This window comes from Sulfitobacter guttiformis (assembly GCF_003610455.1).
GTDB classification, from domain to species: domain Bacteria; phylum Pseudomonadota; class Alphaproteobacteria; order Rhodobacterales; family Rhodobacteraceae; genus Sulfitobacter; species Sulfitobacter guttiformis.
Map to the genome: position 1 here is coordinate 57,672 of NZ_RAQK01000002.1, position 228,687 is coordinate 286,358.

The following is a 228,687-nucleotide window of genomic DNA, read 5'->3' on the forward strand; positions in this document are numbered from 1 at the left end:
CGATGTCACACTGATCACAACCTACATTCGGGAATTACAACGCGCCAACGGAATCAACTGATGGCCCATGAGGACGAGAAAATGAAAAATATTTTACTTGCTGGCTTGGTTGCCTTTTGGGCGACAGGCGCTGTGGCTCATTCCGCGATGGATGAGACGACACCGGCCCATGAGGCGGTTTTGCCTGAGGCCCCCTCCGAAGTTGTCATGAACTTCTTGCATGATATTCGCCTGACACGGGTGAGCATGACGCATGCGGACCAACCTGCGGTCGATCTGGATCTGAGCGCCTACAAGGGAATGGAGATAGATTTTACCGTCCCAATGCAGGCCATGGGAAGCGGAACTTATGTGATTGATTGGCGCGGTTTGGGGGCTGACGGCCATGCGATGACGGGCTCGTTCAACTTTGTTGTAGAGTAACCATGCCGGATATCTGGGGGCAGGCAGCGATCATCACAAAGGTCGCGCTGTATCTGGGCATCTTAACGGCAGTCGGCACGATCCTCGTGGCATTGGTGTTCAGGTCGGAGCATTACAAACCGCCTGCAATGATATTTGCGGTGCTGGGGCTCGCGGCGTCGGTTCTGGCTTTTTCCCTGGGTGGAGCCAATCTGACAGGTGACATAGGTGGAATGACCGACCCTGACATGCTCGGCCTGCTCTGGAGCACCTCCGTGGGCACTGCACTTTTGTGCCGGGTATTCGGACTTGGTCTGTTAATTGCGGGTTTGTTTCTGGGGCGCAGTGGTCTTTGGCTATCCGGGATCGGCGGGTTAGCTGCGCTTTGGTCATTCCCGCTGGTCAGTCACGTATCCACCCGCGATATGGCCCTGCTTGACGGTGCGCTGGTGGTCCATCTGGGCGCTGTTGCATTCTGGATAGGCATACTCATCCCACTCAGACGGTTGGCCCGCTCGCCCGCACACTGGCCTGATGCCGCTGACCTTGGGCATCGCTTCGGTCTTGTCGCCCGGGGTGTGATCCCCGCCCTGATTTTGGCAGGAGTATATCTGAGTTACATGCTCGTTGGCTCTGTTGCTGCGTTGTGGGGCACGGGATATGGGCAGGCATTGATCCTCAAGGTCGCTTTGGTTGCTGGTTTACTTGGATTGGGCGCTGCCAATAAGTTACGGTTCATTCCTGCGCTCAGGGCGGGTGATCCGCATGCCGCCAGCCATCTGTCACGGTCCATTTCCGTAGAATGTGGGGTGATCCTGTCGGTGATGACTGTCACCGCAATTCTGACATCGACACTCGCTTTACCAACATGAGGTTCTGATGATCAGAAGAGATTTTCTGGCTTCCGCCGGCGCGTTTGCATTCTTTTCGCGCACCGTCTTTGCCGCTGGGGATACTTGGCGCTTGCGGGCCTAAGCCGTGGCAGAACAGGTGTTGCGCGATGGTGAAGGCATAACGGCCATACTTGGGTTCAACGGGTCGATGCCGGGACCCGAATTGCGGGTGCTGCGCGGATAGCGCGTCGCGGTGGAGGCCGAGAACGGTTTGGATGAGGGCACTGCGGTTCACTGGCACGGTATCCGGCTTGAGAACATGATGGACGGTGTGCCGGTGCTCACGCAGGAATTAATTCAGCCCGGTGCGCGCATGACCTACAGTTTTGTGCCGCCGGATTCCGGCACCTTCTGGTATCATTCGCATTCCATCTCACATGAGCAGGTGGCACGCGGCATCATGGGGCCGTTGATCGTCGAGGATGACCTGCCGCCGGATGTCGACCACAATATTACTGTGCTTCTGTCGGATTGGCGGATGTAGGCAGATGGCAGCCTTGTTGAAGACTATAGCGATATGCACAGTGTTGCCCACGGTGGATATATGGGCAACTTCGCGCGCGGGTTTTCGTCCAGATCTACGGTCTGGCTCGGGGATCGCGTGAGGCTGCAGCTGATCAATGCGGCGACAAACCGTATCTTTCCTGTGCAGGTCAGCGGTGTGAACGGATTAATCGTGGCCTATGACGGCATGGCCATGACGGTGCCGCGCCCCCTGACGCGGATCACTCTGGCACCGGCGCAGCGTGCCGATCTGATTGTCGATGTAGACGCCGCGGTCGGGTTCGATATGGTCACCCGTGGCGAACTATATCGCTTGGCCGACCTTGCAGCGGAGGGCACAAATACCAAAAGAATGCCAAGTGAGGTCGCAGCGCTGTCACCGCCTGATTTGCCGATACCGGACACCCCAAGCCAGCATTTGACGCTGACGATGATGGGCGGTGCGATGGGTGGAAGGCACAACGGCGATAACATCTGGGCCTTCAACAATGTCTCCGACCTGCAAGAAGAACCGCTCTCGGCATTCCAGCGGGGCGAGACGGTCCGGATTACCATGGTGAACGATACGTCATTTCCGCATGGCACCCACTTGCACGGTCATCATTTCGACGAGGTAGGCGAGGACGATGCCTTGGGCGATTTGCGCGATACGACGCTTTTGGATGCAGGGATGAGCCGCGATACCATCTGCGTCTTTGATAACCCGGGGCGTTGGCTTTTGCACTGTCACATGCTCAGCCACGCAGTTGGCGGGATGCGCATATGGGTCATTGTCGCATGAAATGGCTCGTGTCAGTCCTGCGTGTTTCGGCGACCAGCGCTGTGTCGGATCACGACTGGAAAACCGGGATATATCGGCGGTGAGCGTTCTATATGCGCAGCACTGTGCGGCATATCACGGCGTAAGCCCCGAAGGTCACCCTGACTGGCAGTCGCCGGATGAAGACGGGGTGCTTCCCGCTCCGCCCCATGGTGCAAGCGGCCATGCGTGGCCTCACGACAATGCCCTCCTCTTTGACTAAACAAAAATGGGTTGTGCAGGCACGCTGGCGGTACTGGGCATAAAGGATTTCGACAGTGGCATGCCCGCCTATGAAGGTCTGATTGCGGTAGAGGACATCTGGAACATTCTGGCCTATATTCTATCGGCTTGGCCCGTGCGGGAGCGTGATATTTAGGCAAGCAGAAACCCGCCCCACAGACGGAGGAAGGCTTCGGGCATCATGCGCCGTGAGTGGTACCTCTCGACCCTGCACGAGATAGTCCAGCATGGACTGTGGCTATGACGGATGAGGCCACCCAATCGGTATTGCCCCTTAATCTTCCATTTGCTGGAAGCCCTATGTCATCGATGATACCAGATCAGAAATCTTGTTATGAGCAGCGAAAATTCAGTCACCTTTACCGTCCGCGAGATGAATTGTGGCTCTTGCGTAGGTCGTGTCGAGAAGACGCTTCTGGCTGTCCCGGGTGTGCAGAAGGCGACAGTCAACCTTGCCGCTGGGACTGCCACTGTGGTGGTCGCCGATTTAGATATGGGTTTGATCGCTACAGCACTTGATACCGCAGGGTATCAGGCGGAGCTGTAAACTTTCCTGTTTTGCGTTGAGAATATGTCCTGTGAGTCCTGTGTTGAGCGCGCCCTTGCAGGCGTTCCGCATGTGGTATCCGCATCTGTAAACCTGCCCCAGAAAGAAGCGACCGTTCAGGCAATTGGCATCTCGGCTGTGTCGATTGCGCAGGCGGCAACCGCTGCGGGGTATCCTGCGCGTGTAATCACGGATCAGGGCGGAGCCGGTGTTCCCACGTGCGCAAGGCGGCAGCAGCGGCACTTCTCAAAACCATGACGCTGGTTACGGCGCTTTTGACGATGCCTGTGTTCATTCTCGAAATGGGCAGTCACATGGTCCCCGCACTGCATCACTTGATCATGAATGCGCTGGGCATGGGGCTTAACTGGCGTATCCATTTTGTGCTGACCACTATCGTGCTGGCATGGCCCGAACATAATTTCTATTTCAAAGAATTTCCCGCATTGCTCAAAGGTGCGCCCGATGTGAATTCGCTGGTGGCTCTTGGATCCTCTGCGGCATAGGGATTTTCGAGTGTGGCATTGCTCGCGCCGCAGCTTTAGACAGCTGGCAAACGCGTTGTCTATTTCGAGGTAGCGTCGGTCATCGTCACCCTCATTTTGCTAGGACGGTTTTTTGAGGCGCGGGCGAAGGGGCAGGCGTGGTGGGCGACACGGTCAACGGAACCGGCGCGCTGGTTTTCCGCGCGACAGCCGTGGGCCGCGATACCGTGCTGGCGCAGATCATCCGCATGGTAGAAGAGGCGCAGGGGGCCAAGCTGCCCATTCAGGATCTCGTGAACTGCATCACGCTTTGGTTCGTGCCTGCGGTGATGGGCGTGGCGACAATGACGTTTCTGACATGGCTGCTGGTTGGCAGCAATCCCGCGCTCAGCTTTGCGCTGGTCGCGGCTGTTGTCGTACTGATCATAATGTGTCCTCGCGCGATGGGTTTTGCCGCGCCAATGTGATCATGGTGGGTACGGGGCGCGCGGCCGAACTGGGCGTGCTGTTCCGGCGCGCCGATGCGTTGCAGTCTTTGAGCAGCGTTCAAACGGTGGCTTTTGACAAGACCGGCACGCTGACAAAGGGCCGTCTGGAACTGACTGATCTAACAGTGACGGACGGATTCGAGGAAGCCGATGTTTTGCGGCTGGTAGCCTCAGTTGAGGCTACATCAGAGCATCCGATTGCGACGGCCGTTCTGCGGCGCGCTGAACAGTACGGGCTGTCCCTTGCACCCGTCGAGGCGTTCAACTCCGTCAAGGGCTACGGGGTCAGAGCCGTCATTGAGGGTCGCAAAGTCCTCGTTGGGGCCGACCGCTTCATGGCCCGCGAAGGCATCTCACTGGACGGTGTCAGAGACGCGATAAACGCTGCGCCCGCATTGACCCATGCGGATGTTGGCGTGGCGATCGACACCGGTACTAATTTTGCGATCGAGGCGGCAGATGTGGTGCTGATGTCCGGCGATCTCGAGGGCGTGGTGAACACGCTGCACATCATTAGGCGATCCATGCGCAATATTTGTCAAAACCTGTTCTGGGCGTTCGGGTATAATGCCCTTCTCATCCCCGTCGTTGCGGGTGTGTTTTGTTCACTGTTCGGGTCAATGTTGTCGCCTGCACTGGCGGACGGGGCGATGGCGATGTCGAGTGTATTTGTTCTCTCTTAGGGTCGGGCATCAGTTGCCGAGCACCGGAAATTCGTGCCAGCAGCAGCGGAATCGGAGACTACTTACGAACATCGGTGAAGTGTCCAAAAAGGCGGGATTGCCGCCCAAAACGATCCGCTAATAAGAGGAGATCGGCCTGATCAGGCCGCTGCGCGATCCCAATGGCTATCGGAGTTTCTGCGACAGTGACATGCAAAAGCTTGCGTTTCTGGGCCGCTCGCGCGTTTTGGGTTTCAACATTGGGGATTGCCGCAATCTGCTGGCGCTGTGGGATGATCGGGACCGTGCCAGTACCGATGTGCGCGCGATTGCCAAAGAGCATCTGCCCCGGATCGAGAGCAAGATTGCAGACTTCGCCGCCATTCGCGGCTGGCCCATCTGGTGCGGGAATGCACCGGTGACGGGCGGCCTGAGTGCCCGATCCTGAACAAACTCGAGAAATTCCTACTTAATTATGGAACCCTCCTGCGCTGGAACGGGGTTTTAACCACAGACACGCAATTTATCTGGAGGTTATTTTCATGTCCTATTGGCGCTTTTTCGCGATGATCATCACGTCGACAGTAGTGATGTTCGGCCTGATGTATCTAAACACCTACGCGCTGGATCACGTCTTTTTCAGTGAAACCCGCAGCTACATGGCACTTTATATGGGGGCTGTTATGGCGGGGATCATGCTGGCCTTCATGCTGGGCATGTATACCAACCGCAACGCCAATATCGCGATCTTCGCAGGCAGTGCGGTGGTATTCGCGCTTTCCCTATTTGGGGTGCGCAGTCAAACCACTGTCGATGACACCTCATGGATGCGCGCCATGATCCCGCATCATTCTATTGCGATCCTTACATCCGAGCGGGCAAATATCTCTGACCCGCGCGTGCGTGCGCTGGCCGATGACATCGTCGAGGCACAGCTACTGGAAATTGCAGAGATGAAGGCGCTGATCATCGATCTGGAAGGCGGGCCGACCGCAACACCCGAAATCGACGGCAAATGAAGGAGCTCGATATGGCCCAAGATCAAAACACGAAAACCGCAGAGCTTTACCGTATGGTCATGCCAGACCACACTTGCCCATACGGCCTAAAGTCAAAGGACTTGTTGGAGCGGCAGGGATATGAAGTCGAAGACCACCATCTGAGCACCCGCGAGCAAACCGAGGCGTTCATGGATAAGCATGGCGTTGAGACGACGCCGCAAACGTTCATCGACGGCGATAGGGTCGGGGGATACGACGATCTGCGCATCCACTTCGGCCTCGACAAGCCTAAGGGCGAGCAGTCCGATACCTCCTACCAACCGGTGATCGCGATCTTTGCGGTCGCGTTCCTGATGGCGCTCGGGCTGTCTTGGTATAGCTTTGCGAGCGTCTTCACGGTGCAGGCCTTCATCTGGTTCATCTCCATTTCGATGTGTATTCTGGCAGTGCAAAAGCTTCAGGACATCGAGGGCTTTTCCACGATGTTCCTGAACTACGACCTGCTCGCAAAACGCTGGGTGCCCTACGGCAAGGTCTATCCGTTCGGCGAGGCCTTTGCCGGGATCGCTATGACCGCAGGCGCGCTGCTGTGGATCGCTGCACCGGTGGCAATCACCATCGGCGGCATCGGGGCTGTATCGGTGATCAAGGCCGTCTACATCGACAAACGGGAACTGAAATGCGCCTGCGTAGGCGGTGATAGCAACGTGCCGCTGGGGTTCATTTCCTTGACAGAGAACCTGATGATGCTTGGCATGGGCTTCTGGATGCTGGTCAGAATGCTGTAGGTACAAATGGATAGCGTTGGCGTCGGCAAATGGGCGCCACCCTTCTATGAAAGTTGAAAACCTTCCAGCGCTGGACGGATTGACAGCTTCGAACAACTTGCCCACACGGGGGACATGACATTGAGAGGTTCCACAATTGCACTGCTGAAAACGTTCGCTTGTGCGGCGTTCGCTTTTGCATTGGTCCTTCTCCCACCAAGCGCTTCGCACGCGTCTTCGAACATGCACGACAGCCATCATACGGTATCTGACAGAGCCGATCACAGCGGTATGGATCATGGTGCGGCGGCTGTGACCCAACCAGAATGCGGCGCTTTAGCGAGTTCGGATGGCAAGGATCATGTAGGCGGTAAATGTTGCAGTGGTATTTGCAGCTCTGTTGTCCTTGGGGAGGCAGCCACTGTTTTTGCGAGGCAGTCCACAAGCGGCCGCTACCTGCCACTCAACCCACAAATGAACTCTGTCGAGCAGTCCGGCTTCTTGCGCCCTCCCCAATTCCTGATTTGATCCGGGGCTCCTAGCGGAGCTTTTCGTTTCGCGTGCCTGTGTACGCGGTTCTGAAGTCCATCATTCAGGCTTATCTTATGAGAATTCAAATAGTTATGGGGGCTTCGGTCCTCGCACTTGGCGCGTGTGCCCAAGATCTCGGGCCCGTGCCGTATACTCGGACGCCGTTGCCAGTTGTGACCGCCCAACAGGCAGTTACGAACACAGCAGTCGTATCACCCGTCAGATATCAGGACCCGCTTGCGGGGTATACCTATCGCGGCCCGACGGGCCCACGCGACTGGCGGACCGTCAATGAAGAACAATCGGAGGGTAACTGATGCGTATCTCGAAACTCCCGCTGATTGCGGGTTTCCCGCTGCTGCTTGGTGCTTGCGCTGTCGCAGTCCCGGGCGCCTATACAGAGCCAAAAGCAGGCTTTGCCAATGTGGCGAGCCAGATTACCCCTGCCATCGGAAAGCGAACCGTCTTTGCCGAGACCCAGGCTGAAAACGAAGCGCTCAAGAGCCAGGTGCATGGCATGGTGCATCGCAAGACGATTTCGGCGGATACTGCGGTGCAGGTGGCTTTACTGAACAACAAGGGCTTGCAGGCGTCTTATGCGAATGTCGGACTGTCCGCCGCTGATGCGTGGCAGCAATCCACACCGGTCAATCCGGTCGTTTCCATCGGCGTTTTGGGGATCGGTGCGCCAGAGCTGGGTGCGTACCGCGCCATAGAAGGGCTGATCCGCGCTAACATTCTGGATGCGACGACACGCAAGCAGCGCCGCGCGATTGCGGACGCGAGCTTTCGTCAGGCGCAATTGGCAGCCGTGAATGATACACTTTCGCTTGCAAATCAGACCCGTCAGGCTTGGATCGCAGCGGTGGCCGCATTTGAAGCTGTGGGCTACCTCAAGCGTGCAAAGGTCACATCAGACGCGGGGTCCGAACTGGCACGCAAGCTGGGGGAAACGGGTGCCCTGAACAAAGCCGGTCAGGCCCGCGAACAGGCGTTCAACGCAGAATTGGCGGGGCAATTGGCAAAGGCGCGGCTGAATGCAGAAAAATCCAAGGAAGATCTGACACGCCTCATGGGGCTTTGGGGCACGGATGTGGACTATTACGTCCCCGATGCGCTACCTGCTTTGCCGAAGTCCGTCGGCAGGATTGACAATATCGAGGCCAAAGCATTGCGCAACCGTGTAGATCTGCGCGTTGCAAAACTGGGGCTTGAGGCACAGGCAGCCGCCTTCGGTCTAACGGACCAGACCCGCATCGTTAGCGATCTTGAGATCGTCGCGGGGGCCGAGTTCGAGCGCGAAGCAGGCGAGGACGGGGACACCGAGAAAGTCCTCACTCCGCAAGTCGAACTGGAGTTCGCAATTCCGATTTACGACACGGGCAAAGCACGGATGCGCAAGGCAGAGCTGTCATATCTGCAAGCAGCAAACGTGCTGGCCGAAACGGCTGTGAATGTGCGCTCCGAGGCACGCGGTGCAGAGGCATCCTATCACGCGACCTATAAGATCGCGCGCCATTACAGGGATGTTCTCGTGCCCCTGCGCGAGACTGTCGAAGAAGAAGGGCTGCTGTCTTACAACGGCATGATCACCAACACATTCGAACTGCTGACAGATGTGCGCGAGAAGCTGAGCGCTTCTCTTGAGGCAGCAAATGCGAAAAGCGATTTCTACATGGCTCAGGCCGATCTGACAGCTGCCATTTATGGCGGTGGTGCTGGCGGCGGCGGTGCTGGTGGGACAGGCGCAACAGTTGCCGCTGGTGGCGGCGAACCTCACTGAAAAGGAAACTGATATGTTGAACAGACGTCAATTACTCGGAGCAGGTGCTGCTGGTGCAACGCTTGTTTCCTCGCAGGCCTGGGGCCAGACCTTGAACATGGGCCTGCCGGAGGCGGCCATGATGGACAGTGCCGCAACCGCGATCACGCCGCGCCCCTCATCGGGCGTGGACTATAATCCCGTAGTGACTCTGAATGGCTGGACCTTGCCGCACCGGATGAACAACGGGGTCAAGGAATTCCACCTTGTCGCCGAGCCGGTGGAGCGCGAGCTGGCCGATGGTATGATCGCCCATCTCTGGGGCTACAACGGCCAGTCAACTGGCCCCACGATCGAGGCCGTTGAAGGTGATCGCGTCCGCATCTATGTCACCAACAAGCTGCCGGAAAACACCTCCGTCCATTGGCATGGTCTGATCCTGCCCTCAGGCATGGACGGTGTGGTGGGCCTCAGCCATCCGGGGATCAAACCGGGCAAAACTTTTGTCTATGAGTTTGACCTGATCAAATCCGGCACGTTCATGTATCACCCTCATGCGGACGAGATGGTGCAGATGGCCATGGGGATGATGGGCATGTTTGTGGTCCACCCCAAGGACCCGACCTTCATGCCAGTCGATCGCGATTTCCTGATCATGCTTAATGCTTTCGACATTGATCCGGGCACTTATGTCCCGCGCATCATGACAATGTCTGACTTCAACCTGTGGACATGGAATAGCCGGATTTTCCCCGACATCGACCCGCTGGTCGTGAACCGCGGCGACAAGGTCCGCGTTCGTGTGGGCAACCTCACGATGACAAACCATCCGATCCACATGCACGGATATGATTTCAAAGTCACCTGCACCGACGGCGGTTGGGTGCCGGAATCCGCGCAATGGCCCGAGGTCAGCATCGACATCCCCGTGGGCGCGATGCGGGCCTATGAGTTCACCGCAGATCACTTGGGTGACTGGGCCATCCACTGCCATAAATCCCACCACACCATGAATGCGATGGGTCACGACGTGCCGACCTTTATCGGCGTCGATAAAAAACAGCTCACCCAGAAGATCCGGACCTTCCAGCCCGACTATATGCCCATGGGCACGGCCGGTATGGGCGACATGGGCAAGATGACCATGGAACTGCCTGATAACACGATCCCGATGATGAACGGCTGGGGACCGCACGGACCGATCGAGATGGGCGGTATGTTCTCTGTTGTGAAAGTCCGCGAAGGGATCGGCGCGGACGATTACGAGGATCCCGGCTGGCATGAAAACCCGCCCGGCGAGCAGGCTTATGAGTGGACCGGTGAGCTGCCCGAGTTCACCTCCAACACCAGCCCCAAGACCATTCTGACCCCTAAGCAGACGCAAAAGGGCTGAACCGGCCCTTTGTCCTAAACCTCAACAAAAATACAGGAAAAACAGATGAAAAACCTTCTTTTGACGACTGCGATCGCTCTTACCATTGCCATGCCTGCCTATGCTTCCGGCACTCATGACGGCGGCCATGGTGCGGCAAAGGCCGAAGCCCACGGTGCTGACGGCCACAGTGACAACCATGCAGACATGATGATGATCGGAATGCCCGGTGACGCTTCCAAGGTGGACCGGACAATCAATATAACTATGGTCGAGACCGACGATGGCAAGATGCTCCTTGAGGGTGACGAAATGACCTTCGAAAAGGGCGAAACCATTCGCTTTGTGATCGAGAACAAGGGTGAACAAGAGCATGAGTTCGTCCTTGATACGGTTGAGCGCAACGCTGACCACAAGATCGAGATGGCCAAGATGATGATGGAACATGACGATCCAAACCGCATCACTCTTGATGCCGGTGCTTCGGGCGAAGTGATCTGGACCTTCTCAAATGATGGCGCATTCGAGGCTGCGTGCCTCATGCCGGGGCACTACGAATCCGGTATGTATCGCGCGGTTGCTGTTGGCGAACACGCAATGAAGGCGGATATGAAAATGGCAGTAGCAGAAGTGCAGGTGGCGCAGGCTGATGTTGAATACACCAAAGGCAAGGTTACAAAAGTTGATGCAAAAGGCGGGAAGGTCACGATTGATCATGGCCCTCTCCTGAACCTTGATATGCCTGCTATGAAGATGGTGTTTCGCGCGGACGAGGCGATGATTTCCAAACTGTCCGAAGGGCAGGAGATCGAGTTTGTTGCCGAACCGGTCAAAGGCAAGCTGACTGTAACCCAGTTGAAATAGCGCGCTGGGGAGGCGGCCCATTCATCTTGTCGAACTTCTTTGGCGGCGGCGAGGATGACCTTGTGCAGGACGCCGAACTGGCAACTTGGCTGACCGAGGCAGACACGGCATGAGATCGCGACTTGCGTGCAGAAAACTACTCCATGGTTGTCAAGAAGATTGCCGAGGATGCCTATTGGATGCCGATGTACAACTTCAACATCAACTATGGCTTGTCCGACGACCTGAACTTCACCCCGCACCCGGATGAGTTCGCCCGTTGGTGGGCAACCAGCTGGAAATAAGCTGACCCTGCAAACGTAACGGGCCGGACGGTCCTATCCCTGCTGTCCGGCCCCAATATCGGAAAGACCAAAGCTCTCTTTCAGCTCTAAACGTCTGTTTGTTGCCCTCTTGGTCTGTTTGACTGTCTCTGCGCTGAGCTTTGGACTGACGTTCGTGTCGGGCGACCCTGCGATTGCCATCGCTTTGACTGGAAATCTGGGGCAGAGCATCTATTTTACCGTAGCGGTGACCGAGATCATCGGCAACCGTGCCGGCGTCACGCTGACGCTCGACTTCATCTCATTACTCGTCGCTTTGGTGATTGCCATATCTGGGCAGGCAACCCCGCGCTTCTGGTTGGGCCTGATGGCCATCGTCGTCTTTGGCGTCTGGTATGGCTGTGTCGCTATTTTGGGCGCGGACACATGGCAGGGTTACATCCTGCCCGTGATCGTGCCGAACTATTACGCCGTCCCCGAGCTTAAGCCCATTGTCTGACGTCAGCACCCGTGGGACGGATCTGAGGATTTGAATAGGGGAGGATTTCTGGTTCATCTTAACGATTAGGAGATCGAGATGACGAAGAAACCGCAGACATCGAAAGACGCCGCTGACAAGGGATCGCTGAAAGCTTGTATTACAGCTGGTCGAAAGAGTTTCTGGAGGCAGGCAAGCGCCGCCTGTCTTGAGACACTGTACCTCAGGCCACGTCGCCTGAGGTGAAGGATTTGCGTTCTGAGGCTTTGCCCCAGAAAGAATGCGTAGCCGACCTGACTCTAGAAAACCGTCTGCTCAAAAAAACATGACAGGGGCTGGGGGATACGAGGAATGAAATATTCTGCACCTGAGAAACTTGAGATCATCGGCATCGTTGAGGGATTGCCTTTGCGAGTCAAGCAGACCTTCGACATGCTGGGCATTCCACGCAGCACTTTTTACCGATGGTATGACCTCTATGTCGAAGGTGGGCTTGATGCGCTGGTTGAAAACTCGCCGCGCCCAAAGTCTATTTGGAACCGTATCCCAGACGTCTGACGTGATGATTTGATCAAGTTTGCGCTGGAACACGAGGCGCTGTCGACACGGGCGCTTGCCGTCAAATATACGGATGAGAAGCGCTGTTTTGTCTCTGCACCATCGGCTTATCGTATTCTAAAAGCGGCCGCCGAGTTCACGGACAAGACCACCGCTATCAACAAGATTTGGCAGACTGACTTCACTTACTTCAAGATCATTGGCTGGGGCTGGTATTATCTGAGCACGATCATGGACGACTACAGCCGCTACATCATCGTATGGAAGCTTTGCACCAACATGCGGGTTGAAGACGTAACAGACACAATCGAACCGGCGTGACGGCATCGGGGTGCGACCAAGCCACCGTGCGTCACAAGCCACGCCTGCTCAGCCCCTCTCGGGATCATGCTTTGCATGACCCTGCCGGGCAGTGGACAACGGCTCCTGCTACATCTCCGGCGTTTTGGCTGATTAGCTGGAAGGCCAGAAAATGAAGCATATCCGGCACCGTTCCACCCGCAGACCCAAGGCAAGATCGAACGGTGGCATCAGACCATGAAGAACAGGGTTCTTCTGGACAACTACTATCTACCCGGTGATCTCGAAGGCCAAATCGAGGCCTCGTAGATTACTACAGCAACCAGCGTTACCACGAGAGCCTGAACAACGTCACACCCGCAGACGTCTACTTCGGACACGACAAAGCCATTCCCCAGGGAAGGGGCAAAAGATCCAGAAACAGACAATCCAACAACGTCGCTTGAAACATCAAAAACAAGCAGCATAATTAATCACACATACGATCCAGAGCCTCTAATGCTCAAGCCGCTCTGATGTCCCATTTTATATGACGACGGACATTCCCCAATATATCATTTATAAGTCGGGGGGTTGAGCGGATCTTGCCCGCTTCTTTCAAGAATGCGCAGCTTTACCTTGGTCTTCAAAGACGTAGGCGCCGGATCTATGGATGCCATGAGACTTTTCATCGAACCAGTCATCCCAATTTTCAAGAATAGTGGGATCTGATCCATCCTGAGGTCGTGCTGAGGCATCATGCGCGGCGTTCACAGTAACAGTTAGACTTTCATCCGCATGAAAGACATTATCCGGCTGGACTTCGCTTGCTTCAGCGATGGAAACCGTTTCTTCGTTGGAGGCTTTATCTATAGGTCCTTCGGGAGTGTTTTCTTTTAGCTGGGGGGGCTATGGGCGGTTGGGGAGCTGGTGCCGTAGATAGTGATACTTCCGGGGTCGGGTAGGAAGCCTGGTTTTCCAGTAGTGCCGCCGACAGGTAAGGTTGGTTCTCTGTAAAAATTGCTTTGGCTCGGCGTACTTTTTCTTCGCTTAGCTCAATTATCAACCGGATCATTTTCCCTGTCAGGAGCGCAAAATCGTCTTCAGCTTCGTTGAGCGCAATGCCAAGTCGGTCAGCGGTATCGCGGATCGGGGTGAGCGTAGGGGTCATGTCACACAGGAAAATGGAATCGCGCAATGACGCGCGGGCAGCAGCCTCAATAGTCAAAGCGACTTCTGCCGCTTCGCGGGTCCTGGGTCCGGTTCTTGCGCGCAGCTGATCTGCGGCCTCAATATCGAGGCGCGCGTAGTTGATCAGGATCTGGGTCATCACTTCCGGCGGCATGTCTGTCTCTGCGTTGAAGCAGATATCGCTGATCGCGGTAATACGACGGGCGACATCTGCGGCTTCGCGAAAGAGGTATGTCTGCAGCGAGAAACAAAAAAATGTTGGTTTGAAGCGTTTGACTTCGCGCGTGGGAACGCGCCTGCGCCAGTAGTACGAAGTTGGTCTGAGTTCGAGATAGGTTTAGCTGACAGCCATCTTCGGGCCTCCTTGGGATGGAGGTGCCGCGCGACAGGGCCGGGGTTTGTGCAAGGCTTTGTGCAAAATCCCGGGCGCCTTCACCGAAGGGCCCGGATTTATTTTGCCAATTCAATACGATGTGAGAGAAGTGGCTCCGACGGTAGGGATCGAACCTACGACCAATTGATTAACAGTCAACTGCTCTACCGCTGAGCTACGTCGGAACGGTGTGGCTCTTCTTCCATGTATATCTTTTATGGACTTGTTCTCAAGGACTTGTATGGGCGACTGGGTGAAGGTGGCTTTTCGGGCTGGTATCGGGACTGTTACCCGGACTAGATAAAGGCGTTACCCGTGGCGTTACCCCGGAGGAATTGTGGCAAAGGTTTCGGAAAAATTCATAGAAAGGTTGCGGCCGACAGTGGCACGTCAGGAGATCCCCGTGGAGGGATCTGCGGGCTTGTATCTGATAGTTCAGCCGTCTGGTGCGATGGGTTGGGCGGTTCGGTATCGGTTCGATGGCCGCCCCCGGAAAATGGTGATCGGTAAATATCCCCGTGTTTCGATACCTGATGCGCGGGCACGGGCGGCCGAGGTCATGGCGGAAGTGGCGCGCGGGATGGATGTTGCGGCGGTCAGGCTCGAGGAAACCTCACCGTCCCCCGCCTTCGTGACGGTCCGGATGGTCTTCGGAGAATATGGAAAGCGGAAACTGGATCATATGAAATCCGGCGCCGTAACGCGTCGGGAGATGGATCGGCATGTGGTGGCCCCGTGGGGCGATCGGGACATCAAGACAATCACGCGGCGCGATGTGATCCACCTCATTGACGAAATAGCGGAGGGCGGAAAAATACCGACCGCCAACCGGACGAGGGCCTATCTGTCGGCCATGATGGGCTGGGCGGCGGATCGTGAATACATCGACGCCAACCCGGCGGCGCGCATGAAGGCATACGGGAAAGAGCATGCACGTGACCGCGTCATGACGGATGATGAGCTGCGGTCCTTCATGACGGCCTGCGGCAAGATCAAAGGGGTGTGGGGCGACCTCGGTATGGTTTTACTCCTGACCGGCCAACGATTGAATGAGATCGCACGAATGACGACGGACGAGGTGATGGGCCAAACCCTCCACCTGCCGACAGACAGGACGAAAAACGGGCGGGCCCATGATGTTCCACTATCTGCGCCCGTGATCTCCATTCTGGAAAAACGGAAAGACCTGATCCCGGAAAATGAGACGCCCGGATACTATTTTCGAAGTGCCGCGGGGACCCCGGTTTCTGGCTTCTCGACGGCACGGATGGCGATCGACGGCCTGATGGGTCGCGATATCCCGAGATGGACATTCCACGATTTGCGCCGGACCGTGGCCACGAGGATGGAGGGCATGGGGATCCCCATCAGCGTGACGGAGGCGGTCCTGAATCACGTTTCCGGATCTAAGTCCGGCATCGTCGGTATCTATCAGCGGCACAAATATGTGACCGAAAAACGGGATGCACTGGACAGATGGGCGGATGAACTCGAAAGGATACGGGATGCGTAGACGGTATAAAATGTTCGGCGTCAGGGTTCCGAAGATGGACGGCGTGGAGCTGGGCGAACGGTTGTGCGCCCGCCGCCTCGAGCGGATCCGGTCAGAGTTGGCGGACGGTCACCCCGTTGCCGAATGGCTGCACGCCGCGACCGCAAAATGGCTTTTTGGTCGCACCGGGGAGGGAGACACCATATCCGCGATGCTGGATCAGCCGACCGAGGAAGACTATCCGCACTACCCATCCCGCCTCTCGAGCGCGGAGAGAGACCGGATCAAGGCCTGGGCCAAGCGATGGTCTCGCAGGTCCGGCGCCGGGGTCTACCTGTCGGCAAAAATCCCCAAGGATGAGCGCGACGAGGTCGCAACGGCGGCATCCGGCATGTGCGCCGTGCATCATAGCGAGGGGCGGATCGATGAGATCTTTTCAGATGTGCATCACCGGTTCCCTTGGCTTTCGCATTTGACTGAAACGGCGTGGCGTCAGGCGGTGCGTCGTTCGAGGTCGGGCCTTCCGGCCGGTATCGGGGCTATGGTGGTCGTTGGGCCTCCCGGGACCGGCAAAAGCTCCTGGGCCCGGGCTGTCGGGGATGGTCTGGGCGTTCCCTCCGTATGCGTAGACGCGGGGGCGACGGGCGGCGTTCATGAGATCCAGGGCGTGGCCCGGGGTTGGGGGTCTGCGGACCGGGGCCGCATCGTCGCAACCGCCCTATCATCGCGCACCGCGAACCCCGTCGTGATCATCGACGAGCTGGACGTCGGAAGCCGGACTGTCGGGAGCACCCGGGGGAGCCTGCCGGGGCTGCATGCGGCAATGCTGGGCATGATAGAGCCCTCGACCGCGCGCGCCTGGGTGTGCCCATACTACCAGGTGCCCGTGGATCTCCGGAACGTGTCATGGATATGCACGAGCAACAGCCTGAACGGCATCGCCAGGCCTCTTCTTGACCGGATGACGATCGTCCGGATCGGGCACCTGTCACGCGATCAGATACTCGCCTTTGCGAGTCGTGAAGCGGATGACCGGTTCGGGCCTGACTTTGCATACGAGGTCGTGGACCGCATGAGGCGCGACATGAAGACCGGGGCGAATTGGTCGTTGCGCGATGTGGGGAAGATGATGGACGGCCTATCTGAAGCGATGAGCCGGCCCATACTTCACTGATTTGGAGGCTATCTGCAGGACCTTGGAAAGAGGACCCCCATTAATGAAGTCTTTCGCCCTATCGTATCTTGATAAGCAAGGTCCGCATTGAGGATCGAAGAAAGCTCGGATTTCGCCATCACGTTCAGGATATCATCCATATCCTCACAGTAACTTCCAAAAGGATTCATATCTTGACTGAGGACGGGGCCTTCATCGCAATTTATAAGGTAATCGTATACCTTTTTCGCATGTGAAACGGCAGCGGCAATCGCTTCCTTCGTGGTAAAGGTCCCCTTAATACCAGAATCCATCAATGGTCCGGCGGGCGAGTCGAACATGTATGAGATGATGCCATCCCGGACGCTCTGCCGCAGTAACTGAATGTCATGTGTCATTTTTCTTCTCCGTTTGGTTTGTTGTAAATCTTCAGGGCGTCGGAACAGACCGTCCAGCCGTTGATCGCCTCGGCGCGGCTTCGCGCAAGATCCCGGTATGTTGATGTATCGGTCAGGCGCGCACGATCATCAGGATCAGGGCATGTGATCGCCATGCGCGGCACTTCGACCACTTCAGGCGCGCTCGCGGGCGCGCACGCGGAAATAACGAGGGACGAGATAACGCACATCATAGCCTTGATACTGGTCCTCATGTCGTCCTCCTGTGTCAGTCGATCAGATCAAGCGGGATCCGGGTGTCGAGGCAGGCGCCCTGGGCGGACGCGATGCGCTCCAGCGTGGTGCGGTAGGCGGCGGCTGCGGCGTCCCGGGACCGGATCAGCTCCTCGGCGTCCTGGACGGCGCGCTCGGCGGCGGCCTTGTAGGTCTCGGCGGCTTTGGTCGCGGTGCGCAGGTCATCACGGACGTCGACGAGGTCAGACCGCAGATGCTGGATCGTGAAAAACGCGCCGACGGCGGCGGCCAGAAGGGCGGCCGAGATCATCGCCTTCGGCTTCAGAAAAAGGTCAAGCATTTTCATCACCAGCCTTCAGCTTCGCGCGATAATCGAGGAAGCCGACGCCCATGTAGCAGGACAAAATGAAGCCGATGAGGGCCAGACATCCACGCACGATCTCGTCGCTCCCGGTCCGCCAGACGACAAACGCGATGACGGCCCATGCCGCCAGGCAGTTGGCGACGGCCATCTTTTTGGAAAATCCGCGTGATGCCTTTTCACTCATGCTTTATGCCTCGTTCGTCAGGACGCTGCCCGTCGATGTGATAATCGGCAGCGTTGCGAGACCGACTGCGTCAGGCTGCGGGGCGCCTTCGGGCCAGTGATACTGTGCATCCCTCTGATAGGCGTCGTAGGGGTTGATCGAGACGCTGTTGCCCTGGTTGCCGCCCAAACCCATGATGCGCCCGCGCCTGTCGCGGCCCGCCACGATGGTCATGTGACCGCTCCCGGGACTGCCTGGGCGCGTCATCGACATGACCGCGCCAAGAGCCGGGCCATCCAGCCGTTTTCCGTATCCGTTCCACCGCCACCCAAGGGCGGCAGCACGGTTTTTTGAGACGATGGGCAGGCCGGATTGGTGGATCATCGCGTTGACGAAACCGGCGCACCACGGCGTCTCATCGTCCCGAAAATGAAGGCCCAAGGCCTCCCACCATGATACGATTTTCGCATTGTGACGGGGGCCGGGGATCTCGCGGAGGCCCAGGTAAGAGGTCGCCAGACGCAGCCATGTCGGCATCTCGATGTTCGCTCCAACAGCGCCCGTGAAAATGTTTGCGGGGACGGGTTTGATGCCCTCACGCAGGGCCGCCATGGTGACGGGGCCGACATAATCGCGGGCAAGCAGGCCTCGTGACCGCTTGAAAGCAATTGTCGCTTCTGCCGTCAGGGGACCGTGGATGCCGTCGATCCGGCCAGCATAAAATCCGTATTTTTTGAGGAGTGTCTGGCGTTCGGTGATGGTCATTTGATGGCCCTTTTGAATTCAGGGCATCTTATCAGGCTATTTTTTTTGCCACCGCGTAGGTAGTCCGAACTAAAATAGGAAATATCCGATTTTTGCACAAATGGCTTATTTACAGATGTTTATACACATAACCTAATGTGATTTCGCGTTGTTTTCGCCCCTATTTCCGGTTTGTTCGCCAGCCGTTTGAGAGGCTTTCTTTCGGGTCTGAAATGATCATCCAAAGCAGATTTTGGATGGTGTCAGATGCGCGATTTTGTAGATTTCCTCAGGGCTCCGGATTTCGTCCGTGATCCGTCGGTTGACGGCATTTACTACGATCTGGACGCCATAACCCACCGCGTTGATGAGGCCTGCACCCTTCGGGATGCTTTCCGCTACCGTCAGACAAGCAGGCTCACGATAGATCACCTGCAAGATATCTGCATCGGTATCGGCTTCACTTCCTCGATGGCCGGATACATGCGCCAGGGAGAACCTTGGCGTTACGCGGGGGCCAGACCCGGCAGCAACGAGGCCCGGTCAATGACATTCAAGATGGACCGACTCCGCTTCGCGATCATCGAAAAACTGCCCAGCATTTCAAGCCTAAATACCGCGCATGTATCCGATGAGACCAGACAAGCGTTTGCTCTCATGGCCCTCTCGCTCAACGCCATCGCAGACCACGAAACCCTCAACATGATGATCCGGATGGCGGGCCTATGGCCTGAAACACAGGATCCGCAGGGAGACGCCCAGCTCGAGTGCGAGGAAGCATTCGCTGACGATCGACCCGCCCAGCCAAACCGCGCCGCAGATGCCCCCGGGGAGCACCATGCACAAAAATGCGGTCTCAAGAAGACATCCCCGTTTCCTCTTGCACAATGAAAGCCAAAAAATGACAAAGATTATCCGAGATAGCAGTATCCTCGACGAACTTGAAGCGTTCGATGCTACGCTGCAGCACTACGATGACGAAAAGCCGGTTGTCCGGCCGGTTCCGACACTCGTGACGCCTTACGATATCATCGACCAGGAAGACGCAGACGAAGAAAGTGGCGCATTGAGCCCGTTTTCGCAGGATGCCCTCGCATGTGCCCTGGGTCGCTCCGGATGGGACACGAATGCCAAATATGTGGATGAATGGGGCCGCTGGTGCCAGTGGAACGGATCTCACTGGGAGGTCGACAAGAAGATGGTGTCATTCACCCTGATCCGGAAGTTCCTGCGCGCCGAGGTCGTCCGGCTGGTCACCGAGGCGCAGGTTTCCAGGGATATGGCCGTTGTATCCGGTCTGGGTGAGGATGAAATCAAGTCCCGCGAAAAGCTGGTCACTGCGGCAATTAGGAACGGCAAGGATACCCTTCAGAAAAACGGTATCGCTGCGGTGGAGTCGCTTTCGCGTTCGAACGTCGCCAGCGCGGCCCTGGTCGAGGATTTCGACGGTGATCTCATGCTGTTGGGGACGCCGGGCGGGACCGTCGACCTGAAGACCGGAATTTTGCGCCCCGGTGAACGCGAAGATATGATCACGAAGATGACCAGGGTGACCCCGGCAGGACCCGGTGCAAAACCGGAAAAATTCCTGAAATTCTTGCACACCATCCTTGATGGCGATGAGGAGGTAATTGGCTTCATCAAGCGGTATTTCGGATACGCCCTGACGGGGTCTGTCGAGGAGCACAAGGTCGCTTTTTTCTATGGCGAGGGCCGCAACGGCAAGGGGGTGCTCATGAACACCGTGTATGAGCTTCTCGGGGACTATGCGCGCAGGTCGCCTGTCGAGACCTTCCTGAAGAAGGTCAGCAGCCACCCCACGGACATCGCAGGCCTTGCGGGGGCGCGGTTCGTCGTCGGGAGCGAGGTCCCGGCAGGAACCACGTGGAACGAAGCCCAGATCAAGGACATGACCGGTGGGGACATCCTGACCGCGCGCCTCATGAGGCAGGACTATTTCGACTTCATGCCGCAGTTCACCCTGTTCTTGCATGGCAACGACCAGCCCGCCTTCCGGAGCGTGGGCACCTCGATCCGGGAACGGATGGTGCTCGTGCCGTTTTCCCGGACGTTCACGGAGGACGAAAGGAACACCAAGCTTCAGCGCGAGATGATCGACGAGGAGGGACCGGAAATCCTGCGCTGGATGATCGAGGGTGCGGTCGAATGGGCGAGGCGCGCGGAGGACGGGAAGAGCGGTCTGGGCGTGCCTGATATCCTGAAAAAGGCCTCGAAAGAATACTTCGATCGCGAGGATGAGATCGGCGAATTCATCAACGACGAGATGATCTTGGATGCCAGCGAGTTCATCTCTGGATCCGACATTTTCGCGAAATTCCAGTCATGGAATGACCAGCGGGGAGGAGAGCGCAGGTCCCAGCGTGAGATCATGAAGGAGCTGCGTAAACGCGGCCTCAAGGATGCCCGTAGCGGCACGGAGAGGGGCCTCAAGGGCCTTCGTGCCATTACCGGTCAGGATCGGGCTGATATGGTCGGATGATCAACTTTAGGTAGGGTGTATGCACCCTCAATTGAGACAAGGCCCCCGCGAAGCAGGGGCCTTTTTTATTGACTGGAGAAGACTTGGTGGGGCGGACTGGGGAAGGTTTTGTGACAGTTATGACAGTTTTTTCTATATCAGCCGTATACAGTATTTTTCTGTTTTTTCTCCTCCCGCGCGTATACGGTCTATATAGGATTTTTTGTCATTTCTGTCATTTTGTCACGATCCCTTCTTTTCTGCCCTTTTCCAAGTCCCTTCCACCGAGTCTTTCTTCCAAGTCCAGAAGCGATCATCAAAAATATGCTTTCGATATTTGCGCCGCCAGCGTTGCCGCCAATACCACAGGCACGGCATTCCCGACCTGCGTAAATTGCCTCGCAGTTGGGCCAACGAACCGGTAGTCATCCGGGAAGGTTTGCAATCTCGCGCACTCCCTGACGCTCAGGGTTCTGGGTATTTCCGGATGTAGGTGCGACCTACCACCACCGTTTGTGCCCCCCGCGATGACCGTCTTGGACGGTCGTGTTGGTGTAAGTCGATCAACCCGCCCCAGCTTGTCGCGCTTTCCATAATCCAGAACACGATACCGCTCCACAGAACCGACCCCGTGGCGGCGTGTCTCGTGGTTCAGGGCGTCGTCCCCCGGCAAGATATCGAGAACGGCACCACAGCCCACGTGATCGCGTTTAAGGGGCATTTCAAAGCATCCCTGCACCCGGGCGCCAACGACAAACATCCGCTGCCTGAATTGAGGCACCCCGTAATCGGCGGCGTTCCACACCTCTGGCTCTTCCACATTATATCCGGCATGGGTCAAAATCTTGATGGCCTCACCAAGCTGCTCGCCACCATCAAGATCACGGAGACCGGGGACGTTCTCAATCACGAATGAGGCCGGACGAAAATGGACAATCAACTTCACGAAGTCGAAAAGCAGGTTTCCATTTTTCTCATGCGAAAACCCGACCCGTTTGAAATTCTCACCGGAACGGGAAAACCTCTGGTTCGCAGCGATCGAAAAGGGCTGGCAGGGCGGGCCGCCCACGAAGACCCCCTCGAAGGGGGTGTCAATGATCGGCGTTAACTGCTCGATGATCTCGTCAGTTTTGGAAACATCGCCGTTGTAATGGGGCGGGCCAAACACCTTCCATTTTGGACGATTGACACGCAGGGTCTTACAGAAAATCTCGTTGAACTCGAAGGCGGCCTTGTGATCAAATCCGAGGGCCTCAAATCCAAGATCCATCCCTCCGCAGCCGGTGAAGAATGATACGATCGGCACCCCTTTGGCGGTCTTTTTGAAGCTGTTTAGTGCAGGCGGCTTTCCACCTGTCCAAGCAAGCGCACGGCTTTTTGCATACACCAGATCGTCAATCTTCCCGCCGACACCCTCCATGACGTTGCAGATATCAACCCCGGCATCCGCGCCCCTGATTAGGTCTGATTGTGCATCATACAGCTTTTCGGGACTAACAAATGTGGGGTTGTTCATAAGCATCAGGGTATCGCCTTAAATTCTACTTTGGCCTTATCGTAGACCATCTTTGCTTGGTCGGCATCCAGAAAGTCCTTCTGAGAAGAGGCCTTCAGCCATTGGTCATAATATCTGTGAACGCCGCGGTGACACGTTGGGCAGACCGCAACGAGATCATCAAGCATGGTTCCTGTCTTCGAGGTCCGTGCCCCTGAGCATAATGGTAACAAATGGTGAACATCAAGTATCCTCTCAACCCACGGATAAGAGGTGCTGGTGTCCGTGTCGCAAAAATCGCAGATGGCAGAGGGGTAGGCCTTGAAGAATTCCGACCGGATCTTTCCGTTCCGCTCGATCACCAGATGGGTCTTTCTGGTCTTTCTTCCTTCGGCGAAAGTCGTATCTCCGGAGAAGCCGGACTCCTCTATATCGCTCACTGCGGTGTCAGCGTAGTCGAGCTGCAGGCGGTCAATCTCCGCCTCGAAAAGGTCTGTTATTCTAAAGATTTCCGCATCACCGGATGCCAGAGGATCGCCGCCAACCGGTTCCAGCTGCTGAAATATTTCGAGGGCATCATCCTGTGACAGGGATACCGTGATGTTGCGGCTCTTCAGGGACAAATATGATATCTGGGCTATGACCTGAATGCTCTCGGCAGCCTGCCTATCGACAGTTGCGAGCGTGTGGCCCGCAGTGGCCAATGGCGCGAAGTCCATCTGACCCTCATCTCCGACGAAGCCCGAGGCCGCATAGGCGGCGATCACATCGTTAATGCCGGTCGTGAATATCCCGATGCTTGCTCTCGCCAACAGAAATTTCAGAGTGAACAGCAACGGTCTGCGTATTTCTGCGGTATGATCCCAGGCCTGAAGAGCGGGAGATGGGTCCGTTGTAACCTCGGCCAGAAAGTGAAAATACTCATCCGTGGTGATGCTGCCGTCCGCTGCCAGGAGCGTGGCCAGCTTCGTCGGTTGCGAACCGGGCCCATCCGATGCGGCGAGAAGCGCAAGCTTAAAAGTGCGGCCGTAATTCCGCCACGGCTTATAATTCGGGTTGTCCGGCAGGAACGGCAATCCGGTGTCGGCGACAAGAGCGGCGCGGTCCGTTAAACGGAGATCATTCTTCATCGAGAACCGGGCGATTTTCTTTAGATTGTCAAATTGGAAATAATCCAATCTTCCCTGATCCCAGTTCCACATATTGATGCCGCCCCAAAATTTACTACCGTATATGAGGCTTAGCGTGCATTACACCTGATCGATTCTCTACCTAAGAATGACTTTCTACCTTATTCGTGTGCCCCATGCGTCGAGGGTGATCAGACGGTTGCTGACGGTCCGCACGGACAGCGGGTATTTTACGCTGACGTCGATGATCGCCGGACCGGCGTTCGGAGCGATCTTTGTGACGTCACGCGCGATATTTCGGCCCGCGAGGCCGTCGGAGTCTGATCGTGGTCCGGATCCTCCACGCCCCAAGGCGACGTTGTGACCATATGCGCTCCCGCCAACGGTGTGATCATCCAGACCCAGCTCCGTTTCGCCATATACCGCGCTGGCGGGGCCAAAAATGGAACGCGATGCAATGAACCTTGTGAACGTCCCGATGACGCGACCCTGACCGTCGCGCACGGAGATCAGAAAATCCGTATAATCTGCGTCAGGATGCGGAATAATTATGAGACGACCGTGCGCAGAAAACGCGTCCATCGGGAGCCTCTTCGGGCTGCTGCACTGGGTGAGCTCACTATCCTCCCACTCCTCGTTATATATCCCGGGGGCTCTGACGGTCCCGGTGCCCAGCTCGGGGTCCGGATCCTGGAGCTCCACCACATCGTCGTCGGAGTCGTCCGGTGGGGTCCCGTCCCCGTAAAAGCACAAACATGCGGGCGACATGCTGCCGCTGGGATCGACGTGATTGAACGCCTGATTTGAGAACAGGTCCAGGGCATCTGATGTGACCGCATACTCGTCGGCGTATGGATATGCGATGATCACCTGTGCGCGGGCCGTCGTGATGCCGGTCACAGGCTGCGTCTCCAGAGTCATGTCTTCCGGCCGGATGACCATGGCTGGGTGCGACCTCATATACCACTCAAAGCCCCCTGAAGGGGCTCCAGGGACGTCATAGCCGACCTGCAGCGGTGCCAGCGCATTGAGCTCGACAGAGGGGGCCAGATAGCCGCCCTGGTGAACCCGCAGCGTCTCCCCGAGTGGTGCGGTGCGTTTTTTGAAATCTGATAGTCTGGCTGTCCGCGCCTCGACATGCCCGGCCTTTTTCAGAAGATCCGCGTCACGCTTTCGACGCGCCCGGTTCCGCTTCTTTCGTGCATCCCTCTCCTTGAGGGTCATCAGCCGTCCACCCGCCAGCTTTCGGGCCAGGAATGTCTCGTTTTCCATCACCTGATCCTCGTCATGAAGGCCTGCCATTTTTGGCCCTCAATCGTCAAAAACTGGATGTCGATGAGTGCGTGATCGTTGTCCTCAACCACATCTACCGGGGGCACGGTGACGGTAAGATTGCCCTCTTCGGGCAGGTGCCTGTATCTGATCCCTCCGATCACATGATCTTCGAGCTCAACGGACATAAAATGGATCTCCTCAGATGCCCATGGACCAGCCCAATCCAGAGCCATGACGTCCACCTTGGTATCCGACGCCTCGATGAGTGCCGTAAGGCCCGCTTGATCGCACCTCGCAAGGCCGCGCAGCGCATAGCTGTCATTTTCCCTGGTGTTCATAATGTTCTGTTTTGGCGGGTCGAGGTCAAAGTCCTCATCCTCAAAATCGACGTCCATCAGGCCTGTCGCATACTGACCCAGTTTTATGCCGACAGCTGGCAAGCTGAAGCCCGTGAATGATCCGTCGATTATGGCATGATAGCACGCCAGGACGTCCCACCTGGACGGACTTGCGGCAAGCGGCATGACGCGATTTGTGGAGACCGTCGCAGCGATTACGCCCGAAAGAATTCCAGCATCGACGGACGGGGTGACGTCTCCCTCGTCCAATTTTTTCGATTGAGCGTTGACGGGAAGTGACTCGAGACGCCCGAACAGCTGCCTGCGGTCCGGGGCCCGCGCCTTTTCTGCCTGCTGCTCCCGGGTCTCCATCAGTCGACCGGCCCTCTTTTCTTTGAGATATCTCCCAGGGTTGCTGTTATCCATGTATCGCTCACGGAGTGTCTTTTCAGTCGGGCTTCTGACAAATTTTACGGTCACAGCGTGATCCCTTCTGGCAAGTTTATAATGGTGTCCCCCATCCTGATGGTGACCGGCGGTATGTTCTCAACCGGGACGGGAGACAGGTCCCCAAGATCCATCGAGAAACCCGTTTTCGGCATCTCCGCGTCTGGAAATTCTATCTGGACGAACCGCTCGTCCGTCAGGCCCATCTTGAGCTCCTGCTCGACCTGTCCGTCGATGAGCTCCATCTGCTCTACCATATAGGATGCATCGCGACCGATGACGGCGCTGATGGCGGGCGGGTGGACGATATTGGACATACTGGTGATGTCCTCGTTGATCTGGACGGATGCGAGACCGTCAGGACCGCCTCCGGGCGCCGTAGAGAGACTTTCCGGGTCAGACACGGGGCAGGACAGAGAGAGCGTCACAAGAGACGCCTGATCGACCATAGAGACCTCTATACCGGTGACCTTGCCGACCGCGACGCCGGACGGAAGGCGGGCGTCGTAGATCCTCACCCGGTCTTTCAAAGTGAGGGTCATGGCCGCCGTATCGAAAGTCTGGGCGGTCAGGGTGACGCAGTGCGCGCGCTCAATGGCGATCCGTGCCGCGCGACGGACCATGGCCCGCAGGGACGCGCTGCACTCCGGATTGAATTCTCCAGACCTACTCCAGACGCTCGAATTGACCCCATATCTGGTGATCCAATGCGTGCGTGTGAGTGTGCCGCCACCGATCCCCGGATTTTCGCGGTAGGTCTTGTATGAGTAGGATGATGTGGTTTCGGCAAGTTTTTCAGCGTTCTGGATGGAGGTCTCCTCGGTCACCTGTGAGACCCCTCCGATCTGCTGGATGGCGGCCCTGACATCCACGCGCAGGGTCTCTTGTCGATCCTGAACCGCCTCGACGATCGCCTCAATGGTCATCTCCTCGATCTCGTTCAGCGGATACTCCACAAATTCGGGCTTCGTGATGATACACGTGAAGGGGTCGACCCGCTTTTTATCGGTGTAGACCCGCATTGGAGCGGTGGCCCGGAATTCGGCATTTGTGGATAGAAGCCGGTATCCGCCGTCGAGGGTGATCGTCGCAAGGGCGTCCTTCAGCGCAAGGGGGGTGTATGTCCCTCTCTCGGCCTCCGGAACGCTGATAGAGAAGGCATCCCCCAGATCGACCTTCGCCCACTCCTGATGGCGAAATTCCGTCGTCTCGGTCAGCTCGATTTCATCGATAGGAACTTCGGTCAGGTCGATATCGAGGCCCAGGACGGTTGACACGTCAGGGTCAGCACCCTCACCGTATAGTGTGACAGCGGGCGCGGCGCTGCCCGCTATGGGGTCAAGCGATGGGGTATGGGTTATCGGATCCACGTATACGTCAGACAGCAGGTATGGGGCGGTGCGCCGTGCATCAAGAGACGGCTCCACCCCCTCTGGGACCTCATCGTTTTTCGCCTTAAAGAGGTTGTCGATCCGCTGCGTGTTGTTTGCACCCCGACACACCAGCTCAAGTTCGACCTGCTGGCCTGCCAGCCTCAGTGGGACGCGCATCAGCTGCCCTCGGGCTATTGGCGTGAGGGTCCCGTTGATCTCGAGTGACAGGGTCCCGAACTGCGCCGACGGGATACCGGCCTCCGGCATGATTGCGGTGATGTTGATCGTCCCGGAGTCGCCTTTGATTTGCGAAAACGCGGCACCAAGAATGATCACGTCATCAGTCGCGCCGCCATCCATCCTGAAAATCACGCTGCCCACATCATGCGGCATATCAAACCTCCTCCAGTGATATGGTCCAGGAGGCGGTCGCCGCCGCCTCATCGGAGTCTGTTGTCCAGTCGGTCACAAGGCACGCAAGGACGGGCCGGTAGCGGACCAGGACGACTGGCGTGGAAAACGAAACGGTTCGCTGGACACGCAAAAAGCCTATCCGGTTACCGGCCCTGGCCGTCTGCAGGGGTAGCGGATTTGTCGGCTGTGAGGTCGCGGGGATTTCGACGCCATCATCTGTGATGCCGACCACCTCGATGCCCGCCCTCGGGATTTTTGCGGATACGGCGCCGCCCGGGACGGACAGGGAAAAATGCTCCGAAGGGATGACCTCGCAGTAGCTGCCCAGATCGATCCCGGAGAGGCCCGCCGCCCAGTGATCCTGAACACGGATGTCCACGGAGTATTTCCGGAAGGTGCTTCTGGCCACGTTGACCAGCTCGCCATTGACGGTGCGGCGCAGGTCAGCGGCCTGGCTGATAAGCCTGACGCTTTCGGTGACCTGCCAATCCGCCCACGCGGGGATCGTCAGGGTGCTGATTTTCAGCCTTGTGTATTTCTCATTAATCATCAGTTCCTGCCTCGGTTCGCGCGGGCAACCATCTGGGAGAAGGCGTCAGCGGGGGATACGTCAACCCGCAGCTCTTCGACGCCAAGCTGAAATATCGCCGCCACACTGCCGCCAGCAGCCTGCTGCGCGGGTGCCTGCTGGATTACGGGGGCGATGTAAGGGGCAGCCTGCGGGGCATTGAAGGCCAGATCCTGCTGGATGGTGGCGTTGCGTGATGCCTCCGCAAGCCCCTCGCGCAGGCTCTCCTCGATCCCGGTAAATCCGGTAATGTTTATCTCGGTATCGATGTTGGAGATCTCATTCTCAAGCTCAGACAGGACGCCTCCACGGGCCTCTTCGGCACCACGGCGCGCCGCCTCTACGGCGGCCTCACCACCCTGACGAATAACCTCTTCCGTGTCCGCAATTGCCTGATCAAAGTCGGCGCCACCTCCGAAAATTCCGAAAAGATCATTGATGAAGCCGCCCGCACCGGCGCCTTCCTGCAGCTGCTGGAGGGATGATTTCAGGTATCCCGCAGCGTAAGCCTGGCCATGCTTTTCGGCGGCCTCAACAGTCTTCTGCTCGATTTCTTTCATGCGATCGTCGAGTTCTTTTGTGCTTGTCACTGCTACATAGGTTCCCGCAACGGCGGCGGCGCCTGCCGCCCCTGCCGCAAGGGCCCCGGCACCAACGCCCGCAGCCGCTCCAGCTGCTCCAGCGGCGGCAGTTCTTGCCGCGCCGCCTACTAGACCGATCTTCGTGATTATCGTGCCCAGTCCCGCCAGGGTCAGAGTGAACAGGTCTTTCAGGACGACGCCTACGAACTTGAAGATATCGACAATTCCGGATCCGGTCCGGAAGTTAGGGAAAATGAAACCCAGAACGGCACCGGTGACCTTTCCGAGGATCTTGTCAGCACCGGCCAGTAGTCCAATAACGCCGGTAAGGATCGGCTTCAGCTTCGTCAGGGCGACGCCCATCACGACGAAACCCGCGATCAGACCGGCAGAGCTTAGGTCCACATCGAAAAGCGGCAGGACTGTCCCGGTTACGAAATCCGCAACCGAATAAAATGCATCTTTTACCGTGTTGATGATGGACAGGACCTCAGAGAGGTCTTGGACAAACGCGCTGATACCATCCGAAAGTGCCGTCAGCCACGGGGCGTCCGTCTCACCGGTCGCCAAGAGGTCCAGAACGGATGAAAACGCGCCCGCCAGGGTGTCTCCGAACAACGGGATAGTTTGGGTAGACACGAAATCGGATACGCGCGCGAAGGCGGCCGTGATGCCGTCTATAGCGGGGATCATGGAGGTCTCGATATAGGCCATCCCGCGCTCGAATATCGGCATCAGCCGCTCGATAGCGGGGAGCATGCGAGACTCAACGCTGTCTGAGATACGCTCGAAGGCGGCCAGACCATCCTGAACGTCGGATTTGAGGTCTGAAAACGTCTTTTTGGCCGTCGAAATTCCCTCGTCCATGGCGGTGATCCATGTGGAGTTCGTATCGCCGGTCGCGAGGTAGTCGAATACATCGATCAGGAAGCCCGCGAGGCCGCCAATCGCTGCCGTCAGCTTCGGAGTGATGACGTAGAGCAATTCACCGAAGCTTTCGCCAAGCTCTTCAGCGAGGCCCCGGTATGCCGTGATCCCATCTGTCCGAGCAAATGCGCTATCAATAGAATAATCGCTAAAACCACGGAAAAACGAAAGGCGAAGGCCCTCCCATGCGGCGGCCTCCCGCGTCAAGGCGTTCTTGTGATCGTATGCGGCCCGAACGTCATCTTCCCGGTATCCGACGAGATCCCGGTAAAGCTCGACGCTCTTTTCGAGATCATCAGACCCACCCTCAAGAACCTCAAAAAACAGGGTTCCGGCCTCTTGTCCGAAGAGCTTCTGACTGCCGCGCAGGCCGTCAATGGTTTTTGCGACACCCTCATATCCGGCGGCGATTTCCTTCACGATATCAACCGCGTTATTCATCTCCCTGGTGTCGGGATTGATTATTTCCTGCCAGGTTACGCCGATCTGGGCCAGCTGGCTCTCGGCCTCTTTGCTACCCTCGGAAGCCTCGAACGCGAGATCACGCAGCTTGACCATGACCGCAAGGGCCTGCTCTGCGGATCCTCCGGCACGCTCAAAAGCGAACGAGATACCGTTAAATCCGTCAAGATCATCCAGCGCGCCAACGCTTTTTGCCGCGATGCTCATATCCGAGATCACGTCTGTCGTGCCCTCGACCGTCTGTTTTGCCCTGGCCATCGCGGCCGCAAAGAGGCCCGCGCCAGCGATTGCGGCTCCCAGGGTGATTTTTCCGATCGTCGAGATCAGCTCCTGCACCCGGGAAAGGGCGTCATCGACGCGCTCCCCGAGGCCACCGAAGCCCTCGGCCGCACGCTCTGCAGATACCTGGATCTCACGGCCAGTGGAGGAGCTCTCGCCGCGCACCGATGCGAAGGCGGCCCGGATATCGTCCAGGCCGGTGGCCGAGAGGGTAATTTCGATATCCGGTTTTGCCATTTTAGATTTCCTTCTGGATCTTTTGCCAGACCTCTTCACCCGCGTGGGCCAGCTGGTATGCACCGGCCATGTCGAGTTTTCCCATCATCCTGTCCCGGGGCAGCTGAGCATGTATTGCCCATACCTGCCGGGGGGACATTTTGATCACCGCTTCGAGGCCGTGGCCCGCTTGCGCGACTTGGTAGACGACGCCACCGATCCACTCGTCGAGGGTGATTTTTTCACCGCTGCCGCTGCGGGATGCAGGATCTTGTCGCCGGTCACTGCCTTCACCTGTGGTGCTTTCGTGGGTGCCATTTCGGCCCTTGGCAAACGCGCGCCAAAACGGTCCAAAAAACCCTGCACACCTTTTGGCATGCTGACCTCGACTGCGGTAAGAATTACATCGAAGAGATCACCGGGGGCCAGGCTTCTTACAACAGCCTTTTCTTCGTCTGTGTCAGCATGAGTGGCCGAGAGGGCAAACTGAACCGCGACTTCGGGGAAGCGGACAGCGATACTACGCACATCGAGAGTCATGCCGCCGGCGAATGCATCGGCGACCTCCGGATGACGCCGCATCAGGTCGGTGATCTGATCAACCGAAAGGGGAAATACGGCGATCTTGCCGCGTTCGATCTCCACGATCGTGAAGGGCGCGGGCGCAAGGTCAAGAATGCTTGGTGCTTTTGTGGTCATTTTTATTTCTCCTGGGATGGGGTTTGGGTAGGCCCCGCGCATGGCGGGGCCTGCATTTCGATCAATTGTCGAGGATGCGATCAGTTTCGATACCGAAGGATCCATCATCGCGGGGGACGATAATCCCGTTCAGCTGCACGCCTTCCGGGTCCGATCCTGCCGCAATAAGGGACCGCGCGCTCTCTGCAGTCAGGATGACCTCATCGAGCTCAAGCATGCCCTGTGCGCCGTCGCTGTTCATCGGGATGAAGTCGATACCGCACCGCAATCCGCTGCCTTTACCGATAAAGGAAATGAAGCCGTTGGAGATCTGGACCGTGTCGTAGGTATATGTGAAGTCGGGGAACATCTCGGTCGTCTCAAACCAGCCGATACCACGATCAACCGTGTAGTCCTCGCCAGGGATAAGAGGCACACCATCCGAACTGAACGTGACGTTCTCGATCCCGCGATGTGGGAGTTTGTGCAGGCCAGGCTCAACATCTCCCAGAGATCCCGTGATCCCCACTTCGGCCATCTGATTTTTGACGCCTTCTTCACCGAGCATGGACGCAGTGCGAACGATTGGGATATGCTTCATAACCATCACGGAGAATGCAAATTCCTTGCCGGAAATACGGTCAAAGACCGTTGTGGGCACAGGGAATGCCTTCGATTTCCGTTTAGATTTTTCGAGAGTCGGCGTGACGGAACAGTTTTCACAGTCATCCAAAGAGATGCCAGGGCCATAAATATATGGCTTAACATCGTTCAGAATGGGGCGAAGGATGAGAGTTCCAAGACTTGCGGTGTATAGCGCATTCGAGGGGCGAGAGAATTTCCAAGACATTGTTATGCCTCCATTTCGTTGTGGATTTGGGTTGATTTCGACATGCTCATGAGTCCATCAGATCGTTGATTTCATGCTGATATGTCATGACGTTTGCGATCCGGATGACGTCGCCAATGTCGTGCTCCTGACGCTCGCCCTTAGGTTCCAGCGCGACGTGATTGTTGTTGATGCAGAGGCCGATTTTGCGGGCCAGGGCGTTTGACCTGTCGGACGCAATCTCCTCCTCTTCGGGAGTGACCGCATGCAGCAAGATGGACGCCACGATCTCGACGGTGATTAGCCTTTTCAGGGGCGCACCGGTCATTCCGGTGCTTTTCCCATTGACCCGTGAGGTGGTCTCATCCGGAACGTAAACGATGATCACCTCATCGAAACTCGGGTCAACCTCACCAAGAAGATTGACGTAGACATTCACGTCCGGAAAAGCTTCCGACAGGATGTCTTTGATCTGATCTTTAATCTTGGTGCGCGGGTGCATGTGACTGCCCTTGGATCTATTCAGGGCACTGTATCAGTTTGTAAAATTAGCCACCGCGTAGTGAGCCGGAAGACCGGAATTGGCAATCAACGAAGACCTTACGGTCATCTCTTGGATCCTGAATGGTCATCGTCTCGCCGTCGATATCGATGGTGGCCCCGAAAAGGTCTTTCCGGATGTCGGTGATGCCACCGGCGATCAGCTGTGACCGGACCAGGTCGATCTTGGATTTTCGCATCGCCTGACGCGCCCCCTGGGGGGTGACGGCGGCTTCGAATATGACAGGCGTATAGATGCCATCGACGAGGATCGTTCCGTGGTTTTTGGTGACGACCTCATATGTCACCCCGTCGCCAAACGTGCTCGCCATAATGCCACCCGCCATTTCGCAGATGCTGTCATACAGGTTCATCAGGTGCCCCCTTGCGCGATAGAACGGGCCTTGAGGGTCAGGCCGTTGATCGTTGCCGGTGTCAGGCTCGCCGATGGCAGCGTGAAACTGTGGATCTTTGGTGCGTATCCGGGTGTAATCGTATGCTGTGCCGTGCCACCGACCTGAAGGCCGAGAGACTCGAGGGCAAGCTCCGCAGACGCGGCGCCCTGGCCGTTTATGGCAGCCAAGCGGTAGACCATTTCCGCATCCACGATCTCCGCATCAACCGCCGTATTTGACAGGTCAAAATCGCGCCATGCGTTATCGATGATGGGAACGCCGGTTGAGTCCCGTGCCGGACCAACGCCCAGGTTCGAGATTGGCGTCAGGAGATACTCGATATCCAAGGGTCCGACAGGATCCGCCCCGCTGTCCTGCGGATCATAGCAGAAGACGTTGGACACCATCGGAAAATCGCTCGATCGAACGGCGAAAGTGTGGATGGCGGCCTCTCCGAAAGTCAGGGCCTGAAATCCGGACAGTATGCGATCCCGGGGGTAGTTGTGTGTGATCGACAGGGCCCCGTTGATGTAGACACGCGTATTGGCGATTCCCTCACTGTGATCCGTGATGATCTCGATATGATGTGTCTGACCAGGAGCGACAGGCGCACCAGACGCCAAAAGGACCGAGTTCACTGCGGATCCGGTGGGACCGGTCAGGATATCATAGTATAGGCGCGGTGTGAGGCCGTTGATGTTGAGATAGACCCCCTTCGGGGACTCTCCTGACGTGCCGCGGTTGCGGCTCGCATATCCGGCAGGGTTGAAACCGATGATCGTTCCTGCGCCATCGGCCGGGATCCTGACGTCAGCAGACAGGGCGACCCGGGATGTGGGCGTGAATGACCTGGTTGCAAGCGACTCCGCGTTTCCGTTTGAGCCCCGGAGCTCGGACAGTGCCGGGGTGCTGTGGATCAAAATTGGAGCGCGCCCGAAGGTCCAGTTTTGGGCCAGGTCTGCGGCGTCTGCGTATTGCTTCCAGCCCTCTGCGAAGATCTTTTTCATGATGCTGGCCTCCTTTTCGTGATTTGCACGGCTGCCATCGTCATGTTTGGCGTGCCGGTCCTGTTGGCCTTGCGGGTAACCTGCATAGTGGTCGCGTTAATGCGATATTGCGGGGCCGCACCGGCGTCGTAAATGGTGACGGGCCTGCCGCCGGATGCGGCCTTGGGTGCGGTGATGAGTGCGCCGACAGAGATCAGCATGTTACACCAGAGGCGTGATATGGACGGCGGCGGCAGAGGTCACCCCATACGCGCTCACGGTTGCGCCGGGGCCGACGATCCGGTGAAATGGGACCCCGGCCGCCAGATACATGGATCCTGCGGCCGGGCCAGCGTCGCCAATAAGGCTCACGTAGGCGTCTGCGGTCGCCGTGAACAGGTAGACGCCCTCGGGCAGATCTATGGGACCTGTAGCGGCCCCAGATGAGGCCTGCACGCGGATACCTGCGGCATCGTCATATGCGGCGATTGGGATTGAGCGACCATTACTGTCGCGGGCCGATTTTATGTAGGTCATTTGGATAGGCACTCGTGTTTGATTTGATGTTGCGCGACGGCAGGGAGAAACGGTCTACCGCCGCGCGTATCCCCGGAGGAGGCCGCCCCTCCGGGAAATTGGTTATGCGTTGATCTTGACGTGGACCTGAGCCTCGCCACTTTCAGCGGCTCCGCCGATGTAGGCGATACCTGCACGCATGTAGGGCACGGGTGCGTCCGGATCTCCGTCATCCGATGCGGAGGTCAGGAAAGCGCCCTCCCAGAAGATCTCGTCGCCGGTCTCGACATCTGCAACGGTCAGGACCGTGGTGCGGTAGACGCCCTCGGTTACCAGGACGAACTGCTGGCCTGCGGCTGCGGAGGTCTGGGCAAAGCCAATCAGACCGCCCTTTGCGTATGCCTCGCCCGACTCAACATCGCGGTCCGCAACGAGCGTGACGGTTGTCCCGTTTGTGCTGTGGTTTTTCATATTCTCGGTCTTTCATGTGGTGAAAATGGGGGGGAGTCCCCAGTGCCATGACGGCGCCGGGGAGTATTTTATCAGCCGTTGCCGGTCGACTTGACCATACCGCGGTGATCGATAGGCGCGGCGCCGATGTCGATCGATGCGATGTAGTCGATCGACTTGGTGTAATGGTTCGGGATGGTCTCAAGCGAGACTCCCTCTGCACCTTCCAGCGTTGCCAGTTCGAGCGTGTTGATCCGCGTAGGAGCGGCACTCATGAACCACTGGTTGCCCTCGATACGACTATCAGAAACAAGCGTCAGGCCTGCCTTGTTGAACGGGTTGACACCATCAACGGTGACGGGGCTGGTATCCGACAAGAGCTGTTCGGCCTCGGTCAGGATATCGCCGCCAACGATCAGAACTGCAGGGCGGACCGTAATCCGACGACCGTCCAGGGACGTCTGTGCCATCATCATCTTCCGAGCGTCAGAAAGACCCTGAATAGACAACGGGGTGTTGATCAGGTTTTTGTGCTTGTTGTGGAAAACCGTCAGGCCATCGGCCATAATGTATTCCTTGACCAACAGATCATAGATCATGTCAGACTCCGCTTCAGCAGCACTCACGCCGAAACCCGTAAGCATGTCGCCGAAAGCGTCGAGATCATCATTCACGATCATTTCGCGGGACAGGGACATACCGATGGTTTCGTTGAAGAGTGCGAGCTCCTCTTTGCTTGCGCCCATGGTGCCAAATTCGACCTCGGCACGCTCAGCGCGGCGACGGAAGCCAGGAGCATCCCCGAGGCGGTGACGTTCTTGCGGCTTGTAATCGCGCAAAGTGACACGCTTGACGAACGGGTCAAAAGAAGGAGGTTCGCTTTCATAACCGGTCAGCAGGGTCTTGTTTGCGGACGCGCTCAAGATGCCGACGAAGTCAGACGAAGTGTGACCGCCAAATGCGTTACGCTGCATTGCCGCACTGATTACGGCCTGTTTGCTCGTCAGGCCACGCGCGGCTGCACCAAGGCTGCGCTTTGCAAGGTCGTAGAGCGTCAGATCCATCAGGCCACGTGCCAGTTCGGAGGGCTTCCCCCCGGTCATTTTTGCGTGAAGGACGTCAACTGCGCGCGCGCCAAACTTTTCGCTTGCCTCAACACCGACACGACCACGCACGCCACTCAGGGGCTTGGTAGAACGATCAGCCATCCGGCGCATCGCTGCGCGACGGAACGTGGACACCTTCGTGCCGCGCTTAACATGAGCGGCAACGGCGGACGTCGGGACCTTGCACCGGGTTGCGATATCCAGCATTTTGGAAAAGCGATTACGCGCCGCCTCAGCGGCAGCCGCGCCGTCAGCAGGAACCTCGGCCTCTTCTTCCTCGTCCTCTTCGATTTCGTCGACAAGTTCGGCCAGTTCTGCCTCGATCACGGCGGCACCCTCGGTGACGATGGTCTCGACTTCAGCGTCGATTTCGCCGTCATCGATTTCAGTTTCGAGTGTCTCCTCCAGAGTTCCGATGATCTCCTCGATGGTCTCGCCACCGATCAGCTCCTCGTCGATTTCCTCTTCCATTTCCGTGATTGCGGTCTCGGAGGCGCGGCCTTTAGGCTTTGCACGCTTCGCCGGAACGGGGTTCGTCGGGTTCTTCTTCTTCAGTGCAGCTGGCATTGCCTGGCTCCTCGTTTTTTTTGTGGGGGTTGTGATTGCGTTCTTGATCTTGCGCCGGACGGTGCCCTTGGCGGGCGCCGGGAGGCTGCGGAATTGCGAGTCCGGATCGGCGGGGATGTTGACCAGGGAGATTTCCGTGGGCTCCCATTTCGTGATCTTGCGGACGTTTTCTTCGCCAGCGACCTCGGACACCTCATACTCGTATGGGATGTATCCGACCGACACCGTATTGATGACGCCCGCTTTGATGTCTCCGATGATCTCTTTGATCTCTGTCCTGGTCGACATTTTGCACAGGACAACGGCCTTATCGCCCTCAATCCAATGATCGATTACGCGACCTGCGGGCAGGCCGTCGTGGTTATGATCAATGAGAAGTGGAACCGCATTTTTTCCAAGGCGGTCCGTAACGATGGCATCCTCGCTGATCACAAGACCCTCAAGATACTCCTCGCCGGTCATCCAGTCGTAACGCTCGACGCGTGCGCCTATCGAATAGACGATCTCGACCGTGCCATCCTCTTCGTTATAAGAGGCTGAGCGGGTCTTCATATGGCTGGTCTTTCTGGTCATATTGCCGATATCCGTTTTGTTGTCAGGAACATATCAGGTTTGAAAATTTGCCACCGCGTAGTGACTACGGGCCTCCACCCCATGGCTCTGGGGCTTCCTCTTCGAGAAGCTTTTCCAGTTCCTCAAACGAAAAATCCCCGAACATTAGATTGACCTCGGCGTCGCGCGCACGCTTGCGCTCCTCCTTTATCTCGGCCAGTTGTTCCTCGGGATCCTTGCCCTCGGCGAGGCATGCCTGTGACCAACTTAGAAGTCCGGACTGCAGCTTCTTGATAACAACCGAGATCTCTTTCTCGGGCTCGAGAACCTCACGGGCGGGGGCTACAAGGGTGATCGTGGAAGTAACGGATTTGCCAGTGTTGATTTCGTAGATTTTCTTGAGACGCTCGACGGTCCGCATAATCCATGGGTAAATCGTGTGTGCCCTCGTGCAATCTACGCCCCGATTAAATTCGGAAGCGTCGGATTTGGTTGTCCCGAACTTCTGTCCGTTTGTGTCACCACTGATCTGCGAATAGGTGACACCATATGCGACCGCACAGGATTGCATGGAGATCCGCATGTAGTCCGTAAATCCGGCTACTGAATTGATCGAGAACGGCACCAGCTGCTTGCCAGGTGGCAGCTCCGGGAAAGTTCCGGGTGCGACCTCTTCAATCATCTGGAGGGACCAGCTACCATCATCGTTCTCAACCGCGTTAGAGCCGAAGGGCTGATCGTCGCCGCCGCCATCGCCGAGATTGAAATCATCATCGTCGGAGCCGATTGCTGACGTGATCACGCCCTGGAAGTTTGCTTCTCCCTTGGCCTTCTGAACGGCGGCAAACATGAGTTCAGAGCGGTCCTGATTGACCAAGAACGACGTCGCACCACGCGGCATGCCGCGCAGTTCTCCGCCATGCTGGATCTCCATCATATGTGCGACATCTTCGACGGGGACGAAGCGGGATTGGTTCACGCCCCATGGTGACGAGACTGCGTCGAGTGTCTCTTTGATGTGGTAGCCGACGATGCGTCCGGATTGGTCGACCTCGACCCCGGAGTGGACCTCGTTATTTTTGTATTTCGGTGTGGCCATATCCTCCAGCTGGGAGGCGTCGATCAGCTGCGTCGTCAGGTGCAGCTTGTCGTCTTTGTATTCCACCCGATAGATGATGAAACTATCCCCGGCCCGGAACATGCCACGCGATGCGACGGCTTGCGTGCCGTAGAAATTCAGGCGGCCCTCGTAATCGGACGATGTGGAGCTGAACCAGTTATTAAGGAATGCCTCAAATTCGGAGTCGCCTTTTACGGACACCCGGATGCCGGTCCCGATGTGATGAGATACCAAAACCTGAACGGCGCGCCGCGCGTGTGGATTGTTGTCGACCAGATCGCACGAAACGCGACGGATAAATGATAAGGCCGCAGGCACGGACTCAATCATGGGTCCGCTGATCGGCCACTCATCCGCTGATGCAAAGTTCTCCGGGCGGCGATATCCGCGCCCCATGGTCCGTGGATCACGTTGCTGCGGGTGCCTACGACGTGCGGCCTGATGAGGCTTGCGCTTGCGTGCCCTGGCGATGTTGAAGCCGAAAATCTTCATGCCTTAGATGACCTCCATCTCGTCAGCTGCGGCCAAGGCCCGCTGGTAATATGCGGCGACAAGGAGGGCCTCGGCCCTCCCGTCATCCATCTGTCTTTTGAGTTGTTCACCGGCCACGTCAGGGAAGATCTGGCGGGCCATCTCGAGGCTTGCGCGCTTCTTGTCCGCGTCTGTGACACCCGCACCGAGGATCAGGCCGAAAGGCACCTTCCAGACGCCGGGCGCCACAAGATGGAGCGAGGGGCGATTGGCGTAAAGCTGGCAGGCCGCAATAACGGCACCATACCCCTGTGCGAATTTCCACATACTTGAGCGTTTGTCCGTATGTCGCGGGCCGACCTTCTCGAGGATGATGACGTCAGGCTGCCACCGCTTCAGAAGGCCGTATATGGACAGGGGGCAGACCACCTTTACGTCACCGGAATATCCGGTCGGCATGTCCTCCAGACCGATGACCTCATCAGTCACCGGATCGATGCACGCAAGCGCACCGGAAAATCCCGGATCGATGCCAACGACCCTCACCTCACCGCCTCATACGCGTTTTGATACGGCGTGATGGGCGCGTCGTGGTCATGAATTTGTGAGGGGAAAGGCCGAGATATGCGCGAAGCTCCCGGATCATGGTCTTGAGCTGATCACGTGGCAGCAGGGACAGCGTATTGCCATCATGCGAAACGCTGCCAGCGGGACTAAAGTAGGCCACCTCGGCCTGCTTCAGCTTCGCCATCAGCTCGTCGGCCGAAAGGCCGTATGGTGTGATATCTGTGCTCATAGCGGCATGATATCAGATCATTATTTTTGCCACCGCGTAGCTACGGAGACGGGCTGTCGTCGCTCTCCACCGGTTTCACAACGTCATTCCAGTCCTCACGGAAGCCGTCAGGTGCATGATAGTAGGCGCGCACACCCTTGTAGTATTTACGGGCGGGACCTGTCAGCGTCTTGTCGCGGCCGACCTGCAGGCGCGTGAGGGCCTTGCCCGCGTAAACCATGCCTGCGGGGTCGTTGTCGGTCACGATAATCACCGTGTCGATGAGGTCCTGATCGATCATATCGCGGATCATATCGATACACATCACCTCGGTCCCGGAACGCAGGGCGAAAAGATGGCGTCCCTCATCGCAGGGGTGCAACCCATCATATGCCAGAACATCAAGGGGGGACTCGCCCACCACAGCCGTCTTGCCCATGATATGTGGCCCGGAGGACCTCCATACGCCGTTGTGGGTGCCCCTCTGGTATCTCTTGCCGCCCCCGTGCAGGACGATGGTTTCATGACCTCCGTGGACAATCTCACCGTCATCAAGTCGGACGAAATATGGAAAGCGGATGTTCCCGCTGCCGGAGCCTGAAAGGCGCATGGAGCGCCTGTGAATCTCGGATACCGAATGCAGCCCCCGACGTCTCATGAGATTTGGGGTGAAATCGGGATCACTCCATATCAGGGATCCGGCCTCGAAAACGGCCTTCGCCTCGGCGTATGTCATCTTCTTATTCTCTTCGTTGATCGTTTCAGACTGGAGGACCTGAGGGACTTGAGAAGACTCGGTGGAAGGGACTGGGGGAAGGGAAGAGGGGTTTTGTGTCAGGGGTTTGGTGGAGAAGTTTTCAGGGGCCTGATTGCCAAGAATGGAGCGAAGAAGGCGGCGTGCATCACCGAATTTTCCGGCTCCCACCTCGATCAACGCGAGATCCAGGATGGTTCCGAATTTCTTGTTTTCGTCCTTGTAGCGGTAGATGCCGCCGCGACCCTTGAATGTCTCGATGTTCTCTTTGCCCTTCTGGAATTCGTCCTTGTTCTTAGTTGGATGCCACCCGAGAGCCGGGAGGAATGTCGCAATGGGGGTTGTCTTGAAGAGGTCGAGTTCCGCGTCTGCGTTGATGACGTTCATTTTATTGATCCTTGCTACGTGTGCAGGATCAAAATGCCTCTTTCGATTGTCTCACGCAGATGACCCGGACGAACAAACCGGAAATTGTGCGCGGCCAATGTGATATTCGGCGCGTAAAGCATGTCCAACCATATAAAAATAAAGGGTATCCAGATTGTTCCGTATTTCCTATTTTACCTGCGTCCGTATGGCCTGCCGCGCTGGCCGCCTGAAGGTCTCCCGACGACATTCATCCGTTTGCGCTTTGGTGGCGCCGCCTGTGGCTGTGCGGCCTGTGTGGCGTAAACGTCGGTTTCGGCGGTCGCGATGGCGGCGGCGGGGGCCGTCATAATCAGGCGGTTCATCTTTTCCGGGCTGATGCGACGTGCGGCCTCCAGGGCGGCCTTGGCATAGATGAAGGCGTCGGCCGCATCCTTCCGGACATGCTTGGCCCTCACGAGCCACCTCATGACGTTCTTCCCCCCGGAACGGATCCTCTTCTTTTCGTAATTCGTCATCTGGTCGAACCATTCCTCACCCCGATCTGCGGGGACGTGGATGAAGCCCGGACCGGGCTTGGTCTTGGATTGGCATGATGCCAGCCAGTCACGCGCCGCCTGAACGCCGACCATGTAGACCCATGCGCCGTTGCGCTTTGCGGCCGTCCGCATGTTGCCAGATGATGGCCAGATGGGCGAAAGGGTGCCCTGATCTGATGCGCCTTTTATTGCGAAGACGTTAAGCCGCTTCCGGCGGCTGGCATATGACGTGACCGCATCGATCACCGCGCCGCCCTGTTCAGTGTCGCCACCCGTATCGATGCAGGTGGCCATGATGCGCAGGGTTCGACCATCTTCCGTCAGGTAGTCGGCCATGAGGATCTCGTCCAGCTTCGCCCATACGTCGCCCTCGGTAATGTCCCCGAAAATCATCTCATGGGAAAGGGACCAGATCTCATCACCCGCGCCGAACGCAAGGGTGGATACCTCGAGGCGTCCGAGACCCTTCTTGCCCTGAGGCTGCACATCCACCCCCACGAAGACCGCAAGCACCTGCGCCGGGATCATCGTCCAGGGCTGCTCGACCCGCAGGCGGAATTGTTCGGGGTCAACCTCGATCTGATCGCCATCATCTTCCGGATCCCAGATCCGAGCGAGCTTCGAATTCGTGAAATTCTGCATCTTGCCCGGGTTGTTCTTCGAGTCCTGAAAGGAGCGGATCAGATCGGCAACAGAACGGCGTGGATGATACAGTTCCCATGCCCAGAAACCGGCATGCCTGTTGCTTACCCTGCGTTCGCCACAGGTCTTGCACACGGCACGTCCGATCTTATCCCAGCGTTTCTCGACTTCCGGATCCTGAGCCTCATCGCAGCAGCTGAAGGGGCGCGTCTGGCGCCATTTGATCTTGCCCTTGGTCGTGAGGACCTTGACCCTCTGGGCCTCGGTCCACGCAACGCCACATATACCGCAGTTGTAGGCGGCATCCTCGGGGTCTCCGTCCTTTTCGACGTTTTCCCACCGGTAGTAATCCCAGTCTTTGCAGTGGGGACATTTCACATACGGCTTGCGGCGGTCGCTCTTCATGTATTCGGCCATGATCGGGCTATCCGCGTCCGTTGGGGTGCTCATCCGGATGGACAAGTCCTCACCTGTGAAGCCCTTCAGGCGTTCATCGATCAACGCAACCGCATCGCCATCCCGCGTCATCTCGAATTTGTCGACCTCATCCATGAATACGACGCCCGCCGAACGGCTCGCGGTGTTGGCCGGGCTGTTGGCCGTGAGGATCTCGACATATCCACCGGGGAATGTCTTCTTGGAGTGAACGAACTTGTCGTTCTTCCTCTCGATCGCAGCACGTCCACCCCAGAGGGCCGCCAGCTCGGGCGTCTCCTTGATCATGGGGTCAAGCTTGGAGTCAACAAAGGCGTCCACCGTCGTTTCGGTTGGCTCATAGACAAGGATGGGACGCGGGTTCAGGTGCATGAAATACCCTATCGCCGTTTCGCCCGTCGAGGTCTTGAAGATCTGCGCAGATGCCACGCCAGAGATCACCCTGACGCCCAGTTCGGTGATCGCATCCATAGGTCCACGTGCGACCTCATAGGTGGACGTCTCCCATTGCCCCGTGACGGCGGACGTCTCGGAGGGGACCTTGCGGAACATGTCGGCCCATTCGCTCCCCGTAACATCGGGAGGCGGATCCATTGCCCGGTTACGGCGATGCGCGATGGCCTCGCGCAGTTCGTCCTGGGTGGCGAGCAGTTCAATCATCGTCCACGTCGTCTTCCTCATCATCCTCAAGATCGACCTCTTCAAGAGGAAGCGGATCGTGAACTGATGTTGACGGATCACCACCGGCGCGCCTGATGACGCTCTCCGATGTGGACAAGTTGCCCATGGCTTTTCGGATCTCCTCCTGGATGACGTGACGCACGATGACCGGATCATCCTCGGCCGCCAACTTGACATTCACCCGGGACGGGATGGAGTTCAGGCGCGAACGTGTGCGCTCGTAATCCTCCTCGATAACGTCGGCGATCGCATCTACTGCGACCAGGGAGCCCAATTCTTTTCGTGCAGCCGCTTGCCGGAGGATCGCGCGGAAATGCCAGTCCGCCGCCTTCGCCGTGCCCTCATCATACGGCTGACCATCACCGATCAGACCAGTGACGGCCTCGTCCTCTTTCCACCGGATCACGTCGGCGATTTTTACGGTGTCCATACCCGCACCCTGTCCGCCGCCACCCGCGCGATACGGACATCCACGCGCCAGCCACTTGCGGATCGCCTGCGGAGTTATGCCGATAACGGCAGCAGCGTCCTTGATCGACATGGATCCGTCAGCGCGCAACCTGATTGGGGTGCCAAGTTGTGTGATATTTTCCGGATTTTTGTCCGTTTTTTCTGACATTTTTCTTCTTTCTAATCGCTGACAAACAACCCAGATTTTTTCAGCTTATACGTCGCGACAGGTCGAGCCCCTTCGGCCTTGTTGTATTTTTTTACCCCTAAAGAGGACCCGCTCATAAATATATGATTTATAACAATTTTCATTGTCACATTTTATTTCCAGGCTTGGCGATCTCTACCTCCGAGATGCGCTCAACAAGGCCCGGGATCGTCTCCCTCCAGTGCTTTTTGAGGCCCAAACTTGGGCGCCTGGCGGGGCTGTCCTGGAAGCGGACCATCGTCTTGTAACCGAAACCGCGACGCTCAAAGATCCCCTCGTAGTCCATCTTGGCGCCACGAGGTTTACCGACAAAATATCTTCCGGACCGCGTCAAGGCCTCGAGGGATGCACCGGTTGTCTGGAACTTCGGGAGCAGGCGGCCTTGTGCGTCCATTGCTTCAGGTGCGACCGGTTTGCTGATACGACGTGCGGGGGTGCCATATTCGCGCCCCACAAGCCCTCCAAGGCGATCTGGGGCGATATAGAGGCGTGCATCAGGTCCTTTGCCCAGCATGTCGACACGGGCAACGTCAGACGCCACAACACGAGGATCTGGCCGCCTTATGCGTGTCCTGATGTATGATGGGGTTTCGATCCTTGCGGCCTCTGCTGTGCCTGCAACGGTCGATGTGGCCACGCGCACGGTGATGACCTCAGCTTTACGGAGACGGGCCAGAAGTTCGCGGTCGGAGTATTTCATGGGCGGCCTCCAGGAAAAGAAAAACCCGGAGCCATGCGGCCCCGGGTCAAGTTGGGTGTCATCTTGCACGTAACAATCGGACAATAGCACATCCGGAATATCGCCACCGCGTAGTGAGGGAACCGGTCCAGTTTTGCCATTTGTGACAAAATGACAAAGATGACAGTTTTTTCTATATCAGCCGTATACGGTATTTTTCTGTTTTTTCTCCTCCCGCGCGTATACGGTCTATATAGGATTTTTTGTCATTTTTGTCATTTTGTCATAGATGCCGCTTTTTCGAGTTGTTTAATTACCTAAGTTTTATCTGTTCTTTCCAAGTCCCTTCCACCGAGTCTTATCCAGTCTTTTCAGGTCCTCGAGTCTACGCGGCGGTCATATTACAAAGTCGTTATGATGGCCCCCAGGACATCAACCAGGGACCTACCGGGACATGACACCACAAGCCACCACAGCCACCAGCAGGGGGCACCTGACGCCCCATGCGCACCGGGGGGCGTGATGACATGTGGACCCCTAACGAGATTGAATTGAGATTCTGGGGAGCGGTCGCCGTTGGCATCGCCATCAAGACAGTCCTTACCGAAGAGACGCAGACACGCAAGAAGGCCCTCGCAGGCATCATCTGTGGAGCGGCCGCTGCGTTTTACGGCACCGATCTGGTGATGTCGTATTTCAGCATCGCCACCGAAACCCGCGAGCTGGTAGTGATCGGCCTTGTGATCACCGGAGAGCACATCACAAGAGGCATCGTCGAGAAGACCCCCGAGATCGTTGCTGCCCTCATCGACGCACTGAAAGGGCGTTTCTAATCATGAAAATCACATGGACAATTGCGATCATCCTTGGCTGGATACTGCTCATCGGACCCGGATCTATCGATGGCCGATTTAATCCCGTCGTCACCCCCGCCGAAATAACCGACATCCAGCTTGACCCCCAGGACAGCCGTTGGGTTATCATATCCGGATCGTCCACGAAACTCCGCGCGACCTGCTACCCAAGGCGTCTCGACTGGTATAAGGGCGAACGCGGCGGTGAGGACGTATCAATCGAGTGGGATTGGAGGGCCCCCGCGTGGCGCGAAGACGGCCTCTTCGAGTTCAGCGAATGGCGGGTCCGGGCCGTCCCAGCAGAAATCATGCGCGACAAGACGTTTGCCGATATCATTCATCAATGCCGCCTATTTGGCATCGATTATCCATGGCTCACCCGAAGCCGCTTCTGGAACTAAATGTTGCACACGTTTAACATTATCCGGCTTAATGTCATGCGTGTATTACGCGCTTAACATCTCGGCGCCATCATCGCCTTTACCATCACCTTCGCCGCATCAGGCGTCAGCCGCACGGTGAAATATCCGATTTCCGAGGGCAGGAATTCCACCCCGGGAATATCGTGCTCCCAGATCTCCTTTTCTCTGACAGCCTTTTTAGGAAGAGGGATGTGCCCATCTTTCTTTGCCTGGTGATCAGCGGCCTGAACCATGTCGAAAAGCTGGTCGCTGAGCGCGATATAGTCAGTCATTAGAGTCATTCTCCGTCCTCCTCGTGGATCCCGCTGATCAGGTCCCGCATCTCTATGCGTTCCATCCGCGCCTCCCGCTGACCGCGCGTCGTCCGTAGGTCGGCCTGAGGCTTCATGTCATAGGCGACGGACGCCATATGCGCCGCGTGATCAGACGCACCGACGTCCTGTAACGCCACACCCGTCATCCGGTGGGTCGCGCGCAGGTATCCCAAGCGCATGGCATCAAGTGATTTACCTGACGCCGAAACGTGCGGGCCCAGGTCGGCCATCTCGGCCTCGAGGGAGGCCATTATGTCATGCAGTGTGCTGCGGGTCCCGTCCGGTCTCTCTGTGAGCGCGATCCGTGCCTCCGCAGACAGACTCGTAGGAGACAGCAGCGCGATCTCCGTGTCGCTCAGATGGCCAGCCTTCCGAAGTGTATACTCCTTTTTCTCGCGGACCAGACGATCAGCTATTGCCTGCATGCGCTTTACTATGACGTCACGGCCGGCCTCGCGTGCCTCATCCATGATGCGGGACCGCACCTCCTGCGTCGGCGGCTCACCCTCCGGCCAGATGACCGCATCAGGTGCCCACCGCTGCTGACTCTTGTCGTCCTTGCCGCGTATCATAACGATGTGCATGATGCAGATCGGTGACCGAAGCCGAGTTATGACCGCCTCGTCGATGATGTCTCCACCGGTCTGGCGCGTGTCCACATGGCCCACGGTGTATGTGCCTGCAGCCAAGAACAGGTTCGCCTGTTGTCGGCCCTTGATTTCCTCAAGCTTGGCTCGGACTTTTTCTGAAAACGGCAGAGTGATCGCGCCACGCAACGCGTTGTTGATGGTGCGCGGGGTGACGTCCAGGGCGGCCGCTGCCGCCTTGATATACCCGTGACCATCGCCTCCAGCGATCTCCACAATGGCGGCCTCCATCCCCTCTAGAGTCATAGGCTTTTTCTTTTCAAGGCTCAGCGTCATATTCTCGTCTCCGCATTTCCGATATTCCTCATGGGTTTATAGTAAATATTTCCGGTATGCAAGCAGAAAGCTGTCCTTATTTCCGGTATATAGTTTATGAATTCCGAAATAGTTTGATTAAATCGGAAATTAATTTTGACAAATAGGAAATTCAATCCTTATTTCAGTTCATCAAGACGCGGCAAGGTGCAGCGCAAATACGGAGAAACGGGAATGGCATACGAAATTAACACCATGGAGCTCGAGGCCGCCCTCGGAGGTCCAGACAGTGGGAAGGTGGTCAGCGAAATCGTCGATGCTCTTATTGAGGATGGTCAGGCCGGATCCTCTGAAGAGGCACTCGGCTTGGTAAGTGAGCACATCAATCTGGCATCAAAAGCCAAGATTACGATCTACACCGGAGACGGATGCCAGCAGTGCATCGCGACGATCAGATCATTTGATGAGGCCGGCATCATCTACCGGAAGGTCAACATCATACAGGATATGGCAGCTTGGTATCGTCTGCGCAACGCGGGCATGCGTGCGCTCCCGGTGGTCCAGTTTGATGATGAGATCCTGTGGTCCGGTTTTCGCCCCGACATGATCGAAAAGCTTATGCACAGCGAGTCACGTCGTTTGGTCGCTTATCAAGCCCCCGCGTCCATCCCTAAAACAAGTATCGCCCACAATTTCTAGAAGGTTTCCTGATGTTTTAAGTGTGCCCCTCCAGTGGTGGGTGGGGCACACCAATAGCAGCAGGGAAAACGGCCGGATACACCGGTAAGCCCCATCAACATCTGCAAAGCGGAGAAACAAGATGAGCGACAGGAACTACAAATCAATCAGCACAACCTTGAGTATCGAGGCGGACGACTTCCTCATGCGGGAGGTTTCACGGACCGATGACTTTCGGGCAAATGCAATTCGGAATGCGATCCGTTTTTGGTTGCGCAAGAATTGCCCTTATGCGCCGCGCGCAGAAATAAAAGGCCGTATGCCGGCGGCGACCCCTATAAGCCTTCAGTTGTTTGTCGCGGTTACCGAGGCGGCCCGGGTAAGGCGCACCATGAAGACCAATATCGTTCGGATGGCGATCCACACCTGGATGGACGCAACGCCGGACGAGCGCATGGCCCTGCGCAACGAATTTACGCCGATAAGGAACGGTAAAGCGTCCAGGCTCGGCGAGACATACGTCATGGGATGCGCATATCCGAAAGCGGATGCGGATTTTGTCATGGCCGAAGCGAAGCGTCTTAACGTCGGCAACTCGGATGTCCTGCGCGAGGCCGTCGGCTCCTGGATCAGGGCGACCGCCAATAACAAGGCCGCCTGACGACCTGCCTCTACAGTGCCCTCCGGCGTCAAATCGGAGGCCATCGATAGCAGCAGGGATAAGCACTGGATGATCCATTAGCCCCCAAAAACAACTGCAAAACGGAGAAAATAAATGAAAATCGAGATTGAAGTGAAAAACAACAAAGAATTCAGGCGCATTATGTCGCTGCTGCCTGAATACGAAATCTGTGTTGAAGAATGCAAAGAGCTTGATGTATACCCTGTCCGCCTTGTGCCATGGGCCTTTGAGATCAAGTCCAACACCGCGCAGATGACGGCCTACAATAGCCCTATCTCCAAAGAGCACCTCAAGACGCTTTTCAACCCCACAACCGAGGCGGAGATCCGTGCGCAAGGAACTATCCTTCACGTCCTCCACATTGAGGGGTTCCTGCGTGATGGCGCTGATCGGTTCCGCGATTTCCTTGATGCTCAACGTAAAGTCAAACACCTTGTTTCTGGTGTAGATCTCTCAGATCACCTCCATACCGATGTCGAAGTCACGAATTCCGAAGAGCGGGACGACATGATCGATGTCCTTTCAGACCTCTACCAGCACATGGATCTCGCCAACAGCACGATCGACGGCATTGAGGCACTTTGGGCTGCGGGACAGCGTGATGCTGCACGTCTTCTCTACGAACGCGATTGCGGAGCTTGATATGTTCAAGGCCGCCGCAATCGGAGCGCGCCGCGACGCCTGATCACATCCTCTCAAGACCTCGCGCCGAAATGGCGCGGGGCACATCAAATCGGAGAAAACAAAATGAAAAACTCAACCTCACTCACTGACGTCCGCACCGGGGCCGAGATCATCGACATGCTGGAAATCCTGCGCCCCTCGTGCCCGGAGGAGGCCGGTGAGCACCATGACATCTACGACCTGGCCGCCCGTTTTGACGGTGCCTTCTACGAGCCCGCACGCTCCCGCCCCGAGGAGGATATGACCTTCGATTTTGTGAAGCTGGAGGGCGTTTTGATCCCTGCGATCGACGCTTTTGAAAAGGCCATCTTGAAGGCGGATCAGCTGGTCATGGCGGTATATGCCGCATCGATGCGCGGTCGCCCTGCAGATGAGGTCATGGACCGCCTGCACGAGTCACAGGACGGCATGCAGACCGTCGTGGCCCTGTCCACCATCCTCAAGGACGGAGGCACCGAACCGGGCCGCTTGCGGGGCATATGCGCAAAAGCCGATCAGATCAGTCTGCCGATTGACCGGTATCTGTCGCGGACAATCAACAAAATCGGCCTGTCGTGCGTCGTCGCGGCCCGCGAGGCGGTCATTGCGGAATATCATCGCATCGCGCGTGATGGTCGCGTGATCGACAAAGAAAAAGCATTGGTGGACGGTGCCATGTATGCGCTGAAACTGGACGAGTTCACCGTGTGCCGCGATTTCATTGAGCGGATGAACGAAGACGAGGAACTGATCAGCGAGATGACCGGATACGTCGAGCAGGTCCGGCACGATGTGCTGGTCATGATCCGCACTTCCAAATTTCGGATCCTGCTGGAGAATGCCTTTTATGGCCTCACGCGGCCCGTCCCGAAGCCAGAGGGGTGGTCATCATGATCCATGATCACATGTTCGCACCGGACGACTGCCAGAAGATCTTCAGCTGTGCAGACACGAAGCGCCTGGTCTCTCGTGCGCATACTGATGGCTCAAAGGTTGTCAACCTCTATCTTATCCGGCGGGCAAAACTGACCCTCGAAGGACCCACTCTGACACCGGATGATTATTTCGAGATCGTCGACCAGCTTCCGGATTGTGAATTTACCCAGTTCTTGCGGTGCGAACCTCACAGATCTTTTGTGAGGTGTGGAAACGACATTCGTCAGCCGATGTGCCAAGAAGACGTCCCCGTCTTCGTCCGGAAGTCTCTGCGTGCTCTGGAAAGCTTGGCACTTGCTATGACGCTTGGCGGCGATCTCGCGTGGATCAACGGCAATGCATTCGATCACTATTTCAAAAGATAAGGCGAACACGGATAAGCAGTGAGTGCCGCAATCTTCATGGATATGAAAAACCTCTGCAGTCGGAGCGGGACCCCGTTTTCCTCTCGTGATCCGGCAAACCAACCAAAAGATCAACAAAGGATCATGAAAATGAACTTCACGACAGAAGACTTTAAAATCAGCAACAAGGCCATGACTTTCGACATGGCTGATTACTTTGTTGCGCGAGAGCAAAGAGAAGAATTCAAATCCGACAGGAGTATTGCCGAACGCAAGCGGGAAGAACAGATTGCTGGACGGAAAGAGCATATTGGTCGCGCAATTGAATGCTTCAAGATCGGCGACCTCGACGGGTGCAAAGAGATGTGCATCCTATCTGGCGGCGATCAGGATGAATTCACCGGGTTGATGATCGATATTGCCGCATCTTTAAGTGCCAGTGGATCCGATGGGGCCCAAAAAGGACTTTCCGATACGCTGATGACGATGATGAAGTGTTATATGAAAGCAATAAGCAGTGCCGATAGTAGATGGGAAGATTTTAACATCGTTGATGAGGCATTCGGTTTCTTGGCATGCTCCTATCTCGAAAAAAATGAGCCAATAGGATAAAGGGTCGTCAGTCGAAAAAATTGCGATAAACGAAATGCGGGATCATCATCGCGATCGCCAAAGCAAAGTATGGCAGATATGACATGTCGCCGGCGGTTGCGAGCCCGAGGATCAGGGCCAGAAAACCGGCGGCGCAGGCGATGATAAAAAATATGTCGCCGATAAATTTTAGAGCCCACTCACCAAACATTTCAAGTCTCACTTTTCCATATAATATTTCCAATAATACCAAGCCGCATGACTCTGCGTCAAGCTTTCACACACAAGGAGAAGCCCGGATCACAGGTCCGGGCTTTTTGCGTTCTTGTTACCCGTGGCGTTACCCGAACAAAGAAAAAAGGGCCCCGCAAAATACGGAACCCTTCTAACTTTTTGATAACTCTTGAATATCTGGCTCCGACGGTAGGGATCGAACCTACGACCAATTGATTAACAGTCGAAAATCCAGACTTACTAATTTATACTATGCCATACGATATGGCCTAAGTATCTAATTTATTTCAGGATTTTCAGGAAGCGGCCTACAGATTACAACTAAGCCATACCGATATTAACCGGAGGCTAGTGTCCTATATGCGCCCTAAAAGACTGAAACCGAAATTTGCTAAGCACTCTATGTCGCAAGCAACAAAGGAGCCAACTTTTACCGAAGCTGGTCTGAGATTGGCGGAACCACGCACGTCAGACTATACTGTAAATGACCCTAAGGTCGCGGGCCTATACTTGAAGATAACACCAAAGGGCCGCAAAGTATTTGTCTACCGATATCGCTCCACATTTGGCAGACAACGCAAGGTAAACATTGGTAAGTTTTCAGAGCTTAATGTCGCTGAGGTGAGGCGAAAAGCATTGGCGCTCGCTGCTGAAGTAAGCGCAGGGGGCGATCCGGCAAGTGATAGGCTTGATAAACGCCACGCCATCACAGTTGCAGCATTTGCAGAAAAATATCTTAAGGAGCAAGCTAAGCCCAGGTTGGCAGCATCGACCTATAAAGAGTATAGACGCGTTCTACAGACACGCGTCTTACCTCGTATTGGCAAACTTGCCATGGTTGAGGTGAAGCGGTCGGACATTGAGGGTGTACATTTCTCGATGTCAGATACACCGATAAGGGCAAATAGGATGCTTAGCGTTGTGAAAGCCATGATGTTTAAGGCAGAAGATTGGGACGTCATACCAAGGGGCAGCAACCCAGCTTCTCGCATTAAAATGAATAAAGAGCGCCCGAAACAGCACTATTTTACGGATGCTGAACAAACCCGCATATTCCGAGCAATCGACGTACTCAGGGCCGACATGTTGAAGAGTGGTCCTGCCTTTGATGCTATCACTTTGCTGTTCTTTACAGGATGTCGAACAAGTGAAGTGTTAAAGCTAAAATGGGAAGACATCGACTTGGATGCTGCGGTTGCAACACTTCATAACACGAAAACAGGTGAAGCTCGACTGCCGCTTGCGGGGCCTGCGCTTAAGTTGCTGCAATCGATTGTAAGCAAGAAACAAGATAGCTGGGTCTTTGAGGGAGCGACAGCGGGTGAACGGCTCAAATCTTTGGTACGCCCTTGGAGGAGAATTTGCGAACATGCCGATTTGCCAGAGGCTTGCCTTAAGGACATACGACACACAGTAGGAACGTATGTGGCAAAAGAAGGGGGTCTCTTTTCCGCGCAAGTCGTTCTCAGACACACTAGTCCCAAGACTACTATGCGATATGCGCATCCCTTCGAGGCTTCAGTGCGCGGAGACCTTGAAAATGCCATGAAACATATCGAAAATAACAAAACAAAAAAGACGACACGCAAACGCAAGCGCAAATGAACCTAACATAGGCGAGAGGCCTGATCTGATGGATGAAAAACCAAAAAAACCAGTAAGGAGACTAAGAAAGAAATTCAAAGTCGATACCGCAATGGCTAGTCGGTTGAAGATCAGCCGGTTGGAAAGAGAGAACGCTGAGTTGAGGGAACAGCTCAGCGGCGGTTGGATTTCTCCAACAAAGGAGTTTTGTGACACCAAATATGCGGCAAGAATGATAAACAAACGAGAGCAAACCCTCCGCAATCTTCGGTCAACTGGCAATGGACCAAAATCTTTTAACAAGAGTGGTTCAGTATATTATCTTGTTAGTGATCTTCGTGCCTTCATTGTGGAAGGCAAAACTGACTGGCGTACTGATGACAGCTAGTGCGACTTGGTGCCATTCTTTCGGAGAATAATGAAACCGACCCCCCGGTATCTCCCCAAGTCTGGATATGCTGAACAGTAAATGGGTGCGGACATAACAAACCAACATAACGGATTTGCATACCAAACATTAATTTGGTGGGTTTTCAAATGGCTTGGAACCAGTACTCAAAAATTGTATGGAACAGAAAAATGTCAGGCCGCAGACAATTTTTTTCCATAATTTTTTGGCAGTGTAAGACAACAAAATGATTGAGGAAAGTTTGATGGCATTTATCACGAATTCAGCAGAAAATAGCAAAAAGCCAATAGTATATGTTTTCACAGGAACAGCAGGACTACTATCGGCTGTGGGGTTTGTTTTTGGTATTGCAGCGATGGGTTTCGCGATCATCGGAGAATTGATGAACACAACCAGCGGCGTTACTGAAACAACATTATATCTGTTCGTCTCAGGGGCCGGGTTATTCACTAGCTCAACAATTTTGGGGCTTTTGTACGAAATATCAATTTCGCTCAAAAAGCTGCGGTGAAGTCATTGTAAGAATGTCGAGAAAAGTTCGCCGACATCATTGAATATGCAATGATATTACAGATTGATCATACATGAAACGGCGCATTTTATTGCACGTGCTTCAACAACCCATATGAACGCTGAACATAACAAACTATTTGCCAAACCACTGAAACGGCGGGAAAAACAGACTATACCCCTTGCCACCCCTAGAGCAACACTACAGCCCTACAATCGATTGTATCAGAAAACCCAGCAATCGCGGGAAAAACAGGCCAATATCCTACATATAAATGCTATGGTCTCCGGGCAACCCTATCAAAGTTGTTCGAAACCTATCAGTTCCATCATGGATAGTGTTTCTGTAGGTAAACTCTCTCTAAGTCTAAATTCTGCCTAATTTGCATTGTACCGTCGTTTCAACGCGGAGGTAGTAATAAATGTCGGACATCTTAAAGGGCATGACGCTTGGCGTCGCACTCATATTGGCTGGTTTTGCCATATATGGAAACTGGGATCATATAGGCTCTGATCCGAAATCAGTCACATACGCAAAACCATCTCAGGACATGTACGTATTATTTTTTGTAAATACTGGTATCAATGGTCAACCCGCACTCTCTATGCGATTGGGTGAGCCGAAAACCAGCAAAGAATGTTACGATAGCGCAGGGTTTTCAAATGAAAGATTGGCTAACTATGGAGAGACATACGTCTGTAGATATGCTTATACTGAGTGAGCGCAGATAACAGATGTCTTACAATCGATTGTAAGGAAAATTGCCTGCGCTTCTCTGCTAAAATTTCCATCCTACATCTTCCAAAAGAAGTGGCTGATTACCACCTGTACACTAGCGAACCAACGTACGTAGGAGCACAGAATGGATCAGCCAACAGCATTTATTTCATATATTCGGGTTTCAACTGAACGACAGGGCAAAAGCGGTCTAGGGCTTGAAGCGCAGAAAACTGTTGTTGATGCCTTTGTCACTCAAAGCGGCGGAAAACTTATAGAAGAGTATGTGGAAGTAGAGAGTGGTAAACGAAATTCACGTTCGCAACTGAAGGCTGCAATCGATGCCTGCAAACGGCAAAAAGCTACCCTCATAATTGCCAAGCTCGACCGTCTTGCAAGAAACGTACATTTCATCTCTGGACTGATCGAAACAGGTGTACCTTTTCGCGCTGCGGACATGCCGAACGCTGATAAATTCATGTTGCACGTTTATGCCGCTATGGCAGAGGAGGAGGGGCGGCGGATCAGTGAACGTACCAAACACGCTCTCCAAGCTGCAAAAAGGCGCGGTGTCAGATTAGGCGTATCCTGCAAACAGCTTGCCGCCAAAAAGGTGGATGAAGCAAACGATCACAGTAGAGCCATTGGCCCAATTATTGAGGCGCTAAAGGCGGAAGGCATGTCGGTTCGAAAAATTGTCGATAGGCTAAATTCTGACAATATCACAAGCTATTCAGGTGGGAAGTGGCATCCAACGACAGTTCAAAGGTCTTGGCAACGCTATGCAGAATTGAACCTTTCTACCACCGGGAAATTTACTAACCCCCCATGTTAAACCCAATAGTCAGAAGATCAGACTTTGTGCGGCAACTAACGCCAGACACAGTGATTGATGCAAACGATGCCTTCATTGATCGGATTGATTTAGATATTGGCGACTGGCTGCTATCTGGGGAACTGGCCGATATTTGCGGCGCTCTCTCTCACTTACGTTTGGCCGAGGTACCAACCGCTGATGGCGGTTCCGTTTCATTGTTCAACAGCCATATCATCGAGAGATTTTACGAAATTCGAGGGTTAAGGTTTTCTACCAACCCAAGAACCGATAGCCTCAATCAATCCAGCGCACTAATCTCTGGAACCGTAGAACGACCGAACTGGCGTTATCGACCGACTACCCGCCAACCGGGCGAGACAGAACGTATAACTTTCAAAACTCAGCTTAACCTCACAAGATTTTTGCAAGCCCAGCGCCTACATCATAGAAGTCGATTAGACCGGCCAAGGCTGGCATCTAATTATGTCATGGCGATTTCGCCGGAAACTAGTTGGTATGCTGATGAAGCGCCGCTGTTGCCTGCAACGAACGTTATTATCGGTCCCAATAAGAAGTATGCTTTTGCACTCAAGGACAGTCGGAGTGTCCAGATGCAGCGTTACCTAAATATTGCGCAGGACATGCTTAACAATGCCATGCAGGGAGCATTTGACGGGGAAGGGGCTTCAGCCCATCTAGCACCGTATTTCTCGCTAAGGGCAATTGAGTTTTATTGGGAATTCGACGCTGAGAGCCCGATTGATTTTGTCGCCTCCTTACGGGAAAGGGTTATGCAGCATGGACAGGTCGTTTCACAGGACTTCTACACTTTCTCCAATGCATCGCTAAGAACGACACACCAAAGCCCGTGCCTGACGATCCAGCTAACTACGAAGATAAAAGTGAAGATATACGCGAAAACTACGAGGCGGGTTAGGTTCGAGGTCACCATAAAAGATGACGCTATCAATGCTGTGGCAGGCCAGCGATCTCAAGATAGCGTTGACGGGATCGTTTCATTGATACCAGCTCTTGCCCAAGAAGCGGCAGATCGCCTCACACCGCTCATACAATCGATTACAGCAGCGCCACCGCCTGCGGGCCGGGCTACGTCCCTCCAACTTATGCATCTGATCATACAGAACGCTCAAGATCGCTATGTGGCTGAAGCTATCATTGCAGGCCTTGTCAGCATTGGCCGTGTGGCTCCTTATGGGAACGATCCAATGAAAAACGCAATTAAAGGTTTGAAGGAGCGTGGCGTCCTCAGAAGTGTTAGGCCGAGAAGCAGCATATGTGTTATCACGGACGAATATAATGACGCTTTAGTTAGTTTGCGCAGGCATCGCTAGCTAACTAGTTAGCTACATTGAAAAAATTCATATTTGGTCGCTGCAAGTCGACACCCACTTGCAACGAAAATCTACAGGCCTGTAAACTATGCGCACATTCCGCGCATTTCAACTGCCCTGACAGACCGCACAGTCAAACCACCCACCAGATGCTACGATTTCACTGATCAGAATCGAAAATGTCTGACTTGCTAGTTGCAAGCGCTTCAACTTGCCGTCAAACATTCAATACAGGAGTTAGAACTAAATGCGAAGGCTGGAACGTGACAGATAAAGATGAAGATCTACTTGAAACAGTCGAAGAGGATGATGATGAACCCTATGTGGAGTTTGACATTTCCGTTTCACCTTCGGACCCTTCGCTTGAGTTGCTATCCTCCCAGATAGAGCGTGGTGACATAGTAATTCCGTTCTACCAGCGCAAATTTGTTTGGAAGATTGAGCAGTCCTCGAGATTGGTTGAATCCTTCCTTATGGGCTTGCCTGTTCCGCAAGTGTTTCTCTATGAAAATGACGACGGTATCCTTGAGGTTATTGACGGCCAACAACGTCTAATGTCGGTAAAGTACTTTATAGAAGGCTATTTCGGTGAAGCAGACGACAAAGGAAAGCGTCAAGTTTTCAGACTTAAAGGCCTTTCTGAAAGATCTGATTTTAACGGTAAGACGTTTGACGAATTACCGCAGCGGTATCAAAGGAAGATTCGCAATTCTACTCTCAGAGCAATAAACATAAGGCAGTTAACCCCCAAGGGCAGTGGAGACAGCGTTTTTCATATTTTTGAGCGACTTAATACCGGTGGAACGCAATTGAAGCCGCAAGAAATTAGGAATGCTGTATATAGGGGTAATATAGTTGCCAAACTTTGGGAGCTAAATGAAACTCCCGAATGGCAGAAAATTCTTGGACTTAAGAAGCCTGACAAAAACCAAAAAGATGTTGAGCTGGTTCTGAGGCTTCTATCCCTCTTCCAATGCTGGCAGACCTACGAAAAACCGATGCTTTCTCATTTGAACAAATCCATGAGAGAAAGCCGCAGCTTCTCATCCGATCAGAATAACGCCTTCTATGACAAATTTCTTGCAGCCGTGAAGTTAGTAGACGGAAATCTTGAGAAACCTTTCCGCCCTCGTGGCCTGATAAACTCTGCTGTGCTGGAAGCGGTTATGATCACCATTATGGAAGATGCTTCTATTGATGGTGCGCGATTAGTGGCAGGGTATGACACATTGTTAAAAGATGCTGAGTTTCTCGAAAGGATTACTGGAGGCACAACTGATACGCTTGTGTTACATCGCAGAATTGAAATTGCGAAGCAGATAATTTAGATGCCGCCCGAAGACCTGCGGGAACATTTTTCGCGCGTTGATAAATTGGTTCAGGAGATGAATCAGTTTGTTCCTGCTGACGCGCGTGGTGTGAATGAGTTTCGTGCTGATTTAGCGGGCATGCTTGTTGTTACAATTGCAGCAATGTACGAAACCTGTGTGAAAACGACGATGATTTTGTATGCGGGGAGGTTTGGAAGAGAGTTCGAGGGCTTTACTGAGCGAAATTACAATAAACTTAGTAGTAAAATTTCGCATCGTGACTTGCGCCGATACGCATCTACTTTTGACCCGAATGTATGTGAAAGGTTTGACGCCATATTGGATCGTCGCAGAAAAACTGCCGTCAGGTTGAGTGGCAAAAACCCAATTAGGCAACTAGATCAAATGTTAGATTGGCGACATGATTTCGCACATGCAGGCTTAAGGCAAACTACGATCAGTGAAGCGATGAGCACACACAGACTTGCCAGTATCGTTATCCTTTCCTTCCATAAGTCATTTTCGGATATTGGCTAGCATCTTAAATCTAACTTTATTTGTGAGTAAGCGCCGCTTTCACGGCCTGCGCCAAAATGGGCAATGCTTCGGGTGGGAATTTCCCCTAATTGCATTCAAGTGAAAGTACGGATTAGATCAAACAGAGTCTGAAGCTACTAATCCATACCTTTAGTGGCGGTCTAAATCAAATTATCCGTTGCGCCCTATGTGCGCCCCATAAACCGCTCGATAAATAAAAGGGCTCAGCAATCACTTGCTAAGCCCTTGAATACTATGGCTCCGACGGTAGGGATCGAACCTACGACCAATTGATTAACAGTCAACTGCTCTACCGCTGAGCTACGTCGGAACGGTCCGCATCGTATAGCGGCGGTATTTTGGCGCGTCCAGAGGCTTTTCGGCGGTTTTTGGTAAAAAGTTCATGATCCTCACTTAAGGACGAACTTTGATGTCTCGTTCAGATCGCCATCGTGCGTGACAATACCGCGAACATTAAGATCAATCAGTTGTGCGAGAACGTTTCGCGTGGCAGCGCCCAGCAGTGCGGCGGGGGTATCTGTATAGAGGAGAGCGGCGATGGTGGCGGCGTCTGTAGGGCCGTTTTCAAGTGCTTGAACGATTCCCGTCTCGCGGCTGCGGCGATGGGCAACGAGCCAGTCGAGGCGTGCAGCAGGATCGTCAATCTGCGCACCATGGCCAGGATAGAACACCCGCCATTGGCGTGCAGCAAGGCGGGCGCAGGATCGCATGAAATCGGTGAGGTCGCCATCGGGTGGGGAAACCAAAGACGAAGCCCAGCCCATAACGTGATCGGCGGTGAAGCAGGTATCTCCCCACGCCAGACTGATATGGTTGCCAATATGACCGGGAGTATGGATCACTTCCAACTGCCAGTTATCACCCGAGATCGTCTCGCCATCGGACACAATCTTATCGGGCGAAAAGCCCAAATCCACGCCCTCACCTCCGCCAACACTGCCCGCAGCAGCAAGGTGCTGCATCACAGCAGACCGGCCGGCCTGCGCGCCGCCAAAGGCAAGAACCGGGGCGTCCGTCCGCAGGGACAGATCGCGGGCCAGCGGGGAATGGTCAAGATGGGTATGCGTCACGATGATGTGGCTGATGTGTTGGTCAGGCGCGACAGCCGCCAAAATAGCATCGAGGTGCGCCGCATCTTTCGGGCCGGGGTCAATGACTGCCAAGGCAGTGTGACCCAGCACATAAGTGTTTGTCCCACGATAGGTCATTGGCGAGGGGTTGGGCGCCACGATCCGGCGCAGGCCGTTCTCAAGCACCTGCGCTACCCCGATCGGCGGGTTGAAGTCATCGGGTGGAAGCATTGTTTTGCCTTTCGCTAGGAGCAGGGACATAATAGGTTTATCCTATGTCATTCGAATTGCTCAAACACTATATGCCGCGTGGCATTTACGGTCGCGCAGCGCTGATCCTGCTGCTTCCGGTCGTGTTCCTGCAACTTGTGGTTACCGTTATCTTTGCGCAGCGGCATTTTGAAGGGGTAACACTTCAGATGACGGACACGGTTTTACGTGAACTGGCATTGGTGCAGGAGGTAGCGGATCTGGCACCGTCCCTGGGGCAAGCGGCAGGCGATGTCCAAAGCCAGCTCGGCGCGCTCCAGATATCACTGTCAGGTGCGCAGGGAAAAGCGCCGCAAAATGCGCGCGTCTGGTACGATTATTCCGGCAGTGTTCTGATACGGCGTCTATCTGAGAAGATGCCCGGATTTGTCGCCGTTGACCTGAACAACAGCGGTATGGTCAACGTCTATTCCCAAAGCCGTCACGGGCTGGTGCAGATGGTGTTCGACCGGCGCCGGATTTCAGCAGCAAACCCGCACCAGATGTTCGTCTATACTTTTGCGTTCGGTATTGTCATGAGCCTGATCGCCAGCATTTATTTGCGCAATCAACTGCGCCCGATCAAGCGTCTTGCCCGCGCAGCAGAGGCCTTCGGACGGGGGCGCCATATACCTTACACACCTTCGGGTGCGATCGAACTGCGGGCTGCGGGCAACGCCTTTATCGATATGCGCAGCCGGATCGAGCGTCATATCGAACAGCGCACGCTCATGTTGTCAGGGGTCAGCCACGACCTGCGCACACCACTAACGCGCCTTCGCCTCGGCCTTGCAATGCTGGATGAGGACGACGCCGCGCCCCTGTTGCGCGATGTCGCCGATATGCAAGGCATGCTCGATGAATTCCTCAGCTTTGCCAAGGGCGCAGCAGAAGGAGAGCCGGAGCCCGTAGACCCGATTGCGATGGTTGCGGAGATTGTAAAAAGTGCGCAACGTGCAGGCCGCGATGTCACCCAACTGCCGCGCGAGGGAGGCGGGGAGGGCACAATATTGCTACGGGAAGTAGCCATGCGCCGCGCAGTCGATAACCTGATTTCCAACGGCGTACGCTATGGCGCGCGCGCAGAGGTATCGCTGCTTTTGACGGACAAGACGCTTCGTATTCGCGTCGAGGACGACGGCCCTGGCATACCGGAGCATCAGCGTGAGCAGGCGACAAGGCCGTTCACGCGGCTGGATCCGTCACGAAATCAGGACAAGGGCGGTGGTGTCGGCCTTGGCCTCGCTATTGCAGTAGACGTGGCACGAAGCCATGGTGGCGTGCTGCGCCTTGGTGTTTCGGAGCGTTTGGGCGGTTTGCGTGCTGACATTGTGATTGCCCGCTAAGTATTATCCAATTTTCCGGTCTTCGGTATGTTCGAGATTGGTCGTAGGCAATCCTCCGGATTTTGGGACCTAAGGAGGGTTGAACCGGCCCTTTTGAGGAAGATTTGATCGGTCTTCATGGCTCTATCCTAAGCGCTAAAATCCGGACTTGCCTATGTTCTGTGAACAAACCCCAAGAAAGTTGGAGAAGAATCTACCGCTAATCTATTTACTTACTAAAATAGTCAGGTTAATGATCCGCATATAGAGCAAGCGAACCTCTCCTTGAGTAGCCAGCGTAACAGTTGAAAACTTAAAGCGAGGAAAATGTGCGTAAAACTCCGGAAAATAGCCTTTGCTCGGGCAAATTTCATAGAAACTCAGCACTGGTCGTTGGCGGCTTCGGGGCCTCATTGGCCATGGCCTGTATGACGACCGGTGCCTATGCACAGGACGCAGACCTTATTATTCTGCCAACTGTCGAGGTGGAAACCACCGAAGAAGTCCGCTCCGCTCCGAAAGCCGCCAAAGCACCTGCAAAAGCCAGACGTGCACCACAGCGCGTAGCGACCCCGCGCGCGGTGGAACCCGATATTTGCTCACCAGCGTTGGCAGGTACGCCAGTATGTGCAGACGAAGAGGCCGCAGAACGTGAAGCTCAAGAACTGGCTGAAGCGACCGCCCTCGCAGAGGCAAAAGCGGCGGCAGGCGGCAGCAGCTATACGGATCAGAACTCACCCTTCAAAGCCAACAGCCTTGCAAACAGCAAGATGCCCGGCGCGCTGAAAGATACACCTCGCACCGTTACGGCCATCACTCAGGAGGTTCTTGAGACAACCGGCACAACCAGCGTGCGCGAGATTGCCCGGTCGACACCGGGGATATCGCTTGGCTTTGGGGAGGGCGGTAATTCCTTCGGGGACAATATCTATATCCGCGGTTTCAAAGCCAATAACGACGTTTATACGGATGGCATAAGAAGCCCAGGCACGGGTATCGCCGAGACATTCAACACCGAGCAGGTCGAAGTGACAAAAGGTCCGGCGGGTACTGTTGGCGGGCGCGGTACCACAGGCGGTGCGATTGATATTATCTCGAAAGGGACACGGGACGTCGATTTCACCCGCATCGTGACCACAGTCACTGACGCTTCGACCGTTCGCCAGACCATCGACAGCAACAAGGTGATTAATGACCGTGTTCAACTGCGCTTTAACGGATTGGTGCAGGATGGGGCGGTTGCTGGGCGTGACGTTGTAACGGACGACCGGAAAGGCGCGGCTCTTGCACTCCGCTTCGAGGCGACCGATGCCCTGACGCTAGAGGGAAACCTGAGCTACACCAAGATCGAGCAAACACCCGATTGGGGTGTCCCGTTTGTCAATAATGAAGCGCTTGGCCTCGTTGGTCCGGTGACCGAATTCGGCATTGATCGCGATACGTTTTACGGTGTTCCGGGTCGGGATTTCCAAGTCGCCGAAGAGACCGTTGCGACAGCGAAAGCACGCTATGCTTTTGACAATGGTATGGTGCTGACAAACGCCCTGAGATTGTCGAATGCGACCAACGACTATGTTCTGACAGCGCCGAGCAGTCTCATCGATAACGGCTCCGCAAATCCTGCTGACTGGCAGGTCGGACTAAGCTTCAAAAGCTGGAATCAGGAAACAGATGTGATCGCCAATGTGCTGGAGTTGACCGGCGACGCCCGTTTTGCAGGTGCACAGCACAAGTTTGTATTCGGTCTTGCCACGTCGCGTGAAGACATTGCGGTTATGAACTATGTCAATCTGGCCAGCGAAGACTATTTGCCGCCCGAAGGGCAGCGCGGATGCACTGTCGACGTCATCAATCCCGACCCGATTGCAGAAGGGTGCTGGAGCGGCGAGCAGCCGCAGTCGGGGACCGACCGTACGTCGACCACAGTCAAGTCCACATCGCTCTACGCGCTAGACACTGTCACTTTGTCAGACCGTCTCAATGTAAATGGCGGTCTTCGGGTGGACATATATGACATCGAGCGGTCAGGCGGCAGTGGCGATGATGCCTATACCCTGTCGCGTGACGATGTGATGCTCAACTGGAATATCGGCACCACTTATGCGCTAAACGAGCGTCTAAGTATATATGCGGCGGCAGCAACCTCGACCAATCCGGCAGGGCAGGGCAGGAATTGGAAGCGGGGGGCGGCTTTTACGGTGGCCTCGACGATAATGGATCGGGACTGGCCCCCGAAGAAAACACATCCTTCGAACTCGGTGCCAAATTCAGCTTTTCGCCCAATCTGTTGCTGACCGCAGCGCTCTACCAGACCACCAAGGACAACGCTCGCGAGGATATAGGGCCGCGGGGTGCAACGGTGACCTATGATACGCTGAAATACCGTGTTCAGGGGCTTGAATTGGGCGTTGCTGGTAAAGTGACCGACAGGCTCAGCCTGTTTGGCGGTGCTAATTTCATGAAGAGCAAGATTCTTGAGAGTCAGGACAGTGACATTCGCGGTCTATCGCTTGCGAACACCGCGCATGAACAAATCAATATTCTCGCTACCTACCAGGTGACAGACAAGTTGATGCTGGGCGGGCGCGTCAACTACCAAGGCGCGATAGATCTGGGCAGCACCGCTGCGAATGGCCGTTCCCTGCCTTCCGCACTGACTTATGATGTGTTGGGAGAGTACGAGATTGCCAAGAATACGACGATCAAGGCGGGTGTGACGAACCTGTCAGACGAGACCGTTTATGATGCGGGTTACCGGTCTGGCACTCCCTTTACCTATGTCGCGCCGGGCCGTGAAGTTTCTGTCTCACTCGAGATGAAGTTCTGATTTCCAAATTATTACCGCGGGCGGCTCTGAGGTCGCCCGCAGATTGCCGAAGGTTTTTTATGCTTATCACTATCCCCTCGATCCTGAGTAAAGACGACGTAAAACAGGTGCGTGCACATCTGGATGCCGCTGATTGGGAAGACGGATCAAAGACAGCTGGCCCACAGTCTGCCAAGGTCAAACACAATAAGCAGTTGCCACCAGTGTCGGACACGGCACAAACGCTGGGCCAGTTTATTTTGCAAAAACTGACCGATGACCCGCTCTTTCTGTCGGCAGCGTTGCCTGCGCGTATTCTGCCGCCGATGTTCAACAAATACGAGCAGGCAGAAACCTTTGGCGCGCATATCGACAATGCAATTCGCGTTAATCCGCTGACACAGGAACGCCTGCGCACCGATCTTTCGATGACCCTGTTCCTGAGCGAGCCCGAAGAGTATGACGGCGGGGAGCTTGTGATCCAAGACCACTACGGCACTCACAGCATAAAGCTGGGCGCTGGGGATTTGGTCCTTTATCCTTCCACCAGCTTGCATGAAGTGACGCCCGTCACGCGTGGCGCACGGATATCTTCCTTCTTCTGGCTGCAAAGCATGATCAGGACCGATGCGCACCGCACGATCCTGTTCGATCTGGATCAATCCATTCAATCGCTGAGCACCACGATCGGCTCAAATGCTGTGGAAACCGTCCGCCTCACCGGTATTTACCACAATCTGATACGCACATGGGCAGAGACCTGAGATATGAAAATTTCCCCGATCTTAATTGTTGCAATTGCAGGTATCCTTGCCGCAGGTCCGGCTGCTGCGCTTGATCTTGACACGTTTTGGAGCACGCTGGATGAGGCGGGCCATAACGAGATGTCTCCGCTGGGCATGTTCATGGCTGCGGACTGGGTTGTGAAGGGCGTAATGCTCTCGCTTTTGTTTGCCTCTGCGTTGGTCTGGGTCATCTTTGCCGCCAGAATAACGATTTTGCGATGGGAGCGCAGCGTGCTGCGCCGCGGCTACCGCGATCTGGACAAGATTGGAACGCTCACTTCGACGGAAGGGAAATTTTCCGAGAAAAAAGGCGTTGTAGGCCAAATGATCCGCGCCGCTCAGCGCGAGCGGAGCTGTTCGGGTGATGGGGTGGCGATGAAGGCTGGTATCAAGGAGCGGGCAGGCTCCGAGATTGCGCGCATCGAGGCCGGCGCCGCAAGACGCATGAGCCTCGGGGCAGGGGTCTTGGCCAATGTAGGTTCAACCGCACCTTTCGTTGGCTTGTTCGGCACGGTTTGGGGCATCATGAACAGCTTCATTTCCATCTCCGAGAGCAACACCACTAATCTTGCCATCGTGGCACCCGGCATTGCAGAGGCCCTGCTTGCAACGGCCATCGGGCTTGTCGCCGCTATTCCTGCAGTCATTTTTTATAACATTCTCGCGCGTGGTATGGGGGGGTATAAGGTGATGCTGGCAGATGCTGGCGCTCTCGTGGAACGCACACTGTCGCGGGACCTGGATCTGGCGACCAAGGATGCGGGCAACATGCCCCGATTTGCCGCCGTTCCAGCGCAAGCAGCGGAGTAAGCAGCATGGCATCGCGAATGCGTGCAGACGATGATGGCGATCTTGGCGAAAATAGCGAGATCAACGTCACGCCTTTCATCGACGTTATGTTAGTTCTTTTGATCATCTTTATGATTGCGGCACCCCTTTCGACGGTCGATATTCCGGTGGAGTTGCCGGTGGCTGTCGCTGATGCGCCTGAACGCACGGCGGATCCGGTGTTTATCACAATAACCGAAGATCTGGCGCTCTCCGTGGGGGAGAACAAGACCACCCATGAGCGCCTTTACATCGACGTTGGTATCGCAACGCTGCAAAGGCGTGATACGCGCATCTACATCCGCTCAGATAAATCAGTACCTTATGGCGAGTTTATTCGGGTAATGAATATCTTGCGGGCCGATGGATTTTTGAAAGTCGGCCTCGTGGGTCTGGACGAGAATGTCGCACAAGCCCCTGAAGGCGTGCAGCCTGAGATCCTACCATGAGCCTGACCTATGCCACAGGTAACTCGATGCCGCTGTTCTGGCTTTCGGCTGTTATCTTCAGCGCAGTACTGCACGTCGGCTTGCCCGCGCAGATCCTGAGCACGACACCTACGCCGAAAACAGAAGACGCACAGCCTGACGGTATTACAGGTGCCATGATGTTTGATCTCTCCGATCTCATCGCAGCCTCGGCCGCGCTGGAGGAAGACAGCATCGCCCAACAGGAAAGCCAGCAGGCGCCTACGGTTACGGAAAGCCCCGAGATGGTCGAGGCATCAAAAGCTGCGGAGCAACCTATCCTGAGCCAAATTCCCTACGATGTCGAAGATGAAAGCCTGAAATTCGCAGTCGCGGCACCCGATCCGGAGGCCGATACCGAAAAGCAAGCGCAAGAGATCGCAACCGAGCGCGACCCGGATCAGATCGACGTCGAAAGTCAGGTCGGGGCAGAGGACCGCAAAGCCTCCGAGCAATCAACCGCAGGCGTTCAGGCACTGGTGGAAGCCGAAACAACAAAAGCGGCGAGTGAGGGATTAACCGCAGAGCAGACAGAGGAAATTCGGGATTGGCAAAAGAGTATTGTCTTGCTGATCAGTGGTGCCAAAACCTATCCCGCAAAGGCGCGCAGTAACCGTATCGAGGGGCTTGTGCAAATCCGTTTCACGCTTGACCGGTACGGCGCGTTAATCGCGACGGAGGTGGCGCGATCCTCAGGTTCTACTCTTCTTGATGAGGCGGCAGTAACAACAGTAGAGCAATTGGCAAAGATGCCAGCGCCTCCTAATTATCTGACAGGTGATGAGTTCACGTTAATGATCCCGCTGCGCTATAGCTTCAGGTGAACCATATCCGCGTGAATATCATTGATGCTGGCACAACCGGACAGGAGCATAGCAATCTCGAGCTCGTCGCGCAGCAGCCGCAAAACATGGCTGACGCCAAGTTCACCCGCAACACAAAGACCGCAAACAACCGGGCGTCCGATCAAAACGGCTTTTGCTCCTAGAGCGAGCGCGATGAAAATATCAACGCCGCGACGGATGCCGCCATCCATCAAGACAGGATACTCCGATCCCACCCTTTTGATAACCTCCAGCAGCATTTCCAACGTGGCAGGAGCACGGTCTAGCACACGCCCGCCATGGTTTGACACAATAACACCGGCAGCCCCGACTGATGCGGCCCGCGCGGCGTCATCCGGATGAAGTATACCTTTAAGCAAAACAGGTGCCGCTACAGACTGCATCAGCCAATCAACGTCACGCCAATTGGGTAAAACGTGCGCGATATGGTCAAACACGAACGATTGCCCCTCAATGAGCGGGGTGAAACGGGTGGCGGGAAAGGCGGAGAGATTTACTGCCCTCACATCGGGCGGCAATTGGAAGCCTGCCTCGATCTCACGGTCTCTGACACCCTGCACGGGCGCGTCGATTGTCAGAACAAGGACTGTATACCCCGCCGCCAATGCAATCTCCGCCAGTTCGAGTGTGCGCTCTCTGCTGCCCATCCAGTAAAGCTGAAACCAGTCACAGCTGGCTGCGGCTGACCGTATCTGAGCGAGGTCTACACTACTTTGCGCGCTTACCACCGTTTTGATGGACTGCGCTTGCGCGCCCCGTGCCGTCGCGGTTTCACCTAAAGGGTCCAGAAGCCGGTGATAGGCAAAGGGCGCGACCATAAACGGTGTCGCGTGGCTTTGCCCTAAAAGGGATATCTGTGTTGAGCCGCCACCCGTTTCGCGCAGCGGACGCGGAATTATTCGCGCACACGAAAAAGCGGTCTCGTTTGCCAGCAAAGTCGCTTCGTCCCCCGCACCTGCAAGGAAGTATGCACGGTTTTGCAGGCTCATCATATCCCGCGCGCGGGTGTAATATTCGGGTAAGATGTGTGGAAGTTGATCAGGTTCAAACATGTCTAGAATTCAATCTATTGGCTGGCGTCGCACCCAAAATTAATCGCGAGGCACGCAAGCGGTTTGCGCTTCAACCACCAAGCCTGAGGCCGCGGCAGTTACCTGAACTGACCTTTGGTATCCCTTAATGGAATGTTGTGGGCTGGCTGAAAGCAGCGGCATACTCGCGAGGCGCGGACAGGCGCATACGTTTAAGGGCAAGGCCGAAATCAAAGGCGCAAGACGCGAGGAGGGGGGCCACGTCTGGTCGCACCAACAAGGTCGCAATCAACATAGCATCTTCGCGCGCGCCTTCGGACGCGGTGGCAATAAAATTTGCAAAACAGGATTCGTCCGCTCCAAGACATTTGCACCGGACTGAGTGGCGCATCAGCGGTCTACGGCCATGGTCAGCGCACAAGTTGCAAATCTGCTCGAAAGACTTCACAGCTTTTGCGCCCTGATTATAACCAAGGGCGGTGATGAAATCGTCGCGCACCTGCGCTTGGGCGGCACGACCGTCCGACCATAAGCGCAGGTAGATCACGCTCGCGGCCTCAATACCGTCAAGCTCTGATATAAATCCCACCGGTGCGCCGCCCCTCTTTTTCACAGGCCCGCTCATTTTGTGAGGATCAGCTTGTTGGCCCGCGTGATGCGAAGGGTATAGACCTGATCGTCCAGCACGATCTGTGCAAGATCGCCGCCTTTTGTCAGGTTACCCGCTGCATAGGTGGGCATACCGGGCACCTGAAGTTTGGTTTGCGGGGGGGTGTGAAAGCTCATGGGTGCACATCTGCGGTTGAACAGGCGTAATCCATCATCCACTCTAACGGCGCGCCGTCAAAAATCTCGAATGTGTTGGCAAATTCAGTGGGGTTGGTCAAAGCCCCGAATGCCAACTTGCGATTGGCTTCAGCGCTGCAGGGCGCGTGACGTGGATGCGACATTTGGAAGTCCTTACATTTAAAACATGTCGGGCTTCCCCTGTTTCGATTCGAGGTGGCTGGACGTGAGTAATTACTGACAAATTTAGTCTGATTAGTCAACCTGACTAAAACACTCAGGATTTAAGCGGCCTTTGAGGTGTCACGAAGATCAATCAAAGTACTACACGTTGGAAAGCCGCAGCAGCACATAGGCGGCAGCGCCAATGTGGGCCAGCGTCACAAGAACAGAGATCGTGTGCAGGAGTTTGAAGCGGCTCTTTGCGCCCTGATCGGTGGCCGTGTTGATTGCAGGCATCAGGACCTGCCGGGCGAAAAGCGTTGTAGCTGCGATCGCTAGCAGGATGCCTCCCGAAATTTGATCGGTTGAAAAGGCCGTTGCGGCGGCCACCGCCGCAGTACCGAGGACAAAAAGGTAGAAATGTGGAAACGCCCGACGGATCAGCGGGCCTGCAGTTTCTGCTGGAAGAGCGGTAAACAAAAATGCCGCAAAGCCGAAGGCATAAAGGACTGAGCCGCCAAACATAAGCGCAGTAACAAGCAGGGAAACTTCAAACATCATAGTCCTTTCGGGAGAAAGCAGAAAATTCGTAAAGGCCTCATTTGTGAGGCGGGGGTGACGCGGTGGGGATTGCCGGATTAAGGGCCAAGTCCCTTTGGGTGTCTGGCATGACCAGTCGCTTCGTCTACTATGTGTCTGGGTGTAGTGATCGGTTTCTGTCCACCCAGACGCAACATTGAGGATGGGGAATTTTTGCTCTTATGACCTCATTACCCTTAATCCACTGGCGTGTAATTGGACAGGCATCACCACTGTCCTTTTTTCAGACTTCCTGAGGACACATTTATCGCCTTCCCGTTAAATTCGGTACGATGTAGGGAACACTACGTTGATACGCGCTAAAGCGCTCTCCATACCTTTTTTTGAACCTCCGCTCCTTAAGCTTTGGAGCCACGAGGCAGTAGGCTGTAAGTGTGACTGCAAGGAAAAGTTGGTCCGGCGTCCAGACCGGAACAGTCCAAAGCGTGAGCGCGAAAGCAACATAGATCGGTTGTCTGATGACCCGAAACAACCCTGTGGTCGGCATCCCGGGAAACTGCGGTTTTATGTTTTGCAAAAGTGACATCCAGCCCAAAGCGCCCGATTGCACCTCGGCTCCTGCATCAAAACTGGCTTTGATCAATAACAACCATGACGTCACATAGGCACCGACGATTGCATATAAGACAGCGCCCTCCGCCTGCCACCAGATGATGCCACTCGGAGTCCAGAATGCGAAAAGTACTAAGAGTTGAGCCGATGCAATGATCGCATAGGTCGTGGTCGATAAAGTGGCACCATATTGGGCAGGAACGAGGCGCGACAGCCAGCGAGAACCGCGAGCGGTCAAAAGCAGAGAATGGAAAGCAGGAAACTGTAAGACCAGCGCGGCATTTACGAGCGCTGCTAACGGCCATGAAACTGTCCCCAAGCTCTTGCTCATGCCAAAGAACATCGCAGCAATCATTGACAACACTGCCACAGCAAACAACGCATGCACCACAGCGCCAAATGCCAGTGCAACCACTATTCGAACACCACCTTTAGGCGGATGAAGCGCTCCCTTGACCAGTCTAATCAGGCGCGGGATGTGGTTGTTATCCGGGTCCGTCATGGTGACGTCCTTTTATGTTGCGATCTCTTATTGGTGTGAATGGCCGCTTGCTCTCAACCGACAGACAATCCTGAATGTGGCTTTGCATACGCAAACGGCTTAATTCCTATCTGCGTATGAATTTGAAGAAAAATGGAAATCGCCTGCCAAGAGTGTATTTTCAGGGTAGGGATTCTGCTACGACGCCATTGCGCCTCAGGATGCGCTGCAACGTACGTCTGTGCATGTTCAACAAGCGCGCTGCTTGCGAGACATTACCGCCTGCGCCCTGAAACACATGCTCGATATGCTCTATCCGGGCATCCTCCGGCGACATTGGCCGGTCCGGTGCCGGTGGGCTTTGGTCTCTTGGTGCCAGCAATACATCAATGATCTCATCCGTGGTCGCCGGTTTTGCAATGTAGTCCACCGCGCCGATACGTGCGGCTGCGACGGCTGTAGGGATGTCTCCGTATCCCGTCAGGATAATCGCACGTGCATCACCGTTACGCTTTTCCAGCGCCTTTATCACGTCAAGTCCACTACCGTCCAAAAGCCTAAGATCGACCACGGCAAAGTCTGGTGCATTTTGGTTTATGCTTTCCAAGCCCTCGGCGACACTCGCGGCTTTACGCATTGTAAAACCGCGCTTCTCCATGGCGGCTGCCAAACGGTCGCGCAGTGCGTCATCATCCTCGACGATGAGCATTGATCTGTTTTCAATGAATTCCAACATCTCGATCTCCTTTGTAATTTATACGAAAGCGGAGGTTGCCCGGATTGCGATTGCGTCAATCCGCCGCTCCGCCGATGAGCTTTGTTAGGAAGTTTTGGAGAAAGCGGGGGCAGGGCGCTATTGCAGCGGTGGGCGTTGTGTCCACGCCCACCGCCGTAACCTGAACAAATCAGCTGTCCTTCGCGGAGGCGTCTTCGGCTGCGGGCGCGCTTGCACGCGCTTCTTCGATTAGCGCCTCAATCTTTTCCATTCCCTTTCCAGGAATGCGCGCTTCGAGGATCTGGTCGGCGTTGCTGGTGTCATCTCCCACCACTACCAATGCAACCATGCCCATCACCTGATGGGGCAAACAGATTACAGCAGTCAGCCCGGTTTCCGTCACCGTGTACTCAACCTCTTGGTTCATCCGCCCGCGAAACTCCTCCTGACCGGCGGGCAACGCGTCCTTTACGGATTGGGCATTGTGGGACTTATCCGTCGGGATGAACCGGATCACGTCTCCGACCTCGGCCCGAATAAGTTCTTGGCTGAATACCATCCGGTCACCAGCCTCGTTCTGGTTCAACATCTCAACTTCGATGGTTTCTGCGAAGGATGAAACGGCCGATCCAATCAATAGGGTCGTGGCTAACAATGTCTTTTTCATTTTCTTGCTCCAGTGATGTTGTTTCTGATACTCTACGTAAGAACCTTGCTCCGAGTATCCACCCGCTTTTCTACAATGGCGACAGTCTGGCGCACCCGCCGGTTTGCGATAGTGCGGCGGCGTTTGACAGCACTTGATTAAATCTTACTACTAAACTCAATTAACGCTGTGCGAGACGTCAGATGGGAGGGCGCTAGTGCATGTCATTTTAGCACTTAAGCGCCGCTTAACGGACCGATCCACTTCAGGTTCCTGCATCCCGAATGTGTCAGCGTGCCAGAACAACATCGGCCCGTACGTCGAGGTCATCCTCAACAGCATCAATCAAATAGGATGCTACATCCGCGCGGGAGACCAATCCGTTTCTCCATGTTGACGGATCGCGCAAAACCCGCATTCGTCCGAGTTTCTCGCTGTTGCGCAGGATTACGGGGCGCGCGATTGTCCAGTCGATACCGCTCGACGTGATAAGCGCTTCCTGACGGTCTTTGTCTGCATATGGCCTTCCTAAAATCGCCCTGTGGCCGAGGCTTTCCAGTTTGCTCATAGCTTCGCGTGACCTACCGGCACCAAAACCCGTTACGGCGACCAAGCGGCGCGTATCGCTCGATTTCATCGCATCCAGAAGCAAGGCAGTGCTTTCCGAGAACAGATCTTCTTCTTCCCAAAGCATCGATAGCCGTTCTTTGATGCCTAAGGCGTAAACTACAGCCCGTACGCCTGACAATGCTCTGAGGACATCCTCCGCTGATCGCGCATCGCCGGCAAAGGGTTCGAGCAGGTCAGTCGCGGTGAGTTTGTGCGCGCTGCGGGCGAATGCGCGCACGGGCAGGCCGCGATCCGTTGCGTCCGTAACAGCAAGTGCGCCAATGCCGGAAGTCGCCCCCATGATCAGAATTGGTGCCTTCATGTCGGTGTTCCTCTCATACTTTTGATGATCGTATAGAATAGCAAAATAATGCCCGACCTGACAAAAACCAGAAACGATGCTCTGGGTGGCGCGGTTCCGCACAGTGCCCCACCACACGCTGCATGATCAGCATAGATCCATCGTCTGCATTAGTCGAAGGGAGGTGTCTATCTGGCGAAAAAAGCTGTTAAAAAACCTTACGCCGTTCGGATTATCCGATGATTGTGCAGCGCTAAGCACTCCCGTGTGCCATAACCACGCTCAACAGCCTACAAACAGGCTTGAGATATTATTATGGCAAGGCCCGAGACGGGTTTGAAAAATAGCATGTTAGTCATGCAGTACAAGGCCATCTGGACCACATTAGGTCAAGTTATACGACATATGTATCAATATGTTATATGGAGTGCGGACTAAGAACAGTGAGCTGACCGCTCGCAAAAAACAGATTTACCGACGATATGGCGGTTGTAGCAGCTGAGATAACCTTCTTTTCAATGTTATCGACCACATGAAATTTCATACTGCAAATACTCCCTATATATTGGACCGTAACTGGCGCAACTTAATCTACTCTTTGCTCCTGAAACCCAAGGTGAATTGTTTTTCTTCTCTCCGAACAGATCATGGCGGGTGATTGTCTGCCAACGGCAGAATGGGGGGGGTTGTAGAATTAAATTCGAGTCCTGATCCCAGCTTATGTCTCTGTTCCGGTTTCTCAAACGTGCAAATGGAAACATGCATATTTTACGATCCGCCAAAGTCGTTTCACAAATATATTGTCGCTCTCCCGGCAGTTCCAGAAGGCGTATTTTTCGCAAGTTGCACATAGGAAGTGATGATTAGACGCCGGATGTATAGGACGTAGAGGCTGCCTACACCAAAATCGCGGATTGCTCCCATGCGACCCGAATTAATGAACCAAATCCTTCCCGGTCAAGCCGCGATGACATCTGGAGCGCAAAGTTTGGCGACGTTTGCGCGGATACCATCGCCGAAGCCGCATGGAAGCGAAAATGCATTGTGTGAGAACACTGGGACAATCGTTCATGGCGCGGGACTTCGAAAGCCAAATTGCTGAGAACTTAATCCTTATCGCGGCCCTCAACCGCTATACGGCTTATCTGTCACAGAGCCTGTAGGTTCAATGTGTTTGGGGTGAGGGGATAACACCCTCTACTCAATTTGAGCAACAAAACCAGTTGAGCTTTTTTGACGATGATTCGGTCATACTCATGACGAACGGACACAAAGATCACCTATACTGATAATTGTTTCGAAATGATGTATTGTCGCGGATGAGTTTATCAGAATTCTCCTTAATTCAGCCAGAAAGCAGTCATTTTGCTGCCTCCTTGGGTTGAACGTGATAATTAATATTCTCGTGGGGCTGCCACCCGCGGATACGGAAAATCGCAGTTTATACTTCCTGGGGAGGATACCATGTCAGCCAATCTAATAAGCAATCCAACAGCAACAGATTCTACCGAAGGGTCGGATCTTCTGGTTGGCAACATGACGTCAGATCGCGTGAACCTAATGGGTGGCGACGACATTTACTCCGCGCTCGGTGGTTCCGATGTTGTGACAGGCGGCGCGGGTAATGATTACATCGACGGGGTTTGCGGCAATGACGTCCTGTTCGGTGACGAAGGCGACGATACGTTGCTCGGCGGCAATGGTCGCGATGTTCTATCCGGCGGAACCGACAATGACCTTCTTGATGGTGGCAATCAAGAGGACACCCTGAGCGGTGGTGTAGGCGATGATACGCTACTGGGGGACAAGGGGGCCGATCTGCTCGACGGCGGCGAGGGTACCGATATCCTCAACGGCGGCACCGACAATGACACTTTAACAGGCGGCGCTGGCGCAGATGTGTTTTTGTTCCGCCGCGGCGATGGACAGGATGAAATTACTGACTTCACCCAAGGGGATGACAAAATCGACCTGTCCAAGCTCGGCATGTGGGACATCTCGCAGCTCAGCATTCAGGAAACAAACGATGGTATCCGCATCAATACGGGAGATGGCAACTTCATTGAGTTGATCGGCGTCTCTGTCGGTGATTTGACAAACGATGACTTTATCCTTGCTGACGCACCGGTCATCACCATGACCGAAAGCAGCGATACCCTCACCGGCACCTCTGCCAACGATATCTTTTTTGCCGCAGGCGGCTCGGATCGCGTCTCTGGTGGTGCGGGCGCGGACACAATCGATGGCGGCACAGGACGAGATACACTTGACGGTGGCACAGGCGAGGATCTGCTGTTCGGTGGGTCCGGCAATGACCAGATCAAGGGAGGTGACGGCAATGATCTGATGTATGGCGATGCTGGTAATGATAAAATGCTCGGCGGCAACGGGGATGATTTTCTCGACGGCGGCAATGACAATGACCGGATCTATGGCGATGCTGGAAATGACACGCTAATCGGTGAAAACGGTAATGACCAACTCTTTGGTGGAACAGGTGATGACATTCTTTCAGGGGGCGCTGGTAAAGATGTGCTTGAAGGCGGTGATGGTGCGGATGTCCTGATTGGCGGTGGAGGCGATGATATTCTGACCGGTGGCGCCGGTGCCGATGTCTTTGTCTTCAACGATGATCGCACACGTAGCGATGTCATTACTGATTTCGAAGATGGGATCGATATCATCCAAATCGCAAGCTATGGCTTTACCGACTTTTCCGATCTCGACATGGTCCAGTTAGGTGCCGATGTACTCATCACGCTTAGCCTGCGGGACAGTATAACGATTGAGAACACTCAGCTGTCCAGTTTCGGCAATACAGACTTCGACCTACTGGCCTGATCAGTCAAACAACGTGATCTTACATTGAACTGGGTCTGTCGTTGAGAGACCGGACTTTTAGGTGCGCTGCTGAAGCAGCGCACTCCAAATGGTGCCAGTTGGTGCAGGCGATCGATATTACGACCGCCAGTAAGATGGAAAACAAAAAAAACGCACTCTTCGTCTGAACGCTCCAGAGGACGTCGGACGTAAGGGACGTAGCGTTCTAATTCAGAAAGATCGGTGGTCTGGAGTGAGGAACTAACAGTTTCGGACAGTTCCCGGACAGACACGGCCTGCCTGTTTCGTGGTATTCTTTTGACAGGTTGTAATGAAAACTTTCAGCGATCCCTTCACGGCGGAACAGTACCGAGATGCTCTCCTCGCCTAGCTGGCCAGCCAAGACAAGGTGGATCTTACTTCCAGTTGAATAAGTCTGACGTGTCTTGTGAGAAATGTTTCCTGATCAGCTTCTCGGCGGCTTACTTCAATGTTTGTGGCTTTTTCTCTGTCTCGATCTCCTAATCGATAAGGATAACCAGCCCCCCCGTTACGGTAGGTCTCTGGTCATTGCCCTAAAGGCGCACACAGTGCTTATAACCAGTCCGTCACGATCAAGTTCTGGGGATGATTTTAATATTGGCATAAATGGACTGATTTAGTGCGGCTTTGATCAGAGATATATGGCTCTCTGTTCTTTGTCTTTCAGGTACTAGATGGGCGGAAACCGGACTTTCGCTGCTGCTTCGAGTTAGTTTTGTTGCAGAAGAGGAACCGGAAATTCACTTCGATCGAGATGTGCTATGCAAACTGAACACGAGCTAATGGATGTGGCTTTCTAGGGAAAAGGGGTGTCTGCCTCATTTTGTGGCTAAGCGTATGGGGATTCAGGCAAACTAACGTAGATGAGGATGGCAGATCTCTAAAAATGGAGAATTTTCTTGACCAATTGATCAAGAGGGCAGTTAATTTTCAAAACTCTGTTAGGGATAATCCGATGATGAAAACAAAAAATCTTAGCCGCCGGCACTTCATGGCGACCACCGCAGCAACATCGCTGATACTTGGGGCTGGGCGGGCCATGGCTGCAGAACCGATAAAAACGGCGGGCATTTATACCGTACCTGTCGAACAGCAGTGGGTCAGCCGTATTCATAAAGCGGCACTTGCGGCTCAGGGTCGTGGCGACATTGATTATTCGTTCTCGGAAAACGTCAGTAATACCGATTATGCACGTGTGATGCGAGAGTATGCTGAGGCAGGTAACACGCTGATCATTGGCGAAGTCTTTGGTGCGGAACAAGAAGCACGTGAAGTCGCGGCTGAATATCCAAACGTAGCGTTCTTAATGGGCTCAAGCTTTAAAGAAGACGCAGCGCTGTCTAATTTTTCGGTTTTTGACAACTATATTCAAGACGCCTCTTATCTTTCAGGCATCATTGCAGGAGCGATGACAGAGTCTGGAAATATCGGCATGGTTGGTGGATTCCCAATCCCCGAAGTGAACCGCCTGATGCACGCATTCATGGCCGGTGCGCTTGAGATGAACCCAGATATTAAGTTCCAAGTCAGCTTTATCGGCAGCTGGTTTGACCCACCCAAGGCTAAGGAAACCGCGTTTGCGATGATCGAAAACGGTGTGGATGTACTTTATGCTGAGCGGTTTGGTGTTTCTGACGCCGCGCAGGAAAAAGGTATTCTAGCCATCGGTAACGTCATTGATACACAGGCCGATTATCCTGAAACGATTGTTGCTTCTGCGATTTGGCATTTCGAACCGACGTTAGATAAAGCAATCGCTGAAGTGCAGGCGGGTAGCTTTTCCGCTGGGGACTACGGTGCATATTCGTTCATGAACGAAGGCGGTACAAGTCTTGCACCTCTGGGCACATTTGACGGCAAAGTTCCGGCAGCAGCACTGGCTTTGGTTGCCCAGCGTGAAGCTGAGATTAGATCAGGCGCGTTCTCGGTCACGATTAACGACAACGAACCATCGTCGTCTTAATCAAGCATGTCCAAGGATGCAGTTGAGGCACTTTCCCTTAATGCTATAACGAAAAAATTTGGAGAGCTGACCGCAAATGATGCGGTCAGCCTTTCTGTGAACGTTGGTGAAGTTGTCGCTCTTTTAGGAGAGAACGGCGCGGGGAAAACCACACTTATGAATATTCTGTTCGGCCAATACACGGCCGATAGCGGAACTGTTCGCGTATTCGGCGATACATTGCCGCCCGGCAATTCCCGGGCGGCTTTGGATGCCGGTGTTGGTATGGTGCACCAACATTTTACACTGGCCGATAATCTGACCGTCCAAGAGAACATCACATTGGGTGTCCACTCGCTATTGAAGCCAAGCTTGGGGCGGGCTGCGGCAAAGACGCGGATTGTGGCTCTGTCAAAGAAATTTCACCTTGCTGTTGCGCCGGATGTGCGTGTCGGAACCTTGTCTGTGGGGGAGCGTCAGAGGGTTGAAATACTCAAAGCACTCTACCGCGATGTGCGGATTCTGATCCTTGATGAACCGACAGCAGTTTTGACGCCACAAGAGACGGATGATCTGTTTGCAACGCTGAGGCTAGCCATCGAAGAAGGGCTTTCGATCATCTTCATATCGCATAAGTTGCATGAAGTTATGGCTATCGCGGATCGGATTGTTGTGCTGCGGCACGGGAAAATGGCAGGCGGTGTGGATACAAAAGATACCGATAAAAACGCACTGGCCGCGATGATGATGGGAACTGAGGCGACAGCGCCGGAGGTCTCGCCTGCGAAACCGGGCGCGCCGTTGCTTGCGTTGCACAACGTTACGACTGCGGATGTTGGCAGCGTTCCCGGTTTGAAGTCAGTTTCATTGACCTTGAAAGCAGGTCAAATCGTCGGTCTTGCGGGTGTGTCCGGGAACGGACAGGCCGCGATGGCCGATGTTGTTGGTGGGTTGCTCGATCCAAGTAACGGTCAAGTCGTTTTGGGGAATGACACAGTTCAGAAATGGACGCCTCGTATCGCGGTGCAAAGCGGTATCGCGCGTATCCCTGAGGACCGGCACAAGACCGGGACAATTGCTGACTTTGACCTTGTTGAAAACGCCATATTGGAACGATATAAATCCCCGGCTTTTAGCAATGGCGGTTGGCTGAACTGGCGTAAATCAAGGGCCTTTGCGGACGGTATTATCGATAAGTACGATGTGCGTTGCCCCGGATCAGACACACCGATCAGGCTTCTGTCTGGCGGTAACATGCAAAAGCTGATTCTCGGGCGTGTGCTTGAAGCTAACCCACGGATCATTCTAGCAAATCAACCTGTTCGCGGGCTTGATATCGGTGCAGTCAACTATGTGCACAGCCAATTGTTGGCGGCACGGGAACGTGGTGCAGCGGTGCTATTGATTTCTGAGGATTTGGATGAGCTTATGGCGCTTTCTGATGTGATCCACGTCATTTCAGATGGGCGACTTTCGCCAGAATTTGAGCGAGGTGAAATGACACCTGCGGAACTAGGGCTTTGGATGGCCGGTCAAGGGTTTGAAACGGACATTCCTCATGCGTCTTGAACCTATCAAGAACCCGACACTGGCCCGCAAGCTGGTACCACCTGCAATCGCTCTTGTATCGACGATCGTGATTGCATCGCTTTTGGCTATGATCGCAGGTGCAAACCCGTTTTCTGTCATCGGATTGATCCTTAAAGGTTCCTTTGGATCGCAGTTCGCAATCCTTGAAACGCTAAACCGCGCAACACCTTTGATTTTCACGGGCCTCGCAGTCGCCGTCGCATTCCGTGCGAAGTTCTGGAACATCGGTGCGGAGGCACAGCTTTATGCAGGTGCGCTTATGACAGTGCTACTCGGGACCGGAGTCTTGCCTTGGCCCAGCTTTGCGATCTTATCGTTGATAATTGTCGCATCTATCTTAGCTGGGGCCATTGTCCTATTGGTTCCCGCGCTCCTTAAAACGCGGTTTGGTGTTGATGAAGTCGTTACGACATTGCTGTTTAACTTCATTTTCCTACTGCTTATCTCAATGCTCCTTGAGGGGGTGCTCAAAGACCCAACGGGCATGGGTTGGCCGAAATCTGCCCGTGTCATACCAGAGGCGCGATTGCCGCGAATTGTGAATGGGCTCCGCCTGCACTGGGGCTTCGGTCTTGCAATCTTCTCAGCTATTTGCATTTGGATTATCCAAACACGCAGCACCTTGGGTTACGAAATGCGCGCGGTTGGTTTAAACAAGGATGCCGCTGCCTTCGCCGGCATTCCAGTCAACGTGGTGATTGTAAAAACTGCGCTGCTTTCCGGTGGTCTTGCGGCATTGGCAGGGTTTTCTGAAGTGGCCGGACTAAAGGGCAGCCTCACGCTCGATCTGTCGCCTGGGTTTGGGTACACAGGGATTATCGTGGCGATGTTGGCGTTGCTCAATCCGCTTGGCGTGCTCGTAGCCGCATTGTTTGTAGCTGGCATTTTTGTGGGTGCTGACAGTATGAGCCGTGCTGCTGATGTGCCGACGTATCTAGCGGACATCATGCTTGCGACAGCACTCCTTCTTATGGTGCTGGCCATCATGCTAACGCGGTTTCGTGTGGTGAGGGACTAGCGTCATGGAAGTTATCGAAATCCTCTTCACCGCAAGTTTTTGGGCCGCTGCAATTCGCATCGCTAGCCCGCTGATCTTTGCCACATTGGGGGAGTTGATCTGCGAACGTGCAGGCGTGTTGAACCTTGGTATCGAGGGCATCATGGTCGCGGGTGCATTTGCAGGTTGGATGGCGGTTTATTCCGGCACAGGACTTTGGACTGGCGTTTGCGTTGCGATGCTGGTGGGGATGCTATTTGGTCTGCTTCATAGCACGCTTACGGTGCCGTTCGGCCTGTCCCAGCATGTTGTGGGCCTTGGCGTTACCCTGCTGGCGACGTCGTCCACTTATTACGCTTATCGGCTGGCGTTACCAGAAGTAACAAGTCCACCAAAAATCGAAGCATTCCAGCCATATGAAATTCCGATCTTATCGGACATCCCATTACTCGGACCGGCGTTGTTTTCACAAACACCACTGACGTATCTCGCCTTCATTCTTGTTGGGTTGGTTAGCGTGGTTCTCTATCGCACACCCCTTGGTCTCGCCGTACGCGCTGCCGGTGAAAATCCCGCAGCGGTGGCGGCCCAAGGTCTATCCGTCACTGCAATCCGCATGGGGGCGGTTATGGTTGGCAGCGGTCTGATGGCAGTCGGGGGTGCGTTCTTGACCATGTCGGCATTCGACAGCTTCTTCTTTGAGATGGTCAATGGCCGCGGCTGGATTTGTATTGCACTGGTTGTCTTTGGATCGTGGCGGCCCGGTAAGGCTCTGCTCGGTGCGGTTCTTTTTGCAGCTTTTGACGCACTCCAAATTCGCGTGCAACAAACAAGTTTAGGCGCACACATTCCTTACCAAATCTTCCTGATGATGCCGTATATCCTATCGATCTTCGCGCTTATTTTGATGTCGCGGCGCGCTGAAGTGCCTGCTGCGCTTATGGTTCCGTTCAATAAAGGAGAACGCTGATGTTTGATCTGATCGTCAAAGGTGGCACGCTACCAGATGGGCAAGTTTCAGACATCGGGATTGTGGGTGATAAGATTACTGCAATCGGATCACTTGATTTAGCGCAAGCGGGTCAAGTGTTTGACGCGTCCGGCGATTTGGTTAGCCCGCCTTTTGTCGATCCGCATTTTCACATGGACGCAACACTTTCCTATGGCCTTCCGCGGATCAACACATCAGGCACGCTGCTTGAAGGGATTGGGCTCTGGGGTGAACTCAAACAGGTCATGACCCAAGACGATATCATCGCCCGCGCACTTACCTATTGCGATTGGGCCGCGAGCATGGGGCTGCTGGCAATCCGTAGCCACGTCGATACGTGTGACGACCGGCTTTTGGGGGTCGATGCGCTGCTTGAAGTAAGAGAGCAAGTCAAAGACTATATCGATCTGCAGCTTGTCGCCTTCCCACAAGACGGTTTTTACCGTGATCCCACCGCGCGTGAAAACACCATCCGTGCCCTGGACATGGGTGTCGATGTTGTTGGGGGGATCCCGCATTTTGAACGCACAATGTCGGATGGGGCGGCGTCGGTGAAAGAACTCTGCGAAATAGCCGCCGCGCGTGGTTTGCAGGTGGATATGCATTGCGACGAATCTGACGATCCACACTCACGCCACATCGAAACGCTCGCATTTGAGACACAGCGGTTAGGCCTCAATGGTAGAGTCGCGGGATCGCATCTGACGTCAATGCATTCGATGGACAACTACTATGTCTCGAAATTACTTCCGCTGATTGCCGAAGCTGAAATAAACGTGATTCCAAACCCGCTGATTAATATTGTCCTGCAAGGACGGCATGACACTTTTCCCAAACGTCGCGGTTTGACGCGCGTTAAAGAAATGTTGGCAATGGGGATCAATGTCGGGTGGGGACAAGATTGCGTGCTTGACCCGTGGTATTCGCTTGGCACTGCGGACATGCTTGATGTGGCCTTCATGGGGCTGCATGTCGCACAAATGACCAGTCCTGCCGACATGCGGACATGCTTTGATATGGTTACGGTAAACAACGCAAAAACGATGGGTTTGAAAGACTACGGACTTCATGTCGGCGCTAAGGCTTCTTTGGTAGTCCTTGATGCCAACGATCCAATCGAGGCTCTTAGACTTCGCGCTACCCGATTATGTGTGGTCGCAAATGGCCGTATTATCAGTGAAACACCGCGGGCCGACGCAACGCTATCTTTGCCAGAACGCCCAAAATCATCGCGAAGAAGGCACGCTCCAGACACCGCATGATTTTATCAACGCTGGCGCATCGCACTTTACCAAGTCCGGTATCGCGCTTCTGCACGTTTTTGAAATGCTGCTATTTGCACGATTGCTGATACGATGGTCCGCACAGTAGCATTAGAAAGTCATGCTGAAGTTCGGCTTTGAGCCGAAGAAGCGTGGTTGGGACCTAAATGACAGTTAGCAGAATACATTGGCGCAGAACGAAGCAAAGGCCTGGATCGAGCCCATACCGTTAATGTAGCTCTATACATAACACTTTCACGCAGCAGACACGCGCGTCAAAGCGTGAGCAACCAATGATCGGTCGCGGAAAGCTCGGCTGTCGTTACGCCAATTAACAGCACACTATCATTTGCATCTAACTGGATAAGGACATCGGACCCTACATCCGTGGTTACGGTCAGCACAGCATCAGGATCAGCGAAGGCAAATGCCCCAATGTTCAGGATGTCGCCGCCCAAGATATCGAAATCTACAATTACATCTTCACCCGACCCGTCCATAAATATGAACTCGTCGGCACCAGTTCCTCCGGCCAGAAAATCATTGCCCGCCAATCCGGTAAGTACATCCTCACCAGCCGCTCCATTTAAGAATTCATCAGCTGCGGTGCCCATAACGATGTCATTGGCAGCATATGCATCCGATGTGCCCGCAGGAGCCAAATCGCCAAGGTACATTAAGGTGTCAATATCGCTGTTCCAGGTGACATCACCAAGGATACCACCGTTAGGAAGGTCAGAGAAATCAACAAACATAGTGGTGTAGAGATCGCCCTGAGCAGGGCTTCCAACCAAATTGACGATGCTGGAATAGGTAACAGTGACGGTCCCGCCCAAATCGTCGTAATCGCCCAAAAACTCGAATTCAAACCCAAAGCTTGACCCTAGCGTTGATCCTCCGAGAGGGTCGTCATCAAGTGTGTCGGTCGTATCGAATACCGAGCTGGCAGGGGCCAGGTCGATTCTGAGGGAGGCCAATTCTCTGGTCACCGTCAGTTCATGCTCGCTCCATCCGTATGCCATCGTGATATAGGTCCCCTCAGCCCCGCCAAGAGTATACTGATCGTAGGCTTCCCAAGTTAGAGTCTCGAAGGTACCGTCAGCGTAGGTCGCAACGATCACCGCGCCAGCGAGGTCGACGCCACGTGAAGATGTATCATCGCGAATGCCGAATATCGTTTCGCTTGGATTGGTATCAAGTCTTACTATCTCGACAACCGGCGCTACGGGATCAGATGGATCAACGGGCACGGTGGGATCAACAGGGTCTACAGGGTCTACAGGAACAACCGGGTCGCTGCCGTCCGCTGTCCGCCAGACGGCATTCGTTTCAGAGACAACAAGTTCAAGACCTGTGTGGCTGATCTCCACACCTTCTGCGTCAGTACCTGTGACTGTGATCTCGTAAATATGGTCTCGATCTAGATCCCAGACCTCCGCATAAGAGGGTGTGAACCACGATTGATAGCTGACTTCGCCCGTCATGCTGTTTATCTGAAATATCGAAGCGTCTTCGCCGCCCAACGTGTAGGTGACGCCTTCAGTCGGGTCGACGGGATCGACAGGATCTACCGGATCAACAGGGGCAGTGCCGTCCACCGTCCGCCAGACGGCGTCGGTTTCCGATACAACAAGCTCAAGGTCCGTGCTGCTGACTTCGAGCCCCGCGCTGTCAAAGCCGATAACGATAACTTCGTAGATATGGTCGCGGTCCAAGTCCCAAATTTCCGCGTAGGAGGGCGCAAACCAGTTTTGATAGCTGACCTCACCTGTCGCAGCGTCGACTTGGAAGACTGATGCATCGTTGCCCGCCAACACATAGCTTATCGCATTACCTGGGGCGGCGGGTTCAACTGGATCAACTGGATCAACTGGATCAACGGGGTCTACCGGATCACCAGGAGCTGCTTGCTCCGCCTCTGCGGCGCGCCAGACGGCATCAGTTTCAGAGACGACCAGCTCAAGATCTGCGCGGCTTAGCTCGGCTCCTGAACGATCCGCTTCAATCACTGTGACTTCATAGATGTGGTCACGGTCCGCGTCCCAGACCTCAGCGTAAGAGGGGATAAACCAGCTCTGGTAGCTGACCTCGCCTGTGGCCGCATCAATCTGGAAAATCGCCGCATCTTCACCGCTCAGCGTGTAGACGCTTACATCACTTGGATCGCTCGGCGCGACAGCACCGCCTCCATCGATCTCTTGCCAGACAGCATCGGTTTCCGACACCACCAGCTCAAGTCCCACCCGACCGATTTCAACACCAGCGCCATTGGAGCCGATAACCGAAATCTCATAGACATGGTCCCGGTCCGTGTCCCAAACGTCGGCATATGACGGTGTGAACCAGTTCTGATAGCTGACTTCTCCTGTCGCTGCGTTTATCTGAAATATTGCCGCATCTTCACCGCTCAAAGAGTAAACGAGAGCATCTGGTAGATTGATAATAGGCATGGCAGACCTCCTAGATAGATCTCACTATCCTAGTGCGCTGATTTTCCACTCAGAGCTAGGGGAACAATTGAAAACTTGAGCCATCTTATTAATAACTTGTTCTTAGCAAAGACTTTTATAAACGCCGCAAAAAATTCGTGTGTTGCAGCAATAGCATTAGAGCAAGCTAAATAGTGCCATTGTTTCCGCACCGTCACTACTTTCGCTGAAATTTATCCGCCCCGCCCGGATAGCGAATCCGCAATGACTTGTGAGTGCCCCGGCGATAGATGTGATTGTTCTTAAAGAACGCGGCTTTCCGGTGCCGTTGCGATGTGCTGATCTAGGATTTTAGACGGTCTATAATGTGCATTTAAAACGTCTGCTTCCGTAGCATGCCAAAACTATCGTGTATGCGCCGCTAATAACCGGACTCCGCCCCCCTTACCGAATACTGCGCGTGTAAGGTATTAGCAGTTGCAGCCGTAGCGAAAGCTCGCTTTTTCCCGCATTGCAGATATTCTCCGCTTTAAAATGCTGCGCAATGTACCAACGAACGCTTTCGGGAAGCCGCACAGCAGCGACAGTGGTCTGAGCCAAGGTCCGGTATGGGGCGTTCGTGTTGATCGACAGCAGGGGCGGATTCCGGACCTTTGTTGAGAGTGCAAAATCTCATTGAGCGATGAAGTGAAGCCGACATTCGCTGCTGATGAACCTCCAGCAATCATTAAAGGTCAAGGCGGACGTCAAAATGCTAAAGGGGCGATATTTTCCCAGAAGATAAGGCGGTTGCGGCAAAGTAGTGGGAAACTAATCGGAGGCACACACTGTAGGGCCTATATCTGAGTGTGGATGTGCCAAAAACACGTCGGGTGCAGGCAAAAAAAATCGCTTTTCGGGCTTTCCAGATCCACGAATTGCAATCGAATGCTACAGCCAATAGCTTTTAACGGAAACTGGAGTTGTATTGATGTTCTACTTCGATCTCACGAACAGGTCGTCCCCTGACAAGTTCCGAGATGTGGTAACCGCAACGCTTTCCTTAGCAGCATTGCTTTTCTTTGTACCCGCAGCCTAAACGGACGGGGAATTCCTGAAATCGACTTGTCGGAAACAACCTCCGCCGGAACCATCAGCATCGCGCGCGGGCCGCTGAAATATGGCGCAAGCGCAGTATCCTACGAAGACGGAAGCATCTCCAAGTTGAGCGCGACGTACAAACTGCCGATCGGCGAACAATTCCCCACTCTTCGGCTTGGCCCCGCCCTTGGTTATGTCAAGGAAGACGGGGCTGACGGGTCAGTCAAGACAGGGATTAAGCTGGTAGCGGAACGCGACATTCCGACCGATTTTGGCAGCGTCTTCCTGCTGGCTGATCTCAACAGTATAGACAGTTCCTGGTTCGCTCTGGCGCAGGTTGGGCTGCCCAAGCTCGGCCTTGCCATTGAACTGTCTCATGGAGACAGCGAAACTTATTCAGAGACATCGCTCGCCTTTGCGAAACGGCTCGGTGACGGCCCGACAAGTCTCTGCGCAGGCTACAGGTTCGATGCCGACGAAGTGTTCGTCGGGTTGTCCATCAACACCTTCTGAAAGGAGTACCATGACAGACCAGACCACAACCTACCCTCGCATGACACTTCCTCGCGCGGTGTACAGCTTCGTGCTTCTTGGTATGATTGCAGTGGGCCTGATCGCTGTCGTCATGTTAAACACGCGGGCTTTGATACTCGTAAACGAGACATTGAACCGTGCCGTGCGTCTCAGGACCGAAGGCTGCGGGCGAAAGTCTCGCCCGCAGCCTTCATCCGGACTGGAGAAACCTCAAATTCCTGGCAAGCAAGGTCGCAGAAAAAGATGCGGGGACAGTCACAGGTCTGATGGATGGGATGCGCGGTGACGGGCAGCGGATCAGCTGGATCGGCTATGCCGACGTCAACGGCAGGGTGTTGCAGGCATCCGACAATCTGCTGGTGGGCGAGGAAGTGAACCAACGCCCCTGGTCCCGCAACGGCTTGCGGGAACCCTACGCAGGTGTTGTTCATGAGGCAGTGCTGCTGGCGAAACTCATTGCCTGCGACCAGACGGCAGGATTGCGCTTTGTTGATCTGGCAATCCCGGTTAAGCGGGCAGGTGGACAGGTTCTTGGCGTGGTCGGGATGCATATTTACTTTGCGTGGGCCGAGCGGTTTCTGAAAGAGGAGGCCGCAGCGCTGGCGCTCAGCCTATATCTGTCCGGTTCGGATGGGCAGATCATCGTCTCAACGACTTGATCGGTGCCGACCGAGCAAGAGGTTCGGATATTGCGTGCTGCACAGCCTGCGAACCAGACGGCGACGCGCGAGGTATGGCCGGACGGAATATTCTTTTTTTCGTCTCTGGTGCCGCAAGTCGGTTATCAGGATCTGCCAAGTTTCGGGTGGCGGTTGATTGGCCGACTGAATGCCAACCAGTTCACGGACGGGCTTGTCTGGCTGCGTGGTGCGTGGTTCATCGGGCTGTTCGTGATGTTCGCAGCAATTGCCACCATTACAGCGGTTTTCGTCCTAACCTTTATCCGTCCTTTCGAAGAACTGGGCAGGTCAGCCGAACAGATCGCTGCAGGTGAGGAAATCTATCCTCCTGATTTAAGACGCACCCGCGAGATGGCACAATTGTCTGCGGCGCTTGCCCGGATCGAAGCCGTGCGAGAATCCTGAGGCGATAGGCCAATTTTTGCTTCCCCTCCACATTTGGCGCAGTTCAGGGCGAATGCGAGTTAAAAGACAGCCTGCGCGCGATGTCCCTTAGCATTGCCGTTGTGCGAACCCGTGCGACCCAAGGCATGTTACCCTCGGCATAAAAGCGCAGCAGCAGTGCCTCACATTGGGCTTCAGACGGCAACAGGTGCAGGCGTGCGCCGTCTGGCAGTGTCGCGATGACATAGGCCTCGACCTCGCCGACATCGCGGATTTTTAGTTGCCCGCGCGTGCCCTCGGGATAGGGATGCCCGCGCAGGCGCACGGTGTCGGATTTCAAGGACGTAATCCACGGATCACGTCGTCGCTGCCCGGTGTCGAAGGTCGCCTTCTCGGGTGCGTCCGCCACATGGCGTGCGCGGCGTGGCAACTCGATACAGGCGATCACAGCAACGCTGAGCACGAACAGGTTGTAAATCGTCCAGAACAGCACCACCCATTTGCCATTGCCATTGCCATTGCCATTGCCATTGCCATTGCCATTGCCATCGCCATCGCCAGCGTCGTTGAGTGCGAAGCGATCCGAAAAAATGCCGATAGCAAGTCCCAGCAGCGTCAGCATTAGCAGCACCGCGAACGGGGCCATCATACGCCATTGAACGACAATGCGGGTGCGGTCCCCGCCTTTGGCCGTCACGCTGAACGGATGGCCCTTGGGCTTGATCAACCCAACAATCGCGGCGTGACTGATGGGGATGGCTCCGATCAACTGGTTGACATCGTTCAGGATCGGCACAACCATCCCGCTGCTGAGCGTGTTCAGGACGATCAGAATCCAAAGGTAGTAGGCCCCAAAATAGCTGATCACGTCCGGCAAGCGTGCATCGACCACAGTGACGTTGCCGAACCAGTAGAGCAGTGGGTAGACGATGGCCGCCAGCCGGAAGGGAAAGGTGGTCAACCAGTAAAAAACTGAATCTACCACGCTCCAGCGGTCACGCCATCGCAGTTTGTTTGTACCCAGTGGGCCAAGGTGGGACCGCGCGATCTGCATCAGCCCCAGACACCAGCGCGCGCGTTGGGTCACGTATTCCTTCAGGCCTTCAGGGGCGAGCCCCTCAGTCAGCGGTTCGGCCAGATAGACCGATTTCCAGCCCGCGTTTTGCAAAGTAAGCGTCAACATGAAGTCTTCGGTGATGCTTTCGGTGGGCAGGCCGCCAATTTCCTTAAGCGCCGACCAGCGCACCATCGAAGAGGTCCCACAGCAAAACGCGATGCCCCAAACGTCCCTGCAAGGCTGCATGTGATCAAAGAAAAACCGTTGGTCATCTGTGTACGAACGGCTGAGCCCCAAATTGTGTTGGACAGGATCGACGTTAAAAAAGTGTTGTGGCGTCTGCACCAGCCCCACGTACGGGTTGTGAAACAGTGCCATCGACCGCGATATGAACCCACGATGGGCCACAAAATCTGCGTCGAGGACGTCGACGAATTCGGGGGGTACAGTATCGGCTTCCAACTGCGCCAGCGTGTAGTTTATGTTGCCAGCCTTGGACCCCTTGTTGTCGGGACGGCGCACAAACGCACCTGTTGGCTCGCGCAGTAGTCGCGCAGCCAGTCGCGGCGGCCATCATCTAGCACGATGACCTCTTTGTTGTCGTGGCGCAGCGATTTCGCGCCGATCACCGTTCGCTCCAGAACGTCCAGAGTCTCGTTACATGTGGCGATCAGGATCGCGACCTTGGGGCTGTTGACATCCCACCAGCCCGCGTTTTCCGTCGCCTCTTCGCTGCGTCCGCGATGCCGCGTCATGATAAGGAACGCGCTCGTCGAGCCGACCAGCGCCAGCATTTCCAGCGCCAGAAGCGACCAGCTTGCCAGCATGTCCATCGTCAGACCAAAGGGCGCAACCGTCTGGGTGATCCGCCAGAACGCATACCGCCCGGCAAGAAGTGCTGCGAAGGCGACCAGCAAGGACCGTTGAAAGGTGCTTTGACGGTCCACCACAAAGGGCAGGATCAATCCGACAACCGCGAGCATCAGCAAAATCGTGAAGCTGGACTGGACCTCGCTGAGATGCGGAAAGCTCATTGGTTCAGAACAACCGGCGGAGCCAGTCAAGCGGCCGCCTGTCAAAGAACACCCGGCCCGTGCGCCCGACCGCGCAGCCCAGTTCGGGATCTTCATGCAGCCCTCCCACCAGCAAGGACACGTCATAGCGTTCGAGGTGCTTGCTGCTGGGCGCAACCGCAAGATTTCGATAGATTGTCGCGGCGCCAGTACCTGCAAGCCGCAGCACGGTCGCTTCAAAGACGCGAGAACTCCCCAAGAGGCGGAATTCGGCGCTCTGGCCCGCCGTAAGTGTATTATAAACACCTTCGCTGACCGACAGATTCACCATGACCGACCCGCAATCGACCAGTTTCAGAACCGGATCACCACGTTCCAGTTACTCGCCGTCTGCTGCCAGCACCTCCCAGACCAACCCGTCGACCGATGCAGACAGATCTCCCCCGGTTAGCCCGTTTACACGCTCGCGTTCCCGGCCGATGCGTTTTGTAACGGCTGCCTGTTGCGCTTGGACATCTGAAACCGACGCCTGGCAGGCGGCCATTTCGCTGCGCAGTTCAACTGCGCGCTGCTCGGCAATCGGAGCATCGTTTCACCCGTCTCCGAGGAACACACCTGCCTGTGCCGCGCGCAGAGCAACTTCCAGCACCTCGACGCGTTCACGCGCGTGATCCAGCGCCAGCGCCGGAAATCTTCTGCGCCCGGCAGTTGTTCGGTATCGCCGCCCACGGCATCCACAGCCGCGCTTACATCACTTGCGTCGCCCCGTTCATCGATCAGCCCAAGCCGCTTACGGGCATGTTGCAGCCGTATCTCCAGTTCCTCGACCCGGTTCTCGGAATACACCGACGACCGCTCCTACAGGCCTGACAGGATCTCGCGTGAGGAGGCCGCGTAGCTGGTCAGGCGGTTGATTTCAGACGCGAGATAGTCCTGTTCCAGAAGAAGCTCCGTTCAGCCGGACCGAGTCGACAAGAGGGACAGTTACCGACGCCAGCACCTCGCCCTTACTAACACGCGCACCAAGCGCCCGAGCAGGCATCGCAATCTGACCCGCGACGTCGTTGCGGATAGTTATAAGACGGCCATTGATAAAGGCATTGTCGCCCGCGCTCGACATCTATTCGCCAACGATGATCTAGAGCGCGACTACAATTGCGAGAATGCCGATGGTAAGACGGGAATATTTCATGGAAGGGCCTCACTCGTATTGGTGGTTTATACTCAACCGTGACTCGTAACCAGCGGCCTGCAAGCCAAGAAAACGTCCTTCGAATCCATGCGAAACTCTAAGACTATGGTTTGCAAGCACTGCCTTCGCGGGACGCAAGTATTGTTAGCAGCTCAAGTGTTGCTGGATAATAGGGCTGATCGTGCAATGCGCCCTCTGCTTCTTCTGGGTGTCTGCAGGTCGCAAGTTCAGCGAGTGCAGTGTAGCCCGCAAAATTACTCTGCTCCTGGACTTCACCGGCAAGTGTCATCATGACCGCAACATGACCCGCAAGGTCGGCGCGTGCCATCATATCGGCGCTGCGTTTCACCGCCGCATGCTCCGCGTTCCGCGACCAGACAAGGTAAAGCTGGACGCGATTTGCATCATAGCCTGACAGGTAGTCGTGTTCTACCGGCGCTGCAAATCCGCCGGGCGTCACGTCTACCCAATTAGGCACCGCATCGAATGCGGCCCGCTCGGCAAGGACGGTCTCCCCGTGATCTGCTGCTGCAATCAACTCGGAGCGCGCGGCCGCGTCCCCAAGCTCGCGCAGGGCACGGGGCATGATCTAGGAGGGGTTAATCAGAACACGCTTCGCTTCGTCGCGGGCCCCGCTGCCGCGTCTCAGCAAAGGCGATCGGGGCACGCGAGGATCAGGGTGTAGGCAAACAGTGGCTATGTCACGTGCAATATCTTCCGTTTGACCTGTCCATTCCGTCCAGCCTGAATCCCGCGCGGCCCGCAGCAAGGCCCATGCTCGAAACAGGTCCCGTTGGTTACTGTCACCTGATCTTCGGGTGCCACGCCTCTGCCTTCACGCCAGCGCCAAGCCGTCAAATGATCTTGTCGAACCAGCAGATTTGCCTGCGTCTATCCTTCTATCAGTTGAAATGCGGACCGGTCGTCGTTGGCCTGTGCCAACAAAGCCCCAAAACCCTGCCCCTCAGAATGACTAATCCCGCCGTTGCCGTCGTCAATGATCCTTCCGTCACCTGATAGGAACCGGCCTTTCCAAGCCGACCAAGCATTCACATCATACTCTGCGGCGTGCGCCGACGCAGTCCCCACGAAAGCAAGGAGATAGAGAGCCGATGCTTTTAGAGCAGTTCGCCGATCCATGAAAAACCTTTGTCTACCTTTAGCAACTGTATTTCTCAGACACGCCAAGAAATACAGTTGCTCATTTGAAAAAGTATGCATCAACCGCTGCCTACGAAAGACCGCTTCTGAGGAGCCATTCCGCAGCGACGAAAGCGAAGATGAACGTCCACTCCGGGCCGTGATCGCCTTGGGCGATCTGCTGCGGAGGTTTCCCACTGCGCCGCGGATATTGGTCGATCCAAGCAGAGCAGCAGGCACAGCTTCCGGGTGTCAGCTTGGCACCCTAAACTTTGAGAGCGCCCTCGGCGCGCCGAAGACTTCTTTGGGCTCTGCGTAGGCGCTTTTGTCGCCAAGCCATGGACTTGGGCAGCAGGCCACAGGACCAGGGGGTCAGCTTCGTGCAGGCCCGTTCTCAAGAAAACCTTAGCTTCGGATGGCCACCTCAAGGCCGAAGACGTCAGCCGCCGATTTACCCGAGGCGAGTGCGCTGATCAATTCGGCTTCGCGGGTGAGCTTGGCTTCGGCACCGGCGATAAAGGTCCTGACGGCCTGAGGAGACAACGCAACGAGACCATCGTCGTCACCGATCACCAGATCCCCCGGCGCAACAAGGCAGCCGCCGATAACGACGGGCAGGTTGACGGCGCCGCGCTCTGCGCTGATCGGGCCACGTGGCGTGATCCACCGCGAAAAGACCGGGAAATCGTCCCAGCCGCCGAGTGTTCCCGCGTCACGGATGGCGCCGTCGCAGATCAGGCCGGCAACGCCCTTGTTGCGCAGGTGTCCACCCAGAATGTCGCCTATCATGGCCGTATCGCAGTGGCCACCTGCGTCGATCACCAGAACCTGACCCCTTTCGATTACGTCGAGCGCGTGCAGGACCGCGCCGAAATCGGGTGCCTCGCAGCGCACGGTGAAGGCCTGACCGAAAAGCTTGGGTTGCAGGCCTGCGGGCCGGAGCGGGCGGATTGCAGTGTCGATCTGACCGGCGCCGAGGACGAGATCAACGGCGATCGTTGTGGGGACCCGAACCCAGCGGGCGATCTCGGCAGGTGTGAGGTCAGAGGGCGGTGGGGCGTGAAGCGTGACTGTCATGGTACCTCTAGTTCAGAAGGATAAGTTGGCGTGCAAGGCCAAGCCCAAGGCCGCAATCCCGGTCTGGATATTCGCCTCCGACTGGGCAGAGAAATTGAAGCGGGCGTGATTGGCGCGCGGGGTCAGTGGAAAGAAGGTGGCGCCAGGCACATATGCCACACGGGCTTGCGGCAAAGCCACTTCGCGCATGAAGGCGGTGGCGTCAAAGCTTTCGGGAAACGTGAGCCAGGTGAAAAGGCCGCCTTCGGGGTCGGTTGCGCTGATTTCTTGTGGGAAATGCTGACGAATGGCGTCGAGCATGACCTCTTTCTTAGTGGCATAGGCTGTCCGCAAGGTCGCGATATGGGCCGAAAGGTCGTAACGATCCAGAAACAGGCTGGCGGCCGCCATGTTGAGGGTCGAGGTCTGGGTGTCGGCGGCTACCTTCAAGAGGCCCATGCGTGCAAGCAGGTCAGGGCTTGCTATGGCCCAGCCGATGCGCAGACCAGGGACGAGGACTTTGGAAAAGCTGCCAAGGTGGATGACCCGCCCCTCTGTGTCCAAGGACTTGAGGGTGGGCAGGTTCTGACCGGAAAACCGGATGTGGCGGTAGGGCGTGTCTTCCAGCACGATTAGGTCATACCGGTTTGCAAGTTCGATCAACTGCTTGCGCCGCACGAGCGAGAGGGTCACGCCGGTCGGGTTCTGGAAATCCGGAACGGTGTAGATCAGCCGGGCCCTTGGGTTGGCCGACAGGATCGCCTCAAGACGCTCGGTCTGCATGCCTTCTGAGTCGACGGGGACGACCGCGTATTTAGGCTGGCTGGGCTCAAAAGCGATCAGGGCGCCCAGAAAGGTAGGGTCTTCGGTTATGATCACGTCACCAGGGTCAATCAACATCCGTGCGGCAAAGTCGAGACCCTGCTGAGAGCCTTGCAGGACCAGCACGTCATCACCGGTGCAAAGCGTGCCATCCGCCGACATCAGTTGGGCGATTTGCTCGCGCAGATGCGGTAAACCGTTGGAGGGCGCATATTGCATTGCGGCTCCCCCGGGCGCCCGAATAATGTCGTGAAAGATGGTGTCCAACTGTTCCTGCGGGAACAGCGTCGCGTCTGGGTAACCGCCGCCAAAGGAAATGATCGATGGATCGGCTCCCAAGGCCAGCAATTCACCAATTGCCGATGGCCGCACCTTTGCCATTCGCTGGGCATATCTGAAAGTCATCGGCGTTAGTCCTTATTTATGTCGGTTAGAGGAGACACGATTAGATAGGGCGCTGCAAGCATTGCCCGCCCGGCAATACTGACCCGCAGGGCCATGGCGGGTCGAGCATCGGCACTTAGTCCGCAGATCTAAAATGGCGCGACGGAAAATGCTGTGGCACCCAAGAGCCGCAGATCTGTGGAAGCCACACCGCGGGGCCAACTCGGTTCCGATCGGCTGCAAGAGGCCGTTGGTGTTGTTCGGACGCGCCTTCACGAAGCAGCGGACAGCGGACATTCTCTGCAAGTGCGAACCAGTCGTGCCGGAATGTTGGGAGCCGACATCGAAAAAACCAGGAAACAAGAGGTTTCTCCGCGCTGCCGCAAGTCGGCTTCGAGCCCAAACCTGATCACGATGAAGGCCGAGCTGGTGATCAGGTCATGCGCCTTCAATATCCGATGGGTCTAAGATTTTGATACCAAAAAGATTTCCTTATCTGTGAAGGTTGCGGCCAGTTCTCGCGGCGACAGCTCCGTCTCCTTCAGCGCCAGCTTGACTACCTTGCGGCGAACATCATCAGGAATGCGGTTCCAGACATGTTTGGGCTTGGGGGATCGATCTTGCAATCCAGCTTGGCCAGGTTGCAGGTATCGATCATATGGGACCTATGATCAAGGCTGGGTGCGATCTTGCGCTTTGCGGCACCATAGGATCGCAATTTGTCCGCTCTCCGGCAAGGACGCAGGACGCAGGACGCGAATTGCGGAGCAATGTCACGAAAGGGGGTATGATCCTTTTAAGAGCGAAGACCCACCGCTTCTTCAGCTTGATCAAAAGCCGCTTGCGGCGTGCTTGTCTCGTCTCGATTGCCGGATTTCATGAAGAACAACGCCGTGATTGTCGACCGTACGCCATGTGCCAGCATCAGCTCCTCGACCTCGCGTAGGTTCAAGTTGAACCCGGCGTAAAGCCAGACAACATGAGCAATGACCTGAGGCGGAAACCGATGGTGCTTGTAGTTGAATTTCTCTCATTGCATCGACACTGGCTACGCCTGGGTCAGTGACCCCGCAGTTTCAGGCCTGTTAACAGCGATAACACCATCTTCAGGGACCGGATTGCTAGTTACTGGTCCGCACGAGCTGTTACAAAAGTTTCCGAAATACGAAGCAAATACTTCACTAAACTATTGCGAAGTTGTCACATTGGAAGCCGATAAGTAGCTTGAAAACGGCGTGCCGCTGTCAGGTATGCCTCCATTCAACGAGGTAAAAATCAATGCTTATTCAACGTCGTCACGCTCTTGGTCTTATAGGGGCTGCTGCCGGGTCGCTCGCTTTGCCGCGATTGGGTTTTTCGCAAGTTCAGCGCCGTTCTGTCACTATTGCAGTGCAGAAAATAAGCAATAACAATACGCTAGATGTCTGGAATGAACAGTCCAACGTCGGCGAACGCGTGTTTTTTCCGAACCTTTGGGAAGGCTTGATCAATCGCGACTGGATGGGCAATCAGGGCGGCGTGCCCGGTCTGGCAACTGAATGGAAGCGTCTGGACGACCAAACCCTTGAGTTGAAACTGCGCAAGGGCGTCATCTTTCACAATGGCGACGAGATGACTGCCGATGATGTAGTTTTCTCGTTCTCGGACGAGCGCGTCTTTGCAGGCACCCAGCCCGACGGCGGCAAAACGCTTTATGCCGATAACTTCAAGCCCAAGACCGACAAAGAACTGCCTGCCGGTGTGCCCGGTGTTGGCCGCCGCCTTTGGCCCGCTTTGCGCGGCGTTGAAGCGATCGATAAATACACGGTGCGGTTCTACAATGCGTCGCCTGACGTTACCCTTGAAGGGCGCTTGATGGCTTTCGGCTCGCAAATCGCCAGCCGCCGGTCTTGGGACGAAGCGGAAAGCTATGCGGCTTGGGCCAACGCGCCCGTGACCACCGGTGCCTACAAGGTGCAGGAATATCGCCCCGATGTATCGCTGACGCTGGTGGCGCATGATGATTACTGGGATGGCCGCCCGCCACTTGAGATGATCCGTTTCCTGGAAGTGCCCGAGGTGGCCAGTCGTGTAAACGGTCTGCTGTCTGGCGAATACGACTTTGCCTGCGACCTGCCACCAGATCAGTTGGACGCCGTGCGCAACACTGCCGGGCTTGAGGTTCAGGGCTCCACCATCCTCAACCATCGCATTCAGGTTTTTGACAAGGTACACCCCGTTCTGGCCGATCCGCTGATCCGCCGCGCGATGACCCATTCTGTCGACCGTCAGTTGATTGTTGACGCACTTTGGGATGGTCAAACCGTCGTGCCCGCCGGGCTTCAGTTTGAATTCTACGATGATATGTTCATCAAAGGCTGGACCGCCCCCGAATTTGATCTCGCGGTGGCCCGCGATCTGGTCAAGCAGTCGGGTTACAAGGGCGACGCGATCCCCTTCCGCTTGTTGAACAACTACTACATCAATCAGGTTTCGAACGCGCAGATCATGGTCGAGATGTGGAAGCAGGCCGGCCTGAACGTCGAAATCCAGATGGTGGAAAATTGGGGTCAGATATTGGAAGACAACGACACCCGAGGCATCCGTGACTGGTCAAACTCGGCCACGTTCAATGATCCGGTATCGTCGATTATTGCCCAGCATGGCCCCAACGGTTTGCAGCAGCAGCGCAACGAATGGACCAATGACGAAATGAACGAACTGTCGAATTTCATGCAGAAATCGGTGGATCGTGGCGCACGCAAAAAGGCCTTTGCCCGGATGCTGGAAATCACCGAACGTGAAGATCCCGCGTTCCAAGTGCTGCACCAGAACTGCGTGTTCACCGGCATGAAAACTGAACTGAACTGGAAGGCAGCCCCTGCCTTCGCAATGGACTTCCGCGCCAGCAACTGGCGCGCGTCCTAACCCTCGGTCTGAAACCATCGGCGCAGCGACGTTTTCGCCGCGCCTTTGATCGTTTTGAAAGCCAGATATGACATTTGTAACCATACGTGACCTCAAAGTCGCCTTTGACGGCGTTCATGTCCTGCACGGCATCGATCTAGACGTGGCCCGTGGCGAAGCCTTGGGGCTTGTCGGTGAATCAGGCTGCGGCAAGTCTGTGACGTGGCTGGCTGCGTTGGGCCTGTTGCCGGGAAAAGCCAGTGTTTCAGGCTCTGTCACCGTCGAAGGTCAGCAACTGATTGGCGCGAAAGCGGCGCTGGTTGAGGGCGTCCGGGGGGGGCGGATCGCGATGATCTTTCAAGATCCGTCGTCATCGCTTAACCCTGTACGCACCGTCGGGCATCAAATCGGCGAAAGCTTGCGGCTGCACCGCGGGATGGATCGCCGTGCCACGCGCGTCGAGGCCGTTCGCCTGTTGGACATGGTGGGCATTCCCGATGCTGGCAAACGTGTCGATCTATACCCTCATGAATTCTCCGGCGGGCAGTGTCAGCGCGTGATGGTCGCCATGGCGCTTGCGGGCGAACCCGATCTGCTGATCGCCGATGAACCCACAACCGCCCTTGATGCGACCATTCAGGCCCAGATCCTTGACCTGTTGGCGACGCTGCGGCGCGAAACCGGCATGGCTATGGTCTTTATCAGCCATGATCTGGGTGCCGTCGGCGCGATCTGCGACCGGGTCAATGTGATGTATGCAGGCCGGATCGTTGAAAGCGGCAACATCGGCGCGATGTTCGACCAGCCGCGCCATCCCTACACCCGCGGCTTGTTCGATGCTATCCCGCGCCTTGATGGCACGCGCAACCGGTTGATCCCAATCCATGGCACCGTGCCAGACCCGCGACATATGCCATCGGGCTGCGCCTTTGCACCGCGCTGTTCCAAAGCATCTGATTTCTGCAACAGCGCCACACCCGCGCTAAAAGCACAAAAAGATGGCCGTTTCTTGGCCTGCTACCATCCGGTTGCAGCAGTCGACACGACAGAAAATTCTAACCTTGAAAGGGTGTCAGCGTGACCCCGTTGCTAAGTGCGCAGGGGCTGGTCCGATGCTACGAAGGGCAGAAAACCCTGTTCAAAAAGGCCACATCAGTGCGGGCTGTCGATGGCGTTGATCTGACGCTAAACCCTGGTGAAACCCTGGGGATCGTTGGCGAAAGCGGGTCTGGAAAATCTACACTTGGCCGCATTTTGCTGGGGATCGATCCCCCGACGGCGGGCGAAGTCCGCTTTGACGGTCAGCCGATGCCACCGTTGCACAGCCCCGCGTGGCGGGCCCTGCGCGCACATATGCAGTTCGTCTACCAAGACCCCCTTGCAGCACTGGACAGGCGCCTGACCATCGCAGAACAAATTGGCGAACCACTAGAGATTCACGGGCTGGCCAAGGGGCCCGAACTCAGTGAGCGGGTCCGCGATCTGCTAGCGCAAGTCGGGCTGCGGCAGGATCAGGGCGCGCGCTATCCGCACGAGCTTTCTGGCGGTCAGCGCCAACGGGTGATCATTGCCCGGGCGCTGGCCACATCGCCCCGACTGCTGGTTTGCGATGAACCCGTTTCTGCGCTGGATGTTTCCATTCAGGCGCAAGTCGTAAACCTGCTGCGTGACCTTCAGGAAAGCCACGGCATCGCGATGGTGTTCATCAGCCACGACCTGAAGGTGGTGCGCAACATCTGCGACCGCGTCGCAGTGATGTACCTTGGCCGGATCGTGGAAGAAGCCAGCTCTGACGAGATTTTCGCCCGTCCTCTGCACCCCTATACCAAAGCATTGGTGTCCTCTGTCCCGATCCCCGGCAAACGGTTGGAAGGGCGCATCTTGTTGAAAGGTGAACCGCCAAACCCCGCCAAGCGCCCATCCGGATGCGCATTTCATCCCCGCTGCGGTGCCGCTGTGCCCGGCTGTGCGGGTGCCGTGCCTTTGCTGCAAGAGACCGGACCAGACCGCAGCGCCGCCTGCCATTTACTGCCCACCACCCTAAAGGAGGAGGCCGCCTGATGCTCCCCTGCACTTACCAGAAAACGACACCATGCTAAGTTATGCGCTGACCCGCCTGTTCAGGGCCACGTTGACGATTCTGCTGGTAATGACCTTTGCCTTCATCGTCTTGCGCCTGTCTGGCGACCCTGCGGCGATCATGTTGGGGCCAGATGCGCCGACCGACAGTGTTGATGCGTTCCGCGCGGAATGGGGATTGGATGACCCGATCTGGAAACAGTATTTCGCCTATCTGAAATCCATCGCCCAGTTGGATTTTGGCGTTTCGATGCGCGACAGATCACCGGCGATCAATCTGGTCCTTGAACGGGTTCCAGCCACGCTGGCTTTGACCGTGCCAACACTGATCATACAGTTGGGCATCGGGATTCCGGCAGGGGTTTATGCCGCCCTGCACCGTGAATCGCTGGCCGATCGCGGGGTTATCATGCTGTCGATCTTCGGTTTTACCATTCCGTCTTTTGTCATGGGGCTCGTGTTGGTGCTGATCTTTGCGGTGATGCTGGGTTGGTTGCCCTCTGGCGGGCAGGACAGTTGGCAACATGGGATTCTGCCGATTGCGACGATGTCGGTCGGCGGCATTGGCATTCTCGCCCGATTTTCCCGCTCTGCCATGATTGAGGTGATGGGCCAGCCCTACATCCGTACCGCAATGGCCAAGGGGTTAAGTTGGCGCGATGTCGTATGGAAACACGCGCTGCCCAATGCGTCGGTGCCGATTGTCACCATCGTTGGTTTCATGGTCGGCTCTCTGATCGCGGGGGCTGTGGTGGTCGAAAGCATCTTTTCTTGGCCCGGCATCGGACGGCTGCTGATTGTGTCGGTGTCAAATCGGGACTTGGCGGTGGTGCAGTGTCTGCTGCTGGTCGTCGCCTCGACCATGGTTATTGCAAACCTGTGTGTTGATTTCGCCTATGGGCTTTTGGATCCGCGCCTGCGCTCCAAAACAGCCGCACATTAAGGAATTTGGTATGACCGTTCAAGCAACCAATATGGCACCGGGAAGCGGTCTGATCCGCCGCATACGGTTCAATGCGCCCTTTCTGGTGGTATTCGGGTTGGCATGGTTGGCGCTGATGGTGCTGACGGCAGTCTTTGCCGATTTTATCCGCCCCTACGAGATCACCAAGATGGACCTGTCGGCACGTCTTGTCGGCCCACTCAGCCAAGGCCATCTGCTGGGCACGGACGAGTTGGGCCGTGATGTGCTGTCGCGATTGATCCAGTCTATCCGCGTTTCATTGGTGATTGCCTTTGGTGCCACGATCATTTCAGCGGTCTTTGGCACGACGCTGGGGTTTATGGCGGCCCAGTTTCGCGGTGTGGTCGAACATTTCATTCTTGTGTTGGCTGATTTCCAGGCCGCCTTGCCGTTTCTGATCCTGTCGCTGGCCGTGCTGGCCTTTTTCGGGTCGTCACTTACGTTGCTGGTGGGCCTGATGGGGTTCTACGGATGGGAACGCTACGCGCGTATTTCGAGGGGTCTGGCGATTTCTGCAGGTGCGCAAGGCTATGCGTCGGCGGTTGTGCAATTGGGGGCCAAGCCGTCGCGGGTCTATCTAAAGCATATTCTTCCCAATGTGGCCTCAACTCTGATCGTCTCGATGACGCTGACCTTTCCCGAAATCATCCTGATGGAAAGCGGGCTGTCGTTTCTGGGGCTTGGCGTGCAGCCCCCCGAAAGCTCGCTTGGCAACATGGTCGGGTTTGGCCGCGAATATCTGACCCGCGCCCCGTGGATCATGCTGGCCCCGGCCTTTGTGATCATGATGACCACACTGTCGATCTCGCTGGTGGGGGATTGGCTGCGCGACAAGCTTGATCCAACAATCCGCTAAACAAGGACATTTCCTATGACCAAAATCATTGCCCATCGTGGGGCGCGCAACCTGTGGGCCGAAAACTCACTGACCGGGTTTCGCAACGTACTGGATTTGGGCGCTATGGCGGTAGAGTTCGATCTGCATCTGGGGGCCGATAACACGGTTCTGGTAATCCACGATGCCACACTTGATCGCACCACCACGGGAACCGGCCCTGTCAGCGCCCTAACCACAGCCAGCCGCCATGATCTGCGCCTGATTGGCCCTGAAGGCGAGATTGACGAAGGCGTGCCGCTTTTGTCTGAGGTGCTGGATGTTCTGGCCCCTGCGCAGGGGCTGCACTTCATGCCTGAATTCAAGGCGGATGAGAACGGCGTTTATGATCCTGCGTTGATCACCGCGACGGTTCAACTGTTGCGCGACCGTAATCTTGGCGCGCGCACGACCCTGCACAGCTTTGACATCGACGTGGTCCGCACACTCGAAGCGGTCGCACCCGAGTTTAGGCGCATGATCTCGGTCAATAGGGATTGGATGGCCAAACAGGGCGGCGTTGAAGTGTTCTTTGAAACGGTCAACGATCTGGTGGACATCGTGGCCGTACATCATGAACTGTTCGAGGCTGAGTTTGACCGGATTACAACGGTGTTTCCTCTCGACAGGCTAAGCGTTTGGACCGTCAATGACCCTGAAATGATCGGCCATTGGCTGAAACGCGGCCCCGGTTTTCTGACCACCGATGATCCGCGTCTGGCCCATCGCATGATGACTCAAGGGGTGACAGCATGAAGCCCTTTGATCTGGTGATCTTCGATTGCGACGGTGTGCTGATCGACAGCGAACCGTTGGGTGCCCAAGCGCTGGCCGAGGCGATCACCGCCGCTGGCCACCAAATGACGCAAGCCAAGGCAGAAGCGATTTTTTCAGGCTCCGGCGCTGCGCAAACGCGGCTCTTGCTTGAACAGTTGGGCCTGGAGGCGGATGCGGTCATCGCCGATGCCGACAAGCGTTTGTCGACCCTGTTTGCCATGGGTGTCGCGCCAGTGCCGGGGATTGAACAGGTGCTGCGCAGTCTCACGGTCCAGATATGTGTCGCCTCGAACAGCAGCGTTGACCGCTTGGCCGAAAGCCTGTGCCGCACGCCGCTGGCCGCGCTTTTTGGTTCACATATCTACAGCGCCAGCCATGTTGCGCGTAGCAAACCCGCACCCGATTTGGCGCTGCACTGTCTGGCCCAGATCGGTACCACCGCGGATCGGTCTATTTTCGTCGATGACAATATTCATGGCATCGGCTGTGCGCGGGCTGCCGGGATTTTGTCGATTGGTTTTGTTGGACTCTCAGACCACCGCCCAGATCATGCCAGAACCTTGCGTGCTGCCGGTGCCGATCACGTGGTCCACGGTGCCCAAGACCTAGATGCCCTGCTGACAGAGCTGACGATGCCTGCGCACGCAGATCACCTTGTCGAATAATTCCGGCCCTTTCCCTCTTTATCATCCAAGGAACATACCATGACCGACCTTCCTCTGCTCGGCGCCGCCATGCCAACGGCCACGCTTGAGACCCTTCAGGATTTCATTCTTTCTGAAAACCGCGATCTGGAGATTCAAGATTTCTGCGATGCCGATCTGCTGAATGGTGACTGGAAGGCAGTCGCTGACCATACCCGCACGCTGTTGACCGGCTATACCGGACGGCTGGGCATTCACGGCCCGTTCTGGGGCCTGAACATCGCCAGCCCCGACACTGAAATGCGTGCGCTGAACCGCCGCAAACACCTGCAGGGAATCGAGGTTTGCGAGTATCTGGGAGCCACGCAGATGGTGATCCATAGCCCCTACACCACTTGGAGCTACAACAACCTCGACAACGGGCCAGAGCGTAAAGAATATGACCGCGTCGTTGAAAACTGCCACGACACCATGAAAGACGTCGTAAAGCGGGCTGAAGATTGCGGCGTGACGATGGTGATCGAGAATATCGAAGACATCGATCCCGATATCCGCTGTGCATTGGCCGACAGTTTCAACTCGCCTGCTATGGCAGTGTCGATCGATACTGGGCACGCGCATTACGCACATGGCACCAACGGTGCAGCCCCGGTCGACTACTACGTGCGCCGTGCGGCCAATCGTTTGCAGCATATCCATCTGCAAGATGCTGACGGCTACGCTGACCGGCACTGGGCCATCGGCGAAGGTTCGATCAGTTGGCAGGCCGTCTTTCGTGCCTTGGGAGAATTCGAAAACTCTCCCCGCCTGATACTTGAACTGCGGGACAAAGCGGGCATCCTACCATCGGTCGCTCATCTGCAAAATCTCGGTCTGGCGCGCTGACCGCGACCGGATTTCGCTTGTACCGAAAGAGTGATCTTTGGGGGCTGGCATAACTTTAAGTCTCGAAAAGGTTGGCGCGTTGAACCTGTTGCGCGATACTCGCATCTATATCCTGGGCGCGTCGGGGGCAGGGGCGACAGCTCTTGGCTCTGAATTGGCCAAGGCTCTGTCCCTGACGCACGTGGATTGCGACGATCATTTTTGGGCCAAGACTGAGCTACCATTCTCGCAAATCCAAGAGCTGGATGCGCGCATTGCGTCGATGACGGATGCCTTGGGCACTGCGGGTTGGGTGCTGAGTGGTGATTGCAACGGATGGGGGGCCGAATTTGTCGCCAAGGCAGACATCGTCGTGTTTCTGACAGCGCCTGCCGACCTACGGTTTCACCGTCTTGTCCGGCGCGAAAAAGAGAGATTTGGCAAGCGTATCGAAATCGGTGGTGACATGTATGAAACCCATGGGAATTTCCTTGCCTGGGCCGCCGCCTATGACCGGCCGGAAAATAGTGGTCGAAGCTTGGTCATGCATGAGATCTGGTTGAGCCAGCAAACCACGCCCGTCTGTCGCCTCAATGGTGCTCAACACGTTGATGTGTCGGTTCAGGAGATTATTTCGAAGATGCTTCGGTAGGGCCTTGTTGCATAGATCAACTTGAATTTGGGACGCGCCCTACCGCCCCGGTTCAGCCCCACCACGCGACGACAGCCAGCGGTGTTGATCCTCCCATTCCGACACCGTCAGATCTGGATCGGGACGTATCCCCTTGCGCCAGCTGCGCAGGATGTCCTCGGCATGTCAAACGCAAGATCGAGACCGTCGGGCAGGTCGTTTTTTTCTCCTTCATCAAAGCGAGACCCTGAGAGGTCACGTCCGTCAAAGTCCTGCGCCAACTCGATCAGAGTTCGCTCACCCTTGATCGCAGCCACCGCCACTTTCGCCTTGAACGCGGGCTGTGATTCCGGCGCGGTCGTCTTGTCATGGTTATCTCCTCGCTTGCAGCATCATGCTGTTGTTACGAAGAAAATTCACTTATCCCTGCTGTTCAGATTTGCCGAACCACCTCTAAATGATCCTGTAAAATTTTGTGATGCCATGCATGAAAAATCGTGCTGCATTGGACACTACGAGGGCGGTTTGGAGCGGGACAGTAGGGACGCCTTCATTTCAGCAGTAAACGAGGCAGTAGACACTCCAGACCCTGCGCCATGGCACGCCGTCAACGCCAATTCAATTGTTGGGGATGTTGGAATGGTTCAAGTTGAAAACATTCGGCTTTGTATGCACTCTAATGACACGCTGACGCTTCTTAGGCATGAAAACAGATGGATTATTGTCTCAAAGGTTTTTTTCCTCAGACCAGCAGAGTGAGCCTCAACTAGGCTAGATGCCGGTGTCGGTTTGCGAAAAACCGACACGTAGAGAAAGCCCATCGTCAAGGACAATATCGGGCTGCCAAGAGCACCAGACGCATTCAATTGAACGGCAGCAAAGTCCCGCGCTGCGGACCTGTGGGTAGTCAGATTGCTGAAAAAATGACGAATGACCGCTTTGGGAAAGCCGCACCGCAGCTTTACGACCCAGCGTGAAAGTCCGCTTTGGGCCGTTCAACACACTTAGGATGAGCGCCAAAATTTGATCGCGTCGTTGAATTCGGCCGCATAAAAAGCGGTAGCTTCGGGTCCGAACGGATGGCCGTCAAAACGCCCAACGCGCGTTGCACATTCGAAAAATCCGGGAGCCGGTAATCCACTTCTTGCTTTGCTGACCACCAATGCTGCGATCAATGGTCGGCCAGCGGTAACATCTTCTTCGATCAGGCATTCGAGTGCCACAGTGAGCTGGTGGATTGTGTTTGGCGGCGAGAGTTCGAGGGCCTTCGCGAGTGCCTGATAAGTGATGGGAAGTGCGTTGTCGGCAACCTCACAAAGATGATTTCTTATGCGTTGTACTAACAAATCTGGGGCCTTTCACGGGGTTCAATTTTGAAGAGTGTTGTTCACGGTGGCTGTCTCTCGCTTCCCTGTTTGGCATTGATCTCTTGTGCAAACGCAAAGAAGGCCGTCAAAGAGCCCGGATTGCTGATTGGCGGTAACGTCGCAAAGGTCTGCTATTATCGAGCGCAGCCAGTCAAAGAACTCATGGTCAGGGTAGTACTGAACAGTGTTTGTCGCGATGTAACTTAGGGTATTTGGACACCATCCTTAAACGTCAGTTTGCGTAACACAATGAAGTTGCGGTGAACGATTGGAACAAGACCTTAGGGTAGGGGGCGCGGGTAACGTTAAAGATGGGGTTTCACTTGTGACAAGCGAATAAAGTACTGTGGCAAATGGAATATCTCGATGTTTTTATTTGCGTTTCGAGGACGCGGGCAACTAAAAGGTAAGTCAGTAAGTTACCATGTTCCGTTTCGATGCATCCATGAGATTTCAGGACTGATGATATTATGCTTAAATTGCCGAACCTAACCGCTGCCGAGCCGATTCCAGATGCCGCTCAGGCCGAGGTAGACCGAATTCTACGGACAGGTGATCTTTTCCGGTATGGCTCTGATCAATCTCCCGTTGCTCTGCTTGAGGCAGAGTTTGCCCAAGCGCTTGGGACCAAGTTTGCGCTGGCAGTTTCGTCCTGTTCGGCGGCGTTGTTTCTTTCGCTCAAATCGCTCGGCCTGCCGCGCGAGGCCAAAGTGCTGATCCCTGCCTTTACGTTCGCGGCTGTTCCTTCGGCAGTGGTGCATGCTGATTGCATCCCTATGCTATGTGAATGCGGCGATGACTACCGGATCGACCTGACCGATTTTGAAACCAAACTTCCTAACTGTAGCGCTGTAATTATCAGCCATATGCGCGGCCATACATCCGACATGGATGCAATAATGGGATTGTGTGATGCGGCCGGCGTTCCAGTGATAGAAGATGCTGCCCACAGCCTTGGTACAACTTGGGCAGGGCGCAACATTGGTACGATTGGAGCAATAGGCTGCTTTAGCTTTCAATCCTATAAAATGTTAAATGCGGGTGAAGGGGGTATCATGATCACCGATGATGAAGACCTCATCGCGCAGGCGATAATTATGTCCGGCGCATATGAACACAATTGGCAAAAGCACCCCGTGTTACATACGGCGTTTGCGAACTGGCAAAACAAGTTACCTTTGTACAATTTACGCCTCAATACTTTGTCGGCGGCGCTAATCCGACCTCAACTTGAGGCTCTTCCCGGAAGGGTCGAAGCTGGACGTCGCAACCATGACCATGTTGCGGCAACACTCGCGGATTGCCCGTGGATTTCCGTACCAGCTTCTCTGCCCTCTGAGAAGCGCGCACCCGATTCCATTCAATTCAATCTAATAAACATGTCAGATGAGCAAGTTGATGAATTCGTCAGCCAAGCGGCCTCACTGGGATTGAAGATCCAGATATTTGGCAGATCTGATGATAATGCTCGCGCATTTTGGAACTGGAAGTTTTTAAGCTCTAATCCAGATCAACCGAAAACGCGCGCTATGCTTAATCGTGCCTGTGACGTCAGGCTCCCCGCACGCCTCACGCTTCAAGACTGCAATGCGGTTTCGCAAGCAATTCTTAATGCCGTCAATACAACAATGCGCAGAAATTCAGAAGATCTCAACACAGGCTATTCTTGAGTTAAGACACACAAAAGTGGCCGCCGGAGAACTTTTATCGAGTGGACGTTTTTGCGGGGGGCCGCTACTTGCCATTTTAAATGACTTTTTGTGACAGCGTGAAAATGATAGTGGTTTGACGTCTTGTTGTCGTCAGCCTTCATCCGCGCAACCGCAACGAACGTGCGATTTCAGCGCGAGCCAGTTCCAGAATGTGAAGGATGAGGACGATATGACGAGCGGCGCAATGGCCTGTGTCATTTTGCTCCAATCTACCTGTGGGCTGTCGTTGGCTGGCAGTGTGTCTGGGGTCGGGCTTAGCGCATAGAGGGTGATGGTGTGCTCATGGCATGCGCCAGGTGGTGAGCAGGGTGGTGTATACCCTGTGCGGCTCTTGTCTTCGTCAGCGCCATCATCGCCTATTGAGGTTGGGTTGCCGCGCAGAGTGGTAGTTGTGTAAGCGGGGATGCTCCACAAGAGCTAGCATTGGCAGGGCGCGCCGGTGCCCGGGACCTTGCCGCGCGGATTGTGTTGCATGATTGCCCCGAGGCTATGCATTTCTTCGGGAACGGCTGACCACGCGAGTGGGGGCGATAGGCCACCCCCGCCGCGGCTGCATTTGAGATCGCTTGGCAGATCACCGCCGCTCATAATGGCCGGACTTGTCAGCGTAATTGTTTCTTGGGCGATCGCGGCACCGGCCCAAATGCAGCATAGCAGCATCGGTGAAAGTGCAGACAGACGAGGTGCACGTGTCATCGGCAGAATTCCCCTTCCATGACGTCTCCATCGTTGGTCACGGTTTTGGTCGAGTATTCGTAACAGTTGTCACTACCTGACGGGCTGTAGCGGATATAGTAATCTTCGTCCTGATACCTGTAGTCCATGCTACGGCTACCATCGGCGCTTTGCGTGAAGACAAGATTTTGCACGCCACCTTGAGGCGGCCGACCTTGTTGCGCGCCTCCGCCGCTTGCGGCTGACAGGGGGCGCACGCGGGGCAAATCATTGAAGTTCGGGAGTTCGCCCATCAGGCATTGCACGATATAAGGCGCCTCTTGTGAGGTGTGGTAACGGTAGCCGAATATATCGTCGGTTTGCCCGTTACAAACGTCCAGAACGCCACCTTCAATTGTGCTGCCGTCGGGATTTGTGTCGCCATAAATCGGAAAACCATCGAACGCCCAGCCGATGATTGCTTCTGGTCCCACATTGGCCATTTGCGCGATCATGCAGGTCGGTGCGACGTGGTAATGGTAATCATCGCCACGGCCAGCGTGCCCGCCGCAGACGTCCAATTGGCCCGTTTGTAGCGTGTCGTGTCGTGTTTGATGGTGCGCCAAATCAGCTTCCGACATTTCACCGCCTCCAGTGTAGTCATAAATCGGCACCCCATTGACCGCCACGCCGAGTGCCGCATCGCGGGTCAGAGGTGTGCCGGAATAGACGGGATTGAGGAGGACAGGTGCGGGATATTCGGCGGGAACGGGCACTTGTTCGTTGCTGCCCACTATGCCCGTCATCATGTCATGATCGGGATAGGTATCGGATGCCAGAATGGCTTGGGTATCAGAGCAGGTCACTGTGACGCTGTCAGCGAAGCCCGCATCCGCGACCGAGGCGGCCACAGCATCGCAGTGGTCGTTGTGTGCCAGTGCGGGATTTGCGATAGCAGCGAAAATCGAACAGGCCAGAAGGGTCATTGTACGGCTCATATTTCGCACTCCTATTCTACGGTTTAATTGACAGTAATGCGGCACAAAACGATATTGCTTTGTTCAAGATCGGGGCCCCAGATCAACTCGGCTTCTGGGGCCCAGTTGATTTCGTCGTAGCCGTCTTTCGGGCTGACTTCGCGGGCGGTAAACACGCTGGCCTGCGGCCACTCTGATGCATCGAAGGATGCCGTGTCCCAGCCATCTGGTTCTTCTAACGCGTCAAATGTGCAAGCACCTTCACCAGCCATGGGATTTGTGGACGCCTCGCAGGATTTATCCAAGGGGGCCGTGTGGATGACCTCACAGGTCCAATCTGCTGAGCTAACCGCCACGGTCTGTCCCGCTGCATCTCGGATTTGAAGGATCAGCCCGCCGTCGCCCATCTGTTGACGCTGCGTTCCGATATATTCCAAACCAGTATCATTTTCTTTGAAGTCTTTTGCCACAACTCCGACCACGAAAGGGCGATCGGCCTCGAATGTGAAACTTTCTGAATTAAAGGATCGCTCTGTCGTGATTGGCACGCTGTCCTGCGCGACCGGCGCGCCATCGATACGCATCTCGAACCAGTTGTCGGCCCAAACATCGGATAAAAAGGTCTCAGCGCCTGACGCAGTGGCGCAGAGTGAACACAGAGAGAAAATGGCTAATGTTAGTTTCATTATGGGTCCAATGCGATTGTTATACAGGTTATACGTGCATCATGCGTCATTCCGTCGGGCTTTGTTGATAAGGCTTCAGCCATGCGACAGCCATTCGCCAATGGGGAGTCCGCAGAGCGCGATCGATGACACTCTGCATGGATTGTATCCAACCTGACGAACTAAGCAGCAGTTGCTCGAAAAGCAGCGAACCGGACATTGCCGCAGGTGCTGCGAAAGCTCACATTGTCGATTTAAGACTGTCGCTTCCCACCTCGACAATGATTTATGGCGAATGGCAGCAAGGAGCCCAGACTACCGATATTCTGCAACGCCACCATTGTCTGCTATCGTCACAAGTCAAAAACCTTCAACAACTATCAAGGTTTTGAACGGGATTTTTGGCAGCTTAAATTTAGGTGATTTTAGGCAGTGCCAAAAAGGAGCGTTTTTGGAACGCTCTTGAGTGCCTTTTGCTTTTCGCCCATTGATTTGTCTTCTCTATTCTGCACTTTGGCTTTAAATTAAGAGTTCAAATATATAGGATCTGATTGGTAAGCATGTTCAAGAAAACTCTAGCACTTTTAGTCGGTTCATTCAGAATTATATTTAAGACAAGCCGCATATTGGTCTTTTTGCTTTTCCTCGGATTTTTCGTCGCCAGCCATACAATCACAGCGCTGGCTGCTATCACAAGCACTGCAATTTCAGCTATTGCCGGAACAACATCTACCGTTATGGGGCGATCAAAAACCAAAACTCTTGACCTGACCACACAAAACAATCGGCTAAGAGCCGATCTCGACGTCGAAAAACGTCGTGCATCCAGCCTCGTCGCAGAGAATGCGCGTATCCGAAGAGTTGATGCTGTTACATTCAGAGGTCGGTCGACGACGATTAAGGAGGCCACGCAGGAAGTTCTTGAACGCACCATGACTCGGACGACACGATCAACCCTTGCAAACGTATCCAGTATTCCGGGTGAGAGTATTCCGTTCTACGGGATTGCGATTGTCGTTGCTGCGACAGCATACGAACTCAAAGCAGCTTGTGATAACATGACTGATCTTTACGATCTTCAAGTCGCCCTCGATCCTGATACTGCTCGTTCAGATGACAGAAGTGCAGTCTGCGCCTTGCAAGTTCCTACAAAACAAGAAGTTTGGCTGGGTATAAAGCAATCTCCGCAAATTGCTTGGGACACGAGTATCACAACTCTTGGAAATGTAACTGATAGCGTAAAAGACATAGATAGGCCTGAATTTGACGGTATGTAGCAACGCTTCACCAATTGGATCGGGGGACGCCTTTAAAGCAAGTCCATAGGCATATTATGCAAAACCTAAACTGTCCTCAACGTCCCATTCATAGCGTTCCAAAAAGGTCGGTTTGTTGAACGGCTTCCTGAAAGCAGACCTCTCTGCAAAGTGCAGCGGATGACCGCTATCCACCTATTCTGTTGAAAAACTCGGCCATGCGAAAATCTCCTCGGAAACTTGAAACCCTGTTTCCAGCATCTACAAATTGGCAAATGTTATTTCCAAAACGAATTTTGGACGGACATTGGTCTGCCGATCCAGCCGTTTCGATTAATCAAGAAACCTTATCGACAGAACACGCCCACTCCGGAAGCTGCGCAAACACGTTCCGGCCTAGGAAATGCAAACGATCATCGATCAATAAAGTATAAGACGGCGTTCATCTCATTACAGTCACTTGTGTAATGCGCGAAATTTTAATTGGTGAATTGCCAGTGAGAGCCAGCTGGCCCAAGTTAACGTGTCGAAAGATAATCGGCGGCGACGTAGCCCGTGATTTGCGGCGCAGCTGCAAGCGAGACGCGGCACCACAACTGACCTAATTCGGTTACACAATCACGGCGAACGAGCGAGGTCCCGTCAGGCAAGCCCAAAACAACGCTGAAGCCAAGACCCGGACCTGCGCGCAACTTCAGCAATTCGTCAGGACCTGCGCCGAGGACAGTAGTGCGCTCTGTTGCAAAATCGCTGCAACCCGAAAGGAGCATGAAAGTTAGAATAACTGAAATGATACTGTGACGCATAATCTGACCTCGTTCGTTTCGGTATCAATAGACTGCTATCAAGCTAATGCCCAGTGAGCTACCCACCCGAAAACTGGACACTGCCGCAAGCTGCGATTTGGAGACCTGCTTATATTCAAGGCGAAGGAGATCAGATATACCGAAACGGGGTCAACATCGTCCAGAACCTAAGGGTAAGGTAACGTGAGAAATACTGATGGGGCAGGGACCTGCCAGCTGCGTAATCGGTCGGTTCCTGCTTCATCCTAAGATTAGCCACTAATGGAAGCGGGATTTGCTGTCGCTTTATGCATTGCAGCATTACTGCTCCTGAAGCAAATACGAGTATGTCCCGAACGGCCCGAAGCTAACCCTAATGTTTCGCGCAGCGAACGACAGCCTTGCGCCAATTCTGTTGCAAAAATCTTTTTCATTTGGTGCTCCGTCGCTCATTCAATTCTAGTAATTATGCGGGGGATTTTACGGTGATGGGACCAAAGCAGGAAACGCAAGGCGCGCTGTTTTACAGCTACAATTGCCGTCCATCATTGCTCCCTAACTGCTGATCCGCATGCTGCTCGTGGATTACTGCTTCTGCATTCGTTCAGAGCGTCGGCTTTGTGAAGAGGTGCATCTGAACCTCGCTCATCGTTGGTTCTCTCGCCTCGACTTATCTGAGCCAATGCCAAACCACTCGACGTTTTCTAAGAACCGTCACGGGCGTTTTCGGGAAAGAAAACTGCTGAGACATCTGTTCAAGAAGACCGCGGCCCGCTGCTTCGCAGATGGTCTGGCGGGCAGCCAGCGCCTTGCGGCAGATGCCAGTCCGATTGAGGCAGATGCGAACAAACAGAACTCCACACCAAAGGCAGATTGGATCACAGTGCCGTCAATCCAAACGATGCGCGGCGTGCTGTGAAGGAGTGTCTGGATGTCTTGGACGACGCAGCTTGTGGTGCGGCATCTACGTCTGCACCTAAGTCCACGTCCCACTTTGGTCCAGCAAGCCAATGGACGGCGGCCCGTAAAGGTCCTGCATTCTTCAGCTATTCAACCAATTACCTAATCGATACAGAGCGCAGCGTCATTGTGGATGTTGAAGGAGCAAGATCGAAATCGCAGGCCGAAATCGTTTCAGTAGGCACCATGTTGGCTCGGCTCAAGGATCTGCATGATTTTGATCCTGAACAACTCATAGCAGACGCGGCATATGGGTCAGGTCCAATGCCGGAGTGGCTGGTTGATCGCAACGTCAAACCCCACATTCCTGTGGTGGATAAATCAGGACGAATAGACGGCACATGGTCTCGCGCTGCCTTTGAATGGGATTCTGAGAACAACCCATGCATCTGCCCGGAAGGCGGACCGCTCAAGCAATTCCGGCGCAGTTATTTTAATCCGAACCGTAAACCCACAGGCAAGGGCGTTGCCAAGTATCAGGCTCTGAAACACATCTGCCAAGCATGCCCACCAAAGATGAAGTGTTGCGCAAAAGCTGATGTACGCAAGATCACCCGCGAAGAACATGTAGATGCAGGGAAGGTCGCCCGAGACATCGCAAAAACCAAACAGTATGCGACCTCAATTCGGCTGTGAAAGGAAGTCGAAATGCTCTTTGCCCACCTCAAATGCATTCCCGGGTTGGCAGGATACAATTACGTGGACCATGCGGTGCAAATGACGAATTCCTCCTCGCCACAACCGCCCAAAACCTTCGCAAATTTGGCAAGATCCTTTCTGTACCGCAGCATGTGCGAAAAGCCTGAAAGAAAAGGCGCTTACACTCAGTTTGTTTCGTCATTTTCTGCGGCTGCAACACTCAGTTCTTCAATAAAATCAGCCTAAGTTTTCTGATGCTGCGGTTAGCATGATGCATAAAAGCGTCCAAAGCTGCTGTTTTGGATTTCTAAGGTCTGAAATTGAGGCGTGATGAGCGGTAACGGCCAGCAAAAACAAAAGCTGCTGGCCGCGTTTTGCATTACGACTTACATCATGCCGCCCATGTCGGGCATGTTGCTGCTGCTGGTCTTGGCAGGTTTGTCTGCGACCATCGCCTCCGTAGTGATCAAAAGCCCGGCAACTGACGCGGCATATTCCAACGCGATCCGCACGACTTTGGTCGGGTCAATGACACCAGCCTTTAGCATGTCACCGTATTGCTCTGATTGTGCATCATAGCCAAACGTCTTGCTTGCGTTCTCGATGATCTTGCCAGCGACGACCGACCCGTCAACACCGGCGTTTTCCGCGATTTGACGCAGCGGTGCCTGAAGCGCTTTTCGGATAATCGCGATACCTGCAAGCTGGTCTGCGTTGTCGCCCTTGAGCGCTTCAAGCACCTTGCCCGCATGCACCAATGCTACACCGCCGCCGGGCACAACGCCTTCTTGGACAGCTGCACGGGTTGCGTTCAGAGCATCATCGACGCGGTCTTTGCGCTCTTTCACTTCGATCTCGGTCGCTCCGCCGACCTTGATGACGGCAATGCCGCCGGCAAGTTTGGCAAGTCGCTCTTGCAGTTTCTCTTTGTCGTAGTCCGACGTGGTGTCTTCGATCTGCGCACGGATCTGGGTCACACGGGTCGCGATTGCGGCCTTGTCACCCGCACCGTCAATGATCGTAGTTGTGTCTTTGGTGATTGCAATTTTCTTGGCGGCGCCAAGCATATCCAACGTTACGCTTTCCAGTTTCATCCCCAATTCTTCGGAAATCACCTGCCCGCCGGTCAGTACGGCAAGGTCTTGTAGCATGGCTTTGCGGCGATCTCCGAAACCGGGGGCTTTGACGCCCGCAACTTTTAGCCCGCCGCGCAGCTTGTTGACCACAAGGGTCGCCAGCGCCTCACCTTCGATGCTTTCGGCGATGATAAGCAATTGCTTGTCTGCCTGCATCACAGCCTCAAGCAAGGGAACCATCGGGGCCAAAGAGGACAGCTTTTTCTCATGTAGCAGAATGACGCAGTCTTCGAGGTCTGCCGTCATCTTGGCAGGATCCGTCACAAAGTACGGGCTGAGGTAGCCGCGATCAAACTGCATGCCTTCCACCACTTCGGTTTCAGTCTCAAGGCCCGTGTTTTCTTCGACAGTGATCACGCCCTCATTGCCAACTTTCGCCATAGCATCTGCGATTTGCTGGCCTATTTCGGTTTCACCATTGGCCGAAATGGTGCCTACTTTCGCAATTTCGGCGGTGTCGCCAACAGGACGGGACATGGCCTTTACTTCAGCGATCACAGCCGCCACAGCCTTGTCGATCCCACGCTTGAGGTCCATCGGATTCATGCCCGCGGCGACAGCCTTCATGCCTTCTTTGACAATGGCTTGCGCCAGAACAGTCGCGGTCGTTGTGCCGTCGCCCGCTTCGTCGTTGGTACGCGATGCAACGTCCTTGACCAGTTGCGCGCCCATATTTTCATACGGGTCAGCTAGTTCAATTTCCTTGGCGACGGTCACGCCGTCCTTGGTAATGCGTGGTGCCCCATAGGATCTGTCAATGACCACATTGCGGCCCTTGGGCCCCAGTGTGACTTTGACGGCATTGGCGAGTATATTGATGCCCTTGAGCATGCGGTCACGGGAGTCCGTGCCGAATTTGACGTCTTTTGCAGACATGTCGGTATTCCTAATTGAATGTATAAAAAGGCAGCGTTGTTCAGGCTATAACGCCCAAAATATCGCTTTCTTTCATGATCATCAGCTCTTCGCCGTCGAGTTTGATTTCGGTGCCGGACCACTTGCCGAACAGAATTTTATCACCAGCTTTGACATCCATGGCAATGCGCGCACCTGTATCATCTTTTGCGCCCGCACCGACAGAGACAACCTCACCTTCTTGTGGTTTTTCCTTAGCATTATCGGGGATGATCAGGCCGCCTGCAGTTTTTTCGTCGCCTTCGATGCGCCGCACGAGAACACGATCATGTAGAGGGATAAACGTCATGGAAATGCTCCTTTTTGAGATTTCCGGTAGGGGTGGCATGCGTAGAAACGCATTGGCACTCGCCACACCTGAGTGCCAATGTTACTGAGGTGGCTATCGCTGCAGGCCGCCGCAAGTGGCTGTAGAACTATATTTCATCGGGAACAATTGTCCTGAAATCAGCGAGCCAATAGGCGGTCCTGGCGACTTACTTTACCGCCTTACCCGAGATCGAAATCGCAGGCTTTCCAGCATTTGAATTAGCCGTTGCAGAGACTTTTGGCTTTTCCTGCTTTGGCTTCTTCGCTTCCTTTTTGCTGTTCTTACCTTTGGCCATGGTCTGTCCTTCCAAAATGCAGCGATCCGATGCCGTGGTGGCAAAGCGAGGCTGCGCTACGCATCAGACGTTTGAAATACGACGCGTGATGAATTCGACTGTCGATTTAGAGGCGGCGCTGCGGATTTGTATCCGCTTCGTCCAACGCCCGTTGCTGACCGCGCGAAACTGTCGTGATCGGTGTGCCAAACATCGCGTTTGCAGCAGCGAAATCTTCCGGTGTGTCAATCTCAGTCCATTTCATGCCCGTGATGTCCAGTGCATGAAACGGGATGCCTTTGCTAACCAGCCGCGCATAGGCCGCTTCGTAATGCGCTTGTGCATTGGCGGGGCTTTCCATCAGTTCTTTCAACTCAGCAAACAACAAGGGGCCTGTGACTGCGCTGATTTTCTCGATGCCGATTGTAGCGCCAAGTGCCGATGCAGGATCGACTGTTTTGCCAATCTCGCTCACGCGCATTTTGTCGTCAGCAATCACTTTCACCTCTTCGTCCGTCAGCTCAATATTGCGATCAGTGCACAGAATGTTTGGTAGATCGCTATCTATCAAAGCACGCATAACTCTCGTCTCGAATACCACATCAGCATCAATTTTTATGAAATCTGCCGTACCGACGGTCGGTGATGCCAGCATCAGGGAATATCCTGTGTTGGTATCGCGGTAGCGGTCATTCATCACATAGGTGACGCGGATCCCGCGAAAGGTTTTGTCGATGAACTGTTTGAGTTCATCCGCACGATGGCCGAGCACCACGACAAACTGGGACATCCCGCAACTTAGGCAGTTGCGGATGATCCGTTCCATAACAACCGAGCCGCCGACGGATAGCAGGCTTTTGGCGGTTTTGTCAGTGAGCGGGCTGAGGCGCGTTCCAATGCCAGCAGCCAGAATTACGGCCATCGGTGGGCGTGCATTGTCATATTTCATAGGGTTGTCCTGACCGCATCAAGGATGCTCAACGTAATTTCTGAGTCGCAAGATTTTGATTTTCAAAAGTAATTCTGCCGCGCCGCCATGCTTTGAACGGACCGCAAATATCTGACTTGCGGCGAAGATCCTTAGAATGATCGTAAATGGCCGATGATAAGCGCGGCGGCCAGTATGTAGATGAACACGCCTTCGTCGTAATCGAGGTTGTTGCGTTACGAACCGCTTCACATTCGCCACGATTTCTGAGTCCAATCCGGCCAAGGGATCGCGTCTTTTTAGATCGGCCATCTGTGGTGGAGTATGCGGGATCGAACACTGTTTCGACCTCGAGTTCTACTAGTCTAAATAGCCGCGCAGCACGCAAAACGCAACGCCAATCAGCGTGAGTAAGAAAGGCAGAACATCAAGCGATTGCACATGACGTTGCCGGAATATGCCAAGACTTGGGCTGGCCGTGACTAAACAGGTCGATGAGAACGCTCCAAATGTGCAGGAATCCGGCGTTGGAGGAATTGCAGCGAAAGCTCACCCTATTCGCAGATCAACGTGTAATCTGCCGAAATACTCGAATGGCAGGTAATTTTTGTGTTTGAATAATCGATCGTGCGATCCGCCACGCGCTCCCACATTGTAAATTAGACGTTGATAGCGCTCTATATAACGAGATGTGCAAAAGGTGTTTAGGCCCGAAAAGAGCCCATTCAACCGATGCTTCAGTAACGTCGAATTTCCGCTAAGCAGGAACGGTAAAAAGCTTGATCCCGGGCGCATGAAGGCCAGTGGGCGAGCGTGTGAAAATCTCGAACCCGTCGGATGTCACGCCAATCGAATGCTCGAATTGTGCCGAAAGGGATCTGTCACGCGTTACGGCCGTCCATTCGTCTGCAAGCAATTTTACGTCGGCACGCCCCAAGTTGATCATCGGTTCAATAGTAAAAATCATACCCTCTCTTAGCTCCAAGCCGGTTCCAGCTGTGCCGAAGTTCAGGATGTCGGGGGAGTCGTGAAAGACCTGCCCGATGCCGTGGCCGCAAAATTCGCGGACCACCGAGCAGCGTTCGGAACGCGCGTAGGTTTGTATTGCATTGCCGATATCACCTAATCGCGCTCCAGGACGTACTACACTGATACCCTGCATCATCGCCTCATGCGCAATCTGGATAAGGCGCTCAGCCGTGCGTTTCGGCTTTCCAACCACATACATCCGACTTGAATCGCCATGCCACCCGTTCAGTATCAGGGTAACATCAACGTTCACAATATCGCCGTCGCGTAACTTTTTCTCGTCGGGAAATCCGTGACAGACCACATGGTTGACCGATGTGCAGCAGGCGTATGGATAGCTTTTATAGCCCAAAGTCGCTGGTGTGGCATGATACTTGGCTGCGAAGTTAAGGACGAAGTTATTGATCTGCGATAAGGCTGTGCCAGCGCAGATAAGATCGGCGATGTCGTCGAGACACCGCGCGGTTAACTCACCTGCGCGGCGCATACCCTCAAAAGCGTCAGGCCCATATAGCTTGATGCTCTCGGTTCTACGGGCATGCTCCGCCTCGGGTGCAGTCAAAATGTCTATACATTCATATCTGTCCATTATGAAGGTAACTCTAAAATTCTCATCGCGGCAGTAGCAGTCAAATTGACCTTGAGTTGCCATGGCCTTATACGAGTCATATACGGTTCATATAGATTATAATTCGGAGGCGCGTCGATGGGCATCGTAAAAATTGGGGAAGAAATGCATGAGGAACTGCGCAAATCCAGTTCAGTTATGTGCCGTTCGATCAATGCGCAGGCTGAATTCTGGATGAAGGTCGGCATGCTCGCCGAGGCAAACCCAACCACGCCGTATACCGAAATCATGGCAGGGCAACTCAGGAATGCAGATGTGCAGGTCCCGAAAATCGAAGCTGCCTGAAACCTGATACTCTCACTTCAAGGGAGGACGCAGTCATTTGTCTGGGAGCATCAAAGGGCCGCAAGCTGACGCGTCTCAAGAAACAATGAGTTTTTCAAAAAGGCCCTCAAAGTCATTTGCTTAGCTGGCCCAGTCTTAGATCCTCAATAAATCGCCAAAGTTACTTATATCTGGAAAGCGAGGCGGATAGTTGCGGACTTTAATATAGCTGGACACGGCGGCGTACCAGTTAGCGGTAATAGGAACCTGCTCATTAACCAAAACAGAGCGTGGCGAATGTAGCGGGCCCAGCCATGCACTTGAGCCGTCGACGGGGAGGTGCCTAAAGAGCAGGTTTTGTATGGCACGGGAACAATTTCTCGCGCGCGTGAAAGTACTTATGGCGCAATTTGATCTGGACCTTCAGAATGCAGTCCATCTTTTTCTGTAAAGGGGACCCCGCGCTCATGCGCTTGCAGGGCTTCCTTGGGCTTTTGAAGGCATTAAATGACAAGACCATTTGACTGCTCCGTGAATTAAACTGGCTTCATGATATGCTCAGCTTGAAGCATGTCGGGGACATCGATACCGAAGAGTCCGGCCAGTATTCTATGATCGATCCCGAAGACCCAATCGTTTCGAGAATCTGCGTCCGAATCAAGACGTCTTCCTCCTGTTTTTATGGAGTACATTTACTTCGCCCGCTGCGAAACCGTCCAAAGCTACAATCTCAAATGCGATAGCTGCTGCGATGGCGTCTGGTTTTACCCCACATCAATTCCGGTTGCGACCGATCAGTCAGTATTATCGATTCTTCAGTCTTAGACTTAGGCCCTCAATCAATCAAAACCAGTAAAATAGGGGTCCTAAAGAAGTCAGGGAAGAAGTGAATTTGAAATGTCGTTTGCAAGGATCGCTTAAAAGTGAAACCGGAGTTGGTCAAACCAAACGGCGGATAAGAGTGGAGACAACAGGGATAAGAGAAACTTATCGCAGCGGGCACAGGAGAACTCACATTTCATGAGCACTATCTCGCTTCGCGTGCTGACGAAAATCCTCAGTTGGTAAAAGCGATCAAGATTAATGAGGGTGATCTGGACAGGTTCTGTAATCGATATTTAGAGGCGTGGGGCGCGCAAGTTAAAGCGGGAGATGCTTCGATCTCATTCTCGATGAATCCAAATTTCTTTTGAAAAATGCCTGAAATTTACTGGACGCTATAGATGGTAGGTTGGCAAGCTTTGAAGCCGAAACTCCTGAAGGATATTTTCTTTCTGTTTTCGAGGGCTAAGGAGAAAAGACAGCCGCTGCAGGCAACTGCATCAAGGCACTGAGCTGCGTACCTGTGATGGGAAATGCGAGGGTATCCTAGGAATTTACCGGTGATTTCGGTCGAGAAAGTTTATTAGAGCTGGGGGGGGGGAGCGAAGTTATGGACAGCGGAAGAGATGACGAAATTTTTTGCCAAACTTAAACCGTATTCATTGGCTCGGATTTGGCTCATACGGTCTCGAAATGTCCTGCCTCGTATTAGGGGTATTGGTGGCCTGGATCAGCACAATTTAAAAACGTGATAAGGTGTCGCTGGCTGAAATTCCAGCCCGACAAGAAGAGCTCTGCATAGTTGCTGTTCCTGCGCTACCACAACTAATACATAAACCGTCACTTCATCAAAGTCGGCAAAGCTTTTTGCAAACCGAGGCTGCAAATACTCTCGCGCCCCTGAGTCGCTTTGAAACAAGTTCCAAAACTGGACAGAGCGAGCTGGCCTTCCAAAAACATGGACCACAACAGGGCGCGGTGCAACTGCTCCCAGCGGCTTGTGGTACAAAATATGAAATCATGCGTTTTATGGCTCAAACACAAGCTAATACTTCTGAGATTTATACCAAGAATGTTAAAAAGAGCAGGATCGGCAAAGCTTGCGATTGAGAAAATGCATCAATGAATTTCAAGGATGTGGACCTCGGTTGCTGAAGAGTGGTCCACATTCCACACGCAATCCCAACGTAATATGGCGGAAATTGGGATGTTTGGTAGGCCCGGCAGACAAGACGTCTGTGAACCATATCAGATAGATGAGGCGGCGAACTGCCGTAAATCTGTCATTGGAAACACTCAGGAAAAAACCGCTTTGACGAACCTTTCGGGGAACGTCGAGGCAAAAGAAAACGCCGCGACCTCGGCAAAGGTCAACGGCGTCAAAGACGATAAGAAACGCGACATTTCTTGCGCTGATGCTACCCCGAAGCGGAGCGCAAATGCAATGTCTTTGTATGCCAAGGACCGCCATAAGCGCGCGTCTAAGTCGCTGGGCTACGTCCTGACCATGGCAACCCCTGACGCATGGGAGGGCTTCGTCCTTGTGCTCAAGGCGAGACTGACCACGGGCGAACGGCAGGCGCTGGCGATGGCGGCGCTGGTCACGCTCGACGATGATACCGCATATCGTACGGCATCGGCGGCGGTGTTCGGCGTTCTGGACGGCGAGGTGCTGTCATGAATATTCAAATTCAGGCTGGCCTGAAAACGGGCAAACGGGGATATATCACCTCTTATAACCCGATGGCAAAAACTCAGATCTTGCTTGATCAAGCGCAACTTGTACTTGACGAATACCGCCAGTACTGGCCCCTGACCATCCGGCAGATATTTTATCGCATGGTAGGGGCGCACGGCTACGACAAGAGCGAAGCTGCATACAACAGGCTGTGTCACCATCTCGCCAATGCGCGGCGAGCGCGTATTATCCCTTTCGATGCTATCCGCGATGATGGAGTTACAACGTATCGTCGTGATCATTTTGACGACCGCGACGACTTCCTGAGCCATGTTCGCAGAATGGGGGAGCGGTACACTCGCAACAAGTTATCCGCTCAGGACATTCATATCGAGGTCTGGTGTGAAGCTGCGGGCATGTTGCCTCAGATCGACGATGTTGCGGCACCGTACTCAGTGAAGGCGTATTCATCCGGCGGCTTCGATAGCCTGACCGCCAAAAAAGACTTGGCTGACCGGATTGTGAGAGTCGAAAAGCCTGCGATCATCCTGCACCTCGGGGACTGCGATCCGAGCGGCGAAGATATTTTCAACGCTGTAGCTGAGGACGTAACTGCCTTTGTTGAAGCGGATCGTCGGCATGGACTGGTGACTGTAGAGTTTCACCGCATAGCGTTGACCAAACAACAGGTTGTTGAATACGACCTGCCCACTGCGCCTGCTAAATCAACCGACACGAGATCCAAGAATTGGGAGGGCGGCACCTGTCAACTTGAGGCTCTACCGCCAAACGTGATTGCAGAGATCCTCAAGACCGCGTTGTGGAAGCACATAGATCCTGAGCAGTACCTTGCGGATGTAGAGGCTCAGAAAGTTGACCGTGAAGCTATCACGCGGCTTCTGTTGCCCGCGCCTCAGTCTGGGGAGGGCGCGGAATGACCTTCCACAATCGCCAGCCAATCGAGCGCGCGGCAACGCCTGCTGAGATCGAACGTCTGCTGCACCACATGCCTGTGGTTGCTCAGATGGCGGAGAACACATGGGCCAAGGGCTTTGCACAGTCTGTCACCAAACAGGCGCGACGCAAGAATTGGAAACCATCCCTGAAACAACTGTCTGTGATGCGCGGGCTGGTCTCTGACCTGTTCACCCATGCCAGCGACGATGCGGAGGACTTCAACCCGATTGAAAGCTGATCACCCGTGGCGCTGCTGTAGAGCGGCTGTGGCGTCACGGGTGAAGCATCGGCCCGCGTTCATAGTGAGCATACCTTAGGGGCATATCACAGGACGCGGGTCACGCTCTAGCTTTTGACCGTCGAGCAATATCGGCGGGGATATAGATCGGGAACTACCCCACTCCGAGCGGAACCAGTGCCTACTAGGCCGCTCAGAAGCGCGACACAGAACCCACCGCCTCAGTGCGGGGACCGACCGGAGCAAGACTGCAAAGGACGGGGCTGGAGAGTACCCAGCGGGACAGCGGCTGGCCACCGATACCGGGCATCGCGTGGATACGATCTAGGAAGGTAGGACTGTCGCACCGAGCAAGGGAATACTCCTTTGTGTAGCGGGGGACAGTAGCGGGGGCGGACTGTGCCTAGAATTGATTGTGTTATAGTATAACATGTGATATAGTTAAGAAGATCGTCGTGATGACTGATCAACATCCCATAGATGGAGCTAGCGCACTGAACCTGTATCTTAAACTGGTCCCAATGCCCCCTTTTTCTTCCGTGGGGGGGGTCGCGGTTGGGGGTTATGCGTTCGCGCTGTGCGGCTATTTTTTAAAGGGCCGAAAACAATTCCCGTCCATTGTAACAATTTCCCGGTCAGGGGCTCCTGCAAAGTACCAGAGACGACCATTTTCTTTCGAAACTATGATCGAGATGAAACCTCCTACATCTTCATTTGAGGAGATAAAGAAAAACAGTATCTTCTTTGTTTCATTGAGAATCGGGGAGACTTGTCCATCAAAAATTGAAGCCTCCCCCGTCTCGCTATCAAAGATAATACTTAGCGGCCCTTGTTCGCCATATTCCGCATGTTTCAAGCTGCATTTGAGCCCGACGGGTTCAGCGTTTGCGACACTGAGATTCGCTAAAACTAATAAAATTGATATCATATATTTCATTTCTGGACCCTCTGCTGATAACCCGGCGAGGCTGACATGAAAGCATCCACCAAAACAATCCGGTTTCTTGAAGGTCTCGCAATCCCTGAGGGTCCGAAGGCGGGCGAACTGATCAAGCTGGCACCATTTCAAAAGAAGTTTGTGCGCGGCGCTTTGGCTGACGGTGTGAACGTCGCAGTCCTGTCGATCGGTCGCGGCAACGCTAAGACGGCGCTGTCTGCGGGCATCGCTTTGGGTTCGTGCATGGGCAAATGGGACGAACAACCCCGGCGTGAAATTCTCATAGCAGCCCGTACCCGTGATCAAGCCCGAATTGCTTTTGATTTTGTCGTGGGTTTCATGCGGTCCTTGCCTGAGGACGAACAGGCGCTGTTCACGGTCCGGCGTTCCCCGCGTTTAGAGATTGAATATGACGGCGACGGCGGCGGGCACTTCATCCGGGCCATTGCTGCGGACGGCAAGAGCGCGCTGGGATCTGCGCCTACGCTGATCCTCATGGACGAGCGCGGGCATTGGGCCGCTGATCAAGGTGACGCACTGGAACATGCGCTGCTGTCTGGCATGGGCAAACGCGGCGGGCGGGCGCTGATCATATCCACCTCGGCGGCTGATGATGCGCACCCTTTTTCTGTGTGGCTTGATGAGGATGCACCGGGCATCTACCGCCAAGAGCATCGCCCTTCACCGGGCTTGCCTGCGGATGATCTGGACAGTTTGAAAGAGGCGAACCCCGGCGCGGCGGCGGGCATCGGGTCCAGTCTGGAATGGTTGCAAGGGCAGGCACGGCGGGCCATTGCGCGCGGCGGTTCTACGCTGACCACGTTCCGCCTCTACAATCGAAACGAGCGGGTGAGCGGTGAAACCCGCGATGTGCTGCTGACCGTCGATGAGTGGCTGGCCTGCGAGGTGTCGGAGGTTCCGGCACGGCAGGGGCAATGTGTGATCGGCATCGACCTGGGCGGATCTGCATCTATGACGGCGGCGGCGTTCTACTGGCCTGAGACGGGGCGACTAGAAGCTCTAGGCACCTTCCCAAGTAAACCGAACCTTGCGGACCGTGGCGCAAACGATGGCGTTCAAGGCCGCTATGTCGAGATGAAGGACCGGGGCGAACTGTCCACCCTTGGCGACCAGACCGTGCCGATTGCGCCGTGGCTGATCGAGGTGATGAAGCATATCGAGGGCGAACCCGTCGCGGCGCTGGTCGCTGACCGATACAAACAATCCGAACTTGGCGAGGCGATCGAGCGGGCGGGCATCCGCGCGGCTGTGGTCTGGCGTGGCTTTGGCTTCAAAGACGGGAACGAGGATTGCGAGCGGTTCCGGCGCGCGGCTTTCGACGGGAAGGTGCTGACCACCGCGTCCCTGCTGTTGCGGTCTGCGTTTGCGGACGCTGTGACCCTGCGAGATCCGGCAAACAATCTGAAATTGGCAAAGGCGAGATCCACGGGCCGGATCGATGCGGCATCGGCAACGGTAATCGCTGTGGCTGAGGGCGCGCGGATCATGGGCCGACCATCACATAAGGGAGGGCGTATTGCATGGGGATGACCGAAACGGCAACCCGGCTGATCGAGCGTTTTGGACAGGATGCAATTCTGCGCAAACAGCCTGCACCACGTACCGACCCCGACGATCCGCCTGCGGGTCCGGCAGTGGACTATCCGGTCACTGTCGCGGTCACTGATTACACCGTCGAGGAGCGGGCAAACGCTCTTATCTCGGATAGTGCGCTGCGGGTGTTTATCACTGAGGGCGTTGTCCCTTCCACTGCTGACAAGCTGGTGATCGGCGGGGTTGCCTATCTGATCAATCGCGTCGGCACTCTGGGGCCGGATGGCGTGGTGATCTGCTATGAATTGCGGGTCCAGATATGAGCAGGCGCGACGAGTACAAACGGCACTCTGCGAAGGTAACACGCGGGCCACGATGGAAGGCTCTGAGGATGCAAGCCTTGGATCGTGACGGCTGGCAATGCGTCCAGTGTGGCGAGCTGCGGCGGCTGGAATGTGACCACGTTCTGCCTGTCAAAACGCACCCCGAACTTTCCTACACCCTGTCAAATTTACAAATTCTCTGCGGGCGCTGTCATGCGCGCAAAACGAGATTGGAAGTGGGTCACACCCCGCTTTCCCCGAAGCGTCAACAATGGCGCGACCTCCTGTCGAGCATGAAAGGAAATAACTATGCTGACATCTAAAAAGCTGGAATTGCGCCGTTCCGAGATCCGTCAAAACCTGTCGGAGCTGGCGAACATCGAAACACCGTCTGCGGACGAAACCCGCAAAATGACTGAACTGGATACGGAGTATCGCGCCAAGGAAGTGCAGTATCGCGCGGCGCTGGTATCCGAGGATGAAGAACGCCGGGACGCTGGCAATGTGCTGGAAACTCGTTCCGAAAAGGAATGGACCGAGATCATGGGCGCTTTCGAGATGCGCCAGGTTGCCTTGAGCCTGGACGAAGGCCGCGCGCTCGACGGGCAAACGGCGGAGATCGTAACCGAGCTGCGGAGCGCGGGCGGCTATCGCGGCATCCCTGTGCCATATGCTGCACTTGAGACGCGCGCCGGGGAGACGATTGCCAGCGGTACACCGAACCCGATTGCCACCCGTCCCTTGATCGAGCGTCTGTTCCCTGCGTCTGTCGCGGCTCAAATGGGCGTCCAGATGATCAATATCGGCAGCGGCGACTCGGAAACACCCGTCACCACGTCGGCGATCACGGCGGGCTGGCAGGCAACGGAAACGGGCAATGTGCCGGGGCCGTCCGCTTACGCCACGTTGGACCGTCCGCTTGCCCCTGATCACACTCTGGGAATCCAGATGCGGATCACCCGCAAGACGCTCAAACAATCGGGCGCGGCTCTTGAGCAGGCGATCCGCCGGGACATGAACGGGGCTATGTCGCAAGAGATGGACCGGGCAATCTTCAACGGTTCCGGCGCGTCTGGCGAGCCTACGGGCGTGTTCACGGGCGCAACGGCTTGGGGCATTGCAGAAAATGCACTGGACGCGGCGGCAACATGGGCGGCGTTCCGTTCCGAGGTCGTGGCGTTTATCACGGAAAACGCTGCAAACGGTCCGGCGGCTGTGCGTCTGCTGATCCGACCCGAAGTCTGGGACACGATGGACGGCAGCTACATCACGGGCACGGCTGTCACTGAGTGGGAACGCCTGATGAAGTACATCGGCAGCGTTACCATGTCTCACAACGCTTTGCCTGCCCCTGCGCTACCATCCGGCGGCACCGAAGGCGATCCTCTGGAAAGCATGGCACTGCTGACAACATCGGCGGGCGGGGTTGCCCCTGTGTTCGTGGGGCTTTGGGGGGCCGTGGATCTGATCCGCGATCCCTATGCCGATGCACAGTCGGGCGGGCTTCGTCTGACGGCGCTTTCCACGATGGACACGACAATTAGTCGGGCTGTGCAGTCGCGCGTTCTGACGGGTATCCAGTAAGATGCTGGAGGGCTTTGCAGGCGGCGGGCTTGAACTCCGCAAGAGAGCGTCGGGCGCATTGGCCCTGCAAGGCTCTTTCCCATACGGCAAACGTGCCGTCCTGTCCGATGGCGGCAGGACGGGGCGACCCAAAAAAGAAGTGATTGCACCCAAGGCGTTCGCCTACCGGATCAACACACCATCGGAGCATGGCGGCAAAAAGGATATCCATCTGCTGTCGGGGCACGACTACGGCAAACCGCTGGCGTCGGTCCGCTCTGGCACTCTGGAGATTGCGGACAATGACGCGGGCGTCACCTTCACCGCGACGATCACCGAAGAAATGCAAGAGGTGTCATATGTGAAGGACATTCTTGCGGCGGTCGCGGCGGGGCTGGCGATCGGCATCTCCCCCGGCTTTCGACTGCCCCCGAAACGAGCTGTGCCTGAGCCTGAAAAGATCGAGGATGAAGGCATGGACCCTGAGAACGGCGCGCATAATGCGATTATCAGGACCGTGATGGCGGCGCTCTTGTACGAGCTGTCGATCGTGACCCGTCCGGCCTATCCCGAAACGCAAATCGAGGCGCGCAAATGGTCACCAGATCCGGTGACGCGCGTGTTCTTGCCAAGCCGCATGAGGTATCCGCGATGATCGACGTTCTAAAGCAATTCGAGGAGATCCCGGCGCAATATCCCGCTGTACCTTCAACGCTGTCTGTCGCGGCGGCGGCGCTGGATTCGGCGATGATCTGGGCAAGGATCGAGGATTATATCGCACACCGCTTCACTGAGCGCGAAGTCGTTTGGACGCTACTGGGCAACGGCGGCGATCAATTCCACCCGCGTCTGACGCCTGTCGTGTCCAGCGTGGCGGATCTGTGGACGGGTGAGGCGTGGGAAGCTGTGACGCTGTTGCAAGGTCCGCTTGGCGTCTGCCTGCCTGCCGATGGCACCTACCGGATCACGGCGCAAGTCGGCGGCGGTGATGTGCCGGCACCTGTCTCTGAGGCGTTCCGGCGCTTGGCTGAATATCTCGCTGCGGACCCCGGCACGGCAGGGGCGTCCAGCACGTCTGTGTCGATCGGGCCTATCGAGGAAACACTGGACCGCGCGCCGACATGGATAGCGCGGGCAATGCAACATTCAGGCGCGGCGGATCTGCTGCGCACTTATCGGAGGGCGTGAGCATGTGGCCGTTTAAGAAAAAAGAGCCTGAGATTGAAACGAGATCGAGCGGCACCGGGTACACCAGCCAAGTGATGGCGGCGCGGGCTGAATACATCGGCGGCGTCGACGGCTTGGCGGAACTCACTGGCACCGTGCAAGCCTGTGTGAGCCTCTGGGAGGGCGGTCTGAGCCTTGCGGACGTATCCGGCACCGACCTGCTGTCGCCTTCCACCTTGGCCCTGTCTGCGCGCGCTCTGGCGCTGCGTGGCGAGGCTGTGTTCGTGATCCGCGATGATGGCCTGTTGCCCTGTTCGGATTGGGATCTGACCACACGGTTCAGCAAGCCTACCGCCTATCGCGTCGGCGTCCCTGACACGGGCGGCGGGCGATCGATGACGGTACTTGCCGGGGAGGTGCTGCACTTCCGCGTCGGGTCCGAAATATCCATGCCCTATGTCGGATCTGCACCCTTGCGGCGCGCGCGCCTGACCGCTGGCCTGCTGCACACGCTGGAAAGTGCGCTTGGCGAGATCTACGCAAACGCACCGCTTGGCACGTCGATCGTGCCGTTCCCTGAATCGCCGGAAACTGACATGGAGGATCTGGCACGGGGCTTTCGAGGAACCCGTGGGCGCGTCCTGATCCGCGAGAGTGTGAACGTTCAAGCTGCGGGCGGTCCTGCACCTGCGCAAGACTGGAAGGCCAGCGACGTGACGCCGGATCTATCCAAAGCAATGACCCGCGAGACATGGGCCGCGTCGAGATCCAGCATCGAAATGGCGTTCGGGGTTCTCCCCGGTCTGAGCAATCCCGTCACCACCGGGCCGATGGTGCGAGAGGCTCAACGCCACCTTGCACAATGGGGGCTTATGCCGATTGCCGCGATGATCGGGCAAGAGGCATCGGAGAAGTTAGGCCAGCCTGTCCAACTGGACGTGATGAGGCCGCTACAGGCGTTTGACGCAGGCGGACGGGCGCGGGCGCTTGGGGCCATTATCAAGGCACTTGGCGAGGCGAAGGAACTGGGCGTCGACCCGGAACAGGCACTGAAAATCGTAGATTGGAAGGAATGAACATGGATATCGAAATCACGGGCCTGTCGCGGGTAGTTGATCCAAAGCCGAACAAAAAGGAGGATACGATCATCGCTTTCTTTGATTGCACGATCGGGCCTGTCGCGCTGCGGGGTTGCGCTCTGACAATTCGCAAGTGTGGCTTTGTGACGATCTGGGAGCCAAAAATTGCAGACGGGCACAAACAACGATCTGTTTATATCAATGACCGGGATCTAAAGGGCGAGATCGTGGTCGCGGCGCAAGCGGCGTTCGAGGCTATGGGCGGCGCAAAGAGCAGGGCGTCCCGTTAGCGGGCTGTCTTAGTAGATGGCTAGTAGATCATCGCGAACATTGTAATCTTCTCCCGTAACTACTCCGCTGTACCGATTCCTTACAATGGCTCCAAAGCCGTTCTGTGAGTCCACGGGTCCGCTAAAGTTAAAATAGCAATCACCAATACGGATCAATTCTCCGCCCGATGGGAATGAAGCTGTTGAGGGCGATTTCAATTTCGCGGCAACGGCCTGCTCCATAATGCTTCGGGCCTTGCCCTCAAAGCAATCTGGAACTGCTTGCATGTATATGATTGCAGCCGCGACAACAGCCGATGCGCCCATAACCGAATAACCCACAATCTTCATTCACAAACTCCGTTGGTTCGCGCTCAGGCTAGGGCGCAACCTGCAATCGTACAAGGACGCAAGCACATGCAATCTGGCTTGCCACCCCGCTTTGCAATCTCTGGCACCCCAAACTAGCACAGTTTGCACCCCCCGAAATTACTCAACATAACACCCGAATTACGCGAGATCCGGCAGGTTCCGGGCGGGCGACCACCTTTAATTCCCTATCAAATTCCCCGGTAATGGGGTTACTGGCCTATTTCTTTGCAAGGCGAAAGTCACGTTTGACCGCTTCAATATCCTCTTTCAGGTTGTCGAGAATTTTTAAAGTACTGTGTAAATGGTCGCCTTTTAATCCGTTATCTTCCGAGAGGATAGCGAGCGATAAATTTAGCAGAGTATCTTCCAGAATTTTTTCATGGAAGTTGTCAGGATATTCTTTCTCAAGAGTAGAAATTATCTCTGCGTTCATGCTGCGATTGTTTGCGTCTGCTGTTGCTTTGATTCTGTCGCGCATACCGTCTGGCAAGCGGAGCATAAATTTATCAGAAAGCTGTCGGTTTTCATCCATAGTGTCCAATGGCCATAATTTTCTACTTGACGCAATAGTGTCCTTTGGACATATATTGTCATATGGACCTATCGGAGATTGAAATGACCACCCGGAAACCTTTGCAGCTACGTCTGCCCCCTGACCAAAAGGACTGGATAGCCGCGCAGGCGGCGGCGAACGTATCCAGCCAGAACAGCGAGATCATCCGCGCGATCCGCGAACGGATGGAACGCGTCGTGGGTGATGCTAAATAATGAGCAACCCGCGCGCCACCTTCAAGCAAGTTGACGTCACCCGCGCCGCTAAGGGCGCGCTGGCGGCGGGCTTGCCTGTGGAGCGCGTGGAGATCTGCCGCGATGGCAAGATCATTATTTTTGTGCAGCAGGGTGTTGCGACTTCTCAGAATGATTGGGACCGCCCGTGAAAAAGAAGTCTGACAAATATCCACACGCAAAAACCTACCGTGACCGCCACGGCAAAGCGCGCTGGAGATACCGGGTTAAAGGCTTCACTGCGGAACTCGGCACCGACTTTGATAGTGACGAATTCAAGCGCCGTTATCAGGCGGCTGAGGACGGCACAAAGGCCAAGGGACAGATTGGGGCAGGGCGCACGTTGCCCGGCTCTTTCGATGATCTGGTGGCGCACTTCTACAAGCTGCACTTTCCAACAATTCAGGAAAACACCCGCGCCGATTACCGGAGCGTTATTGAGCCCCTGCGGATCAAGCACGGCAACAAGCGCGTGTCCCACCTCAAAGTAAAGCATGTGATGGGGATCAAGGCTGACTTGCACCTGACACCTGTGCAGGCAAACAAGACGCTCAAACGCCTATCTCAGATGATGGACCTCGCCGTCCAGATGGAATGGGTCGCTGCTAATCCGGTGAAGGGCGTGAAGAAATACGCCACCGAAACCGAAGGCTATCACACTTGGGACGAAGGCGAGATCGAGCAGTTTTACCGCGTCCATAAGATCGGCACCCCTGCGCATATGTGCATGACGTTGATGCTCTACACGGCAGCGGCAAAGGTGGATGCGGTGAAGTTGGGACCGTCCAATGTGAAGGGTGGAAGGGTTCAATACAGACGCCAGAAAACGAGCAAGAACCCTTCCGGCGTTCTGGTAGATCTGCCGATGCACCCGAAGCTGATCGAGGCTATCGAGGCCACCCCGGTCACCTTCACCTACTTAGAGACGCGCCAAGGCAAAGCGAGATCCCGCAAGGGCTTAGGAACGTCCATGCGCAAATGGTGCGACAAGGCGGGCTTGCCCCTTTGCTCATCGCATGGACTGCGCAAGGCGATCTGTCGACGGATTGCTGAGGCGGGCGGCACACCATTCGAGGTGATGGCCGTTAGCGGTCACGTCACTCTGTCGATGGCTCAAGAATACTGCAAAATGTTTGGCCGTCGCGGTCTTGCCGACTCGGCTTTTGCGCGGATGGGCGGCACAGAAACAGAACAAAACTTGACGAACCACCCCGCAAGGTTCGTCAGAAATTCAACTAACCAGCGGAAAAAAAGGAGAATAAGTGATGTTTGGTAGGCCCGGCAGGACTTGAACCCGCAACCAAAGCGTTATGAGCGCTCTGCTCTAACCAGTTGAGCTACAGGCCCGCCGTGGTGATGGGTATTGCGCAAGAGCGCCTTCGTCAAGGGTTTGCGTTGCGACCCGCGCTGATATGATTTAGGTCGCAGTGCAACGGAATTTTCTGCCAGAGGCATGCAATCATGAACGAACGTCAAAAAGGGATCACTTACGCAGAGGCGGGTGTTGATATTGATGCGGGCAACGCACTGGTCGAGCGAATCAAACCTGCGGCAAAACGGACGATGCGGCCGGGTGTGATGTCGGGCCTTGGCGGGTTCGGGGCTTTGTTCGATCTAAAGGCGGCAGGCTATGTCGATCCGGTACTGGTCGCGGCCACAGATGGTGTCGGCACCAAGCTGCGCATAGCGATTGACACAGGTAATGTTGACGGCGTCGGGATTGATCTGGTGGCAATGTGTGTAAACGATCTGGTCTGCCAAGGCGCGGAACCTTTGTTCTTTCTTGATTACTTCGCGACCGGCAAACTTGATTTGGAAACCGCTACACGGGTCATCGACGGCATTGCGCGCGGCTGTGAAATGTCGGGCTGTGCGCTGATCGGGGGCGAGACCGCCGAGATGCCCGGAATGTATCCCGAAGGGGATTTCGACCTCGCCGGTTTCAGCGTTGGCGCAATGGAGCGAGGCGCGACACTGCCTTCGGGCGTGACAGCAGGCGATGTCCTGTTGGGGATGGCCAGTGATGGCGTGCATTCCAACGGCTACAGCCTTGTGCGGGTGATCGTAGAGCATTCCGGCCTCCAGTGGGATGACCCTTGCCCATGGGATGCGGGCACGCTGGGAGAGGTTTTGCTTCAACCCACCCGCCTTTATGTAAAGCCGGCACTTGCGGCGTCCCGCGCCGGTCTGGTTCACGCCTTGGCTCATATTACCGGTGGTGGCCTGACGGAAAACCTGCCGCGGGTTCTTCCCGAGGGACTTGGTGCTAAAATCAATCTCGACACCTGGGACTTGCCTCCGGTTTTCCGTTGGCTGACAGCACATGGCGGCATGGACGAGGAAGAACTGCTCAAGACCTATAACTCAGGCATTGGTATGATAATGGTTGTGCCCGCCGATAAGGCGGAAGAGGCAATGAAAATGCTTGGTGATATGGGCGAGACAGTCTTCAACATCGGCACCGTGGTCGCGGATGAAGGTGTTTCCTACGAGGGCAACCTCGTCTGATGACGCGGGTCGCGATGTTTATCTCGGGCGGCGGCTCTAATATGGTGGCTCTCCTTGATGATATGGCACGCGGCAGCCATGCCGGAATGCCTTGTGTAGTGCTCGCCAATAACGCGACTGCCGCAGGGCTCGCAAAGGCCGCAGGGCGCGGTGTAGCGACAATCGTTGTCGATCACCGTCCCTTCGCTGGTGATCGCGTGGCCTTTGAGACTGCAATCACACAGGCGCTTGCGCCGTTCGCCCCCGACCTGATCTGCCTTGCCGGATTTATGCGCGTCCTGACTGGTGGCTTTATCAACCAGTGGACGGGGCGAATGATCAACATCCACCCCTCGCTTCTGCCTAAATACAAAGGGTTGCACACCCATGCGCGCGCCCTTGAGGCAGGTGATAGCATGCATGGCTGTACTGTGCATGAAGTGACTGCGGCGCTGGACGATGGCCCGATACTTGGTCAGGCACAGGTGCCTGTTCTACCGGATGACACAGCCGACACACTCAGCAGACGTGTGTTAGAACAAGAGCATCGCCTTTATCCTGCTGTGCTGCGCAGGTTCGTAACCGGTGACCGGACACCATTGATTTTGACCAGCTGAGATTTTGCAAAGCTTGCTGGTCAATCCCTGCGCTATTCTGTACCGCTAGGGTAGCTTCAAGGATATTTACTCAATGCGCACCATTACCACCACCCAAGAGCTGGCCGAGTATTGCGGTCAGGCAGCCAACCACCCCTACATCACCGTCGATACAGAGTTCCTGCGGGAGCGGACGTATTACTCCAAACTGTGCTTGATACAGCTGGCAATGCCGGGGACGGATGACAGTGGTGCGGTGCTTGTTGATCCGCTGGTTGAGGGGTTGTCGCTGGAGCCGCTTTACGAACTGTTTCGCAACACATCGGTGGTCAAGGTTTTTCACGCGGCCCGACAGGACCTCGAGATTTTTTATGTCGATGCGCAGGTATTCCCCGAGCCCCTGTTTGATACCCAAGTAGCAGCAATGGTTTGCGGCTTCGGCGAGCAGGTGGGCTATGAGACGCTGGTGCGAAAAATTGCACGCGAGGGCGTCGATAAAACCTCACGGTTTACCGATTGGTCGCGCCGCCCGCTGACGGATGCACAAAAAACCTATGCGCTGGCAGATGTGACGCATCTGCGGCAGGTTTATGAGTTTCTGGCAGCCAAACTCGAAGAGACGGGGCGACATAAATGGGTCGAGGAAGAGCTTGAAGTGCTCACAAATCCCGACACCTATATTACCGAGCCGCGGGACGCTTGGAAGCGGATTAAAACACGCACCAGCTCGGCACGTTTTCTGGGCATCGTGCGCGAACTTGCCGCCTTTCGGGAGGCATTCGCCCAAGAGCGCAACATCCCGCGTAACCGCGTCTATAAAGATGATGCCATGGTTGAGCTTGCCTCCAATAAACCCAAGAACCATGAAGAGTTAGGCCGCGCACGCCTGCTGTTGCGCGAGGCGCGCAAAGGCGAGATCGCTGACGGTATCCTCAAAGCGGTTGCAGCAGGGCTCGCGTGTTCCAATGACGATCTGCCCCAGCCTGACCGCAGCCGCGAAAAGCTGCAAGTAAACCCCGCACTGGCCGATTTGTTGCGGGTACTGCTCAAAGCAAAAACTGAAAGCGCCAGTGTCGCGGCAAAACTGATTGCATCGGCGGCTGATCTGGATGCAATTGCGGCAGGTGCGCGCGATGTACAGGCGATGCGCGGTTGGCGTCTTGAGGTATTCGGAAATGACGCAAAAGCCCTTTGCGAGGGTAAAATTGCTCTGACCGCCATAGGCAATGACGTGAAAGTTGTTCGGGTTTAAGCCTGCGCAACTTTTTACAACGCTACTACCGCTCAAGTGTCAGGGCAGGGCGCCTTAGCGGCGGGAAGTGCGCGCATTTTTAAGGCCTTCTACGCGGATCGTTGTCACACCAAGGAGTGTTTGTTCAGTCACTTTGCGCGCTGCGGTAACTTCGCGGCTTGGCGGTGTGCCGGTTGCCGTATTGCGGTTGGGTAGCACCCCTTCAAGGCGATACGTCAACACACCATCAACAGGCGTTTCATCTTCGATCGCAGGCGTAAGTTGAACCGAGTAAATTCCCTGTCGGGCCGCAAGGCCTGTGGCACGCACAATCGCCCCACCTGATACGCGCTCGACCGTCAGATCGGTGATCTCGTCAAAAGGCTTGCCGATATAAAGCTCTTCCTCGACGGCGCGGCGTGCGAACAGACCACCCTGCGTCGGGATCAGAGGATTTTGGGTTCCGGCATCGGAAACCGGTCCTGAGGTGGAGCGGCCGAACCAGTTCGTCGGATTGAGCGCGCTGTCGCGAACATATCCGCATGCGCCAAGCCCCAATGAGGCAACCATAACAACTGTGAGGGAAATGCGCATAGAACCTGCCGTGTAATAGTGCTGTTTTACCTTGCCTATCCCATCCTTGCGCGGTTGGGAAGGGGCGGGGCTGGACCTTCGGGCAACTAAGCCCTACCTCAAGCATAAAGGTGATAACAAGGAGCCCGTCATGGCCACAGCGCAATTTGAAGAGCTTGTCGAAGATTTTGACTTTCTGGACGACTGGGAAGACCGATACCGCCATGTGATTGATCAGGGCAAGGCGATGGAGGCGCTTCCCGAAGCGCTGCGGGTGCCTGCGCTCAAGGTCGACGGTTGCGCCAGTCAGGTCTGGCTACATGCGGAAATGAAAGGGGGCACTTTGCATTTCGACGGCGCGTCGGATGCGATGATCGTTTCGGGACTGATTGCGCTTTTGCGCACGCTTTATAACGGTTTAACGCCAGAGCAGGTGCTGGCAGTGGATGCCCGGATGGAAATGGGACGTTTGGGTCTCAACGACCACCTATCTGCACAGCGCTCGAATGGCCTTACGGCAATGATCGAGCGGGTGCGCGAGACTGCGCAAAAGTCCATTTAGAGGAGCTTCAGCGATTTCTCCAGATCACCGTAGCCGGTGAAGCGCCGCTCGAACGAGAGGCCGAGGCGTGCGGCGCAATCTGCCGCCTTTGCGGTGAGTGCGGGATCATCGGTTTGTGCCTGATAGACCAGCTTTTCATAATTGCCGAAATACATATCGCGCAGTTGCGGATGGCGGTCGAGGCCCATGGGTTTGATGATGAAGGCATCGAACTGGCGGACCAAAAAGTCGGTGAGGTAAAAGGTGGTGATCTCGTCGCCGGTGATTTTCGAGAAACGATCATTGCCTTCGAAAAAGCTGTAGCAGTGAGGACCTTCTATCATCTGGACACCCAGCTCGGCGCAGGCTGCCTGCAGATGGCCACCCGTTCCGCAATCAGCATAGGCCACAAAAATATTGTCATAATCGCTGCGATGTTTGGCAACGCTGTTACGTACGGCATCAGTGATTTTATCGGGGTAGAGGTGGTAGTTTGCGGGCAGGCAAGTCAGATCAATGTGCGCCCAGCCATTCGCTTCCTTGAGGTCGATAATCTCACGGGCTAGTGCACCACAGGCAATTACCAGCACTTTTCCCTTTGAAACGCTCAGCGGCAGGCCTTCCTGGGTAAGTTGGGTGTCGGTGAAATTCATTTGCGGACACGGTTCAGGAAAATTGTCGCGATCATGAAAACCGGCAACGCCAGGACGAAAGCATCAGGTCCGAAAACCGATACTAGCCAGGCGGTAAGCCCTCCTGCAGCAATGACAGCCAAAAGCATCAATACATATATTCCGCGCGGCATCAGCATCTCCTTATAGAGTCAAGATAGGGTGACTCCGAGTGTCTTGAAAGAGCCACCCGGTCAATGACATCGGGATATGATCGCGATTGAAGCTAAAGTGCCTGTTCTAGAATAATTTAGCGCTAAAGATCATGAGCCCAAGCGGGATTCAGGATCAGCAGTGCACCGCTATGTCATCAAAAAAACCGCGCCGGATTAGCGGCGCGGTCTGTGGATTTTGCGCTCAGTCAGCGGCGTTAGGCGTTGGCGCTGTTGTGCTTACGGCCGACCCACTCTTTTGCGGTCTCGACCGCAACAGCCGCGTCACGGCAATATGCGTCAGCACCGATGGCCCTGCCGAACTCTTCGTTAAGCGGCGCGCCACCGACCAGCACGATATAATCATCGCGTATGCCTTGCTCTACCATCGTGTCGATCACGACCTTCATGTAAGGCATTGTCGTGGTCAGAAGGGCAGACATGCCAAGAATGTCGGGGCCTTCTTTTTCCATCGCTTCAAGGTAGACTTCGACAGAATTGTTAATGCCAAGATCAACAACTTCGAAACCTGCACCTTCCATCATCATACCGACAAGGTTCTTACCGATGTCGTGAATATCGCCTTTTACCGTCCCTATGACCATTTTGCCGACACGCGGCGCACCGGTTTCAGCCAGAAGCGGCTTGAGAATAAACATACCGCCCTTCATGGCGTTTGCGGCCAGCAGCACTTCGGGAACGAACAGGATACCGTCGCGGAAATCTGCACCAACAATAGTCATGCCACCCACAAGCGCCTTTGTCAGCACATCGTAGGGCGCCCAGCCGCGAGCGATCAGGATATTGACCGCCTCTTCAATCTCTTCTTTCAGACCATCGTAAAGGTCGTCGAACATCTGTTGAACAAGTTCGTCGTCGTCGAGGTCAGCAAGGATGATTTCAGCTTCGTCAGACATGTCGTTTCCTTCTCAACGCGGGCGTCATGGCCGCGGCTTTTGCCAGTTTTGCCAGACACCTGTAAAAATACTAAAGCAATTGCGACCAGACAGGCGCAAAGCGCGACTCTGCTGGCCGGAACTGCGCTTCGGATTGTCGCCTCAGCTGCGGCGGCGACCCTTGCGGGCGGCGCGGACAGGTGCATTGCCATCGGTGCCATCACTCTCGGATGAGAATGGACCAAGGGCGGAGGTGATCTGCTCCAGCTCCGGTTTTTCACCTTTTGGCCGGCTATCTAGGGCATCGCGCATCCGCTCAAGGTGCGCTGGCATGGTTCCGCAGCAGCCGCCGATGATCTGCGCGCCGCAATTGCGCGCCATCACGGCATAGGTCGCCATCAGCTCTGGCGTGCCATCATAATGAATATGGCCCTCCACGTATTTGGGGATGCCTGCGTTGCCCTTGGCAATGATCGGGCGCTTTGGTTCTTTGGCGGAAAACCCCAGCACGGTGCGCAAAAGATCTGAAGCTCCCGTGCCACAATTGGCCCCGAAAGCGTCGGGCGCATTTTCTAGGCCCTCAACCATTTCGGCCATCGCGGCAGAGGTCATGCCCATCATCGTACGGCCCGCTGTGTCAAAACTCATTGTCCCAACCCAAGGCAAACCGGCGAGGGCAAAGCCTTCGGCGGCGGCGCGGTACTCTTCTGGCGCGGAAATCGTCTCCAGCCAGCCGATGTCGGCGCCCCCCGCCTTGAGCCCGTCCGCAGTCTCGTGAAACATCTCGACCGCACTGGCGTGCGACAGGCCGCCCACAGGTTCCATGATCTCGCCGGTTGGTCCGACCGAACCTGCAACGATTACCTTGCGACCAGCAGTATCGGCGACTTCGCGGGCCAGCTCTGCCGAGACGCGGCTCAGTTCGTGGGCGCGATTTTGCGCTTTGTGCAGCTTGAGGCGTGATGCATTGGCCCCGAAACTGTTGGTCAGAAAGACGTCCGACCCTGCATTCACCGCACCGCGGTATAGTGTCAGGATCTTGTCAGGGGCATCTGTGTTCCAGAATTCCGGAGGCTCACCAGACTCAAGGCCCATGTTGAACAGGTTTGTACCCGTTGCGCCGTCGGCCAGCAAAACGCCCTTTTCGGCCAGTAGATCAAGAAGGGGGTTGGTCATGGCAAAAGGCTCCGGTGTGAGGGACTCCCTGCAAGGCGGGAGGCTTTTGTTTCTTCCATAGGGCGCTGCATGAGGCAAGCCGCATAATCTTCACCATGGTTATGAATTGTCCGCATGTGCCGAGCCGTCGCAGCGTTCCGCACCCGCGCACGGGACGCCTGCATGCTTGCAGCACCCAGTTCTCTACACTAAGAGGGAGACAAAAGGGCAGCGGGACTCCCCCGTGCCTCTCAAAATACAGGGGACGCCCATGGCCCGCCGCAAGAAAATATACGAAGGCAAAGCAAAGATCCTCTATGAAGGCCCCGAGCCTGGTACGATCGTGCAGTACTTCAAAGACGATGCAACCGCATTCAATGCCGAGAAAAAAGCTGTGATCGACGGAAAAGGAGTGCTTAACAACCGTCTGTCCGAGTATTTCATGACTGGTCTGAACCAGATCGGCGTGCCGACGCATTTCATCAAAAGCCTGAACATGCGCGAACAACTGGTCCGTCAGGTCGAGATTATTCCGCTCGAGATTATCGTGCGCAATTACGCGGCAGGTACCATGTCAAAGCGTCTTGGCATCGATGAGGGCACACAGTTGCCGCGCCCGATTGTAGAATATTGCTACAAAGACGATTCTCTGGGTGACCCGCTCGTAAGTGAAGAACATATTGCAGCGTTCGGATGGGCCAGCCAGCAGGATATGGACGACATTCTGAGCCTCGCTTTAAGGGTGAACGACTTTATGTCGGGTGTGATGTACGGCGTTGGCATCAAGCTGGTGGATTTCAAGATTGAGGTCGGCCGTGTCTATGACGGTGAATTCCAGCGTCTGATCGTGGCAGATGAAATTTCGCCTGACAGTTGCCGGTTGTGGGATATGGAAACGGGCCAGAAGCTGGATAAGGATGTATTCCGCCGGGATCTGGGATCGCTCACCGATGCCTACACGGAAGTGGCACGGCGGTTGGGTGTAATGCCCAAGACGTCCACTCCGATTACAAAACCCACGTTGATCAACTGACGCGCGCGTCGGATTGAGCTTAATTGGAAAAATGAAGAAGAGGGTCGCGGCATGAAAGCACGTGTGCATGTGATGTTGAAAACGGGTGTATTGGATCCTCAGGGCGAGGCAGTGCGCCACGCGCTGGGGGCCATGGGATTTGACGGTGTGCAAGCTGTGCGTCAGGGTAAGGTGATCGAGCTTGATCTGGCAGAAGGCGCGACCCGCGCTGACGTAGAGCAGATGTGCGAGAAACTGCTAGCGAACACTGTTATCGAGAGCTACTCGGTGGAGTTGGCTTGATGCGCGCAGCGGTTGTTGTTTTCCCCGGGTCCAACTGTGACCGCGATCTGGCGGTTGCATTCCAGCAGGCGGGTGCTGATGTTACTATGGTCTGGCACAAGGACAGTGACCTACCTGCCAACATTGATATTGTTGGTATTCCGGGGGGGTTTTCATACGGTGATTATCTCCGCTGTGGGGCGATTGCTGCCAACTCGCCGATTTGTAAATCTGTTGCGGCTCATGCGGCCCGCGGCGGTTATGTCATGGGCGTGTGCAACGGATTTCAGGTGTTGACGGAAACCGGACTTTTGCCCGGTGCACTGCTGCGCAATGCCGGGCTCAAATATATCTGCAAGACTGTGGGTTTGAAGGTCGAGACATCTGCATCCGATTTCACAGCAGGTTATGCCGTCGGTGAAGTGATCAATATTCCTATTGCGCATCACGATGGCAATTACTTTGCCGATGCGCAAACGATTGAGACGCTCAAAGGCGAAGATCGCATTGCATTCACCTATATCAAAAACCCTAACGGCGCTCAGGCAGATATTGCCGGCATACTGTCAGAAAACCGCCGCGTACTGGGGATGATGCCCCACCCCGAGCGCGCAGCCGACGCAAACCACGGCGGCACTGACGGAGTGGCGCTCTTCCGCGCATTGGCCGGCGCGCTGACCACAGCCTGACTTGAGCGTGCGCCACCCTGTGGTAGGGTGTTTTCATGAGTGATAGCACCAGCGCAACTAATCCGTCTTGGCAACCCGCCGCGATAAGCTGGCGGGTGCGTATTGCGCTGTTTATCATGCTGATCTTTGCGATCGTCGTTATATCTGTCACCAATCGGTTACTGACCGACCGTTTTACAGAAAGCACCCGCAGCAGGGCAGAGCTGCGCATCGCTCTTTATGGCGGTAACCTGCTTGCCGAACTGCGTCAGAATGCGATTGTGCCACAGTTGCTGGGACGCGATCCAACATTGATCGCAGCACTCGAGACCGCCGATTATTCGCTTTCCACCCAGCGCCTGATTTCTTTCGTCGAAGAGATTGGCGCTGCCTCGCTCATGTTGCTGGACATGGACGGGCGCACGGTTGCCGCGACAGATCGCAACCGTTTGGGCGCCGCACACCGCGCCGAGCCTTATTTCGTCGATGCTATCCGCTCGAATGCCACAATCTTCAGTACAATCCTCCAAGAGACGGGCGGTTACCGGTTCTTCTATTCCCGGCGCATCCAGAATGGTGGCACAACAGTCGGGGTTATCGCGGTAGAGGTTGACCTCAAAAAGTTCGAGCGGGCATGGGCTGGCATATCGGACGCCGTTATCGTGACCAACAGCACCGGCGAGATCATACTCGCGACAGAGCCGCGCTGGCGGGGCAATACCGAGCTTGAGGCGTTGGCAAACCAGACGCCGCAAAGCGCGATAGAGCGCGCGATTCAGGCCACAGCCGACTGGACTGCACTGCCCCCTGATGCCTATTTGCAGGGCGAAGCTGTGATGCGCCTTGAGACACGGGTTAATTTCCGTGGATGGCGGATGATCAGCTACACCACATATGCCTCCGTGCGTGAGCGTGTGAACGGTGTGCTCGCCCTCGAAGTAATGGGTTTTGCGATTCTCCTCGCACTGACATTTTATTTTTTAAGCCGCCGCACTGCCGGCCGTGCCGCGATTTTCCAGCGTGAGTCGGCAGAGCTTCGCGCATTGAACGCCGCCCTCCAGCGCGAAATCGCCGAGCGCAAACGTATGCAGGAGACGCTGGCCGTAGCCGAGCAGACCCTTGAGCAGTCGAGCAAATTGGCCGCATTGGGCGAAATGTCGGCAGCGGTTAGCCACGAATTGAACCAGCCACTGGCGGCGATGAAGACATATCTCGCTGGTGCGCGCCTGTTGCTGCGCCGCAACCGTCCGGAGGAGGCCCTGTCTTCCTTCCAGCGGATCGACGATCTGATCGAGCGTATGGGCGCCATCACAAGGCAGCTCAAATCCTATGCCCGTAAGGGGCAGGAGGTGTTTTCACCCGTCAATATGGCCGATGCGCTGGCTTCGAGCCTCAGCATGATGGAGCCGCAGTTGCGACAGCGGCAGGTTCAGATTGCGCGGATATTGCCCGAGGAGCCTGTCTATACTCTCGGGGACCGCATGCGTATCGAACAGGTTTTGGTGAACCTCTTGCGAAATGCCCTCGACGCTACCAAGTCTGAGAGACACCCTAAGGTCGAGATCATTTTGAGCGCAGGCGAAACCGCAACCCTGACGGTGCGCGACAACGGTCCCGGGATTGAGGACTTGGATGCGCTCTTCGAGCCATTCTATACAACAAAACAACCAGGAGACGGTGTGGGCCTCGGCCTCGCTATCTCCTCGGGGATCGTCAGCGATCTGGGCGGGCGTCTGATGGCGCGCAACGGCCAGAACGGCGGGGCGGTGTTCGAGATGCAATTGCCAATCTATGACGGCACAAAACTGACAAAGGCGGCGGAGTAAAATATGGCACAGGCGATGAAAATTGCGATTGTCGATGATGAACAGGACATGCGTCAGTCCATCAGCCAGTGGCTTGCCCTGTCGGGCTATGACACAGAAACATTTGCCAGTGCTGAGGATGCTCTCAAGGTGCTGGGGCCGGAGTACCCGGGCATTGTCATTTCTGACATCAAAATGCCGGGGATGGACGGCATGCAGTTTTTGAAAAAGCTGATGGGGAGCGATTCCGCCTTGCCGGTAATCATGATCACGGGCCACGGTGATGTGCCCATGGCCGTCGAGGCCATGCGCGTTGGTGCGTTTGATTTTCTGGAAAAGCCTTTCAACCCTGACCGCATGAGCGAACTGGCCAAGAAAGCCACTGCAACGCGCCGTCTGGTGATGGACAACCGCCTTTTGCGCCGCGAGTTGTCGGATGGTGGCCAGCTTATGAAAAAGCTGATCGGCCAAAGCCCCGTGATGGAGCGTCTTCGCGAGGATATACTTGATTTGGGGCAAGCCGACGGTCACGTCCTGATCGACGGTGAAACCGGAACCGGCAAGACCCTTGTGGCCCATGCGCTGCATGCCGTTGGCAGCCGCGCCGGCAAGAAATTTGTTCTGGTCAGTGCCTCGGCCTTTGAGGAGGATGCGCTCAGTAAGCGCCTGTTCGGACCGATGCAGCCTGAGGACGCCATTTTACCAGCGATGGAAGAGGCACGCGGCGGGACGCTGGTGCTTGAGGATGTGGAGGCGCTGAGCGAGACATTGCAGGCGCGGTTGCTGTCGGTGATCAACGAGCAGGGAACACCTGCCGAAACGCGCATCGTCGCCATCTCGAACCTGCAAGAGGCGGGGCGTACTTCGGAAGATGTATTGCGGTCCGACCTGTTTTACCGTCTGGCAGCCCTGCGTATCACTGTGCCCCCTTTGCGCCAGCGCGGCGAGGATATCCTGACGCTGTTCACTCGTCTGAGTGACCAGTTCGCCGATGAATACGGCTGTGACGCGCCTCAGGTGACAGCGCAGGAAGCTGCACAGCTGTTGCAGGCCCCATGGCCAGGGAACGTGCGCCAGTTGATCAATGTGGCCGAGCGGGCGGTGCTTCAGTCCCGACGCGGATCCGGAACGATAGCCTCCCTCCTGATGAGCGAGCATGACGAAATGCAACCTGTTATGACCACAGAAGGCAAGCCGCTCAAGGAATATGTCGAGGCGTTCGAGCGAATGCTCATTGATAACACAATGCGTCGGCACAAAGGATCTATTGCGTCAGTGATGGACGAATTGTGCCTGCCGCGCAGGACGCTGAACGAGAAGATGGCGAAATACCAGCTGTCGCGCTCCGACTATCTGTAATGCGAGGTTCGGAAGTTAGAAAAAAGGGGCGCAGTGATGCGTCCCTTTTTTTCTGGTCTAAATGCTGAGGCCGGACTGACCTGATTAATCGTCGGCCGGATCGACCGGACCTGTGCCGCCTATTTTATACATTTGCAGTGCCGTGCCTTCGTCATCCGTGCGGCACATCCAGCGCTCCTGAAGTGCAGGCACATCAATGATATATTGGTTAACCTCGACAATCGGCAGCGTCGTGTTGAGCTGGGAAGACGATCCTGTCTGGGTGTTGACCGCAGAGATGCAGGTCCGGTTGGCCCTTGCGTCGCGGCGCACATCAGGATCGGTATCGAACTCTGCCGGATCGCAGGCCGCAAGCGCAAGGGTTGCCACGCAAAGGATGAGGGCAGGGCGCGTGAAATTTCGCATATTGTCTCCTAAAATGCACCAAGTGGGGCGGATGCCCAAGTATTTTCGCCTCAGATCCTACGCGCAATTACACAGAGCGGCAACAACCTGTCTGGCCTAATGCGCCAGCATAACGGGCACCAAACTTTGCTTTGCGGGCGAATTGCTTCCATTTGATGTGATTGCCCATTGTGTTTGTGCGCTGCCTGCTCTTATTTAGGGGGATGGGCCTGTCAGGTGAAAAGTCTGGCAATCACGGTCCAATGAAGAATTTCGCTGGGGCCACGGGCGCATGCCTGTACGCACCAGACCGATCGTGCCGGAAACGGCAACGCAGACGCTGCTGGATGTTGATGGCCCAAGTGCCGGAGATGACACAGTTTTTAATGGATGCGCGGCGCAACTTGCAAAAGCAGGTTGAGAGTCCCGCATCGGAGAAGAACCGCGATGACGCGCGCAAGAACTGAATACAGTAACGGGAGCGGCCCCATGGGCAGCACCGCTGTGCCGTCACAAATCGCCCTGACAAGACACTTGACGTACCGTGCAGCACCCCCCGGGAGGCCGTCACGTCCGCGCCCGTGCAAAAGAGTAAAATGCCTAAAAAGATGCTTATCGATGCCTCCCACGCGGAAGAAACCCGCGTTGTTGTGGTTGATGGAAACAAAGTCGAAGAATTCGATTTCGAATCTGAAAACAAACGCCAGCTAGCCGGCAATATCTACCTCGCAAAAGTGACGCGTGTTGAACCGTCGCTTCAAGCGGCATTCGTGGATTATGGTGGCAATCGCCACGGCTTTCTTGCGTTTTCTGAAATCCACCCGGATTATTACCAGATCCCTGTCGCAGACCGTGAGGCGCTGCTGGCAGAAGAGCGGGCCTATGCCAAAGCGCAAGCCGCCAAGGAAGAAGACGACGACGAACAGCCAAAACGCCGGTCCCGTTCGCGCACGCGCAAACCTCGGGCCGAAGATACAGTTACGGACGATGCCAAGACCTCAACCGAGATCGAGGGCATGGAGACTGTCGATCTGGACGAGGACGAGGACGAGGTACAGGTATCCGAAGGCGAGGGATCCTCGCCAATGGAGCGGGTCAAGGAAACGCCCGTTGATACACCTGATGACTCCGACGAAGGTGACACTACAGAGAACGGTGCCGATGCATCCGACAAGGATGACGAAATCGAATCTGTTGCTGAAGAAGACGACAGCGAGGACATCCGCCCCGTGCGCAAGCCTCGCGCCCGCCGGTATAAAATTCAGGAAGTCATCAAAGTCCGTCAAATCCTGCTTGTTCAGGTCGTCAAAGAAGAGCGCGGCAACAAGGGTGCTGCCCTTACTACCTATCTGTCACTGGCGGGCCGCTACTGCGTTTTGATGCCGAACACGGCGCGTGGTGGTGGCATCTCCCGCAAGATTACAAATGCTCCCGACCGAAAGAAGCTCAAAGAAATCGCGCAAGAGATCGAGGTACCACAAGGTGCTGGTCTTATTGTGCGCACTGCAGGGGCCAAGCGGACCAAGGCCGAGATCAAGCGCGATTACGAATACCTCCAGCGTATGTGGGAGCAAATCCGCGAGCTGACGTTGAAATCAATTGCCCCTTCGAAGATCTACGAGGAAGGCGACCTGATAAAACGATCGATTCGCGACCTTTATAACCGCGACATTGACGAGGTGTTTGTGGAGGGTGAGCGCGGCTACCGCATCGCAAAAGACTTCATGAAAATGATCATGCCGTCCCACGCCAAAAACGTGAAGCGCTATGACGAAGGTCTTCCGCTGTTTGCGCGCTATCAAGTCGAGGCCTACCTCGCGGGGATGTTCAACCCGACAGTTCAACTGCCCTCGGGCGGTTACATTGTGATCGACACCACAGAGGCACTTGTTGCAGTCGACGTAAACTCCGGTCGCGCCACAAAAGAAGGCAGCATCGAGCAGACAGCGTTGAAAACCAATCTTGAGGCTGCCGCCGAGGTAGCCCGTCAGTTGCGTTTGCGTGACCTTGCCGGCCTGATCGTCATCGACTTCATCGACATGGATGAGCGTCGCAATAACGCGGCAGTTGAAAAGCTGATCAAAGACAAGCTCAAGACCGATCGCGCGCGCATCCAGATCGGGCGCATCTCCGGTTTTGGTCTGATGGAAATGTCGCGCCAGCGCCTGCGCCCCGGCATGATCGAGGCAACAACCCAGCCATGCCACGCCTGTCATGGTACGGGTCTGATCCGCTCTGACGACAACCTTGCGCTATCAATCCTGCGCACCATCGAGGAGGAAGGCACACGCAGCCGCTCCCGCGAGGTTCTGATCAAGGCGCCGGTCGGCATCGCTAACTTCCTGATGAATCAGAAGCGCGAACATATCGCAGGCATCGAGGCCCGTTACGGCCTGAGCGTGCGGATAGAGGGTGAGCCCCATTTGGTCAGTCCTGATTTCTCGATGGAGAAGTTCAAGACAGCTACACGTGTTGTGAACCAGTCGGCGCATATCAACTCGGTTGATACCACACTAATGGACCAGATCGACGAGGCAGATGCTGCCGAAGCTGATGCCGCGGAAGCCGCTGCGATTGCCGCAGAAGCCGCGCAAACGTCAGAAGCAGCCGCAGCGCCTGCAGAAACCACAACCCCAGAAACACCCGAGGATGGCGAGGCAAAGCCAAAGCGTAAGCGCCGGCGTCGTCGTCGCAGCCGTGGCGGTCGTTCAGAAACGGACGAAAACGGAACCGGCGACAGCAGTTCGGATGAAAACGGCGCAGACGCAAGCAAGGCTGACGGCAACGCAGAAGCGGCTAGCGCCGACGCAGAGGGCTCTGTTGCACAAGCGGAAGAGCAATCCACCGCGCCAGATGCGGATGTAAAGCCGAAGCCACGAAGCCGTTCGCGTAGCCGCAAGCCAAAAGAGGCCCCTGCAGAAGTAGCCGTCGATGCGAAGGCAACTGAAGCGCCTGCTGCCGATCCACAGGTCAGCACAGAAGCTGCGCCAGAGGCAGAGGAGAAGCCAAAGCCCAAGCGGACACGTGCACCACGCAAGCCTAAAGCGGCCCCCGCCGCCGACGCTGAGGTGTCAGGGGAGCCGGCGGCGGACACACCCGCACCAGCGGCAGCTACCGAGGAAAAGCCAAAGCGAACCCGCGCGCCGCGCAAACCCAAGGTAGCAAAGGTCGCGCCAGAGGCGGAAGCTCCGTCGGCACAGGCAGAGGTTCAACAGCCCGAGACTGCAGTCAAAGCAACACCCGAGCCTTTGGCGGAGGTCGCACCAGAGCCGGTTGCCAAAGACGAGCCAGCAGCGGAACCAAAGGTGGCCCCAGTGCCTGAAGCTGCACCGGTGACTGAAGACGCGCCAGAGGCGGCCTCGCCTTCAAAGTCCGAAGCTGAAGTAGAAGCTGAAGTAGAAGCAGAGCCAAAGCCGCGACGCAAAGGCTGGTGGTCTTTGGGCAGCCGCTAACTATTAGCGACTAAGTCAATAATGCAAAAAGGCAGGCTGCAAAGCCTGCCTTTTCTACATTCGTGCGCAAGAATTCTAGCCGGATTTTTCAATGAGGTAGATTTGCACCCCGTCAACTTCCGTTGTTTCAATCAGCGTGTGACCTGCCTCGTTGCAAAAATGCGGCACGTCAATGACAGCTGCTGGGTCGTCGGCACGCAGGCGCAATTGCTCGCCCGCTGCAATCGTTTGCAGACGTTTGCGCGCCTTTAGAACGGGTAGGGGGCAAAGCAGCCCCGTGGCATCAAGATCATGTATCATCATGCGACATGATTTAGGTCGGATGTTACAATCTGTCCACAACCTTGTGACGCGCTGGCACGTGACGGGATCACACGCAGAGTATACCAGTGAAGCATGTTTGGAATCGATCTTATAGACGCAAGTCTGCTGCCCGCCATGACCATCGCCTTGTTGGCGGGGATCGTAAGTTTTCTGTCGCCTTGTGTGCTACCGATTGTGCCACCCTATCTGGCCTATATGAGCGGGGTGAGCTTGAACGATATGGGCTCGGAGCGCTCTGCCCGCCGCCGTGCAATTATTGCGGCGTTGTTTTTTGTGATGGGGCTCAGCACGGTGTTCCTGATCCTCGGGTTTACCGCCTCTGCCTTCGGCGCGTTTTTCCTCCAGAACCAGATTCTATTTAGCCAGATCTCGGGCGTTGTGGTGATTATCTTCGGCATTCACTTTCTGGGCATCTACCGGATCTCGTTTCTCGACCGCGAGGCGCGGCTCGAGGCGGGAGACAAGGGCGGGTCGTCCTTTGGTGCCTACGTGCTGGGCCTTGCTTTCGCGTTTGGCTGGACGCCTTGCATCGGGCCGCAACTGGGGGCGATCCTGTCACTTGCCGCATCCGAGGCGTCTGTGACGCGGGGCACGCTTTTGTTGGGGATTTATGCGCTTGGTTTGGGAATTCCTTTTCTGCTGGCAGCGATGTTCATGACACGCGCCGTGGGTGTAATGAACAAACTCAAAAAGCATATGAAAACAATCGAGCGTTGTATGGGTGTGTTGCTACTGATCGTAGGGATCGCAATGCTGACTGGGGCCTTTTCGACGTTCAGTTTTTGGCTACTCGAAAACTTTCCCGCTTTGGGCAGTCTGGGGTAAGGCAAAAGCCTTACTTTGGCCGGAAACCCGCGTTAGCATAGGGTAACCCAAAACAAGGCCCCGAGCGAGCAATGCCAGCCCCCGCGCACACTTCCGATACGCCCGTTCGCAAACGGGCTGTGTTCTATATTCCTGGCTATGATCCCATTCATCCGCGCCGCTACCGCGAGCTTTACCGAACTGAATCTGCCACTCAGGCCACAATATCGGGTTATTCCATAACGCTTAGTGCACGGCGCCGCGGCCCGCGCTATGGCTGGGATGTGGCGGCACAGATCGGTGGTGCGGATATAGAGGCCTCGGTCGAAGTGCTGGTCTGGTCGGACATCGTGCGGGGCAGCATGGACACCTCGATTCCCGCGACCTATGCACAACTGCTGCGTACTGCATGGGTCTACATAGGTAGTGGCGCGCTGTGGCGATTGATGCGCCTGCGCAAAGGGCCGGTGATTGCCGCGCTCTACCCTGTCGGAATGCTATTGGTGCAACTTGCTCTGGCTGTCGGACTGGCGGTCGCACTGTACAGTGCTTTGGCCCTTGCGGCGGATTTGTGGGTATTGCGACTGTTTTGTGGTATTCTGGCCGGACTGGTGGGATGGCAATTGCTGAAATGGTTCAAAGCCAAAGATGCAAAATTTTTTGCATACTACCTTATGCATGATTACGCATATGGCGCTGCCACACGGGGCGCCAATACCCCTGCGCTGGAGGCGCGAATAACCGAATTTGGCGATGCTATTGCGCAGGCCCTTCTCGGCGATGTCGATGAGGTACTGGTTGTCGGTCATTCATCGGGGGCGCATCTGGGCGTGTCGGTTCTGGCCGATCTGATCCGTGGCGGGCGGGTTCCGGCGCGAGGACCCGCGCTGGGGTTTCTCAGCCTCGGACAGGTGGTACCGATGGTGTCGTTTCTGGAAGGCGCGCACCGTCTGCGCGCTGATCTTGCTTATCTGAGCGCAAGCAATGCTCTGACGTGGGTGGATGTAACCGCACCGGGGGACGGCTGCGCCTTTGCCTTGTGTGATCCGGTCTCGGTGAGTGGTGTTGCGCCAACGAACAAGCGCTGGCCTTTAGTGTTCTCGGCGGCATTCACGCAATCGCTCAGCCCTGCGCGGTGGAAGGCGCTTCGCTGGCGCTTCTTCAGGCTGCATTTCCAGTATATGTGCGCTTTCGACGCGCCGCGTGATTATGACTATTTCCAGATCACCGCCGGTCCCATGACGCTGGCAGCGCGCTACGGCGATCGCCCGCCCTCGAAATCCCGCATCGAAACGCCGGTTAACAAATTCACGGATCTTGTTCCATGACGGTGCCACCCACGATCCTGCCCCCCAAACCCGTGCCGCGCCCGGACAAAGTATCTCTCTGGCGCTATGCAAAGCTGTTTCGCGCGGATCTGTTATCAGCACAGCCTGCGCGCCTTTATCGGGCGTGGATGGCTGAATTCCGCACGCCTTTTTTCCGCAGCTATCTGATCAACCAACCGGATCTGATCGCACGTGTCCTAAAGGACCGGCCCGATGACTTCCCTAAATCCACCCGCGTTAACGAAGGGCTGCGGCCTTTGTTGGGTAATTCGGTATTTGTGACCAATGGCGATACGTGGAAACGACAGCGCCGCATCATTGACCCCGCCTTTGAGGGCGGACGACTGCGCGTTACATTCCCCGCTATGTGGGAGGCGGCTGAGGCAGCCGCTGCACGTTTGGCCACAAGGACGGGGCGAGAAATCGATATCGAGCCCGAGACAAGCCACGTCGCCGCTGATGTAATATTTCGCACATTGTTCTCCCTCCCAATCGAGCACCATCTGGCACGTGAGACGTTCGAGGCCTTCCACAGCTACCAACGCAGCCAGCCGATCCTCAACCTTGCAGCGCTTGTGCCGCTGCCGCATTGGATGCCACGTCTTTTTCGCCGTGAGACGACGCGAAGTGCCGCGCGGATCCGGTCGCTGATAACCCGATTGACCAAGGAGCGGGCCCGCGAAATTGCTGCGGGTACCGCGCCTGACGACCTTGCGACAAAAATCATGACGACAGCGGATCCCCTTTCCGGCGAGACGTTTACCACCGATGAAATGGTTGATCAGGTTGCTATTTTTTTCCTCGCCGGTCATGAAACCAGTGCCTCGACGCTCGCTTGGGCGCTCTATTTGGTGGCGTTATACCCGGAGTGGCAGGAGAAACTGGCCGAAGAGGCGAAGGCCATCGACGCTTGCGATTTCGGTGTGATGGCCAAATTGCGTCTGAGCCGCGATGTGTTTCGTGAAACTCTTCGTCTCTATCCACCTGTGCCGATGATGGTCCGTGAAAATGCCTGTCCGGAAGTTATGCGCGAACGGACCGTTGACGCGGGCTCCCAACTTGTCATCAGCCCGTGGCATCTGCACCGGCATACGCGGCTTTGGGACAATCCTGACGCGTTCGATCCCGCACGTTGGCATACACCGAACGGCAAGAACTGCCAGCGCGAGGCATTCATCCCTTTCAGCGCAGGTGCGCGCGTGTGTCCCGGTGCAGGGTTTGCAATGATCGAAGGGCCGTTGATCCTCAGCAGGATTTTGCGCGATTATCACCTGACAGCAGGCCCCGTACCTGTCCCGGTGGCGCATCTTACCGTCCGGGCAAAAGACGGCATTCGCCTGACCCTGACACGGCGGACACAATAACTCCGCCAAAGCATCTGGCGCTGCCCCCAAAGACCCATTAGAACGATCAAAACGCAATTCACAGCAGATAAAGGCAGATTTCATGGCCCAAAAAGACGCACAACGCACCCGCATGGCAACCGCTTCCGGCTTTATCGCTGCACTGGACCAATCAGGTGGCTCCACGCCAAAGGCACTTGCGCAATACGGTGTCGAACCTGCGGATTATTCCGGAGATACCGCGATGTATGCCGCCGTTCACGCCATGCGCAGCCGTATAATTTTGGCCGATGATTTCACCGCTGAAAAAGTGCTGGGCGCCATCCTGTTTGAGCGGACAATGGACAGCGACATTAACGGAAAACCCACTGCGCAACTCTTGTGGGAGGATCGCGGCGTGGTACCTTTTCTTAAGATTGACAAAGGCTTGGCAGACGAAGCTGATGGCGTTCAGCTTCTAAAGCCGATGCCAGAACTCGATGCGCTGTTAGAAAAAGCTAACGAAAAAGGCATTTTTGGCACCAAAGAACGCTCGCTGATTTTGGAGGCAAATGCGAATGGTATCGCCGCCGTTGTGGCCCAACAATTCGACATCGCGCGTCAGGTCGCGGCGGCTGGGCTGGTCCCGATCGTTGAGCCGGAGGTACACATCGATAGCGCCACTAAGGCCGAAGCTGAAACCATTCTGGCCGGTGAGATTATGAACCATTTGAACGACTTGCCAGGCGATGTTGACGTGATACTTAAGCTCACAATTCCGACAAAGGCCGGTCTTTACGATGAAGCTGCTGATCATCCGCGCGTGCTGCGGGTGGTGGCGCTCTCGGGAGGATACTCTACCGATGTCGCCTGCGACCTGCTGGCTGGAAATCACAAGATGATCGCGAGCTTTAGCCGCGCACTAGCCGAAGGCTTGAGCGTGAAAATGTCGGATGAAGAATTCAACACGGCCTTGAGCGCGAATATCAGTAAGATTTACAACGCTTCTGTCGCATAAGGGCCGGATGTCAAAGGTTGAAAACTGTGTTTTTCAACCTTTGATATCTGCTTTTATAGACCTGAGCACGTAAACACGGATAGCTGAGGCAAGACCGCTATCCATGCCGCGCTCAGCATCAATCTCGGCCACTAAGGCATTGATAGGAGTTTCTTTTTGTCGAGCGATGGCGCGCAATTCAATCCAGAAATCCGTTTCGAGCGAGATAGAAGTGCGGTGCCCGTGCAAGGTGACCGAATGCTTGACGGGCCGCGCTGTCATGTTTCGCGCTTGTGCGCTTCCAGATTGCGGGAAATCTGCTCGGCACGCGCTTTCAGCGCATCTTTTTGCGCTCTCGACTGGCCAAATTTCACTGTGTTCTGATCCGCTTGCGATTTACGAGCAGAGCGATCACGGTCTTTTCGCGCCTTGTTCAGGCTAAGGGGGCTACTCATTTTGGTCCGATCATATTCTCTGGCCGCACAACGCGGTCGAATGTCTCTTCGTCGACAAATCCCAGAGCAATCGCTTCTTGCTTGAGGGTTGTGCCGTTTTTATGGGCTGTCTTCGCAACTTTTGTAGCGTTATCATAACCGATTTCGGGCGCCAGCGCTGTCACCAGCATCAGGGACTCGCGCATCAGTTTCTCGATACGGACTGGATCAGCCTTCAGGTCAGCGACCAGATTGTCGGTAAATGCCGATGCGGCATCGCCCAAAAGCTGCATGGATTGCAGGACGTTATAAGCCATCATTGGCTTATAGACGTTCAACTCGAAGTGGCCCTGCGAGCCGGCAAAACCGACAGCTGCGTCATTGCCGAAAACATGCGCGCAGACTTGGGTCAGCGCTTCACACTGAGTCGGGTTGACCTTGCCCGGCATGATTGACGATCCAGGCTCATTCTCTGGTAGGATTAATTCTCCCAGCCCGCAGCGTGGACCCGAGCCGAGCAGGCGGATGTCATTCGCAATTTTAAAGAGCGATGCGGCGACCGTCTTCAGATGACCGGAAATTTCTACCATCGCATCATGTGCGGCCAGCGCCTCGAACTTGTTCGGTGCGGTGATGAAGGGCAGGCCGGAGATGCGCGCCATATTGGCGGCAACCGTGGTGTCCCAGCCAACTTTTGTATTGAGACCAGTGCCGACAGCTGTGCCGCCTTGGGCCAACTCGTAAATCCGGCCAAGGCCGTCCTCAACGCGGCGGATCGCCATTGCCACTTGATGCGTATAGCCGGAGAATTCCTGCGACAACGTCAGCGGAGTTGCATCTTGCGTGTGGGTGCGGCCAATCTTGATTATGCCCTCGAATTCCTCAACCTTGCTTTGCAAAGCCGCATGCAGCTTGCGTAGACCCGGCAGCAGCACATCATGCGCTGTGCGTGCGGTCGCAATATGCATCGCGGTTGGGAAGGTATCGTTGGATGACTGGCCCATATTGCAGTGGTCATTGGGGTGTACTGGATCTTTTGATCCAATTACGCCGCCCAAAATTTCAATAGCGCGGTTTGCAATAACTTCGTTCGCGTTCATGTTGGACTGCGTGCCCGAGCCGGTTTGCCAGACCACCAAAGGGAAGTTATCGTCAAACTTGCCAGCGACCACTTCGGCTGCGGCCTCGACAATTGCATCGCCCAGTTTTTTATCCAGTGATCCCTGCGCCATGTTAGCCTCGGCGCAGGCCTGCTTGATTACGCCAAGGGCGCGCACGATAGCAATTGGCTGCTTTTCCCAGCCAATGGGAAAGTTGATGATCGAGCGCTGGGTCTGTGCGCCCCAGTATTTATCGGCAGGCACTTCCAATGGGCCAAAGCTGTCGGTCTCGGTACGGGTATCGGCCATGCGCGGCGCTCCTCTGGGTATTATGATATCGTTGCGCGATCTCTAGCGGCTGACGTGGCGCTACGCCAGTTCAAGACTTGCGAAAACTGTCGAGAGAAACGACTTCAGCAGCTTTCGGGGCGGCTTCCTCGACTTCGAGTTCGGATTCGTGTGTCTGGGTGAGTGAGTTTTTGTCCGCTTTGGGCTTTGCTTTAGCGTCCTCGTCTTTTTGCTCGAACCGCAAGCCAAATTCGACGGACGGATCAACAAAGGTGCGGATCGCATCATAGGGCACGTAAAGCGGTTCTGGCGCATCGCCAAAATTCAGCGTGATCGAGAAGCCGTCATCGGTCACTTCCAGCCCTTCATACCAGTGCTGCATAACAACCGTCATCTCATCAGGGTAGCGGTCTGACAGCCAGTCGGCCAGTTCTGCATCGGGGTGGGAGGTATCAAACGTTATGAAAAAATGATGCGCGCCGGGCAATCCATTCGCTGCAACATCCTGTAGGACATTGCGGATCAGGCTGCGCATGGCGTCATGCATGAGGTTGCCATAGTCGATGGTGCGGCTCATGTCATATCCCTCAGGTGTTGCTGTTGAACACTATCATAGGCGATTCCGGTCGGGATAAAAGGGGCGACCTTAGAACAGTCCAAACCCGAGCGCGGTAAATGCCATCACAGCCATCGTGCGGACAAAACCAACGCCAAATCCCAGCATCATCAAAGCGGCAAGAGCGGTAAGCACAGCGGCGAGGGGATCGAAGCTGTGCCAGACAGGAACGGGTAGGGCCAGAAGCGCCGCACGACCCACATCGGCGAACAGAACATGCAGCGCAAACCAGAGTGTCAGGTTGGCGATAACGCCGACTACCGCTGCTGTAATCGCCTGCAATCCCGCAGACAGCCGCGGCTGTGCGCTGAGCCGTTCAAGATAAGGACCAGCAAGAAATATCCATAAAAAACAGGGGGTAAAGGTCACCCAAAGCGTCAAGAGCCCTGCTGCAATTGCCCCCGGCAGACCCGATTGCGCGAAACCTGCCAGCAAGGCCACAAATTCTGTCACCAGAATGAGCGGTCCAGGTGTCGTTTCGGCTAAGCCCAGCGCGTCAATCATCTGTTCTGTTGTGATCCAGCCCAGATCGCTGACCACCCTTTGGGTCATGTACCCCAACACCGCATAGGCACCGCCAAAAGTAACGATCGCAAGCTTTGAGAAAAACAGGCCCAGCTGAAGCAGGAACGTATTCCCCAAGGCCCAGACAATGATCAGCGGCGCAGCCCAGAGGGTGGACCAGAGCGCAATCACCCGTACTGGATGGGCGTTGACTGGTGAGGGTGATTTCGCCGGAGTAGGGACGGGCACCGCACGCCACATCCCCCACAGGCCTGCCGCAATAATGATCAACGGGAAGGGCAGACCAAAAACAAACAATCCAAGTAGCGAGAATGTGGCGAGGAGCCACCCTTGCGCACCGAATAACGCTTTTTTCGCCACCTTTTTCAGCGCTTGGAAAACCACAACAATGACTGCTGCCTTGATCCCAAGAAAAGCGGCCTGCACCAGTGGCAGTTGCCCGTATTGCGCATAAAAAAGCGCCAGTATCGCGATTACCGCAGCACCGGGCACCACGAATAACAGCCCCGCCAGCAAACCACCCGCAGTCCCGCGCATGCGCCAGCCTGCATAAGTAGCCAGTTGCATGGCTTCCGGACCGGGCAGCAGCATGCAAAGGCTGAGTGCCCTCAAATATGCCTGTTCTGACAGCCAACTGCGGGTTTCAACCAGCTCGCGGTGCATGAGAGCGATCTGCGCGGCTGGTCCGCCAAACGACAACAGACCAATGCGGCCGAAAACGCGCGTCATTTCGCGCCAGTCAGGCGCATTCATGTTTTAAGTGCCGCAGGCCAGTCGTGGCCTTCGTCCTGCCCATCGCGCGCCCAGCGATATAGAGCATCATAAAGCGCAAGCCCCGCCACGAGTTGCTCGTCGTCGGAGCGGTATTGCCGAGACAGTCCTACTGACAGCGCGAGCAGGCCCGCAGCTTCAGGGGAAAGATCGTGGCGGTTTGTATCGGCGGCACGGATAACTGTGGCAACATGTTCAAGCGCGGGCGTCTTTAATCCGAATTCCGTCAACATCGTATCAAAGGTGCATCGATCCTCGCGGTGTGACCAAAAAACATCCTCCACATCAAAGGGTGTCGCGCCATACCGCGCCGCGACACCTTGCACTTCCGCAGGCGAGACGAACAAAAAACGCGCCTGTGCATCGACAAAGCGGCGGATCAGCCACGGACAAGCGATGCGGTCGATTTTCGGGCGGTGCCGCGTCACCCAAAGGGTGTTTCCGCCGAGTTTATCTGGCACGATGCCCGCAGGTATACGCGGCGCGCCCGCATGATCGCGCCAGCCATAGTTCCCGCCCTGAAGGTATTCGGCTGTCAGCCCCTCGCTGCGCAGCAATGCGGCCATGCCTTGCGATAGCTTGATGCCCTTCTGGCAGACAATAACACTCGGGCGCCCGGCGATGCGCTCTCTCAGTCCGTGTGGATCGGTGTGTGAGTGCCGGAACGAACCGGGGATTAGAAACGGGTCAGCCTCAAAGTCGGGATCGACGGAAATATCCGCGATTACGGGCGCATCGGGCAAGCCGATCAGGCGGAGTAGTTGAGGTACAGTAATTTCATTGGGGGCAGCCATGGCATGCATCCTTCCTTCGTTGGAAAAATGCGAACATCTGGCTAGCGCCTCACGGGGCGTTCGCAGATTGATCCCCATAAGGTTACGTCGCACGTCGTAAAGTACTGGTCAATCGTGAAGGTTGTCAGCGAGGGACAAATTTGGGGGAGTAAAGTGCCGGATTCTGTTGCCAGGCTCCGGCGGGCCCCGCCTTACGTCGCTAAACGCAAGGACTTAGGTTTCAATAGTTCCGGTCGCTTACGCGGCCATCGCCATTGGAGCACGATTGTCATTTGCAATTGTACATTTTACGCCGATAACGGTGGCAGTCAGCCGAGATAAAGCAATACCCCTTTAGACGTTCGTCGATCCTATTTCGACCCCATGATCCGCAAATGACGGATGTTTGGTGGAGTCGCCGGGTACCGCCCCCGGGTCCGAACCGCTTATTACGAGCGCGTTTATATCCATAGTCCCGAAGGACATTAGTAAGGTAGTGCCAAGCCGCGCAGAGTTCAAGAGGCTAGAGGTTGATCGAGAGCGCAATCACGGCCACCGACAGTTCGGACGCGAAGAAAATCCATTTCAACCTTGTCCGACCGTCCAACAACAATGACGTGGCGCGACCTAATGCACCTCCACCCCAAATAAAACCGATCATGGCAAAGGCGACAGGGGTTGCCAGAATGAGCGCTCCCAAACCAGACATCACAAAAAGGGCACCAGAGGCGGCGCGTATCTCGGATTTTCCCATCGTGGAGCCGCTATCGGTTAGATCGACTTTTGACATGGTGAAATCGGGGAACAGCCACCCCGCCATGCCAAAACCGATGCTTAGAAGGGCCAGCGCCCAGTTGACGAGTGTGACAATCTCCATGAGATGCTCCAGATTAGCCGCCACGTCGCGGCGTTGATCGCTTGTGTGATGGCTTAACGCCTCCAGCAACGACTATGTTTCCGCTACATCGCCCCTGCCGGCTGATATTTTTTCGAAAAGCCCGCGCGCCAGCGTTTGTGTTTCAACCTCCAGCGCCATGAGGCCATCACTCACGGCGATACCGTCCCGCGCCTCCACGGCTCGGGCGATTTCGACGTGTAGTGCGACAATACGTGCGCGGTCACGGGCAGAGAAGGTGATCATATTCATCAAGGGCTGCATCGCCTCGACCGCCCCGGCCAACTGGTAAGACAGGACCGGATTATCTGCCCCGTCGACCAACGCGCGGTGGAATGCCACATCCGAGGCGCAAAATGCCTCGTCTGTCAGGCCCGGCTGGCTTTGGCGGTGGATCTCTGCGCGCATGGCGGCCAGTAAGTCAGCGCTGCACCTTTTAGCGCTCAAGTCGGCACAGGAGCGCTCCAGCGCAAAGCGAGCCTCGCAAGCGGTCTCGAAACTCACATCATTCATCGACAGCAAAAGGGTGGAGGTGGTGATTTGCTGTGCGTAAGCCTCCTGAAAGCTGAGGCGATTGACAAATGCTCCCCCCGTCGCACCGCGCTGTGTCCGTATCAGCGATTGCGCCGCCAACCGTTTGAGCGCCTCGCGTACCGTGGGCCGCGATACCGAAAACTGATCGGCAAGCTCGGCCTCCGAGGGCAGGCGTGCATCAACAATCAGCCGACCCGAAATAATCTCGTCGCGTATGGCTGAGGCGATCTGCGCCGAAAGGTCGGAAGTGCTTTTGGGATCAATTTTCATATGTCAGACAATTACTATTTGGCAAAACTCTAATTGTCTGACATTAAATTTGCAACGGAAGACTCACCTTCGAGGTCTGCCATGCGAGGGAGACGCAAAACGTGCCACACCTTTTACGATCCACGCTCTGGTTGGCCTTTTTCGGGCTGATCCTTGTGTCGTGGTGGATGATGGTGAGCATGAGCACTTCCATGGGCCTTGATGTGCTGGGGAGGCCTGATGCTATGGCCGAGATGATGCGCCGTATGGACCCGCGGATGGACATGAAAATGCCAATGGCCGAATTCGGCCCGCTGGTGGCGATGTGGGCTGCGATGATGGCGGCAATGATGTTACCGACACTTGTGCCGACGCTGCGCGCCTATGAAGACCTGATGGTGAGTGCCAACGGCACGCGGGCCGGATGGCTCGGCGTGATCGCAGGATATTTCCTCGTTTGGGTGGTTTTTGCAGTCGTGCTGGCAGGCGTACAGTTGGCCCTGCTGTTTGGCGGCGTGATCGACATGCTGGGGATCGTCACCTCGCGCTGGTTTGCTGCTGCATTACTTATTGCGGTTGGCCTCTACCAGTTCACCCGCGCCAAAGAGGTGTGCCACGGTGTGTGTCACAGCCCGTCAATCTATTTTCTGGGTCATTGGCGCACGGGATTTGCAGGGGGGGTCTACATGGGGCTTGGCCTCGGGGCATTTTGCGTCGGATGCTGTTGGGGTTTTATGGCGCTGGGATTTGCGGGCGGTGTGATGAACCTTGCGTGGATGGGGCTTGCCACATTTTTCATGGTGCTGGAAAAATTACCGCAAATTGGACATTATCTTACAAAACCAATGGGTGTTGGCCTGATCCTCGGCGCGGGTGTCGTGGCGGGCTGGCCGCAAATTTCTTAGATATCTCGGGAGGATATAATGGGTAACAGAGAAATGACGCCGGCAAACTGGGCGATTAAGGGCGAACTGTTTTTGAACTGCTCGTGCGAGTTGTTTTGCCCCTGTGTGGTCAGCCTTGGCGCACATCCACCCACCGAAGGGCACTGCCATGCATGGATGGCCATTGCCATTGATGAGGGCAATTACGAGGGCGAAGACCTCAGCGGTTTGAACGTTGGCCTGCTTGTCGATATTCCTGGCCGCATGGGCGAAGGCAACTGGCGCGTCGGCGCCTATGTCGACGAGCGGGCGAATGACACTGCCTATAACGGGCTGTTGCAGATCTTCTCGGGCGCGGCGGGTGGAACAACGGGCCTGTTTACCATGCTGGTTTCCGAAATCATCGGTGCGGAGCGTGCGCCGGTCGAAATCATCCGGGACGGTAAAAAGCGCGCGATCAAAATCGGCCGCAAGATCAGTGGCGAAATCGAGATGATCGAAGGCGCCAAGCCGGACCACCCGGTGATGATCAGCAACTCTAAATACTGGATGGGGCCCGATATCATCGCCGCCATCGGCATTAAATCCAAAGTGCGCGACTATGGCCGGGTTTGGGATTTTGGCGGCAAATCAGCCGAGATCTGCCCCATCGACTGGAGGGGCGCTGCGTGATCGCCAAAGAGTATGTTTTGCAAATGGCACGCTATAACGCGTGGCAAAACAGCCAGTTGCGCAAGGTCGTAAAACAAATGGACGAGGCGGATCTGACAGCGGATCGCGGAGCGCCCTTTGGCTCCATATTCGGGACGATGAACCACATTTTGTGGAGCGATATGAACTGGATGGGCCACTGGTGCAGTGATGTACCCTCACCTGCGGTACCAAAGGCCGCAAGTGCGACATTGACCCCCACCTATGGCGTGTGGGACGCAGAGCGGTTCCGCCTTGACGGGCGCATTTGTATTTGGGCGCAAACCCTTTCGAACGTGGATCTGCAAGGGATGCAAAGCTGCTCTTCGGGCGAAAACAAACAACAGATCTCCCGTTCCGTCGGGGTCTGTGTGACGGATATGTTCAACAGTCAAACCTATCATCGTGGGCAGATCAGCCAGATGCTCTCGGGCGCTGGAATCACACTACCTGTGTCGGATCTGATGTTTTTACCGGAGGACGCCTGATGGCGCTTATTTCCCAAACGCGGCGCCTGCGCCGCACTCCCTTTTCCGAGGGCGTAGAGGCGGCAGGCGTGTCGGCCTATACGGTCTATAACAGGATGCTTCTGCCTACCGTCTTCAAAAGCGTTGAGGAGGATTACCACCACCTCAAATCGGCAGTTCAGATCTGGGATGTGGCCTGCGAGCGGCAGGTCGAATTGCGCGGTCCCGATGCGGCGCGCCTTATGCAAATGCTGACCCCGCGGGATTTGCGTGGGATGCTGCCGGGGCGCTGCTATTACATCCCGATCGTGGATGAGACTGGCGGTATGCTGAACGATCCGGTTTGCCTCAAACTGGCAGAGGATCGCTGGTGGATCTCCATCGCAGACAGTGATTTGCTGCTTTGGGTAAAAGGGATCGCCAATGGCTACCGCCTTGACGTTCTAGTGGACGAACCGGACGTCAGCCCCTTGGGCGTGCAGGGTCCGAAGGCAGACGATTTGATGGCCCGTGTGTTCGGGGATGCCGTGCGCGATGTACGGTTTTTCCGCTTTGGCATGTTCGATTTTCAGGGCCGTTCGATGGCAGTGGCGCGCTCGGGATACTCGAAACAGGGCGGCTTCGAAATTTATGTGGACGGCACCGAGATGGGCATGCCGCTGTGGAACGCGCTGATGGAGGCCGGTAAGGATCTGGACGTGCGCGCAGGTTGCCCGAACGGGATTGAGCGGATCGAGAGCGGCCTGCTCAGCTATGGCAATGACATGACTGATGACAACACCCCCCACGAATGCGGATTGGGTAAGTTTTGCGATACCCAAACGGCGATTGGTTGTATCGGGCGCGATGCCTTGCTACGCGTCGCAAAAGAGGGCCCTGTGCAGCAGATCCGCGCGATCGATATCGCCGGTCCGAAGGTGCCGGGATGTAACCGTGTGTGGCCGCTTATGGCGGGTGACAAACAGGTGGGGCAGGTGACCTCTGCTGCGTGGTCACCTGATTTCAACACGAACGTCGCTATCGGCATGGTGCGTATGACACATTGGGACGATGGCACAGCACTTAGGGTGGAAACACCTGAAGGCCCCCGCGATGTGACAGTGCGTGAGGCCTTTTGGGCCTGAGCCGCGAAAGACTGCCGGACCCGGGCCAGCTCCGGACACCGGAGCTTTTGGAAGATGAAGAACTAAAGAGTAATTGGGGGATCCCCCGGAAGGAAAACGATATGTTCGATGCAATGATTGTGACCAAGGATGATGAGGGTAAGACCTCAGCCGCGCTGACGCAGATTTCTGTAGATGACCTGCCCGAAGGCGAGGTTCTGGTAGCGGTGGAATACACCACTGTGAATTACAAGGACGGTCTATGCATGAGCCCCGGCGGCGGCGGATTGGTCCGGAACTACCCTCACGTGCCGGGCATCGATTTCTCGGGCACGGTAGAGGCATCGTCGGATGCGCGCTACAAAGCCGGGGATAAGGTCGTGCTTACGGGTTGGCGTGTCGGTGAGGCGCATTGGGGCGGTTATGCACAAAAGGCACGGGTAAAGGCCGATTGGCTGGTGCCGCTGCCGGCGGGGATTGATGCGCGGCAGGCCATGGCGGTTGGTACCGCCGGTTTCACCTCTATGCTGTCGGTGATGGCGCTGGAGGATCACGGCATCAAATCGGGGCCTGTTCTGGTAACAGGCGCGGCAGGCGGTGTAGGTTCTGTTGCTGTGGCGATCCTTGCCGCATTGGGGCATGAGGTGGCCGGTGTAACCGGACGGCCCGAAACGGCCGATTATCTGAAATCACTCGGAGCGACCCAGATTGTGGCACGCGAAGAAATCAACGAAACGGTCAAACGCCCTTTGGAAGGCGAGACATGGGGCGGCTGCATAGATGCAGTAGGCGGTGCTATGCTGGCGCGTGTGCTGGGACAGATGCAATACGGGGCCTCGGTGGCTGCTGTGGGTCTGGCCGGTGGTGCAGGTCTTCCTGCGACAGTCATTCCATTCCTGCTGCGCGGTGTGAACCTGTTGGGGATTGATTCAGTTATGCAGCCCTATGATAACCGTCTTCGCGCGTGGGAGCGGATTGCAAAAGATCTGCCCATGGACAAGCTGGAATCCATGATTGTACCGGCTAAGATGTCGGATCTGCCCAAACTGACCGCAGATATCCTGACCGGCCAGGTGAAGGGCCGCGTTGTGGTCGACGTAAACGCTTAATCAATGCGTGATGCCCTGTCCCCTGCGGCCCGCTCTTCCAGAGTGGCACAGGGGCAGGGCACAGACATACGCGTCCCCTTTACCAATAGGGAACAACCGCTGAATTCTGTCCTATGCGAGAATTCGCGCGTGGACAAAGTGTCCTGCCCCCATCATACGTCCGGTCTTTAAATCATGGAGGGGGAGGCGCCTTGTCTCCTGGCGCCCGTTATCTTTGCACTGTGGAAAATCGCTTTTGCGATGCTGGGCTGTTGGATGACCGCGAGCGCCCGCTCTGAGGTTTCAGCGACAGGCCCGGCACGGTTAAAATCAACCAAAATCGCTAGAATATAGTAGTATTGTTGCCTCGAGCGCTTAGCATAGAGGCAATTAACAAAAGTGAGGATAATAAAATGGCGCTTAAGCCACCCCTGATGGATCTTCCCATCGCAACCGCTGAAAAAGGTTTTTACCGCGGCTTTAGCATCGATGTTACAATCGCCAGTAAAGTCATCATCTCGGCCATTGTAGTCTGGGCAATTTTCTGGCCGACACAATCCGGATCTGTCCTTAATGGTCTGAATTCCTTTATTCTGGCGAACTTCGCGGCATGGTATATCTATTGTGTGGCTTTCTTTATCCTTGTTTGTCTGGGGCTGGCATTATGGCCTACGGCGGGGCGGATGAATCTTGGACTTGAGGGTGACAAACCTGAGTTCACTAACTTCTCGTGGTTTTCCATGATGTTCGGCGCTGGTATCGGTGTCGGCATGCTGACTTGGGCGGTGGCCGAGCCTGTGTCCCATTTCGCATCCAATCCCGAAACCATTCAGGGGCTGTCGACCGGTGGCGACGCTGACAACGTGCGCAATGCTTACAAATGGTCGTTTTTGCACTGGGGCTTTGGGGCTTGGGCCTGTTATGCGGTCTGTGGCCTGTCATTGGCGTTTTTCAGCTATCGCCGCGGGCTGCCGCTCACCATCCGGTCTGGGTTGACGCCGCTTTTCGGCACGGCTCTTTCCGGGGTTCTTGGCACAGTCATTGATATCGTCGCGGTGGTCGCAACGATCCTTGGTGTGGCTCAGACCCTTGGCTTTGGTGTGGACCAGTTTGTTGCGGGTCTCACGCGCATCGGAATTGGCGGTTTGACGGATGATACAGGGGGCGCTTCGACCTTCGGCATTATCGTAGCGCTGCTGATCATCATGGGCGCTTCCACGCTGTCGGCATTGTCTGGGGTCGGCAAGGGGATCAAATGGTTGTCAAACATCAATATGGTGCTGTCGATTATCCTCCTGAGCTTCTTCATTATCTTCGGCGCCACATGGTTCGGATTTAATGCGATGTTCGTTGGCCTTTGGGATTATGTCACCGCCCTTCCTGGTATGAGTTTTAATGTCTTCAAATCAGATGGGGTCGAGGGCTCTGAGGCCTTCTTGCTCGCACAATGGCAGGGCTGGTGGCCGGTGTTCTACTGGGCATGGTGGATTGCGTTCGCACCCTTTGTCGGGCTGTTCCTTGCACGCATCTCGCGTGGGCGCACAATCCGCGAATTCGTACTGGGTGCGCTGATTGTCCCTGCGCTGATGTGTTTTGTATGGTTCGCTTGGGCCGGTGGCACTGCCATTGATCTTGAGTTGAACGGCGGCGCGAACGGTGTCATTTTTGACGCGGCCAATGGCGACAAGATTTTTGCCATGACCGAATTCATGCTCGCCCCGATTAATGTCTGGCTGGCGTGGGGCATGGCGCTGCTGATTGTGGTTTTGCTGATGACGTTCCTTGTGACCTCGGCTGACTCAGCTGTGCTGATTGTGAACACGATCAATGCGGCAGGTGACGAAGGACCAAAGTCGCGTCCGCACATCCTGTTCTGGGGCGCTGCTCTGGGCCTTGTGGTTGCGGGCCTGCTGATCTCGGGCGGCACATCCGCAATCCAGACCGCGATGGTTATCGGTGCTTTGCCCTTCAGCCTTGTGATGGTGCTTATGTGTGTCTCCTTGATCAAGGCGATCTACAATGACGGTCGCCGCGAAGCCGCAGGTGTTGCCACACTGACCGATCCTGACGAGGCATTCGTAGCACCAGCGGAATAATCCGCACAGAAGCCGCGTTACACAAACAATCAAAGCCCCGAAGTTTATGCTTCGGGGCTTTTTGCATTTGACGCGGAGGCGCGGTTCGGGGAACGTAGGGCTATGAAATTAGACATCGAATTTGTGCGCAGCCAGTTTCCCGCATTCGGGGAGCCAGAGCTGCAAGGGCAGGCGTTCTTCGAGAATGCAGGCGGCTCCTATACCTGCGGGGCAGTCATTGACCGCCTCACGCGTTTCTACACCCAGCGTAAGGTGCAGCCCTATGCACCCTACGCTGCCAGTACGGTTGGCGGGCAGGAAATGGACGAGGCGCGCACCCGCATGTCGGCACTTCTGGGCGTGGAACCAGACGAGTTGTCTTTTGGCCCCTCGACCTCGCAAAATGTTTACGTACTGGCACAGGCCTTTGGTCAGTTGCTTGAGCCGGGCGAAGCGATTGTTGTTACCAATCAGGACCATGAGGCAAACACCGGTCCGTGGCGCAGGCTGGCCGAGCGGGGAATAGAGATCCGCGAGTGGAAGATCGACCCCGAAACCGGCCATCTGGATCCGGCAGCCCTTGAGGACTTGCTCGACGAAAAAGTGCGCTTGGTCTGCTTTCCGCATTGCTCGAACGTGGTGGGGGAAGTGAACCCGGTGACCGAAATCACGGCACTGGCCCATGCGGCGGGCGCATTTGTCTGTGTAGATGGCGTATCTTATGCGCCGCATGGATTTGTCGATGTGGGCGCGCTGGGGGCCGATATCTACATGTTTTCGGCCTACAAAACCTACGGTCCCCATCAGGGTTTGATGGTTGTACGCCGTGCGTTGGCGACACTGTTACCTAATCAGGGCCACTATTTTAACGAAGGTAGCCTCTACAAACGGTTTACCCCTGCTGGACCGGACCATGCACAGGTGGCTGCATGCGCAGGTATGGCCGATTACATCGACGCGGTTTACGCCCATCATGGGGGCGGCACCGCAGATGCGGCCGGGCGCGGTGTGGTCGTGCATGACCTGATGCGCGATCATGAAACAGTTTTGTTGCAACAACTTCTGGATGCGGTGAAATCCCGAAATTCCGTGCGCCTGATCGGCTCTAGCCGTGCGCAGGGGCGTGCCCCGACGGTTGCGCTTGCCCTCAACAGGGCAGGTGAAAGCGTAGCGCGTGAATTAGCCGAAAAAGGGATCATGGCGGGGGGCGGAGATTTTTACGCCATTCGTGCATTGCAGGCCATGGGCGTCGATGCGGAAAAAGGCGTTTTGCGCCTCAGCTTCACCCATTATACAAATCAGGCCGAATTAGATCAGCTTTTGAACGCTCTTGACGATGTTTTGTGAAACCTTTGCCTTGAACCGCCCGTGGCTGACCTAAGTCCAGACGGGACTACAAACAAAGGTGGACCTGTTGAGCGAGACTTCTCCTATATTGATATGGCTTCGCCGTGACCTGCGGCTGAGCGATCATCCCGCACTTCATGCGGCCTGCCAAAGCGGCCGGCCAGTTATTCCTGTGTTCATCCTTGATGCGCAATACGATGCCCTCGCAGCAGCGCCCAAGTTCCGCTTGGGTCTGGGGCTTGAGCATCACGGCGCAGCGTTGGAGGAAAAGGGCAGCCGTCTAATCCTGCGCCGCAATCAGAGCGCACTGGACGCCCTGCGCGAACTCATCGAACAGACAGGCGCAAAATCCGTTTACTGGACACGCCAATATGATCCGCAGGCGGTTGCGCGCGACAGCGATGTAAAGTCTGCCCTTAAGGATGAGGGGATCGAAGCCAAGTCTTTTGGCGGCCATTTGATGTTCGAGCCGTGGACAGTAGAGACCAAAACTGGCGGGTACTACAAAGTGTACACCCCTTTCTGGCGCAGCGTGAAGGACCGCGATGTGGAGGCGCCATTGGCAGCGCCCGCAAAGATAACAGCGCCCGAAAGCTGGCCCGCCTCTGACCTGCTGGCCGATTGGAATATGGGCGCAGCCATGAAACGTGGCGCTGATGTGGTGCGTCCGTTTGTTCAGCTTGGAGAGAAGGCCGCACAATCGCGGCTCGGCGCGTTTCTGGCCCATAAGGTTGCAGACTACGACACCACCCGCGACCTGCCGGGCGTTGATGGAACTTCATGCTTGAGCGAAAATCTGGCTTTGGGCGAAATCAGCCCGAACCAGTGTTGGCATGCAGGCCAACGCGCCCTTCATGAAGGAAAATCCGGCGCCGAGACATTTCTGAAGGAGCTGGTCTGGCGCGAGTTCGCATATCATCTTATGCATCACACCCCCCGCATTCTTGACCGCAACTGGCGCGAGGAATGGGAGGATTTTGACTGGAACGAGGACGAGCGCCGCGCCGAGGTAAAGGCGTGGAAACAGGGCCGCACGGGTATTCCCTTTGTAGATGCGGCCATGCGCGAGATGTACGTTACTGGCCGCATGCACAACCGCGGCCGCATGATCGTGGCCAGCTATTTGACCAAACATCTGCTGTGCCACTGGCGTATCGGGCAAAAATGGTTCGAGGAGTGTCTGATCGATTGGGACCCCGCCAGCAATGCGATGGGCTGGCAATGGTCTGCAGGGTCCGGTCCTGATGCGACGCCGTATTTCCGTGTTTTTAATCCGGTGACCCAGCTCGATAAATTCGACAAAAAGCGCGATTATGCAGACCGCTGGATCGCCGAAGGGCACCGCAACCCACACAGTGATGCCTTGTCGTTTTACGAGGCAATCCCGCGCCAATGGAATATGACCGCACAGGATTCATACCCCGCACCGGTCGTGGATGTTTCAGACGGACGCAAGCGGGCCCTTAGCGCTTATGAAAACAGAGGTTTTTAGGTGTTTCACATCTCTGCAATCTTAAATAAATTAACGAATAATCCGACGGGTAGGGACACTTGATGATTTTAACGACCACGGAAGCGCAGAACGGTCTGCCACGATATTTCGCGCGCGTTATGGGTATGGCGAGTTCGCTCCGGTATGGACGTATTGATTTCATCCTGCCCGACGGGCGCCATTTCCGCGCCGAGGGCCCTAATCCCGGGCCGGTCGCAGAATTGCACGTGCACAACAAGGACCTTTTTGCGCGTCTTATCCGCGAAGGCGATCTGGGATTTTGCGACGCCTATCTTGATGGTTGGTGGAGCACTCCTGATTTGCAGGCTTTCATGGATTTCATTCACGCTGACAACGAAGACATCTATGACGGGTTTCCCGGCATGGGACTGGTGCGCCGCTACGAGCAATTACGCTTCTGGCTTCAGCGTAACTCTAAGGATCAGGCCCGCAAGAATATTTCCTACCACTACGATCTGGGGAATGATTTTTACGGTCTTTGGCTTGATGAAACCATGAGCTATTCAAGTGCGATTTTTGCCGATCCTCAAGAGAGCATGGAAGCCGCACAAATCGCCAAGTACAAGTCGATGGTCGACGAGATGGGTGTGAGTGCGGGCGATCATGTTCTTGAAATTGGCTGTGGTTGGGGTGGCTTTGCCGAATATGCCGCAGCCGAGCGCGGATTAAAGGTGACCTGCCTCACCATCTCGGAGGAGCAGTTTAACTATGCGGTGGACCGCATTGAAAAAGCTGGGCTTTCCGATATGGTGACGTTCAAGCTTCAGGATTACAGGGATGAAAAGGGTCTGTATGACGGGATCGCCAGCATCGAAATGTTCGAGGCAGTAGGCGAGCAATACTGGCCAGTTTATTTCGAAACTGTGCGCGAGCGCCTCAAACCCGGCAAAACGGCCACTTTCCAGATCATTACGGTGGCCCATCGCCGCTGGAAGGTTTACAAACGTGGTGTTGATTTCATTCAAAAATACATTTTTCCGGGCGGTATGTTACCCAGCCCGATCGTTTTGCGCGAGCAGATCGAAAAAGCGGGCCTTGCGGTAGAGAACTCAATTGAGTTCGGAAAAAGCTATGACATCACATTGCGCCGCTGGCATGAGACATTCAATGATAAGTGGGAGCAAATAGCAGAGATGGGATTTGATGAGCGTTTCAAGCGCATGTGGAATTTTTACCTCACTTCGTGCGCTGCTACATTTGACAGTGGAAATTGTGACGTAACCCAGATTACGGTGCGCAAACCGGGATAGTGCCGGTGTTCGGGATCTGAGGAGCCGCAAATGCCCACAGCTGCACGACTTGTTGCTGCGATATTGCTTGCCATTCTAGCATGGATTTTATCCGATATTGTCAGACCGCTTCTGCCCGAAGGGACCCAGTTCGGGCGCTTTAACTACGTCAATGCCTTCATCGGCATCTGCGTCGGCTGGACCGTGATAGGCAGCCGTGTAGGCCGCGGTTTCGTATCCGCGATTAACAACGGGGTGACTGGCACTGCTGTTTTGATCCTTTGGGCCTTGTTTTTCCACGGCTGTGTGGAAATGTTCCGCCTTGCCATGCGTAACCGCTTCGATGGTCCTATGGAGGCGCTGACCAGTATCTTTCTCATCGGGTCTGAGTTCGGTGTGATGATCGCCACACCAACATTTTTCGGTGCTGCTTTTGCTGGCGCTTTGGTGGTTGGCCTTGCAGCAGATGCCGCAGCAAGACGATGGCGCTAGGACGTGATTACAGCGCTTTTCTTTTATGGCACTCTTCGGCACGCGCCGCTGTTGGAGATTGTGCTGGGGCGGTCCATATCTCCCGCTGATCTGGTAGGCGCTACATTGGAGAACTTTGCAGCCTATGCCGTTGCGGAAGGGCCATTTCCAATGATTGTGGCGTCGTCAGGTGAGGTGGCCGAGGGACTTTTGGCCACCGGCCTGACGCAGGAAGATATTGCGCGCCTTGATTACTACGAAGGCGGTTTCAATTATGATCTGAGGGAGGTTGTGCTGGCGCACGGGCAGGCGGCGCAGGTTTATGTCTGCGCGCCAGACCGCTGGACCGCTCAGGAGCCATGGGATTTCACGGCTTGGGCCGATAAATGGGCTTCGATGTCGTGCCACGCGGCAGTGGAGGTGATGGGGCATTACGGCAATCTTGACCGCGATACCGTAGCGCGCATGTTCCCGCAGATACGCGCGCGGGCGTGGTCAAAGGTGCTTGGAGCGCGATATTGCGCAGTGCAGGACGTGTTCGCGGGCAAACTCGAAGTTGTTAAACAAGTCCGTGCTTATACCGGCTATTTCGCGGTAGACGAGCTGAGCCTGCGTCACGAGCGGTTTGACGGCACCATGTCGCAGGTGCTGGAGCGGTCATATTTTATCGCCGGTGATGCGGCCCTTGTGCTACCCTATGATCCGGTGCGGGACAGGGTTTTGGTAGTCGAGCAGATGCGTATGGCGCCGATTGGCCGCGACGACCCTGAAATCTGGCACCTTGAGCCAATCGCTGGTCGCGTAGACCCTGGCGAAATGCCAGAGCAGACCGCGCTGCGCGAGGCGCAGGAGGAGGCAGGCCTTGAGCTGGACCGCCTCGAAGCGGTCGCGCGCGGCTATCCCAGCCCGGGCGATTCAACGGGATATTATCATATCTTTGTAGGTCTTACCGATCTGCCCGATGGCACCGCATGTATCGGCGGCCTCGAGACAGAGGCTGAAAATATCCGTTCACGCCTGATTTCATTCACGGATTTCCTCGCCATGGCCGAGCGCCAGGCGCTGGCCAACACGCCACTGGCGCTTCTTGCCTATTGGCTGGCCCACCACCGAAGCAGGTTGAGGTCCTGAGGCCAGAGCGATAGATATGTACCTGACAATAGTGAGGGCATAAAATGCATATAGCGCGCGATCTGGAACATGCAGTGGGCAACACCCCCCTGATAAAATTGCGCGCAGCGAGCGCGCTCACAGGATGTGAAATCTACGGCAAGGCGGAGTTTTTGAACCCCGGACAGTCAGTCAAAGACCGCGCCGCCCTGTATATTATCCGCGATGCCATTGCGCGCGGGGATCTCAAGCCCGGCGGCACAATCGTCGAAGGCACGGCTGGCAACACTGGCATCGGGCTGGCGCTGGTTGGTGCCTCAATGGGGTTCAAATCCGTGATCGTCATCCCCGAGACGCAATCGGAAGAGAAAAAGCAGATGCTCCGCCTTGCAGGCGCCGAGTTGGTGCAGGTGCCTGCTGCGCCATACCGAAACCCGAATAATTTTGTGCGCTACTCCGAACGGTTGGCCAAAGAACTGGCCCGTACAACAAACGAAGGTGTAATCTGGGCAAACCAGTTCGACAATGTGGCGAACCGCCAAGCCCACATCGAGACAACAGGCCCTGAAATCTGGGCTCAGACCGACGGCAAAGTCGATGGCTTTATCTGTGCAGTTGGATCGGGCGGTACGTTGGCCGGTACGGCCATGGCGCTCCAGCCCAAGGGGGTGAAAATCGGTATTGCAGATCCTGACGGTGCAGCACTTTTCAGTTACTATACGACCGGCGAACTTGCGATTGAGGGCGGCTCGATCGCCGAAGGTATCGGGCAGGTGCGCATTACCAAAAACCTTGAAGGTTTCACCCCTGATTTCGCCTATAATATCTCCGATGCCGAGGCATTGCCGCTTGTCTTTGACATGCTTGAGCATGAGGGACTATGCCTAGGAGCCTCGTCTGGTGTGAATATCGCGGGTGCAATACGGATGGCGCGCGAGATGGGCCCAGGCCATACCATCGTGACCATCCTTTGTGACTACGGCACACGCTACCAGTCCAAGCTGTTCAATCCTGTGTTCCTGCGCGAAAAAGGCCTTCCTGTTCCGGAATGGCTGGAACGGGCACCGGCAGATATTCCATCGGTCTTCGAGGACGTATGATCTGGCGTCTGCCGCAGGTAATGGTGCGTTTTTTTGCACTGCTAGGCATGCTGGTGCTTTGTGCAGGCGCGGTTTTTGCACAGGATGTGCCCGGTGTCGACATGACCGGCTGGCGTGCTATTGCGGACCGTGCAGAAGCGGCGGTTGATGATCCGCAAACTGCCAATGAGGCGCTGGAGGCCTTTCGCGGTCAGCTGGCGCAGTTCCGTGAGCAGTTCAACGAAGCCCGCGGTGTTAACGCAACCCGAATAGCAAGTTTACGTGACCAGATTTCGCTGTTGGGTAGTCCTTCCGTTGAGGGTGACGCAGCGCCAGAAGCCGCAGATATTGCGGCCAAACGAACCGAGTTGGAGGAGCAGCTTGCTGTTCTGCTGACCCCTGTGCAGGTGGCCGACAGTGCCTATACCCGTGCCGACGGGCTGGTTGGCGAGATCGACACAATTGTGCGCAGCCGGCAGGCCGAAGAACTGTTGGTCATGGTCGAGAGCCCGCTCAATCCCGTCCATTGGCCTGTGGCCTTCGAGGCGCTTCGCACCGCCGTATCAAAGCTGTGGAGCACGGTCGGACCGGAGCAAGCCGCCGAGCGGCGCACCGAATTATTGCGTAAACTGCCGCTGATCGCGCTGTGGACACTAGCGGGCCTTGGGCTGATCCTGCGGGGCAGCCATTGGACCAAAATGATCATCACAAAGCTGGGCAAACGTGGCACCCGCGGTGTCGGTGTGTGGCGGTTCGTGGCCTCGCTTTTACGTATCGTATTTCCGTTGTTCGGGCTTACACTGCTAAGCTATGCAGCCCGCAGCACAGGATATCTGGGGGAGCGGGGAGACCAGCTCGTGGTGCTGATCCCTGTTCTTGGCGGGTTCATGCTCGGGTTTCGCTGGGTGGCTGAACAGGTGTTTGCCCGCGACGACGATATCGCCCTACTGGAGCTAAGCGCACGGGACCGTAGCGATGCACGGTTTCTGGTCAGTGGTATCACACTCCTCATTATTACCAACACGTTGCTGTTGCGCATTGTCATACTCGACGGCGGCAGCAGTCTGACCAAAACGGTTGTGAGCTTTCCGTTCACAGTGCTTATCTCCTATGGCATTTACCGGATCGGCCGGTTGCTGCGCCACTACGGAAAACAGGTTGTGCGCGAGGAGAAGGAGGAAGATGACATCACCCGCGCCAGTACATTGGGCAGGCTGGTGCGCAGCCTCGGTACCATCGCGGTTCTTGTGGCCATTGTCGCACCGCTCCTACAGGCGATGGGCTACTATAATGCCTCTGAATTTGTTCTTCAGCCAACAGTGCTGACACTGGTGATTTTGGGCCTTGTGCTGGCACTCCAACGGTTTAGCGCGGATGTTTATGGCGCCATCACAGGGCAGGGCATCCAAGCGCGCGAATTGCTTCTGCCAATTTTCTTTGGTTTGGTGCTGCTGCTGCTGGCGGTACCGTTTCTGGCGTTGGTCTGGGGCGCGCGGGTCTCTGATCTGACCGAAGTATGGGCGGCCTTCAGGCGCGGCTTTGCGATCGGAAATTCGCGCATATCCCCCACCGACTTCCTGACCTTTGCACTTATTTTTGCCCTCGGGTATTTTGGTACGCGGTTGGCACAGGGCGCGCTTAAAACCAATGTACTGCCCAAAACCAACATCGACAAAGGCGGCCAGAACGCAATCGTCTCTGGCCTCGGGTATGTGGGTATTTTTCTGGCCGCGCTGGCCGCAATCACGGGCGCTGGGATCGACCTGAGCTCTCTTGCCATTGTCGCCGGTGCTCTGTCGGTCGGTATCGGCTTTGGCCTGCAAAATATCGTCTCGAATTTTGTCTCCGGCATTATCCTGTTGATCGAGCGGCCCATTTCCGAGGGCGACTGGATCGAGGTGACTGGCGGGCAGATGGGATTTGTGCGCGATATTTCGGTACGCTCCACACGGATCGAGACCTTTGACAAAACAGATGTCATCGTTCCCAACGCGGATCTGGTCAGCGGTACAGTCATAAACTACACCCGTGGCAACACCTTAGGGCGGGTAATTATTTCGGTTGGCGTCGCCTATGGTACAGACACGCGAAAGGTCGAGGAAATTCTGACCGAAATCGCAAATGCTCAGCCTATGGCACTTGCAAATCCTGCCGTTCAGGTGCTGTTTCTGAACTTCGGTGCCTCTTCTTTGGACTTTGAGATCCGGATTTTCCTGCGCGATGTAACATGGCTGAATATCGTGAAAAACGATGTTAATCATGCGATTGCGAAACGTTTCGCCGAAGAAGGTATCGAGATACCGTTCCCGCAACAAGACATCTGGCTGCGTAACCCCGAAACGCTGAGGGCAAGCGCGCCACAGGACTCGAATTTGGGCAGGACCGTCAATCTTTATGGCGGCGCCGCGGCCACACCACAAAATGAGGGCGATCAATGACGATAATGCTGTTCCGCGATGATCCATATATGCGCGAGGCAAATGGCCGTGTTCTTGCCCATACCGAGGAGGGCGGGATCATTCTGGATGCCAGCGTCTTCTACCCCACTGGCGGAGGCCAGCCCGGTGATAGCGGCACGCTGGAATGGGACGCAAAGCGGATGGTGATTGCAACAGCCGTGAAAGGTGAGGGCGAGACTATCGTCCTTGTGCCCTCAGAACCTGTGGCCCTGCCGCCCATTGGCTGCCACATCGTTCAGCATCTGGACTGGGACCGTAGGCACAAACACATGCGAATTCACACAGCCCTGCATCTGCTGTCTGTGGCGGTTCCGTTCGCAGTCAGCGGCGGCGCTATATCCGCCACGCATGGCAGGCTTGATTTCAACATGCCCGACGCGCCCGAAGATCGCGAAGCCCTTGAGCAATCGCTCAATGCCTTCATCGAGCGTGACGCCCGGGTGAGTGATGGCTGGATTACCGAGGCTGAACTGGACGCAGCGCCGGAGCTGGTCAAGACGATGGCTGTAAAACCACCCCGTGGCACCGGAGACATTCGTTTGGTTCGGATCGGCGAGGAAGACGACTGGATCGATTTGCAGCCCTGCGGCGGCACCCATGTTGCTCGCACTGGAGAGATCGGTGCGCTACGCCTTGGAAAAATAGAGAAAAAGGGCAAGTTGAACCGCCGGATCTATCTTCATCTCGACAGTTAGATGTTTGTCTAGGGTGTTGCGCATTTCGGGCTTGCGCACACGCGCCATCCCTTGATAAGACGCCTTCAACGGACAGGTGGCCGAGTGGTCGAAGGCGCACGCCTGGAAAGTGTGTAGGCGGGAGACCGTCTCCAGGGTTCGAATCCCTGTCTGTCCGCCAACTATCCCCTTATCTCGGAATTATGCCGCATTTCGCTTTGTCTGACTACGCAGCAGCGGGCGGCTAGCGATGAATTCCCTGTTTTTCTGAAGCAGGGAATAAAGTCATTCGGAACAGGGCGAATAAAATCTGAGCATCGGTGATAGCCGAGATGTGCGCCTGTTCATGCCCGCACATGGGCATCTTGCTGCAGATCAAGTATTCAGGGTAAGGTCGGGCGGTTGCGCTCCGCCAGGTGGTGTTTCTGTATTAGGGTGAGAGAAATAAAAACAGGTATTCGTTGCCGTTCACGGCTCAGTCCACAACGATTCAACCAGCATCGCCACCTCTACAGCCGAGCAAATTTCAAGGTTAACCGTACCGCTGCTGTGACTGAGAGGTGCGGCCTCTACGCAGCCTAAAAGATTGAAATCTCTTGAGAACAAAGACTATTTCGATTTGGTCTGGCAGCACCTGCAAAGCTGTTTTCAACAGCGACAGCAAACCACCCCGTCTCAACAGCGATCTTGCGCGAAAACGAGCCGCAGGTATGCTTTGGATCATTTTGCACCTGACGCATGCGGAATTCCGGATTGCTGGTGTAGCCAGTTTGATAAAAGGCAATCTTGGCAGCGTGAAATCAAGGACATGTGTCTTGCTTGGTTTCGATGTCGACGCCTCACCACAGCCTGCGAAGTTAACAGCCCTGTTCAACATGTTCACAACCGCAACATTTTGGTGCTGCACACAATCATGCTCATAGCGGCGATGACCTGTGTTTTGACGCAGCGCAGGCCCGATCAACTCAGCCGTAACGCTCTGCCTCAGTTGCTTATTAATCTTTTGAGAAGATCAAGCATCCAGCACGGTGCCCACCAGTTGCTCCAGCTTTGATCCGAAAGCGTTGCCGCCAATTTGTGTGGCCGCCTGCAGATTCAAGATGATCACGATGGCAGTCACCTTCCGGTCAGTGCAATCTGTTTGGACGAGGGAGTTGTACTTCCATTGTTCACGTGTCCAGTTTCCTGTCTTTAACTCAGGCGGGCGGGCAAAATTAAACACCCAATTACTAATGGTTTGGATGCGCATAGGCGCTCATTGAGGTATCGGAAGACGCGTTTTAGGCAGATAATGATTTACAAGTCAGGTTCGAGTTAATCAGGCGCATGTTGGAGCAATATGCTGTGGGAAAGGCAGCGGAGTAAGTTACCAGAGTTTCTCAGGAGAGTTCTTTTAAATTTGATCATCGGCAAATTTGGAAATCGGCACGATCGGCTCAAAGTTGCCGTTAAGACGTGCAGTTTTACGCTGTGGTAGTAGTCCGCATCTCGGACATTCGTTGCGACCGGCAAATCAGGGTTTGGATTAGCGTACGACGAAAGTACCCCAAGCCAAGACAAGACTAAGTTGCCTCTAAGGCAGGCTTTACGTCATGCGAGGCGTGCGCGCCCTTATCCGCAGAGGCGGTTCAGGAGGTCGAGATTGCGAAGCAGCCGATCTTTGGACGCTCCGCCTTCGGCACGAAGTTCTGAAATCAGGACCTCTTCCAGTGCGGACACGTTCTCTGCGGCGATGGCAAAGATGTCATCTTCGGATGCCACGGTGCGCAGACCCGGCTTGCGCGGTGCGTCGTCCAAGGTGGTGCCCAACCGGTTCTCGACCCATTTCAATTCGTCGCGGTTTGCCTCAATAACCGGGTCAGTGAGCGAGGGGTCAAAGGCCAGCTTGCCGGTCCCAATCTGGGCGACCTTGTTGACGAAGGCCATGTTCCTGCCGCTCATTCGGGTACTACCGTCTACAGGCTCGTTATTGAGAATGCGCTGGGTGTAAAGCAAACAAAAAGCCTCAAGCGAGAGACCCTCGTTGGCGCGCACATAATCGGTTTTTGGGAGGTCAAGCCCGGCGGTGTCGAAGAAATCGGTCAATACGTCATTGTCTTTGAGCGCGGCAATGTCGAATTTCTTCAGCAGCACGTTCTCGCGTCCGAATACTGTGTCAAGTTTATGGATCGCATTGCGGTAAGGCGGAAAATGGAACTTCAGCTTCTTCGGGTTACGCTTGATCATCTCCTGCATCGCACTGGTCATGAAGCCAACCGGTGGGCGGACATAGAGAATGACCTGAATCTCGTCGCAATATGCGGCATAGAAATCACGCAGCCTCTGCACTGCTGGGAGAGGAGAAGTCACCAACCGCTCGGCCGAAAAGACGGTGGTATGATATGCAGGATCAGTAAGATTTTGGCGCAGGGTATCTTCGGTCTTGGCCTTGCGTTGCAGAACCTCGGGAGCGCCGGGGGCGAATTTCGACAGGCCTGGCGGAACACCACCCTCGAACAGTAATACCATCAAGCCGTTTTGGCCACCACCGGGGCCACTATCAGGAACGTAAACGCCCTTGGGCGCGTTGCTTTGCAGGGTCATCTGGATCGACGTGGTGCCTGTCTTGTGCATGCCTGCATGAATAACCGCGCGCATCGTCCACTCCTTCGACAATTCCTATTTTTGGCTAGTAGGCCATAGGTCCACTTCGGTCAAGGGGATCGGGCGGCGCCAGTGGTTGCGCTCTGTTCATACGTGCAACACGCTTCTTCTTTTGCACTGAATAAGATGACAATCCGAATACCAATGCGGATTTCACGACACGATCCTTGAATTTTCTGCAAAAGTGCAAATAACCTTGATCCGCCCTGAACGCAGAAATGTGATAGTGCAGAAATTGCGCATATTTAGTCTCCCATCACGGCCATTATGTCCGAACCGGACATTCGGTGTGAGGTCAGATGCCGTGTTGTGGGCTCTCCGAAGCGTAACTTCACTCCGGTTGCGGCATTGTGCCGTGTAAGAATATCAAAATAAGGGCACGCCGATCATGCATTACTATAAAATTAAGCATAAAATCTATTAAAGCAGGGGATCAATTAAAAATGACTGCTTACTCTCGTCGAGCGCAAGCAGTCGTGTTTTAGAGGAAGCGGAAAAACATTGCCCCCAAATAACTTTTAGATGGGCTCAGGTACGCCGACTTTAGCTGAACGTGCAGCTTCTGATCCGCGAAGCATCAGCAGTTTTGAACGGATGGGCGCGTCAGGCTCTGGGGGAAAGCCGACTTTGGGGGAGCGTGCAGCTTCTGAACCTTTCAGAGCTAGAAGTTTAGAAATATCAATCTTCATCTTTACGTTTTCCAATTAAGCTGGTCTTTTGATTTTGTGTGAGAACTCTAGGAAGAACAAGCACCTATGTCTAGTCATGATCCAATCCTTCCGCAGCAAAAATTGATGGCCTCTTGGGACGGGCGGGCTGTTGATGAGCGCGGTATTCTGCGAATTTTGAACGAGAACGGCACCCGTTCTCCGCTGTTTTGGATCTTCAACGGCGCACCAGAACCTGCGCGTCTGGCGAAGTGTTTGGGCGATGATCAGCCTTTGATCTACTCTCGGTCTTCCCATTTGCTAGTTCGGCCCGGCGATGACCCGATGGATATACGTAATATTCTGGCACGGTATTTGGCATGCGAATTGTGTCAGCATTTTCCCGAAGCAAGCTTTGATATCGGTACCAGTTGTCAGGGTAGCACGATAGCAATGGCGGTTTGCAACCTGTTGCGAGAGGCTGGAAAAGGCGTGGGGCATCTTTGCCTGATCAATTGTTCATTGCCGGAAATCGTCACGGATCGTCCCGCGCTTTTAGTTTATGGCGACCAAGACACGGCGAGTAATCCGTTTCATAAGGATCCCGTTGGCGCAGGCAAGCGTGCAAAATCAGCATTCTCGGAATATGAGAAGTATATGGTTCGGGCTGAACATGGCCAATTCTATTCTGAAGGCACAGTCGAAATGCTCATCGATCGCTTTTACGCTTTCAGATCGCGCGTGGCTGGTTCGGGGGAGGCCAAGAGGGCTTTGACAGCGTAGGCAAGCTCTTCGACGGTTGGGTGATACAGCACGCTCGAAGGATGAATTTCCGTATTAAATCTCGCTTCCAAAGATACACACAAACCAGCCACTGCGAGTGAATCCCCACCAAGTTCGAAAAAGTCGCTTTGACGATTAATTGCTACATCGGGAAAACATTCCTGAAATGCAACAATGACCTGTTCAATGATGTGATCAAAAGTCGACAAAGTCACCACCCATCTCAGTTAAATTGTTTTTCAGAATACGCAGAGAAATCTTGTTCGAAGATGTGCGCGGGAGATGAGTGCTTATCATGATTTGGTCAGGTCGGCGGTAGGAGGATATTGCCGACCTGATCGTTGCCCTCAGATCTGTGGCATCTGTTCGGGATTCGACTGCCAAGAAAATCAAATCATCTGCAGAGCCGTCGGCCAGAGTTGTAAACGCTATGCAATCCCGAACACCATTTAGCTTTTTAACATCCTGCTCCAGATCTGAAAGGTTTACATTGATGGAATTCCGGCAGGCAATTTGTGCGGATCGGCCAGCGATGAACAAGTAGCCATCCGCGTCGATCCAACCCATGTCACCTGTATCGATAAGGGCCGCACCTTCCCGCCAATCAGGTCGGGCAATAATATGGCCAACTTCACCTGTCGGTTGCATGTGGCCATTGTCATCTTCGATCCTGACTGTGATCTCGGGAAAGGGTTTGCCCACTGAGTTTGGTTTTTCGATTATATCCTTTCCGGACAAAAGAGAGACAGCCCCCACACCCGACATCGAATACATATTCCGAACACCGGGCGTCAAAACCCTATAAGCTTTTGCTAAAGTTTCGGGTGAAATAGGCCCCCCGATTGAGGACATAGTTTTGATATGTGGGTATGCGTGCTGGGTATCTGTTGCACAGTCTTCGCCGTGAAAATCCAGCAAATCCCCTATGATTACAGGAGGTAGACCGATGACCTTAATGTTTGGCCTGCAAAGGGCTTGATGAAGATCTGTGGTCCTAAAGAATAATGGGAGGCTTAGTAGGTATTGGCCTTGCATCAAAGTCTTGATCCATTGCGACAGTACCGCTCCGAAGGCAAGGCTCCCCACGCTGATGGTCGGTAATGCGATTGAGTTGTTCAAAAGTCTTCCGGCGGTCACCAATCCATCAATGAACGACGCATGGGTGATGGATCTATAACGTGGTAATCCAGTTGTTCCTGACGAGGACAGGATCAATGCGTTGTTATTGTGTGAACCTTCCGCGAACTGCAGATTGATGTCGCAATCATGAATTGAATCACGAGAGGGCAAAAGCCCGAAACCCCCACGACGCGCAAAGCTCGGTGAGTCTGTATAGATTGCGTTGATCCCCGCGTTTACACGCGCGGTTGTGATTTCCTCTATCGTCTGGCGTGGATCAAGAAAAAGCACTTGGGCTTCTATCGACCAAAGAGCGATCATGGCCTCCACACCTCTCACGCGATCAACGCAGATCAATGCAATTGCAGATTTGGACGGAATGTTTTCTTTATTAAAGAAATCGGCAAGATGTTGCGCGGAGCCCGCTATATCGCCCCGTGAGAAAACTTTGCCAGCTTGCTCGATACAAAAAGCGTCAGGATCAGAGCAGGCCTGTTTTAAAATGTTAGAGCCGATATGGTGCTCATTAAATTGCATCAACGGCGCCTTTAGAGTTCGAAAAAAGAATACTGCCGAGGTCCGTCAACTTAGCATGCTCGGCCACTGTATCTTCGCAGTCCCGAAACGCCCTGATTGCGCGGGTCTGATGCTCGCGTAATTCTTCTGACCAAGTCGGTCGGTTGGGGGAGTTGAGGACTGCCTGTGCGGCAACTGCCATTCTTGCCGACACCCACATCGCGTGAAAAATTCCCTCCATCGGGCGAGGCTGTTTGCGCAAAGGAGATGTGAAACTGGCACTTGCATCATTCAATACGATTTCATCGTCTAAGTGATAGACAAACATCTGTTGATGGGAGCTTTCGTGGACAAGAGACATTAATGTTCTTGGCAGATCTTTGAGCCCCAAGGGATTGATGAGCACAGCGCCGAAAGCATCAAATACCGAAGCCCCTCCAAAAAGCTGCTGAGCGTCAGTATCGGCGACTGCAAAATAGATCTGATTGGTGAGCAATTGCAGCTCTTCCATCCAATCCGGTGCAGTTTGACCAAGTGTTTCCAACGCTTCGGTCACCAGCAGTTTGCATTGCTCGGTAACTTCGCTTGCAGGGGCGACGAGACTTGTTGTTAGCCCGAGATCATCAGCAAATGCGTATTTTAGTAGATAAACGTCATCGGGATGCAGGAGGTCTCCGGCCAACGGCTGCACAGAGAACTGATCTGGCTGGCCAGTGCTACGGTTTGCTATGTCTTTTAGAATTTCGAGGGCTTTAGGGACATCTGTTGTGTTTTCACTTAAAGCGGCTTTCAGCAAAACACCGTGAAGTGCAAAAATAACCGCATTCGGAAATGCTCTGCCTCCCACTATCAGATCATTGAGTGCTTGATCCGTAATCGGCGGGGTAAACCTGGGGCCAAACACATCGAAGACCAGGTGTTTCAGTGATTCCAGTAGTTTGAGACGAATTCTGCCTCGTGTGTCGAAGATGTATTGGGGATTGGGCAAGAAGTAATTTTGCATGATGTCGCGAATGTCACTTTGATGAAAACCACTGTGCGTCAGTGAAGTTTTGCGAACCGGCGGCAACTTAACCGCAGAGAGAGTTTAACCTATCAGATTAGCCTGAATATGCGGCTTACTGGTGGAGATGCAAGTGGCTCAGAAGTCCGCTTTGCGCATCGTTACTAACCCTGACTTAAGTCAGGCGGTCCATGTCACTTTGGAAACTAAGCGCTGCGGATCATGATTGAAAGCCGCGGGCCTTTGCATGCAATTTTGAGCATCATGATGCGATCGAATAAGAGTTTGCAGGGCGCAAAGCCTGCAGAACAGCATCCTGTTGGATTGTTGCGTTCCAATCCGTGATCTCAAAACGCAAATCTAAGCCTAGTTAATCTCTAGAACCACAAAAATATCGTGAGAGTCTGAACAACGTCCCGCCGTTGAATATTTACTATGGACGGGCAAAACCATTTTAAAACAAATGAATAGGATCAACCGGAAGACCCCCAATGTACATTCCGTTCGAGATGCCCGTTAATTGATTTCATATTTACAGAAAGAATTAGACGTGGGTGGCTTTTATTGGGCACCTCGCTGGGCAGCTTGGCATCGCCAAGTTGAACCAATGACGGCCTGTTCAGGCATATGGTCAACACGCCGGTTGCGTTCTTATTGCATGAATTACAATAGTCGTGGTTCTCCATGCGGGCATAGGCCAAACAACGATTGGGGTTCTGAAAAGTCGAGAGCCAGACAGTCAAATACGAGATGACATTTTTTAGGTTGCTCTATAACGATTCTGCCATCGGAAACAGAAACGGTGCGGTCTTGCTGTTGGTGGAGCGAGACACTTCTGCAGGGGGGCCTTGAGCCACGACCTTGCCGCCATCGTCGCCCGCACCGGGGCCGATATCAACGAGCCAGTCACTTTTCCGGGCCACAAGCATATTGTGCTCGACCATTATGACGGAATTACCAGTATCAACCAGTCGATCAAGCTGCGCCAACAGCAGTGTCACATCCGCAGGATGGAGGCCTGTTGTCGGTTCGTCCAGAACATAAAGCGTGTCGCTGCGCTGTGCGCGCTGCAGTTCCGTTGCCAGTTTGATCCGCTGTGCCTCGCCACCCGATAATTCCGTCGCCGGCTGGCCAAGGCGTAGATAGCCGAGGCCGACCTCACGCAATGCCGCAAGTGCGCGCCCGATTGCGGGTTCATCGGCGAAAAAGTCGTGCGCTCGCTCTACCGTCAAATCGAGGACTTCTGCGATTGTCTTTTCGCGATAGCAGATTTCGAGTGTTTTATCATTGTAGCGCTGCCCGCGACATACGGGACAGAGGGCATAAACACTGGGCAGAAACAGCAGTTCGACGCTTACAAAACCGGCACCTTCGCAGTTCGGGCAACGGCCCTTGGCAACGTTGAATGAAAAACGCCCAACGTCATAGCGCCTTGCACGCGCTTCTGCTGTTGCGGCAAATAGCTTGCGCACATGATCGAACAGGCCGGTATAGGTCGCCAGATTTGATCGTGGCGTGCGGCCAATGGGTTTCTGATCCACCACGACCAAGCGCCGTATATGTTGCATACCATCGACGATATGCCCGCCGGTAGGGGTGTCCAATTCCTGTTCCAGCAGTGCCGGTTCGTCCTCGGACGTATCGACTTGTGGCTTCTGGCCCAGGGCTTCACTGACGAATGCAACCAGCGCCTGACTGACGAGGCTGGACTTACCCGAGCCCGACACGCCCGTTACGGTGGCCAGAACGCCTAGTGGCAGGTCAATATTGACCCCGTGCAGGTTGTTCCGCGTTACACCTGCCAGACGCAGCCAGCCTTTCGGCTCTCGCGGTTTACGGTCGCTGGCAAGGGTGCGCTCAAACAGATGCCGCGCGGTGTGGGAGGTTGCGACCTCTCGCAGGCCAGCCAGTGCGCCATTGTAGACGACCTTGCCGCCTTTGGTGCCAGCGTCCGGTCCAATGTCCACGATCCAGTCGGCGTGGCGGATGACATTTACGTCATGCTCTACCACGAACAGTGAGTTACCGGCGTTTTTCAGATCATCCAGCGCTTCAAGCAAGGCCTGAGTATCAGAGGGATGCAGCCCTGCGGACGGTTCGTCAAGTACATAGACGACGCCGAAAAGCTGCGACCGGATCTGCGTGGCCAGCCGCAAGCGCTGCAATTCCCCCGGTGACAAACTGGCTGTGTTGCGTTCCAGCGATAGGTAGCCAAGGCCAAGACGGGTCAGCGCTGAAACGCGGGCCAGAATGTCACGGGTAATGCGTTGCGCCACGATCGCTTTTTCGGGATTGCTATCATTCGCTACGGGTTCCCTATTCGCCGCCTTATGCAATAGCGCGCCAAGATCGCGCAGTGTCAGACGAGAGATCTCGCCGATATCAAGTCCTTCGAAAGTAACCGACAACGACTCGCGCTTCAGCTTTTTGCCATCACACGCCGGACAGACGGAAACGTCCATGAATTGTGAGACACGCTTTTTGGTGCGGGCGCTTTGCGTTGTGGCAAAGGATTTCAACACATAGTTTTGTGCACTGGTGAAGGTGCCCATATAGGTTGGCGAACGACCCTCTTCACGCGCTCTGCGGGTTTCCTCCGGTGTCATCCGAGCATAGACAGCTACCTCTGGGGTATCATCCGTAAACAGGATCCAATCGCGGGTGTCGCGTGGCAAATCCTTCCACGGTATGTCGATGTCATGCCCCAGAGAAATCAGAATATCGCGCAGGTTCTGCCCGCCCCAGGCCGGGGGCCACCCAGCGACCGCACCATTGCGGATTGTTTTAGTTGGGTCAGGGACGAGGAGGTCTTCCGTCACGTCAAACACGCGCCCGATGCCGTGGCAGCGCGGGCAGGCGCCGTCTGGCGTGTTGGGCGAAAATGCATCCGCGTAGAGGATCGACTGCCCTTTGGGGTACTCGCCAGCGCGGGAATACAGCATCCTCAAACCGTTAGATATTGTCGTGACACTGCCGACTGACGACCGGGCCGATGCGGTTCCCCTCTGCTGCTGCAAGGCGACGGCAGGCGGAAGGCCGTCAATGCTGTCGACGTCGGGTTCGCCCACTTGGTCGATCAACCGACGCGCATACGGGGAGACTGAATCCAGAAACCGCCGCTGGGCCTCTGCGAAAAGTGTGCCAAAGGCCAGAGACGACTTACCTGAGCCCGAAATTCCGGTGAAGACGACCAGCGCATTGCGGGGCACGTCAATGTCAACGTCCTTAAGGTTGTGAACACGCGCACCCCGCACCTGAACGCAGTTTTCACGACCAACTGAAACGGTTTCGCTTTTTGTTAGGGCGATCTGAAGACCTCTTTTACTGCATTGGTTATCGGTAAAACCTTAAATATTGACCTTCGGATACCACAACGCACCGGGATTGAAACACCCGCTAAATGTGATGAGGATATCCGGAATTCCGACCTAAACGGATTCCGCGAACACATCTATGCAAGAGATACCCAACCGGAAGAGTAGGGAAGCAAGATAGGGGTTCCGTGTTGGGAGTAGCCGTGAATAGGGAAGATTGATACGAAAGCTGCGAGGCAATTCCGTGCCCTGTTTCAGGACGCTTGCAGGTAGCTGGCAGGTGAGAATAACGAGGCTTTCCACTGCTGGTATTTCTCTACCATATTAGTACTACGCCACGCGCGGTATAGCGGCGCTCACCTCCAAATGAAGAAGAATGTCATCGACAGCAACCTTTGAAAGTGCAGCGCAATTTGCCAATCCCTGCGCGAAAGGGTTTACCGAGAGGATCTGTGGCATTGCCAAACAGTAGACCCGCGAAGTTGAAGCCGTTGCCAATGGCAGTCGATACGGCGCCGATATACCGATCATATTCTTAGGGAGTTGCGCCGATAGTGTCGCAAATTTCAGGTCTTTAAGCGATGCAGATGGCTGTCCACGAGCATCTACTATCACATCGAAGCACTGAATGCCGTCGACTGTATCAACTGCAACCGCATCTTTTTCACGCGAAAACTTGCCCCCCTCCTGTGTGGCCACAAGATCGAGGACGCCTGCATCATAAAGTGCAAGTACCCGCTCGACTGAAATATGGGGGATGGCCGCATAGCAATCGCCAAAAACTGGAGCCAGATGGTCGTGGAATGTTTTCATGTCCTCTTCATTCAAATGGTCGAGGAGGGGTTCGAAATTCTCATGCCCATGAAGCAGGGTGCAGCGATATCCTTGTGTTGTCCGATCGTCGAACGTCTGGACCGCAACTTTGAGAGATTCGCGCAAAGCTCTCAGTCCACCGAGTTCTTTGCGTTGTTTTACATAAGCAGCACAGAAGCCCTCAATTGAATCTGCTTGCGATCCCAGAGCGGAAAAATATGCGGGGTCGGTTGCCCGAAGTTCTTTCACCAAAAGGGCAAACACACGCGCGAGGAGATCATCTGAACCTTTTTCAATTTCCAGCCTGACAGCTTCAGGCGTGATGTGTGTAAGTGGCTCAAACGGGTAGGGGTAAAAGAAATCAGGCTCCGGCATAATCTCATTGCGCGAGATCATGGTGATCTTCAGGTCTTCTGCCCCGTCAGCGACAAACCACGAGGTCCGGCCGTTACTCTCATGGAACTCGCCATGCGCCAGACCCAACGCGACAAGTACATCAATCGCGGACAGAGAAGACCCCAAGATCCCGATGCGTTTTGGCGAAAGTTGCGTCACATTGCTGTAGGGCCATGGAGAAACAAGTTCTACGCCATCAATTTTCGGTACCGATGGCCAGTCATGACCTGTGGCGATGATTATATCATCGAATGCCAGTTTGAAATGACCATCGTTGTTGGCCCCGATGCAATGAACCGCAGTATCATTTGGTTCAATATCGTTCACGCGATGGCCTGTAAGAACCGTAATGCTGTGTGCCCCATCACGGCCTTTGGCGCAGAGGGCATAGAACTCTGCCTGAAGATACTCACCCAACAGAACGCGCGGATAGAAAGAGCGGCTATTTATATCCTCCTGCGCCAACCCCCAGCGGTGTAGAAAGGAATCCGGTTGATCCTTAAGCCAGAATGCAAGTCGCTGGGTGTAGATCGGGATCTCCTTGCTGAACGCATTGCAGTACATCTCATCTGCATTAATGCCAGCACGGTAAGGCATGCCACACCCCGCCACAGCATCAGCCTCGAATATCGTGATGCTAAGAGGGGTTTGGCTGGTTATCAATTGGCGCAGAGAATAGCCTGCCATTGGTCCTGAGCCGATAATGCCAATGCGACGCATGACTATTTCCCTTATTGAAGACCGTACATCTCTGCGACTTTACATAACTTTCAAACGTCATAATGGTGCTTAAAGTTCCATGGTGCACCGCTAGAAAATATCATTTTGGTTAGGGGGCGGTAAGAAACCATGTCACCGGTAAATCTTTACCAAGTCAGTTCTATGAGCAGAGAACCTTGTCCCCGCATTAGCTTAACGCATGCCCGTTTCAATTTCTTCGCTCGAACTGCTGGGAGCGTGCCGCCATGATATGATATGGAACCAAGTCCTCGTCCAGATGTTGGTCCTTTGAATACGTAAGATAAAAGGAACATTGACATGGCTATTGGCTCTCTCAAAGACGTCTATCTCGACCAGCTCCAAGACTTGTGGAGTGCAAACAAACAATCACTTGATGTTGTAAACGAGCTCGGTTCCGCAGCTACCGACAAAGAGCTGTCCAAGGCATTGATCGCGGGAGCCAACGGCATCAGCGACGGCATGGAGAAGGTTGCAGAGATCTGCAGCAAGCATGACATCGACCCGACTGGATCCCACTGCCACGGCATGCAGGGTTTGGTAAAAGAAGCTCGCGCGCACGGTTTGGAAGAGACTTTTACAGATGATGATGCCCGCGATGCAATGATCATAACACAATATCAGCGCATGGTTCATTACGCTTTGGCAGGCTATGGCTGTCTTGTCGCATTTGCTAACCGTCTGGGCGAAGACGGGGACGGTGCAATCCTTCAGGACTGTCTGGACAGCACATATAATGGCGACCGTACCATGACTGCGATTGCGACCGGACAAGTTAACAAAGCCGCAGTGTAAGTTTTTTGTTGCAGTACGACACTGCTTAGCCGGTGAATGAAGGCCCGACGCTGATATGCGCTCGGGTCTTCATATTTATACTACGGGAAAAATGGTAACAGGCCCTATGTAAAAGCTTATTTTGGAACCTGTCATAGTGTACGTTCATCAATTTGTCTGAAAATCCGACTGCGGAACTTACGAGATTAGAAATCAGCGCTGGTGAGAACCTTAGTTGGCTCAGAGTTAAAGTGTCTGAAACAGCAGTCTGATGTAGTGAGCAGTTGCAGCGAGTGAGACTCGCTATCACACGATCGAAGGCTTTTTGATAATGCGGCATTTGTTTAATTTCCGTCCCACACACTCCACCCAGCTTTACGGCGGTTACGGACATGGTTGCGTCCAAAGTAGTTGGTCAAAGCCGCGGATTATAGTCGGCCGCATGTTTTGAGTTATAATTTTTAATGAAGCTGACGCCAAATTTGGCAAGGCTGAAATAGATAATACGGATCAAAGATCACAGCTTACCGGGATGGTTCGGATCAACTTACTGCCCGAGCGAGAATTCAAAACGATCATAAGCGGGAAGGGGTGGTACCTCGGCGAAATCCCCATCTAATCGAGGGTTTGGTCAGTTAACTAGGGACTGTTAACCTCCTAGAATTAAAGGACCTTTACGTAGGATCATCTGCCCTATGCATCCGGCAAAACACCCTGTTCCATCTGATCTGCAAGTGCTTCAAAAACCCGCATAATTTCTGCGGGTGTCGTCCTATTCAGAATGTCGTCGGCAATTTCCGCCTCTGACCAGATCACGGTTTTGGCCGGATCATGGAGCATTGCCCACTGTCCGAACATCCGGTCTGCCACGGATTCAGACAAGAGTATTTTCATGCCCACGTGCCGGTCATCACGGCCGATCCGCTGAGCGGCAGCCTGTACTTTGTCACTCGGTCCCTCAAGAAGTTGAAGATAGATATCGTGCCTGCAAATCAGTGCGCCGGTAATACCGTCTCGCAAATTATGCTTACGCGCATCCAAAAGGATACCGCTGAGCGATGGCATATCGTACCCGAAAGGTTGCGAGACATAGATCAGTCTGATGAGGTCGATTATGATATTCCTCCGTTTTCAAAGCTGCAAAATGAGTGCAGTGCGCGCTAGGACCGTGCCTCTAAAACATTAGGTTGTTCCGCGACAGGAGTCTTGGCACATTTTGAAGCACCTTAACGATTTTAACGAAAAAACCGCACATCCATCAAAGGATGTGCGGCCTAGAACGTTCAATTCGGATTTAACTACCCGATAATCGCGTTCAGCGTTTTCGAAGGGCGCATCACAGCGGAGGTTTTTGTTGCATCCGTATGAAAGTATCCGCCCAGATCAACGGCGGGTCCTTGTACTTCTGCCAATTCTGACAGGATTGCATCCTCACCATCAGCAAGCGCCGTAGCGATCGGTGCAAAATGTGCCGCAAGCTCTGCATCTGAGTTTTGCGCGGCCAATGCTTCAGCCCAGTAGCGGGCGAACCAATAGTGGCTGTTGCGATTATCAGGCTCGCCCACTTTGCGAGATGGTGAATGACCGTGGTCGAGGATTCCTTGAGTTGCAGAATCAACAGCTTGGCCTAGCACCCGCGCCTTTTCGTTGCCTTTTGCATCCGCCAGAAACTGAAGGCTTTCGCCCAAGGCACAAAACTCGCCCAGGCTGTCCCACCGCAGGTGGTTCTCTTCCTGTAACTGCTGGACATGCTTGGGCGCTGAGCCGCCTGCGCCAGTCTCGAACAATCCGCCACCGTTCATCAGTTTGACGATGGAAAGCATTTTAGCAGAAGTCGCCAACTCAAGGATCGGGAACAAATCCGTGAGGTAATCGCGCAGCACGTTGCCGGTGATCGCAATAGTGTTCTGGCCCGCAGTAATAATCTCGAGCGAGGCGCGGGTCGCTTCGCGGGGCGCCATAATCTCGAACTTGTCCGCTACACCTTTGGCTTCGAGTATCGGTTTGACGTATGCTATCAGCTCTGCGTCGTGGGCACGCTCTGCATCAAGCCAGAAAATCGCGCTGCAGCCTTCGGCTTTTTGGCGGTCAATCGCAAGGTTTACCCAGTCCTGAATGGGTGCCATGCGCGCAGAAGCCGAACGCCAAATATCGCCGGCCTCGACCTTGTGCTCGTGCAGTATCGTACCATCCTCAAGGATCATCCGCACAGCGCCTGCTTCCTCGATTTCAAAGGTGGTCGGATGGGAGCCGTATTCCTCGGCTTTTTGCGCCATCAGGCCTACATTCTGAACAGTGCCTGCAGTCGCAGGGTTCAGTTTTCCGTTTTCTTTGAAGAACTTGATGGATTCGTCATAGATGGGCGCATAGGAATTATCGGGGATCACACAATTTGCGTCATGCTCTTTGTTATCGGGACCCCATCCTTTGCCGCCTGCGCGAATGAGTGCTGGCATTGACGCGTCGATAATCACATCAGACGAGACATGAAGGTTTGTGATCCCCTTATCACTATCGACCATATACATGGGTGGACGGGCCGCCATGCATGCCTCGATATCGGACATAATCGCAGCATCATCTTTAACACGCGCCAGCAAATCACCAAGGCCGGAATTCGGATTCACACCACGCGCGGCCATCGTATCGCCATGCTTGTCGAAGACAGGCGCGAGAAACGCCTTTACCGCGTGGCCAAATATGATCGGGTCTGACACCTTCATCATCGTGGCTTTCATATGTAGCGAAAACAGTGTGCCTTCGGCTTTTGTCGCCTCGATCTGCTCGGCAAGGAACGATTGAAGCGCGGCCGCGCTCATGAACGTGGCATCGACTACTGTGCCTGCAGGATAGCTCACTGCGTCCTTCAGGACAGTCTCGCCGGCGTCGGTAACAAGCACAATTTTGGCTGTTGCCGCATCTTTAAGGGTAACCGATGTTTCGTTCGAGAAAAAATCGCCGCCAGACATGGCCGAAACTTTGGTCTTGCTGTCTGCGGACCAGTCGCCCATGCGGTGCGGGTTTTTCTGGGCAAAGCTTTTTACGGCTTTCGCAGCGCGGCGGTCGGAGTTCCCTTCACGGAGCACAGGGTTCACAGCCGAGCCTTTGAGCCCGTCATATTTTGCACGAACTTCCTTCTCTGCGTCCGTTTTTGGCGCATCCGGATAGTCGGGCAAGGCATAGCCCTGTGACTGAAGCTCTTTCACAGCGGCAACCAACTGTGGCACCGAAGCAGAGATGTTCGGCAGCTTGATTACGTTTGCATCGGGCGTTTTTACCAGCTGTCCAAGCTCTGCAAGATCGTCGGTCTGTCGCTGCTGTTCGGTCAGGTGCGCGGGGAAGGCGGCAAGAATACGGCCAGCCAGACTGATATCTTTGGTGCCGACAGATACACCGGCGGCGGCGGCGAATTTCTGGATGACAGGAAGGAAAGACGCCGAGGCCAGCTCGGGTGCTTCGTCCACTTTTGTGTAAATGATATCTGACATGGGAGGCCCCTTTTAAAGTGATTTTGCAAATTATCTACCGGATGCCTTGCGGGGCGTCGATAGCATACCGCAGTATACATCCGTTTGGGGCGCGTATACGCGAAGGTTTTTGTTCAATTCGCCATGGTAGCAGCCGACACTAGATGGCTTTGCTATAAATTTCTATGGGACATAAAAAAAGCGCCGGGTAAGGCGCTTGATTTGAGATGATGGTCATGGGGCAGGGATGTTTTATGCGCCCCAAGTGCGTACTGTGCCGCAATCCATATGGACAAAATTTGATCCAGAGTATTGCCCGACACCGCCACCACGACATACAGCAGCTGCTTTTGCGACCTGTCTTACAGACCGGCTATCGAGGCGCAAGTCTGCAGCCTGTCCACGAAGGTGAAGGGAGTTCTTTGCAACACCACCGGAACGGGAGCGCAGCATCGCATTGGTTTTTGGACTGCGGTAACCAGAGAGCAGCATATAGGGCTCATTGACCTCGAGAAGATTATGCGCTGCTGCCATAATATCGACTGTGCGCAAGTCCATGTTAACGGTGTCGTTGGTCCGCCAGTCGCGCATGAAATAATTCACTTCTTTAACCGCATCGCCAATATATTGGCCTTCGATCCAGTAAATCATGTCAATCCGCTCGCCGGTACGGCCAGAATACATTTTTATTCTGCGAATATCACCTGCGCCGCGCAGGAAACCTGCTGCATTCGCGAAAGTGGGTGCGGCGGTTACTGCTGTTGCTGCAAATGCGCCCAGAAGGCCGCGTCTTGTCATACCGTTCGAGAGTTTGCTTGTCATACTGTCTGTCCCGTTTCTTGCCCGACTGGATTTCTTCCCGGCCGTGGCGTGCCTGTGGATCTGCCAATGTGCGCGCGATGTTACACGTGCCTTTTTTTCATCTCCCCAGATGCCCTAACTCTATTGCATAGCAAAAAATTGGAACCAAGTGATGAATCCGTTAGTTGTGAAATAGGGGGAATTTTAGGCAAGTTCTTGCGCATATGAATTCTCAGCAGGTGCCAGCATCCGCGTCTGATGTGCTTTTGGCACCAAATTACCGATATTATGAATAATATCGCAATTGTGAGTGGACTAACCCGCACTCTTTGCCGAAAAGAACACTGGATAAAAGGAAGAAAAGTCTTTCCGGGGATACACTTATGTTGCTACGTCTGCCTAAATTCTACGCACCGCGCACAGCCGCGACATCCGCTGCCATGGCGCTTTTTCTCGGCGTACTGTTTATCGCGCCTGCCCTACCACTGAGCGCGGAAGTTACGACTGCTTTTAAACAGGCCGTGGCTGAAACAGGATCGCGTGACGCAGACATCGCAAAATTTTACCGCGAACAAAATTTTGAAGGCGTGTGGACCGGCGCGGGCGAACTACATCAGGCGCGCCGCGCGGCCTTGCTCGATGCGCTGCGCCACGCAGGCGACCACGGTCTGCCGATTGCCCGTTATGATGCGGACACGCTTGAGCGGCAGATGAAAAATGCCCGCTCTGCCCGTGATCTGGGTTTGATCGAGGTCGAGATGACGCGCATGTTCTTGCAATATGCCCGCGATATCCAGAGTGGCGCTCTTGTCCCTGGCAAGGTTGTCAGCGCAATCAAGCGCGAAGTTTCTTATACTGATCGCGAAGAGCTGATTTCAGGATTTTTGTCTGCGCAGCCTGCCGCCTATCTGCGCAGCCTAGCACCGCGCACAATTGAATATGCCGCGTTGATGAAGCAAAAAATGCTGCTTCAGGAACAATCGGCTCGTGGCGGGTGGGGGCCTGCTGTGAATGCAGCCTCGCTTGCTCCCGGCGATTCTGGCCCGGCGGTTCTGGCGCTGCGCAGCCGGTTGATGGTGATGGGATATCTCGACCGCTCGAACGCAAAAACCTATGATGCCGTGATGTCTGACGCCGTGAGTGCATTCCAGACTGCGCATGGCCTCACGGCGGACGGCGTCGCTGGTAGCGATACCATTTCCCAGATCAACGAGAGTATCGATAGCCGACTAAAATCCGTCGTCGTCTCCCTTGAGCGGGAGCGCTGGCTCAACAAGGATCTCGGCAAGCGCCATATCCTTGTGAATATTCCTGATTTCACTGCCAAAGTTGTCGATGACGGCCGCGTCACCTTCGAAACCCGGTCGGTTGTGGGGGCAAACGAATCCGACCGTCCGACGCCGGAGTTCTCGGACGTCATGACTCATATGGTCATTAACCCGAGCTGGTATGTCCCGCGCTCTATCGTGGTAAATGAATATTTACCCGCATTGCGCAACAATCCTAACGCCGTGCGCCATATTGAAATCACAGACAGAAATGGGCGTGTGGTCAATCGCGGGTCAGCTAACTTTGCCAATTACACGGCCCGCACGTTTCCATATTCCATGCGTCAGCCCCCCAGCTCCTCCAACGCGCTGGGATTGGTAAAGTTCATGTTCCCGAACCAATACAACATCTATCTACACGACACGCCTTCAAAATCGCTGTTCAGCCGCGAAGTGAGGGCCTTCAGCCATGGCTGTATCCGCCTTCAGGATCCTTTCGACTTCGCCGAGGCGTTGCTGGCCAGGCAAGAAGCGGATCCGATGGGCTTTTTCAAGGCGCAGTTGGGGACAGGTCGCGAATCCCGTGTAAATCTGGTGGAGCCTGTTCCGGTACACCTGATTTACCGCACCGCTTTCACTGACAGCCGCGGCAACCTGAATTTTCGCCGTGACGTTTACGGCCGTGATGCGCTGATCTGGGAGGCGCTCCAAAAGGCAGGGGTAGAACTCAACCGCGTTCAGGGTTAATCCTGCGCGCAACCCATCCGGAGCGCGACATGACCTACACCGTTAAAGAAATCGCAGTGGCGTTGGGGGCATCAGCCTTCGGCGCCACAGATATTTTGATCACTCGTGCTGCCGAACCAGCGATGGCAGGTCCCGATGATCTGGCTCTCGCAATGAGCCTGAAGTTTGCAGAAAGCCTGGCGGAAGGGCGCGCCCGTGTGGCGATGCTGTGGGAAGGCGCTGATTGGGAGGCCCTAGGGCTTGAGGCTGCCATTATAGCGCCACGCCCGCGTTTTGCCATGGCAGGGCTTACCGGAATGCTGGATCAGGGGCAGGGATACGCAACAGGAATCCATCCAACCGCTTTTGTCGATCCAGAGGCCGTTTTGGGCGCGGACGTGAGTGTTGGACCGCTTGCTGTCATCTCGAAAGGTGCGAGGATCGGCGCAGGCAGCGTGATTGGCCCCCAATGCTTCATAGGCTGGAATGCGACACTGGGTGCAGGCGCATACCTTCGCGAAGCGGTGAGCATCGGCGCGCGCGTCACCATCGGCGACCGCTTTATTGCCCAACCAGGCGCGCGCATCGGGGGCGACGGTTTCTCTTTTGTGACTGCCGAGCCTTCAAACGTGGAAAGCGTGCGCAAGACGCTGGGAGATCAGGGCGATGCAAAAGCTCAGGACTGGACGCGTATTCATTCGCTAGGATCGGTAACGATCGGTAACGATGTGGAAATCGGCATGGGTGCGACGATCGATTGCGGTACCATTCGCGATACGAAGATCGGCGATGGTACCAAGCTGGATAATCAGGTGCATATGGGCCATAATGTCGTCATTGGGCGCAATTGCCTGATTTGCGGACAGGTCGGCATCGCGGGATCTGCCACTATCGGCAACAATGTAGTGCTGGCAGGCCAATGCGGCGTTAACGATAATATATTCGTTGGTGACGGAGTGATTGCCGGTGGCGGCACTAAGCTGATGTCAAACGTCCCTGCGGGTCGCACCATGCTGGGATACCCCGCCACGCAGATGGACAAGCAAGTAGAGGGCTACAAAGCGCTACGCCGGTTGCCCCGCCTTATGCGTGACGTAGTGGAATTGAAAAAGGCGGTTTTCAACGCCGACAAGGATGCCTAAATGCTGTGCATAAGGCAGCCTAAAGGAAGACCCCCATGGACGTCAAAAATCAGGTAATCGCGATCATTGCAGAGCAGGCATTGCTTGAGCCGCAAGATGTGTCGATGGACAGCACACTCGCGAGTCTCGGCATCGATAGTTTGGGCCTCGTCGAGAGTATCTTCGCCATCGAGGAGGCGTTCAATATTACTGTGCCGTTCAACGCTAACGCGCCCCGTGAGTCCGATTTTGATATCAGCACCGTGGCCAGCATCGTCGCAGGAATAGAGCGTTTGCGCGCAGAACAAGCGGCCTGATGAGGCGCGTTGTCATAACAGGCGCTGGCACGGTCAACGCGCTGGGGCATTCGGTGGCCGAGACAATGGCAGCAATGCGCGAAGGGGTCTGCGGGATCTGCCCCTTGGATGTACGCGATGTAGAGCGGCTGCAAATCCAGATCGGCGGGCAGGTCAAAGGGTTTGATCCGGAGGCGCTTTTCAGCCGGCAGCATCGATCCCTTTATGACCGGTTTACCCAATTCACAATGATCGCTGCCCGCGAAGCGATTGCGCAGTCGGGCCTGACCTTCACGGAGGCGCTGGCTGATACATCCGGCGTTGTGCTGGGCACAGCGGGCGGCGGCATTGGCACTACCGATGATAACTACCGTGCTGTCTATGAAGAGGGTAAAAACCGCGTACATCCCTTTGTTGTGCCGCGCCTTATGAACAACGCCGCTGCTGCGCATGTCAGCATGGAGTGGAACCTGCGAGGCCCCAGCTATACCGTGTCTACTGCTTGCGCCTCCTCGAACCATGCCATGGCACAAGCCTTTGCCATGATCCGCTCGGGCATGTCGGATGTGATGGTTACCGGTGGATCAGAAGCGATGTTGTGCTTTGGCGGTGTAAAAGCATGGGAAGGATTGCGCGTCATGTCGCGCGATGCATGCCGTCCTTTCTCGCTTGGGCGTAATGGTATGGTGCAGGGCGAAGGGGCAGGGATATTCGTGTTCGAAGATTACGAGCATGCCCGCGCCCGCGGCGCAGAAATCCTGTGCGAGGTTGCAGGATTTGCGATGACATCTGATGCATCCGACATCGTCATGCCGTCAAAAGACGGCGCTGTACGGGCCATGAAAGGTGCGCTGAGGGACGCAAATATTGATGCGACGAAAGTAGGCTATATCAACGCCCATGGCACCGGTACGGCGGCGAACGATAAAACCGAATGCTCCGCTGTGAGAGAGGTTTTCGGGGGGCATGCAGACAACCTGATGATCAGCTCGACCAAGTCTATGCATGGCCACCTGATCGGCGGCACTGGCGCGGTGGAGGTGCTCGCTTGCATTATGGCGTTGCGCGATGGTGTGATCGCGCCCACGATCGGCCATATCGCACCCGACCCTGAATGCGCACTCGATGTTGTGCCAAACACGGCACGCGATGCAAAAGTGGAGGTTGCCCTCAGCAACGCTTTTGCTTTTGGCGGCATGAATGCTGTGATCGCTCTGCGCAATATCTGATACACTATAACGGAGATAAAAAAAGCCGCCCCAATTGGAGCGGCTTTTGCAGTTTTATCCTGTCCAGATTACTGGTCCAGAACAGAAACCTTATCGTATGATGCGGTAAATCCAGCGAGCGACAGCGTCAGCGCCACCTTCTGATCTGGCGCTAGCGCCGGAACAATTGTCATCGTCGCCTGTTTGCCGCGCTTGAATGCAGCGATGTCTTCGGCAGTCAAACCCAAGCGCACATAACAGCCGACAGGATTACAGAATGCATACGGATAGCGGCGCGCCTTGCCTCCGTCGATCGAGAGGGTGAGCTGCTGGGTCAATGCGGTTTCAAGTGGAACGATAATCGTCGCACCAGCGACCGCTTTGCCGCCATCAGGCAAACGGAACAGCGATACTTCGGCAACCGGAACATTCTCGCCATCGTTCATCAACTGATACATCTGGCAGGGCTCTTCACCTTCTTCGGCTTTGAGACAGCGCATTTCCCACGATCCAATGACTTCGCGGGTATAGGGCTGACCCACGACCGGCTCGGGGTTCGCAGCAGGTGCGGCATTCGCATCCTCGCCAAGGCTAAGCAAATCCTCGGTTTTCGTCTCTCCGGTCTCTGGCGCTTCGGTTTCAGTGACCGTTATCGCGCCATCGGCTGCGGGTGGCGTTGCGGTCTGCGCGAAAGCTGCGGCTGGTACCAATACAGTCAGAGCTGCAAAAAGTGGCAGAGCCGTCAAAAATTTTGTCATGGGAAATCCGTCGTTTGTTTACTGTTAATCCGCCTTAGCATTCTCCGGCTGGCTTGTCAGGGGGATAGCTGGGAGACATGGGGGCGATACAGCGCTTTTTTGCTTAACATGCCTGCAACACAGCGCGGACCCATCCTAACGCCATAAAAAAAGAGGGCACAGCGCGCCCTCTCTTTCGGTAGTGGTAACTCCCTGTCGGACTGTGCCGACTTATTCTGGAGACGATATGCAACACAACGCCAACGGTCAACCGAAATTAAGCTATTTCGAGACCGCAAGGGTCAACGGTGTGAAAAAAATGCCGTACCCTAAGGTACGGCAAGTCTGACAGGGAGGAAGCGTCAGCACGTCAGGGACATCTGCAGTGCTGACCATTTCACTATGGCGCCTAAAGGTTAAGTTAGTATGCTCGTGCGGTGCGGTACGGCGCAGGATGCCTTTGCACCCGTTTAATTGCAGGAGACTATGATTGTGAGTTCTGATCTTTTAATGGGCGGCGGTGGTCCCGACTATGGCACGCAGCAATTTTTGTCGCTCAAATATGCCAACCGCCACGGGCTGGTTGCGGGGGCAACGGGCACGGGTAAAACCGTCACACTCCAGATCATGGCCGAAGGCTTTTCAAAAGCCGGCGTACCGGTTTTTTTATCGGACGTGAAAGGCGATCTTAGTGGTCTGGCTATTGCGGGCGATCCTACGCATAAACTTCACACACCCTTCACCGAACGGGCACAAAAGATTGGCCTGACGGATTTCGGATACGAGGCCTTTCCCGTCACGTTTTGGGACATGTTCGGTGAGCAGGGGCATCCCGTGCGGACTACCGTCTCGGAAATGGGACCGCTGTTGCTGGGTCAGCTTCTTGGCCTCACGGATGCACAAGAGGGGATATTGAACATTGCATTCCGCCTCGCCGACGAAGACGGAATGGCACTGCTTGATCTCAAGGATCTACAGGCGCTACTGGTCTGGATAGGAGAGAATGCAAAGGATCTGTCGCTTCGCTACGGGAACGTTTCGACCGCCTCCGTGGGTGCCATCCAGCGCAGTCTGCTGGTACTGGAAAACCAAGGCGGGACCAAGTTGTTTGGCGAGCCTGCGCTTGCTTTGTCGGATCTCATGCGCACCGATACAAACGGGCGGGGCATGATCAATATTCTTGCCTCAGACAAGCTAATGGGCGCGCCCAAACTCTATTCCACCTTTCTGTTGTGGCTATTGTCAGAACTCTTCGAGGAGTTGCCCGAAGTGGGTGATCCTGACAAACCCAAACTGGTCTTTTTCTTCGACGAGGCGCATTTGCTCTTTGACGGTGCCCCCAAAGCACTGATCGACAAAGTCGAGCAGGTCGCCCGCTTGATCCGCTCGAAAGGGGTCGGTGTCTACTTTATTAGTCAGAACCCCGCCGACGTGCCGGAGGATATTTTAGGACAGCTTGGCAACCGTGTGCAGCATGCCTTGCGCGCCTTTACCGCAAAAGACCAAAAGGAATTGCGACTGGCCGCCCAAACCTACCGCAACAATCCCTCCTTCAGCACTGAAGAGGCGATCCGCGAGGTAGGTGTCGGCGAGGCAGTTACATCCATGCTCCAGCCAAAAGGTGTTCCGGGAATTGTTGAGCGCACGCTTATCCGCCCGCCGTCATCGCAATTGGGGCCTATCACCGCCGAGCAGCGAAAGACGTTGATGGCAACCAGTGGTATGGCAGGCAAATATGACACGCCTCTTGACCGTGAAAGCGCCTTTGAGACACTGCGCGGACGCGCCGAGACCGCCGCAGCCGAGGCGCAAGCGGCCGAAGCCGCAATCGCTAAGGCCGAGGAAGAAGCAAAGGCGGCCAAAACTGCGCAAGCCGACACACCCTCTCTACGTGATTTCAAACAGGCCCGCCGCTACGCCGGAAAAAACACTTCCAACACCGCTACGCGCACGTCAAGTCGGCGATCGTCAGGCACCGATGGCATCGGAGGTGCCATTGCGGACGTATTCCTCAAGGAGCTCAAAGGTACCACAGGCCGCCGTATCGTACGGGGCATTTTGGGCGGGTTGTTCAAAGGCCGCTAAGTCATATCGACAAGAAAGGGCGCGCCGATTACTGCGGCGCGCCCTTTCTTTGTTTTGTGAAAATTCCATGGTCCCGCAGCCTCCGCGCAGTACCACCAAAATTCTACTTTTCCGGTATCAATCCGCGTGGACTGAAGCGCAGGACAAGGATCATGATCACACCCATGGTCATGAGGCGCATTTGCGCCGCACTGTCGATCAGATGCGCCCGCAACCAGCTGTCGTCGGACATACCGGAGGTGATGATGTCCATAACAAACAGACCGATCGGCTCTACCTGAACCCACAAGAACCAAATCAGGAAGCCGCCAAGGATTGCGCCAAGGTTGCTTCCTGAACCACCTACAATCACCATCACCCAGATCAGGAAGGTAAAGCGCAACGGCTGGTAGCTGCCGGGAGTGAGCTGTCCATCAAGGGTCGTCATCATTGCGCCGGCAATCCCGCAAACGGCAGACCCCAGAATGAACACCTGCAAGTGACGCGCTGTCACGTCTTTGCCCATGGCCTCGGCCGCCACCTCATTGTCGCGGATCGCCCGCAGCATACGCCCCCAAGGAGAGTTCAGCGCCCGTTGGCTCAGCCAGAAAATAATACCCAGAACAATCGCGAACAGCACTGCATAAAGGAGCTTTACCCAGATCGTCGATCCTTCAACCGGATCGAACCCGAGTGACGCAGCTCGTTCGACGAAGGCCGCCGAATTCTGCAAGTCCAGCTCGTAGGGAACAGGGCGCGGTACGCCGACCACGTTCTTGACCCCCCGTGTCAGCCAATCTTCATTTTTCATGACGGCGATGATGATTTCGGCAATACCGAGCGTTGCAATCGCAAGGTAGTCAGACCGCAGGCCCAGTGCCGCTTTCCCGATCATCCATGCTGCCGCAGCGGCAAACAAGCCACCAACAGGCCAGGCGATCAGCATGATCCACCCGTTGTCGCGGTACGTATCCTGAGATCCGGGGTTAAGCCCGCCAAGGTATCCGGTCGCCGCAGGGTTTACGCTCTCGATGGCAGAAACACTCGGGTCCAGAAATCCGCGGAATACAAAAAATCCGAAAATCAGGATCGCAGTAATAGCAAGGTTTCGGTTACGCCCTGCAGCCATCCGCCTGTAAACGATAACCGCCGCGATAATTGTCGCTGCACCCAGCAGCAGCGCTACGACAACACCGAGACCGCCTGCGCTAAATGCTCCGGGTGTTGCTGGCATGCCCACCAGTACGGCCGCCAATCCGCCAAGCGCGACAAACCCCATCACGCCCACATTGAATAATCCAGCAAAACCCCATTGAAGGTTTACGCCAATTGCCATCACCGCAGAAATCAAACCCATGTTCACGATGAACATTGCGTTGTTCCAGCCCTGGAAGAAACCGGAAATGATGATGAGTCCAAAGACCAGCGCAAACAGCGCTGTATTTTTTACAGTGTCGGTCATGTTGTGGACTGCCCTTTAAAGAGGCCCGTAGGCTTGAACAAAAGCACGATCAGCAAGATCACAAAGCTTACGGCGAATTTATAATCTGTAGACATCAACTGTACGAGGCTGGAAGGCTCCAACCCTTCGGGCATCATATATCCCAGGACCAGCTTCCAGGCGTATGTGATGGTAACTTCCGAAAACGCTATGACAAAACCGCCGGCGATAGCTCCCAGCGGGCTACCGATCCCCCCCACAACCGCAGAGGCAAATATCGGGAGCAGAAGCTGGAAGTAGGTGAAAGGCTTGAACGACTTGTCCAAGCCGTAAAGCGTGCCGGCAATAGTTGCTAGCGCGGCCACGATGATCCATGTCATCATCACGACACGCTCGGGGTTGATCCCCGACAGCAACGCCAGATCCTCATTGTCGGAATAAGCGCGCATGGATTTTCCCGCCCGCGTCTTGTTGAGGAACCAAAAAAGCGCGGCCACCACAACAATTGCTGTTACAACGGTGATCACCTGCGTGGTGCGAATGCCCAAACCTTCATCAAGGCCGGTCATCGTCTTGAAATCCCGCGCTGAGATAATGAAACGCGACCCGTCGGAAAAGTTTTGGTCGTCCGGCCCGATGATAAACCGCACGATACCGTTCATCACAAACATCACACCCATCGAGACGATTACCAGAATAACCGGCTTGGCCTTTTGCACGCGGTAAAAGCGGTAGACGACCCGGTCCGTAATCAGCACCAGACCAATACAGCCCAATATTCCAAAGGGCAGGGCGAGTAGCGCAGTAGGCAACGGCCCGAGGTTGATCCCCACCGATTGCATCCACCATGTCAGCAGAATGGTGATCATTGTGCCAAAGGCCATCGTATCGCCATGGGCAAAGTTAGAGAACCGCAGAATGCCGTACACCAGCGTTACGCCCAACGCGCCGATTGCCAGTTGGCTGCCATAGGCAATGCCAGGGATCAGCACGTAATTCGCAAGTGCGACGATTGCGTTGAGAAAATCCATTATTTGTACTCCACCGCAGCTAGTTTTTTAAGCGAACGGCTCATTTCGGCAATTACTCCAAGTCCGACAGCAAATATTATATAGTAAATACCGCCATCGATGGCTGACCCTGGCTCTGTTGTTCCGAGATATCTGGCGGATAAATCTGGACTATTCACCACTAAAAATCCAGTTGTGATGCGGAAAATACCCAAAGTGGCGATGAGATATGACAGTAGAAACGCTGATTTTGTAAACATCCTCACCCCCCCAAAAACGATTTGCGCACTTCAGGATCGGCCAGCAGTTCTTTGCCCGTGCCTGTAAAGGCATTCGCACCCTGAACCAGAACATAGCCTTTGTCGGCAATCTCAAGGGCTTGTCGGGCGTTCTGCTCTACCATCAGGATCGGGATGCCTGTACGGGCCACTTCGATGATCCGGTCAAACAGCTCGTCCATCACGATGGGGGACACACCCGCTGTCGGCTCGTCGAGCATCAATACTTTGGGCTTCGTCATCAGCGCGCGACCAACTGCCACCTGTTGGCGCTGGCCACCTGATAGCTCGCCCGCCGCCTGATAGCGTTTGTCTTTCAGAATCGGGAAGAGGTCATAAATTTGCGCGATCGTATCGCGGTAATCGTCGCGGCGGATAAATGCGCCCATTTCGAGGTTTTCTTCCACGGTCATGGACGTAAAGATGTTCGAGGTCTGCGGCACAAACCCCATCCCCTTGCTCACACGCGCTTGCGGGCTCAGACCGGTAATATCCTCACCATCAAGCTTGACGGAGCCTGACCGCACATCAAGCATGCCAAAAACGGCCTTCATCGCGGTGGATTTGCCAGCACCGTTAGGACCAACAATCACGGCAATCTCACCCTTATCGACAGAAATCGTACAGCCGTGCAGGATGTCTGGACCTTTGCCATACCCGCCGGTCATGGTGTCGCCAATCAGGAAAGGACCACCAGGTGAAGCATGTGTCTTACCACTTGCTTTTGGCATGATCGATCCTTGCCCCTTGGGGTTACCCACCGAGAGATCTTTGTTACCGCGGTCGCCGTATGGATCGCTCATGCGCCCACCTGTTCTTTGTTCTTGAGGCCCGTGCCGAGATAAGCCTCGATAACTTGCTCGTTTGCTTTGATCTCGGGCAGGGTGCCAGTGGCCAGCACGCGACCTTCGGCCATACAGATCACCGGATCACACAGGCGTCCGATGAAATCCATGTCATGTTCGATCACGACGAAAGTATAGCCGCGCTCTTTGTTGAGGCGCAGGATGGCGTCACCTATTGTGTTGAGAAGGGTCCTGTTCACACCAGCGCCCACCTCGTCGAGAAATACGATCTTGGCGTCCACCATCATGGTGCGCCCCAGTTCGAGCAGTTTCTTCTGGCCGCCCGATATCTGGCCGGCCTTCTGGTCCGCCAAATGCTCGACAGTCAGAAATTCCAGAACCTCGTCCGCTTTTGCGCGAAGGGCGCGTTCTTCGTCTGCAATGCGCTTGCGGCCAAACCATGTGTTCCAAAGGGTCTCGCCCGATTGACCGCCGGGGACCATCATCAGGTTCTCGCGACACGTCATAGAGTGGAACTCGTGTGCGATCTGGAACGTCCGGAGGAGCCCCTTGTGAAACAACGTGTGCGGCGGCAAGCCGGTGATATCCTCGCCCGCCATCATCACCCGACCCGATGTCGGTTGAAGAACGCCTGCTATCACATTGAAAAGAGTAGTCTTACCTGCGCCATTCGGGCCGATGAGACCAGTGATAGAGCCTTCTTCAATCGTGAGGCTTGCGCCATCAACGGCGTGAAAGCCCCCGAAATGCTTGTGTAAACCGTCGACGACGATCATATATGTTATCCCTGTTTTGCACGCCCCGCATCATTGCACAGGGTTCCCGCTTTTGTAAAAACAGCCCGGAGATGTCCCCGGGCTGTCTTATGCTGTTGCCCCAAAGGGCAAAGTTTACTTAAAGCCGACAGTGGCGTTCACGCCGTCTTGCACTTCGATCATCCGGTAGGTGCCCGCAGATTCACCCGGTCCGATCAGTTCCACAGCCGAGGCACCGACATAGTCGATATCTGTTCCGGCTTTGATCAGCTCAAGAGCTTTTGCCAGTTCGCCAGGATAGATTTTCTCGCCAGGTGCGTTTGCAACATCGAGAATTTTCTCTTTGTAAACTGCTGGATCAACCGATCCTGCCGCCTGCATGGCAAGCAACAGGAGCGCAGCCGCATCATAGCTTTCTGGTGTATAGGGTGACGCGCCGAGGAACCCTGCTTCTTCGGACATCTTTGTAAATGCCTCGATGCCTGGACCTTCCGAGCCTGCGATCTGGCCGTAAGAGCCGTTCAGATCGGGGCCGATGTTTGCCGGCAGTGCTTCACCGATCATACCGCCGGGCAGGCCGAACTGCTCCCATGCGCCAGCATCGAGTGCAGCTTTGATGATGCCCGCACCACCTTGGTCAAGGTAGCCTGCAACCACAAGGATATCACCACCTGCAGATGCCAATGCGCCAACTTCAGCAGAGTAATCCGCTTTGCCGTCCTCATGCGCTGCAACGATGGTCACTTCGCCACCGATCGCCTTGAACGAAGATTCAATCGCGTCCGCCAGACCTTTGCCGTAGTCGTTATTGGTATAGGTCAGCGCGATGGACTTTACGCCACGCTCATTCAGGATCTCTGCCATAACTTCGCCTTCACGCGCATCGGATGGGGATGTGCGGAAGAACAGGCCGTTGTCTTCCATGGTGGTCAGACCAGGGGAGGTGGCGGAAGGTGAAATCATGACCATGCCGTTTGGAATGGCGACGTTCTGCAATACCGCACCTGTAACACCGGAACAGTCGGAGCCAACGATGCCCGCAACGCCATCAGCGATCAAACGCTCGCCGTTGGAAACCGCAAGACCATTGTCGATACAACCGGAATCGACACGCATGCCAACAGCCGTCATACCATCAAGCAGCATGCCGCTGTCCGACACTTCTTTGATGGCCAGTTCGGCACCATCGGCCATGTGACCTGTCAGCGATTCAATCGGGCCGGTAAAGCCGAAGTGAATACCAATTTTAACTTCTTTAGAGTGGCCGTCGGCGAATGCGCCTGTGGCTACGAGTGCTGCAGCCGTTGTGGCCATAAGCATCTTTTTCATGTGGATCTCCCTTGTTGGAACATGTCGTTCGCACGAGAGCCTATGCGCGCTTTGTGCAAAAGAGAAGCGGGAATTTTGAGTGTTTCGGCCCTAATTTAATCCATTATGCGGGCCAAAATGGTCAATTTACGCCTCATTGCTCTTCATATCGTCAATTACCTGGATCAAGTCATACCAGAAAGCCAGTCTTCGTATAAATATACCATCGACAAGGACCCAAGATGGATTCTTTGCGCAGCAATAGCGCGCAAACACCATACCCCTAAGTGCTGCCTTTAGATCGACAATCGCGCAGCGTGGCTGCCGCGCTCACGGTATGGGGTATTGTCGTAATGCGCACGGTAGCATTTGGAGAAATGAGAGGGCGATGCAAAGCCGCAGGCCAGCGCTACGTTGATCACGCTCATATCCGTCTGCATCAGCAGGTTGCGCGCTTTTTGCAGGCGCAACTCCATATAATACCGCTTGGGCGAACGGTTGAGATACCGACGGAATAACCGCTCCAGCTGCCGCGTGCTCATGCCTACATCCTGTGCCAGAATGGAGGGGCTGATCGGCTCTTCGATATTTCCCTCCATAATCTGGATCACTGCCGAAAGTTTCGGGTGACGCACGCCGATACGGGTCGGGACGGACAGCCGCTGTGTATCCTGATCGGTGCGGATAGAGCTATAGATGAGCTGGTCAGCGACTGCATTGGCCAGATCTTCGCCGTGATCATCGGCGATAATCTTGAGCATCAGATCAATGGAAGAGGTACCACCCGCCGTTGTCATCCGGTTGTGATCAACCACAAAAACCGATTTCGTCAGGTTAACTTCTTCGAACTCTTCGGAAAAACTGTCTTGGTTTTCCCAGTGTATCGTCGCACGCTTACCGTCGAGCAGTCCGGCCTTGGCCAGACAATAGGCGGCAGTGCACAAACCGCCGATGATCATGCCCTTGCGCGCTTCGCGGCGCAGCCATGAAAGAACTTTTTTGGTGGTCGCTTTTTGCACATCAATGCCGGAACAGACCAGAATAGTGTCCTCGCGGCTCATATCTTCCAGATCATGGTCCAACTGGAATATCGTGCCGGCAGAGCAGGCGGCCGATACGCCGCCTTCTCCAATCAGGGCCCAGTCATAAAGCTTGCGACCAGCCATCCGGTTGGCGATGCGCAAGCTTTCAATCGCTGTGGAAAAGCAGAGCAAGCTGAAATTATCCAGCAGCACAAACACAAAGCGGCGCGGCTTTTCCGGATTTTGGGGAATGCGTATTGCGTGGGGGGCTTGGGCCATCGCGGCAATTTCCAGAGTCTACAGGTTAAAAAATCCAGTGGTGCACTAGGCAACAGGAAGTCTGTGAGGTCAAGCGTCGAAATGGGTTATGGCAACTGAACGATTGGTTTTGTATATGTGCGTCCTGACATCGCGTTTGCGCAATTCCAGCGCGCCCGCCAAGGACCGGAGCACATAACTATGACGACCTGGAGCAAATCAAGCTGGCGCGCTGCGCCACGGATCCAAATGCCCGATTATCCAGATCAGGCCGCCCTTAAGGCTGTGGAAGAGCAGCTGTCACGTTATCCGCTGCTGGTGTTTGCCGGCGAAGCACGGCGCCTGCGCAAGCATCTGGCCGCCGCGGGGCGAGGCGAGGCATTCTTGCTCCAGGGTGGTGATTGCGCCGAAAGCTTCGAGCAATTCTCATCGGATATGATCCGCGACACTTTCAAGGTGATGCTGCAAATGGCTGTGGTGCTGACATTTGGCGCCAAAGTGCCGGTGATCAAAGTGGGCCGCATGGCGGGCCAGTTCGCAAAGCCGCGCTCGGCCAATATGGAAACTGTAGGCGGTGTCGAACTGCCCAGCTACCGTGGCGATATTATCAACGATCTGGCATTTACACCTGAATCGCGCACCCCGAACCCGCAAAAAATGATGCGCGCCTATACCCAGTCGGCGGCAACATTAAACCTCCTGCGTGCTTTCTCCACTGGCGGTTACGCTGATGTGCGCAAGGTACATGGTTGGACCAACCGCTTCACCGACGGTGAGGAGGCCGCCAAATACCGCGATCTTGCGGCGCGGATCTCAGATACGCTTGACTTCATGGCTGCTGCCGGTGTTTCGCCGGAAAACTCGCACACATTGCAATCGGTCGAATTCTACACCAGCCATGAGTCGCTGCTTTTGGAGTACGAAGAGGCACTGTGCCGTCAGGAGGCAGAGACAGGCAAATGGCTTGCGGGCTCGGGTCACATGATCTGGATCGGCGACCGCACGCGCCAACCTGATGGTGCCCATGTGGAATTTGCGTCCGGGGTCCAGAACCCCATCGGCCTCAAATGCGGGCCAACTATGCAGGCAGACGACCTCAAAAAGCTGATGAAAAAGCTGAACCCTCTAAACGAGGAAGGGCGTTTGACGCTTATTGCGCGCTTTGGTGCCGGTGCTGTGGGCGATCATCTGCCGCGCCTCATCAACGCTGTGCGCGAAGAGGGTGCAAATGTTGTCTGGACCTGTGATCCGATGCACGGCAACACGATCAAATCATCCTCTGGCTACAAAACGCGCCCCTTCGAGAGTGTTCTGCGTGAAGTGCGTGAGTTCTTTGCAGTGCACGGGGCGGAGGGCACAGTGCCCGGTGGTGTGCATTTCGAAATGACCGGACAAGACGTGACCGAATGCACAGGTGGCGTTCGCGATGTATCAGATGAGGATTTGTCGGACCGCTACCACACCGCATGCGATCCGCGCCTCAACGCGAGCCAGTCTCTCGAGCTGGCCTTTCTCGTCGCTGAAGAGCTGTCGGCGCGCCGTGATAATGCATCGGCCCTCGAAGCGGTCTAAAGCAGGGCGCAGAAGAAATCGGGCGGCGTTGCCTGCGCCGCCTGATCCAGCTTATTCGTCGGTTTTGACCAAACGCAGATAGGGGGGCCGCTTTGTCGCGGATAACTCATTATGTTGCGCCTTCGCCACTTTTGGCTGGGGGGTGAAACGGTGTTTAGGTTCTGCAAATCCTGCGGGTTGCTTCTCGGCTCTGCCTTCGCTGGGTTTAGGGACGTCCAAGCGCCGCACATCGATATTGCGCAGATCGAAACGGCGCGGAGCGTTGCCGATTTCGCCCTGACTGACGATACATCCTAAAATCCGGCTGACATCGCCCAGATCGCTCTTGAGCGGAAGCAGAATCATGCGCGCTTCGAGCGGGAGCTGCGTACCCTGTGCTGTGGCGCTCATCAGGACTTCGGCGCTTGCTGGCGTCTGGAATACTTCCTCCAAAAGCTCCGCTACCCTAAGGCGGGCATCTTGGGTGAAAAAAGATGTCAACGGCATGCCGCGTGCTTCCATCCCCATCAAATCGTGCAAATGGCTGCCCGCGATACGCAGGCGCGCTACGCCCGGGGCCACTCGCTCGAGAATGAAGGCAAACTCCAGTGCGCTCTCTATCCCACGGGGGTCAATCTCGGACCGTTTGGGCACTTCCCGCGGTCCGCGCAGCGCATGCCAATAGGCTTCGATGATGGATAAGGGGGCGTAGCCGCTGTGAGGTTGGTAATGTGCCATGGTTACTTTTATTCTCTTGGATTTTGCTCGATTTGTCCATGAAAGCTGTCCTGCTGGCTGCGTATTCATCGGGCGTTAATAATAAATTTGCGGCGTCGCGGGCGATTTTTCCATCGTTTTGCCTCATTCAGGCTGATTTTACCTTTGATGCACTTCTGTGCACAGCTTTGTCCGCTGTCATTCCTATACTAGAGTGAGCCGCATCTTGGTCATTTTTCGGTCATATAGGTTAATGGCCGCGTGTGCCGTATGGTTAACGCTAGGTGCCGTTTATCGGGGTGGGGGGCTTGCAGTACATGGGGTAAAAACCCTATGCCGAAGACCACAGGATTTTGGAAGGACGCGCAGGCATGATCAGATCAATGACGGGCTTTGCCACAAAATCAGGCGCGCTCCCTCCCCACAGCTGGAGCTGGGAGATGCGGGCGGTCAACGGCAAGGGGTTGGATCTGCGAATACGGGTGCCTGATTGGATACCTGGACTCGAGGCGGGGCTGCGCAAGGCTGCAACAGCCTGTATCGCACGCGGAAATGTCACGTTGGGCCTGCGGGTTGTGCGCGAAGAGGGCGGTGGCGGGTTGGCCGTAAATGACGCACAGCTCGCGACAGTCCTAGAGGCATTGGCGCGGATCGAGATGGCCGCAATGGACGCCGGTGTCTCGTTAGCGCCCTCCAAGGCCACTGATATCGTGACCATGCGCGGTGTACTGGAACAGGCAGCGGTCGAGGATGACAATACGGCGCTGGCAGAGGCGCTCTTGGCGCAGTTTGGTGATGTCCTTGAAGATTTCAACACGATGCGCAGCGCCGAAGGCGCGGCACTCGGACAGGTATTGCGTGACCAGCTGGCGCAAATCAGCGATCTCACAGAAAAAGCAGGCGCCCTTGCGACAGCGCGCGACAGCCAGAATGTCCAAACCCTCAAACGAAACCTTGCGCGTGTTTTGGACAACACCGACGGGATCGACCCTGACCGCATCGCGGCAGAACTGGCCTTGATCGCGGTAAAGAGCGACATCACCGAAGAAATCGACCGATTGCGCGCCCATGTCACCGCAGCACAGACACTGATGGACAGTGCCGGCCCGGTAGGGCGCAAGCTCGATTTTCTGATGCAGGAATTCAACCGTGAGGCCAACACCCTGTGCGCCAAGTCCCAAAACAGCGATCTGACGCAGGTGGGCCTTGCGCTTAAAGCAGTGATCGACCAGTTGCGCGAGCAAGTGCAGAATGTGGAGTAACTTATGACCGACCGCCGCGGCCTTTTGATCATCCTGTCCTCGCCTTCGGGTGCGGGGAAATCCACGCTGGCCAAGCAGCTGATGGCCTGGGATCCCTCCCTGAAATTTTCTGTCTCGGCCACCACACGCGACCCGCGGGAAGGAGAGGTCGATAAGAGGGACTATTTCTTTGTGTCAGAGGCTGATTTCCGCAAAGCAGTCTCACAGGGTGAAATGCTCGAGCACGCCCATGTTTTCGGCAACAACTACGGGTCGCCCAAATCACCCGTCGAGGCCGCGATTGGTGCAGGGCGCGATGTGCTGTTCGACATCGACTGGCAGGGCGCGCAGCAAATACGCACCTCCGCGCTTGGTCCGTATACCTTGTCGATTTTTATCCTGCCGCCCTCGATCCCCGAACTGCACCGCAGGCTTATCTCGCGCGGGCAGGATACGACCGAGACAATCGCAAAACGGATGCGCAAAAGCTGGGACGAGATCAGCCATTGGGACGGATATGATTACGTGCTCGTGAACGATTCCCTTGAAGAGACCGAAGAAAAGCTCAAAACGATTATCAAGGCGGAACGGATGCGGGTTGCACAACAGCCCCGCCTGTCGGACCATGTACGTCGTTTGCAAACCGAGTTCGAGGAACTGAAATGACTATCTATGCCCTTGGTGAAAAGTCTCCACAAATCGACCCGAGCGCATGGATTGCGCCCGATGCCAATATCGTCGGCAATGTGCGTCTGGCAGAGCGGACCTCCGTCTGGTTCGGTTGCACCATTCGTGGCGACAACGAGGTGATCAGCATCGGCGCAGGGTCGAACGTGCAGGAAAACAGCGTATTCCACACCGATCCGGGCTGCCCGCTCACCATCGGCGAGAACTGCACGATTGGTCACAAGGTCATGCTGCACGGCTGTACAATCGGGGATAACTCGCTGATTGGAATGGGTGCTACGGTGCTGAATGGTGCCAAGATCGGCAAGAATTGCCTTATTGGGGCAGGGGCGCTGATCACCGAGAACAAGGTCATCCCCGATGGCAGCCTTGTGATGGGAGCGCCGGGAAAAGTGGTGCGGACCCTTGACGAGGCGGCAATCGCCGGACTGACCCGCAGTGCCGAGCACTATCAGCAAAATGCCGCACGCTTCCGGTCCGACCTGCGGGAAATCTAGGGCATGGGCGCACCGCTGATGGTGGAGGAAGTGGTCGCGGCATTGCCAATGCCCGCCCTTGCCATTTCGCATAACGAGCAGATCATCGCACTCAATACCGCTGCGCAAAACCTGTTGGGCATGCCCGCCAAGGGCCGTCATTTCATCACAGTGCTACGCCAGCCAGCCGTGGTAGAGGCAGTCGAGGCCTGTCTTGCAGGAGCAAATCGTACCAGCGCGGAATACCTGACCCGCGAAGGTGGCAACGACGTAACCTATACGGTGGACGCTAGCGCCATGGGCGGCAACGGCACGGCATTGCTTACCTTTCAGGATATCACCCATATTAATGCAGCGGGCCAGATGCGCCGTGATTTCGTAGCCAACGTCAGTCACGAATTGCGTACCCCCCTTACGGCGCTGATGGGATTTATCGAAACCCTGCGCGGACCCGCGCGCGACGATGCAAATGCCCGTGAGCGATTTCTGGAAATCATGACCACCGAGACGGAGCGGATGAACCGCCTTGTCGGGGACCTGCTCTCGCTCAGCCGTGTCGAGGACGGCGAGCGGGTGCGCCCTGACACACGTATAAATGTGCTTGATGCACTGAACGCCACCCTTCGAAATCTCAATCCGATCGCATCAGAGGCCAATGTGGTACTTGTACCAGACCTGCCTGATGCACCAGTTATGTTGACCGGGGATATGGACCAGTTAACGCAGGTGCTCACCAATCTGATTGAAAATGCGATCAAATATGGCGGCAGAGATAAGCGCGTTTATATCAGCGTGAGTGAGCCTGCGCAGGTGCGGACCCTGCGGGCGGCGGGTGTTGTGATTACGGTGCGCGACGAAGGTGCGGGCATCGCTGCGCGCCATTTGCCGCGTCTCACGGAGCGATTCTACCGCGCAGACGACCACCGCAACCGCGCCTTAGGTGGTACCGGGCTGGGGCTGGCGATTGTGAAACACATTCTCAACCGGCACCGGGGCCGCATGAAATTCGCATCCGAAATCGGGCAGGGCACTGTAGTTACAGTGGAATTACCGCTCGAACAGGTGTGACAGACCGCATTTTGGAAAATAATCTGCGCGTTAAAACCTGCTGTCATAAAACTGTAATGAAACTGTCACAAAAGCATAGCACCGGCGGCCTATTGCTCGGCTCAAATCACCATGAGGGTGGTTACATATTTTCTGCTGACAGGAGACATCAATGTCTTTCGTAAAACTCTCGACTTCCGTGCTGGCCATTGCGGCCGTATCCGCAACCGCCGCTGCTGCCCGCGATAACGTGCAGGTTGCAGGATCCTCCACTGTACTGCCCTATGCGGCAATTGTTGCCGAAGCGTTTGGCGAAAACTTTGACTTCCCGACACCCGTTGTTGAATCAGGCGGCTCCTCTGCTGGTCTCAAGCGTTTTTGTGATGGCGTTGGCGAAAATACGATCGACATTGCAAACGCGTCCCGCCAGATCCGCGAAAAAGAAATCGCGGCTTGTGCGGCCAACGGCGTGACCGACATCATCGAGGTTCGCGTAGGCTACGACGGGATCGTCTTCGCCTCCGACATCAACGGCAATGCGTTCGAATTCACCCCTGAAGACTGGTACAAAGCACTGGCGGCCGAGCATTTTGTTGATGGCGCATTGGTGCCGAACCCCCTCAATACATGGGACGAAGTGAACCCGGCGTTCCCCGCGCAGCCCATCGTGACCTATATCCCTGGCACCAAGCACGGTACGCGCGAGGTGTTTGAGGAAAAAGTAATCCTTGCAGGCTGTGAAGAGGGCGGATTTTTGCAGGCAATGCTTGACTCGGGCGTTGACGAAGACACAGCCGAAGGCAAATGCATGGCGATCCGCACTGACGGTAAGTCGGTCGACATCGACGGTGATTATACAGAAACGCTGGCCCGTATCGAGAGCAATAAGGACGGCATCGGTGTATTCGGTCTGGCCTTCTACGAGAACAACACAGACAAACTTCAAGTCGCGACAATGTCGGGTATCGTCCCATCCACCGAGAGCATTTCGACCGGTGAATACCCCGTCTCGCGCCCCTTGTTCTTTTACATCAAAAAGGCCCACATCGGTGTGATCCCTGGCCTCAAGGAATTCGCTGAATTCTTCGTCGCAGACGAGATCGCCGGACCGGATGGCCCGCTGGCTGAATACGGTCTCGTGTCTGATCCGGCACTTTCCGAAACGCAGGCAATCGTCGCCGACGAGACAACCATTGCAAGCGGTTCCTGATCACTGCATGACATGATATATCATAAGGGGCTGCTTTCCAAAGCAGCCCCTTGTTTTGCCCATACGACCCCATAATGCCATCCGGCGGAGATATTATGCCCCTTTCCTTTCTCGGCGCTCCCCTGACACTAGCCCTTGTTGTTCTGGCCATTGCGGCCGTGGGGTATGTTGTGGCGCGGGGCCGCGCGATGGCCCGCGCAGGCGGTGACGCTCGCAAACTACACTCCCTTCCCAATTACTATGGCATGACAGCGGCGATGTTTGCCGCAGTGCCCGCCCTTGGGGTGCTGGTAATCTGGCTTCTGGCGCAACCGATGTTGATCCAGAATGCCGTCTTACCGATGCTGCCTGCGGAATCCATTCAAACGTCTGGCACACAATCCTTGGTTCTCAGTGATGTAAACCGCGTGGCAGAGGGGCTGAACGCGGCGGTGGCTGCCGGTGTTCTTGATGCCGACAGCATTGCGGCTTTGCGCGATGACCCGTCCTCCTTGCGCACAACATTGGCCGGTGTCGGCGTAGCCCTCGGATCGGAGGTCGAGCCTTATGTCCTTGCCGCTGCGGTGAGTGCACGCACTCTCGATGCCCGCTGGGATTTGATCCGCGCTGCTGTTGTGATCGTGCTGGCCGTGGCTGGATTGTTTCTGGCGGTCCGCGCCGCTGATCCGGCATTTCGCGCGCGCAATGTGGTCGAGCGGGGAATACTGGCGCTGCTGATCACTGCGGCGTCGCTCGCGATCCTGACAACCGTTGGGATTGTGCTGTCTATGGTGTTCGAATCTATCAATTTTTTTTCTCAACACCCGTGGCAGGACTTCTTTCTGGGTGGATCATGGGCGCCGAATTTCCGCGGCAACAGTGACTTGTCGATCCTTCCGCTGTTGTGGGGGACCTTGTATATTTCCTTCATTGCACTTCTTGTGGCAGTGCCCGTCGGCCTGTTTGCAGCTATTTATCTGAGCGAATATGCAGGTCCGAAACTGCGCGCTGTTGCCAAACCCCTTCTTGAGATCCTCGCCGGTATTCCAACGATCGTCTACGGCCTGTTTGCGCTTCTCACTGTCGGGCCTTTTTTGGTGGATGTTTTCGGAGCAGGCGGTGTCTTGAGCATGGAGGGGCTGCGCGACGGCGATCCGTTGATGTCCGGTGCTACTGCGGTGATTACGGCAGGGCTGGTTATGGGCATCATGCTGATCCCGTTTGTATCCTCGCTGAGCGACGATATCATCAATGCGGTCCCGCAAAGCTTGCGCGATGGCTCTTACGGGTTGGGCGCCACACCCTCCGAGACGATCCGCAATGTTGTCCTACCCGCTGCATTGCCCGGCATTGTCGGCGCAATCCTGCTGGCCGCCAGCCGCGCCATCGGCGAGACGATGATCGTTGTGCTCGGGGCAGGGGCTATTGCCCGTTTCTCCGGCAACCCATTCGAGGCAATGACCACAATTACCACCCGCATCGTGAGCCAGCTTACCGGTGATACCGATTTTGCCAGCCCCGAAACGCTGGTGGCTTTCGCCCTTGGCCTCACGCTGTTTGTTCTGACACTCGGATTGAACGTGATCGCCCTCTACATCGTGCGTAAATATCGGGAGCAATACGAATGACCCAGTCTTCTCTTCTCAAGAAAGATGCGCGCACCGTCAAACGCAACCGCGCCGAGAAACGGTTCAAAGCGTATGGCCTGACCGCGATCGGGATCGGCATGCTGATGCTCGCGGTATTGCTGAGCACAATCATCAGTCGCGGAACCGGCGCATTCCAGCAAACCTACCTGAGCCTCGATGTGACGCTTGATGCGGCAAAGCTTGATAAAAACGGCAACCGTAACATCGAGGAGATCAAAAAGGTCTCGACCTTCGGCTACAAGCCTTTGCTGCTAGACGCCTTCGAGACACTGATCGAGACCAGTGATATCCAATCCGATCTTGCCCCGAAGGACATGTCGGACATTTTGTCAAAAGGCGCTGAGGCGCGGATACGTGACGCGGTGCTCGCAGATCCCGACCTGATCGGCCAGACCGTTTCATTCGACTTTCTTGCCTCTGGGCGTGTTGACGGTTACCTCAAGGACCGCGTAACCCGCGCTAGCATCGTCAACGATAAAAACATCAGCGCCGAGCAGCTCGATCTTGTGGACCAACTACGCGATGCGGGCGTTCTCGAAAAGAAATTCAACATTGCCTTTATCACCGGGGCAGACAGTTCTGATGCCCGTCCCGAAGCTGCGGGTATGGGAGTGTCCATGGTTGGATCGCTAATGATGATGCTGGTCGTGCTGGCGCTGGCGCTTCCTATCGGGGTCGCCGCTTCGATCTACCTTGAGGAATTCGCACCGAAAAACTGGATCACCGACATCATCGAGGTCAACATCTCAAACCTCGCGGCGGTGCCGTCGATCGTGTTCGGTATTCTGGGTCTCGCGGTGTTCATCAATTACATGCACATGCCCAACTCCGCCCCTTTGGTTGGTGGTCTGGTCCTGACGCTAATGACCCTGCCGACGATCATCATCTCTACCCGCGCTTCTCTCAAATCCGTGCCTCCCTCGATCCGCGACGCGGCACTCGGAGTAGGGGCCTCGAAAATGCAGTCAGTGTTTCATCATGTGCTGCCCCTTGCCGCGCCGGGAATTCTGACGGGCACCATTATCGGACTGGCACAGGCCTTGGGTGAAACGGCCCCCCTGCTGTTGATCGGTATGGTCGGGTTTATCGCCTCCAACGGACCAGAAACGATAACCGAAGGGTTGATGAACCCTAACTCGGCGATGCCTGCACAGATCTATGAATGGGCAAAACGGGCGGATCCTGCTTTCTACGAGAGGGCATGGGGCGGTATCATCATCCTGCTGGTGTTCCTGATCACGATGAACTTCATTGCTGTAATGCTCCGTCGCCGATTTGAGCGGCGCTGGTAAAAAAACATGCGAGACAATACTCAAACACCGGAGGCTTCAGTGGCCAACAAATCAAAAATTTCCGCCAAAAACGTCCAAGTCTATTACGGTGACAACCACGCCATCAAAGATGTCAACGTCGAGATCGAGGACAAGATGGTGACCGCGTTTATCGGTCCATCGGGCTGTGGCAAGTCCACATTTCTGCGGTGCATCAATCGGATGAACGATACTATCGATATCTGCCGCGTTCAGGGTACGATCCTGATCGAGGGCGAGGACATATATGATCCCGCCGTTGATCCGGTACAGTTGCGCGCGAAGGTCGGCATGGTCTTCCAAAAGCCCAACCCGTTCCCTAAATCGATCTATGACAATGTCGCATACGGGCCGCGTATTCACGGCCTTGCCCGGAACAAGGCAGAGCTGGACGAGATTGTGGAAAAAGCGCTGCGCCGCGGTGCGATCTGGAACGAGGTCAAGGACCGCCTGCAATCGCCAGGCACGGGTCTGTCAGGCGGTCAGCAACAGCGTCTATGCATTGCGCGCGCCATCGCCACCGAGCCAGAGGTGCTCCTGATGGACGAGCCATGCTCAGCCCTTGATCCTATCGCCACCGCACAAGTGGAGGAATTAATCGATGAGCTTCGCCAGAACTACTCGGTCGTGATCGTCACCCACTCGATGCAGCAGGCCGCCCGCGTGAGCCAGCGCACCGCGTTTTTCCACCTCGGCAATCTGGTCGAGTTCGGCGATACGGACAAGATTTTTACCACCCCCGAAGACCCACGCACAGAGAGCTATATCACCGGAAGGATCGGTTAAGATCATGGAAGAGCAAAACCACATCGCCTCCGCGTTTGATCGCGACCTCGAAAAGGTTCAGGCGCAGATCATGAAAATGGGCGGGCTGGTCGAGGATGCGATCCGGCAGGCCGCAAAAAGCCTCGAGACCCGCGACGAACCTTTGGCAGCGCAAGTCCGTGCCGCTGATAAGGTAATCGACAAGCTGGAGGCAGAGATCAACGAGAACGCTGCTCGCGTCATTGCTCTGCGGGCGCCCACAGCGATCGATCTGAGAATGATCCTCAGCGTGATGAAGATCTCTGGCAACCTCGAGCGGATCGGCGACTATGCCAAGAATATGGCCAAACGCACAGGTGTCCTGTCGCAAATGCCACCCGTAGGCGATGGTACCGCAGCGATCCGCCGGATGGCGCGGCTTGCCGAGGAAATGCTCAAAGACTCTCTTGATGCCTATATCCGGCGCGATGCGGAGCTGGCGTTGGACGTTATTGCCCGTGATGAAGAGCTGGACCAGATGTACAATGCGCTGTTCCGTGAGTTCCTCACATTTATGATGGAAGACCCACGTAACATCACCGCCTGCATGCACATGCATTTCATCGCGAAAAACGTCGAGCGGATGGGCGATCATTGTACTTCGATGGCAGAGCAAGTGGTTTATCTGGTAACAGGGGCGCGTCCGGATGACGCGCGCACAAAAGCGGATAAGACATCCGTAAAAAAGCCGGATTAAACGTATATGTCTATGGATCAAATGCAGGTCCTGCTGGTCGAGGACGAACCTGCGCAACGCGAAGTGCTTGCCTATAACCTCGAGGCAGAAGGATATGTCGTGCGGCAGGCATGCGACGGCGAAGAAGCGATGATGCTCATCGATGAGGCGGCCCCGGACCTCATTATTCTGGATTGGATGATGCCGCTGTTATCAGGGATCGAGGTCTGCCGCCGCATTAAAACACGCACAGAAACCCGCGATATACCAGTGATAATGCTCAGCGCCCGTTCGGAGGAGGTGGACGCCGTGCGCGGCCTTGATACGGGCGCTGATGACTATGTGGTCAAACCATATAACCTGCGGGAACTGATGGCGCGTGTGCGCACCCAGATGCGCCGTGCGCGACCCGCAGCATCGGGTACAGTATTGGACTTCGAAGATATCTCTCTCAACTCCGAGACGCACCGCGTACTACGCGGTGGTCAGGAAGTGAAACTCGGACCGACCGAATACCGACTTCTGGTAACATTCATGGAAAAACCGGGGCGTGTGTTTAGCCGCGATCAACTGCTCGATCTGGTCTGGGGACGGGATATCTACGTCGATACGCGTACGGTGGATGTTCATATTGCGCGGCTACGCAAGGTGCTTACAGCCAATAGCGGCGCTGACCCGATCCGCACTGTGCGCGGCACGGGTTACTCCTTGGGATAAGCGGCTGCGTGCGGTGGCCCTACACAATTTGGGTGTGTAGGAGAAAATAAAATTGGCTCTGAGGCGGGCTATACAGATATGAGGGCGCGCTGGTCTTCGCGGCCCATACTGATGATTACAGGATCGGCCGCCTGACGATCTTGAAACGCCTGCTTGGAGTCCAACCCTTGCCATTTGATCGCGATGAGTGCTTGTGCCACCGCACCGCCCAATGTTGTGCCCGGGCCGGTAATAATGAAACGGTCTGGCGCAAAGTTGCGTGCGGCAGATTGGACAGCCGCCGTGAAATTGTAAGTTTGTGTGATCTGGTGACCAAGGGTGTAAGCGCGCAACTGCGCCAGATCAGTAGACTTTGGATACCATATCGCGCCGCGGCCATCGATAAGTGCTGTTTCGGGGTCTTTGAACAACGACTGAGGCAAGGCATCGCGCCCCATTTTTGCGACGTTCTCCATCAGTGCAGTGTGAAAGGCCGCATGATTGGGCAGGCGAAGAGGTTTGCGGGGGTCGCCTGTAACCACAGCACGCTCGAACGCGGTCAGCCCGGCATCATCGCCCGCCACGACGATCATACCGCCCAGCTCTATCGAGACCTCCAAGCGGTAGTCTCTAGATTCATTAATCTCTTGAATAGCGTTACTTACACGGTTTTTCTCATCTTGAATCGGCTGCCAATTGTCGTCGACAACCGGATATAACACCTGCCCGCCGGTTCCATGATTGTGCATCAATGTACCCATTGTGTTAACAATCTGCATCCCGTCCATCAGCGTGCAGCCGCCGCCCGCAGCCAAAGCAATATACCAGCCCAAAGAATTACCGGTTACTGCAACAATATCATGACTTTGCGATGCGACCTTTGCGTCAAGTACACTACAGGCATAGATCAGCGGCGAGGCGTTATCGCCCGTTGTATGGCGGTTGGCCTCAAAACGCGAAGCGCTATCCAGAGCTGTCAGCGTCTCCTGAGAGGATCTGTTACGCAAATCGTCCCAACGCGCAGTGAGAGGGTTCCGGGCGTGGTGGTGCGTCAGGAAGCCAAGCTCTCCCTTGTTATAGGTGCCGCGCCCCGGACAAATAAGAACTGCAGTCGGGCGCGTCATGACATCACAAGCGCTGTGGCAGCCGCGAGGATACTGTCAGCTGAGGGCAGGGTGGCGGCATAGGATGGTCCTGTAGCGATGAAGCTATCTTCGGCTGTTATACGGGCAACGCGGGTGCGGCCTGCTTCGGTAAAGAGGGCCATCAGCGCCTCGGACTGACTGCCTGTGCGACGACATTCATCCACGATAAGGATGTTTTTACAATCTTTCGTCGCCTCAAGCAGCGCATCGGCCGGGAGTGGTGCCAACCAGCGCATATCGATAACGCGCGTGTTTATTCCGTTTTCTTCCAGATGCTTGCGAGCCTTTGTTGACAGAAAAAATCCGTTTGCATAGCTTATGATAGCCAGATCGCTTCCGGTTCCCTCCATGCCGATTTCATCAAGCCCAATCCGGCGGTCAGGTGCCGGATAACGGGTGAGCCACGCACCATCGCCGTCTTCATGCAGATCTCGCATCGGATAGAGCGCAATAGGCTCTACAAAGACGACCACGCGCTGTTCTTCACGCGCCAGACGCACTGCTTCACGAAGCATCATCGCAGCATCGGCACCATTAGACGGGCAGGCGATCACAATCCCGGGAATGTCGCGCAGCACTGCCAATGAATTATCGTTGTGAAAATGTCCACCAAACCCCTTTTGATAGCCCAAGCCAGCAATCCGAAGGACCATTGGGTTTGTGTATTGGCCGTCCGAGAAAAAGCTCAACGTGGCTGCTTCACCGCGAAGTTGGTCTTCAGCGTTGTGAAGATAAGCCAGAAACTGGATTTCAGGGATCGGTACAAATCCGTTATGTGCCATGCCAATGGCAAGGCCGAGGATAGATTGCTCGTCCAACAGCGTGTCAACAACGCGGTCAGGTCCAAAACGATTTTGCAGCTTTTGGGTAATCCCGTAAACGCCACCCTTACGGCCAACATCTTCTCCTGCGACGATAATTTCGCCGTGCTCGAGCATCAGATCGGTAAGGGCCCACCCTAACAAACGATTAAGCGACTGCGGCTCTCCCATCTGTTTGATATCATTTCCGAAAACCTGTGCACGGGCTTCTGGCGTGGGTCCATTGGAGGGAGCGCAGGCGCGGGCAGGCGGGATAATACTTGCCATCACACCTGCCGCATCCGTGAGCGTTTTCTGCTCCATGACTTCCTGAGCAACACGTATACATGTCTTCTCAATTTCATTATATATTTCAAGAGATTGGTGTGGTGTGCTAATGTTCGCATCGCGCAATATGCGCGCAGAATGCAAGAGCGGATCGTTTGCCTCTGATGCCTCAATTGCGGATTTGTCGCGATAGGTCATCTCCACATCGGAGCCCGCATGCCCGTAAAGCCGCACAGTCGCGATATGTAGGAACGCAGGCTTGCGCGTGCGTCTTACATAGTCTGCGGCCGCTTGGGATATTCGCAAGGTTTGGGCCATATCCAGACCATCACACGTGAAATACCGCAGACCGGGGCGGTTAGCATAATTGGCCGCAACCCAGCCGCGGGGCGTGGGGACGGAAATGCCTATACCGTTGTCCTCACACACAAATAAAAGTGGCATCGGCACAGATTGAAAGCTGGTCCAGCAGGCAGTGTTAATGGCACCCTGGGCGGTGGAATGGTTCGATGAGGCATCACCGAAGCTACACATTACAATGCCGTCCGCGGGCAGATGGCCGTGCTCCGGTGGCGTGCGGCGCGCAAGACCAATTGAGTAAGCCGCACCTACAGCCTTCGGCAAATGACTAGCGATTGTTGAGGTTTGCGGAGGAATATTAAGCGCCTTTGAACCCAACACCTTGTGCCGACCGCCCGAGATTGGGTCAGCAGCAGCAGCGCGAAAACTCAGCAACATATCCCACACCGGCGTCTGACCGGGCACCTGTGCGGCACGCTGAATTTGGAACGCGGCATCACGGTAATGCAAAAACGCCATGTCGGTGGGCCGCAGGGCCTCGGCAACCGCTGCCATGCCTTCATGACCCGACGACCCGATCGTGTAGAAGCCTTTGCCGCTGGCCTGCATGACGCGGCTGGTCCGGTCGAGCTGTCGGCTCAGAACTTGACTGCGAAACATCTCCATTAACTTGTCGGGTGCAATGGTCGGATCAGGTGCCAGACCTTCGGGCAGATCATTGGCAGCAAGCCGTCGCAAAAAATTCTGGTGGACGATTGCAGCACGATCCATTTGGGGCTCCGGGGCTGTGAATGATTGCGTGCAGGTTTCATAACAGGTCAGGTGAGGTCAATGACCATTTGCCATTCAGGGGCTTAGTTTGTGACCCCTCGATTGGTAATGCATAATATGTATAATCAGTATTATGTAATATAATGATGTGTAGCCAAACGCTGCTGCGCTGAGGAATACAGAGTTTTATAATCTTTGCGCGCGTTAATCCTGTACATCAACTGCCTAGAGAGCACTGGACACCTCGCATAAGGGCTGCCAAGTATTTATCACGCTCCTTGCATCGGATTACTCATGTCCTCGGTTCTTGTTATTAACGGTCCCAATCTCAACCTGCTTGGTCAACGCCAGCCGGATGTCTATGGCCAAGCCACTCTGGCAGATGTTGAGGCCCTGTGCGTGGCACGTGCAGATACACTCGGGCTTGAGATTGCGTTCATCCAATCCAACCATGAAGGCGCTATGATCGACGCTATTCACGCCGCCAGAGGTGTCCATGGTGGGTTGGTTATCAACGCGGGCGCTTATACGCATACCTCAATTGCATTGATGGATGCCGTCGCCTCCGTTGAGTTGCCGATGGTTGAGGTGCATCTGAGCAACATACATGCCCGTGAGACGTTTCGACATGTCTCGTATCTGTCGCGTGTTGCACTCGGCCAGATCTGCGGTTTCGGCCCTCAGGGCTACGTGATGGCACTGGATGCTTTGGCTACGCGACTTCTGCCTGAATAATTTACCCCCAAGCAGTATCGCGGGAGAAGCAGGAAAGTCGCGCATCAAGAACCTGCGAGCGCCGGAACGGTAACCTCAACGCACAAGAATTTGCTAGCAGATGCAAAAAGGGCGGCACATTACTGCACCGCCCCTCCGCAAAAAATTGGCTAAAAGTTAGCCTTTTGAGACTTTTGCAACTTCTGCTGCGAAATCTTCTTTTACAACTTCAATGCCTTCGCCCACTTCGAGACGCACAAAGCCTGTGATCGTGGCACCTGCTTCTGCTGCGGCGGCACCCACGGTCAGGTCTGGGTTGATCACAAACGCCTGGTTCAGCAATGTCACTTCGGACATATACTTCTGCATGCGGCCAACGATCATTTTCTCGATCACTGCATCAGGCTTGCCCGATTCGCGCGCGATGTCGATCTGGACCTGCTTTTCTTTCTCGACAACTGCCGGGTCTAGATCTGCCTCGGACAAGGATGCTGGGTTTACCGCTGCGATGTGCATCGCAACCTGCTTGCCGAATGCCTCATCACCGCCGGTCATCGCGACCAGAACACCGATATTACCCATACCGGGGGCCGCTGCATTGTGCACATAGGACACAACCACATCACCCTCAATCGCGGACATACGGCGTACCGACATGTTCTCGCCGATAACGGCAACAGCGTCAGTTACGGTTTGCTCGACGGACTTGCCGCCCATGTCGGCCGCTTTCAGCGCGTCAACATCTGCAACAGAGATCGCAACATCGGCAATGCCAGAAACCATTTTCTGGAAATCGGAGTTCTTGCCGACAAAATCAGTCTCGGAGTTTACTTCAACGGCAACACCGCGTCCCCCTGCAACGTTGACAGCCACAAGGCCCTCAGCGGCAGTGCGTCCGGATTTCTTGGCCGCTTTTGCAAGGCCTTTGGTGCGCAGCCAGTCTACGGCTGCTTCCATATCGCCGTCGGTCTCGGTGAGTGCCTTTTTGGCGTCCATCATGCCCGCGCCGGTCGAGTCGCGGAGTTCTTTGACCATGGATGCTGTAATTGCCATCGCTCTGGGTCTCCTATTTATGGGTTTTTATGTGAGTTCGGGGCAGGTCTCCCTGCCCCGTATTCAGATCCTGAAAGGCGCAGCGAAAAGCTGCACCGGTCTCAGGACTTTGCTTTTTCGACAGTCTCGGACGTGGACTCGAGGTCAAGTGGAGCGTCTTTTGCAATTGCATCATTCGCAGCCGCCTCTGCAGAAGCACCACCAATTGGCATTGGCTCGATAGCTTCTTCAACAGGAGCCTCTTCCATCGCGCCCAGATCAACGCCAGCAGCGCCAAGTTGTGCGGACATACCATCCAAAGCAGCGCGGGCCGCCAGATCGGTATAGAGTGCAATGGCGCGTGCCGCGTCATCGTTGCCTGGGATGATGTAATCGATACCATCTGGCGAGCAGTTGGTGTCGACAACGGCCACTACCGGAATACCCAGCTTGTTAGCTTCCGCAATTGCCAACTGCTCTTTGCGCACGTCGATGACAAAGATAAGGTCGGGACGGCCGCCCATTTCGCGGATACCGCCAAGGGAGGCCTCAAGCTTGGCTTGGTCACGTTCCATGCCCAAACGCTCTTTTTTCGTCAGACCGGCGAAGCCCATGGAGGACTGCTCGTCGATGTGCTTGAGACGCTGGATGGATTTTGACACGGTCTGCCAGTTGGTCAGCGTGCCACCAAGCCAGCGGTGGTTCATGTAATACTGCGCGCATTTCTCTGCGGCATCAGCGATCGGCTGTGCTGCCTGACGCTTTGTACCAACAAAAAGAATGCTGCCGCCTTTGGCGACTGTATCGCGGATGATTTTCAGCGCATCGTCCAACATCGGAACAGTTTGCGTGAGATCCATGATGTGAATGCCGTTGCGCGCGCCGTAGATGTACGGCCCCATACGCGGGTTCCAGCGCTGTGTCTGGTGACCAAAGTGTACGCCTGCTTCGAGCAATTGGCGCATGGAGAACTCAGGGAGACCCATTTCGTTATACCTTTCCGGTTTAGCCTCATCGGGGGTATGATCCGCGGAATGCGCACCAACCGGCGGAGCTTGCGGGATGTCTCCCCGCACGACCCCATCCCCGACTGCGGGATTAAGTAGAGGTCGCGTACCTTAGACTGCACGTCCGCGCAAGGCTAAAGGGCACCCTGCCCTGCATATTCATGGACAACCCTTTCTGTTCGGCGCAGACTGAAGGTAATCCAAACGCAAAAGGACTATTTTACAATGAATCTACTCGTATCCACCGCTGCCGCTGCGACGTTATCTGCCGCACTTTGCACATCCGCACTTGCAGCGCCTTTGATGCTGACGCCTGCCGATCCACAGCCACAAGGGTTGAGTCAGGGACTGTCGGTCTCTTATGCAAAAGGTGCTGGTGGCCGCTCTCTTGGGGAAGCGAAATCAAAACTGGCTCGCATGGAGGCGGGCGACCCCTTGCAGGGCCTATCTTATGTGGACACGAACGAGGGTGATCACGTCCTGACTTCGGATCAGAGTGAAAAGCTCGCGGCGGCAATTTCAGGGTACATCCTGTTTGACGCTGCGGGAACCTATCAGCTCAATTTCTTCAGCAACGACGGGCTTGAGGCCACCATTGGCGGTCAAGTCGTGGCTCTTGCTGATGATGTGCGCAGCTGTGATCCGACAGGCGAGACTGAAGTCGAAGTGCCTTCCGCTGGCTGGTACGCCTTGGAAGCTACGTATTTCCAACGCAAAGGCTCTGCCTGTTTGATGATGGATTGGGATGTTGGCGGCGCAATGGCACCCGTGCCAGACACGGCTTTCGGATTTGTGAACTAGGCCTCCAGCCGTTCCTCGCCTTCAGTGCTTTTGAGCATTAAAACCTTATGGCCTGCGCGGACCGCGTCCTCGCAGGCCTGTGCAAGTGCCTTGCGGTTGGCAAAATCGACCACTTGCAATGGTGGATGGTACACGACGCTCACATGGCCCTGCCGGGCTGGTGCCAGAGTGACGAGCAGGTGGGCACCAAACGACATGTCCCCCCACCAGCCATAAAACCGCGGATCCGTCAAAGGCGGTGCGGTGTAGAGGACAGATACAGGCTGCACCGCAATCTGGCCGACCAGTTCGGGCGCGAAAAACGACTGGAACAGCGTGGTTTTGAAAGGCAGCACTTGCATGCCATCCGTGCTGGTCCCTTCGGGGAAAAACAGTAACTTGTGGCCAACCAGCAAACGGTCGCGGAACGTTTCCGTCTGAACTTTTGCACGCTTTGGGTTACGTTCAATGAACACCGTGCCTGTCGCGCGGGCCAGCCAGCCGATGCCGGGCCATGCGGCAACCTCGGACTTTGACACGAAATAGATACGCTTGGCCGCATTGAGCGTAAATATATCAAGCCAGCTTGAGTGATTGGCTACCACCGCGCCGCGCCCCGGCATGGGAACCCCCGACACTTTGAGGCCAATCCCCAAGATACGAAAAGCCGTGCGGCAGACAAACTGCGTAATATACGGTGTGACCGGCCGGTTTTGGCCGCAGGCGGGACGCTCGATCAGGCGGGTGAGCAGCAATGCCGCCAAGCCACCAAATACCAGCATCGCAAGCGCAACGCCGCGACAGACCACCCTCAGCCACTCCGCCGGTCCCATATCAGGATAATCTGGGTGCGTGCCGTTGCTCCAACGCGTGCTGCTCATGTTCCGCGCCCGCGATACATGACTCTCTGTCGCTCCGTGAGTTGACCCGTGTCGAGGATCAGACACACATCAGTCGTGTTGAATACATTATCCACATATGCCCCCTCACCCACACATCCGCCAAGGCGCAGATAGGCCTTGATGAGGCTAGGAACTTCTACCATGGCCGCGGGCCGGTCAAGCATGTCTTCCGCAATCAGATCCATGCGCTGAAATGCCTTGTCGCGCGCACGGACGCGCAGTGCTGCGGGCGCAAGGTGGCGGTGATGCAACAGCGATAAAGACGGCGCCAACCTTGCAACATCAGTTCCGCGAAAGCTGGCCACGCCAAACAGAATATCAATCCTGTGCTCGGCCACATATTCAGCCAATCCGCGCCACAGTGCATGCATCGCCGCCCCGCCCCGATAAGCCGGATGCAGGCACGAGCGCCCCAGCTCAAGTAGCCGCTTCCCCGACTTTAGCAGCGGGGCAAGGTCATACTCTGCTGCCGAATAGAAACCGTTCGTCAGGGCAGCTCTGTCGCTGCGTAACAACCTGTACACTCCGATCACCGCGTCATCGCCCCGCTCGGTCAAAATCATGTGGTCGAAATAGGGATCGAAACGATCCCGTTCGAGTTTGCGGTTATGGTCCACCATCGAACCACCGCCGCCCATCTCGCGCACAAACACTTCATAGCGCAACCGCTGCGCCGCCATCAGCTCGTCAGCGCTTTGGGCGAGCTTAACTGTAAATTCTATCCTGTCCGAACGGGTCACGGCGATCCTCGCTTCTTGCTCGGGCCATAGCTAGGCGCTGCGGTGCATATTGGCAACGTAACCACGCAATAACGATCGCAACCTGAGGTTGCCATATGAAAATAAGCTGTCTTGTTTAATGTTTGTTAACAGTAACCCGTAAATAGTTAACCATCAAATACCGGAAGCAGCGCAACTCGCGTGCTATCTATAACTATCTTACCCGCGTCTCTGAAGTTGACCGTCAACTTGGCGCCCACGTTACTTTGCACCTGTCCAACACCCCAGTCTGGCATGTCGGGATGCCGCACCAACATACCAGGCGTCAGGATCGCATTGAAATCATCCATCCCTTGTTCCTTTTGTCTCAGGAGGCCCCAGTTTTGAGCTTAGATGCCAATTTTGCCGCACTCATCGGAAGCCGTATTTGCCATGACCTGATATCGCCAATCGGCGCGATCAACAACGGGCTAGAGTTAATCGGCATGACCACGCCCTCGCTCGGTCCTGAGATGGCGTTGATTTCGGAAAGCGTGACAAATGCCAGTGCGCGCATCAGGTTTTTTCGCATCGCTTTTGGTGCCGTCAGCGAGCAGCTTGTCGGCAGGCCGGAGGTGGTTTCGATCCTCAAGGATGTCTATGCCGAGACGCGGCTTACGGTGAACTGGACCCTTGCTACAGGGCTACAACGCCGCGAAGTCAGGCTGGCGTTTCTGGCGCTGATGTGTCTTGAGACCGGCATGCCATATGGTGGTCGCATCGAGGTAGCACATGACGGCAGTTCTGTGATCCTGACAGGGCATGCGGACAAGTTCAAGATTGAAGGTGCGCTCTGGGATTTGCTGGAGGGGGCACCGCAGTACGCCGATGTGCGCCCCGCCCATGTTCAATTCGGCTTACTGCCGGTTCTGACACTTGAAAGTGGATTTACGACCGATCTGGAAAGAACAGAAAATATGCTCACCATCCGGCTCTCCCCCCCAAGATCCACATAAAACGGGCCGGCAGGCCCCATTATGCGCGCACTGTTCCATCGCCCGTCACCAAGTATTTGAAGCTGGTAAGCTGCATCGCGCCCACGGGTCCACGGGCGTGCATCTTGCCTGTGGCAATCCCGATCTCAGCACCCATGCCAAACTCGCCTCCGTCTGCAAATTGTGTCGAGGCATTGTGCATCACGATTGCGCTGTCGAGTGTGCTCATAAAGCGCGCTGCCGCAGTCGCATCTTCGGTAAGAATGCAGTCGGTGTGGTTAGAGCCATAGCGCCGGATATGGTCCATTGCCGCATCTATATCATCGACGACCCGAGCTGCGATAATCATGTCGAGGTACTCATGCCCCCAATCGGCGTCTGTCGCTGGTATTACTCCGGGGATATTCTGAAGCGCGTCACCGGCACGCACTTCGACACCGGCGTCGATCAAGGCGCTGATCACCCCTCTGCCAATGGTATTAGCGACATCTTTGTGGATAAGCAGGCACTCGGCAGAGCCACACACACCAGTACGCCGCGTTTTGGCGTTAAGAACGACCCGCAGAACTTTTTCGGGATCGGCTTCCTTGTCGATATAGATATGTACGATCCCTTCCAGATGCGCAAACACCGGCACCCGCGCTTCGCGTTGTACCAGCCCGACCAGCCCCTTGCCTCCGCGCGGCACAATTACGTCGATCGTGTCAGTCATGGTAAGCATCGCTTGCACCGCCGCACGGTCGCGGGTGGGAACAAGCTGCACCGCATCTTCCGGCAGGCCCGCATCAAGCAGCCCTTGCTGCAAGCAAAGGTGCAGCGCGCGGCTGCTGTGAAAACTCTCCGAGCCACCGCGAAGGATCACCGCATTACCCGCCTTGAGGCAAAGCGCGCCCGCGTCCGCCGTCACATTCGGGCGGCTCTCGTAGATTACACCGATCACGCCAAGTGGCGTGCGCACCCGCTTGATATTGAGGCCGCTAGGCTGGTCCCATTCTTCCATAATCTCGCCCACCGGATCACGCTGCTCTGCGATGGCGCGCAATCCGTCTACGATATTTTGCACGCGGTCCTCATCGAGCTTGAGCCGGTCCAGCATCGCAGGGCTCAGACCTTTCTCCACACCATATGCCATGTCTTGCGCATTGGCCTCCAGTATCGCTGCGCGACAGCTCCAAACCGCTTCAGCGGCTGAAATCAGCGCTGCATATTTACGCTCGGCAGTGGCCGTCGCGAGCAGGGC

At 55.3% G+C, this 228,687-nt stretch carries 236 protein-coding genes, 4 tRNA genes, 1 other RNA gene and 6 pseudogenes (2 of these 247 running past the window's edge); 132 read left to right on the forward strand and 115 right to left on the reverse strand.

The annotated features are described in order from the left end of the window. From C8N30_RS12820 to C8N30_RS19695, 17 genes and pseudogenes are all read left to right on the forward strand, one after another. On the forward strand, positions 1-61 hold the 3' portion of the coding sequence (locus C8N30_RS12820) for a c-type cytochrome (RefSeq protein WP_025062384.1). Its footprint begins 386 nt before the window's first position; the window shows 61 of its 447 coding nt (coding positions 387-447); its start codon lies beyond the left edge, outside the window; the stop codon is at positions 59-61. 20 nt (positions 62-81) lie between these two features. Continuing rightward, a complete protein-coding gene (locus tag C8N30_RS12825) occupies positions 82-423 on the forward strand; it encodes a copper resistance CopC family protein (RefSeq protein WP_025062383.1) in 342 nt (113 codons plus the stop codon). Between the two features lie 2 nt (positions 424-425). Continuing rightward, complete coding sequence (locus C8N30_RS12830; protein ID WP_025062382.1) at positions 426-1,274, forward strand: copper resistance D family protein; 849 nt, start codon at positions 426-428, stop codon at positions 1,272-1,274. Positions 1,275-1,488: 214 nt separating this feature from the next. After that, positions 1,489-1,779, forward strand: coding sequence for a multicopper oxidase domain-containing protein (locus tag C8N30_RS19675; RefSeq protein ID WP_232222819.1), 291 nt, complete (start codon positions 1,489-1,491; stop codon positions 1,777-1,779). Positions 1,780-1,812: 33 nt separating this feature from the next. Next, the gene (locus C8N30_RS19680) at positions 1,813-2,580 is read left to right on the forward strand and encodes a multicopper oxidase family protein (RefSeq protein ID WP_232222818.1); all 768 of its coding nucleotides are present in this window, start codon (positions 1,813-1,815) and stop codon (positions 2,578-2,580) included. 79 nt (positions 2,581-2,659) lie between these two features. Further along, a complete protein-coding gene (locus C8N30_RS19685; protein WP_232222817.1) occupies positions 2,660-2,821 on the forward strand; it encodes a hypothetical protein in 162 nt (53 codons plus the stop codon). Between the two features lie 354 nt (positions 2,822-3,175). Continuing rightward, a pseudogene (locus tag C8N30_RS19965) lies at positions 3,176-5,044 on the forward strand (heavy metal translocating P-type ATPase). A 13-nt stretch (positions 5,045-5,057) separates the two neighbouring features. Then, a pseudogene (locus C8N30_RS12870) lies at positions 5,058-5,479 on the forward strand (MerR family DNA-binding protein); the annotation flags it as partial. Positions 5,480-5,565: 86 nt separating this feature from the next. Continuing rightward, positions 5,566-6,042 (forward strand): DUF305 domain-containing protein, encoded by a 477-nt coding sequence (locus tag C8N30_RS12875; protein WP_025062376.1) that lies wholly within the window; start codon positions 5,566-5,568, stop codon positions 6,040-6,042. Between the two features lie 11 nt (positions 6,043-6,053). Then, positions 6,054-6,812: a glutaredoxin family protein gene (locus tag C8N30_RS12880; RefSeq protein ID WP_025062375.1), complete on the forward strand. Its 759-nt coding sequence runs from the start codon at positions 6,054-6,056 to the stop codon at positions 6,810-6,812. A gap of 584 nt (positions 6,813-7,396) precedes the next feature. Then, positions 7,397-7,639: a hypothetical protein gene (locus tag C8N30_RS12885; protein ID WP_084273588.1), complete on the forward strand. Its 243-nt coding sequence runs from the start codon at positions 7,397-7,399 to the stop codon at positions 7,637-7,639. Continuing rightward, positions 7,639-9,105, forward strand: a complete 1,467-nt coding sequence (locus C8N30_RS12890) for a TolC family protein (RefSeq protein WP_025062374.1) — start codon at positions 7,639-7,641, stop codon at positions 9,103-9,105. The genes C8N30_RS12885 and C8N30_RS12890 overlap by 1 nt, the downstream gene beginning before the upstream one ends. A 13-nt stretch (positions 9,106-9,118) precedes the next feature. Next, positions 9,119-10,477 carry a multicopper oxidase family protein gene (locus C8N30_RS12895; protein ID WP_120222898.1) on the forward strand — a complete coding sequence of 453 codons (1,359 nt, stop codon included), beginning with the start codon at positions 9,119-9,121 and terminating at the stop codon, positions 10,475-10,477. 45 nt (positions 10,478-10,522) lie between these two features. Next, complete coding sequence (locus C8N30_RS12900; protein WP_025062372.1) at positions 10,523-11,320, forward strand: copper-binding protein; 798 nt, start codon at positions 10,523-10,525, stop codon at positions 11,318-11,320. A gap of 143 nt (positions 11,321-11,463) precedes the next feature. Next, positions 11,464-11,604 carry a hypothetical protein gene (locus C8N30_RS19690; protein ID WP_232222816.1) on the forward strand — a complete coding sequence of 47 codons (141 nt, stop codon included), beginning with the start codon at positions 11,464-11,466 and terminating at the stop codon, positions 11,602-11,604. A gap of 154 nt (positions 11,605-11,758) precedes the next feature. Continuing rightward, positions 11,759-12,082 (forward strand): ABC transporter permease family protein, encoded by a 324-nt coding sequence (locus tag C8N30_RS12910; RefSeq protein WP_025062371.1) that lies wholly within the window; start codon positions 11,759-11,761, stop codon positions 12,080-12,082. Positions 12,083-12,198: 116 nt separating this feature from the next. Then, positions 12,199-13,388 (forward strand): annotated as a pseudogene (locus C8N30_RS19695) (DDE-type integrase/transposase/recombinase); the annotation flags it as partial. 375 nt (positions 13,389-13,763) lie between these two features. Here C8N30_RS19695 and C8N30_RS12930 read toward each other — a convergent pair. Continuing rightward, positions 13,764-14,243, reverse strand: coding sequence for a hypothetical protein (locus C8N30_RS12930; protein ID WP_025062369.1), 480 nt, complete (start codon positions 14,241-14,243; stop codon positions 13,764-13,766). A 329-nt stretch (positions 14,244-14,572) separates the two neighbouring features. Continuing rightward, positions 14,573-14,647: transfer RNA gene (locus C8N30_RS12935), tRNA-Asn, on the reverse strand. A 218-nt stretch (positions 14,648-14,865) separates the two neighbouring features. On the opposite strand from C8N30_RS12935, the gene C8N30_RS12940 reads away from it, so the two are divergent. Together C8N30_RS12940 and C8N30_RS12945 are read left to right on the forward strand one after the other, a co-directional pair. Then, positions 14,866-15,975, forward strand: a complete 1,110-nt coding sequence (locus C8N30_RS12940) for a tyrosine-type recombinase/integrase (RefSeq protein ID WP_147419705.1) — start codon at positions 14,866-14,868, stop codon at positions 15,973-15,975. Beyond that, positions 15,968-17,128, forward strand: a complete 1,161-nt coding sequence (locus tag C8N30_RS12945; protein ID WP_051567161.1) for an AAA family ATPase — start codon at positions 15,968-15,970, stop codon at positions 17,126-17,128. The genes C8N30_RS12940 and C8N30_RS12945 overlap by 8 nt, the downstream gene beginning before the upstream one ends. Before the next feature lie 8 nt (positions 17,129-17,136). Here the strand turns inward: C8N30_RS12945 and C8N30_RS12950 are convergent, their stop codons facing one another. From C8N30_RS12950 to C8N30_RS12970, 5 genes are read right to left on the reverse strand one after another with little or no spacing between them, the layout of a single operon-like run. Beyond that, entirely contained in the window at positions 17,137-17,505 is a 369-nt protein-coding gene (locus tag C8N30_RS12950) for a hypothetical protein (protein ID WP_025062365.1), read from the reverse strand. Continuing rightward, the gene (locus tag C8N30_RS12955; RefSeq protein WP_025062364.1) at positions 17,502-17,759 is read right to left on the reverse strand and encodes a hypothetical protein; all 258 of its coding nucleotides are present in this window, start codon (positions 17,757-17,759) and stop codon (positions 17,502-17,504) included. The genes C8N30_RS12950 and C8N30_RS12955 overlap by 4 nt, the downstream gene beginning before the upstream one ends. Before the next feature lie 14 nt (positions 17,760-17,773). Next, positions 17,774-18,085: a hypothetical protein gene (locus C8N30_RS12960; protein WP_025062363.1), complete on the reverse strand. Its 312-nt coding sequence runs from the start codon at positions 18,083-18,085 to the stop codon at positions 17,774-17,776. Further along, on the reverse strand, positions 18,072-18,287 hold the full coding sequence (locus tag C8N30_RS12965; RefSeq protein WP_025062362.1) for a hypothetical protein: 216 nt from the start codon (positions 18,285-18,287) through the stop codon (positions 18,072-18,074). Before C8N30_RS12965 ends, C8N30_RS12960 begins: the two co-directional genes overlap by 14 nt. A gap of 3 nt (positions 18,288-18,290) precedes the next feature. After that, positions 18,291-19,031 carry an NlpC/P60 family protein gene (locus tag C8N30_RS12970; RefSeq protein WP_051567156.1) on the reverse strand — a complete coding sequence of 247 codons (741 nt, stop codon included), beginning with the start codon at positions 19,029-19,031 and terminating at the stop codon, positions 18,291-18,293. A gap of 246 nt (positions 19,032-19,277) precedes the next feature. Between C8N30_RS12970 and C8N30_RS12975 the strand changes: the two genes are divergently transcribed. Together C8N30_RS12975 and C8N30_RS12980 are read left to right on the forward strand one after the other, a co-directional pair. Next, the gene (locus tag C8N30_RS12975) at positions 19,278-19,901 is read left to right on the forward strand and encodes a hypothetical protein (RefSeq protein ID WP_025062360.1); all 624 of its coding nucleotides are present in this window, start codon (positions 19,278-19,280) and stop codon (positions 19,899-19,901) included. A gap of 10 nt (positions 19,902-19,911) precedes the next feature. Next, positions 19,912-21,510 (forward strand): phage/plasmid primase, P4 family, encoded by a 1,599-nt coding sequence (locus C8N30_RS12980; RefSeq protein WP_025062359.1) that lies wholly within the window; start codon positions 19,912-19,914, stop codon positions 21,508-21,510. 295 nt (positions 21,511-21,805) lie between these two features. Here the strand turns inward: C8N30_RS12980 and C8N30_RS12985 are convergent, their stop codons facing one another. The 23 genes from C8N30_RS12985 to C8N30_RS13095 all read right to left on the reverse strand — a co-directional run bounded on the left by C8N30_RS12985 (position 21,806) and on the right by C8N30_RS13095 (position 44,754). After that, on the reverse strand, positions 21,806-23,011 hold the full coding sequence (locus tag C8N30_RS12985) for a DNA cytosine methyltransferase (protein WP_025062358.1): 1,206 nt from the start codon (positions 23,009-23,011) through the stop codon (positions 21,806-21,808). Continuing rightward, positions 23,011-24,186 (reverse strand): HNH endonuclease, encoded by a 1,176-nt coding sequence (locus C8N30_RS12990; protein ID WP_025062357.1) that lies wholly within the window; start codon positions 24,184-24,186, stop codon positions 23,011-23,013. The genes C8N30_RS12985 and C8N30_RS12990 overlap by 1 nt, the downstream gene beginning before the upstream one ends. 84 nt (positions 24,187-24,270) lie before the next feature. Continuing rightward, complete coding sequence (locus C8N30_RS12995; protein ID WP_037967915.1) at positions 24,271-25,416, reverse strand: hypothetical protein; 1,146 nt, start codon at positions 25,414-25,416, stop codon at positions 24,271-24,273. Beyond that, the gene (locus C8N30_RS13000) at positions 25,386-26,207 is read right to left on the reverse strand and encodes a hypothetical protein (protein ID WP_025062355.1); all 822 of its coding nucleotides are present in this window, start codon (positions 26,205-26,207) and stop codon (positions 25,386-25,388) included. The genes C8N30_RS12995 and C8N30_RS13000 overlap by 31 nt, the downstream gene beginning before the upstream one ends. After that, a complete protein-coding gene (locus tag C8N30_RS13005; RefSeq protein ID WP_025062354.1) occupies positions 26,204-27,940 on the reverse strand; it encodes a hypothetical protein in 1,737 nt (578 codons plus the stop codon). The genes C8N30_RS13000 and C8N30_RS13005 overlap by 4 nt, the downstream gene beginning before the upstream one ends. A 1-nt stretch (position 27,941) precedes the next feature. Further along, positions 27,942-28,511 carry a hypothetical protein gene (locus C8N30_RS13010; protein ID WP_025062353.1) on the reverse strand — a complete coding sequence of 190 codons (570 nt, stop codon included), beginning with the start codon at positions 28,509-28,511 and terminating at the stop codon, positions 27,942-27,944. Beyond that, positions 28,511-31,015: a hypothetical protein gene (locus C8N30_RS13015; RefSeq protein WP_025062352.1), complete on the reverse strand. Its 2,505-nt coding sequence runs from the start codon at positions 31,013-31,015 to the stop codon at positions 28,511-28,513. The genes C8N30_RS13010 and C8N30_RS13015 overlap by 1 nt, the downstream gene beginning before the upstream one ends. A 144-nt stretch (positions 31,016-31,159) precedes the next feature. Then, complete coding sequence (locus C8N30_RS13020; RefSeq protein ID WP_025062351.1) at positions 31,160-31,693, reverse strand: hypothetical protein; 534 nt, start codon at positions 31,691-31,693, stop codon at positions 31,160-31,162. A gap of 61 nt (positions 31,694-31,754) precedes the next feature. Then, on the reverse strand, positions 31,755-32,333 hold the full coding sequence (locus C8N30_RS13025; RefSeq protein ID WP_147419706.1) for a hypothetical protein: 579 nt from the start codon (positions 32,331-32,333) through the stop codon (positions 31,755-31,757). A 235-nt stretch (positions 32,334-32,568) separates the two neighbouring features. Then, a complete protein-coding gene (locus C8N30_RS13030) occupies positions 32,569-33,003 on the reverse strand; it encodes a hypothetical protein (protein ID WP_025062349.1) in 435 nt (144 codons plus the stop codon). Positions 33,004-33,049: 46 nt separating this feature from the next. Beyond that, a complete protein-coding gene (locus tag C8N30_RS13035; RefSeq protein ID WP_025062348.1) occupies positions 33,050-33,415 on the reverse strand; it encodes a hypothetical protein in 366 nt (121 codons plus the stop codon). Then, entirely contained in the window at positions 33,415-34,443 is a 1,029-nt protein-coding gene (locus tag C8N30_RS13040) for a hypothetical protein (protein ID WP_025062347.1), read from the reverse strand. Before C8N30_RS13040 ends, C8N30_RS13035 begins: the two co-directional genes overlap by 1 nt. Further along, positions 34,440-34,643 carry a hypothetical protein gene (locus tag C8N30_RS13045; protein WP_025062346.1) on the reverse strand — a complete coding sequence of 68 codons (204 nt, stop codon included), beginning with the start codon at positions 34,641-34,643 and terminating at the stop codon, positions 34,440-34,442. The genes C8N30_RS13040 and C8N30_RS13045 overlap by 4 nt, the downstream gene beginning before the upstream one ends. A 1-nt stretch (position 34,644) precedes the next feature. Further along, positions 34,645-34,959, reverse strand: a complete 315-nt coding sequence (locus tag C8N30_RS13050; RefSeq protein WP_025062345.1) for a hypothetical protein — start codon at positions 34,957-34,959, stop codon at positions 34,645-34,647. Positions 34,960-35,061: 102 nt separating this feature from the next. Then, positions 35,062-35,409, reverse strand: a complete 348-nt coding sequence (locus C8N30_RS13055; protein ID WP_025062344.1) for a DUF2190 family protein — start codon at positions 35,407-35,409, stop codon at positions 35,062-35,064. 71 nt (positions 35,410-35,480) lie between these two features. Further along, entirely contained in the window at positions 35,481-37,634 is a 2,154-nt protein-coding gene (locus C8N30_RS13060) for a phage major capsid protein (protein WP_084273585.1), read from the reverse strand. A gap of 64 nt (positions 37,635-37,698) precedes the next feature. After that, positions 37,699-39,225, reverse strand: coding sequence for a phage portal protein (locus C8N30_RS13065; RefSeq protein ID WP_025062342.1), 1,527 nt, complete (start codon positions 39,223-39,225; stop codon positions 37,699-37,701). Positions 39,226-39,228: 3 nt separating this feature from the next. After that, a complete protein-coding gene (locus C8N30_RS13070) occupies positions 39,229-39,750 on the reverse strand; it encodes a RuvC family protein (protein WP_025062341.1) in 522 nt (173 codons plus the stop codon). 1 nt (position 39,751) lies between these two features. After that, positions 39,752-40,000: a hypothetical protein gene (locus C8N30_RS13075; protein ID WP_025062340.1), complete on the reverse strand. Its 249-nt coding sequence runs from the start codon at positions 39,998-40,000 to the stop codon at positions 39,752-39,754. Positions 40,001-40,040: 40 nt separating this feature from the next. Beyond that, the gene (locus C8N30_RS13080) at positions 40,041-41,120 is read right to left on the reverse strand and encodes a toprim domain-containing protein (RefSeq protein WP_025062339.1); all 1,080 of its coding nucleotides are present in this window, start codon (positions 41,118-41,120) and stop codon (positions 40,041-40,043) included. A gap of 173 nt (positions 41,121-41,293) precedes the next feature. After that, positions 41,294-43,375, reverse strand: a complete 2,082-nt coding sequence (locus C8N30_RS13085; RefSeq protein ID WP_025062338.1) for a terminase gpA endonuclease subunit — start codon at positions 43,373-43,375, stop codon at positions 41,294-41,296. Continuing rightward, the gene (locus tag C8N30_RS19370) at positions 43,368-44,015 is read right to left on the reverse strand and encodes a hypothetical protein (RefSeq protein WP_025062337.1); all 648 of its coding nucleotides are present in this window, start codon (positions 44,013-44,015) and stop codon (positions 43,368-43,370) included. The genes C8N30_RS13085 and C8N30_RS19370 overlap by 8 nt, the downstream gene beginning before the upstream one ends. Before the next feature lie 145 nt (positions 44,016-44,160). Next, on the reverse strand, positions 44,161-44,754 hold the full coding sequence (locus C8N30_RS13095; protein WP_025062336.1) for a hypothetical protein: 594 nt from the start codon (positions 44,752-44,754) through the stop codon (positions 44,161-44,163). Positions 44,755-45,236: 482 nt separating this feature from the next. Here C8N30_RS13095 and C8N30_RS13100 point away from each other — a divergent pair, with 482 nt between their 5' ends. Beyond that, positions 45,237-45,566 carry a hypothetical protein gene (locus C8N30_RS13100; protein ID WP_025062335.1) on the forward strand — a complete coding sequence of 110 codons (330 nt, stop codon included), beginning with the start codon at positions 45,237-45,239 and terminating at the stop codon, positions 45,564-45,566. 2 nt (positions 45,567-45,568) lie between these two features. After that, positions 45,569-45,988 carry a hypothetical protein gene (locus tag C8N30_RS13105; protein ID WP_025062334.1) on the forward strand — a complete coding sequence of 140 codons (420 nt, stop codon included), beginning with the start codon at positions 45,569-45,571 and terminating at the stop codon, positions 45,986-45,988. 53 nt (positions 45,989-46,041) lie between these two features. Here C8N30_RS13105 and C8N30_RS13110 read toward each other — a convergent pair whose 3' ends face one another. Both C8N30_RS13110 and C8N30_RS13115 read right to left on the reverse strand, forming a co-directional pair. Then, entirely contained in the window at positions 46,042-46,281 is a 240-nt protein-coding gene (locus C8N30_RS13110) for a hypothetical protein (RefSeq protein WP_147419708.1), read from the reverse strand. Between the two features lie 5 nt (positions 46,282-46,286). After that, positions 46,287-47,246 (reverse strand): hypothetical protein, encoded by a 960-nt coding sequence (locus C8N30_RS13115; protein ID WP_025062332.1) that lies wholly within the window; start codon positions 47,244-47,246, stop codon positions 46,287-46,289. Between the two features lie 213 nt (positions 47,247-47,459). Between C8N30_RS13115 and C8N30_RS13120 the strand changes: the two genes are divergently transcribed. From C8N30_RS13120 to C8N30_RS13145, 6 genes are all read left to right on the forward strand, one after another. Then, entirely contained in the window at positions 47,460-47,924 is a 465-nt protein-coding gene (locus C8N30_RS13120; protein ID WP_198021477.1) for a glutaredoxin domain-containing protein, read from the forward strand. 121 nt (positions 47,925-48,045) lie between these two features. Continuing rightward, entirely contained in the window at positions 48,046-48,564 is a 519-nt protein-coding gene (locus tag C8N30_RS13125) for a hypothetical protein (RefSeq protein ID WP_025062330.1), read from the forward strand. A 114-nt stretch (positions 48,565-48,678) separates the two neighbouring features. Then, positions 48,679-49,227, forward strand: a complete 549-nt coding sequence (locus C8N30_RS13130; protein WP_025062329.1) for a hypothetical protein — start codon at positions 48,679-48,681, stop codon at positions 49,225-49,227. A gap of 105 nt (positions 49,228-49,332) precedes the next feature. Continuing rightward, positions 49,333-50,142, forward strand: coding sequence for a hypothetical protein (locus tag C8N30_RS13135; protein ID WP_025062328.1), 810 nt, complete (start codon positions 49,333-49,335; stop codon positions 50,140-50,142). Beyond that, positions 50,139-50,549, forward strand: coding sequence for a hypothetical protein (locus C8N30_RS13140; RefSeq protein ID WP_025062327.1), 411 nt, complete (start codon positions 50,139-50,141; stop codon positions 50,547-50,549). The genes C8N30_RS13135 and C8N30_RS13140 overlap by 4 nt, the downstream gene beginning before the upstream one ends. 129 nt (positions 50,550-50,678) lie before the next feature. After that, on the forward strand, positions 50,679-51,140 hold the full coding sequence (locus tag C8N30_RS13145) for a hypothetical protein (protein ID WP_025062326.1): 462 nt from the start codon (positions 50,679-50,681) through the stop codon (positions 51,138-51,140). A gap of 7 nt (positions 51,141-51,147) precedes the next feature. Here the strand turns inward: C8N30_RS13145 and C8N30_RS13150 are convergent, their stop codons facing one another. Beyond that, a complete protein-coding gene (locus C8N30_RS13150; protein ID WP_025062325.1) occupies positions 51,148-51,330 on the reverse strand; it encodes a hypothetical protein in 183 nt (60 codons plus the stop codon). Positions 51,331-51,713: 383 nt separating this feature from the next. Between C8N30_RS13150 and C8N30_RS13155 the strand changes: the two genes are divergently transcribed. From C8N30_RS13155 to C8N30_RS13185, 7 genes are all read left to right on the forward strand, one after another. Further along, entirely contained in the window at positions 51,714-52,958 is a 1,245-nt protein-coding gene (locus C8N30_RS13155; RefSeq protein ID WP_025062324.1) for a tyrosine-type recombinase/integrase, read from the forward strand. Between the two features lie 28 nt (positions 52,959-52,986). Continuing rightward, positions 52,987-53,325, forward strand: a complete 339-nt coding sequence (locus C8N30_RS13160; RefSeq protein WP_037967911.1) for a hypothetical protein — start codon at positions 52,987-52,989, stop codon at positions 53,323-53,325. A 265-nt stretch (positions 53,326-53,590) separates the two neighbouring features. Next, positions 53,591-53,857, forward strand: a complete 267-nt coding sequence (locus tag C8N30_RS13165; protein WP_037967909.1) for a hypothetical protein — start codon at positions 53,591-53,593, stop codon at positions 53,855-53,857. Between the two features lie 862 nt (positions 53,858-54,719). Beyond that, on the forward strand, positions 54,720-55,409 hold the full coding sequence (locus C8N30_RS13170; RefSeq protein WP_025062321.1) for a recombinase family protein: 690 nt from the start codon (positions 54,720-54,722) through the stop codon (positions 55,407-55,409). A gap of 50 nt (positions 55,410-55,459) precedes the next feature. After that, positions 55,460-56,743 (forward strand): hypothetical protein, encoded by a 1,284-nt coding sequence (locus tag C8N30_RS13175; protein WP_147419710.1) that lies wholly within the window; start codon positions 55,460-55,462, stop codon positions 56,741-56,743. A gap of 263 nt (positions 56,744-57,006) precedes the next feature. Beyond that, the gene (locus C8N30_RS13180) at positions 57,007-58,071 is read left to right on the forward strand and encodes a DUF262 domain-containing protein (protein ID WP_025062319.1); all 1,065 of its coding nucleotides are present in this window, start codon (positions 57,007-57,009) and stop codon (positions 58,069-58,071) included. Next, positions 58,072-58,590 (forward strand): HEPN domain-containing protein, encoded by a 519-nt coding sequence (locus C8N30_RS13185; RefSeq protein WP_025062318.1) that lies wholly within the window; start codon positions 58,072-58,074, stop codon positions 58,588-58,590. A 256-nt stretch (positions 58,591-58,846) separates the two neighbouring features. On the opposite strand, the gene C8N30_RS13190 is transcribed toward C8N30_RS13185, so the two are convergent. After that, a tRNA-Asn gene (locus tag C8N30_RS13190) sits at positions 58,847-58,921 on the reverse strand. A 79-nt stretch (positions 58,922-59,000) separates the two neighbouring features. After that, positions 59,001-59,912 carry an MBL fold metallo-hydrolase gene (locus C8N30_RS13195; RefSeq protein ID WP_025062317.1) on the reverse strand — a complete coding sequence of 304 codons (912 nt, stop codon included), beginning with the start codon at positions 59,910-59,912 and terminating at the stop codon, positions 59,001-59,003. Positions 59,913-59,956: 44 nt separating this feature from the next. Between C8N30_RS13195 and C8N30_RS13200 the strand changes: the two genes are divergently transcribed. From C8N30_RS13200 to C8N30_RS13225, 7 genes are all read left to right on the forward strand, one after another. Further along, a complete protein-coding gene (locus C8N30_RS13200; protein ID WP_025062316.1) occupies positions 59,957-61,276 on the forward strand; it encodes an ATP-binding protein in 1,320 nt (439 codons plus the stop codon). Positions 61,277-61,584: 308 nt separating this feature from the next. After that, positions 61,585-63,549: a TonB-dependent receptor gene (locus C8N30_RS19830; protein WP_269667560.1), complete on the forward strand. Its 1,965-nt coding sequence runs from the start codon at positions 61,585-61,587 to the stop codon at positions 63,547-63,549. Further along, on the forward strand, positions 63,480-64,082 hold the full coding sequence (locus C8N30_RS19835; RefSeq protein WP_269667573.1) for a TonB-dependent receptor domain-containing protein: 603 nt from the start codon (positions 63,480-63,482) through the stop codon (positions 64,080-64,082). Before C8N30_RS19830 ends, C8N30_RS19835 begins: the two co-directional genes overlap by 70 nt. Before the next feature lie 59 nt (positions 64,083-64,141). After that, positions 64,142-64,825: a Fe2+-dependent dioxygenase gene (locus C8N30_RS13210; protein WP_025062315.1), complete on the forward strand. Its 684-nt coding sequence runs from the start codon at positions 64,142-64,144 to the stop codon at positions 64,823-64,825. Positions 64,826-64,828: 3 nt separating this feature from the next. Beyond that, on the forward strand, positions 64,829-65,656 hold the full coding sequence (exbB, locus tag C8N30_RS13215; protein ID WP_025062314.1) for a tonB-system energizer ExbB: 828 nt from the start codon (positions 64,829-64,831) through the stop codon (positions 65,654-65,656). A 5-nt stretch (positions 65,657-65,661) separates the two neighbouring features. Then, on the forward strand, positions 65,662-66,123 hold the full coding sequence (locus C8N30_RS13220; RefSeq protein ID WP_025062313.1) for a biopolymer transporter ExbD: 462 nt from the start codon (positions 65,662-65,664) through the stop codon (positions 66,121-66,123). Next, positions 66,120-66,965, forward strand: coding sequence for a TonB family protein (locus C8N30_RS13225; RefSeq protein ID WP_025062312.1), 846 nt, complete (start codon positions 66,120-66,122; stop codon positions 66,963-66,965). Before C8N30_RS13220 ends, C8N30_RS13225 begins: the two co-directional genes overlap by 4 nt. Here C8N30_RS13225 and C8N30_RS13230 read toward each other — a convergent pair. From C8N30_RS13230 to C8N30_RS13265, 9 genes are all read right to left on the reverse strand, one after another. Continuing rightward, positions 66,950-68,038 carry an alpha-hydroxy acid oxidase gene (locus tag C8N30_RS13230; protein ID WP_025062311.1) on the reverse strand — a complete coding sequence of 363 codons (1,089 nt, stop codon included), beginning with the start codon at positions 68,036-68,038 and terminating at the stop codon, positions 66,950-66,952. The two genes, C8N30_RS13225 and C8N30_RS13230, sit on opposite strands and share 16 nt — an antisense overlap. Before the next feature lie 124 nt (positions 68,039-68,162). After that, positions 68,163-68,642: a hypothetical protein gene (locus tag C8N30_RS13235; RefSeq protein WP_025062310.1), complete on the reverse strand. Its 480-nt coding sequence runs from the start codon at positions 68,640-68,642 to the stop codon at positions 68,163-68,165. Next, on the reverse strand, positions 68,639-68,803 hold the full coding sequence (gene hemP / locus C8N30_RS13240) for a hemin uptake protein HemP (protein ID WP_084273581.1): 165 nt from the start codon (positions 68,801-68,803) through the stop codon (positions 68,639-68,641). Before hemP ends, C8N30_RS13235 begins: the two co-directional genes overlap by 4 nt. Next, a complete protein-coding gene (locus tag C8N30_RS19375; protein WP_156949567.1) occupies positions 68,800-68,967 on the reverse strand; it encodes a hypothetical protein in 168 nt (55 codons plus the stop codon). The genes hemP and C8N30_RS19375 overlap by 4 nt, the downstream gene beginning before the upstream one ends. 160 nt (positions 68,968-69,127) lie before the next feature. Beyond that, positions 69,128-69,523 carry a DUF4149 domain-containing protein gene (locus C8N30_RS13245; protein ID WP_198021475.1) on the reverse strand — a complete coding sequence of 132 codons (396 nt, stop codon included), beginning with the start codon at positions 69,521-69,523 and terminating at the stop codon, positions 69,128-69,130. 286 nt (positions 69,524-69,809) lie between these two features. Beyond that, on the reverse strand, positions 69,810-70,619 hold the full coding sequence (locus C8N30_RS13250) for a methyltransferase family protein (RefSeq protein ID WP_025062308.1): 810 nt from the start codon (positions 70,617-70,619) through the stop codon (positions 69,810-69,812). A 160-nt stretch (positions 70,620-70,779) separates the two neighbouring features. Then, on the reverse strand, positions 70,780-71,334 hold the full coding sequence (locus tag C8N30_RS13255) for a response regulator transcription factor (RefSeq protein WP_037967907.1): 555 nt from the start codon (positions 71,332-71,334) through the stop codon (positions 70,780-70,782). A gap of 169 nt (positions 71,335-71,503) precedes the next feature. Then, positions 71,504-71,980, reverse strand: a complete 477-nt coding sequence (locus tag C8N30_RS13260; protein WP_025062306.1) for a pseudoazurin — start codon at positions 71,978-71,980, stop codon at positions 71,504-71,506. A 268-nt stretch (positions 71,981-72,248) separates the two neighbouring features. Next, complete coding sequence (locus tag C8N30_RS13265) at positions 72,249-72,890, reverse strand: NAD(P)-dependent oxidoreductase (RefSeq protein WP_025062305.1); 642 nt, start codon at positions 72,888-72,890, stop codon at positions 72,249-72,251. Between the two features lie 950 nt (positions 72,891-73,840). Here C8N30_RS13265 and C8N30_RS19700 point away from each other — a divergent pair. From C8N30_RS19700 to C8N30_RS13295, 7 genes and pseudogenes are all read left to right on the forward strand, one after another. Beyond that, positions 73,841-74,032: pseudogene (locus C8N30_RS19700) on the forward strand (IS5/IS1182 family transposase); the annotation flags it as partial. Between the two features lie 301 nt (positions 74,033-74,333). Continuing rightward, entirely contained in the window at positions 74,334-75,710 is a 1,377-nt protein-coding gene (locus C8N30_RS13270) for a calcium-binding protein (RefSeq protein WP_025062304.1), read from the forward strand. A 976-nt stretch (positions 75,711-76,686) separates the two neighbouring features. After that, complete coding sequence (locus C8N30_RS13275; RefSeq protein WP_025062303.1) at positions 76,687-77,694, forward strand: BMP family protein; 1,008 nt, start codon at positions 76,687-76,689, stop codon at positions 77,692-77,694. A 6-nt stretch (positions 77,695-77,700) separates the two neighbouring features. Then, entirely contained in the window at positions 77,701-79,242 is a 1,542-nt protein-coding gene (locus C8N30_RS13280; RefSeq protein WP_025062302.1) for an ABC transporter ATP-binding protein, read from the forward strand. Then, positions 79,232-80,281, forward strand: a complete 1,050-nt coding sequence (locus tag C8N30_RS13285; RefSeq protein WP_025062301.1) for an ABC transporter permease — start codon at positions 79,232-79,234, stop codon at positions 80,279-80,281. Before C8N30_RS13280 ends, C8N30_RS13285 begins: the two co-directional genes overlap by 11 nt. Positions 80,282-80,285: 4 nt before the next feature. After that, positions 80,286-81,230 (forward strand): ABC transporter permease, encoded by a 945-nt coding sequence (locus tag C8N30_RS13290; RefSeq protein WP_025062300.1) that lies wholly within the window; start codon positions 80,286-80,288, stop codon positions 81,228-81,230. Continuing rightward, the gene (locus C8N30_RS13295; RefSeq protein WP_025062299.1) at positions 81,230-82,513 is read left to right on the forward strand and encodes an amidohydrolase family protein; all 1,284 of its coding nucleotides are present in this window, start codon (positions 81,230-81,232) and stop codon (positions 82,511-82,513) included. The genes C8N30_RS13290 and C8N30_RS13295 overlap by 1 nt, the downstream gene beginning before the upstream one ends. A 275-nt stretch (positions 82,514-82,788) precedes the next feature. On the opposite strand, the gene C8N30_RS13300 is transcribed toward C8N30_RS13295, so the two are convergent. Then, positions 82,789-84,963 (reverse strand): calcium-binding protein, encoded by a 2,175-nt coding sequence (locus tag C8N30_RS13300; RefSeq protein WP_025062298.1) that lies wholly within the window; start codon positions 84,961-84,963, stop codon positions 82,789-82,791. A gap of 1,083 nt (positions 84,964-86,046) precedes the next feature. On the opposite strand from C8N30_RS13300, the gene C8N30_RS13305 reads away from it, so the two are divergent. The 3 genes from C8N30_RS13305 (at position 86,047) to C8N30_RS13320 (ending at position 87,641) form a co-directional block, all read left to right on the forward strand. Next, positions 86,047-86,535 (forward strand): hypothetical protein, encoded by a 489-nt coding sequence (locus tag C8N30_RS13305; RefSeq protein ID WP_025062297.1) that lies wholly within the window; start codon positions 86,047-86,049, stop codon positions 86,533-86,535. 158 nt (positions 86,536-86,693) lie between these two features. Then, the gene (locus C8N30_RS13315) at positions 86,694-87,215 is read left to right on the forward strand and encodes a cache domain-containing protein (RefSeq protein WP_025062296.1); all 522 of its coding nucleotides are present in this window, start codon (positions 86,694-86,696) and stop codon (positions 87,213-87,215) included. Positions 87,216-87,218: 3 nt separating this feature from the next. Next, on the forward strand, positions 87,219-87,641 hold the full coding sequence (locus tag C8N30_RS13320; protein ID WP_147419711.1) for a hypothetical protein: 423 nt from the start codon (positions 87,219-87,221) through the stop codon (positions 87,639-87,641). Between the two features lie 43 nt (positions 87,642-87,684). Here the strand turns inward: C8N30_RS13320 and C8N30_RS13325 are convergent, their stop codons facing one another. From C8N30_RS13325 to C8N30_RS20010, 10 genes and pseudogenes are all read right to left on the reverse strand, one after another. After that, a complete protein-coding gene (locus C8N30_RS13325; RefSeq protein ID WP_232222815.1) occupies positions 87,685-89,199 on the reverse strand; it encodes a glycosyltransferase family 2 protein in 1,515 nt (504 codons plus the stop codon). Continuing rightward, positions 89,157-89,711, reverse strand: coding sequence for a glycosyltransferase (locus C8N30_RS19705; protein ID WP_232222814.1), 555 nt, complete (start codon positions 89,709-89,711; stop codon positions 89,157-89,159). Before C8N30_RS19705 ends, C8N30_RS13325 begins: the two co-directional genes overlap by 43 nt. 4 nt (positions 89,712-89,715) lie before the next feature. After that, positions 89,716-90,069: an HlyD family efflux transporter periplasmic adaptor subunit gene (locus C8N30_RS19710; RefSeq protein ID WP_269667572.1), complete on the reverse strand. Its 354-nt coding sequence runs from the start codon at positions 90,067-90,069 to the stop codon at positions 89,716-89,718. Between the two features lie 77 nt (positions 90,070-90,146). After that, positions 90,147-90,536, reverse strand: a complete 390-nt coding sequence (locus C8N30_RS19715) for a hypothetical protein (protein WP_025062293.1) — start codon at positions 90,534-90,536, stop codon at positions 90,147-90,149. A gap of 449 nt (positions 90,537-90,985) precedes the next feature. Then, positions 90,986-91,468, reverse strand: a complete 483-nt coding sequence (locus tag C8N30_RS13335; protein WP_025062292.1) for a glycosyl hydrolase family 8 — start codon at positions 91,466-91,468, stop codon at positions 90,986-90,988. A 305-nt stretch (positions 91,469-91,773) separates the two neighbouring features. Further along, a complete protein-coding gene (locus C8N30_RS19970; RefSeq protein ID WP_025062291.1) occupies positions 91,774-92,103 on the reverse strand; it encodes a glycosyl hydrolase family 8 in 330 nt (109 codons plus the stop codon). A 324-nt stretch (positions 92,104-92,427) separates the two neighbouring features. Continuing rightward, positions 92,428-93,099: an RraA family protein gene (locus tag C8N30_RS13345; RefSeq protein WP_025062290.1), complete on the reverse strand. Its 672-nt coding sequence runs from the start codon at positions 93,097-93,099 to the stop codon at positions 92,428-92,430. Between the two features lie 12 nt (positions 93,100-93,111). Beyond that, positions 93,112-94,305 carry an aminotransferase-like domain-containing protein gene (locus tag C8N30_RS13350; RefSeq protein ID WP_025062289.1) on the reverse strand — a complete coding sequence of 398 codons (1,194 nt, stop codon included), beginning with the start codon at positions 94,303-94,305 and terminating at the stop codon, positions 93,112-93,114. Between the two features lie 443 nt (positions 94,306-94,748). Next, complete coding sequence (locus C8N30_RS13360) at positions 94,749-94,931, reverse strand: helix-turn-helix domain-containing protein (RefSeq protein WP_120222881.1); 183 nt, start codon at positions 94,929-94,931, stop codon at positions 94,749-94,751. A gap of 11 nt (positions 94,932-94,942) precedes the next feature. Then, positions 94,943-95,272 (reverse strand): annotated as a pseudogene (locus C8N30_RS20010) (hypothetical protein); the annotation flags it as partial. A gap of 290 nt (positions 95,273-95,562) precedes the next feature. Here C8N30_RS20010 and C8N30_RS13370 point away from each other — a divergent pair. The 9 genes from C8N30_RS13370 (at position 95,563) to C8N30_RS13410 (ending at position 104,024) form a co-directional block, all read left to right on the forward strand. Further along, positions 95,563-97,191, forward strand: coding sequence for an ABC transporter substrate-binding protein (locus tag C8N30_RS13370; RefSeq protein ID WP_025062287.1), 1,629 nt, complete (start codon positions 95,563-95,565; stop codon positions 97,189-97,191). Positions 97,192-97,258: 67 nt separating this feature from the next. Further along, on the forward strand, positions 97,259-98,251 hold the full coding sequence (locus C8N30_RS13375; protein WP_025062286.1) for an ABC transporter ATP-binding protein: 993 nt from the start codon (positions 97,259-97,261) through the stop codon (positions 98,249-98,251). After that, positions 98,248-99,231 (forward strand): ABC transporter ATP-binding protein, encoded by a 984-nt coding sequence (locus C8N30_RS13380; protein ID WP_025062285.1) that lies wholly within the window; start codon positions 98,248-98,250, stop codon positions 99,229-99,231. Before C8N30_RS13375 ends, C8N30_RS13380 begins: the two co-directional genes overlap by 4 nt. A gap of 31 nt (positions 99,232-99,262) precedes the next feature. Next, entirely contained in the window at positions 99,263-100,192 is a 930-nt protein-coding gene (locus tag C8N30_RS13385; protein ID WP_025062284.1) for an ABC transporter permease, read from the forward strand. A 10-nt stretch (positions 100,193-100,202) separates the two neighbouring features. Continuing rightward, positions 100,203-101,069 (forward strand): ABC transporter permease, encoded by an 867-nt coding sequence (locus tag C8N30_RS13390; RefSeq protein WP_025062283.1) that lies wholly within the window; start codon positions 100,203-100,205, stop codon positions 101,067-101,069. 15 nt (positions 101,070-101,084) lie between these two features. Next, a complete protein-coding gene (locus C8N30_RS13395) occupies positions 101,085-101,843 on the forward strand; it encodes a glycerophosphodiester phosphodiesterase family protein (RefSeq protein ID WP_025062282.1) in 759 nt (252 codons plus the stop codon). Continuing rightward, positions 101,840-102,529, forward strand: a complete 690-nt coding sequence (locus C8N30_RS13400; RefSeq protein WP_025062281.1) for an HAD-IA family hydrolase — start codon at positions 101,840-101,842, stop codon at positions 102,527-102,529. Before C8N30_RS13395 ends, C8N30_RS13400 begins: the two co-directional genes overlap by 4 nt. A gap of 39 nt (positions 102,530-102,568) precedes the next feature. After that, the gene (locus C8N30_RS13405) at positions 102,569-103,393 is read left to right on the forward strand and encodes a sugar phosphate isomerase/epimerase family protein (protein ID WP_025062280.1); all 825 of its coding nucleotides are present in this window, start codon (positions 102,569-102,571) and stop codon (positions 103,391-103,393) included. A gap of 79 nt (positions 103,394-103,472) precedes the next feature. Beyond that, a complete protein-coding gene (locus tag C8N30_RS13410) occupies positions 103,473-104,024 on the forward strand; it encodes a P-loop NTPase family protein (RefSeq protein WP_084273576.1) in 552 nt (183 codons plus the stop codon). 107 nt (positions 104,025-104,131) lie between these two features. On the opposite strand, the gene C8N30_RS19380 is transcribed toward C8N30_RS13410, so the two are convergent. Further along, positions 104,132-104,320 (reverse strand): hypothetical protein, encoded by a 189-nt coding sequence (locus tag C8N30_RS19380; protein WP_025062278.1) that lies wholly within the window; start codon positions 104,318-104,320, stop codon positions 104,132-104,134. A 67-nt stretch (positions 104,321-104,387) separates the two neighbouring features. On the opposite strand from C8N30_RS19380, the gene C8N30_RS13415 reads away from it, so the two are divergent. Continuing rightward, the gene (locus tag C8N30_RS13415) at positions 104,388-104,762 is read left to right on the forward strand and encodes a nuclear transport factor 2 family protein (RefSeq protein WP_282957009.1); all 375 of its coding nucleotides are present in this window, start codon (positions 104,388-104,390) and stop codon (positions 104,760-104,762) included. A 245-nt stretch (positions 104,763-105,007) separates the two neighbouring features. Here the strand turns inward: C8N30_RS13415 and C8N30_RS13420 are convergent, their stop codons facing one another. Continuing rightward, positions 105,008-105,349 carry a hypothetical protein gene (locus tag C8N30_RS13420; RefSeq protein ID WP_025062277.1) on the reverse strand — a complete coding sequence of 114 codons (342 nt, stop codon included), beginning with the start codon at positions 105,347-105,349 and terminating at the stop codon, positions 105,008-105,010. 491 nt (positions 105,350-105,840) lie between these two features. Here C8N30_RS13420 and C8N30_RS13425 point away from each other — a divergent pair, with 491 nt between their 5' ends. Further along, entirely contained in the window at positions 105,841-107,040 is a 1,200-nt protein-coding gene (locus C8N30_RS13425; RefSeq protein ID WP_025062276.1) for a DegT/DnrJ/EryC1/StrS family aminotransferase, read from the forward strand. Positions 107,041-107,499: 459 nt separating this feature from the next. Here C8N30_RS13425 and C8N30_RS13435 read toward each other — a convergent pair whose 3' ends face one another. From C8N30_RS13435 to C8N30_RS13445, 3 genes are read right to left on the reverse strand one after another with little or no spacing between them, the layout of a single operon-like run. Beyond that, the gene (locus tag C8N30_RS13435; RefSeq protein ID WP_037967898.1) at positions 107,500-107,778 is read right to left on the reverse strand and encodes a hypothetical protein; all 279 of its coding nucleotides are present in this window, start codon (positions 107,776-107,778) and stop codon (positions 107,500-107,502) included. After that, positions 107,775-108,734, reverse strand: coding sequence for a YHYH protein (locus C8N30_RS13440; protein WP_037967896.1), 960 nt, complete (start codon positions 108,732-108,734; stop codon positions 107,775-107,777). The genes C8N30_RS13435 and C8N30_RS13440 overlap by 4 nt, the downstream gene beginning before the upstream one ends. Positions 108,735-108,757: 23 nt before the next feature. Continuing rightward, the gene (locus C8N30_RS13445; RefSeq protein ID WP_025062275.1) at positions 108,758-109,399 is read right to left on the reverse strand and encodes a PEBP family protein; all 642 of its coding nucleotides are present in this window, start codon (positions 109,397-109,399) and stop codon (positions 108,758-108,760) included. Between the two features lie 539 nt (positions 109,400-109,938). On the opposite strand from C8N30_RS13445, the gene C8N30_RS13450 reads away from it, so the two are divergent. Further along, complete coding sequence (locus tag C8N30_RS13450; RefSeq protein WP_025062274.1) at positions 109,939-110,655, forward strand: hypothetical protein; 717 nt, start codon at positions 109,939-109,941, stop codon at positions 110,653-110,655. A gap of 497 nt (positions 110,656-111,152) precedes the next feature. On the opposite strand, the gene C8N30_RS13455 is transcribed toward C8N30_RS13450, so the two are convergent. Together C8N30_RS13455 and C8N30_RS19385 are read right to left on the reverse strand one after the other, a co-directional pair. Continuing rightward, on the reverse strand, positions 111,153-111,404 hold the full coding sequence (locus tag C8N30_RS13455; protein ID WP_409373599.1) for an SH3 domain-containing protein: 252 nt from the start codon (positions 111,402-111,404) through the stop codon (positions 111,153-111,155). Between the two features lie 287 nt (positions 111,405-111,691). After that, positions 111,692-111,853 (reverse strand): hypothetical protein, encoded by a 162-nt coding sequence (locus C8N30_RS19385; protein WP_156949565.1) that lies wholly within the window; start codon positions 111,851-111,853, stop codon positions 111,692-111,694. A 51-nt stretch (positions 111,854-111,904) separates the two neighbouring features. On the opposite strand from C8N30_RS19385, the pseudogene C8N30_RS13460 reads away from it, so the two are divergent. Then, positions 111,905-113,185 (forward strand): annotated as a pseudogene (locus C8N30_RS13460) (transposase). Positions 113,186-113,404: 219 nt separating this feature from the next. On the opposite strand, the gene groL reads toward C8N30_RS13460, so the two are convergent. The 5 genes from groL to map all read right to left on the reverse strand — a co-directional run bounded on the left by groL (position 113,405) and on the right by map (position 118,199). Further along, complete coding sequence (groL, locus tag C8N30_RS13465) at positions 113,405-115,030, reverse strand: chaperonin GroEL (protein WP_025062272.1); 1,626 nt, start codon at positions 115,028-115,030, stop codon at positions 113,405-113,407. A gap of 40 nt (positions 115,031-115,070) precedes the next feature. Beyond that, positions 115,071-115,358, reverse strand: a complete 288-nt coding sequence (locus C8N30_RS13470; RefSeq protein WP_025062271.1) for a co-chaperone GroES — start codon at positions 115,356-115,358, stop codon at positions 115,071-115,073. A 187-nt stretch (positions 115,359-115,545) separates the two neighbouring features. Next, on the reverse strand, positions 115,546-115,674 hold the full coding sequence (locus tag C8N30_RS19840) for a hypothetical protein (protein WP_269667559.1): 129 nt from the start codon (positions 115,672-115,674) through the stop codon (positions 115,546-115,548). A gap of 106 nt (positions 115,675-115,780) precedes the next feature. Further along, positions 115,781-116,602 (reverse strand): phosphocholine cytidylyltransferase family protein, encoded by an 822-nt coding sequence (locus C8N30_RS13475; protein ID WP_025062270.1) that lies wholly within the window; start codon positions 116,600-116,602, stop codon positions 115,781-115,783. Between the two features lie 736 nt (positions 116,603-117,338). Then, positions 117,339-118,199, reverse strand: coding sequence for a type I methionyl aminopeptidase (gene map, locus C8N30_RS13480; protein WP_025062269.1), 861 nt, complete (start codon positions 118,197-118,199; stop codon positions 117,339-117,341). Between the two features lie 117 nt (positions 118,200-118,316). Between map and C8N30_RS13485 the strand changes: the two genes are divergently transcribed. The 5 genes from C8N30_RS13485 (at position 118,317) to C8N30_RS13500 (ending at position 122,197) form a co-directional block, all read left to right on the forward strand. After that, a complete protein-coding gene (locus C8N30_RS13485; protein ID WP_025062268.1) occupies positions 118,317-118,523 on the forward strand; it encodes a ParD-like family protein in 207 nt (68 codons plus the stop codon). A 1,557-nt stretch (positions 118,524-120,080) separates the two neighbouring features. Then, entirely contained in the window at positions 120,081-120,434 is a 354-nt protein-coding gene (locus tag C8N30_RS19215; protein ID WP_147419713.1) for a hypothetical protein, read from the forward strand. A gap of 202 nt (positions 120,435-120,636) precedes the next feature. Then, on the forward strand, positions 120,637-121,005 hold the full coding sequence (locus C8N30_RS13490; RefSeq protein ID WP_147419714.1) for a hypothetical protein: 369 nt from the start codon (positions 120,637-120,639) through the stop codon (positions 121,003-121,005). Continuing rightward, positions 121,002-121,940 carry a hypothetical protein gene (locus C8N30_RS13495; protein ID WP_025062266.1) on the forward strand — a complete coding sequence of 313 codons (939 nt, stop codon included), beginning with the start codon at positions 121,002-121,004 and terminating at the stop codon, positions 121,938-121,940. The genes C8N30_RS13490 and C8N30_RS13495 overlap by 4 nt, the downstream gene beginning before the upstream one ends. Further along, entirely contained in the window at positions 121,937-122,197 is a 261-nt protein-coding gene (locus C8N30_RS13500; RefSeq protein WP_025062265.1) for a hypothetical protein, read from the forward strand. The genes C8N30_RS13495 and C8N30_RS13500 overlap by 4 nt, the downstream gene beginning before the upstream one ends. 583 nt (positions 122,198-122,780) lie before the next feature. Here C8N30_RS13500 and C8N30_RS13505 read toward each other — a convergent pair. Further along, the gene (locus tag C8N30_RS13505; RefSeq protein ID WP_025062264.1) at positions 122,781-123,134 is read right to left on the reverse strand and encodes a hypothetical protein; all 354 of its coding nucleotides are present in this window, start codon (positions 123,132-123,134) and stop codon (positions 122,781-122,783) included. A 36-nt stretch (positions 123,135-123,170) separates the two neighbouring features. Between C8N30_RS13505 and C8N30_RS13510 the strand changes: the two genes are divergently transcribed. The 8 genes from C8N30_RS13510 to C8N30_RS13545 all read left to right on the forward strand — a co-directional run bounded on the left by C8N30_RS13510 (position 123,171) and on the right by C8N30_RS13545 (position 129,110). Further along, positions 123,171-124,685, forward strand: a complete 1,515-nt coding sequence (locus tag C8N30_RS13510; protein ID WP_025062263.1) for a terminase TerL endonuclease subunit — start codon at positions 123,171-123,173, stop codon at positions 124,683-124,685. Then, positions 124,676-125,011, forward strand: coding sequence for a hypothetical protein (locus tag C8N30_RS13515; protein ID WP_025062262.1), 336 nt, complete (start codon positions 124,676-124,678; stop codon positions 125,009-125,011). Before C8N30_RS13510 ends, C8N30_RS13515 begins: the two co-directional genes overlap by 10 nt. Before the next feature lie 68 nt (positions 125,012-125,079). Continuing rightward, complete coding sequence (locus tag C8N30_RS13520; RefSeq protein ID WP_232222811.1) at positions 125,080-125,334, forward strand: HNH endonuclease; 255 nt, start codon at positions 125,080-125,082, stop codon at positions 125,332-125,334. After that, a complete protein-coding gene (locus C8N30_RS13525; protein ID WP_025062261.1) occupies positions 125,321-126,595 on the forward strand; it encodes a phage major capsid protein in 1,275 nt (424 codons plus the stop codon). Before C8N30_RS13520 ends, C8N30_RS13525 begins: the two co-directional genes overlap by 14 nt. A 1-nt stretch (position 126,596) precedes the next feature. Continuing rightward, positions 126,597-127,229, forward strand: a complete 633-nt coding sequence (locus tag C8N30_RS13530) for an HK97 family phage prohead protease (RefSeq protein WP_025062260.1) — start codon at positions 126,597-126,599, stop codon at positions 127,227-127,229. Next, complete coding sequence (locus tag C8N30_RS13535) at positions 127,226-127,762, forward strand: hypothetical protein (protein ID WP_025062259.1); 537 nt, start codon at positions 127,226-127,228, stop codon at positions 127,760-127,762. The genes C8N30_RS13530 and C8N30_RS13535 overlap by 4 nt, the downstream gene beginning before the upstream one ends. 2 nt (positions 127,763-127,764) lie before the next feature. Next, the gene (locus tag C8N30_RS13540) at positions 127,765-128,817 is read left to right on the forward strand and encodes a phage portal protein (RefSeq protein WP_025062258.1); all 1,053 of its coding nucleotides are present in this window, start codon (positions 127,765-127,767) and stop codon (positions 128,815-128,817) included. Positions 128,818-128,819: 2 nt separating this feature from the next. Continuing rightward, positions 128,820-129,110 carry a hypothetical protein gene (locus C8N30_RS13545; protein WP_025062257.1) on the forward strand — a complete coding sequence of 97 codons (291 nt, stop codon included), beginning with the start codon at positions 128,820-128,822 and terminating at the stop codon, positions 129,108-129,110. A gap of 9 nt (positions 129,111-129,119) precedes the next feature. Here C8N30_RS13545 and C8N30_RS13550 read toward each other — a convergent pair whose 3' ends face one another. Further along, entirely contained in the window at positions 129,120-129,440 is a 321-nt protein-coding gene (locus tag C8N30_RS13550; RefSeq protein WP_025062256.1) for a hypothetical protein, read from the reverse strand. 238 nt (positions 129,441-129,678) lie between these two features. Beyond that, positions 129,679-129,993 (reverse strand): Arc family DNA-binding protein, encoded by a 315-nt coding sequence (locus C8N30_RS13555; protein ID WP_025062255.1) that lies wholly within the window; start codon positions 129,991-129,993, stop codon positions 129,679-129,681. Between the two features lie 83 nt (positions 129,994-130,076). Between C8N30_RS13555 and C8N30_RS13560 the strand changes: the two genes are divergently transcribed. Genes C8N30_RS13560 through C8N30_RS13565 form a run of 3 tightly spaced genes read left to right on the forward strand, consistent with a single transcriptional unit; the run spans position 130,077 to position 131,523 of the window. Next, entirely contained in the window at positions 130,077-130,229 is a 153-nt protein-coding gene (locus tag C8N30_RS13560; RefSeq protein WP_025062254.1) for an Arc family DNA-binding protein, read from the forward strand. Next, positions 130,229-130,399: a hypothetical protein gene (locus C8N30_RS19390; protein ID WP_170151179.1), complete on the forward strand. Its 171-nt coding sequence runs from the start codon at positions 130,229-130,231 to the stop codon at positions 130,397-130,399. The genes C8N30_RS13560 and C8N30_RS19390 overlap by 1 nt, the downstream gene beginning before the upstream one ends. After that, on the forward strand, positions 130,396-131,523 hold the full coding sequence (locus tag C8N30_RS13565; RefSeq protein WP_025062253.1) for a tyrosine-type recombinase/integrase: 1,128 nt from the start codon (positions 130,396-130,398) through the stop codon (positions 131,521-131,523). Before C8N30_RS19390 ends, C8N30_RS13565 begins: the two co-directional genes overlap by 4 nt. Here the strand turns inward: C8N30_RS13565 and C8N30_RS13570 are convergent. Beyond that, positions 131,518-131,594: transfer RNA gene (locus C8N30_RS13570), tRNA-Ile, on the reverse strand. The genes C8N30_RS13565 and C8N30_RS13570 overlap by 6 nt on opposite strands. A 114-nt stretch (positions 131,595-131,708) precedes the next feature. Between C8N30_RS13570 and purM the strand changes: the two genes are divergently transcribed. The 3 genes from purM to rnd all read left to right on the forward strand — a co-directional run bounded on the left by purM (position 131,709) and on the right by rnd (position 134,582). Then, on the forward strand, positions 131,709-132,755 hold the full coding sequence (gene purM / locus C8N30_RS13575) for a phosphoribosylformylglycinamidine cyclo-ligase (RefSeq protein WP_025062252.1): 1,047 nt from the start codon (positions 131,709-131,711) through the stop codon (positions 132,753-132,755). Then, positions 132,755-133,351, forward strand: coding sequence for a phosphoribosylglycinamide formyltransferase (gene purN / locus C8N30_RS13580; protein WP_025062251.1), 597 nt, complete (start codon positions 132,755-132,757; stop codon positions 133,349-133,351). The genes purM and purN overlap by 1 nt, the downstream gene beginning before the upstream one ends. A 73-nt stretch (positions 133,352-133,424) precedes the next feature. Continuing rightward, positions 133,425-134,582 (forward strand): ribonuclease D, encoded by a 1,158-nt coding sequence (gene rnd / locus C8N30_RS13585; protein ID WP_025062250.1) that lies wholly within the window; start codon positions 133,425-133,427, stop codon positions 134,580-134,582. A 54-nt stretch (positions 134,583-134,636) separates the two neighbouring features. On the opposite strand, the gene C8N30_RS13590 is transcribed toward rnd, so the two are convergent. Next, complete coding sequence (locus tag C8N30_RS13590; RefSeq protein ID WP_025062249.1) at positions 134,637-135,155, reverse strand: hypothetical protein; 519 nt, start codon at positions 135,153-135,155, stop codon at positions 134,637-134,639. 130 nt (positions 135,156-135,285) lie between these two features. On the opposite strand from C8N30_RS13590, the gene C8N30_RS13595 reads away from it, so the two are divergent. After that, positions 135,286-135,696, forward strand: coding sequence for a SufE family protein (locus C8N30_RS13595; RefSeq protein ID WP_025062248.1), 411 nt, complete (start codon positions 135,286-135,288; stop codon positions 135,694-135,696). Here the strand turns inward: C8N30_RS13595 and C8N30_RS13600 are convergent. The 4 genes from C8N30_RS13600 to bmt form a co-directional block, all read right to left on the reverse strand. Next, positions 135,693-136,328, reverse strand: a complete 636-nt coding sequence (locus tag C8N30_RS13600; protein ID WP_025062247.1) for a DUF1638 domain-containing protein — start codon at positions 136,326-136,328, stop codon at positions 135,693-135,695. The genes C8N30_RS13595 and C8N30_RS13600 overlap by 4 nt on opposite strands. Beyond that, on the reverse strand, positions 136,325-136,480 hold the full coding sequence (locus C8N30_RS19395; protein WP_156949561.1) for a hypothetical protein: 156 nt from the start codon (positions 136,478-136,480) through the stop codon (positions 136,325-136,327). The genes C8N30_RS13600 and C8N30_RS19395 overlap by 4 nt, the downstream gene beginning before the upstream one ends. Before the next feature lie 236 nt (positions 136,481-136,716). Continuing rightward, the gene (locus C8N30_RS13605) at positions 136,717-137,415 is read right to left on the reverse strand and encodes a corrinoid protein (protein ID WP_025062246.1); all 699 of its coding nucleotides are present in this window, start codon (positions 137,413-137,415) and stop codon (positions 136,717-136,719) included. A gap of 141 nt (positions 137,416-137,556) precedes the next feature. After that, entirely contained in the window at positions 137,557-138,570 is a 1,014-nt protein-coding gene (gene bmt, locus C8N30_RS13610; RefSeq protein WP_025062245.1) for a betaine--homocysteine S-methyltransferase, read from the reverse strand. Between the two features lie 250 nt (positions 138,571-138,820). Here bmt and purC point away from each other — a divergent pair, with 250 nt between their 5' ends. From purC to C8N30_RS13635, 5 genes are read left to right on the forward strand one after another with little or no spacing between them, the layout of a single operon-like run. Beyond that, positions 138,821-139,582 carry a phosphoribosylaminoimidazolesuccinocarboxamide synthase gene (gene purC / locus C8N30_RS13615; RefSeq protein ID WP_025062244.1) on the forward strand — a complete coding sequence of 254 codons (762 nt, stop codon included), beginning with the start codon at positions 138,821-138,823 and terminating at the stop codon, positions 139,580-139,582. A gap of 51 nt (positions 139,583-139,633) precedes the next feature. Continuing rightward, the gene (gene purS / locus C8N30_RS13620; RefSeq protein ID WP_025062243.1) at positions 139,634-139,864 is read left to right on the forward strand and encodes a phosphoribosylformylglycinamidine synthase subunit PurS; all 231 of its coding nucleotides are present in this window, start codon (positions 139,634-139,636) and stop codon (positions 139,862-139,864) included. Continuing rightward, positions 139,864-140,532, forward strand: coding sequence for a phosphoribosylformylglycinamidine synthase subunit PurQ (purQ, locus tag C8N30_RS13625; RefSeq protein ID WP_025062242.1), 669 nt, complete (start codon positions 139,864-139,866; stop codon positions 140,530-140,532). The genes purS and purQ overlap by 1 nt, the downstream gene beginning before the upstream one ends. A gap of 35 nt (positions 140,533-140,567) precedes the next feature. Next, entirely contained in the window at positions 140,568-142,337 is a 1,770-nt protein-coding gene (locus tag C8N30_RS13630; protein WP_025062241.1) for a sensor histidine kinase, read from the forward strand. 3 nt (positions 142,338-142,340) lie between these two features. After that, on the forward strand, positions 142,341-143,675 hold the full coding sequence (locus tag C8N30_RS13635) for a sigma-54-dependent transcriptional regulator (RefSeq protein WP_025062240.1): 1,335 nt from the start codon (positions 142,341-142,343) through the stop codon (positions 143,673-143,675). Between the two features lie 84 nt (positions 143,676-143,759). Here the strand turns inward: C8N30_RS13635 and C8N30_RS13640 are convergent, their stop codons facing one another. Further along, a complete protein-coding gene (locus C8N30_RS13640; protein WP_025062239.1) occupies positions 143,760-144,080 on the reverse strand; it encodes a hypothetical protein in 321 nt (106 codons plus the stop codon). A 575-nt stretch (positions 144,081-144,655) separates the two neighbouring features. Here C8N30_RS13640 and C8N30_RS13645 point away from each other — a divergent pair. Beyond that, positions 144,656-147,511: an Rne/Rng family ribonuclease gene (locus tag C8N30_RS13645; RefSeq protein ID WP_037967887.1), complete on the forward strand. Its 2,856-nt coding sequence runs from the start codon at positions 144,656-144,658 to the stop codon at positions 147,509-147,511. A 75-nt stretch (positions 147,512-147,586) separates the two neighbouring features. Here C8N30_RS13645 and C8N30_RS13650 read toward each other — a convergent pair whose 3' ends face one another. Further along, positions 147,587-147,814, reverse strand: a complete 228-nt coding sequence (locus tag C8N30_RS13650; RefSeq protein WP_120222884.1) for a sulfurtransferase TusA family protein — start codon at positions 147,812-147,814, stop codon at positions 147,587-147,589. Positions 147,815-147,907: 93 nt separating this feature from the next. Between C8N30_RS13650 and C8N30_RS13655 the strand changes: the two genes are divergently transcribed. The 4 genes from C8N30_RS13655 (at position 147,908) to C8N30_RS13670 (ending at position 152,307) form a co-directional block, all read left to right on the forward strand. Beyond that, positions 147,908-148,660 (forward strand): cytochrome c biogenesis CcdA family protein, encoded by a 753-nt coding sequence (locus C8N30_RS13655; protein WP_025062236.1) that lies wholly within the window; start codon positions 147,908-147,910, stop codon positions 148,658-148,660. Between the two features lie 71 nt (positions 148,661-148,731). Continuing rightward, positions 148,732-149,967, forward strand: a complete 1,236-nt coding sequence (locus C8N30_RS13660) for a hypothetical protein (RefSeq protein ID WP_025062235.1) — start codon at positions 148,732-148,734, stop codon at positions 149,965-149,967. Next, positions 149,964-151,331 (forward strand): cytochrome P450, encoded by a 1,368-nt coding sequence (locus C8N30_RS13665; RefSeq protein WP_037967886.1) that lies wholly within the window; start codon positions 149,964-149,966, stop codon positions 151,329-151,331. The genes C8N30_RS13660 and C8N30_RS13665 overlap by 4 nt, the downstream gene beginning before the upstream one ends. Positions 151,332-151,413: 82 nt before the next feature. Continuing rightward, a complete protein-coding gene (locus C8N30_RS13670) occupies positions 151,414-152,307 on the forward strand; it encodes a fructose bisphosphate aldolase (RefSeq protein WP_025062233.1) in 894 nt (297 codons plus the stop codon). A 33-nt stretch (positions 152,308-152,340) separates the two neighbouring features. Here C8N30_RS13670 and C8N30_RS13675 read toward each other — a convergent pair whose 3' ends face one another. The 9 genes from C8N30_RS13675 to C8N30_RS13715 form a co-directional block, all read right to left on the reverse strand. Next, entirely contained in the window at positions 152,341-152,568 is a 228-nt protein-coding gene (locus C8N30_RS13675; protein ID WP_025062232.1) for a ribbon-helix-helix domain-containing protein, read from the reverse strand. Next, positions 152,565-152,741: a DUF4169 family protein gene (locus C8N30_RS13680; protein ID WP_025062231.1), complete on the reverse strand. Its 177-nt coding sequence runs from the start codon at positions 152,739-152,741 to the stop codon at positions 152,565-152,567. The genes C8N30_RS13675 and C8N30_RS13680 overlap by 4 nt, the downstream gene beginning before the upstream one ends. Continuing rightward, complete coding sequence (fumC, locus tag C8N30_RS13685; RefSeq protein WP_025062230.1) at positions 152,738-154,129, reverse strand: class II fumarate hydratase; 1,392 nt, start codon at positions 154,127-154,129, stop codon at positions 152,738-152,740. Before fumC ends, C8N30_RS13680 begins: the two co-directional genes overlap by 4 nt. A gap of 70 nt (positions 154,130-154,199) precedes the next feature. Next, positions 154,200-154,685: an SspB family protein gene (locus C8N30_RS13690; protein ID WP_025062229.1), complete on the reverse strand. Its 486-nt coding sequence runs from the start codon at positions 154,683-154,685 to the stop codon at positions 154,200-154,202. A 69-nt stretch (positions 154,686-154,754) separates the two neighbouring features. After that, positions 154,755-156,002: a chromate efflux transporter gene (gene chrA / locus C8N30_RS13695; RefSeq protein WP_025062228.1), complete on the reverse strand. Its 1,248-nt coding sequence runs from the start codon at positions 156,000-156,002 to the stop codon at positions 154,755-154,757. After that, entirely contained in the window at positions 155,999-156,814 is an 816-nt protein-coding gene (locus C8N30_RS13700) for a chromate resistance protein ChrB domain-containing protein (RefSeq protein ID WP_025062227.1), read from the reverse strand. Before C8N30_RS13700 ends, chrA begins: the two co-directional genes overlap by 4 nt. A gap of 152 nt (positions 156,815-156,966) precedes the next feature. Then, positions 156,967-157,316: a transfer-messenger RNA gene (ssrA, locus tag C8N30_RS13705) on the reverse strand. Continuing rightward, positions 157,317-157,670 carry a DUF4345 family protein gene (locus tag C8N30_RS13710; RefSeq protein ID WP_037967884.1) on the reverse strand — a complete coding sequence of 118 codons (354 nt, stop codon included), beginning with the start codon at positions 157,668-157,670 and terminating at the stop codon, positions 157,317-157,319. A 72-nt stretch (positions 157,671-157,742) separates the two neighbouring features. Then, positions 157,743-158,492, reverse strand: a complete 750-nt coding sequence (locus tag C8N30_RS13715) for a FadR/GntR family transcriptional regulator (protein WP_025062225.1) — start codon at positions 158,490-158,492, stop codon at positions 157,743-157,745. A gap of 167 nt (positions 158,493-158,659) precedes the next feature. On the opposite strand from C8N30_RS13715, the gene C8N30_RS13720 reads away from it, so the two are divergent. From C8N30_RS13720 to C8N30_RS13790, 15 genes are all read left to right on the forward strand, one after another. Continuing rightward, positions 158,660-159,376, forward strand: a complete 717-nt coding sequence (locus C8N30_RS13720) for a DUF2182 domain-containing protein (RefSeq protein ID WP_409373600.1) — start codon at positions 158,660-158,662, stop codon at positions 159,374-159,376. 18 nt (positions 159,377-159,394) lie between these two features. Next, positions 159,395-160,027 carry a DUF1326 domain-containing protein gene (locus C8N30_RS13725; protein ID WP_025062223.1) on the forward strand — a complete coding sequence of 211 codons (633 nt, stop codon included), beginning with the start codon at positions 159,395-159,397 and terminating at the stop codon, positions 160,025-160,027. Then, the gene (locus tag C8N30_RS13730) at positions 160,024-160,533 is read left to right on the forward strand and encodes a DinB family protein (protein WP_025062222.1); all 510 of its coding nucleotides are present in this window, start codon (positions 160,024-160,026) and stop codon (positions 160,531-160,533) included. The genes C8N30_RS13725 and C8N30_RS13730 overlap by 4 nt, the downstream gene beginning before the upstream one ends. Further along, entirely contained in the window at positions 160,533-161,636 is a 1,104-nt protein-coding gene (locus C8N30_RS13735; RefSeq protein ID WP_025062221.1) for a dimethylsulfoniopropionate demethylase, read from the forward strand. Before C8N30_RS13730 ends, C8N30_RS13735 begins: the two co-directional genes overlap by 1 nt. Before the next feature lie 101 nt (positions 161,637-161,737). Next, complete coding sequence (gene acuI / locus C8N30_RS13740; RefSeq protein WP_025062220.1) at positions 161,738-162,724, forward strand: acryloyl-CoA reductase; 987 nt, start codon at positions 161,738-161,740, stop codon at positions 162,722-162,724. Between the two features lie 392 nt (positions 162,725-163,116). Further along, the gene (locus C8N30_RS13745; RefSeq protein WP_025062219.1) at positions 163,117-164,799 is read left to right on the forward strand and encodes a BCCT family transporter; all 1,683 of its coding nucleotides are present in this window, start codon (positions 163,117-163,119) and stop codon (positions 164,797-164,799) included. Positions 164,800-164,901: 102 nt separating this feature from the next. Continuing rightward, a complete protein-coding gene (locus tag C8N30_RS13750; protein ID WP_025062218.1) occupies positions 164,902-166,125 on the forward strand; it encodes an aminotransferase class V-fold PLP-dependent enzyme in 1,224 nt (407 codons plus the stop codon). Positions 166,126-166,192: 67 nt separating this feature from the next. Then, a complete protein-coding gene (locus tag C8N30_RS13755) occupies positions 166,193-167,617 on the forward strand; it encodes a cryptochrome/photolyase family protein (RefSeq protein ID WP_025062217.1) in 1,425 nt (474 codons plus the stop codon). Positions 167,618-167,679: 62 nt separating this feature from the next. Then, the gene (locus C8N30_RS13760) at positions 167,680-168,888 is read left to right on the forward strand and encodes an SAM-dependent methyltransferase (protein ID WP_025062216.1); all 1,209 of its coding nucleotides are present in this window, start codon (positions 167,680-167,682) and stop codon (positions 168,886-168,888) included. A gap of 30 nt (positions 168,889-168,918) precedes the next feature. Further along, a complete protein-coding gene (locus C8N30_RS13765) occupies positions 168,919-169,359 on the forward strand; it encodes a TrgA family protein (RefSeq protein WP_025062215.1) in 441 nt (146 codons plus the stop codon). Between the two features lie 3 nt (positions 169,360-169,362). After that, positions 169,363-170,469 (forward strand): gamma-glutamylcyclotransferase, encoded by a 1,107-nt coding sequence (locus C8N30_RS13770; RefSeq protein WP_322787460.1) that lies wholly within the window; start codon positions 169,363-169,365, stop codon positions 170,467-170,469. A gap of 44 nt (positions 170,470-170,513) precedes the next feature. Then, the gene (locus C8N30_RS13775) at positions 170,514-171,548 is read left to right on the forward strand and encodes a cysteine synthase A (RefSeq protein ID WP_025062213.1); all 1,035 of its coding nucleotides are present in this window, start codon (positions 170,514-170,516) and stop codon (positions 171,546-171,548) included. Beyond that, positions 171,545-173,965 (forward strand): DUF3772 domain-containing protein, encoded by a 2,421-nt coding sequence (locus tag C8N30_RS13780; RefSeq protein ID WP_232222810.1) that lies wholly within the window; start codon positions 171,545-171,547, stop codon positions 173,963-173,965. Before C8N30_RS13775 ends, C8N30_RS13780 begins: the two co-directional genes overlap by 4 nt. After that, positions 173,962-174,681, forward strand: a complete 720-nt coding sequence (locus C8N30_RS13785) for an alanyl-tRNA editing protein (RefSeq protein ID WP_025062211.1) — start codon at positions 173,962-173,964, stop codon at positions 174,679-174,681. The genes C8N30_RS13780 and C8N30_RS13785 overlap by 4 nt, the downstream gene beginning before the upstream one ends. A 70-nt stretch (positions 174,682-174,751) precedes the next feature. After that, positions 174,752-174,841: transfer RNA gene (locus C8N30_RS13790), tRNA-Ser, on the forward strand. 831 nt (positions 174,842-175,672) lie between these two features. Here the strand turns inward: C8N30_RS13790 and C8N30_RS13805 are convergent. The 3 genes from C8N30_RS13805 to C8N30_RS19400 form a co-directional block, all read right to left on the reverse strand. Beyond that, positions 175,673-175,909 (reverse strand): hypothetical protein, encoded by a 237-nt coding sequence (locus C8N30_RS13805; RefSeq protein ID WP_025062209.1) that lies wholly within the window; start codon positions 175,907-175,909, stop codon positions 175,673-175,675. A 362-nt stretch (positions 175,910-176,271) separates the two neighbouring features. Continuing rightward, positions 176,272-177,297, reverse strand: coding sequence for a sulfotransferase family protein (locus tag C8N30_RS13810; protein WP_025062208.1), 1,026 nt, complete (start codon positions 177,295-177,297; stop codon positions 176,272-176,274). A gap of 524 nt (positions 177,298-177,821) precedes the next feature. Next, positions 177,822-177,992, reverse strand: coding sequence for a hypothetical protein (locus tag C8N30_RS19400; RefSeq protein WP_156949544.1), 171 nt, complete (start codon positions 177,990-177,992; stop codon positions 177,822-177,824). A 105-nt stretch (positions 177,993-178,097) separates the two neighbouring features. Between C8N30_RS19400 and C8N30_RS13820 the strand changes: the two genes are divergently transcribed. Then, a complete protein-coding gene (locus C8N30_RS13820) occupies positions 178,098-178,733 on the forward strand; it encodes a hypothetical protein (RefSeq protein WP_037967881.1) in 636 nt (211 codons plus the stop codon). Here the strand turns inward: C8N30_RS13820 and C8N30_RS19975 are convergent. The 5 genes from C8N30_RS19975 to C8N30_RS13845 form a co-directional block, all read right to left on the reverse strand. Continuing rightward, positions 178,673-178,951 (reverse strand): acyl carrier protein, encoded by a 279-nt coding sequence (locus C8N30_RS19975; RefSeq protein WP_409373595.1) that lies wholly within the window; start codon positions 178,949-178,951, stop codon positions 178,673-178,675. The genes C8N30_RS13820 and C8N30_RS19975 overlap by 61 nt on opposite strands. Next, on the reverse strand, positions 178,929-180,389 hold the full coding sequence (locus tag C8N30_RS13830; protein ID WP_025062206.1) for a class I adenylate-forming enzyme family protein: 1,461 nt from the start codon (positions 180,387-180,389) through the stop codon (positions 178,929-178,931). The genes C8N30_RS19975 and C8N30_RS13830 overlap by 23 nt, the downstream gene beginning before the upstream one ends. Further along, positions 180,379-181,437: an aKG-HExxH-type peptide beta-hydroxylase gene (locus C8N30_RS13835; RefSeq protein ID WP_120222885.1), complete on the reverse strand. Its 1,059-nt coding sequence runs from the start codon at positions 181,435-181,437 to the stop codon at positions 180,379-180,381. The genes C8N30_RS13830 and C8N30_RS13835 overlap by 11 nt, the downstream gene beginning before the upstream one ends. Before the next feature lie 704 nt (positions 181,438-182,141). After that, the gene (locus C8N30_RS13840) at positions 182,142-184,580 is read right to left on the reverse strand and encodes an excinuclease ABC subunit UvrA (protein ID WP_232222809.1); all 2,439 of its coding nucleotides are present in this window, start codon (positions 184,578-184,580) and stop codon (positions 182,142-182,144) included. A 435-nt stretch (positions 184,581-185,015) separates the two neighbouring features. Further along, positions 185,016-186,614, reverse strand: a complete 1,599-nt coding sequence (locus C8N30_RS13845) for an FAD/NAD(P)-binding protein (protein WP_025062203.1) — start codon at positions 186,612-186,614, stop codon at positions 185,016-185,018. Positions 186,615-186,932: 318 nt separating this feature from the next. Here C8N30_RS13845 and C8N30_RS13850 point away from each other — a divergent pair, with 318 nt between their 5' ends. Continuing rightward, positions 186,933-187,427: a ferritin-like domain-containing protein gene (locus C8N30_RS13850; protein ID WP_025062202.1), complete on the forward strand. Its 495-nt coding sequence runs from the start codon at positions 186,933-186,935 to the stop codon at positions 187,425-187,427. A 672-nt stretch (positions 187,428-188,099) separates the two neighbouring features. On the opposite strand, the gene C8N30_RS13855 is transcribed toward C8N30_RS13850, so the two are convergent. The 3 genes from C8N30_RS13855 to C8N30_RS13865 form a co-directional block, all read right to left on the reverse strand. Continuing rightward, positions 188,100-188,525, reverse strand: a complete 426-nt coding sequence (locus C8N30_RS13855) for a BLUF domain-containing protein (RefSeq protein ID WP_322787475.1) — start codon at positions 188,523-188,525, stop codon at positions 188,100-188,102. Between the two features lie 179 nt (positions 188,526-188,704). Beyond that, the gene (locus C8N30_RS13860; protein WP_025062200.1) at positions 188,705-190,894 is read right to left on the reverse strand and encodes an NADP-dependent isocitrate dehydrogenase; all 2,190 of its coding nucleotides are present in this window, start codon (positions 190,892-190,894) and stop codon (positions 188,705-188,707) included. Positions 190,895-191,125: 231 nt separating this feature from the next. Next, on the reverse strand, positions 191,126-191,695 hold the full coding sequence (locus tag C8N30_RS13865; protein WP_025062199.1) for a YcbK family protein: 570 nt from the start codon (positions 191,693-191,695) through the stop codon (positions 191,126-191,128). A 362-nt stretch (positions 191,696-192,057) separates the two neighbouring features. Here C8N30_RS13865 and C8N30_RS13870 point away from each other — a divergent pair, with 362 nt between their 5' ends. Genes C8N30_RS13870 through C8N30_RS13885 form a run of 4 tightly spaced genes read left to right on the forward strand, consistent with a single transcriptional unit; the run spans position 192,058 to position 196,314 of the window. Continuing rightward, the gene (locus tag C8N30_RS13870) at positions 192,058-193,689 is read left to right on the forward strand and encodes a L,D-transpeptidase family protein (protein ID WP_409373596.1); all 1,632 of its coding nucleotides are present in this window, start codon (positions 192,058-192,060) and stop codon (positions 193,687-193,689) included. A gap of 29 nt (positions 193,690-193,718) precedes the next feature. Continuing rightward, complete coding sequence (gene lpxD / locus C8N30_RS13875) at positions 193,719-194,810, forward strand: UDP-3-O-(3-hydroxymyristoyl)glucosamine N-acyltransferase (RefSeq protein WP_025062197.1); 1,092 nt, start codon at positions 193,719-193,721, stop codon at positions 194,808-194,810. A 35-nt stretch (positions 194,811-194,845) separates the two neighbouring features. After that, positions 194,846-195,106, forward strand: a complete 261-nt coding sequence (locus tag C8N30_RS13880; protein ID WP_025062196.1) for an acyl carrier protein — start codon at positions 194,846-194,848, stop codon at positions 195,104-195,106. Next, positions 195,106-196,314 (forward strand): beta-ketoacyl-[acyl-carrier-protein] synthase family protein, encoded by a 1,209-nt coding sequence (locus C8N30_RS13885; RefSeq protein ID WP_025062195.1) that lies wholly within the window; start codon positions 195,106-195,108, stop codon positions 196,312-196,314. The genes C8N30_RS13880 and C8N30_RS13885 overlap by 1 nt, the downstream gene beginning before the upstream one ends. A 68-nt stretch (positions 196,315-196,382) precedes the next feature. Here the strand turns inward: C8N30_RS13885 and C8N30_RS13890 are convergent, their stop codons facing one another. Further along, on the reverse strand, positions 196,383-197,051 hold the full coding sequence (locus C8N30_RS13890) for an invasion associated locus B family protein (protein WP_025062194.1): 669 nt from the start codon (positions 197,049-197,051) through the stop codon (positions 196,383-196,385). 465 nt (positions 197,052-197,516) lie between these two features. Between C8N30_RS13890 and C8N30_RS13895 the strand changes: the two genes are divergently transcribed. Next, entirely contained in the window at positions 197,517-199,115 is a 1,599-nt protein-coding gene (locus tag C8N30_RS13895; protein ID WP_232222807.1) for a helicase HerA-like domain-containing protein, read from the forward strand. Positions 199,116-199,218: 103 nt separating this feature from the next. Here C8N30_RS13895 and C8N30_RS13900 read toward each other — a convergent pair whose 3' ends face one another. The 7 genes from C8N30_RS13900 to C8N30_RS13930 all read right to left on the reverse strand — a co-directional run bounded on the left by C8N30_RS13900 (position 199,219) and on the right by C8N30_RS13930 (position 205,993). Beyond that, positions 199,219-200,556: a branched-chain amino acid ABC transporter permease gene (locus tag C8N30_RS13900; protein WP_025062192.1), complete on the reverse strand. Its 1,338-nt coding sequence runs from the start codon at positions 200,554-200,556 to the stop codon at positions 199,219-199,221. Further along, entirely contained in the window at positions 200,553-201,566 is a 1,014-nt protein-coding gene (locus C8N30_RS13905) for a branched-chain amino acid ABC transporter permease (protein WP_025062191.1), read from the reverse strand. Before C8N30_RS13905 ends, C8N30_RS13900 begins: the two co-directional genes overlap by 4 nt. Next, complete coding sequence (locus C8N30_RS13910; RefSeq protein ID WP_025062190.1) at positions 201,566-201,805, reverse strand: hypothetical protein; 240 nt, start codon at positions 201,803-201,805, stop codon at positions 201,566-201,568. Before C8N30_RS13910 ends, C8N30_RS13905 begins: the two co-directional genes overlap by 1 nt. Before the next feature lie 2 nt (positions 201,806-201,807). Then, positions 201,808-202,626 (reverse strand): ABC transporter ATP-binding protein, encoded by an 819-nt coding sequence (locus tag C8N30_RS13915; RefSeq protein ID WP_025062189.1) that lies wholly within the window; start codon positions 202,624-202,626, stop codon positions 201,808-201,810. After that, positions 202,623-203,405 carry an ABC transporter ATP-binding protein gene (locus C8N30_RS13920; RefSeq protein ID WP_025062188.1) on the reverse strand — a complete coding sequence of 261 codons (783 nt, stop codon included), beginning with the start codon at positions 203,403-203,405 and terminating at the stop codon, positions 202,623-202,625. Before C8N30_RS13920 ends, C8N30_RS13915 begins: the two co-directional genes overlap by 4 nt. 114 nt (positions 203,406-203,519) lie before the next feature. Next, positions 203,520-204,713 carry an ABC transporter substrate-binding protein gene (locus C8N30_RS13925; RefSeq protein ID WP_025062187.1) on the reverse strand — a complete coding sequence of 398 codons (1,194 nt, stop codon included), beginning with the start codon at positions 204,711-204,713 and terminating at the stop codon, positions 203,520-203,522. 275 nt (positions 204,714-204,988) lie between these two features. Further along, positions 204,989-205,993 carry a GlxA family transcriptional regulator gene (locus C8N30_RS13930; protein ID WP_025062186.1) on the reverse strand — a complete coding sequence of 335 codons (1,005 nt, stop codon included), beginning with the start codon at positions 205,991-205,993 and terminating at the stop codon, positions 204,989-204,991. A 180-nt stretch (positions 205,994-206,173) separates the two neighbouring features. Between C8N30_RS13930 and C8N30_RS13935 the strand changes: the two genes are divergently transcribed. Continuing rightward, positions 206,174-207,544 (forward strand): class II 3-deoxy-7-phosphoheptulonate synthase, encoded by a 1,371-nt coding sequence (locus C8N30_RS13935; protein WP_025062185.1) that lies wholly within the window; start codon positions 206,174-206,176, stop codon positions 207,542-207,544. Positions 207,545-207,595: 51 nt separating this feature from the next. Here C8N30_RS13935 and C8N30_RS13940 read toward each other — a convergent pair whose 3' ends face one another. Then, positions 207,596-208,261, reverse strand: a complete 666-nt coding sequence (locus tag C8N30_RS13940; RefSeq protein ID WP_025062184.1) for a PAS domain-containing protein — start codon at positions 208,259-208,261, stop codon at positions 207,596-207,598. A 350-nt stretch (positions 208,262-208,611) separates the two neighbouring features. On the opposite strand from C8N30_RS13940, the gene C8N30_RS13945 reads away from it, so the two are divergent. The 10 genes from C8N30_RS13945 (at position 208,612) to phoB (ending at position 218,036) form a co-directional block, all read left to right on the forward strand. Continuing rightward, a complete protein-coding gene (locus C8N30_RS13945; protein ID WP_025062183.1) occupies positions 208,612-209,502 on the forward strand; it encodes a YicC/YloC family endoribonuclease in 891 nt (296 codons plus the stop codon). 3 nt (positions 209,503-209,505) lie between these two features. Further along, complete coding sequence (gmk, locus tag C8N30_RS13950) at positions 209,506-210,147, forward strand: guanylate kinase (RefSeq protein ID WP_025062182.1); 642 nt, start codon at positions 209,506-209,508, stop codon at positions 210,145-210,147. After that, on the forward strand, positions 210,144-210,665 hold the full coding sequence (locus C8N30_RS13955) for a gamma carbonic anhydrase family protein (RefSeq protein WP_025062181.1): 522 nt from the start codon (positions 210,144-210,146) through the stop codon (positions 210,663-210,665). The genes gmk and C8N30_RS13955 overlap by 4 nt, the downstream gene beginning before the upstream one ends. Positions 210,666-210,668: 3 nt before the next feature. Next, positions 210,669-211,712, forward strand: a complete 1,044-nt coding sequence (locus C8N30_RS13960) for a sensor histidine kinase (protein WP_025062180.1) — start codon at positions 210,669-210,671, stop codon at positions 211,710-211,712. A gap of 151 nt (positions 211,713-211,863) precedes the next feature. Next, positions 211,864-212,901, forward strand: a complete 1,038-nt coding sequence (locus C8N30_RS13965) for a substrate-binding domain-containing protein (RefSeq protein WP_025062179.1) — start codon at positions 211,864-211,866, stop codon at positions 212,899-212,901. Between the two features lie 95 nt (positions 212,902-212,996). After that, positions 212,997-214,508, forward strand: coding sequence for a phosphate ABC transporter permease subunit PstC (gene pstC, locus C8N30_RS13970; RefSeq protein WP_025062178.1), 1,512 nt, complete (start codon positions 212,997-212,999; stop codon positions 214,506-214,508). Then, positions 214,505-215,821 (forward strand): phosphate ABC transporter permease PstA, encoded by a 1,317-nt coding sequence (gene pstA / locus C8N30_RS13975; RefSeq protein WP_025062177.1) that lies wholly within the window; start codon positions 214,505-214,507, stop codon positions 215,819-215,821. Before pstC ends, pstA begins: the two co-directional genes overlap by 4 nt. 39 nt (positions 215,822-215,860) lie before the next feature. After that, positions 215,861-216,625 (forward strand): phosphate ABC transporter ATP-binding protein PstB, encoded by a 765-nt coding sequence (pstB, locus tag C8N30_RS13980; RefSeq protein ID WP_037967876.1) that lies wholly within the window; start codon positions 215,861-215,863, stop codon positions 216,623-216,625. A gap of 4 nt (positions 216,626-216,629) precedes the next feature. Continuing rightward, positions 216,630-217,340, forward strand: a complete 711-nt coding sequence (gene phoU / locus C8N30_RS13985; protein WP_025062175.1) for a phosphate signaling complex protein PhoU — start codon at positions 216,630-216,632, stop codon at positions 217,338-217,340. 6 nt (positions 217,341-217,346) lie between these two features. Further along, a complete protein-coding gene (gene phoB, locus C8N30_RS13990) occupies positions 217,347-218,036 on the forward strand; it encodes a phosphate regulon transcriptional regulator PhoB (protein WP_025062174.1) in 690 nt (229 codons plus the stop codon). A gap of 68 nt (positions 218,037-218,104) precedes the next feature. On the opposite strand, the gene C8N30_RS13995 is transcribed toward phoB, so the two are convergent. Continuing rightward, positions 218,105-219,139 (reverse strand): ACP S-malonyltransferase, encoded by a 1,035-nt coding sequence (locus C8N30_RS13995; protein WP_025062173.1) that lies wholly within the window; start codon positions 219,137-219,139, stop codon positions 218,105-218,107. Then, positions 219,136-221,319, reverse strand: coding sequence for a dehydrogenase E1 component subunit alpha/beta (locus C8N30_RS14000; RefSeq protein WP_025062172.1), 2,184 nt, complete (start codon positions 221,317-221,319; stop codon positions 219,136-219,138). Before C8N30_RS14000 ends, C8N30_RS13995 begins: the two co-directional genes overlap by 4 nt. Positions 221,320-221,613: 294 nt before the next feature. Between C8N30_RS14000 and aroQ the strand changes: the two genes are divergently transcribed. Further along, the gene (aroQ, locus tag C8N30_RS14005; protein WP_025062171.1) at positions 221,614-222,054 is read left to right on the forward strand and encodes a type II 3-dehydroquinate dehydratase; all 441 of its coding nucleotides are present in this window, start codon (positions 221,614-221,616) and stop codon (positions 222,052-222,054) included. Positions 222,055-222,210: 156 nt separating this feature from the next. Here the strand turns inward: aroQ and tsf are convergent, their stop codons facing one another. Further along, entirely contained in the window at positions 222,211-223,086 is an 876-nt protein-coding gene (gene tsf / locus C8N30_RS14010; RefSeq protein WP_025062170.1) for a translation elongation factor Ts, read from the reverse strand. A 101-nt stretch (positions 223,087-223,187) separates the two neighbouring features. Further along, positions 223,188-224,051 (reverse strand): 30S ribosomal protein S2, encoded by an 864-nt coding sequence (gene rpsB, locus C8N30_RS14015; protein ID WP_037967874.1) that lies wholly within the window; start codon positions 224,049-224,051, stop codon positions 223,188-223,190. 246 nt (positions 224,052-224,297) lie between these two features. On the opposite strand from rpsB, the gene C8N30_RS14020 reads away from it, so the two are divergent. Beyond that, complete coding sequence (locus C8N30_RS14020) at positions 224,298-224,873, forward strand: PA14 domain-containing protein (protein WP_025062168.1); 576 nt, start codon at positions 224,298-224,300, stop codon at positions 224,871-224,873. On the opposite strand, the gene olsA is transcribed toward C8N30_RS14020, so the two are convergent. The 3 genes from olsA to C8N30_RS14035 all read right to left on the reverse strand — a co-directional run bounded on the left by olsA (position 224,870) and on the right by C8N30_RS14035 (position 226,823). Continuing rightward, positions 224,870-225,733, reverse strand: a complete 864-nt coding sequence (gene olsA, locus C8N30_RS14025; protein ID WP_025062167.1) for a lyso-ornithine lipid O-acyltransferase — start codon at positions 225,731-225,733, stop codon at positions 224,870-224,872. The two genes, C8N30_RS14020 and olsA, sit on opposite strands and share 4 nt — an antisense overlap. After that, positions 225,730-226,494, reverse strand: coding sequence for a l-ornithine N(alpha)-acyltransferase (gene olsB, locus C8N30_RS14030; protein ID WP_025062166.1), 765 nt, complete (start codon positions 226,492-226,494; stop codon positions 225,730-225,732). The genes olsA and olsB overlap by 4 nt, the downstream gene beginning before the upstream one ends. A 146-nt stretch (positions 226,495-226,640) precedes the next feature. Next, complete coding sequence (locus tag C8N30_RS14035; RefSeq protein ID WP_025062165.1) at positions 226,641-226,823, reverse strand: DUF3553 domain-containing protein; 183 nt, start codon at positions 226,821-226,823, stop codon at positions 226,641-226,643. A 33-nt stretch (positions 226,824-226,856) separates the two neighbouring features. Here C8N30_RS14035 and C8N30_RS14040 point away from each other — a divergent pair, with 33 nt between their 5' ends. Then, complete coding sequence (locus C8N30_RS14040; RefSeq protein WP_025062164.1) at positions 226,857-227,468, forward strand: histidine phosphotransferase family protein; 612 nt, start codon at positions 226,857-226,859, stop codon at positions 227,466-227,468. A 19-nt stretch (positions 227,469-227,487) separates the two neighbouring features. Here the strand turns inward: C8N30_RS14040 and C8N30_RS14045 are convergent, their stop codons facing one another. Then, positions 227,488-228,687 carry the 3' portion of a glutamate-5-semialdehyde dehydrogenase gene (locus C8N30_RS14045; protein WP_025062163.1) on the reverse strand. The gene runs 66 nt beyond the window's last position, so 1,200 of the gene's 1,266 nt are visible here — the last part of the coding sequence; the start codon falls outside the window, past its right edge — the gene reads right to left on this strand; the stop codon is at positions 227,488-227,490.

Coding starts and splice junctions, on each gene's coding strand:
- C8N30_RS12825 (WP_025062383.1), top strand. CDS start 82: ATGAAAAATATTTTACTTGCTGGCTTGGTTGCCTTTTGGGCGACAGGC.
- C8N30_RS12830 (WP_025062382.1), top strand. CDS start 426: ATGCCGGATATCTGGGGGCAGGCAGCGATCATCACAAAGGTCGCGCTG.
- C8N30_RS19680 (WP_232222818.1), top strand. CDS start 1,813: ATGCACAGTGTTGCCCACGGTGGATATATGGGCAACTTCGCGCGCGGG.
- C8N30_RS12875 (WP_025062376.1), top strand. CDS start 5,566: ATGTCCTATTGGCGCTTTTTCGCGATGATCATCACGTCGACAGTAGTG.
- C8N30_RS12880 (WP_025062375.1), top strand. CDS start 6,054: ATGGCCCAAGATCAAAACACGAAAACCGCAGAGCTTTACCGTATGGTC.
- C8N30_RS12885 (WP_084273588.1), top strand. CDS start 7,397: ATGAGAATTCAAATAGTTATGGGGGCTTCGGTCCTCGCACTTGGCGCG.
- C8N30_RS12890 (WP_025062374.1), top strand. CDS start 7,639: ATGCGTATCTCGAAACTCCCGCTGATTGCGGGTTTCCCGCTGCTGCTT.
- C8N30_RS12895 (WP_120222898.1), top strand. CDS start 9,119: ATGTTGAACAGACGTCAATTACTCGGAGCAGGTGCTGCTGGTGCAACG.
- C8N30_RS12900 (WP_025062372.1), top strand. CDS start 10,523: ATGAAAAACCTTCTTTTGACGACTGCGATCGCTCTTACCATTGCCATG.
- C8N30_RS19690 (WP_232222816.1), top strand. CDS start 11,464: ATGGTTGTCAAGAAGATTGCCGAGGATGCCTATTGGATGCCGATGTAC.
- C8N30_RS12930 (WP_025062369.1), bottom strand. CDS start 14,243: ATGCCGCCGGAAGTGATGACCCAGATCCTGATCAACTACGCGCGCCTC.
- C8N30_RS12945 (WP_051567161.1), top strand. CDS start 15,968: ATGCGTAGACGGTATAAAATGTTCGGCGTCAGGGTTCCGAAGATGGAC.
- C8N30_RS12950 (WP_025062365.1), bottom strand. CDS start 17,505: ATGACACATGACATTCAGTTACTGCGGCAGAGCGTCCGGGATGGCATC.
- C8N30_RS12955 (WP_025062364.1), bottom strand. CDS start 17,759: ATGAGGACCAGTATCAAGGCTATGATGTGCGTTATCTCGTCCCTCGTT.
- C8N30_RS12960 (WP_025062363.1), bottom strand. CDS start 18,085: ATGAAAATGCTTGACCTTTTTCTGAAGCCGAAGGCGATGATCTCGGCC.
- C8N30_RS12965 (WP_025062362.1), bottom strand. CDS start 18,287: ATGAGTGAAAAGGCATCACGCGGATTTTCCAAAAAGATGGCCGTCGCC.
- C8N30_RS12970 (WP_051567156.1), bottom strand. CDS start 19,031: ATGACCATCACCGAACGCCAGACACTCCTCAAAAAATACGGATTTTAT.
- C8N30_RS12975 (WP_025062360.1), top strand. CDS start 19,278: ATGCGCGATTTTGTAGATTTCCTCAGGGCTCCGGATTTCGTCCGTGAT.
- C8N30_RS12980 (WP_025062359.1), top strand. CDS start 19,912: ATGACAAAGATTATCCGAGATAGCAGTATCCTCGACGAACTTGAAGCG.
- C8N30_RS12985 (WP_025062358.1), bottom strand. CDS start 23,011: ATGCTTATGAACAACCCCACATTTGTTAGTCCCGAAAAGCTGTATGAT.
- C8N30_RS12990 (WP_025062357.1), bottom strand. CDS start 24,186: ATGTGGAACTGGGATCAGGGAAGATTGGATTATTTCCAATTTGACAAT.
- C8N30_RS12995 (WP_037967915.1), bottom strand. CDS start 25,416: ATGGCAGGCCTTCATGACGAGGATCAGGTGATGGAAAACGAGACATTC.
- C8N30_RS13005 (WP_025062354.1), bottom strand. CDS start 27,940: ATGCCGCATGATGTGGGCAGCGTGATTTTCAGGATGGATGGCGGCGCG.
- C8N30_RS13010 (WP_025062353.1), bottom strand. CDS start 28,511: ATGATTAATGAGAAATACACAAGGCTGAAAATCAGCACCCTGACGATC.
- C8N30_RS13015 (WP_025062352.1), bottom strand. CDS start 31,015: ATGGCAAAACCGGATATCGAAATTACCCTCTCGGCCACCGGCCTGGAC.
- C8N30_RS13020 (WP_025062351.1), bottom strand. CDS start 31,693: ATGACCACAAAAGCACCAAGCATTCTTGACCTTGCGCCCGCGCCCTTC.
- C8N30_RS13030 (WP_025062349.1), bottom strand. CDS start 33,003: ATGCACCCGCGCACCAAGATTAAAGATCAGATCAAAGACATCCTGTCG.
- C8N30_RS13035 (WP_025062348.1), bottom strand. CDS start 33,415: ATGAACCTGTATGACAGCATCTGCGAAATGGCGGGTGGCATTATGGCG.
- C8N30_RS13040 (WP_025062347.1), bottom strand. CDS start 34,443: ATGAAAAAGATCTTCGCAGAGGGCTGGAAGCAATACGCAGACGCCGCA.
- C8N30_RS13045 (WP_025062346.1), bottom strand. CDS start 34,643: ATGCTGATCTCTGTCGGCGCACTCATCACCGCACCCAAGGCCGCATCC.
- C8N30_RS13050 (WP_025062345.1), bottom strand. CDS start 34,959: ATGACCTACATAAAATCGGCCCGCGACAGTAATGGTCGCTCAATCCCA.
- C8N30_RS13055 (WP_025062344.1), bottom strand. CDS start 35,409: ATGAAAAACCACAGCACAAACGGGACAACCGTCACGCTCGTTGCGGAC.
- C8N30_RS13060 (WP_084273585.1), bottom strand. CDS start 37,634: ATGACCAGAAAGACCAGCCATATGAAGACCCGCTCAGCCTCTTATAAC.
- C8N30_RS13065 (WP_025062342.1), bottom strand. CDS start 39,225: ATGAAGATTTTCGGCTTCAACATCGCCAGGGCACGCAAGCGCAAGCCT.
- C8N30_RS13075 (WP_025062340.1), bottom strand. CDS start 40,000: ATGAGCACAGATATCACACCATACGGCCTTTCGGCCGACGAGCTGATG.
- C8N30_RS13080 (WP_025062339.1), bottom strand. CDS start 41,120: ATGAACGTCATCAACGCAGACGCGGAACTCGACCTCTTCAAGACAACC.
- C8N30_RS13085 (WP_025062338.1), bottom strand. CDS start 43,375: ATGATTGAACTGCTCGCCACCCAGGACGAACTGCGCGAGGCCATCGCG.
- C8N30_RS19370 (WP_025062337.1), bottom strand. CDS start 44,015: ATGTCAGAAAAAACGGACAAAAATCCGGAAAATATCACACAACTTGGC.
- C8N30_RS13095 (WP_025062336.1), bottom strand. CDS start 44,754: ATGAAATACTCCGACCGCGAACTTCTGGCCCGTCTCCGTAAAGCTGAG.
- C8N30_RS13100 (WP_025062335.1), top strand. CDS start 45,237: ATGCGCACCGGGGGGCGTGATGACATGTGGACCCCTAACGAGATTGAA.
- C8N30_RS13105 (WP_025062334.1), top strand. CDS start 45,569: ATGAAAATCACATGGACAATTGCGATCATCCTTGGCTGGATACTGCTC.
- C8N30_RS13110 (WP_147419708.1), bottom strand. CDS start 46,281: ATGACTGACTATATCGCGCTCAGCGACCAGCTTTTCGACATGGTTCAG.
- C8N30_RS13115 (WP_025062332.1), bottom strand. CDS start 47,246: ATGACGCTGAGCCTTGAAAAGAAAAAGCCTATGACTCTAGAGGGGATG.
- C8N30_RS13120 (WP_198021477.1), top strand. CDS start 47,460: ATGGCATACGAAATTAACACCATGGAGCTCGAGGCCGCCCTCGGAGGT.
- C8N30_RS13125 (WP_025062330.1), top strand. CDS start 48,046: ATGAGCGACAGGAACTACAAATCAATCAGCACAACCTTGAGTATCGAG.
- C8N30_RS13130 (WP_025062329.1), top strand. CDS start 48,679: ATGAAAATCGAGATTGAAGTGAAAAACAACAAAGAATTCAGGCGCATT.
- C8N30_RS13135 (WP_025062328.1), top strand. CDS start 49,333: ATGAAAAACTCAACCTCACTCACTGACGTCCGCACCGGGGCCGAGATC.
- C8N30_RS13140 (WP_025062327.1), top strand. CDS start 50,139: ATGATCCATGATCACATGTTCGCACCGGACGACTGCCAGAAGATCTTC.
- C8N30_RS13145 (WP_025062326.1), top strand. CDS start 50,679: ATGAACTTCACGACAGAAGACTTTAAAATCAGCAACAAGGCCATGACT.
- C8N30_RS13150 (WP_025062325.1), bottom strand. CDS start 51,330: ATGTTTGGTGAGTGGGCTCTAAAATTTATCGGCGACATATTTTTTATC.
- C8N30_RS13155 (WP_025062324.1), top strand. CDS start 51,714: ATGCGCCCTAAAAGACTGAAACCGAAATTTGCTAAGCACTCTATGTCG.
- C8N30_RS13160 (WP_037967911.1), top strand. CDS start 52,987: ATGGATGAAAAACCAAAAAAACCAGTAAGGAGACTAAGAAAGAAATTC.
- C8N30_RS13165 (WP_037967909.1), top strand. CDS start 53,591: ATGGCATTTATCACGAATTCAGCAGAAAATAGCAAAAAGCCAATAGTA.
- C8N30_RS13170 (WP_025062321.1), top strand. CDS start 54,720: ATGGATCAGCCAACAGCATTTATTTCATATATTCGGGTTTCAACTGAA.
- C8N30_RS13185 (WP_025062318.1), top strand. CDS start 58,072: ATGCCGCCCGAAGACCTGCGGGAACATTTTTCGCGCGTTGATAAATTG.
- C8N30_RS13195 (WP_025062317.1), bottom strand. CDS start 59,912: ATGCTTCCACCCGATGACTTCAACCCGCCGATCGGGGTAGCGCAGGTG.
- C8N30_RS13200 (WP_025062316.1), top strand. CDS start 59,957: ATGTCATTCGAATTGCTCAAACACTATATGCCGCGTGGCATTTACGGT.
- C8N30_RS13210 (WP_025062315.1), top strand. CDS start 64,142: ATGCTTATCACTATCCCCTCGATCCTGAGTAAAGACGACGTAAAACAG.
- exbB (WP_025062314.1), top strand. CDS start 64,829: ATGAAAATTTCCCCGATCTTAATTGTTGCAATTGCAGGTATCCTTGCC.
- C8N30_RS13220 (WP_025062313.1), top strand. CDS start 65,662: ATGGCATCGCGAATGCGTGCAGACGATGATGGCGATCTTGGCGAAAAT.
- C8N30_RS13225 (WP_025062312.1), top strand. CDS start 66,120: ATGAGCCTGACCTATGCCACAGGTAACTCGATGCCGCTGTTCTGGCTT.
- C8N30_RS13230 (WP_025062311.1), bottom strand. CDS start 68,038: ATGTTTGAACCTGATCAACTTCCACACATCTTACCCGAATATTACACC.
- C8N30_RS13235 (WP_025062310.1), bottom strand. CDS start 68,642: ATGAGCGGGCCTGTGAAAAAGAGGGGCGGCGCACCGGTGGGATTTATA.
- hemP (WP_084273581.1), bottom strand. CDS start 68,803: ATGAGCTTTCACACCCCCCCGCAAACCAAACTTCAGGTGCCCGGTATG.
- C8N30_RS19375 (WP_156949567.1), bottom strand. CDS start 68,967: ATGTCGCATCCACGTCACGCGCCCTGCAGCGCTGAAGCCAATCGCAAG.
- C8N30_RS13245 (WP_198021475.1), bottom strand. CDS start 69,523: ATGTTTGAAGTTTCCCTGCTTGTTACTGCGCTTATGTTTGGCGGCTCA.
- C8N30_RS13250 (WP_025062308.1), bottom strand. CDS start 70,619: ATGACGGACCCGGATAACAACCACATCCCGCGCCTGATTAGACTGGTC.
- C8N30_RS13255 (WP_037967907.1), bottom strand. CDS start 71,334: ATGTTGGAATTCATTGAAAACAGATCAATGCTCATCGTCGAGGATGAT.
- C8N30_RS13260 (WP_025062306.1), bottom strand. CDS start 71,980: ATGAAAAAGACATTGTTAGCCACGACCCTATTGATTGGATCGGCCGTT.
- C8N30_RS13265 (WP_025062305.1), bottom strand. CDS start 72,890: ATGAAGGCACCAATTCTGATCATGGGGGCGACTTCCGGCATTGGCGCA.
- C8N30_RS13270 (WP_025062304.1), top strand. CDS start 74,334: ATGTCAGCCAATCTAATAAGCAATCCAACAGCAACAGATTCTACCGAA.
- C8N30_RS13275 (WP_025062303.1), top strand. CDS start 76,687: ATGATGAAAACAAAAAATCTTAGCCGCCGGCACTTCATGGCGACCACC.
- C8N30_RS13280 (WP_025062302.1), top strand. CDS start 77,701: ATGTCCAAGGATGCAGTTGAGGCACTTTCCCTTAATGCTATAACGAAA.
- C8N30_RS13285 (WP_025062301.1), top strand. CDS start 79,232: ATGCGTCTTGAACCTATCAAGAACCCGACACTGGCCCGCAAGCTGGTA.
- C8N30_RS13290 (WP_025062300.1), top strand. CDS start 80,286: ATGGAAGTTATCGAAATCCTCTTCACCGCAAGTTTTTGGGCCGCTGCA.
- C8N30_RS13295 (WP_025062299.1), top strand. CDS start 81,230: ATGTTTGATCTGATCGTCAAAGGTGGCACGCTACCAGATGGGCAAGTT.
- C8N30_RS13300 (WP_025062298.1), bottom strand. CDS start 84,963: ATGCCTATTATCAATCTACCAGATGCTCTCGTTTACTCTTTGAGCGGT.
- C8N30_RS19705 (WP_232222814.1), bottom strand. CDS start 89,711: ATGAGCTTTCCGCATCTCAGCGAGGTCCAGTCCAGCTTCACGATTTTG.
- C8N30_RS13335 (WP_025062292.1), bottom strand. CDS start 91,468: ATGCCCCGTGCCCTGCGCGAGCTTGGGGACGCGGCCGCGCGCTCCGAG.
- C8N30_RS19970 (WP_025062291.1), bottom strand. CDS start 92,103: ATGCATACTTTTTCAAATGAGCAACTGTATTTCTTGGCGTGTCTGAGA.
- C8N30_RS13345 (WP_025062290.1), bottom strand. CDS start 93,099: ATGACAGTCACGCTTCACGCCCCACCGCCCTCTGACCTCACACCTGCC.
- C8N30_RS13350 (WP_025062289.1), bottom strand. CDS start 94,305: ATGACTTTCAGATATGCCCAGCGAATGGCAAAGGTGCGGCCATCGGCA.
- C8N30_RS13370 (WP_025062287.1), top strand. CDS start 95,563: ATGCTTATTCAACGTCGTCACGCTCTTGGTCTTATAGGGGCTGCTGCC.
- C8N30_RS13375 (WP_025062286.1), top strand. CDS start 97,259: ATGACATTTGTAACCATACGTGACCTCAAAGTCGCCTTTGACGGCGTT.
- C8N30_RS13385 (WP_025062284.1), top strand. CDS start 99,263: ATGCTAAGTTATGCGCTGACCCGCCTGTTCAGGGCCACGTTGACGATT.
- C8N30_RS13390 (WP_025062283.1), top strand. CDS start 100,203: ATGACCGTTCAAGCAACCAATATGGCACCGGGAAGCGGTCTGATCCGC.
- C8N30_RS13395 (WP_025062282.1), top strand. CDS start 101,085: ATGACCAAAATCATTGCCCATCGTGGGGCGCGCAACCTGTGGGCCGAA.
- C8N30_RS13400 (WP_025062281.1), top strand. CDS start 101,840: ATGAAGCCCTTTGATCTGGTGATCTTCGATTGCGACGGTGTGCTGATC.
- C8N30_RS13405 (WP_025062280.1), top strand. CDS start 102,569: ATGACCGACCTTCCTCTGCTCGGCGCCGCCATGCCAACGGCCACGCTT.
- C8N30_RS13425 (WP_025062276.1), top strand. CDS start 105,841: ATGCTTAAATTGCCGAACCTAACCGCTGCCGAGCCGATTCCAGATGCC.
- C8N30_RS13435 (WP_037967898.1), bottom strand. CDS start 107,778: ATGACACGTGCACCTCGTCTGTCTGCACTTTCACCGATGCTGCTATGC.
- C8N30_RS13440 (WP_037967896.1), bottom strand. CDS start 108,734: ATGAGCCGTACAATGACCCTTCTGGCCTGTTCGATTTTCGCTGCTATC.
- C8N30_RS13445 (WP_025062275.1), bottom strand. CDS start 109,399: ATGAAACTAACATTAGCCATTTTCTCTCTGTGTTCACTCTGCGCCACT.
- C8N30_RS13450 (WP_025062274.1), top strand. CDS start 109,939: ATGTTCAAGAAAACTCTAGCACTTTTAGTCGGTTCATTCAGAATTATA.
- C8N30_RS13455 (WP_409373599.1), bottom strand. CDS start 111,404: ATGCTCCTTTCGGGTTGCAGCGATTTTGCAACAGAGCGCACTACTGTC.
- C8N30_RS19385 (WP_156949565.1), bottom strand. CDS start 111,853: ATGAAAAAGATTTTTGCAACAGAATTGGCGCAAGGCTGTCGTTCGCTG.
- groL (WP_025062272.1), bottom strand. CDS start 115,030: ATGTCTGCAAAAGACGTCAAATTCGGCACGGACTCCCGTGACCGCATG.
- C8N30_RS13470 (WP_025062271.1), bottom strand. CDS start 115,358: ATGACGTTTATCCCTCTACATGATCGTGTTCTCGTGCGGCGCATCGAA.
- C8N30_RS19840 (WP_269667559.1), bottom strand. CDS start 115,674: ATGGCCAAAGGTAAGAACAGCAAAAAGGAAGCGAAGAAGCCAAAGCAG.
- C8N30_RS13475 (WP_025062270.1), bottom strand. CDS start 116,602: ATGAAATATGACAATGCACGCCCACCGATGGCCGTAATTCTGGCTGCT.
- map (WP_025062269.1), bottom strand. CDS start 118,199: ATGGACAGATATGAATGTATAGACATTTTGACTGCACCCGAGGCGGAG.
- C8N30_RS13485 (WP_025062268.1), top strand. CDS start 118,317: ATGGGCATCGTAAAAATTGGGGAAGAAATGCATGAGGAACTGCGCAAA.
- C8N30_RS13495 (WP_025062266.1), top strand. CDS start 121,002: ATGAATATTCAAATTCAGGCTGGCCTGAAAACGGGCAAACGGGGATAT.
- C8N30_RS13500 (WP_025062265.1), top strand. CDS start 121,937: ATGACCTTCCACAATCGCCAGCCAATCGAGCGCGCGGCAACGCCTGCT.
- C8N30_RS13505 (WP_025062264.1), bottom strand. CDS start 123,134: ATGAAATATATGATATCAATTTTATTAGTTTTAGCGAATCTCAGTGTC.
- C8N30_RS13510 (WP_025062263.1), top strand. CDS start 123,171: ATGAAAGCATCCACCAAAACAATCCGGTTTCTTGAAGGTCTCGCAATC.
- C8N30_RS13515 (WP_025062262.1), top strand. CDS start 124,676: ATGGGGATGACCGAAACGGCAACCCGGCTGATCGAGCGTTTTGGACAG.
- C8N30_RS13520 (WP_232222811.1), top strand. CDS start 125,080: ATGCAAGCCTTGGATCGTGACGGCTGGCAATGCGTCCAGTGTGGCGAG.
- C8N30_RS13525 (WP_025062261.1), top strand. CDS start 125,321: ATGCTGACATCTAAAAAGCTGGAATTGCGCCGTTCCGAGATCCGTCAA.
- C8N30_RS13530 (WP_025062260.1), top strand. CDS start 126,597: ATGCTGGAGGGCTTTGCAGGCGGCGGGCTTGAACTCCGCAAGAGAGCG.
- C8N30_RS13535 (WP_025062259.1), top strand. CDS start 127,226: ATGATCGACGTTCTAAAGCAATTCGAGGAGATCCCGGCGCAATATCCC.
- C8N30_RS13540 (WP_025062258.1), top strand. CDS start 127,765: ATGTGGCCGTTTAAGAAAAAAGAGCCTGAGATTGAAACGAGATCGAGC.
- C8N30_RS13545 (WP_025062257.1), top strand. CDS start 128,820: ATGGATATCGAAATCACGGGCCTGTCGCGGGTAGTTGATCCAAAGCCG.
- C8N30_RS13550 (WP_025062256.1), bottom strand. CDS start 129,440: ATGAAGATTGTGGGTTATTCGGTTATGGGCGCATCGGCTGTTGTCGCG.
- C8N30_RS13555 (WP_025062255.1), bottom strand. CDS start 129,993: ATGGATGAAAACCGACAGCTTTCTGATAAATTTATGCTCCGCTTGCCA.
- C8N30_RS13560 (WP_025062254.1), top strand. CDS start 130,077: ATGACCACCCGGAAACCTTTGCAGCTACGTCTGCCCCCTGACCAAAAG.
- C8N30_RS19390 (WP_170151179.1), top strand. CDS start 130,229: ATGAGCAACCCGCGCGCCACCTTCAAGCAAGTTGACGTCACCCGCGCC.
- purM (WP_025062252.1), top strand. CDS start 131,709: ATGAACGAACGTCAAAAAGGGATCACTTACGCAGAGGCGGGTGTTGAT.
- purN (WP_025062251.1), top strand. CDS start 132,755: ATGACGCGGGTCGCGATGTTTATCTCGGGCGGCGGCTCTAATATGGTG.
- rnd (WP_025062250.1), top strand. CDS start 133,425: ATGCGCACCATTACCACCACCCAAGAGCTGGCCGAGTATTGCGGTCAG.
- C8N30_RS13590 (WP_025062249.1), bottom strand. CDS start 135,155: ATGCGCATTTCCCTCACAGTTGTTATGGTTGCCTCATTGGGGCTTGGC.
- C8N30_RS13595 (WP_025062248.1), top strand. CDS start 135,286: ATGGCCACAGCGCAATTTGAAGAGCTTGTCGAAGATTTTGACTTTCTG.
- C8N30_RS13600 (WP_025062247.1), bottom strand. CDS start 136,328: ATGAATTTCACCGACACCCAACTTACCCAGGAAGGCCTGCCGCTGAGC.
- C8N30_RS19395 (WP_156949561.1), bottom strand. CDS start 136,480: ATGCCGCGCGGAATATATGTATTGATGCTTTTGGCTGTCATTGCTGCA.
- C8N30_RS13605 (WP_025062246.1), bottom strand. CDS start 137,415: ATGTCTGACGAAGCTGAAATCATCCTTGCTGACCTCGACGACGACGAA.
- bmt (WP_025062245.1), bottom strand. CDS start 138,570: ATGACCAACCCCCTTCTTGATCTACTGGCCGAAAAGGGCGTTTTGCTG.
- purC (WP_025062244.1), top strand. CDS start 138,821: ATGGCCCGCCGCAAGAAAATATACGAAGGCAAAGCAAAGATCCTCTAT.
- purS (WP_025062243.1), top strand. CDS start 139,634: ATGAAAGCACGTGTGCATGTGATGTTGAAAACGGGTGTATTGGATCCT.
- purQ (WP_025062242.1), top strand. CDS start 139,864: ATGCGCGCAGCGGTTGTTGTTTTCCCCGGGTCCAACTGTGACCGCGAT.
- C8N30_RS13630 (WP_025062241.1), top strand. CDS start 140,568: ATGAGTGATAGCACCAGCGCAACTAATCCGTCTTGGCAACCCGCCGCG.
- C8N30_RS13635 (WP_025062240.1), top strand. CDS start 142,341: ATGGCACAGGCGATGAAAATTGCGATTGTCGATGATGAACAGGACATG.
- C8N30_RS13640 (WP_025062239.1), bottom strand. CDS start 144,080: ATGCGAAATTTCACGCGCCCTGCCCTCATCCTTTGCGTGGCAACCCTT.
- C8N30_RS13645 (WP_037967887.1), top strand. CDS start 144,656: ATGCCTAAAAAGATGCTTATCGATGCCTCCCACGCGGAAGAAACCCGC.
- C8N30_RS13650 (WP_120222884.1), bottom strand. CDS start 147,814: ATGATGATACATGATCTTGATGCCACGGGGCTGCTTTGCCCCCTACCC.
- C8N30_RS13655 (WP_025062236.1), top strand. CDS start 147,908: ATGTTTGGAATCGATCTTATAGACGCAAGTCTGCTGCCCGCCATGACC.
- C8N30_RS13660 (WP_025062235.1), top strand. CDS start 148,732: ATGCCAGCCCCCGCGCACACTTCCGATACGCCCGTTCGCAAACGGGCT.
- C8N30_RS13665 (WP_037967886.1), top strand. CDS start 149,964: ATGACGGTGCCACCCACGATCCTGCCCCCCAAACCCGTGCCGCGCCCG.
- C8N30_RS13670 (WP_025062233.1), top strand. CDS start 151,414: ATGGCCCAAAAAGACGCACAACGCACCCGCATGGCAACCGCTTCCGGC.
- C8N30_RS13675 (WP_025062232.1), bottom strand. CDS start 152,568: ATGACAGCGCGGCCCGTCAAGCATTCGGTCACCTTGCACGGGCACCGC.
- C8N30_RS13680 (WP_025062231.1), bottom strand. CDS start 152,741: ATGAGTAGCCCCCTTAGCCTGAACAAGGCGCGAAAAGACCGTGATCGC.
- fumC (WP_025062230.1), bottom strand. CDS start 154,129: ATGGCCGATACCCGTACCGAGACCGACAGCTTTGGCCCATTGGAAGTG.
- C8N30_RS13690 (WP_025062229.1), bottom strand. CDS start 154,685: ATGAGCCGCACCATCGACTATGGCAACCTCATGCATGACGCCATGCGC.
- chrA (WP_025062228.1), bottom strand. CDS start 156,002: ATGAATGCGCCTGACTGGCGCGAAATGACGCGCGTTTTCGGCCGCATT.
- C8N30_RS13700 (WP_025062227.1), bottom strand. CDS start 156,814: ATGGCTGCCCCCAATGAAATTACTGTACCTCAACTACTCCGCCTGATC.
- C8N30_RS13710 (WP_037967884.1), bottom strand. CDS start 157,670: ATGGAGATTGTCACACTCGTCAACTGGGCGCTGGCCCTTCTAAGCATC.
- C8N30_RS13715 (WP_025062225.1), bottom strand. CDS start 158,492: ATGAAAATTGATCCCAAAAGCACTTCCGACCTTTCGGCGCAGATCGCC.
- C8N30_RS13720 (WP_409373600.1), top strand. CDS start 158,660: ATGATGGTGAGCATGAGCACTTCCATGGGCCTTGATGTGCTGGGGAGG.
- C8N30_RS13725 (WP_025062223.1), top strand. CDS start 159,395: ATGGGTAACAGAGAAATGACGCCGGCAAACTGGGCGATTAAGGGCGAA.
- C8N30_RS13735 (WP_025062221.1), top strand. CDS start 160,533: ATGGCGCTTATTTCCCAAACGCGGCGCCTGCGCCGCACTCCCTTTTCC.
- acuI (WP_025062220.1), top strand. CDS start 161,738: ATGTTCGATGCAATGATTGTGACCAAGGATGATGAGGGTAAGACCTCA.
- C8N30_RS13745 (WP_025062219.1), top strand. CDS start 163,117: ATGGCGCTTAAGCCACCCCTGATGGATCTTCCCATCGCAACCGCTGAA.
- C8N30_RS13750 (WP_025062218.1), top strand. CDS start 164,902: ATGAAATTAGACATCGAATTTGTGCGCAGCCAGTTTCCCGCATTCGGG.
- C8N30_RS13760 (WP_025062216.1), top strand. CDS start 167,680: ATGATTTTAACGACCACGGAAGCGCAGAACGGTCTGCCACGATATTTC.
- C8N30_RS13765 (WP_025062215.1), top strand. CDS start 168,919: ATGCCCACAGCTGCACGACTTGTTGCTGCGATATTGCTTGCCATTCTA.
- C8N30_RS13775 (WP_025062213.1), top strand. CDS start 170,514: ATGCATATAGCGCGCGATCTGGAACATGCAGTGGGCAACACCCCCCTG.
- C8N30_RS13780 (WP_232222810.1), top strand. CDS start 171,545: ATGATCTGGCGTCTGCCGCAGGTAATGGTGCGTTTTTTTGCACTGCTA.
- C8N30_RS13785 (WP_025062211.1), top strand. CDS start 173,962: ATGACGATAATGCTGTTCCGCGATGATCCATATATGCGCGAGGCAAAT.
- C8N30_RS13805 (WP_025062209.1), bottom strand. CDS start 175,909: ATGCGCATCCAAACCATTAGTAATTGGGTGTTTAATTTTGCCCGCCCG.
- C8N30_RS13810 (WP_025062208.1), bottom strand. CDS start 177,297: ATGCGCGCGGTTATTCATGCAGGCATGCACAAGACAGGCACCACGTCG.
- C8N30_RS19400 (WP_156949544.1), bottom strand. CDS start 177,992: ATGAAGATTGATATTTCTAAACTTCTAGCTCTGAAAGGTTCAGAAGCT.
- C8N30_RS13820 (WP_037967881.1), top strand. CDS start 178,098: ATGGCCTCTTGGGACGGGCGGGCTGTTGATGAGCGCGGTATTCTGCGA.
- C8N30_RS13830 (WP_025062206.1), bottom strand. CDS start 180,389: ATGCAATTTAATGAGCACCATATCGGCTCTAACATTTTAAAACAGGCC.
- C8N30_RS13845 (WP_025062203.1), bottom strand. CDS start 186,614: ATGCGTCGCATTGGCATTATCGGCTCAGGACCAATGGCAGGCTATTCT.
- C8N30_RS13850 (WP_025062202.1), top strand. CDS start 186,933: ATGGCTATTGGCTCTCTCAAAGACGTCTATCTCGACCAGCTCCAAGAC.
- C8N30_RS13860 (WP_025062200.1), bottom strand. CDS start 190,894: ATGTCAGATATCATTTACACAAAAGTGGACGAAGCACCCGAGCTGGCC.
- C8N30_RS13865 (WP_025062199.1), bottom strand. CDS start 191,695: ATGACAAGCAAACTCTCGAACGGTATGACAAGACGCGGCCTTCTGGGC.
- C8N30_RS13870 (WP_409373596.1), top strand. CDS start 192,058: ATGTTGCTACGTCTGCCTAAATTCTACGCACCGCGCACAGCCGCGACA.
- lpxD (WP_025062197.1), top strand. CDS start 193,719: ATGACCTACACCGTTAAAGAAATCGCAGTGGCGTTGGGGGCATCAGCC.
- C8N30_RS13880 (WP_025062196.1), top strand. CDS start 194,846: ATGGACGTCAAAAATCAGGTAATCGCGATCATTGCAGAGCAGGCATTG.
- C8N30_RS13885 (WP_025062195.1), top strand. CDS start 195,106: ATGAGGCGCGTTGTCATAACAGGCGCTGGCACGGTCAACGCGCTGGGG.
- C8N30_RS13890 (WP_025062194.1), bottom strand. CDS start 197,051: ATGACAAAATTTTTGACGGCTCTGCCACTTTTTGCAGCTCTGACTGTA.
- C8N30_RS13895 (WP_232222807.1), top strand. CDS start 197,517: ATGATTGTGAGTTCTGATCTTTTAATGGGCGGCGGTGGTCCCGACTAT.
- C8N30_RS13900 (WP_025062192.1), bottom strand. CDS start 200,556: ATGACCGACACTGTAAAAAATACAGCGCTGTTTGCGCTGGTCTTTGGA.
- C8N30_RS13905 (WP_025062191.1), bottom strand. CDS start 201,566: ATGGATTTTCTCAACGCAATCGTCGCACTTGCGAATTACGTGCTGATC.
- C8N30_RS13910 (WP_025062190.1), bottom strand. CDS start 201,805: ATGTTTACAAAATCAGCGTTTCTACTGTCATATCTCATCGCCACTTTG.
- C8N30_RS13915 (WP_025062189.1), bottom strand. CDS start 202,626: ATGAGCGATCCATACGGCGACCGCGGTAACAAAGATCTCTCGGTGGGT.
- C8N30_RS13920 (WP_025062188.1), bottom strand. CDS start 203,405: ATGATCGTCGTCGACGGTTTACACAAGCATTTCGGGGGCTTTCACGCC.
- C8N30_RS13925 (WP_025062187.1), bottom strand. CDS start 204,713: ATGAAAAAGATGCTTATGGCCACAACGGCTGCAGCACTCGTAGCCACA.
- C8N30_RS13930 (WP_025062186.1), bottom strand. CDS start 205,993: ATGGCCCAAGCCCCCCACGCAATACGCATTCCCCAAAATCCGGAAAAG.
- C8N30_RS13935 (WP_025062185.1), top strand. CDS start 206,174: ATGACGACCTGGAGCAAATCAAGCTGGCGCGCTGCGCCACGGATCCAA.
- C8N30_RS13940 (WP_025062184.1), bottom strand. CDS start 208,261: ATGGCACATTACCAACCTCACAGCGGCTACGCCCCCTTATCCATCATC.
- C8N30_RS13945 (WP_025062183.1), top strand. CDS start 208,612: ATGATCAGATCAATGACGGGCTTTGCCACAAAATCAGGCGCGCTCCCT.
- gmk (WP_025062182.1), top strand. CDS start 209,506: ATGACCGACCGCCGCGGCCTTTTGATCATCCTGTCCTCGCCTTCGGGT.
- C8N30_RS13955 (WP_025062181.1), top strand. CDS start 210,144: ATGACTATCTATGCCCTTGGTGAAAAGTCTCCACAAATCGACCCGAGC.
- C8N30_RS13960 (WP_025062180.1), top strand. CDS start 210,669: ATGGGCGCACCGCTGATGGTGGAGGAAGTGGTCGCGGCATTGCCAATG.
- C8N30_RS13965 (WP_025062179.1), top strand. CDS start 211,864: ATGTCTTTCGTAAAACTCTCGACTTCCGTGCTGGCCATTGCGGCCGTA.
- pstC (WP_025062178.1), top strand. CDS start 212,997: ATGCCCCTTTCCTTTCTCGGCGCTCCCCTGACACTAGCCCTTGTTGTT.
- pstA (WP_025062177.1), top strand. CDS start 214,505: ATGACCCAGTCTTCTCTTCTCAAGAAAGATGCGCGCACCGTCAAACGC.
- phoU (WP_025062175.1), top strand. CDS start 216,630: ATGGAAGAGCAAAACCACATCGCCTCCGCGTTTGATCGCGACCTCGAA.
- phoB (WP_025062174.1), top strand. CDS start 217,347: ATGTCTATGGATCAAATGCAGGTCCTGCTGGTCGAGGACGAACCTGCG.
- C8N30_RS13995 (WP_025062173.1), bottom strand. CDS start 219,139: ATGACGCGCCCGACTGCAGTTCTTATTTGTCCGGGGCGCGGCACCTAT.
- C8N30_RS14000 (WP_025062172.1), bottom strand. CDS start 221,319: ATGGATCGTGCTGCAATCGTCCACCAGAATTTTTTGCGACGGCTTGCT.
- aroQ (WP_025062171.1), top strand. CDS start 221,614: ATGTCCTCGGTTCTTGTTATTAACGGTCCCAATCTCAACCTGCTTGGT.
- tsf (WP_025062170.1), bottom strand. CDS start 223,086: ATGGCAATTACAGCATCCATGGTCAAAGAACTCCGCGACTCGACCGGC.
- rpsB (WP_037967874.1), bottom strand. CDS start 224,051: ATGGGTCTCCCTGAGTTCTCCATGCGCCAATTGCTCGAAGCAGGCGTA.
- C8N30_RS14020 (WP_025062168.1), top strand. CDS start 224,298: ATGAATCTACTCGTATCCACCGCTGCCGCTGCGACGTTATCTGCCGCA.
- olsA (WP_025062167.1), bottom strand. CDS start 225,733: ATGAGCAGCACGCGTTGGAGCAACGGCACGCACCCAGATTATCCTGAT.
- C8N30_RS14035 (WP_025062165.1), bottom strand. CDS start 226,823: ATGGATGATTTCAATGCGATCCTGACGCCTGGTATGTTGGTGCGGCAT.